General features: G+C 51.7%; 194 protein-coding genes, 4 tRNA genes and 1 pseudogene (2 of these 199 cut by a window edge). 101 read left to right on the top strand and 98 right to left on the bottom strand.

The window, feature by feature from the left end; genetic code table 11:
- From NCTC9997_RS05795 to pspA, 4 genes are all read right to left on the bottom strand, one after another.
- Nucleotides 1-938, bottom strand: partial view of a YcjX family GTP-binding protein gene (locus tag NCTC9997_RS05795; RefSeq protein ID WP_039046213.1) — the 5' portion only. 475 nt of this gene lie to the left of the window's left edge; 938 of the gene's 1413 nt are visible here — the first part of the coding sequence; the start codon lies at nucleotides 936-938; its stop codon lies off the left edge, out of view.
- Between the two features lie 42 nt (nucleotides 939-980).
- Nucleotides 981-1364 (bottom strand): envelope stress response membrane protein PspC, encoded by a 384-nt coding sequence (gene pspC / locus NCTC9997_RS05790; protein WP_010861883.1) that lies wholly within the window; start codon nucleotides 1362-1364, stop codon nucleotides 981-983.
- On the bottom strand, nucleotides 1361-1591 hold the full coding sequence (pspB, locus tag NCTC9997_RS05785) for an envelope stress response membrane protein PspB (RefSeq protein ID WP_010861884.1): 231 nt from the start codon (nucleotides 1589-1591) through the stop codon (nucleotides 1361-1363). The genes pspC and pspB overlap by 4 nt, the downstream gene beginning before the upstream one ends.
- A 124-nt stretch (nucleotides 1592-1715) precedes the next feature.
- Entirely contained in the window at nucleotides 1716-2381 is a 666-nt protein-coding gene (pspA, locus tag NCTC9997_RS05780; protein WP_010861885.1) for a phage shock protein PspA, read from the bottom strand.
- A 398-nt stretch (nucleotides 2382-2779) separates the two neighbouring features.
- On the opposite strand from pspA, the gene pspF reads away from it, so the two are divergent.
- The 8 genes from pspF to NCTC9997_RS05740 all read left to right on the top strand — a co-directional run bounded on the left by pspF (nucleotide 2780) and on the right by NCTC9997_RS05740 (nucleotide 11645).
- On the top strand, nucleotides 2780-3874 hold the full coding sequence (gene pspF, locus NCTC9997_RS05775; RefSeq protein ID WP_064977549.1) for a phage shock protein operon transcriptional activator: 1095 nt from the start codon (nucleotides 2780-2782) through the stop codon (nucleotides 3872-3874).
- A 133-nt stretch (nucleotides 3875-4007) separates the two neighbouring features.
- On the top strand, nucleotides 4008-5669 hold the full coding sequence (gene sapA / locus NCTC9997_RS05770; RefSeq protein ID WP_010861887.1) for an ABC transporter substrate-binding protein SapA: 1662 nt from the start codon (nucleotides 4008-4010) through the stop codon (nucleotides 5667-5669).
- Complete coding sequence (sapB, locus tag NCTC9997_RS05765) at nucleotides 5666-6625, top strand: putrescine export ABC transporter permease SapB (protein ID WP_010861888.1); 960 nt, start codon at nucleotides 5666-5668, stop codon at nucleotides 6623-6625. Before sapA ends, sapB begins: the two co-directional genes overlap by 4 nt.
- A gap of 1 nt (nucleotide 6626) precedes the next feature.
- Complete coding sequence (sapC, locus tag NCTC9997_RS05760) at nucleotides 6627-7502, top strand: putrescine export ABC transporter permease SapC (RefSeq protein ID WP_010861889.1); 876 nt, start codon at nucleotides 6627-6629, stop codon at nucleotides 7500-7502.
- Nucleotides 7502-8500, top strand: a complete 999-nt coding sequence (locus NCTC9997_RS05755; protein ID WP_010861890.1) for a peptide ABC transporter ATP-binding protein — start codon at nucleotides 7502-7504, stop codon at nucleotides 8498-8500. The genes sapC and NCTC9997_RS05755 overlap by 1 nt, the downstream gene beginning before the upstream one ends.
- Nucleotides 8497-9306, top strand: a complete 810-nt coding sequence (locus NCTC9997_RS05750) for a peptide ABC transporter ATP-binding protein (protein ID WP_039046209.1) — start codon at nucleotides 8497-8499, stop codon at nucleotides 9304-9306. The genes NCTC9997_RS05755 and NCTC9997_RS05750 overlap by 4 nt, the downstream gene beginning before the upstream one ends.
- Nucleotides 9307-9557: 251 nt before the next feature.
- The gene (gene fabI, locus NCTC9997_RS05745) at nucleotides 9558-10349 is read left to right on the top strand and encodes an enoyl-ACP reductase FabI (RefSeq protein ID WP_010861892.1); all 792 of its coding nucleotides are present in this window, start codon (nucleotides 9558-9560) and stop codon (nucleotides 10347-10349) included.
- A gap of 429 nt (nucleotides 10350-10778) precedes the next feature.
- Complete coding sequence (locus NCTC9997_RS05740) at nucleotides 10779-11645, top strand: hypothetical protein (RefSeq protein ID WP_064977548.1); 867 nt, start codon at nucleotides 10779-10781, stop codon at nucleotides 11643-11645.
- Between the two features lie 150 nt (nucleotides 11646-11795).
- Here NCTC9997_RS05740 and NCTC9997_RS05735 read toward each other — a convergent pair whose 3' ends face one another.
- A complete protein-coding gene (locus tag NCTC9997_RS05735) occupies nucleotides 11796-12581 on the bottom strand; it encodes an MliC family protein (RefSeq protein WP_082935489.1) in 786 nt (261 codons plus the stop codon).
- 316 nt (nucleotides 12582-12897) lie between these two features.
- Between NCTC9997_RS05735 and NCTC9997_RS05730 the strand changes: the two are divergent.
- A pseudogene (locus tag NCTC9997_RS05730) lies at nucleotides 12898-14829 on the top strand (exoribonuclease II); the annotation flags it as partial.
- Nucleotides 14830-15060: 231 nt separating this feature from the next.
- Here NCTC9997_RS05730 and gltS read toward each other — a convergent pair.
- Nucleotides 15061-16218 carry a sodium/glutamate symporter gene (gene gltS, locus NCTC9997_RS05725; RefSeq protein WP_197665244.1) on the bottom strand — a complete coding sequence of 386 codons (1158 nt, stop codon included), beginning with the start codon at nucleotides 16216-16218 and terminating at the stop codon, nucleotides 15061-15063.
- Nucleotides 16219-17122: 904 nt separating this feature from the next.
- Here gltS and purT point away from each other — a divergent pair.
- The 3 genes from purT to NCTC9997_RS05710 all read left to right on the top strand — a co-directional run bounded on the left by purT (nucleotide 17123) and on the right by NCTC9997_RS05710 (nucleotide 20785).
- Nucleotides 17123-18298, top strand: a complete 1176-nt coding sequence (gene purT, locus NCTC9997_RS05720; protein WP_064977545.1) for a formate-dependent phosphoribosylglycinamide formyltransferase — start codon at nucleotides 17123-17125, stop codon at nucleotides 18296-18298.
- A 158-nt stretch (nucleotides 18299-18456) separates the two neighbouring features.
- Nucleotides 18457-18987, top strand: a complete 531-nt coding sequence (locus NCTC9997_RS05715) for a M48 metallopeptidase family protein (protein WP_039046206.1) — start codon at nucleotides 18457-18459, stop codon at nucleotides 18985-18987.
- Nucleotides 18988-19039: 52 nt separating this feature from the next.
- The gene (locus tag NCTC9997_RS05710) at nucleotides 19040-20785 is read left to right on the top strand and encodes a formate--tetrahydrofolate ligase (protein ID WP_064977544.1); all 1746 of its coding nucleotides are present in this window, start codon (nucleotides 19040-19042) and stop codon (nucleotides 20783-20785) included.
- 122 nt (nucleotides 20786-20907) lie between these two features.
- Here the strand turns inward: NCTC9997_RS05710 and NCTC9997_RS05705 are convergent, their stop codons facing one another.
- The 3 genes from NCTC9997_RS05705 to NCTC9997_RS05695 all read right to left on the bottom strand — a co-directional run bounded on the left by NCTC9997_RS05705 (nucleotide 20908) and on the right by NCTC9997_RS05695 (nucleotide 23547).
- A complete protein-coding gene (locus NCTC9997_RS05705; protein ID WP_106911002.1) occupies nucleotides 20908-21645 on the bottom strand; it encodes a phosphatase in 738 nt (245 codons plus the stop codon).
- A gap of 171 nt (nucleotides 21646-21816) precedes the next feature.
- Nucleotides 21817-22029, bottom strand: coding sequence for a glycine zipper 2TM domain-containing protein (locus tag NCTC9997_RS05700; RefSeq protein ID WP_010861901.1), 213 nt, complete (start codon nucleotides 22027-22029; stop codon nucleotides 21817-21819).
- Between the two features lie 102 nt (nucleotides 22030-22131).
- On the bottom strand, nucleotides 22132-23547 hold the full coding sequence (locus tag NCTC9997_RS05695) for an amidohydrolase (protein ID WP_039046203.1): 1416 nt from the start codon (nucleotides 23545-23547) through the stop codon (nucleotides 22132-22134).
- A 217-nt stretch (nucleotides 23548-23764) separates the two neighbouring features.
- Here NCTC9997_RS05695 and NCTC9997_RS05690 point away from each other — a divergent pair, with 217 nt between their 5' ends.
- The 9 genes from NCTC9997_RS05690 to gspS2 all read left to right on the top strand — a co-directional run bounded on the left by NCTC9997_RS05690 (nucleotide 23765) and on the right by gspS2 (nucleotide 34273).
- Nucleotides 23765-24529 (top strand): alpha/beta fold hydrolase, encoded by a 765-nt coding sequence (locus NCTC9997_RS05690; RefSeq protein WP_064977543.1) that lies wholly within the window; start codon nucleotides 23765-23767, stop codon nucleotides 24527-24529.
- Nucleotides 24530-25268: 739 nt separating this feature from the next.
- The gene (mepS, locus tag NCTC9997_RS05685) at nucleotides 25269-25838 is read left to right on the top strand and encodes a bifunctional murein DD-endopeptidase/murein LD-carboxypeptidase (protein WP_036768515.1); all 570 of its coding nucleotides are present in this window, start codon (nucleotides 25269-25271) and stop codon (nucleotides 25836-25838) included.
- Between the two features lie 76 nt (nucleotides 25839-25914).
- The gene (locus NCTC9997_RS05680; RefSeq protein WP_064977542.1) at nucleotides 25915-27732 is read left to right on the top strand and encodes an extracellular solute-binding protein; all 1818 of its coding nucleotides are present in this window, start codon (nucleotides 25915-25917) and stop codon (nucleotides 27730-27732) included.
- Nucleotides 27733-27752: 20 nt separating this feature from the next.
- On the top strand, nucleotides 27753-28835 hold the full coding sequence (locus tag NCTC9997_RS05675; protein WP_010861906.1) for a microcin C ABC transporter permease YejB: 1083 nt from the start codon (nucleotides 27753-27755) through the stop codon (nucleotides 28833-28835).
- Entirely contained in the window at nucleotides 28835-29863 is a 1029-nt protein-coding gene (locus NCTC9997_RS05670; RefSeq protein ID WP_047707656.1) for an ABC transporter permease, read from the top strand. The genes NCTC9997_RS05675 and NCTC9997_RS05670 overlap by 1 nt, the downstream gene beginning before the upstream one ends.
- A gap of 3 nt (nucleotides 29864-29866) precedes the next feature.
- Nucleotides 29867-31504, top strand: coding sequence for a microcin C ABC transporter ATP-binding protein YejF (gene yejF, locus NCTC9997_RS05665; RefSeq protein ID WP_413463047.1), 1638 nt, complete (start codon nucleotides 29867-29869; stop codon nucleotides 31502-31504).
- Between the two features lie 1335 nt (nucleotides 31505-32839).
- Nucleotides 32840-33175, top strand: a complete 336-nt coding sequence (locus NCTC9997_RS05660; RefSeq protein WP_052242283.1) for an HdeA/HdeB family chaperone — start codon at nucleotides 32840-32842, stop codon at nucleotides 33173-33175.
- Nucleotides 33176-33519: 344 nt separating this feature from the next.
- Entirely contained in the window at nucleotides 33520-33819 is a 300-nt protein-coding gene (locus NCTC9997_RS05655) for a YciI family protein (RefSeq protein WP_064977541.1), read from the top strand.
- Nucleotides 33820-33880: 61 nt separating this feature from the next.
- Nucleotides 33881-34273, top strand: coding sequence for a type II secretion system pilot lipoprotein GspS-beta (gene gspS2, locus NCTC9997_RS05650; RefSeq protein WP_064977540.1), 393 nt, complete (start codon nucleotides 33881-33883; stop codon nucleotides 34271-34273).
- Nucleotides 34274-34372: 99 nt separating this feature from the next.
- Here gspS2 and NCTC9997_RS05645 read toward each other — a convergent pair whose 3' ends face one another.
- Both NCTC9997_RS05645 and NCTC9997_RS05640 read right to left on the bottom strand, forming a co-directional pair.
- Nucleotides 34373-34582, bottom strand: coding sequence for a hypothetical protein (locus NCTC9997_RS05645; RefSeq protein ID WP_010861912.1), 210 nt, complete (start codon nucleotides 34580-34582; stop codon nucleotides 34373-34375).
- A gap of 88 nt (nucleotides 34583-34670) precedes the next feature.
- Nucleotides 34671-35396: a TIGR01621 family pseudouridine synthase gene (locus NCTC9997_RS05640; protein ID WP_064977539.1), complete on the bottom strand. Its 726-nt coding sequence runs from the start codon at nucleotides 35394-35396 to the stop codon at nucleotides 34671-34673.
- A 164-nt stretch (nucleotides 35397-35560) separates the two neighbouring features.
- Here NCTC9997_RS05640 and cls point away from each other — a divergent pair, with 164 nt between their 5' ends.
- The 3 genes from cls to NCTC9997_RS05625 all read left to right on the top strand — a co-directional run bounded on the left by cls (nucleotide 35561) and on the right by NCTC9997_RS05625 (nucleotide 38587).
- A complete protein-coding gene (cls, locus tag NCTC9997_RS05635) occupies nucleotides 35561-37021 on the top strand; it encodes a cardiolipin synthase (protein WP_370586009.1) in 1461 nt (486 codons plus the stop codon).
- 219 nt (nucleotides 37022-37240) lie between these two features.
- The gene (locus NCTC9997_RS05630; protein WP_156121110.1) at nucleotides 37241-37405 is read left to right on the top strand and encodes a hypothetical protein; all 165 of its coding nucleotides are present in this window, start codon (nucleotides 37241-37243) and stop codon (nucleotides 37403-37405) included.
- 219 nt (nucleotides 37406-37624) lie between these two features.
- The gene (locus NCTC9997_RS05625; protein WP_039046194.1) at nucleotides 37625-38587 is read left to right on the top strand and encodes a TerC family protein; all 963 of its coding nucleotides are present in this window, start codon (nucleotides 37625-37627) and stop codon (nucleotides 38585-38587) included.
- Nucleotides 38588-38815: 228 nt separating this feature from the next.
- On the opposite strand, the gene NCTC9997_RS05620 is transcribed toward NCTC9997_RS05625, so the two are convergent.
- The 20 genes from NCTC9997_RS05620 to NCTC9997_RS05525 all read right to left on the bottom strand — a co-directional run bounded on the left by NCTC9997_RS05620 (nucleotide 38816) and on the right by NCTC9997_RS05525 (nucleotide 57429).
- Nucleotides 38816-39568 carry a DUF2076 domain-containing protein gene (locus tag NCTC9997_RS05620; RefSeq protein WP_064977538.1) on the bottom strand — a complete coding sequence of 251 codons (753 nt, stop codon included), beginning with the start codon at nucleotides 39566-39568 and terminating at the stop codon, nucleotides 38816-38818.
- 228 nt (nucleotides 39569-39796) lie between these two features.
- Nucleotides 39797-41176, bottom strand: a complete 1380-nt coding sequence (locus NCTC9997_RS05615; protein ID WP_064977537.1) for an L-cystine transporter — start codon at nucleotides 41174-41176, stop codon at nucleotides 39797-39799.
- 313 nt (nucleotides 41177-41489) lie between these two features.
- Nucleotides 41490-42290: a tol-pal system protein YbgF gene (gene ybgF / locus NCTC9997_RS05610; RefSeq protein WP_064977536.1), complete on the bottom strand. Its 801-nt coding sequence runs from the start codon at nucleotides 42288-42290 to the stop codon at nucleotides 41490-41492.
- A gap of 12 nt (nucleotides 42291-42302) precedes the next feature.
- Entirely contained in the window at nucleotides 42303-42800 is a 498-nt protein-coding gene (gene pal / locus NCTC9997_RS05605) for a peptidoglycan-associated lipoprotein Pal (RefSeq protein WP_010861919.1), read from the bottom strand.
- A gap of 36 nt (nucleotides 42801-42836) precedes the next feature.
- Nucleotides 42837-44129, bottom strand: a complete 1293-nt coding sequence (tolB, locus tag NCTC9997_RS05600; protein WP_010861920.1) for a Tol-Pal system beta propeller repeat protein TolB — start codon at nucleotides 44127-44129, stop codon at nucleotides 42837-42839.
- 33 nt (nucleotides 44130-44162) lie between these two features.
- Nucleotides 44163-45332, bottom strand: a complete 1170-nt coding sequence (tolA, locus tag NCTC9997_RS05595; RefSeq protein WP_413463050.1) for a cell envelope integrity protein TolA — start codon at nucleotides 45330-45332, stop codon at nucleotides 44163-44165.
- Between the two features lie 12 nt (nucleotides 45333-45344).
- A complete protein-coding gene (tolR, locus tag NCTC9997_RS05590) occupies nucleotides 45345-45776 on the bottom strand; it encodes a colicin uptake protein TolR (RefSeq protein ID WP_010861922.1) in 432 nt (143 codons plus the stop codon).
- Between the two features lie 17 nt (nucleotides 45777-45793).
- Nucleotides 45794-46471 carry a Tol-Pal system protein TolQ gene (gene tolQ / locus NCTC9997_RS05585; protein WP_036768516.1) on the bottom strand — a complete coding sequence of 226 codons (678 nt, stop codon included), beginning with the start codon at nucleotides 46469-46471 and terminating at the stop codon, nucleotides 45794-45796.
- Between the two features lies 1 nt (nucleotide 46472).
- A complete protein-coding gene (gene ybgC / locus NCTC9997_RS05580) occupies nucleotides 46473-46883 on the bottom strand; it encodes a tol-pal system-associated acyl-CoA thioesterase (RefSeq protein ID WP_010861924.1) in 411 nt (136 codons plus the stop codon).
- A 112-nt stretch (nucleotides 46884-46995) separates the two neighbouring features.
- Nucleotides 46996-47283: a cyd operon YbgE family protein gene (locus NCTC9997_RS05575; RefSeq protein WP_230405857.1), complete on the bottom strand. Its 288-nt coding sequence runs from the start codon at nucleotides 47281-47283 to the stop codon at nucleotides 46996-46998.
- Nucleotide 47284: 1 nt separating this feature from the next.
- Nucleotides 47285-47389, bottom strand: a complete 105-nt coding sequence (gene cydX, locus NCTC9997_RS05570; RefSeq protein ID WP_010861926.1) for a cytochrome bd-I oxidase subunit CydX — start codon at nucleotides 47387-47389, stop codon at nucleotides 47285-47287.
- Nucleotides 47390-47463: 74 nt separating this feature from the next.
- Entirely contained in the window at nucleotides 47464-48603 is a 1140-nt protein-coding gene (gene cydB, locus NCTC9997_RS05565) for a cytochrome d ubiquinol oxidase subunit II (protein ID WP_064977534.1), read from the bottom strand.
- A 15-nt stretch (nucleotides 48604-48618) separates the two neighbouring features.
- Entirely contained in the window at nucleotides 48619-50193 is a 1575-nt protein-coding gene (cydA, locus tag NCTC9997_RS05560; RefSeq protein ID WP_010861928.1) for a cytochrome ubiquinol oxidase subunit I, read from the bottom strand.
- Between the two features lie 909 nt (nucleotides 50194-51102).
- Complete coding sequence (ruvB, locus tag NCTC9997_RS05555) at nucleotides 51103-52116, bottom strand: Holliday junction branch migration DNA helicase RuvB (RefSeq protein WP_010861929.1); 1014 nt, start codon at nucleotides 52114-52116, stop codon at nucleotides 51103-51105.
- A gap of 72 nt (nucleotides 52117-52188) precedes the next feature.
- Entirely contained in the window at nucleotides 52189-52812 is a 624-nt protein-coding gene (ruvA, locus tag NCTC9997_RS05550; RefSeq protein ID WP_010861930.1) for a Holliday junction branch migration protein RuvA, read from the bottom strand.
- Nucleotides 52813-52909: 97 nt separating this feature from the next.
- On the bottom strand, nucleotides 52910-53431 hold the full coding sequence (gene ruvC, locus NCTC9997_RS05545; protein ID WP_010861931.1) for a crossover junction endodeoxyribonuclease RuvC: 522 nt from the start codon (nucleotides 53429-53431) through the stop codon (nucleotides 52910-52912).
- 3 nt (nucleotides 53432-53434) lie between these two features.
- A complete protein-coding gene (locus NCTC9997_RS05540; RefSeq protein WP_010861932.1) occupies nucleotides 53435-54178 on the bottom strand; it encodes a YebC/PmpR family DNA-binding transcriptional regulator in 744 nt (247 codons plus the stop codon).
- A 55-nt stretch (nucleotides 54179-54233) separates the two neighbouring features.
- Nucleotides 54234-54674 carry a dihydroneopterin triphosphate diphosphatase gene (gene nudB / locus NCTC9997_RS05535; RefSeq protein ID WP_064977533.1) on the bottom strand — a complete coding sequence of 147 codons (441 nt, stop codon included), beginning with the start codon at nucleotides 54672-54674 and terminating at the stop codon, nucleotides 54234-54236.
- Between the two features lie 2 nt (nucleotides 54675-54676).
- The gene (aspS, locus tag NCTC9997_RS05530; protein ID WP_010861934.1) at nucleotides 54677-56446 is read right to left on the bottom strand and encodes an aspartate--tRNA ligase; all 1770 of its coding nucleotides are present in this window, start codon (nucleotides 56444-56446) and stop codon (nucleotides 54677-54679) included.
- Nucleotides 56447-56724: 278 nt separating this feature from the next.
- The gene (locus NCTC9997_RS05525) at nucleotides 56725-57429 is read right to left on the bottom strand and encodes a Bax inhibitor-1/YccA family protein (RefSeq protein ID WP_010861935.1); all 705 of its coding nucleotides are present in this window, start codon (nucleotides 57427-57429) and stop codon (nucleotides 56725-56727) included.
- Between the two features lie 365 nt (nucleotides 57430-57794).
- Here NCTC9997_RS05525 and NCTC9997_RS05520 point away from each other — a divergent pair, with 365 nt between their 5' ends.
- The 6 genes from NCTC9997_RS05520 to NCTC9997_RS05495 all read left to right on the top strand — a co-directional run bounded on the left by NCTC9997_RS05520 (nucleotide 57795) and on the right by NCTC9997_RS05495 (nucleotide 63546).
- Nucleotides 57795-58247, top strand: a complete 453-nt coding sequence (locus NCTC9997_RS05520; RefSeq protein ID WP_052181296.1) for a putative pterin-binding protein — start codon at nucleotides 57795-57797, stop codon at nucleotides 58245-58247.
- 23 nt (nucleotides 58248-58270) lie between these two features.
- The gene (locus NCTC9997_RS05515; RefSeq protein ID WP_064977532.1) at nucleotides 58271-60166 is read left to right on the top strand and encodes an EAL domain-containing protein; all 1896 of its coding nucleotides are present in this window, start codon (nucleotides 58271-58273) and stop codon (nucleotides 60164-60166) included.
- A gap of 138 nt (nucleotides 60167-60304) precedes the next feature.
- Nucleotides 60305-60697 carry an MAPEG family protein gene (locus tag NCTC9997_RS05510; protein WP_010861938.1) on the top strand — a complete coding sequence of 131 codons (393 nt, stop codon included), beginning with the start codon at nucleotides 60305-60307 and terminating at the stop codon, nucleotides 60695-60697.
- A gap of 153 nt (nucleotides 60698-60850) precedes the next feature.
- The gene (cmoA, locus tag NCTC9997_RS05505) at nucleotides 60851-61591 is read left to right on the top strand and encodes a carboxy-S-adenosyl-L-methionine synthase CmoA (protein WP_039046187.1); all 741 of its coding nucleotides are present in this window, start codon (nucleotides 60851-60853) and stop codon (nucleotides 61589-61591) included.
- Entirely contained in the window at nucleotides 61592-62563 is a 972-nt protein-coding gene (gene cmoB / locus NCTC9997_RS05500; protein ID WP_010861940.1) for a tRNA 5-methoxyuridine(34)/uridine 5-oxyacetic acid(34) synthase CmoB, read from the top strand.
- 68 nt (nucleotides 62564-62631) lie between these two features.
- Complete coding sequence (locus NCTC9997_RS05495; RefSeq protein WP_036768517.1) at nucleotides 62632-63546, top strand: LysR family transcriptional regulator; 915 nt, start codon at nucleotides 62632-62634, stop codon at nucleotides 63544-63546.
- Here NCTC9997_RS05495 and cutC read toward each other — a convergent pair.
- Entirely contained in the window at nucleotides 63494-64252 is a 759-nt protein-coding gene (gene cutC / locus NCTC9997_RS05490; RefSeq protein ID WP_064977531.1) for a copper homeostasis protein CutC, read from the bottom strand. The genes NCTC9997_RS05495 and cutC overlap by 53 nt on opposite strands.
- Nucleotides 64253-64600: 348 nt before the next feature.
- On the opposite strand from cutC, the gene NCTC9997_RS05485 reads away from it, so the two are divergent.
- Nucleotides 64601-65767: a MalY/PatB family protein gene (locus tag NCTC9997_RS05485; protein WP_064977530.1), complete on the top strand. Its 1167-nt coding sequence runs from the start codon at nucleotides 64601-64603 to the stop codon at nucleotides 65765-65767.
- 180 nt (nucleotides 65768-65947) lie between these two features.
- Here the strand turns inward: NCTC9997_RS05485 and NCTC9997_RS05480 are convergent, their stop codons facing one another.
- From NCTC9997_RS05480 to NCTC9997_RS05470, 3 genes are all read right to left on the bottom strand, one after another.
- The gene (locus NCTC9997_RS05480) at nucleotides 65948-66409 is read right to left on the bottom strand and encodes an outer membrane lipoprotein (RefSeq protein WP_010861944.1); all 462 of its coding nucleotides are present in this window, start codon (nucleotides 66407-66409) and stop codon (nucleotides 65948-65950) included.
- Nucleotides 66410-66898: 489 nt separating this feature from the next.
- The gene (locus tag NCTC9997_RS05475; RefSeq protein WP_036768519.1) at nucleotides 66899-67399 is read right to left on the bottom strand and encodes an outer membrane lipoprotein; all 501 of its coding nucleotides are present in this window, start codon (nucleotides 67397-67399) and stop codon (nucleotides 66899-66901) included.
- Nucleotides 67400-67505: 106 nt separating this feature from the next.
- Nucleotides 67506-68111 carry a VOC family protein gene (locus tag NCTC9997_RS05470; protein ID WP_064977529.1) on the bottom strand — a complete coding sequence of 202 codons (606 nt, stop codon included), beginning with the start codon at nucleotides 68109-68111 and terminating at the stop codon, nucleotides 67506-67508.
- 200 nt (nucleotides 68112-68311) lie between these two features.
- Between NCTC9997_RS05470 and argS the strand changes: the two genes are divergently transcribed.
- On the top strand, nucleotides 68312-70045 hold the full coding sequence (gene argS / locus NCTC9997_RS05465) for an arginine--tRNA ligase (protein WP_010861947.1): 1734 nt from the start codon (nucleotides 68312-68314) through the stop codon (nucleotides 70043-70045).
- 109 nt (nucleotides 70046-70154) lie between these two features.
- On the opposite strand, the gene NCTC9997_RS05460 is transcribed toward argS, so the two are convergent.
- A complete protein-coding gene (locus NCTC9997_RS05460; protein WP_064977528.1) occupies nucleotides 70155-70832 on the bottom strand; it encodes a YceH family protein in 678 nt (225 codons plus the stop codon).
- Nucleotides 70833-70879: 47 nt separating this feature from the next.
- Nucleotides 70880-71467, bottom strand: coding sequence for a ribosomal protein S5-alanine N-acetyltransferase (gene rimJ / locus NCTC9997_RS05455; RefSeq protein WP_064977527.1), 588 nt, complete (start codon nucleotides 71465-71467; stop codon nucleotides 70880-70882).
- A gap of 297 nt (nucleotides 71468-71764) precedes the next feature.
- On the opposite strand from rimJ, the gene NCTC9997_RS05450 reads away from it, so the two are divergent.
- Complete coding sequence (locus tag NCTC9997_RS05450) at nucleotides 71765-73135, top strand: MATE family efflux transporter (protein ID WP_167550124.1); 1371 nt, start codon at nucleotides 71765-71767, stop codon at nucleotides 73133-73135.
- Between the two features lie 94 nt (nucleotides 73136-73229).
- Here NCTC9997_RS05450 and NCTC9997_RS05445 read toward each other — a convergent pair whose 3' ends face one another.
- The 3 genes from NCTC9997_RS05445 to NCTC9997_RS05435 all read right to left on the bottom strand — a co-directional run bounded on the left by NCTC9997_RS05445 (nucleotide 73230) and on the right by NCTC9997_RS05435 (nucleotide 75687).
- On the bottom strand, nucleotides 73230-74564 hold the full coding sequence (locus NCTC9997_RS05445) for a sensor histidine kinase (protein ID WP_064977526.1): 1335 nt from the start codon (nucleotides 74562-74564) through the stop codon (nucleotides 73230-73232).
- Nucleotides 74554-75213 (bottom strand): response regulator transcription factor, encoded by a 660-nt coding sequence (locus tag NCTC9997_RS05440; protein ID WP_064977525.1) that lies wholly within the window; start codon nucleotides 75211-75213, stop codon nucleotides 74554-74556. The genes NCTC9997_RS05445 and NCTC9997_RS05440 overlap by 11 nt, the downstream gene beginning before the upstream one ends.
- A 129-nt stretch (nucleotides 75214-75342) precedes the next feature.
- The gene (locus tag NCTC9997_RS05435) at nucleotides 75343-75687 is read right to left on the bottom strand and encodes a PepSY domain-containing protein (RefSeq protein WP_197665243.1); all 345 of its coding nucleotides are present in this window, start codon (nucleotides 75685-75687) and stop codon (nucleotides 75343-75345) included.
- Nucleotides 75688-76408: 721 nt separating this feature from the next.
- Between NCTC9997_RS05435 and NCTC9997_RS05430 the strand changes: the two genes are divergently transcribed.
- The 4 genes from NCTC9997_RS05430 (at nucleotide 76409) to NCTC9997_RS05415 (ending at nucleotide 81746) form a co-directional block, all read left to right on the top strand.
- Nucleotides 76409-78133 (top strand): dipeptide ABC transporter ATP-binding protein, encoded by a 1725-nt coding sequence (locus NCTC9997_RS05430; protein WP_039046179.1) that lies wholly within the window; start codon nucleotides 76409-76411, stop codon nucleotides 78131-78133.
- Between the two features lie 35 nt (nucleotides 78134-78168).
- On the top strand, nucleotides 78169-79725 hold the full coding sequence (locus tag NCTC9997_RS05425; RefSeq protein ID WP_064977524.1) for an ABC transporter substrate-binding protein: 1557 nt from the start codon (nucleotides 78169-78171) through the stop codon (nucleotides 79723-79725).
- A gap of 108 nt (nucleotides 79726-79833) precedes the next feature.
- Nucleotides 79834-80808: an ABC transporter permease gene (locus NCTC9997_RS05420; protein WP_010861956.1), complete on the top strand. Its 975-nt coding sequence runs from the start codon at nucleotides 79834-79836 to the stop codon at nucleotides 80806-80808.
- 2 nt (nucleotides 80809-80810) lie between these two features.
- Nucleotides 80811-81746, top strand: coding sequence for an ABC transporter permease (locus tag NCTC9997_RS05415; RefSeq protein ID WP_010861957.1), 936 nt, complete (start codon nucleotides 80811-80813; stop codon nucleotides 81744-81746).
- Between the two features lie 196 nt (nucleotides 81747-81942).
- Here the strand turns inward: NCTC9997_RS05415 and NCTC9997_RS05410 are convergent.
- The 8 genes from NCTC9997_RS05410 to napF form a co-directional block, all read right to left on the bottom strand.
- Nucleotides 81943-82030, bottom strand: a tRNA-Ser gene (locus tag NCTC9997_RS05410).
- A gap of 389 nt (nucleotides 82031-82419) precedes the next feature.
- Nucleotides 82420-83037 carry a cytochrome c-type protein NapC gene (gene napC / locus NCTC9997_RS05405; protein ID WP_064977523.1) on the bottom strand — a complete coding sequence of 206 codons (618 nt, stop codon included), beginning with the start codon at nucleotides 83035-83037 and terminating at the stop codon, nucleotides 82420-82422.
- Between the two features lie 14 nt (nucleotides 83038-83051).
- Complete coding sequence (gene napB / locus NCTC9997_RS05400) at nucleotides 83052-83510, bottom strand: nitrate reductase cytochrome c-type subunit (protein ID WP_064977522.1); 459 nt, start codon at nucleotides 83508-83510, stop codon at nucleotides 83052-83054.
- Nucleotides 83507-84373, bottom strand: coding sequence for a quinol dehydrogenase ferredoxin subunit NapH (gene napH, locus NCTC9997_RS05395; RefSeq protein WP_064977521.1), 867 nt, complete (start codon nucleotides 84371-84373; stop codon nucleotides 83507-83509). The genes napB and napH overlap by 4 nt, the downstream gene beginning before the upstream one ends.
- Nucleotides 84373-85125: a ferredoxin-type protein NapG gene (gene napG / locus NCTC9997_RS05390; RefSeq protein ID WP_047709247.1), complete on the bottom strand. Its 753-nt coding sequence runs from the start codon at nucleotides 85123-85125 to the stop codon at nucleotides 84373-84375. Before napG ends, napH begins: the two co-directional genes overlap by 1 nt.
- 84 nt (nucleotides 85126-85209) lie before the next feature.
- Nucleotides 85210-87696, bottom strand: a complete 2487-nt coding sequence (napA, locus tag NCTC9997_RS05385) for a nitrate reductase catalytic subunit NapA (RefSeq protein WP_064977520.1) — start codon at nucleotides 87694-87696, stop codon at nucleotides 85210-85212.
- Nucleotides 87693-87959, bottom strand: coding sequence for a chaperone NapD (gene napD / locus NCTC9997_RS05380; RefSeq protein ID WP_010861963.1), 267 nt, complete (start codon nucleotides 87957-87959; stop codon nucleotides 87693-87695). The genes napA and napD overlap by 4 nt, the downstream gene beginning before the upstream one ends.
- A complete protein-coding gene (gene napF / locus NCTC9997_RS05375) occupies nucleotides 87952-88461 on the bottom strand; it encodes a ferredoxin-type protein NapF (RefSeq protein ID WP_010861964.1) in 510 nt (169 codons plus the stop codon). The genes napD and napF overlap by 8 nt, the downstream gene beginning before the upstream one ends.
- Nucleotides 88462-88877: 416 nt before the next feature.
- On the opposite strand from napF, the gene narQ reads away from it, so the two are divergent.
- The gene (gene narQ, locus NCTC9997_RS05370) at nucleotides 88878-90602 is read left to right on the top strand and encodes a nitrate/nitrite two-component system sensor histidine kinase NarQ (protein WP_064977519.1); all 1725 of its coding nucleotides are present in this window, start codon (nucleotides 88878-88880) and stop codon (nucleotides 90600-90602) included.
- Nucleotides 90603-90806: 204 nt separating this feature from the next.
- On the top strand, nucleotides 90807-91472 hold the full coding sequence (locus tag NCTC9997_RS05365; protein WP_064977518.1) for a response regulator: 666 nt from the start codon (nucleotides 90807-90809) through the stop codon (nucleotides 91470-91472).
- 319 nt (nucleotides 91473-91791) lie between these two features.
- On the opposite strand, the gene NCTC9997_RS05360 is transcribed toward NCTC9997_RS05365, so the two are convergent.
- Nucleotides 91792-91879 (bottom strand) — tRNA-Ser (locus NCTC9997_RS05360).
- A gap of 350 nt (nucleotides 91880-92229) precedes the next feature.
- Here NCTC9997_RS05360 and NCTC9997_RS05355 point away from each other — a divergent pair.
- Both NCTC9997_RS05355 and tusE read left to right on the top strand, forming a co-directional pair.
- Nucleotides 92230-92886 carry a Bax inhibitor-1 family protein gene (locus NCTC9997_RS05355; protein ID WP_064977517.1) on the top strand — a complete coding sequence of 219 codons (657 nt, stop codon included), beginning with the start codon at nucleotides 92230-92232 and terminating at the stop codon, nucleotides 92884-92886.
- 130 nt (nucleotides 92887-93016) lie between these two features.
- Complete coding sequence (tusE, locus tag NCTC9997_RS05350; protein WP_036768522.1) at nucleotides 93017-93355, top strand: sulfurtransferase TusE; 339 nt, start codon at nucleotides 93017-93019, stop codon at nucleotides 93353-93355.
- Here the strand turns inward: tusE and yccX are convergent.
- A complete protein-coding gene (gene yccX / locus NCTC9997_RS05345; RefSeq protein ID WP_010861969.1) occupies nucleotides 93352-93624 on the bottom strand; it encodes an acylphosphatase in 273 nt (90 codons plus the stop codon). The genes tusE and yccX overlap by 4 nt on opposite strands.
- Before the next feature lie 161 nt (nucleotides 93625-93785).
- Here yccX and rlmI point away from each other — a divergent pair, with 161 nt between their 5' ends.
- Nucleotides 93786-94976, top strand: a complete 1191-nt coding sequence (gene rlmI / locus NCTC9997_RS05340) for a 23S rRNA (cytosine(1962)-C(5))-methyltransferase RlmI (RefSeq protein ID WP_010861970.1) — start codon at nucleotides 93786-93788, stop codon at nucleotides 94974-94976.
- A gap of 369 nt (nucleotides 94977-95345) precedes the next feature.
- Nucleotides 95346-95663: a heat shock protein HspQ gene (hspQ, locus tag NCTC9997_RS05335; RefSeq protein ID WP_010861971.1), complete on the top strand. Its 318-nt coding sequence runs from the start codon at nucleotides 95346-95348 to the stop codon at nucleotides 95661-95663.
- A gap of 108 nt (nucleotides 95664-95771) precedes the next feature.
- Here the strand turns inward: hspQ and NCTC9997_RS05330 are convergent, their stop codons facing one another.
- The gene (locus NCTC9997_RS05330; RefSeq protein WP_064977516.1) at nucleotides 95772-96188 is read right to left on the bottom strand and encodes a CoA-binding protein; all 417 of its coding nucleotides are present in this window, start codon (nucleotides 96186-96188) and stop codon (nucleotides 95772-95774) included.
- 201 nt (nucleotides 96189-96389) lie between these two features.
- Between NCTC9997_RS05330 and NCTC9997_RS05325 the strand changes: the two genes are divergently transcribed.
- Nucleotides 96390-97079, top strand: coding sequence for a DUF2057 family protein (locus NCTC9997_RS05325; protein ID WP_064977515.1), 690 nt, complete (start codon nucleotides 96390-96392; stop codon nucleotides 97077-97079).
- 128 nt (nucleotides 97080-97207) lie between these two features.
- Nucleotides 97208-97666, top strand: a complete 459-nt coding sequence (locus NCTC9997_RS05320) for a methylglyoxal synthase (protein ID WP_010861974.1) — start codon at nucleotides 97208-97210, stop codon at nucleotides 97664-97666.
- Nucleotides 97667-97752: 86 nt separating this feature from the next.
- Here NCTC9997_RS05320 and NCTC9997_RS05315 read toward each other — a convergent pair whose 3' ends face one another.
- On the bottom strand, nucleotides 97753-98145 hold the full coding sequence (locus tag NCTC9997_RS05315; protein WP_039046168.1) for a VOC family protein: 393 nt from the start codon (nucleotides 98143-98145) through the stop codon (nucleotides 97753-97755).
- Between the two features lie 187 nt (nucleotides 98146-98332).
- A complete protein-coding gene (helD, locus tag NCTC9997_RS05310) occupies nucleotides 98333-100510 on the bottom strand; it encodes a DNA helicase IV (RefSeq protein WP_064977514.1) in 2178 nt (725 codons plus the stop codon).
- A gap of 268 nt (nucleotides 100511-100778) precedes the next feature.
- Between helD and NCTC9997_RS05305 the strand changes: the two genes are divergently transcribed.
- The 4 genes from NCTC9997_RS05305 to NCTC9997_RS05290 all read left to right on the top strand — a co-directional run bounded on the left by NCTC9997_RS05305 (nucleotide 100779) and on the right by NCTC9997_RS05290 (nucleotide 105187).
- Nucleotides 100779-101201 carry a YccF domain-containing protein gene (locus tag NCTC9997_RS05305; protein WP_230407393.1) on the top strand — a complete coding sequence of 141 codons (423 nt, stop codon included), beginning with the start codon at nucleotides 100779-100781 and terminating at the stop codon, nucleotides 101199-101201.
- A gap of 20 nt (nucleotides 101202-101221) precedes the next feature.
- A complete protein-coding gene (yccS, locus tag NCTC9997_RS05300; RefSeq protein ID WP_064977513.1) occupies nucleotides 101222-103381 on the top strand; it encodes a YccS family putative transporter in 2160 nt (719 codons plus the stop codon).
- 116 nt (nucleotides 103382-103497) lie between these two features.
- Nucleotides 103498-104421 carry a GGDEF domain-containing response regulator gene (locus NCTC9997_RS05295; RefSeq protein WP_064977512.1) on the top strand — a complete coding sequence of 308 codons (924 nt, stop codon included), beginning with the start codon at nucleotides 103498-103500 and terminating at the stop codon, nucleotides 104419-104421.
- 199 nt (nucleotides 104422-104620) lie between these two features.
- Nucleotides 104621-105187 (top strand): lipoprotein, encoded by a 567-nt coding sequence (locus NCTC9997_RS05290; RefSeq protein WP_047706997.1) that lies wholly within the window; start codon nucleotides 104621-104623, stop codon nucleotides 105185-105187.
- A 226-nt stretch (nucleotides 105188-105413) separates the two neighbouring features.
- Here NCTC9997_RS05290 and NCTC9997_RS05285 read toward each other — a convergent pair whose 3' ends face one another.
- Together NCTC9997_RS05285 and NCTC9997_RS05280 are read right to left on the bottom strand one after the other, a co-directional pair.
- Nucleotides 105414-106001, bottom strand: a complete 588-nt coding sequence (locus NCTC9997_RS05285; protein ID WP_064977511.1) for a TorD/DmsD family molecular chaperone — start codon at nucleotides 105999-106001, stop codon at nucleotides 105414-105416.
- A gap of 36 nt (nucleotides 106002-106037) precedes the next feature.
- A complete protein-coding gene (locus NCTC9997_RS05280; protein WP_039046164.1) occupies nucleotides 106038-106715 on the bottom strand; it encodes an esterase/lipase family protein in 678 nt (225 codons plus the stop codon).
- 367 nt (nucleotides 106716-107082) lie between these two features.
- Between NCTC9997_RS05280 and NCTC9997_RS05275 the strand changes: the two genes are divergently transcribed.
- Complete coding sequence (locus NCTC9997_RS05275; protein ID WP_064977510.1) at nucleotides 107083-107745, top strand: HAD family hydrolase; 663 nt, start codon at nucleotides 107083-107085, stop codon at nucleotides 107743-107745.
- Nucleotides 107746-107874: 129 nt separating this feature from the next.
- Here NCTC9997_RS05275 and NCTC9997_RS05270 read toward each other — a convergent pair whose 3' ends face one another.
- Nucleotides 107875-108264, bottom strand: a complete 390-nt coding sequence (locus tag NCTC9997_RS05270) for a surface-adhesin E family protein (protein ID WP_152135943.1) — start codon at nucleotides 108262-108264, stop codon at nucleotides 107875-107877.
- Between the two features lie 664 nt (nucleotides 108265-108928).
- Here NCTC9997_RS05270 and nfo point away from each other — a divergent pair.
- Nucleotides 108929-109780: a deoxyribonuclease IV gene (nfo, locus tag NCTC9997_RS05265; protein ID WP_064977508.1), complete on the top strand. Its 852-nt coding sequence runs from the start codon at nucleotides 108929-108931 to the stop codon at nucleotides 109778-109780.
- A gap of 150 nt (nucleotides 109781-109930) precedes the next feature.
- Here nfo and NCTC9997_RS05260 read toward each other — a convergent pair whose 3' ends face one another.
- Nucleotides 109931-110758: a DUF5718 family protein gene (locus tag NCTC9997_RS05260; protein WP_064977507.1), complete on the bottom strand. Its 828-nt coding sequence runs from the start codon at nucleotides 110756-110758 to the stop codon at nucleotides 109931-109933.
- Nucleotides 110759-110949: 191 nt separating this feature from the next.
- Here NCTC9997_RS05260 and NCTC9997_RS05255 point away from each other — a divergent pair, with 191 nt between their 5' ends.
- Entirely contained in the window at nucleotides 110950-111393 is a 444-nt protein-coding gene (locus NCTC9997_RS05255) for a nucleotide triphosphate diphosphatase NUDT15 (RefSeq protein ID WP_064977506.1), read from the top strand.
- A 541-nt stretch (nucleotides 111394-111934) separates the two neighbouring features.
- On the top strand, nucleotides 111935-113560 hold the full coding sequence (locus tag NCTC9997_RS05250; protein WP_064977505.1) for a HAMP domain-containing methyl-accepting chemotaxis protein: 1626 nt from the start codon (nucleotides 111935-111937) through the stop codon (nucleotides 113558-113560).
- Between the two features lie 201 nt (nucleotides 113561-113761).
- Here the strand turns inward: NCTC9997_RS05250 and NCTC9997_RS05245 are convergent, their stop codons facing one another.
- From NCTC9997_RS05245 to rsuA, 3 genes are all read right to left on the bottom strand, one after another.
- Nucleotides 113762-115174, bottom strand: coding sequence for an MATE family efflux transporter (locus NCTC9997_RS05245; protein WP_064977504.1), 1413 nt, complete (start codon nucleotides 115172-115174; stop codon nucleotides 113762-113764).
- A gap of 320 nt (nucleotides 115175-115494) precedes the next feature.
- The gene (locus NCTC9997_RS05240) at nucleotides 115495-116703 is read right to left on the bottom strand and encodes a Bcr/CflA family multidrug efflux MFS transporter (RefSeq protein ID WP_036768531.1); all 1209 of its coding nucleotides are present in this window, start codon (nucleotides 116701-116703) and stop codon (nucleotides 115495-115497) included.
- 41 nt (nucleotides 116704-116744) lie between these two features.
- Nucleotides 116745-117446, bottom strand: coding sequence for a 16S rRNA pseudouridine(516) synthase RsuA (gene rsuA, locus NCTC9997_RS05235; protein ID WP_010861991.1), 702 nt, complete (start codon nucleotides 117444-117446; stop codon nucleotides 116745-116747).
- A gap of 272 nt (nucleotides 117447-117718) precedes the next feature.
- Here rsuA and NCTC9997_RS05230 point away from each other — a divergent pair, with 272 nt between their 5' ends.
- The gene (locus tag NCTC9997_RS05230) at nucleotides 117719-119059 is read left to right on the top strand and encodes an anti-phage deoxyguanosine triphosphatase (RefSeq protein WP_064977503.1); all 1341 of its coding nucleotides are present in this window, start codon (nucleotides 117719-117721) and stop codon (nucleotides 119057-119059) included.
- Between the two features lie 287 nt (nucleotides 119060-119346).
- Complete coding sequence (locus tag NCTC9997_RS05225) at nucleotides 119347-121038, top strand: SulP family inorganic anion transporter (protein WP_064977502.1); 1692 nt, start codon at nucleotides 119347-119349, stop codon at nucleotides 121036-121038.
- 159 nt (nucleotides 121039-121197) lie between these two features.
- Here the strand turns inward: NCTC9997_RS05225 and oppF are convergent, their stop codons facing one another.
- From oppF to NCTC9997_RS05195, 6 genes are all read right to left on the bottom strand, one after another.
- On the bottom strand, nucleotides 121198-122235 hold the full coding sequence (gene oppF, locus NCTC9997_RS05220; RefSeq protein ID WP_064978442.1) for a murein tripeptide/oligopeptide ABC transporter ATP binding protein OppF: 1038 nt from the start codon (nucleotides 122233-122235) through the stop codon (nucleotides 121198-121200).
- A gap of 35 nt (nucleotides 122236-122270) precedes the next feature.
- Nucleotides 122271-123236 carry an ABC transporter ATP-binding protein gene (gene oppD / locus NCTC9997_RS05215; RefSeq protein ID WP_064977501.1) on the bottom strand — a complete coding sequence of 322 codons (966 nt, stop codon included), beginning with the start codon at nucleotides 123234-123236 and terminating at the stop codon, nucleotides 122271-122273.
- A 15-nt stretch (nucleotides 123237-123251) separates the two neighbouring features.
- Nucleotides 123252-124160 carry an oligopeptide ABC transporter permease OppC gene (oppC, locus tag NCTC9997_RS05210; RefSeq protein WP_010861996.1) on the bottom strand — a complete coding sequence of 303 codons (909 nt, stop codon included), beginning with the start codon at nucleotides 124158-124160 and terminating at the stop codon, nucleotides 123252-123254.
- A 12-nt stretch (nucleotides 124161-124172) separates the two neighbouring features.
- Nucleotides 124173-125093 carry an oligopeptide ABC transporter permease OppB gene (gene oppB / locus NCTC9997_RS05205; protein ID WP_039046153.1) on the bottom strand — a complete coding sequence of 307 codons (921 nt, stop codon included), beginning with the start codon at nucleotides 125091-125093 and terminating at the stop codon, nucleotides 124173-124175.
- Between the two features lie 162 nt (nucleotides 125094-125255).
- Nucleotides 125256-126917 (bottom strand): ABC transporter substrate-binding protein, encoded by a 1662-nt coding sequence (locus NCTC9997_RS05200; protein ID WP_082935584.1) that lies wholly within the window; start codon nucleotides 126915-126917, stop codon nucleotides 125256-125258.
- An 861-nt stretch (nucleotides 126918-127778) separates the two neighbouring features.
- The gene (locus NCTC9997_RS05195; protein WP_255698542.1) at nucleotides 127779-128432 is read right to left on the bottom strand and encodes a YchE family NAAT transporter; all 654 of its coding nucleotides are present in this window, start codon (nucleotides 128430-128432) and stop codon (nucleotides 127779-127781) included.
- A gap of 673 nt (nucleotides 128433-129105) precedes the next feature.
- On the opposite strand from NCTC9997_RS05195, the gene adhE reads away from it, so the two are divergent.
- Nucleotides 129106-131769 carry a bifunctional acetaldehyde-CoA/alcohol dehydrogenase gene (gene adhE / locus NCTC9997_RS05190; protein ID WP_064977499.1) on the top strand — a complete coding sequence of 888 codons (2664 nt, stop codon included), beginning with the start codon at nucleotides 129106-129108 and terminating at the stop codon, nucleotides 131767-131769.
- A 780-nt stretch (nucleotides 131770-132549) separates the two neighbouring features.
- Here the strand turns inward: adhE and NCTC9997_RS05185 are convergent.
- Nucleotides 132550-133632, bottom strand: a complete 1083-nt coding sequence (locus tag NCTC9997_RS05185) for an AI-2E family transporter (protein WP_010862001.1) — start codon at nucleotides 133630-133632, stop codon at nucleotides 132550-132552.
- Between the two features lie 359 nt (nucleotides 133633-133991).
- On the opposite strand from NCTC9997_RS05185, the gene folX reads away from it, so the two are divergent.
- The 4 genes from folX (at nucleotide 133992) to NCTC9997_RS05165 (ending at nucleotide 137183) form a co-directional block, all read left to right on the top strand.
- The gene (gene folX, locus NCTC9997_RS05180; RefSeq protein WP_064977498.1) at nucleotides 133992-134393 is read left to right on the top strand and encodes a dihydroneopterin triphosphate 2'-epimerase; all 402 of its coding nucleotides are present in this window, start codon (nucleotides 133992-133994) and stop codon (nucleotides 134391-134393) included.
- Between the two features lie 19 nt (nucleotides 134394-134412).
- Nucleotides 134413-135318: a TIGR01777 family oxidoreductase gene (locus NCTC9997_RS05175; RefSeq protein WP_064977497.1), complete on the top strand. Its 906-nt coding sequence runs from the start codon at nucleotides 134413-134415 to the stop codon at nucleotides 135316-135318.
- 72 nt (nucleotides 135319-135390) lie between these two features.
- Nucleotides 135391-136254: an SDR family oxidoreductase gene (locus NCTC9997_RS05170; RefSeq protein WP_064977496.1), complete on the top strand. Its 864-nt coding sequence runs from the start codon at nucleotides 135391-135393 to the stop codon at nucleotides 136252-136254.
- 74 nt (nucleotides 136255-136328) lie between these two features.
- On the top strand, nucleotides 136329-137183 hold the full coding sequence (locus tag NCTC9997_RS05165; protein WP_064977495.1) for a thioredoxin family protein: 855 nt from the start codon (nucleotides 136329-136331) through the stop codon (nucleotides 137181-137183).
- 95 nt (nucleotides 137184-137278) lie between these two features.
- On the opposite strand, the gene NCTC9997_RS05160 is transcribed toward NCTC9997_RS05165, so the two are convergent.
- The gene (locus NCTC9997_RS05160; RefSeq protein WP_064977494.1) at nucleotides 137279-138214 is read right to left on the bottom strand and encodes a LysR substrate-binding domain-containing protein; all 936 of its coding nucleotides are present in this window, start codon (nucleotides 138212-138214) and stop codon (nucleotides 137279-137281) included.
- 115 nt (nucleotides 138215-138329) lie between these two features.
- On the opposite strand from NCTC9997_RS05160, the gene NCTC9997_RS05155 reads away from it, so the two are divergent.
- Nucleotides 138330-139340, top strand: a complete 1011-nt coding sequence (locus NCTC9997_RS05155; RefSeq protein WP_461480327.1) for a TDT family transporter — start codon at nucleotides 138330-138332, stop codon at nucleotides 139338-139340.
- A 159-nt stretch (nucleotides 139341-139499) separates the two neighbouring features.
- Here the strand turns inward: NCTC9997_RS05155 and cueR are convergent, their stop codons facing one another.
- A complete protein-coding gene (gene cueR / locus NCTC9997_RS05150; RefSeq protein WP_064977492.1) occupies nucleotides 139500-139943 on the bottom strand; it encodes a Cu(I)-responsive transcriptional regulator in 444 nt (147 codons plus the stop codon).
- A 113-nt stretch (nucleotides 139944-140056) separates the two neighbouring features.
- Between cueR and copA the strand changes: the two genes are divergently transcribed.
- The 6 genes from copA (at nucleotide 140057) to rplY (ending at nucleotide 147918) form a co-directional block, all read left to right on the top strand.
- Nucleotides 140057-143161 (top strand): copper-exporting P-type ATPase CopA, encoded by a 3105-nt coding sequence (copA, locus tag NCTC9997_RS05145; RefSeq protein ID WP_064977491.1) that lies wholly within the window; start codon nucleotides 140057-140059, stop codon nucleotides 143159-143161.
- 36 nt (nucleotides 143162-143197) lie between these two features.
- A complete protein-coding gene (locus tag NCTC9997_RS05140) occupies nucleotides 143198-143644 on the top strand; it encodes a DUF411 domain-containing protein (RefSeq protein ID WP_064977490.1) in 447 nt (148 codons plus the stop codon).
- A gap of 292 nt (nucleotides 143645-143936) precedes the next feature.
- Nucleotides 143937-144773: a TraB/GumN family protein gene (locus NCTC9997_RS05135; RefSeq protein ID WP_010862011.1), complete on the top strand. Its 837-nt coding sequence runs from the start codon at nucleotides 143937-143939 to the stop codon at nucleotides 144771-144773.
- Between the two features lie 251 nt (nucleotides 144774-145024).
- Entirely contained in the window at nucleotides 145025-145267 is a 243-nt protein-coding gene (locus tag NCTC9997_RS05130) for a YecH family metal-binding protein (RefSeq protein WP_010862012.1), read from the top strand.
- A 351-nt stretch (nucleotides 145268-145618) separates the two neighbouring features.
- Nucleotides 145619-147385, top strand: a complete 1767-nt coding sequence (locus NCTC9997_RS05125; protein ID WP_064977489.1) for a DEAD/DEAH box helicase — start codon at nucleotides 145619-145621, stop codon at nucleotides 147383-147385.
- Nucleotides 147386-147627: 242 nt separating this feature from the next.
- Nucleotides 147628-147918 (top strand): 50S ribosomal protein L25, encoded by a 291-nt coding sequence (gene rplY, locus NCTC9997_RS05120; protein ID WP_010862014.1) that lies wholly within the window; start codon nucleotides 147628-147630, stop codon nucleotides 147916-147918.
- 71 nt (nucleotides 147919-147989) lie between these two features.
- Here rplY and yejK read toward each other — a convergent pair whose 3' ends face one another.
- Entirely contained in the window at nucleotides 147990-149000 is a 1011-nt protein-coding gene (gene yejK, locus NCTC9997_RS05115; protein WP_064977488.1) for a nucleoid-associated protein YejK, read from the bottom strand.
- Nucleotides 149001-149197: 197 nt separating this feature from the next.
- On the opposite strand from yejK, the gene NCTC9997_RS05110 reads away from it, so the two are divergent.
- The 3 genes from NCTC9997_RS05110 to NCTC9997_RS05100 all read left to right on the top strand — a co-directional run bounded on the left by NCTC9997_RS05110 (nucleotide 149198) and on the right by NCTC9997_RS05100 (nucleotide 151541).
- Nucleotides 149198-149425 carry a YejL family protein gene (locus tag NCTC9997_RS05110; RefSeq protein ID WP_010862016.1) on the top strand — a complete coding sequence of 76 codons (228 nt, stop codon included), beginning with the start codon at nucleotides 149198-149200 and terminating at the stop codon, nucleotides 149423-149425.
- A 23-nt stretch (nucleotides 149426-149448) separates the two neighbouring features.
- Entirely contained in the window at nucleotides 149449-151299 is a 1851-nt protein-coding gene (locus NCTC9997_RS05105; RefSeq protein WP_064977487.1) for a DUF3413 domain-containing protein, read from the top strand.
- Between the two features lie 165 nt (nucleotides 151300-151464).
- Nucleotides 151465-151541, top strand: a tRNA-Pro gene (locus NCTC9997_RS05100).
- A 670-nt stretch (nucleotides 151542-152211) separates the two neighbouring features.
- Here NCTC9997_RS05100 and NCTC9997_RS05095 read toward each other — a convergent pair.
- Together NCTC9997_RS05095 and tpx are read right to left on the bottom strand one after the other, a co-directional pair.
- Entirely contained in the window at nucleotides 152212-152499 is a 288-nt protein-coding gene (locus NCTC9997_RS05095; RefSeq protein ID WP_064977486.1) for a hypothetical protein, read from the bottom strand.
- Nucleotides 152500-153021: 522 nt separating this feature from the next.
- Entirely contained in the window at nucleotides 153022-153525 is a 504-nt protein-coding gene (tpx, locus tag NCTC9997_RS05090; RefSeq protein WP_064977485.1) for a thiol peroxidase, read from the bottom strand.
- A gap of 363 nt (nucleotides 153526-153888) precedes the next feature.
- On the opposite strand from tpx, the gene NCTC9997_RS15475 reads away from it, so the two are divergent.
- Nucleotides 153889-154155, top strand: coding sequence for a protease inhibitor I42 family protein (locus NCTC9997_RS15475; RefSeq protein ID WP_071849678.1), 267 nt, complete (start codon nucleotides 153889-153891; stop codon nucleotides 154153-154155).
- 1392 nt (nucleotides 154156-155547) lie between these two features.
- On the opposite strand, the gene NCTC9997_RS05080 is transcribed toward NCTC9997_RS15475, so the two are convergent.
- Nucleotides 155548-157194, bottom strand: coding sequence for an alpha-keto acid decarboxylase family protein (locus NCTC9997_RS05080; RefSeq protein WP_064977483.1), 1647 nt, complete (start codon nucleotides 157192-157194; stop codon nucleotides 155548-155550).
- Between the two features lie 134 nt (nucleotides 157195-157328).
- Here NCTC9997_RS05080 and NCTC9997_RS05075 point away from each other — a divergent pair, with 134 nt between their 5' ends.
- Nucleotides 157329-158237, top strand: a complete 909-nt coding sequence (locus NCTC9997_RS05075; protein WP_064977482.1) for a LysR family transcriptional regulator — start codon at nucleotides 157329-157331, stop codon at nucleotides 158235-158237.
- Between the two features lie 74 nt (nucleotides 158238-158311).
- On the opposite strand, the gene NCTC9997_RS05070 is transcribed toward NCTC9997_RS05075, so the two are convergent.
- From NCTC9997_RS05070 to NCTC9997_RS05015, 12 genes are all read right to left on the bottom strand, one after another.
- Entirely contained in the window at nucleotides 158312-159709 is a 1398-nt protein-coding gene (locus NCTC9997_RS05070) for a DUF4832 domain-containing protein (RefSeq protein WP_064977481.1), read from the bottom strand.
- Nucleotides 159710-159718: 9 nt separating this feature from the next.
- The gene (locus NCTC9997_RS05065; RefSeq protein ID WP_052181230.1) at nucleotides 159719-160171 is read right to left on the bottom strand and encodes a hypothetical protein; all 453 of its coding nucleotides are present in this window, start codon (nucleotides 160169-160171) and stop codon (nucleotides 159719-159721) included.
- Between the two features lie 110 nt (nucleotides 160172-160281).
- Nucleotides 160282-161391, bottom strand: a complete 1110-nt coding sequence (locus tag NCTC9997_RS05060) for a glycosyltransferase family 4 protein (RefSeq protein WP_064978440.1) — start codon at nucleotides 161389-161391, stop codon at nucleotides 160282-160284.
- A gap of 117 nt (nucleotides 161392-161508) precedes the next feature.
- Nucleotides 161509-162720, bottom strand: coding sequence for a glycosyltransferase family 4 protein (locus NCTC9997_RS05055; protein WP_064977480.1), 1212 nt, complete (start codon nucleotides 162718-162720; stop codon nucleotides 161509-161511).
- Between the two features lie 91 nt (nucleotides 162721-162811).
- The gene (locus NCTC9997_RS05050; protein WP_064977479.1) at nucleotides 162812-163813 is read right to left on the bottom strand and encodes a glycosyltransferase family 2 protein; all 1002 of its coding nucleotides are present in this window, start codon (nucleotides 163811-163813) and stop codon (nucleotides 162812-162814) included.
- Entirely contained in the window at nucleotides 163810-165192 is a 1383-nt protein-coding gene (locus NCTC9997_RS05045) for a capsular biosynthesis protein (RefSeq protein ID WP_064977478.1), read from the bottom strand. Before NCTC9997_RS05045 ends, NCTC9997_RS05050 begins: the two co-directional genes overlap by 4 nt.
- Nucleotides 165189-166400 (bottom strand): lipopolysaccharide biosynthesis protein, encoded by a 1212-nt coding sequence (locus tag NCTC9997_RS05040; RefSeq protein WP_064977477.1) that lies wholly within the window; start codon nucleotides 166398-166400, stop codon nucleotides 165189-165191. The genes NCTC9997_RS05045 and NCTC9997_RS05040 overlap by 4 nt, the downstream gene beginning before the upstream one ends.
- A gap of 70 nt (nucleotides 166401-166470) precedes the next feature.
- Nucleotides 166471-168648, bottom strand: a complete 2178-nt coding sequence (locus NCTC9997_RS05035; RefSeq protein ID WP_064977476.1) for a GumC family protein — start codon at nucleotides 168646-168648, stop codon at nucleotides 166471-166473.
- A 27-nt stretch (nucleotides 168649-168675) separates the two neighbouring features.
- Complete coding sequence (locus NCTC9997_RS05030; RefSeq protein ID WP_167550123.1) at nucleotides 168676-169287, bottom strand: polysaccharide biosynthesis/export family protein; 612 nt, start codon at nucleotides 169285-169287, stop codon at nucleotides 168676-168678.
- Nucleotides 169288-169309: 22 nt separating this feature from the next.
- Nucleotides 169310-170665: an outer membrane beta-barrel protein gene (locus NCTC9997_RS05025; RefSeq protein WP_167550122.1), complete on the bottom strand. Its 1356-nt coding sequence runs from the start codon at nucleotides 170663-170665 to the stop codon at nucleotides 169310-169312.
- The gene (locus NCTC9997_RS05020) at nucleotides 170649-172049 is read right to left on the bottom strand and encodes an undecaprenyl-phosphate glucose phosphotransferase (protein WP_010862038.1); all 1401 of its coding nucleotides are present in this window, start codon (nucleotides 172047-172049) and stop codon (nucleotides 170649-170651) included. Before NCTC9997_RS05020 ends, NCTC9997_RS05025 begins: the two co-directional genes overlap by 17 nt.
- Before the next feature lie 557 nt (nucleotides 172050-172606).
- Nucleotides 172607-173827, bottom strand: a complete 1221-nt coding sequence (locus NCTC9997_RS05015; RefSeq protein ID WP_010862039.1) for a DUF945 family protein — start codon at nucleotides 173825-173827, stop codon at nucleotides 172607-172609.
- A gap of 307 nt (nucleotides 173828-174134) precedes the next feature.
- On the opposite strand from NCTC9997_RS05015, the gene NCTC9997_RS05010 reads away from it, so the two are divergent.
- Nucleotides 174135-175622, top strand: a complete 1488-nt coding sequence (locus NCTC9997_RS05010) for a carboxypeptidase M32 (protein ID WP_064977475.1) — start codon at nucleotides 174135-174137, stop codon at nucleotides 175620-175622.
- Between the two features lie 97 nt (nucleotides 175623-175719).
- Here the strand turns inward: NCTC9997_RS05010 and NCTC9997_RS05005 are convergent, their stop codons facing one another.
- Complete coding sequence (locus tag NCTC9997_RS05005; protein WP_047707065.1) at nucleotides 175720-176646, bottom strand: diguanylate cyclase domain-containing protein; 927 nt, start codon at nucleotides 176644-176646, stop codon at nucleotides 175720-175722.
- A gap of 442 nt (nucleotides 176647-177088) precedes the next feature.
- On the opposite strand from NCTC9997_RS05005, the gene ybaK reads away from it, so the two are divergent.
- The 3 genes from ybaK to NCTC9997_RS04990 all read left to right on the top strand — a co-directional run bounded on the left by ybaK (nucleotide 177089) and on the right by NCTC9997_RS04990 (nucleotide 179521).
- Nucleotides 177089-177568: a Cys-tRNA(Pro)/Cys-tRNA(Cys) deacylase YbaK gene (gene ybaK, locus NCTC9997_RS05000; RefSeq protein WP_010862043.1), complete on the top strand. Its 480-nt coding sequence runs from the start codon at nucleotides 177089-177091 to the stop codon at nucleotides 177566-177568.
- A 4-nt stretch (nucleotides 177569-177572) separates the two neighbouring features.
- Nucleotides 177573-177953, top strand: coding sequence for a lysozyme inhibitor LprI family protein (locus NCTC9997_RS04995; RefSeq protein ID WP_010862044.1), 381 nt, complete (start codon nucleotides 177573-177575; stop codon nucleotides 177951-177953).
- 1013 nt (nucleotides 177954-178966) lie between these two features.
- On the top strand, nucleotides 178967-179521 hold the full coding sequence (locus tag NCTC9997_RS04990; protein ID WP_010862045.1) for a lytic transglycosylase domain-containing protein: 555 nt from the start codon (nucleotides 178967-178969) through the stop codon (nucleotides 179519-179521).
- A 230-nt stretch (nucleotides 179522-179751) separates the two neighbouring features.
- Here NCTC9997_RS04990 and ushA read toward each other — a convergent pair whose 3' ends face one another.
- Entirely contained in the window at nucleotides 179752-181416 is a 1665-nt protein-coding gene (ushA, locus tag NCTC9997_RS04985; RefSeq protein ID WP_010862046.1) for a bifunctional UDP-sugar hydrolase/5'-nucleotidase UshA, read from the bottom strand.
- Between the two features lie 258 nt (nucleotides 181417-181674).
- Nucleotides 181675-183003: a Na+/H+ antiporter NhaC family protein gene (locus NCTC9997_RS04980; protein ID WP_064977474.1), complete on the bottom strand. Its 1329-nt coding sequence runs from the start codon at nucleotides 183001-183003 to the stop codon at nucleotides 181675-181677.
- A gap of 245 nt (nucleotides 183004-183248) precedes the next feature.
- Between NCTC9997_RS04980 and NCTC9997_RS04975 the strand changes: the two genes are divergently transcribed.
- Both NCTC9997_RS04975 and NCTC9997_RS04970 read left to right on the top strand, forming a co-directional pair.
- Nucleotides 183249-185132 (top strand): methyl-accepting chemotaxis protein, encoded by a 1884-nt coding sequence (locus NCTC9997_RS04975; protein WP_064977473.1) that lies wholly within the window; start codon nucleotides 183249-183251, stop codon nucleotides 185130-185132.
- Between the two features lie 298 nt (nucleotides 185133-185430).
- Nucleotides 185431-187314, top strand: a complete 1884-nt coding sequence (locus tag NCTC9997_RS04970; protein WP_010862049.1) for a methyl-accepting chemotaxis protein — start codon at nucleotides 185431-185433, stop codon at nucleotides 187312-187314.
- 172 nt (nucleotides 187315-187486) lie between these two features.
- On the opposite strand, the gene kdsA is transcribed toward NCTC9997_RS04970, so the two are convergent.
- The 6 genes from kdsA to hemA form a co-directional block, all read right to left on the bottom strand.
- A complete protein-coding gene (gene kdsA, locus NCTC9997_RS04965; RefSeq protein WP_010862050.1) occupies nucleotides 187487-188341 on the bottom strand; it encodes a 3-deoxy-8-phosphooctulonate synthase in 855 nt (284 codons plus the stop codon).
- A gap of 27 nt (nucleotides 188342-188368) precedes the next feature.
- Complete coding sequence (locus NCTC9997_RS04960; RefSeq protein ID WP_082935480.1) at nucleotides 188369-189229, bottom strand: SirB1 family protein; 861 nt, start codon at nucleotides 189227-189229, stop codon at nucleotides 188369-188371.
- A 64-nt stretch (nucleotides 189230-189293) separates the two neighbouring features.
- Nucleotides 189294-189671, bottom strand: a complete 378-nt coding sequence (locus tag NCTC9997_RS04955; RefSeq protein ID WP_010862052.1) for a SirB2 family protein — start codon at nucleotides 189669-189671, stop codon at nucleotides 189294-189296.
- Nucleotides 189672-189763: 92 nt separating this feature from the next.
- Nucleotides 189764-190624 (bottom strand): peptide chain release factor N(5)-glutamine methyltransferase, encoded by an 861-nt coding sequence (prmC, locus tag NCTC9997_RS04950; protein WP_064977471.1) that lies wholly within the window; start codon nucleotides 190622-190624, stop codon nucleotides 189764-189766.
- Between the two features lie 5 nt (nucleotides 190625-190629).
- Nucleotides 190630-191712 carry a peptide chain release factor 1 gene (gene prfA / locus NCTC9997_RS04945; protein ID WP_010862054.1) on the bottom strand — a complete coding sequence of 361 codons (1083 nt, stop codon included), beginning with the start codon at nucleotides 191710-191712 and terminating at the stop codon, nucleotides 190630-190632.
- Between the two features lie 32 nt (nucleotides 191713-191744).
- The gene (gene hemA, locus NCTC9997_RS04940) at nucleotides 191745-192998 is read right to left on the bottom strand and encodes a glutamyl-tRNA reductase (RefSeq protein WP_064977470.1); all 1254 of its coding nucleotides are present in this window, start codon (nucleotides 192996-192998) and stop codon (nucleotides 191745-191747) included.
- A gap of 171 nt (nucleotides 192999-193169) precedes the next feature.
- Between hemA and lolB the strand changes: the two genes are divergently transcribed.
- The 12 genes from lolB to rihA all read left to right on the top strand — a co-directional run bounded on the left by lolB (nucleotide 193170) and on the right by rihA (nucleotide 212181).
- Nucleotides 193170-193775, top strand: a complete 606-nt coding sequence (lolB, locus tag NCTC9997_RS04935) for a lipoprotein insertase outer membrane protein LolB (RefSeq protein ID WP_064977469.1) — start codon at nucleotides 193170-193172, stop codon at nucleotides 193773-193775.
- The gene (gene ispE / locus NCTC9997_RS04930; protein WP_052181227.1) at nucleotides 193759-194646 is read left to right on the top strand and encodes a 4-(cytidine 5'-diphospho)-2-C-methyl-D-erythritol kinase; all 888 of its coding nucleotides are present in this window, start codon (nucleotides 193759-193761) and stop codon (nucleotides 194644-194646) included. The genes lolB and ispE overlap by 17 nt, the downstream gene beginning before the upstream one ends.
- Before the next feature lie 148 nt (nucleotides 194647-194794).
- The gene (locus NCTC9997_RS04925; RefSeq protein ID WP_010862058.1) at nucleotides 194795-195742 is read left to right on the top strand and encodes a ribose-phosphate pyrophosphokinase; all 948 of its coding nucleotides are present in this window, start codon (nucleotides 194795-194797) and stop codon (nucleotides 195740-195742) included.
- A gap of 160 nt (nucleotides 195743-195902) precedes the next feature.
- Nucleotides 195903-196493, top strand: coding sequence for an aminoacyl-tRNA hydrolase (gene pth, locus NCTC9997_RS04920; RefSeq protein ID WP_010862059.1), 591 nt, complete (start codon nucleotides 195903-195905; stop codon nucleotides 196491-196493).
- Nucleotides 196494-196625: 132 nt separating this feature from the next.
- The gene (gene ychF, locus NCTC9997_RS04915) at nucleotides 196626-197717 is read left to right on the top strand and encodes a redox-regulated ATPase YchF (RefSeq protein WP_010862060.1); all 1092 of its coding nucleotides are present in this window, start codon (nucleotides 196626-196628) and stop codon (nucleotides 197715-197717) included.
- Nucleotides 197718-198094: 377 nt separating this feature from the next.
- Entirely contained in the window at nucleotides 198095-198859 is a 765-nt protein-coding gene (locus NCTC9997_RS04910) for an efflux RND transporter periplasmic adaptor subunit (RefSeq protein ID WP_052242310.1), read from the top strand.
- Nucleotides 198856-200190 (top strand): efflux RND transporter periplasmic adaptor subunit, encoded by a 1335-nt coding sequence (locus tag NCTC9997_RS04905; protein ID WP_064977468.1) that lies wholly within the window; start codon nucleotides 198856-198858, stop codon nucleotides 200188-200190. Before NCTC9997_RS04910 ends, NCTC9997_RS04905 begins: the two co-directional genes overlap by 4 nt.
- Nucleotides 200187-202295: an HlyD family efflux transporter periplasmic adaptor subunit gene (locus tag NCTC9997_RS04900; RefSeq protein WP_064977467.1), complete on the top strand. Its 2109-nt coding sequence runs from the start codon at nucleotides 200187-200189 to the stop codon at nucleotides 202293-202295. The genes NCTC9997_RS04905 and NCTC9997_RS04900 overlap by 4 nt, the downstream gene beginning before the upstream one ends.
- Before the next feature lie 252 nt (nucleotides 202296-202547).
- Nucleotides 202548-203366, top strand: a complete 819-nt coding sequence (locus tag NCTC9997_RS04895; protein ID WP_064977466.1) for a phage tail protein — start codon at nucleotides 202548-202550, stop codon at nucleotides 203364-203366.
- A gap of 133 nt (nucleotides 203367-203499) precedes the next feature.
- Entirely contained in the window at nucleotides 203500-209145 is a 5646-nt protein-coding gene (locus NCTC9997_RS04890; RefSeq protein ID WP_064977465.1) for a tandem-95 repeat protein, read from the top strand.
- Nucleotides 209146-209179: 34 nt separating this feature from the next.
- Entirely contained in the window at nucleotides 209180-210754 is a 1575-nt protein-coding gene (locus tag NCTC9997_RS04885; protein WP_230405855.1) for a TolC family protein, read from the top strand.
- 479 nt (nucleotides 210755-211233) lie between these two features.
- The gene (rihA, locus tag NCTC9997_RS04880; protein WP_064977464.1) at nucleotides 211234-212181 is read left to right on the top strand and encodes a pyrimidine-specific ribonucleoside hydrolase RihA; all 948 of its coding nucleotides are present in this window, start codon (nucleotides 211234-211236) and stop codon (nucleotides 212179-212181) included.
- Nucleotides 212182-212282: 101 nt separating this feature from the next.
- Here rihA and NCTC9997_RS04875 read toward each other — a convergent pair.
- Nucleotides 212283-212370 (bottom strand) — tRNA-Ser (locus NCTC9997_RS04875).
- 279 nt (nucleotides 212371-212649) lie between these two features.
- On the opposite strand from NCTC9997_RS04875, the gene yqfB reads away from it, so the two are divergent.
- The 8 genes from yqfB to NCTC9997_RS04835 all read left to right on the top strand — a co-directional run bounded on the left by yqfB (nucleotide 212650) and on the right by NCTC9997_RS04835 (nucleotide 222982).
- Entirely contained in the window at nucleotides 212650-212985 is a 336-nt protein-coding gene (gene yqfB / locus NCTC9997_RS04870) for a N(4)-acetylcytidine aminohydrolase (protein ID WP_064977463.1), read from the top strand.
- 888 nt (nucleotides 212986-213873) lie between these two features.
- Nucleotides 213874-214098, top strand: coding sequence for an LPP leucine zipper domain-containing protein (locus NCTC9997_RS04865; protein ID WP_010862069.1), 225 nt, complete (start codon nucleotides 213874-213876; stop codon nucleotides 214096-214098).
- A 384-nt stretch (nucleotides 214099-214482) separates the two neighbouring features.
- Complete coding sequence (locus tag NCTC9997_RS04860; RefSeq protein ID WP_064977462.1) at nucleotides 214483-216126, top strand: phosphoethanolamine transferase; 1644 nt, start codon at nucleotides 214483-214485, stop codon at nucleotides 216124-216126.
- A 130-nt stretch (nucleotides 216127-216256) separates the two neighbouring features.
- On the top strand, nucleotides 216257-218461 hold the full coding sequence (locus tag NCTC9997_RS04855) for an FAD-dependent oxidoreductase (protein WP_230405854.1): 2205 nt from the start codon (nucleotides 216257-216259) through the stop codon (nucleotides 218459-218461).
- Between the two features lie 40 nt (nucleotides 218462-218501).
- Nucleotides 218502-219698 (top strand): ABC transporter substrate-binding protein, encoded by a 1197-nt coding sequence (locus tag NCTC9997_RS04850; protein ID WP_064977461.1) that lies wholly within the window; start codon nucleotides 218502-218504, stop codon nucleotides 219696-219698.
- A 161-nt stretch (nucleotides 219699-219859) separates the two neighbouring features.
- A complete protein-coding gene (locus NCTC9997_RS04845; protein ID WP_064978435.1) occupies nucleotides 219860-221575 on the top strand; it encodes an ABC transporter permease in 1716 nt (571 codons plus the stop codon).
- A complete protein-coding gene (locus tag NCTC9997_RS04840) occupies nucleotides 221572-222330 on the top strand; it encodes an ATP-binding cassette domain-containing protein (RefSeq protein ID WP_064977460.1) in 759 nt (252 codons plus the stop codon). The genes NCTC9997_RS04845 and NCTC9997_RS04840 overlap by 4 nt, the downstream gene beginning before the upstream one ends.
- Nucleotides 222323-222982 (top strand): CDP-alcohol phosphatidyltransferase family protein, encoded by a 660-nt coding sequence (locus NCTC9997_RS04835; RefSeq protein WP_064977459.1) that lies wholly within the window; start codon nucleotides 222323-222325, stop codon nucleotides 222980-222982. Before NCTC9997_RS04840 ends, NCTC9997_RS04835 begins: the two co-directional genes overlap by 8 nt.
- Nucleotides 222983-223115: 133 nt before the next feature.
- Here the strand turns inward: NCTC9997_RS04835 and NCTC9997_RS04830 are convergent, their stop codons facing one another.
- The 3 genes from NCTC9997_RS04830 to NCTC9997_RS15150 all read right to left on the bottom strand — a co-directional run bounded on the left by NCTC9997_RS04830 (nucleotide 223116) and on the right by NCTC9997_RS15150 (nucleotide 226241).
- Nucleotides 223116-224411: a rhodanese-like domain-containing protein gene (locus NCTC9997_RS04830; RefSeq protein WP_177331139.1), complete on the bottom strand. Its 1296-nt coding sequence runs from the start codon at nucleotides 224409-224411 to the stop codon at nucleotides 223116-223118.
- A 414-nt stretch (nucleotides 224412-224825) separates the two neighbouring features.
- The gene (locus NCTC9997_RS04825) at nucleotides 224826-225302 is read right to left on the bottom strand and encodes an FKBP-type peptidyl-prolyl cis-trans isomerase (protein WP_039046305.1); all 477 of its coding nucleotides are present in this window, start codon (nucleotides 225300-225302) and stop codon (nucleotides 224826-224828) included.
- Nucleotides 225303-225341: 39 nt separating this feature from the next.
- Nucleotides 225342-226241, bottom strand: a complete 900-nt coding sequence (locus tag NCTC9997_RS15150; RefSeq protein ID WP_082935477.1) for a copper resistance protein NlpE N-terminal domain-containing protein — start codon at nucleotides 226239-226241, stop codon at nucleotides 225342-225344.
- Between the two features lie 708 nt (nucleotides 226242-226949).
- Here NCTC9997_RS15150 and mgtA point away from each other — a divergent pair.
- The 3 genes from mgtA to NCTC9997_RS04805 form a co-directional block, all read left to right on the top strand.
- Nucleotides 226950-229664 (top strand): magnesium-translocating P-type ATPase, encoded by a 2715-nt coding sequence (gene mgtA, locus NCTC9997_RS04815; RefSeq protein WP_064977455.1) that lies wholly within the window; start codon nucleotides 226950-226952, stop codon nucleotides 229662-229664.
- A gap of 358 nt (nucleotides 229665-230022) precedes the next feature.
- Nucleotides 230023-230334: a DUF134 domain-containing protein gene (locus NCTC9997_RS04810; RefSeq protein WP_010862080.1), complete on the top strand. Its 312-nt coding sequence runs from the start codon at nucleotides 230023-230025 to the stop codon at nucleotides 230332-230334.
- A protein-coding gene (locus tag NCTC9997_RS04805) for a NifB/NifX family molybdenum-iron cluster-binding protein (protein ID WP_064977454.1) crosses the window boundary here: on the top strand, nucleotides 230303-230686 show its 5' portion. It continues 171 nt past the right edge of the window; only the first 384 of its 555 coding nucleotides appear in the window; its start codon is at nucleotides 230303-230305; the stop codon falls past the right edge of the window. Before NCTC9997_RS04810 ends, NCTC9997_RS04805 begins: the two co-directional genes overlap by 32 nt.

Genomic DNA, 230686 nt, shown 5'->3' with positions numbered 1-230686 from the left:
TGCGCCAGCGCCATCCGCATGTCATTAAACGCCTGCGGGCCGATATTCAGCGGTTGCAAGCAATCCACCAGCACAATTTGGCGATCAAAACGGGCAAAGTGATCGCGATAAAAGCCTTTCACCACATGTTGGCAATAGTGCTCGAAACGGGCCTTGAGCAAGCCTAAATTACTGTTTTTATCTGCCTTGCTAAATGCCGTTTCATCTAACGCCCCAAATGGCCCCTGTTGACCCGGCCACGGGAAAAATTGCAGTACTGGCGCATCGGCTAATTCGCCCGGCAGCACAAATCGCCCCGGTTGGATAAAGTGCAAGCCCTCATCTTTACAGCGCTGCAAGTAAGCGGTGTATTCACGCGCAATATCAGCCAATAAATTTTCATCAGCGGGTGCATGCGGATCGCATTTAGCCGCAAGGGTCAGCCAAGGCCGCGCCCATTCCGCCCGCTCACCTTGCAGCATATCCATCATCTGCTGTGACCACTGGCGATAGCTTTGCTCCAGCAGAGGTAAATCCAGCAACCATTCCCCCGGATAATCAACGATCTCCAGATTCAAGGTGGCCAGCTCACTTAAGTGCCGCAATAGTGAATGCTGAGGACGATAACGGATATTCAAGCGAATTTGGCTGACGCCACGAGTGGCTACCGGCCATGCCGGAGGGTCAGAATGCAAACTGAGCATGCCTTCATCATAGGCAAAACGCGGGATGGATAAATCGCGCTGCGGAATACGCTTGATGCCTTGTATTCGCTCTTCGCGCACCGCAGAAAATAACGGTAAGCGCGCACCGGCATTCACATGCAGCAGTTGATTGACCAACGAGGTAATAAAGGCCGTTTTTCCGCTGCGGCTCAGACCGGTCACCGCAATGCGCAGATGCCGGTCTAAACCGCGGTTAACAAAGGTCGAGAGTTCATTTTTTATCAGATTTTTCATGCATACTCACAACAGATCAGAACAGTTGTCTGATTATACGCCTTATAGCTGACGAAATTTGTTTCGTACCTTAAAGGTTTCTGATGTCACATACCCTTCTAAGCGGCGCAATTGGGTTTCCAGTTCGGAAAATTCCTGATCCAATGTCTGGATCCGGCGATGAGCCGACTCCCCCGCCTGCCACGTTTTAGACTTGAGCGCCGGCTCTTCGTAAACTGCCTCGCCTTCGCCGGTATATTTATCCATAAACAGCCATGCGGCCAGATAAGCCAAAATCACGATCCCCGCACCACCGAACAAAAACACGGTGATCACCATGATCCGCACCAGCCACACTTCGATGCCAAAGTAGTGCGCCAAACCAGCACACACCCCTGCCACTTTGCCTTCGCGCGGATAACGATACAGGTTGCCGTTACCGGTCATGATGGCTCCCTCCAGTTCGGGTGTTGAGAGTCTAAAATCACTTCCAATGAACGGATACGCTCGCGCATCTGCTGCGCTTCACGGGTTAACACCTCCAAACGGCGGCGCTCTTCTTGGCTCAAGCCTTCGCCCAATTCACGCTTGCTGCGATAGTGCAGCCACAGCCAAACGGGCGCGACAAACAGGAAGAAAATCGTTAACGGCACAGACAGGAAAAAGCTTCCCATTGTTACACTCCCTTTCGATATGCAGGGCAGCAGGCTGCCCTGGCGATAATAATGATGGTGCGATGAATTGCGCGTCCATCAGCCTAAGCAAAACCGAGCTAACCGATACACAAAGATGGCACGGTTAGTCTTTTTGCTGCATCTTGGCTTTCAACGCAGCCAGCTCACGGCTGATATCATCATCGGCCTGCAGCTCGGCAAACTCGTCATGCAAATTCTTTTGCTTACCGATAGTCATACTATCTGCTTGCGCTTCCATCTGATCAATACGGCGTTCAAATTGCTCAAAACGGGCCATGGCCTCATCCAAGCGCGAATTTTCCAGCTGGCCTCGCACTGAGCGTGATGAAGCCGCAGCCTGATAGCGGACCTGCAAGGCCTGCTGACGGGCGCGCGTCTCGGTCAGTTTTTTCTCCAGCTCTGCCACTTCACCGCTCATGCGCTGAATGCTGCTGTCGACGGCGTCCAATTCTTGCTCCAGACCTTGGATCAACTCAGCCACTTTCTGACGCTCAATCAGTGCCGCACGCGCTAAATCTTCACGCGATTTACGCAGCGCCAATTCAGCTTTTTCTTGCCACTCACTTTCTTGTGCGCGGGCATGACCAATTCGACGCTCCAGTTGCTTACGCTCCGCCAAGGCATGCGCAGAGGTAGAGCGCACTTCCACCAGCGTGTCTTCCATCTCCTGAATCATCAGGCGGACCAACTTCTGCGGATCTTCAGCTTTATCCAGCAGCGCATTGATGTTGGAGTTCACAATGTCAGCAAAACGTGAAAAAACACCCATAATAGTTCTCCTGAATTAGGGCTCCGACCTAAGCGGACCGCTAACTGTTGTTCATTTCCGGCTACGCACTCGGGTGGTTTATCCCACTTCCGTGCTGCGCAGCGACCTGTTCACTGCCATAACCATATCAAGTTGCATGCCAAGTTTTTGCATTCAAGTAATGCATTGATTAATAACAAATTAAATAAAGGGATAGCTTTTCGGCGGGGATAATGCTATGACTAAATTAGCTAAAAAATAGTGAAAATGACCACTTAAGCAGTCTTGCCGCTCTGTACTACATAGCATGTTGCCCAACGCGTGAGTCTCGATTCGAGCATAGCGTTGAGCTGCTATGTGAGCTGCAATGTGAATAAACATTTGGTCATCTCGCCTCGCCACAGGAGCACCACCGCGCCATGAAACGTAACGACAACCTCATCGGCGTCGCCGACAGCTTTACCCGCGTACTGGAGCAAGTCTCCCGACTCGCGCCGCTGAACAAACCGGTGCTGATTATCGGCGAGCGCGGCAGCGGTAAAGAGCTGATCGCCAAACGCCTGCATTATTTGTCGCGCCGCTGGCAAGCTCCGCTGCTAACCCTGAACTGCGCAGCGTTAAACGATAACTTGCTAGATTCGGAACTGTTCGGTCACGAGGCCGGCGCTTTTACTGGCGCACAAAAACGCCATGCCGGCCGCTTTGAGCGCGCCCAAGGCGGTAGCCTCTTTTTGGATGAGTTGGCCACCGCGCCACTGCGGGTACAAGAAAAGCTGCTGCGCGTTATCGAATATGGTGAGTATGAACGTGTGGGCGGTAGCCAAAAACTGGAGGCCGATGTGCGCCTGATCTGCGCCACCAACGAAGATCTGCCGGCCAAAGCCGCACGCGGTGAATTTCGTGCCGATTTGCTAGATAGATTGGCGTTCGATGTGATTAACCTGCCGCCGCTGCGCCATCGCCGCGACGATATCCCACTGCTGGCTGAATTTTTCGCCGTAGAGATGTGCAAAGAGTTAGGTTATCCACTGTTTGCCGGTTTCACCCCACACGCACTGAGTGCATTAAATGAATACCCGTGGCCGGGTAACGTGCGGGAGCTCAAAAACGTGGTCGAGCGTGCGGTATATCGTAATGACACACCGCAAGAGCCAGTGCATGAAATTATCTTCAATCCTTTTGTCGATTGGGAAGCCGCCTCGCAATCAAGCAACCTAACTCAGACAAACGAATTCCCTTCAACTACAGGCTTGCCATCCGCTAGCCCATCCACCTCAGTGCCTGAGTCAGCGCTGACCTCGGCTGCTACAGCCAACGCACAACCGATGGTGCTCAACTTCCCTGTGGATTTAAAAGCTTGGTTAGCTGCGCAAGAGCAACAGGTCATTCACTCAGCGCTGCAGCAAGCCCGCTATAATCAGAAACAAGCCGCCACGTTACTGGGGCTCACTTACCACCAGCTACGCGGGATCTTACGCAAGTATCCCGAGCTGCAATCGTTGGACGCAATGTGACCCATTTTCTTTACCTGCAACATGCCCGGTCACAGCACCCGCAGCTCCGGCATTGTGCAATAAATCGCCAGAGGTTGGCGTTCGGCAAGAGTAATGTAAAATGATGCCCTTGTTAGAAAAAAAACGAGTCAACATGAGCGGCCTGAAAATAAGGTGTGGCGTTTCGTTATGGCATGCGTGGTACTGGATCAGCGGTCTATTTTTGCTGCTGGCACAACCTGCATGGGCTAACGAAACTTTGCCGGCAGAGATTTATCAGAAAGGATTCGTCTACTGTACCGCCGGTAACACCAATATCCTGAACCCCCAGCGAGTCAAGGCCGGGGTTACCATTGATGCTATCTCCACGCAGGTCTATGACCGACTGCTGGACATCAATCCTTTTACCTATCGGCTGATGCCTTCTGCTGCCGAGAGCTGGCAGATCAGTGACGCCGGACGCACGTTTACCTTCAAACTGCGCCGCGGCATTCAATTTCACCAGACCGCTTGGTTTACCCCAACCCGCGCCCTGAACGCTGATGATGTGGTGTTCAGCCTGCAACGGATTTTCGATCCGAAATCGCCATACCATATGGTCGGCGGCGGTTCTTATCCCTATTTTGATAGCTTGCAGCTGGGTAGCAAGATTGAGTCCATCACCAAACTTAATGATGACGAAGTGCAAATCAAATTGCTGCGTCCGGACTCCTCCTTCCTAACCCACTTAGCCACGCACTTTGCGGTGATCTTGTCCAAAGAGTACGCCGATCAACTGCTCAAAGAAGGCAAACAAGAACAGATTGACCGCCTGCCGATCGGCTCTGGCCCGTTCAAGTTACAAGAGTACCGTAACGGACAGTACATCCGTCTCGCCCGTCACGACGAATATTGGAAAGGCCGGGCGCGCATTGCCCAAGTGGTGGTGGACTTCGCGTCAGGCGGTGCTGGCCGGATGGCCAAATTGATCACCGGCGAGTGCGATGTTCTACCCTATCCGGCAGCTAACCAGATTGCGTTGCTGCGAGACGATCCTAAGCTGAAGCTGAGCGTACAATCGGGGATGAACGTCTCTTATCTGGCACTCAACACCCAAAAAGCGCCGCTGAACAACCCGAAAGTGCGCCGCGCACTCTCTATGCTGGTTAATCGCGATCGTCTGCTGAAATCCATTTACTACGGTACTGCGGAGCCTGCACGCTCTTTGCTGCCGCCGGTTTCATGGGCGTTTGACCATCGTCTGGCCGAACACTACTACACCCCGGCGGAAGCACAAAAGCTGCTGGCGGAAGCCGGAGTGTCAGATCTGAAGCTCAAATTGTGGGTACCGACCTCCGCACAAAGCTATAACCCGTCGCCACTGAAAATGGCTGAGCTGATCCAAGCGGATATGGCCAAAGCTGGGGTGAAAGTGTCAATTATCCCGATCGATACCCAAAGTTTTGAGCGCGGCATGCTGCAAAGCGGCGATTACGACATGGTACTGACCGGTTGGGTTTCCGACAGCGATGACCCCGACAGCTTCTTGCGCCCTCAGCTTGGCTGCAACGCCATCGACTCCGGCAGTAACTACGCGCGCTGGTGCGAGCCGCGTTTTGATGCCTTCCTACATGCGGCCCTGACCACCGACAAATTGGCCAGCCGCCTGCTGTTTTATCGCAACGCCTTACAAATTATGGAAGAAGAAACGCCTGTGATCCCAATTGCGCACTCACTGCGCCTGCAAGGGCACCGCGCCGACCTGAACGGCTTAGTTCTCAGCCCGTTCGGCAGTACCTCGTTTTCCGAAGTTTACCGGCAGGAGCCTGAGCAATGATCATCTACACCCTGCGTCGGCTCAGCCTGTTGGTGATTACGGTGCTGATCCTGACCCTCATCGGCTACTGGCTCAAAAGCTATGGTAGCGCGCCGTCTGATCTGTCATGGTTTGACGGTTACAGCCAGTACCTGATGGCGTTGAGCGATGGCAACTTCGGCGTCTCCAACGTCACTGGCGAGCCACTTAGCGAGCAATTGCTGAACGTGTTTCCGGCCACGCTGGAGCTGTGCTTGCTAGCCTTTATTCTGGCGCTGATCGTCGGTATTCCGCTCGGTCTGATTGCCGGTGCGCGCCGTGGTCGCTGGCAAGATTTCATTATCTCCGCCATCGCGTTGGTTGGTTTTTCCATCCCGGTATTCTGGCTGGGGATCTTGCTGATCATGCTGTTTTCCCTGCACTTAGGCTGGCTGCCGATTTCCGGTCAACACAGTCTGCTGTATGAAGTGCAGCGGGTAACCGGATTTATTCTGGTGGATGCGTGGTTATCTGACTCACCGTACCGCGAGCAGATTATTTACAACACCGTGATGCACATGATTTTACCGGTGGTCGTGCTGTCGTTATCACCGACCACCGAAGTGATCCGCTTGATGCGCGCCAGTACTGAACAAGTGGTCGACAAACCGTATGTGAAAGTGGCGGCTACCCGCGGGTGGTCACGACTGACCATTTTGCGCCGCTCGATTTTGCGCAATGCCCTACCACCGATCATTCCTAAATTAGGGCTGTTATTTTCCACCATGCTGACACTGGCGATGATCACTGAAACCGTATTTAGCTGGCCAGGAATTGGCCGCTGGTTGATTCAAGCACTGAACCAGCATGACTATGCCGCCATCTCCGCCGGTGTGGTGGTGGTGGGTAGCTCCGTTATTTTTATCAGCGTGCTGTCGGAACTGGTCGGCGCCGCGGTTAACCCGCTGATCCGTAAAGAATGGTACGAGGTTCACTGATATGCCACACCGTACTGTAATGCCTAGCCGTATGGCACATACTTGGAACCTGTACCGAGGCGATACCGTCTCGATGATCGGTTTTTATGGTCTGCTTTTTTTGCTGATCTTGACCGTCTTCGGTCATCACATCGCCCCGTTTGCGCCGAATTTTCAGTTCATCGACAAAGAGCTGATGCCGCCATCATGGGCGGAAAATGGCAAAGTGGAGTTTTTCTTCGGTACCGATGATCTGGGGCGCGATATTTTCAGTCGCCTGATTTGTGGCACCCAATTGACCTTCGGTAGCGCCTTTTTAGTGGTTTGCACCGCCTCGATTGTCGGTACGCTGATCGGTATCGCCGCGGGGATGTCCAAGGGTCTGAAATCCTCGATTTTGAACCACACGCTGGATGCGCTGCTGTCTATCCCAACCCTGCTGATTGCGATCATCGTCGTCGCACTCACTGGCGCCGGTTTGCTACACGCTATGTTTGCTGTCTGGTTGGCGCTGGTGCCCCGTTTTGTGCGCGCGGTATATACCGCCGTGCACGATGAGATGGAAAAAGATCACATCACTGCAATTCGCTTAGACGGTGCGTCCAACGGCTATATTTTGCGCTACGCCGTACTGCCAAACATCATGGCGATGCTGGTCACTGAATTTACCCGTGGTTTTTCTGTGGCCATGTTGGATATCGCCGCATTGGGCTTTTTGGATCTCGGCGCTCAGCGTCCAAGCCCTGAATGGGGAGCCATGTTGGGTGAAGCCCTCAGCTTGCTGTATATCGCACCGTGGACCGTCACCCTGCCCGGTCTGGCGATTTTGTTCAGTGTGATCATTGTTAACCTCGCCGGTGACGGGCTGCGCCGCGCCATCAACGCAGGAACCGAGTAATGCCACTTTTAGATATTCGTAACCTGACGATTGAAATCATGACTCCGGCTGGGCCGGTAAAAGCCGTGGATCGCGTCAGCTTGATCCTCAACGAAGGTGAAATCCGCGGGTTAGTGGGCGAGTCCGGCTCGGGTAAGAGTCTGGTAGCCAAAGCCATTTGTGGGGTCAGTAAAGATAACTGGAAAATCACCGCCGACCGTTTTCGCTTTAATGACGTCGACATGCTGCGCCTGAGCAATAAAGAGCGTCGCCACTGGGTAGGTCGTCATATCTCGATGATTTTCCAAGAGCCGCAGTCGTGCCTTGATCCTTCTGAGCGCGTTGGTCGTCAATTGGAAGAAACCATCCCATCGTGGACGTTCAAAGGCCACTGGTGGAAACGTTGGAATTGGCGCTATAAGCAAGCCAAGGCGCTGCTGCACAAAGTGGGGATCAAAGATCACCGCGAAATCATGCGCAGCTACCCGTATGAACTCACCGAAGGGGAATGCCAGAAGGTCATGATTGCCATGGCGCTGGCCAACCAACCGAAGCTGCTGATTGCCGATGAACCGACCAACTCGATGGAGCCGACTACCCGCGCGCAGATTTTCCGTCTGCTGGATCGGATGAATCAGCTGAATGACACCACCATCTTGCTGGTCAGCCACGACTTACTCAGTCTGACGCAAACAGCCAATAAGCTGACCGTGATGTACTGCGGCCAGACCATTGAATCTGGCACATGCGAGCAGATTTTAGAAACGCCGCACCATCCCTATACGTTGGCGTTGCTGCGTTCGATGCCGGATTTTCGTGAGCCACTGCCGCACAAAAGCCGACTCAGCACCCTGCCCGGTGCGATCCCGCCGCTGCAGCACTTGCCGATTGGTTGCCGCTTAGGGCCGCGCTGTCCGCACGCGCAGAAAAAATGCATCGAAACCCCAGTGCTGCGCAAAATCAAAAACCATGAGTTTGCCTGCCACTTCCCGCTTAACGTAGAGGAAAGCCAGCTGTGAGTGCCCTATTAGACGTCACCGGACTCAGTAAAACCTTCCGCTACCATACCGGTTTATTCCGTCGTCACACGGTAGAAGCGGTGCATCCACTGGATTTATCACTGGATGAAGGCAAAACCTTAGCCATTATCGGTGAAAACGGCTCCGGTAAATCCACCCTCGCCAAGCTGATAGCCGGCATGGTGGAGCCGACCCAAGGTGAGATCCGCGTGCATGGCGAGCGACTGTGGTATGGCGATTACCGCCATCGCTGCAAGTTGATCCGCATGATATTCCAAGATCCGAACACCTCGCTAAATCCTAAAATGCAGATTGGTCAGATCTTGGAAGGCCCACTAAAGCTGAATACCGATCTGACCGCCCAAGAGCGGGAAAATCGGATCATTGCCACACTGCGCAAAGTCGGCTTACTGCCCGATCACGCCAGTGTCTATCCACAAATGCTGGCCACCGGCCAAAAACAGCGTGTCTCGCTGGCGCGCAGTTTGATTCTGGAGCCCAAAATCATTGTGGCGGATGAGGCGCTGACCCAGCTGGATATGTCCATGCGCTCGCAAATCCTGAATCTGATGCTGGAGCTACAAGAAAATCTAGGGATTTCGTATATTTATGTAAGCCAGCACATGGGTGTGGTCAAACACATCAGCGATAAGGTGCTGGTCATGCAGCAAGGGCATGTGGTGGAGCGTGGCGATACGAAAACGGTATTTTGCGATCCACAACACGACCTGACACGCCGAATGATTGAAAGTCATTTTGGTGAGGTGCTGACCCCAGCCGCGTGGGAACGACCGGTCGAAATTTAACGCCTCGCTTTACCTGTGCGTAGTCTCTGCTAAAGCAGAGACTACGCACACATTACCCGCCAATTCCTGCTCATTTGACGCTCAATCACCGTTAAATCTAGCCACTTTTTCCCCTCGCTGCGCCGCCGGACTGCTCGGATGAGCAGGTAGACATGTCGACCACAGCGTGGAACATGGTAGAATCACTGAATTCATTCTTTCGTACAAAGCCGTATTGATATCAGTTTTGTAGACAACAAGGATCTCTTGTGATGGGTTTTCTGACCGGTAAACGTATTTTAATCGCAGGCGTAGCCAGCAACCGTTCTATCGCTTACGGCATTGCTGCCGCTATGCATCGTCAGGGCGCGGAACTGGCCTTCACCTACCAGAATGAAAAACTGAAGTCTCGCGTTGACGCGATTGCAGCCGAGTGCGGCTCTTCCATCGTGCTGCCATGTGACGTTGCAGAAGATGCCAGCATCGATGCCATGTTCGCTGAACTGGCCAACGTATGGCCAAACTTCGACGGTTTTGTTCACTCCATCGCTTACGCACCGGGCGATCAGCTGGACGGCGACTATGTTGACGCTGTAACCCGTGACGGTTTCCGCATCGCTCACGACATCAGCTCCTACAGCTTTGCCGCGATGGCGAAATCTTGCCGTAAGATGCTGAACCCAGGCTCTGCACTGGTCACGCTGTCTTACTTGGGTGCTGAGCGCGCTATCCCTAACTACAACGTGATGGGTCTGGCGAAAGCCTCTCTGGAAGCTAACGTGCGTTACATGGCGAATGCTATGGGCGCTGAAGGCGTGCGTGTTAACGGTATCTCTGCTGGCCCTATCCGTACTCTGGCCGCTGCAGGTATCAAAAACTTCAAGAAGATGCTGTCTCACTGCGAATCTGTCACCCCAATTCGCCGTACTGTGACCATCGAAGATGTGGGTAACTCCGCCGCATTCCTGTGCTCTGATCTGGCTGCCGGTATCTCCGGTGAGATCCTGCACGTTGACGGCGGTTTCAACATCGCTGCGATGAACGAGCTGGAAGTTAACGAGTAACAAGCAACGGATAAGGCAGCGCGAATAGGTTCACTTTGGTTTCTATAACGTTAACGTTTGTTCCTATCACGCTGTTTTCTACCAAGCTTGTCTCTATTGAGCTTATCTCTATCAAGTTCTGAAAAATCCGCTACGGCGGATTTTTTTATGTCGGTAGGTAATGCAGACCTTCCCTATCCCTTTTATCTATTCCTTTTCTGTGTCACACATCCCCCTTATTCCTGCTAGCGGTTTAGCATCCGCCAATCCGGAATCTGCCTCACAAGCCGTTATCTTAATGGCATGTAAATCCGCCGCTCGCGCGCAAGCCTACTCCGGCCACTCTCGCCCTTCACGTATACTGCGGACATTGTGTTTTGTTACGCGTGGCGATTTTTCTGCTCGGTACCTTTTATCTTACCTGCCACGCCTCAAACAGGAATTATTGCTATGCACCGTGCCGCACCCCGAGTATCCCTGCCCATTTCACTTGCTAGCTTAATCATCGCCATCAGTGTTGCCCCAATCTCTCATGCCGCGACAGAGCAAGAGCGCAGCCGACAAGCGGCTGAGATAGCCCGTCAGTTACTGTGCGCTAGCCAGAACTCGCTGAAAGAGTGTTTGGATGTGAATCAAATCCTGACAAACCCCGGCTATGATGACGGCCAATGGCATGGCGATAACGGGCAATGGGATCAAAATGGCTCGTGGGAGAACAGTCCGTGGGAGAACAGTCCGTCGCAAAATAATGGCCAGTGGGAAGGCAATAACGGTACCAACAATCAAAACGGGCAGTGGCAGCAAAACCAAGATGGCTACCCGCGCACCATCCGTATTTCTCGCTTACAACGAGACTACCCACTACGTAATCAGCAAGCACTGATCCAATTTGAGGTAGCGGCCGCAGCTACCTATCTGGTCAATGCCGAGCTCTATAACCGCGACGGTAACCGCGTTGCCAGCGCCCAAGCGCAAGCAACCCGACAGCGGACACCGATGACCTTGGTCGTTAATAATCCGGGCACTTATCGCCTGCAAATTCAGGCTAATAACGGACTTGGTGCACAAAACTATACTGTCAGCGTTACCGGTCGCAACGGGATCAACCCCGATGAGCAATCCAGCACCCAGCCATCAGATTATCCGGAGTATCAAACTGGCACGCCGTATCAAGCCGGTGATGTGGTTCGCCGCAATGGCCGCTTGTATCAATGTCGTCCGTGGCCAAACAGTGGGTGGTGCGGACAAGGAGAGTTGCACTACGCTCCCGGTACGGGGATGAATTGGCAAGATGCATGGCAATATTTTCGCGGGTAATTTCGTGAGTCATCACCATTGACCTTTTTCTAGAACGGTATTTTTCAAAATCGGTATTTTTGAACATAGTTGTCGCCCTCCGTTTGCAACAACGCCAAAAACAAAACGGCAGCCCTAAGGCTGCCGTTTTACATGAGCGTATCCAAATAATTATGGCTTTGTACTTTGCTCTGCTTGTGCTTTTGGCACTTTCGGCGCACTGCTTTCTGTTACCGGTACACTTTTCACCGGTTCGCTGGCGCTTTTGCTTGGTGAACTCGCGCTGGGCGTACTTTCGACTTGCGTGTTACTCGCAGGAGTTGCCTCTACTTTATTGCTTGTACTGCTTACTGCGGTTTGCTCGCTCACCTGACACGCATACTCCGTACCATTGATGGTTAACGCCGCCGCCTCCCCTTTGCCCCAGAACAACACGTCATACTGGGTGTTCACCCCACCATAGCGAATGCCGCTACCTGATGGTTGGATAAAAGACACCACCTGACTATCCGGCTCACCACTGCTATCGAGCGTGATATTAGCCGCTTGCGGTTTGGTTTCATTATAAAAGGTCACCGTAACCGGATCTGGTCGCCCTTTACAGCTGTACACCACAGGAGCCAATGGCTGGCTCAGTTGATACTTCACCTGCAATTCAGCAATACGCAGCTGATAATTCTGACGGGTACAGGCCGGCAGATCACTGCTCTTCCAGCATTCGTTGCGCCCTTTGATCCAGCCGCGCTGGGTGGCCTTCAGCCACGCAGAATCGGTGCCTTTGGCCACCGCTTCCTGATAAACTTTTGCCATCTTCTGATCCAGCGCCGCTAAGGCCGGATCGCTACAGATCAGCTTTTCGACTGAGCCGGAGGATGTTTTACAATCAATCACCGGCGTATGTGCCAGCACCGGCATACTGCATATTCCCAGAATAAATAGGCCTGCTGAGCGCTTCATTGTTGTGTGTCCATCAAGTTCTGTTATCTCTACCGCGCAGGGTTTTAGCAATCTTCGGTCATGAAGTCTACAACCAGACCGTAGACTCTCGATAATCTTGTAGTATAAGCCATTCCCACATCGCGTCCTGCACGAAACATGCGGTGTTAAACGCCGACCATACGCCGTTGGCGACGGTTCACTGGCGGACGCTCGGCATCTGCCGCCCGATGCGGGCAATAAGCAAGAATCCTGCCGAGATAAATCTGCTTAAAACCGCTCAACAAATGGTATTATCGGGACTAACCGATAGATTACTCCCTTGCCGGATAGGTTTATGTTTCAAGATAACCCGCTGCTTTCCCAGCTTAAGCAACAAATGCGTGAAAACACCCCGCAAATCGAAGGTGTTATCAAAGGTACCGACAAAGGTTTCGGCTTTATCGAAACTGATAATCAGAAAAGTTATTTTGTCCCGCCTCCGTACATGAAAAAAGTCATGCATGGTGACCGTGTGGTAGCCCTGCTGCGCACTGAAAAAGAGCGTGAAGTTGCCGAGCCTGACAGCCTGATTGAGCCGTTCCTGAGCCGTTTTGTTGGCCGCATCCGCAAAGGCCGTGACGGTAAGCTGAATGTCGTTCCAGATCATCCACTGCTGAATGATCCGATCTCCTGCCGTCCGGTAAAAGGGCTGGATGCAACCCTGAACGAAGGTGACTGGGTTGTCGCGGAGATGAAACGTCACCCGCTCAAAGGCGACCGCGGTTTTTATGCCGATGTAACCGAATTCATTACCCATGCCAATGACCACTATGCGCCATGGTGGGTAACGCTGTCACGCCACCAGCTGGAGCGTGAAGCACCAACCGCCACATTCAATGGCATGTTGGATGAGAACCTAACCCGCGAAGATCTGAGCGAACTGCCGTTTGTCACCATCGACAGCGCCAGCACGCAGGATATGGACGATGCGCTGTACATCCAAGCCACCGATAATGGCTGGCAGTTGACCATCGCCATCGCCGATCCAACCGCCTACGTGGCCGAAGGCAGCGAGCTGGATAAAGAAGCCAGCCAACGCGCGTTCACCAACTACCTGCCGGGCTTCAACATCCCAATGCTGCCACGCGAGCTGTCTGATGACCTGTGCTCACTGCGTGAAGGCGAGCGTCGCCCTGCACTGCTGTGCCGCGTTAGCGTGCATAAAGACGGCTCTCTGGGTGACGATGCGCACTTCTTTGCTGGTTGGGTCACTTCCCACGGCAAACTGGTCTACGACAATGTTTCTGATTGGCTGGAGCAACGTGAAAACTGCTGGCAGCCTGAGAACGCTGTGGTTGCCGAGCAAATCACGCAGCTGCACCAGATGGCGCTGGCACGTACCCAATGGCGCAGTGAGAACACCTTAGTGTTCAAAGACCGCCCTGATTACCGCTTTGTGCTGGATGAAAACGGTGTGGTTACTGACATCGTGGCCGAGCATCGTCGTATTGCCAACCGCATGGTTGAAGAGTCGATGATTCTGGCGAACGAATGCGCCGCCAAGGTACTGGCTGATAAAGTCGGTTTCGGTATCTACAACGCGCATGCGGGTTTCGATCCTGAGCTGGTTGACCAAGCAGTAACTATCCTTAGCAACAACGGAGTCGAGTTTGATCGCGACACCCTGCTGTCACTGGACGGTTTCTGCCGCCTGCGTCGTCAATTAGATGCGATGCCAACTGCTTATCTGGATGGTCGTATTCGTCGCTTCCAAGCTTACAGTGAAGTGAGCGCCGTACCAGCACCACACTTTGGTCTGGGCCTGCAAGCCTACGCGACTTGGACATCACCAATTCGTAAATACGGTGACATGGTCAACCATCGCCTGCTGAAAGCGGTTATCCGTAACGAGCAGCCTGCAACTCAGCCAAGCGAAGCGCTGACTACACAACTGGCCGAGCGTCGTCGCTTTAACCGTATGTCCGAGCGTGATGTCGGTGATTGGTTGTACTCCCGCTTCTTGCAGCCAAAGCTGACGGAAAATCGCAGCTATCAAGCCGAGATCATCGATGTATCACGCGGTGGTTTGCGCGTCCGTCTGCTGGAAAACGGTGCCGTCGCTTTCGTTCCTGCGCCATTCATTCACCCAGTGCGTGACGAGCTGGAATGCAGCACCGATACCGCGACTATTTCCATCAAAGGTGAGCCGGTTTACCGTCTGGGCGATACCCTGCCAGTGACCTTGGCTGAGGTGCGGATGGAAACCCGTAACATCGTTGCCAGACCAACGCCTGCAGAAGCGCCTGCCGCTGAAGTGAAAGCAGACGCAGCTGAAACGCCAAGCGAAAACGCACCTGCAACCGATGCGCAGTAATTCGCGAGTGCAGTAACTCACGTCTCCGTGATATATTTAGCCTGCACTAGGCAATAAAAAAACGGATGCAATTTGCATCCGTTTTTTTATGTGTTATCTACCAAATCAATCAGATATCAACATAACCAAAAGAGATATCTATTTTTATTTAAAGAAATATATAAACAGGGTAATCAATGAGGCATTGGCAAAATCGATAAATAATGCCCCGACCAGCGGTAAGACAAAGAACGCTTTTTGCGACGGGCCGTTACTTTCAGTGAAGGCTTCCATATTTGCCATCGCATTCGGTGTACCGCCCATACCAAAACCACAGTGACCAGTCGCTAACACCACCGCATCATAATCACGGCCCATGCAGTTATAGGTCACGAAATAACTGTACAGTGCCATCAGTAAGGTTTGCGCCAGTAAAATCACCACCAGCGGTAATGCCAGTACACTGATATCCCACAAACGTAAACCCATTAACGCCATCGACAGGAACAGAGATAAAGAAATATTACCTATTGAGTCAATGACATAGGTATTAACTTTTTTCCCCATTTTATCCATTACGTTACGGGTAATCGCCGCCACAATCATCGGGCCGATATACACCGGCAGCACCAGCCCCAACACATTTAATACATCAGCCAAAATGGATCCGACGCCCATGACGATGATGACTTTTAAAATAGTGTCGAACGCTGAACGCTCATAAATATGATTACGGTCTTCTTTTAATTCGATATTTTCTTCAGTTTCATGCTGGTCGTCATAACGACTTTCCGCATGCTTGAGTAGCAACAATTTACTGACCGGTCCACCGATCACACAGCCAGAAATCAGACCAAACGTTGCAGCGGTGATCGCCACAGCGGTAGCCCCTTCGGCACCCGCAGACTCCAGCAATGGGCCAAACGCACCGGCTGTACCATGCCCGCCAGTCAACGCCACCGAGCCAGCAGCTACACCAATCAGTGGATTTAAGCCAAATGCCGAGGCCAAGCCCACCCCCAACAGGTTCTGCAACACGGCCAAGACCAGTGCTACCAGCAAGAAAAAGACAACCTGAATGCCGCCACGTTTGAGCATTTTCAAACTGGCCGAAAAACCGATAGTGGTAAAAAAGGCCACCATGAATAACTGGCGAATACTGTCGTCAAAGGTAAATACAAACAAATCAGTCATGTGCCCGAACAGTGTGATAAACGAAAAAATCACACCGCCAATCACAGGCGCAGGAATAAAATATTTACTAAACAGTGAGACACGCTTTTCAAAATAGCGTCCAACCAGCAAAACCAACACTGCTGTCATCAGTGTGGTTATCATCGATAACGAAATTACATGCATTCAGAAAAATCCTATTTTTTTATTTTCGTGATAGCCGAAATCCGGCTTAAAACCCTTTCCTTCTTAAAGTAAAAACCGTCGGTTTTATATCAATGCAGAGCGGGTACTCTGTTTAAGCGCTATGCTTCATGTTCAGGCTCTGAATAGCTGTAAAATGCGTTGATAACCTCAGCGCTGGCGGATAATTTACCGTGAGATGGAAAGCTCCGAGCGCAATGCCACTGCGTCTCACAAGCTATCGTCTATTGTGCATATCAGTCACAATCAATCCATGCTAAATCTGTTTCGCAAATTATATTGTGGTTATAATTTGCAACAAACAGTCATACTCATCTCTACCGGCTAATTGCCTTCATTTATCCGCTCACTTGCCGCATTACTACCGCATTATCTATTCTGTGACCATGTAGCTTTTTTCACTAAAAACAACCACATTCGCCGTCTCGCTCATTAACGATGAGCAAAACCCGTTTATTCACGCCCCAATAAAACCGCACATTCCTAAAATGCCGCCTTGAAATAACACGGATATTTTCTGGCTTGGCACTTTTTTCGAACTTTTATTGGGCCTTACCTGCACAGAATTTGCGCAATACAAGAGCATAGCCTTTTGTATTATAACATAAAGTTTACGAAACCTCTAATCAGGAACAAAAAGACCCTGAAGCACCTCGCAGATTTTCCCGCAAACCAGCGGCGATAAGCATGCTCACCGACTGACAGCAAACCGTAGGGAGCGATACCTCATCAGTGATTTTATTTTGCGCGATTGCAGTAACATCTTTGCCGCGCAAACGTTTTCCTTTTATAATCAGCCACGCTTTTCAGGACTGAATCTCTTTTTCTGCCATATAAGGGTTATTTCACCATGTTAGGAACTGCACTGCGTCCGTCGGCCACGAAAGTGATGTTGTTAGGTTGTGGGGAACTGGGCAAGGAAGTGGCAATTGAATGCCAGCGGCTCGGGATTGAAGTTATCGGCGTTGATCGTTATTCCGATGCTCCCGCAATGCAGGTGGCACACCGCAGCCATGTGATAGACATGCTCGACCCTGTAGCCCTCCACCAGCTGATCCGACAAGAAAAACCGGATTATGTGGTGCCCGAAATCGAAGCCATCGCCACCGACACATTGGTCGAACTGGAACAACAAGGGCAACAAGTCGTCCCCTGTGCGCAGGCAGTAAAACTCACCATGAATCGCGAAGGCATCCGCCGCCTTGCCGCTGAAACCCTCCAACTTCCCACCTCCCCTTACCGCTTTGCCAGCACCGAAGCTGAATTTCACCAAGCCGTTCTCGAAATTGGTTTCCCTTGCGTCACCAAGCCGGTGATGAGCTCATCCGGTAAAGGGCAAAGCGTGCTGCGTAGCGAAACCGATATCGCCACGGCGTGGCAGTATGCCCAAGAAGGTGGTCGAGCAGGTAAAGGCCGCGTGATTGTGGAAGGTTTTGTAGAGTTTGACTTTGAGATCACCTTACTCACGGTACAAGCGGTGGATGGGATTCACTTTTGTGCGCCAATTGGTCACCGCCAAGAAGAAGGCGACTATCGCGAGTCATGGCAGCCGCAGCAGATGAGTGAAACCGCTTTAGCTCGCGCTCAAGAAGTAGCGGCAACCGTTGTGCAGGCGCTGGGCGGTTACGGTTTGTTTGGCGTTGAGCTGTTTATCCGCGGTGATGAAGTGCTGTTTAGCGAAGTCTCCCCACGCCCACATGACACCGGTCTGGTCACGCTGGTTTCACAAAATCTGTCTGAATTTGCTCTGCATGTGCGCGCCTTCCTCGGCTTGCCTGTCGGCACCATCACCCAATACGGCGCTGCCGCCTCTGCGGTGATCTTGCCCACGCTGCACAGCCACGATCTGCGCTTTGGCGGCCTGTGCACAGCATTGAGCTATCCGCAGGTACAGCTGCGTCTGTTTGGTAAACCGGAAATCCGCGGACGTCGTCGTTTAGGGGTGGCGTTGTGTAATGCAAGTACTACCGAAGCAGCCATTCATACTGCAAAACAAGCAGCTGACAGCATTTGTGTGAACGCCTAATCGCCAAATCCGGCTGAAAAACGCGGTTGCGAGTTTCAGCCGGTCATGATTCAGGCTAGAATCAGGCGTCTTTGTCTTTATACCTTTTACCTTTATCTGTCATACCGCATCTGTCACGCCACGAATCGGTCGTGAAATGACAGTTTCGCACCAGAAGCATGACCAGCAACTTGAGTAGTATTGTGGCGGCCGAACTTAAATATCTCGCGGGTTATCCCGAAACACTGCAACAGCAAGTCCGTGATGCTATCCAGCATAATAAGCTGGGGGAATTATTGCGTCGTCGCTACCCTTCCCAGCACGCGATCAAAAGTGATAAAGCGCTGTATCAATATACGATGGAGCTGAAAAATCACTACCTGCGTACCGCCCAGCAACTCAGTCGTGTCAACTATGACAGTAAAATCAATGTGCTCAAACATGCGTTGGGTTTGCACACCAGTGTGTCGCGGGTTCAGGGCAATAAACTCAAAAATAAAGCTGAGATCCAGATTGCCGCGCTGTTTAAAGAAGCGCCCGCTGAGATGCTGCGCATGATTGTGGTACACGAGCTGGCTCACCTGCGTGAAAAAGAGCACAACAAAGCTTTTTATCAGCTTTGCCTGCACATGGAGCCGGCCTACCACCAGCTGGAGTTTGATACCCGTTTATATCTCACGCATCTGGATCTGTACGGAAAACTGTATTAGCGCCGGCCTCATGCCGCCCATCGCCTCTTTTACGGAATCACAGTAACACAGCATGAAAACAGACAGCCAAATCTGCCAGGAAGCGGCACTGCTTCCTGTTTCCGATGTTGCCCAAAAAGCCGGTTTTCTGCCGGACGAAGTCCTGACGCTGGGTGAACATAAAGCCAAAATCCGTTTGCAGACCTTGCAACGTACCGCCCAGCAGCCAGACGGTAAATTTGTGCTGGTGAGCGCCATTACCCCAACCCCACTGGGCGAAGGTAAAACCGTCACCACCATTGGTCTGGCGCAGGGATTAGCTGCGCTGGGCGAAAAAACCATCGCCTGCATCCGCCAACCGTCGATGGGGCCGGTATTTGGCGTCAAAGGTGGCGCTGCCGGCGGCGGTTACAGCCAAGTTACCCCCATGGACGAGCTCAACCTACACCTGACCGGTGATATCCATGCCATCACCGCCGCCCATAATCTGGCCGCTGCTGCACTGGATGCTCGTCTCTATCATGAAAGCCGTTTAGGTGCTGAGCACTTTACTGAGCGCACCGGTCTGCCACGATTGGATATCGACCCACAGCAGATCGTGTGGAACCGCGTGATGGATCATAACGATCGCGCCTTGCGTAAGATTCGTATCGGCATCAATCCGCCGGGTAGCCATGCCAATGGCATCGAGCGTGAGTCCGGCTTTGATATCACCGCGGCATCCGAACTAATGGCCATCTTGGCACTGGCGCAAGACTTACCGGATATGCGCCAACGTCTCGGCCGTCTGATCTTGGCTTATAACCATGCTGGTGAGCCGATTACCGCCGAAGCCTTAGGTGTCGCGGGCGCGATGGCGGCCATCATGAAAGACGCCATCAACCCGACTCTAATGCAAACGCTAGAAGGGGTTCCGGTGCTGATCCATGCCGGCCCATTTGCCAACATCGCGCACGGTAACTCCTCCATTATCGCCGACAAAATGGCACTCAAGCTGGCCGATTACACTGTCACCGAAGCCGGTTTTGGCTCTGATATGGGGCTGGAGAAAGCCTGTAATATCAAAGCGCAAGTGGCAAGGAAAGCGCCAGATTGCGTGGTGTTAGTCGCTACCTTACGTGGGCTGAAAGCCAACTCGGGGCGCTATAACCTCAAACCTGGGCAGGCCATTCCGCCATCCTTGTTTGCTGCCGATCAAGAAGCACTGGAAGCGGGCTTTGCCAACTTACAATGGCACATGAATAACGTGCAAAAGTATGGTTTGCCGGTCGTGGTCGCCGTCAACCGCTTCCCACAAGATACCGATGCGGAGTTGCAGTGGCTATGCCATCGCATCGAAGAGACCGGATGCCGCGTCGCGCTTAGCGATGCGTTCAGCCAAGGTGGACAAGGCGCGCTGGCGTTGGCGCAAGCGGTCATGCAAGCCTGCGGCGAGCAACCCGCGACCTTTACACCGCTCTATCAGCCTACAGCGCCGCTGCTCGACAAACTCAATGCCGTTGCACGCCGGGGGTATGGCGCGAAATGCGTTGAACTCTCACCACAAGCACAGGCGCAATTAGCCCATATCGAACAGCTCGGTCAGCAAGAGTTGTATGTCTGTTTGGCCAAAACGCCGCTCTCTATCAGTCACGATCCAGTGCTCAAAGGTGCGCCACAAGATTTCGTGCTACCTATCCGAGAGCTGAATCTGTGCGCTGGTGCTGGCTTTGTGTACGCGCTGTGCGGCAACGTGCTGACCATGCCGGGGCTGCCTGAGCATCCTGCCTACCTTGGCATCGATATTACCGCGGATGGTACCATTGTTGGTTTAGGCTGATTAGCGGATATCGCTAACCGGTCTAGCAACAACCGCAGATAAAAAAGAGCGCCCTTTCGAGGCGCTCTTTTTTTGTTTCTGTATCTTCTGTGTCGGTTTCTATTTCTATTCAGCCGAAATACTCACCAATCGGCAAATTCCGCAATCGGCGCTTTGCCATGACTTTCCAGAAAATCGAGTAATTTGCGCGGCGAGGTGTTCAACAGACGCTCGTGTGGGAAACCCGCCTCATTGATCAAGCGTAGCGAATGCTCAAAATCCCCCAGCGAGAAAGCGATGTGTGAGTCCGACCCCATCACCAACCACGCTCCGTGGCGTTTGGCCGCCGCAATAATCGCCGGACAGGTATGCTCACTGCCCGCCCGCGAAACCACAAACGAGGAGTTGTTCACTTCTAGCGCGACACCGCACTCGGCAGCAGCTTTCACCACCTCATCGACATGAATTGGAAATTTAGGATTGCCCGGATGGGTGATGATCTGCACTTTGCCACTGCGGATTGTGTTGATCAGGGCATCGGTATGCACATCAATATCTTGCGGGGTAAAAAAAGGATCGTGTAAACCGGCTTGGATCAGATCCAGCACTTCCCACATTTTCTCAGAGCAATCAATCTCGCCCTGGCGATTGCGAATATTGGCCTCAATGCCGCGTAAAATGCCCACGCCATCAACAATTCGTGGGATCACGCGTAAATTCATAAAATGCCAATGATGGGGAGAATCTGCCGTTTCGGGGCCGTGATCGGTAGTTGCAAACAACCGGATCCCTTTACGTTTTGCCTGCTCTATATAGTCATGGATGGTGCTATAAGCATGGGTACTGGCAATCGTATGGGTATGCGTGTCTACCGGAAACATCACGGACTCCTTCCTGCAACTTCATGTCATTGGGGCATATTTTCTGCTATACGCCGGACAAACTACCCTCACAGGGTACACTGCTCACCGGCAGAACCAAAGTTTTCTGCGCCCCAAAAACAAAAAATCCCCGTGCATTAGCACAGGGATTCTTGCAGCAAATCACAAGGATTAACGGGAGGATGCGTGACCTACCATGCCACCGACAACCGCGCCACCGACGGTGCCCAACGCACTGCCATCAGACAACACATGGCCTACAACAGCACCGGCTGCCGCGCCAATGGTGGTATCACGTTCACGTTTGGTCATATGGCCATTTGCGCAGCCCGCAACCAGCATCACGGCAGACAGTGCCAGTACTGGTAATGTGATTTTTTTCATTATTCACCTCATAAACGATGCAGCAAACAGGGAAAGCGCCGCAGTCGCTTTCCCTAAAACGCGCCTACTGTATGAGATATTTTGCCTATTGAGAAGATGTCGCTATTTGACGACTTCCCCGCTCGCAATCACGGCTTCGCGCACCTTGTCAGAAAACGCCAACGCTTCTTTACGAATCGCCTCTTCATCCACAGTCAGCAGTTTGCGATCTTGCATCAGAATGTTGCCATCCACGATGGTGTGGCGAACGTTGGCGCCGTATGCTCCGTAAACCAGCGCCGCAAATGGATTATACATTGGCACCATGTTTGGCGCTTTGGTATCAACCACAATCACGTCAGCCAACTTGCCGGTTTCCAACGAACCCAGCTTGTCTTCCATGTGCAGCGCTTTGGCTGAACCCATGGTTGCCATTTCAACCACCGTCAGTGGAGGCATCGCCGCGCGGTTTTTGGTCGCCAGTTTATGCACTTTCGCCACCTGACCTAATTCATCCATGGTGGTGATAGTGTTACCTGACATCGGGCCATCTGTTCCCAGACCTACACGAATGCCTTTTTCCAGCATCGTCGTCACCGGCGCAACACCTTTAGCGGACTTGATGTTAGCACTCATGTTGTGCGCCACGCCCACGTCATACTGCTTGAGCAGATCCATGTCCTTGTCGTTCACTTCAATGGCGTGAGCAGCCAGCACTTTGTTGTTCAGCGCGCCAATGTCCGCCATGTACTGCACTGGGCTCTTACCGCCAGTGCGTTTTGCAATCTCTTCCACTTCACGGTCGGTTTCAGCCAAGTGGATCATCACCGGCACATCCAGCTCCTGTGACAATTTAGCAATCTGCTGTAAATGCTCGGTCGTGTTGGTATACGGCGCGTGTGGCGCAAAAGCCGGTGTAATACGTGGGTGATCTTTATATTCGTTGATAAAGTTCACCGCGTACTGAATGCCTTCGTCCGCATTTTTAGCATCCGCAACCGGGAATTTAATCACTGATTCACCCAGCACGGCACGCATACCGATTTTATCCACGGTTTTTGCTACTTCATCTTCGAAGTAGTACATATCGGCATAGGTGGTCACACCGCCTTTGACCATTTCTACGTTGGCCAGATTCGCGCCGACACGCACCATGTCACGGGACACCATCTTGTTTTCCAGAGGGAAGATATAGCGGTGCAAACGATCCGGCACATCATCTGCCAGCGAGCGGAACACGGTCATCGACGCATGCGTGTGGGTATTGATAAGACCGGGCATCACAATGTCACCGTCCACATCCAGCACTTTATCTGCCTTATATTGCTTAGCCAGCTCTGGGCCACCAACGGCAATGATCTTGTTGCCTTTAACCACAACAGTGCCTTGCTCAAAGACCTGATTTTGCGGGTTCATGGTCAGAACCGTACCATCAGTGATCATCAGATCCGCTTGCTGAGCGGCATAACCAGAAAAAGAGACTGCGGCAATCGTCAGTGCAAGCACAGACTTGGAGAATGACGACTTAGAGAACGGCATAGTTACCTCAAACGGCTGGGCAGAAAGTGGCAATATGATACTGACCACGCAAACACAGGCAAACGTTTACGCAACCAGTTTTAAGATGCGTGATCTGTTTCACGACTAGCAAATAAAACAATACGCACTAGGCTTTATATATCCCCTGTTGTCGGTCTTTCCCTGTTTAGGTCTATTCTGAGGGAATGCCCCTTTTTTGGATGTTGGAGCCATCGCCATGCATGCACTGTGTTACGGTCACACCAAACCCACACTTTTGTTCCTGCACGGCCTTGGAACCAACTCTACAGACTGGCAACCGCAACTCAGTGCGTTTTCCCCTTATTATCGTGTCCTCGCGCCGGATTTACCCGGACATGGGCAATCCGAGCCACTGACATCACACCGCGGTATTCCGGAAATGACCCGTGCCCTGTCGCGCTGGTTACTGACACAAAATTGCGGGCCGGTGATTGTGATAGGTTTGTCACTCGGTGCATTGGTGGGATTGGAGTTATTGCTCAAACATCCACATCAAGTGCTGCATGCCATTTTGATCAACGGCACGACCGATCTGCGCTTAACGGATCAGGATGTCAGCCGATTTTTCACCCAACGCATCTGGTTTGTTCGCTTATTTGGCGTGGAGAATATGGCTAAAGCGGCCGCTCCCTTGCTGTTTCCGGATCCGCAATTGCATGCGGTACGTGAACGCTTTATCCAGCAGCTCAGCCTAAACTCGAAAGCCCAATATCTGCGCCTACTGTACAGCCTACAAAATTGGCAAGCCTCCGCTGAGTTGATGCAACGAAACTGCGTTCCCGTCGATATCGTCAGCAGTGAGCTCGATTATCTCAGTGAAGCGCGTCGTCGTCGTTTATTTGCTCCACTAAGTTATTCGCGTTTTCATACTTTGCCCGGCCTTCATCATGCCGCCCCCGCAGAATCACCAGAGCGCTGCAATCAACTGCTGCAGCATTTGCTATACCAAGCGCTACGCTAACCACAATCGTTAACGAGGTGAACGACAGGCCGAGGTTTGGGTTGTACTCATACTTATATTGCATATTTTGATGGTGCGTATATTGTTCCGCCCCATCACTTCCGGCCTAACCTCCACTTCGAACCTAACGCATCAAGCCTAATGCGCCGCATCTCAATAGAGGGATAAATACAACACACCTCTTTCTTGTTATTTTCTGACGCTGAACCACGTAAAACCCCCTGTTTGCCTGCGTTGAGACGACATTTTCTCGCCCGGATAGCAACGTAATCACGCCCTTGCCTCCCCCGCAAAGATGCTTTTTTATGCACAATTGTGAATAGCTTATTTTTAATTTTTTATAACCAATAAATTTTTATTCCACGCAGCAAAATGCTGACACCCCGTAGCTCAGTAACAAGCTGAAAAACATCGGCTATTTCGTTAACAGAAAACAAAACATAATGACAACAACACGTCCCTTTTGTGGTCAATGAATAGCCAAGCACAACAAATTGCATAAACAAAGCTCGAAATAGACCGAAAAGTTCGGTAACCTTACGCCCGCTGCGCAGACCAGTTCATGCATTTCTTGCTGAATAAAAATCACGCTGACGCGCTGCCAGCAGGGTATAAATGTGTTCCAGTGCACGTTTCAGCAAACTTTAGTTTGCCCTAAGAGTGGGCAATTCGTAGTCTGGCATGCGTTTGACTGATTAATTACAACACTCAATGGAATGAACAAAAGGAAAAGTTACCAATGACAGAGGCTCCATCGACCTTTAAAAAGGTCCTAAGAACACTGCCAATGGCAACCCTGATGCTTCTACTTTCGGCTTGTACCACTACCACGGCACATAAGGGTACTGACAAGAACGCCGGCACCCAGTTGTCTCAGGTGCAACAAGCATCTCAGGCTGAGTTCGAAGAATTAGTCCGTAATGCCAACGTAAAAACCAAAATTTTGGATCAATACTCAGAATGGCGTGGCGTTCGTTATCGTTTAGGCGGTAACAGCAAGAAAGGCATTGATTGCTCAGCCTTCGTTCAACGCACGTTCTTAGAACAATTCGGTATTGAGCTGCCTCGCTCCACCAGCGGCCAGCAAACCACCGGCACCGCCATCAACAAGAAGCAACTGGAACCGGGCGATTTAGTTTTATTCCGTGCCGGCTCGACAGGGCGTCATGTTGGTATCTATATTGGTAACAACAAGTTCGTACATGCTTCCACCAGTTCAGGTGTGATGATTTCCAGCATGAACGATGGTTATTGGAAAAACCGTTACCGTCAGGCACGCCGTGTGATTTCCGTTAACGAAGCGACTTAATATTTCGTTCGCTCTTTTCGTTATAAAATCTTAGTGCACCCGTGCATGACAAGAAGCCTAACGAAAGGAGTGACCAATGGGTCTTCGGCAGGTCTGTGTGGCAGTCTTAATGACTGCCGCGCCATTATTTACGGCACACGCGCAAATCAACGAAGGCTATGCCTTCGCTGCCATCGGCTCTCCTAAATACGCCGCAGAATTTAGCTATTTCGATTACGTCAATCCAGCCGCACCTAAAGGCGGCAATGTCACGTTGCACGCTATCGGCACCTTCGATAATTTCAATGCGTATGCCCAACGCGGTGTCCCTGCCAGCGATAGCTCAACGCTTTATGACACCCTCTTCACCTCGTCAGCCGACGAAATCCAAAGTTATTATCCACTGATTGCGGAATTCGCCCGTTATCCCGATGATTTCAGCTGGATGGAAGTGCGCATCAATCCCAATGCCCGTTTTCAAGATGGCAAACCAATTCGCGCAGACGATGTGGTGTTCTCGTTTAACAAATTCATGCAACAAGGCGTTCCACAATTTAAGACCTACTACCAAAACGTAAAAACGGTGGAAGCTCTAACACCGCTTACGGTTCGTTTCGAGCTTAAGTCTCCCGATCGCGCCTTGCTGCTTAGCCTAATTGGCGGCCTGCAAATATTGCCCAAGCACTTCTGGGAAAATCGTAATTTAGCCGAACCGCTCATGACGCCGCCCGTCGGCAGTGGCCCGTATAAAATTACCGACTATGCCATGGGGCAATATGTGGTCTATCAGCGAGTTGCCGATTATTGGGCCGCTAACCTGCCTGTCAACCGTGGACGCTATAACTTCGATACTATCCGCTATGACTATTACCGTGACGATACCGTCGCGCTGGAAGCGTTTAAAGCGGGTGAATACGACTTTCGGCAGGAGTACGTCGCCAAATACTGGGCAACACTCTATACCGGCCCCAATTTCACCAAAGGCTACATCATTCGCGAAAATATCCCGCACAGCATCCCCCAAGGGATGCAAGCCTTGGTGTTCAACACGCAAAATCCCTTGTTCAAAGACCGTAATGTCCGTGAAGCGCTCAATCTGGCCTTCGATTTTGAATGGTTGAACAAGACCATGTTTTATAACCAGTACACCCGGACGCGCAGCTTCTTCCAAAATACGCCTTATGAAGCCAAAGGATTGCCTTCCGAGCAAGAGCTGATGGTCTTAATGCCCTTCCGCCAGCAGGTTCCAGAAGAAGTCTTTACCGATGAATACCAGCCCTCGAAAACCGATGGCTCCGGCAATAATCGCCCTAACCTGCGTAAAGCCATGGAATTGCTTGAACAAGCTGGTTGGGAGATCCGCGATCGCAAGCTGGTCAATAAAGAAACCGGACAGCCGTTTATCTTTGAACTGCTGACATACAGCAGCAGTAATGAGCGCATTGCGGCGCCGCTAAAACAAAACTTAGCGCGTCTTGGGATCACCATGAACATTCGTGTCGTGGATACCTCACAGTACATCAATCGCCTGCGTAAACGGGATTTCGACATTATTGCCAGCGGCTATGCCGCTGCGCCATTCCCAAGCCCTGATTTGAAGCTAGCCTGGCACTCTAAGTTTTTAGACTCCACCTATAACTTAGCCGGCGTGACCGATCATGTGATTGATACTCTGACAGAAGAGATTGACCGCGCACAAAGCGATCCGGAGAAACTGCTGGCGCTCGGTAAAGTGCTCGATCGCGTGCTGCAATGGAATATGTTCGTGATCCCGCAGTGGCACCTGAGCAATTTTCGCGTCGCGTACTGGAACAAATTCGGTAAACCGGCAGTTCGCCCAGCTTACGGGCTCGGTTTTGACACTTGGTGGGTGGACATTAATAAAGCCGCCAAACTGCCCAAGGCTCGGCAATAACGCGTTATAAGGAATCACCTATGGCGGCATACTTACTACGGCGACTGCTGTTAATCATCCCCACGTTGTGGGCGATCATTACCGTCAATTTCTTTATCGTGCAGGTCGCCCCTGGTGGGCCGGTGGACCAAGCGATTGCCGCCATTGAGCTGCAACAAGATGCCGATGTGCTCGGGCGCTTTAATGGTAAAGCCGGCGCAGAAGTACAGGTGAGTAAAACCGATACCAGCTATCGCGGCTCGCGGGGCTTAGATCCAGAAGTGATTGCCGAAATTAAAACCCGCTTTGGTTTCGATAAACCACTGCATGAACGCTATTTCACCATGTTGTGGGATTACTTGCGTTTTGACTTTGGCAACAGTCTGTTCAAAGGTGGTTCTGTGATCAGCTTGATCGTGGATCGCATGCCGGTTTCTATCTCGATCGGTTTATGGAGCACCCTGATCATTTACCTGATCTCAATCCCCCTTGGGATCCGCAAAGCGGTATACCACGGTAGCCGTTTTGATATCTGGACCAGTAGCTTAGTCATCATCGGCAATGCTATTCCTGGCTTTTTGTTTGCCATCTTATTAATCGTGTTATTTGCTGGCGGCAGTTACTTTGATTGGTTTCCCTTGCGCGGTCTGGTGTCCCCCGATTTTGCTAGCCTCCCTTGGTACGGCAAAATTGCAGATTATTTCTGGCACTTAGTGCTACCCATTACCGCCACTGTCATCGGCGGTTTTGCCACCCTCACCATGCTGACTAAAAACTCGTTTCTCGATGAGATCCGCAAACAGTATGTGGTGACAGCGCGCGCCAAAGGGCTGACCGAATCCAAAGTGCTGTACAAGCACGTCTTTCGTAATGCCATGTTGCTGATTATCGCCGGCTTTCCAGCGGCCTTTATCAGCATGTTCTTCACGGGCTCCATGCTGATAGAAGTGATGTTCTCGCTGGAAGGTCTTGGGCTGCTCGGCTTTGAAGCGACCATGCAACGCGACTATCCGGTCATGTTCGGTACCTTGTATATCTTTACTCTGCTGGGATTATTGCTGGGGATCTTAAGCGATATCACCTACACCTTGGTCGATCCCCGTATTGATTTTGAGGCGCGCTGATGAAGCTGTTTACTCACCCTATCGCCAGACAGCGCTGGTTACGCTTTAAAGCCAATAAGCGCGGCTTTTGGTCACTGTGGCTCTTTATGTGCTTGTTTATTCTGAGCCTTGGTGCCGAACTGATCGCCAATGACAAACCGCTGTTAGTCTATTATCAAGGGCACCTCTATAGTCCGGTGTTGTTTAACTACACGGAAACCACGTTCGGTGGCGATTTTGAAACCGAAGCCGACTACCGTGACCGCTACATCGCCGATAAAATCGATCAGTACGGCTGGATGCTGTGGCCGCCCATTCGCTTTAGCTACAACACCATCAACTATAACCTCGATGGACCTGCCCCCTCACCGCCATCCTCCGTTAATTGGCTTGGCACTGACGACAAAGGGCGAGATGTGCTAGCGCGCATTATTTATGGCTTTCGGATCTCAGTGTTGTTCGGGATTGCCCTGACCTTTTTCTCTAGCCTGATAGGTATTGCGGCGGGTGCGCTACAAGGCTATTACGGCGGCTATATTGATTTGCTCGGCCAACGGTTTATCGAAGTATGGTCCGGCATGCCAACGCTATTTTTGCTGATTATTCTTTCCAGTATTGTTGAGCCGAATTTCTGGTGGCTGCTTGGGATCACCGTGCTATTCGGGTGGATGAGTCTGGTGGGCGTGATCCGTGCTGAGTTTTTACGTGCCCGTAATTTTGACTACATTCGGTCAGCACATGCTATGGGGATCCCTGACCGGCTCATCATGTGGCGTCACATTTTGCCGAATGCCATGGTCGCTACCCTCACCTTTTTGCCGTTTATTTTAAGTAGCTCCGTCACCACACTGACCTCGCTGGATTTTCTCGGCTTTGGTCTGCCTCTGGGTGAACCATCACTCGGTGAATTGTTGGCGCAAGGTAAAGCCAACTTACAAGCGCCGTGGCTTGGCATCTCCTCTTTCGTGGTGCTCTCGGTGCTGCTTTCGTTGCTGGTCTTTATCGGTGAAGGCCTGCGTGATGCTTACGATCCGCATAAGGCGTATTGAATTATGGCGCAGCAAACCGCAAACCATCCGAATGAGTCTTCACACATGAGCGATAACGCGCCGTTGATTGATATTCGCCACCTCAGCGTAGCGGTTCATCAAGGTGAACGCGCTACCACGCTGGTCAAAGACCTCTCGCTGCAAATCATGCCCGGTGAAACGCTGGCACTGGTTGGTGAAAGTGGCTCAGGTAAATCGGTATCTGCCTTGTCGATTTTGGGCTTACACCCTGACACCATCCGCTACCCACACGGCGAGATCGTGTATCGCGGCGAAAACCTGCTAACCGCGTCCGCCAATCACCTCCGAGGGCTACGCGGCAACCGGATTAGCATGATCTTCCAAGAACCAATGGTATCGCTTAACCCGCTACACACGGTCGTCCGTCAGTTAAGTGAGTCGTTGATTATCCATCAGGCGCTGAGCAGCGCCGCTGCACGGCAGCGGGTATTGGAATGGCTAGAGAGAGTGGGTCTGCGTAATCCACACACCAAGCTTGATGTATTCCCCCACCAGCTGTCTGGTGGCGAACGCCAGCGGGTGATGATCGCCATGGCTCTGCTAAATGCTCCCGACCTTTTGATTGCCGACGAGCCGACCACGGCATTGGATGTCTCGGTACAAGCCCAGATCCTCACTTTGCTACAGCAGTTGCAACGCGAAATGAACATGGCCATGCTGTTCATCACGCATGATTTAGGCATTGTGCGCCGTCTAGCGGATCGCGTAGCCGTGATGCGCCAAGGTGAGCTGGTGGAGACCGCGCCCACCCAACAGTTATTCAGCCAGCCGCAGCATCCTTACACTCAAAAATTGCTCGACAGCGAGCCTAAAGGCGAGCCGGTGCCAGCACCAACGCCGGCGCAAACGTTACTCAACGTGGAAGCCTTACGGGTTTGGTTCCCGATTAAGCGCGGGTTACTCAAACGCACGGTTGACCATGTTAAAGCGGTGGATGATGTCAGTTTCAGCGTCAATCGGGGCGAAAGCCTTGGCTTGGTCGGCGAAAGTGGCTCGGGCAAAAGTACCTGCGGATTGGCATTGCTACGCCTGTTACCATCACAAGGGGAAATCCGTTTTGATGAGGCTGATCTCAATCGCCTAAACCGCAAGCAAATGCTGCCCTATCGCTCACGCATTCAGGTAATTTTCCAAGATCCGTTCTCATCACTCAGCCCACGCATGCCTGTCGGTGACATCATTGCGGAAGGGTTGCGTTTGCACGCGCGTTTATCGGCGCAAGAAAGCGAGCAACAGGTGATCAGCATCATGCAAGAGGTTGGGTTAGACCCAGAAAGCCGCCACCGCTACGCTTTTGAGTTCTCCGGTGGCCAGCGCCAACGGATTGCCATTGCCCGTGCCTTGATCCTGCGCCCTGAGCTGCTGATCTTGGATGAACCCACTTCATCACTGGATCGTACGGTACAAGCGCAAATCTTGTCGCTACTCAAGCAGTTGCAAGCTCGTCACGGCTTGGCTTATCTCTTTATCAGTCACGATCTGCATGTCGTACGTGCACTGTGCCACCAAGTGATGGTGTTGAAAGATGGCAAGATTGTAGAAGCCGGGCCAACTGAATCACTGTTCCGCCAACCTCAGCATCCGTATACCCAAATGCTGCTCAATGCGGCACGTTATTAAGCGCGAGACAGCTATTATCAGCGCGGGCTGACAACCGTAGCTCACCGACTATTGATTACACGCTCACGGAATCTCGTGGGCGTTTTTTTGCCTCAACATCATTCACCCCAATAAAGGTAAGGGCTCCCTACAACGGCAGTCTTTTTACGAAGATGAAAATAACAATACACTGCATAAAGAGAATTTAATCAGCATACCAGACTACCGATTAATACTATCTCATGATATTTACACATGATGGGTTAACGCTTACGTTAACGGAATGTAAATTTCCGTTGACTGCCACGTCATGCTCAACTAGTTTTATATGTGTGTTGGGTCACCGCTTGATGCAGCCCGTCTGCATCGTTTTATGATATTCGCGTGTCATTGCAAATGATATTCAGGGGGAGTCATCCCCCCTTTTCTTTTATCTGTGTTTTTTATTGTTCTTCACTTATTGCGCTTTTCTTATTGATTTTTTCTTATTAAGATCGCCTTCATTACACCTCTTTTTCTACCGCAAGTGCCCCGCAGGTTTCATAACAATTTCTTCTTTTAATATCATCGGCAGTATAGGATCGACCACTCACCAACGCGGTCTTATTCCTTAACTTTCTCGTTCTACCAGTTGCACTATAAAAAGCAGCATATTCAGTCTGCCATTCATCTCGGATACAGCGAAAAAGCACGCTTTTTTACCGTGAATTTGTGCTCTACCCCATTCAAAAGATTGTGCCACCGGAGTACACTGCTCTCATGTTAATACTGGGTTAACTGACAACCTCATTTTACTGATAAATCAGACTATAAGCCGAGGCATTTATGAGTCCACTTCCTGCCTGCCACCGAAGCCGTCCTAGCTCTTCCCGCGTACGTCATGGTTTTGTTCGTCCGCCACAGCATTCCGATAAAAATCGTCAGTCAGGTACGGAAAACGCCGCAACTACCGCACCTCAATCAACTGACGAGAAATCAAAGTAATTCGTGGTCGCGTAATAAAGACGCAAAGTCGCTCCAGAAATTGGCAATCATAATCAGTGCTTGTGAAACCGTTTACGACTCGGGAGTCGGTTAACGGTTTCACGCGCTCAGTTTTATAGCTCATTAATTTTACGACATTTTTTGCATATCATTCTTATAACTAAACCTCGCGTCATAGCCGTCCAAATCGATAAGTATTGCCACCAACGCCAATCCCTCACACTCTGACATTTTTATACACAAAGAATACAGTTTGTTAGCGTTTACAGCGTTGCGGCTATACTTCCTTAGGGATTACTGTTAGAGCAGTCAGATGACATGAGATAAAGTCATCCATTCTTATTAAGTCCACTGCGTACACGAGGTACGAAAATGAACAAGAAAACTCTGCTTGGTGTAACTTTCGCTGCATTATGTTTCTCCGGTGCCAGCTTTGCCGCTACCGCGCCAGCAACCACCACGCCAGCACCACAAGATATGACCTGTAAGGATTTCCTGCTGCTGAACCCGAAAGCACAGACTCCAATGGCATTCTGGGTAGCGAACTACGACACCGATTACAAACACGGTGACTATGTTGATGCACAAGTAGTGGGTTCTATCACACCAATGATCATCCAAGAGTGTCAAAAGCACCCTGAGCAAACTGTGGGTAGCATGAAAGCCAAAATCCACGAACAAGCTAAAGCGGTTGCTACTCAGAAATAATCCTCTGATATGTGCAGAATGCTTACAGACGGTGCATCGCGCCGTCTGTTTGTTTTTATTGTCAGTCAATACCTCTCGGTAAATTATCTTTAAACCTACACCGGCTTTTCCTTGCCTTCTTAATACGTTGCTAATACTCAGCAGCTAATGCATTAAATCCAACCATCACTCGAAAAAATGCTATCTCCGAGGCAAGCTGAGCCTCTCAACATTGTATTTCTTGCATATCATGCGAATATGGAAACGCTGATGTGTTGTTCTCGACGCGAAAGCAGCGAGCATAAAGAGTGAAATCTACGCTTCGCGATTAGAAAGGCTTAACGACAAAAAAGGAATTACGCGCTATGTTGTATGTCATTTTTGCTGAAGATCACCCAAATAGTCTGGCGGCACGTTTACACGCTCGCCCAGCACACTTAGCGCGTTTGCAAGCGCTGGCGGCACAACAGCGCCTGATTATTGCTGGCCCCAACCCAGCCATCGATAGTGTCGATCCAGGCGACGCTGGATTTACCGGCTCGACAGTCATCGCCGAATTCTCCTCACTGGAAGAGGCCAAACAATGGGCGGAAGCTGACCCTTATGTGGCTGCGGGAGTCTATCGTCAGGTAACCGTAAAACCCTTTCGCCGCGTTTTACCCTAACGGAACACATCACACGAAAGCACGGGTACGGATACAAGAATAAGAAAAGGATGATGCAAGGATGAAGTTAGTCACCGCACTGGCGGCGCTGGGGATCGTATTAAGCCTAACCGGTTGCGCGATGAACCAAAGTGATTCGCAAGCCGAACAGCTGGCTGAGCAGCAGGTTAATCGCCTACGTAATTATCTGCCAATGCAAGGCAATGGCTATACCTTGGTCATGGCCAGTAAATTGTCGTCAGAGATCAAACTGGTTTTTGTGCAGGATAATCAAAATAATAACGGACCACAGCAAACACCGGCTGCGTTTCTCGACGCCTACCGCACACGTATGTGTGCTGACAGTGCTATCCGGCTAATACTCAACCAAGGCGTCACCTACCAAATCAGTGTCAATACGCTACAGCAACAAACACCGGCCCAGTTGCGCTTGAGCAAAGAGAGCTGCCAATAAGCACGCAATTGGGTTTACTTACCGCCTTTTACTAGCACGCCGCCAACATTAAGATCGGCGGCGTGAATCAATAAGCAACCACAGAGAAATAAGACTGCGTCAGTTCAGGAAGCGCCCGCACTGATGATAGCGCGGTAACCCACGCTGTATCACGTAATACACCAGTGACGCATGGTACTGCAGATGACTTTCACGACGTAAACGATAGATATGTCGGTAACGGCGCGCATGGATATCATTTTTGCGCTGGTGCAAACGCACCCGGCGTAGCAAGCGCCAGCGGACGGTTGCAGTTCGAGATTTTCGCATTATAAGATACTACCTGATTAATAACGCTGTTATTGCGCCAGTGCCGATCATCAGACGACCGGCCAGAAACTGGCGTTATCCCGTCGTGTTACTCTGACTCATCATCAGTGGCGGCGGGAACCCGCACAGCCGGCCAAGGAAGCGTCCATGGCTCTGCCCATTGTGCCAGCTGTTGTAATACACCACTCAGTGCAAAACATTGTCCCGCTTCGGGCAATGCACTGACCTGATATTCCATCCCCTGATAGGTAAAACGCAATTGCCAAGCATGCAAGTAACCGCGATCGGCTAACTCACCTTGCCCATATTCCGCGCTACCGTATAGAGGGTCTCCTAAAATCGCCGCACCTTCACTCTTTAGTGCTACCCGAATCTGATGCGTTTTACCGGTCGCTGGACGCAGAAGAAATAAACGCAAGCCTGCGCCAGTACCTGCACTGAAATATTGGGTAACCGCAGGATTTTGTTGCGAGGCCAGTAATTTCCATGTTCCACGGCGCGAGCGCGCCATATCGCCACAGATTTTTCCCTGCTTACGACGCGGTTGCTTATCTGAAAGCGCGATGTAAAATTTTTCAACATTTCGTTGTGCAAAAAGACCGGATAATTCAGCCGCTGCCTTGGCATTCAGTGCTAAGATAAGAAGACCTGATGTCATTTTATCCAAACGATGCACCAACCAAACTTGGGAAACCCCCAGTTGCTCAGCCACTTGAGCGGTTAAACCGTGCAGGTTGTCATCACGGTGCACACTGATCCCGGCAGGCTTATTAATAACCACAAAATCCGGATGCTGAAAAACGATAGGAAACATGAATACCTCACAATTGGGGCCGAAAGTATACCTCCGTCGTTTGCGGATCAACATGAAGAATTAACAATTTCACATAGTTTACCGTCAGTGCTGAATTCCACTGATGACAGAAAGTCCTTAAACTACAACAGTGAAAGATAATAAAGATGGCCAGGATGACGTATATTTCTGACATAGCTCATATCGTGGATTGGATCCTTATTTTTAGCTATTGGCTGATTGTAGCCGCCGTAACGGTGCGCGTGCTGATGAAGCGCCGAACTGTCGCTGTTTCTATGGCTTGGCTGCTGGTTATCTATATTGTTCCCTTGGTCGGCATCATTGCATACTTGCTTTTTGGCGAGCTTTATCTGGGATCGCGCCGCGCTGCGCGTTCACAAGCCATGTGGAAACCGTTCTCTGACTGGTTCAACTCTTTAAGCCAGTGCGATCATCTGGTGAATATGAAATCCAGCCATACGGCAGCACCACTCTTTAATTTATGCCGACGACGGCTGAAAACGCCGTGCATCAATGGCAACCAATTACATCTGTTCACCACCACAGATGACATCCTCAGTGCCATTGTGCGCGACATTAATCTCGCCCAACATCATATCTCCATGGTGTTTTACATCTGGAATAACGGCGGTTTAGTTGAACATGTGGTCAATGCGCTGATTGAAGCGGCGAAACGTGGTGTCAAATGTCGAGTGATGCTGGACTCGGTCGGCAGTTTACGTTTCTTCCGTAGCCGTTACCCTGAGCTGTTCCGCCATGCACAAATCGACTTAGTGGAAGCCCTGCACGTAAACCCGCTGCGGGTTTTCTTACGTCGCATGGATCTGCGCCAACATCGCAAAATTGTCATTATCGATAATGACATCGCCTATACCGGCAGCATGAACATGGTCGACCCACGTTATTTCAAACAAGATGCCGGCGTGGGTCAGTGGGTCGATATGATGGTACGCATTGAAGGACCAGCAGCATCAGCGCTCAACTGTATTTTTGCGTGGGATTGGGAAGTGGAAACCGGCGAGCGCCACCTGCCATCGCTGCCAAGTTGCCCTATCCTGCCCGTCACGCAGGAAAATGCGCATGCCGTGCAAGTACTGGCTTCTGGGCCGGGTTTTCCGAAAGATTTGCTTCCACAAGCTCTGTCCACGGCGATTTTCGCAGCGCGTAAGCGTATCGTGATGACCACGCCTTATTTTATCCCTGACGACAGTCTGATGCTGGCGCTGTGCTCTACCGCCTCGCGGGGTGTGCAGGTGGATATCGTGATCCCGAAACATAATGATTCCCTGATGGTCGGCTGGGCCAGCCGCGCCTTTTTTGATGAACTGTTGGCTGCCGGCGTGCGGATCCACCAGTTTGAAGGCGGTCTGCTACATGCCAAGAGCCTGCTCATTGATGATCATCTCAGTTTAGTGGGCACGGTTAATCTGGATATTCGTAGCATGTGGCTTAACTTTGAAGTCACCATCGCCATTGATGACACCAGTTTTGGTGAAAAACTGGGCTTTGTGCAAGATGACTACATTGCTCGCTCCACCCAACTGAATATCGGCCAGTGGTTGCAGCGCCCATTACGTCATCGCATTGCGGAGAAGTTCTTCTATTTCTTCACCCCACTACTCTAACTATTGCGAACTACTGCCGCCCACACTGGGCGGCAATACCACACTCAACACCACCGACAACTGATTTCCCCCCTGACATTCCCCTATTCCCCGCCTTAATGGTCTTCGTTCTCCACACGCGCTCATACCGCCTGAGGTCATATCGGCACTCGCATTAAAAAGAAATAACTATTATTATCATTTAACGTTTTGCGCTGAGCACTGATTGAGAGGCTAAAGATGAAATATTTACTGATAATACTGGCTATTGCCGTTGCAATTATCAGCGCGCTGTACTGGAGTTGGCCTGTTACACTGGCAGTTGTTTTTCTGGTACTGCTGGTGGGTTATAACTTACGTAAACGCAGCAAACCTGATTGTGGCTGTGGGTGCGGTGGCGCGTAATTTTCCTAGCAGAATCAATATGTATCGAATATAATTGCGGTACAAGGGGAGTAACTTCAAAGCTGAATTGTCGTCATTACGGTGTTTTCACCCGGCATTCAGGCAGCATGCTGATATGTTGTAAGTGAGACCTTGCCGTAAGGCAAAGTCGATCCCTCTAAAATAGATTGACCGAGCCTTATGGACTCGGTTTTTTTGTTTTAGGAGCATACTATCACTATGGAAACTGTCGGTAACGGATGGATGTGGATTGCCTTCTTTGTTCTGGTGGTCGGCCTATTGTTGGTTGACTTACTGGTGCTGAAGGGCGGCAAAAACCACAAAGTCTCACTGAAAGAAGCAGCAACATGGTCATTAATCTGGATTGCCGTGGCATTGCTGTTCAATTTGGGGATCTGGTATTACCTAGATGCCAACCTTGGCCGTGAACTGGCCAACCAAAAATCACTCGAATTTTTAACCGGTTATGTCATTGAAAAAGCACTGGCGGTCGATAACGTCTTTGTTTGGTTGATGATTTTCGGTTACTTTGCCATTCCGGCAGAATTGCAACGCCGCGTGCTACTATACGGGGTACTGGGCGCTATCGTTCTGCGTACCGGTATGATCTTCGCCGGTAGCTGGCTGATCACCCAATTCCACTGGATCTTGTATATCTTCGGTGCCTTCTTGGTGTTGACCGGCCTGAAGATGCTCAAGAGCAGCGAGGATGAGGGCGACTTTGACAAGAACCCACTGCTGCGCTGGATCCGTAACCGCTTCAACGTCACCCACGAACTCGATGGCGAACATTTCTTTACCGTGCGTAACGGGATCCGTTTTGCCACCCCGATGTTCCTTGCTTTGGTGCTGGTTGAAATCAGTGACATCATTTTTGCGGTCGACAGTATCCCGGCTATCTTTGCCGTGACCACCGATCCGTTTATTGTCCTGACATCTAACATCTTTGCGATCATGGGCTTACGAGCGATGTACTTCCTGCTGGCAGACTTCGCCGATCGCTTTGCCCTGCTGAAGTATGGTTTGGCGGTGATCTTAGTCTTTATCGGTATCAAGATGCTGATTGTGGAATGGTACAAGCTGCCAATTCTGCTGTCGCTGGGTATCGTGGGCGCCATTTTAGCCATCTCCGTCATTGCCAGCCTGATCTACAGTGCTCGTCAAGGACGTGCCAGTCACTAAGACTGGATCGTAATAGGCAGAATACGCAACGTGTAATGTAATACACCGTTTCACCATCTGACCGATAATCCATAACAAAGCCCGTTACGTGATACGTAACGGGCTTTTCTTATACCTATACTAACGATTGCTTACCGACTATATTGCAGCGATAAACACACCTCTCGAGGAAAGCATTTTTACGGTGTGACAGCACACTGTCAGTCAAGACATTACATAACGTAACGCTTATAAAAAGCCGTTGTTATCATCATCGTCATCAAAAAAACCGCCGCCGTTATTATCATCGGCACCGAAACCACCAAAATCACCGTTGTCATTACTGTTATCGTTGCCGTTATCCGTAAATGCACCATTGTTACCCGCATCACTCCACGGATCATTGATATCCTGACTCAACCCAAACGGGTTACTGCCATCGGTATTGCTCATCTGTGCTAATGAATCAGAGTTAGCTAAAAACGAATTAGCATCGTCCGAGGTTAATCCCGCAGCTGAAGCCGGATCGATAAAGTTATTGGTGATATTCTCCACCACCTCAGGAGCCGCCCCTGCGGCGCCCCATGCCCCTTCCCGCTCACCGGAGCTAAATAGGCCACTTAACGCATCGGAAATCAAATTCCCAGCAACCACCCCAGTCGTCATCGCCGCAGCGGTTTTCATAAAGCTACCAAACATAGACGGTTGATAGCTCGATACCGGCGGAGCAACTTGTTGTGGCGCCGCACCACGAACCCGATCGAACATGCTTTGGTTTTGATAAGCGGCCAATTGCTGCTCTAAAGCCGCGACTTTATTCTTCGCTTCATTTAACGCCACTTCCTGCAAAATATTGCTCTGAGTCAGGCGATACAAGGCATCAGGCTGGGTCGCAATACTTTGGCTAATCAGCTGTTCGGCCTGCGGATCTTTACTGGTCAGTGTATGTGCACGCAATCGCTCGGCCACACCCTCAATCATCATTTTTTCTTGCGGGGTCATAGACTACCTCTTACTACTTCTGATTACTGGCCCAACAGGCACATGTGATACGGGCTTATCCCAACGCACTTAACCGGTGTAGGAACAAACACACAATGGAAACCTCTTTCTATTATGAGTCCTTTGCAACGCAATTAATTCCACACAAATAAAAATCGCCACACTTTGGTGGCGATTTTTACAATCTGATGTGTCGCTGAGTTACGCACTCAACACTGACTTATCTCATCAGGCATCGACTTCATCGGCGCTACGAAACACTGCCATGTCGGTCTGCCCTAACGCTCGGCTAGAGACGACCCCTGCCGTCATCGCACCGTTTACGTTCAGCGCAGTACGCGCCATATCAATCAGCGGCTCGATAGAGATCAGGAAGCCAGCCAGAGCAATCGGCAGATTCATGGTCGACAGTACGATGATAGCAGCGAATGTCGCACCACCACCGACACCGGCTACCCCGAAGGAGCTGATAGTCACTACCGCAATCAGTGTCATCAGGAAGCTTGGATCCATCGGGTTAATACCCACGGTTGGTGCAATCATTACCGCCAGCATCGCTGGGTAAATCCCAGCACAGCCGTTTTGACCAATGGTGGCACCGAAGGACGCTGCAAAGTTAGCGATAGTTGGCGGTACACCCAGCTTGTCCACTTGCGCTTCCACGTTCAACGGAATGGTTGCTGCGCTGGAGCGTGATGTGAAGGCAAAAGTCAGTACCGGTAATACCTTGCGGTAGTAGTGCAGCGGGTTAACACCAAACACGCCCAGCAACACACCATGCACCACGAACATCAAGCCAATCGCTACATATGATGCCACCATAAAGCCCAGCAGGTTTATGATGTCATGCACATTGGATGTCGCCACCACTTTGGTCATCAGCGCCATCACACCGTACGGCGTCAAGCGGATCACCATGCGAACCAGACGCATAATCAGAGTCTGCAGAGTATCAATCGCACCGGCAATACGCTCGCCATGCTCTGGCTTTTCGGCTTTCAATTTCAGTGCAGCCACACCTAAGAAGGCGGCAAAGATCACCACACTGATAATCGACGTTGAGCGAGCACCGGCCAGATCCGCAAACGGATTAGTTGGAATAAAGGACACCAACATCTGCGGGAATGTCAGGCTGGCAATCTCACTGCTTTTGGTCACCATCATCTCGCCACGCGCAATTTCACGCGCGCCTTGCGTCAGACCTTCAGCCGACAACCCAAACACTTCGGTTACGCCGATACCAATTGCCGCAGCCACCGCGGTAGTCAGCAGTAATACCGCCAATACCGAGAAACTGATACTGCCCAACGAACTGGCATCACTCAAACGTGTAACTGCCGATAAAATAGACACAAACACCAACGGCATAACAATCATTTGCAGTAAGTTCACATAACCGTTACCGGCAATGTTTAACCAACCCAATGTCTCGCTGATCACCCCTTCAGAATGGGCATAGACAAAGTGTAATGCCGAGCCCAGCACAATCCCCAGTACCAAACCAACAAACACGGCACGCGATAGCGTCACACCGCTACGTTGGTAGCGGAACAAAAACAGCGCAATAATTACAAAGATGGCAACGTTGCCAAGCACTAACCAGTTCATACTTCCTTCCCTAAGCGCAGGTGCGACCCTGAGTCTGCTTTTATTTACATAAAGTTTACTGATGCCTATCATCACTTAATATATGGGAAATGGAAAAGTTCATTAATTTCGATATATATGAGAAAAAAGCATAAAGAAAAATGAGGAAACTGAATAAGCCCGTATGCCAGCCTCAGCAACTACGCTTCCAACCGCCTCCTCATAGCCACTTATCCGTGCCAACTGCCTGACTTCAGGATAAAAAAAAGCCCGTCTAATGGACGGGCTATAAAAAACTGATTAAAGCTGAATTGGATAAGCTACAGCGCTAGGTTTAACCACCCAATGCTGCCAGACGGGATTTGGCCATTTTGGCTGATGACGATGTTGGATAAGCAGAGATAATCTGCTGGAACACCGTTTTGGCTCCCGCCACATCACCTTTCTCCTGAGCAATCACACCCAGTTTAAGCATGGCATCGGCCCGCTTGGGTGACTTTGGAAAATCTTTTACCACCGCGGCAAATTGCGCCGCTGCCTCATCGGTGCGCTTCTGACTGAACAGTAACTGCCCTAACCAGTAATGCGCATTCGGCCGGTAAACCGATTTTGGATACTTCGCGATAAAGTCCTGAAACGCAGTAATCGCTTTATCGTATTGCTTATCACGCAATACCAGCTGAACTGCTGCATCATAGGCTTGGTTTTCTACCGCATTATCACTGACCACAACATCTTTAGCAGGCGCGGCGGCTTTTGCAGCTGGTGCGGTTGCTGCGGCTGGCGCTGTCGCATCAGTGGTTGCGGTATCAGCCGCTTGCTTGTTTTGAGCAGAGACATTATCGAGCTCTTGATAGAGCTGACGCTGGCGTTCAACCGCCTGATTTAGCTGATATTCACTGCGCTCAAGCGAACCACGTAACTGATCCATCTCGCCTTGCAGAGACATTAACTGCTGCTGGGTTTCTGTCAGTAACTGGTTACGCGCTTCCATCATACGTTCGAGGCGAGTCACCCGATCTTCAAGAGATCCGGAGCCCGCCTCGTATACAGGAGCTTGCGCCGCAGCCGTGCCAGACACGGCTGCGAGTACCAGTAACGACAGACTGATAATCGGTCTGTAGTTACGGTTCATGCGATATCCTTATTAGTAAACCAGTACTGCGCGACGGTTTTTAGCGTACGCGTCTTCAGTATGGCCCAGAACTGCTGGCTTCTCTTTACCGTAAGAAACGATAGAGATTTGGTCAGCATTTACACCACGACCTTGCAGGTACATTTTAACTGCATTGGCACGACGCTCACCCAGAGCGATGTTGTATTCTGGAGTACCACGCTCATCCGCGTGACCTTCTACAACAACTTTGTAAGATGGGTTGTCACGCAGGAACGCAGCGTGAGCATCCAGCATCTGAGCGAACTCTGGTTGGATGTCGTATTTGTCAAAGCCGAAGTAAACGATGTTATTCTTTTGCAGCTCTTGCATCATCATACGAGCTTGCTCTTCAGCGGACATGCTGCCATTGCTGTCGCCAGAGTTGATCATCTGATCTGCGTTGTCGTTGCTCTTGTTAGAGCTACAAGCTGCTACAGCCATTACTGGCAGAGCTAACATCAGTCCCTTCAGTACTTTGTTCAGTTGCATTTTATTGTATCCTTTAATTATTTTACTTCATTATCATCACAGATACGGCGACCATGCCGGGAATTTGACCTGACCATCGGTAGCCGGAACACGCGCTTTGAAACGTCCATCCGTTGACACTAAATTTAATACCCTGCCAAGACCTTGGGTTGAGCCATAAATCAGCATGATACCGTTTGGCGAAACGCTTGGAGTTTCATCAAGAAATGTATTGGTCAGTACTTCCACTGAACCAGTATCCAAATCTTGTTTTGCAATATGTTGTCCTGAGCCGGTAGAGCTCACCATATACAGGGCTTTACCGTCCGGAGATATTTCACCATTTTGATTCTGAGCACCTTCCCAAGTCAAGCGCTCGACCGCACCAGAAGCTAAATTTAATTTATAAATCTGTGGTCTACCGCCGCGGTCGGAGGTAAAGGCAATGCTCTGGCTATCGGGATACCAGCTCGGCTCAGTATCGTTAAAGCGGCCTTCAGTCACGCGACGAATCTGACCAGAAGCGATGTCCATCACGTACAGTTTCAGGCTACCGTCTTTTGACAGCGCAAAAGCCATCTTAGAGCCGTCTGGAGAGAATGACGGAGCACCGTTGTGACGCGGGAATGAGGTCAGGATTTTACGCTGAGAGGTACTCAGGTCCTGCAACATCAGCTGCGAGCGACGGTTTTCAAAGGTGACGTACGCCAGCTTACGGCCATCTTTGGTCCACGCCGGAGACATGATTGGCTCTGGAGAACGATGCACCACAAACTGGTTAAAGCCATCGTAGTCAGAAACGCGCAGCTCATACGGATAGCGGCCGCCGTTAGTTTGCACGACATACGCAATACGGGTACGGAACGCACCTTTGATGCCAGTCAGGCGCTCAAAAACCATGTCACTGATGGTATGAGAGGCATAACGGATCCACTGCTTGGTCACGCGATACTGGTTACTTTCCAGCACAGTACCCGGTGAACCCGCAGTATCGACCAACTGGTACGAAATCAGGTAGTTACCATCGGCACCGGCTTGCACCTGCCCCACCACAATGGCATCGATACCCATTGTAGACCACAGTGCTGGATTGACTTCCGAGGCACTGGTTGGCTGCTGTGGCATGCGCGCAGGCGGGATAGGATTAAACTTACCGCTGTTACGCAAATCCGCCGCCACAATTTCAGCAACGTTATCCGGCGGATTACCGCTGCCGGTCCATTTGAAAGGAACGACCGCAATCGGACGCGCGGTATCCACACCCTGATCAATCACGATCCGGACTTCTGCGCTGGCGACAGCCGTCACCAGCATCATTAACCCGGCAAACAATTTTAAGACCGGCTTCATTGTCTCTCCTAGTTCACAATCCGCACTGTCGTTTTAGAAGGTAAACTCTAAAACGGCATTCTTAAATTTATTGTACACAGCATCAGAAGGTGGTTTTGGCAACTTCTGAGTGATCTTTATTGCCCGCTCTGCCGCCTGACATAAGGAAGGATCCCCGCCAACCACACTCGAACTCAGAATCAAACCATCCGGTGCAAAGTTAATCTTAATACTGCAGGTTTTCCCACGGTACAAGCTGGTGTCATACATATTACGGCTGACTGCCTGCTTGATTAACCCGCCGTACTTATCCCCTTCAGGGCCTGGCGCGCCGGCTTTACCAGAGCCAGCACTACCGCCGCCTCCGGCTTGTCCTTCACGGGCATTGGCCTCTTCGGATAAGCCACCGAACAAATCGTCTAACGCCGCTTCACTTTGTGCAGCTTCGCGAGCGGCAGCAGCTTTGGCGTCAGCAGCGGCTTTCTTCTTCGCATCTGCTTCAGCTTTTTTCTTAGCGTCGGCCTCAGCCTTTTTCTTGGCATCCGCTTCCGCTTTCTTCTTCGCGTCTAATTCAGCTTTCTTTTTCGCTTCTTCAGCCGCTTTTGCTGCTTGCTCAGCCTGCTTTTTCGCTTCGGCTTCTGCCTTTTTCTTTGCATCGGCTTCGGCCCGTTTCTTAGCTTCAGCTTCTGCTTTGGCTTTTGCCGCTAACGCTTCGGCTTCAGCTTGTTTCTTGGCTTCTTCAGCCTGTTTTTTAGCTTGTTCGGCTTTTTTCTTAGCATCCTCAGCTTGCTTGCGAACTTCTTCGGCCTTGCGCGCTTCTTCTTGTGCTTGGCGTTTTTGTTCTTCGGCTTGCTGACGGGCTTCTTCGGTGCGTTTCGCTTCTTCTTGCGCTTTTAAGCGCTCTTTTTCCAGATCGCGTAAACGCTCTTCTTCAGCCTGCTGTTTCTGCTGCATTTCCTCTTTTTGCTGTTGCAGTTTGCGCTTGCGTTCATTTTCCGCTTTACGCGCATCCTCATTTTGTTGCTGCAGGCGGTTATATTGCTGTGCCATGGCTCCCGGATCGACCATCACTGCATCAATTGCGCCCCCGCCCCCGCCGCCACCGGCAGGGATCTCCTGATACAGGGAGCCAACAATCAGTAAAGCAATCACGAGCACGTGCAAAATAACGGAGACAACAACCGATTTTGTCAGCTTGTTTTTCTTGTTGTTGTTATCCATCAGTACGGCTATCTCTTAAATCGGGTTAGTCATCAGACCGACAGATGTCACTCCGGCCTCATGCAATAAATTCAGTGCCTTGATGACTTCCTCATAAGGAACCTCTTTTGCGCCGCCCACCAAGAAGGTGGTTTTCTGCTCGGCGGTTCCCAGATTCAGGCGGGCATTTTGCATCACCTGATCAGCACTGAGGTTTTCTTCCCGCTTACCATCAATAGACATTGCGTACTGGTCAATACCAGATACCTCCAAAATTACCGGAGGACGGTCATCTTTAGTTTCAACACTGCTCGACTCGGTAGAGTCAGGCAAGTCAACCTGTACGCTTTGACTGATAATCGGTGCGGTGGCCATGAAAATCAACAACAGTACCAGGAGCACGTCCAGAAACGGTACGATGTTGATTTCAGACTTCATGTCGTGGCGCTTACGCCGTGAGTACGCCATGCTGTCACACTCCTCACTTACTGCTTCGCGTCAGCGGCAAATGCCTGACGGTGTAAAATGGCAGTAAATTCATCGGTAAAGTTACCGTAATTCTGTTCCAGCTTGGACACACGCAAGTTCAGACGGTTATACGCCATTACCGCAGGGATCGCTGCGAACAGACCGATTGCCGTTGCAATCAGCGCTTCCGCAATACCCGGAGCCACCATTTGCAACGTGGCTTGTTTTACCGCACCCAATGCGATAAAGGCGTGCATAATCCCCCACACGGTACCAAACAGACCGATATACGGACTGATCGAGGCGACCGTACCCAAAAACGGGATGTGGTTTTCCAGACTTTCCAGTTCACGGTTCATGGAGATGCGCATCGCACGCGAGGCCCCTTCAATCACCGCTTCTGGCGCATGGCCATTAGCACGGTGTAAACGGGCAAACTCTTTGAAACCTGAATAAAAGATTTGTTCCGTACCGGACAGATCATCGCGGCGAGTTGACGTTTCTTGATACAGACGCGCCAAATCGATACCAGACCAAAAACGGTCCTCAAAGGCATCCGCCGCACGGGTAGCCGCATTCAGGACCCGAGTTCGCTGGATAATGATCGCCCAGGAAGCAATAGAAAAACCGATCAAGATCATCATTACGATCTTAACCATGAAACTGGCCTTTAAGAAAAGGTCAAGAAGGTTCATTTCAGCAGACACAGGTAAACTCCGCGACTAACTCAGCTGGAAGCGCAACAGGTTTCATTTTGGCCAAATCAATACACGCCACCAAGACCTCGGCGGTGCATAGGACTCGACCATCCTGATGGATGATTCGTTGATTAAAGGTTACGGACGCCCCCCGGAATGAGGAGATTTCAGTTTCGACTGAAAGCAGATCGTCTAGCCGCGCAGGAGATCGATAATCCACGGTCATACGACGTACCACGAAGGCGACATTGTGCTGCAATAGAGTCTGCTGCTGTTGGCCGAGGCTGCGTAGCATTTCGGTCCGGGCGCGCTCGAAGAAAGCCACATAACGTGCATGATAGACGACCCCTCCTGCATCCGTGTCTTCATAATAAACGCGAACGGGCCATTGAGATACTTTACTGCTCACCTTACATTCCGATGTTCTGGCGTATACAAGGCGATACTATACTCAAGTGTTTTGTTCTTGGGAATGGGCAGGACAAGTGTGACGGAAGAAATAAAATGATGAAAAGGGGCCATCAGCCCCTTGCAATATAAAAATAATATAAAACAGCGCAAAGAATAGGATATGACAAGGGGGCACAAAACACCCAGCGCCACACGCCTGAGAGTTTAAACCCTACACCATGCACCAAAGCACTGATCACCGCCCAGAGGAAAACTACTGCCTGCCACAGATAAAGCTGGCTGCTACGCGCGGTAGCCTCCGGGCTCCAAATCAGGCTAAAGGCACTCACCAGAGCCAGAATTAAAGCAAGAGCCCGCATCGGGCTCTTGTCTGTGAAGCGGAATAATTTATCCAGCATCTTAGTCGTCGTGATCCATGGTTTCAGACTGCTCAAGCCACAGGGCATTGATAATGCCAAATGAGCAGGCCAGTAACACACCGAGAATCCAGGTAAAATACCACATCGTTTTGCTCTCCTTGGCTGGTCAGTCTAGGGCTAACCAGCCTTCTGCTTGCCTGAGTTATCGACTCGCTCTGATTAGTACAATGAGTTTTTGTTTTCTTCGATAAATTTGGTGTCGAGACGACCAAACATCTTGTAGTAACACCAAACGGTGTAACCCAACACAATCGGAACAAAAATCACTGCAGCACCCAGCATGATACCCAGAGTCTTCTGGCTAGATGTGGCATCCCACATGGTCAGACTGTGTGCCGGCAGGATGCTAGATGGCATCACAAACGGGAACATAGTCACACCCGCGGTTAAAATAATCGCCGCGATCCCCAGTGAAGAGGTCAGGAACGCAAAACCACAACGCTCAAAGCGTGATGCCAGTACCGTCAACAGTGGCATAACCACACCAACGGCTGGGATAGCCCACAATACTGGATAGGTATTGAAGTTCTTGATCCACGCGCCCACTTCCACCATAACTTCTTTATGTAATGGGTTAGACGGTGCTGCGGTATCAATCACCGAGGTGATAACAAAACCACCAATGCCCTTCATGACCCACAGACCAGCCAATGCGAAGCATACTGAAGTCACCAGCGCAGTGATTTGTGCCGCCGCACGAGCACGCACATGCAGCTCACCGGAGGTCTTCATCTGCAACCAAGTTGCACCTTGCATCACCAGCATCATCAGGCTGACCACGCCACACAGCAGGCCAAACGGATTCAGCAGGCCGAAGAAGCCTCCTTTGTATTCCAGACGCAGCAGGCTGTCGACTTCAAACGGAACACCTTGCAGCAGGTTACCGAAGGCGACACCGAACACCAGTGCCGGAACAGCACCACCGATGAACAGACCCCAGTCCCACATTGCACGCCAGCGCGCATCTTCAATCTTAGAGCGGTAGTCAAAACCGACCGGACGGAAGAACAAGGCGGCCAGCACCAAGATCATGGCGATGTAAAAACCGGAGAAGGCAGCGGCATATACCATTGGCCATGCAGCAAACAGCGCACCACCCGCGGTAATCAACCAAACTTGGTTACCATCCCAGTGAGGGGCAATGGTGTTAATCATTACCCGACGCTCGTTGTCGGTTTTACCGAGGATAGGCAGCAAAGCCCCTACCCCCATGTCAAAACCATCGGTAATCGCAAAACCGATCAGCAGTACACCGACCAGCAACCACCAGACAAAACGCAAAAATTCATAATCAATCATGTTTCAGGCTCCTGCTTATGCCTTGGCATCTTCTGCGACTGGTGCACGGGTCTGTTCGAAGTGATAGCGGCCAGTTTTCAGGCTGCTTGGGCCCAGACGGGCAAACTTGAACATCAGGTACATTTCTGCAATCAGGAACAGAGTATACAGACCACAGATCAGCAGCATGGAGAAGATCACATCGCTGGCACCGATGGCAGAGGCTGCCGAGGTGACAGGCAGGATCTCACCCACCGCCCATGGTTGACGACCGTACTCAGCAACGAACCAGCCAGCTTCGATGGCGATCCATGGCAGTGGGATACCCCACAGTGCCAATTTGAGCAGCCATGGTTTTTGCTCAATCTTATGACGGCAAGTCTGGAAGAACGCCATACCGATGATGAACAGCAGCACAAAGCCCACACCCACCATGATACGGAAGCTGAAGAACAGAGGCGCCACTTGCGGAATAGAATCTTTTACCGCCAGTTGGATCTGTGCTTCGGTCGCGTTGGCAACATCGCTGGTATAGCGAGTCAGCAGCAGGCCATAACCCAGATCTTTCTTCGCGGCATCAAACTGCGCACGAATTTCCGGGGTATCTTGGCCATTACGCAGTTTTTGCAGCAGATCGTAAGCCACCATACCGTTACGAATGCGAACTTCGTGCTCTTTCAGCAGATCGCGCAGACCAATTACCGGCGTGTCCAGTGAGCGCGTGGCAATCAGACCCAGCGCATACGGGATCTTGATAGCAAAGTCAGTACGCATCTCTTCCTGATTCGGAATACCGAACAGGGTAAAGGATGCTGGAGGTGGCTGAGTCTCCCACTCGGACTCGATAGCCGCCAACTTCACTTTCTGCACATCACCCAGCTCATAGCCTGACTCATCACCCAGTACCATTACAGACAGGATAGAGGCCATACCAAAGCTGGCAGCAATCGCAAACGAGCGGCGCGCAAATGGAATATCACGCTTTTTCAGCAGGTAGTAAGCACTGATACCCAGTACGAACATGGAACCTGCAACATAACCGGCAGCCACAGTGTGAACGAATTTAACCTGCGCAACGGGGTTCATCACCAGCTCAGCGAAGCTGACCATCTCCATACGCATGGTTTCAAAGTTAAATTCGGCTCCTACTGGGTTCTGCATCCAGCCGTTGGCAACCAAGATCCACAGTGCGGACATGTTGGTACCAATCGCTGTCAACCATGTCACCATCAGGTGCTGACGTTTAGACAGGCGATCCCAGCCAAAGAAGAACATACCAACAAAGGTAGACTCCAGGAAGAAAGCCATCAGGCCTTCAATCGCCAGAGGCGCACCGAAGATATCCCCTACATAGTGGGAATAATAAGACCAGTTAGTCCCGAATTGGAACTCCATGGTCAGACCGGTAGCTACCCCCAGAGCAAAGTTGATACCAAACAACTTGCCCCAGAATTTGGTCATATCTTTGTAAATCTGTTTGTTGGTCATGACATAGACCGACTCCATTATGGCAAGCAAAAATGACATGCCCAATGTGAGTGGAACAAACAGGAAGTGATACATTGCAGTTAGTGCAAACTGCAATCTTGATAGTTCAACGACATCTAACATCACGACTCCTTGCTTCTTGCAGGAAGACTCCGACTCTCGACCCTCAACTCCGTTGCCAAGATCGTTTTGTATATCGTTACCACCACGGGGTGTAACGATATATGAGCCCCAGACTATTCAATTTCTGCGTTCATAAAAAGTTACGCACTCATTTTATGAACGAAGTCATCACATAACAGCAACCTAAATGACAGGCTGACTAAATATTACGCCTCTAATCCCTTATACGGAATAAGTTTTTTAGTGATTCAAGTTATATTTTTTGCTGTCAGATCAATCTATTTTTTCGCTGACGAGACGGCAAAAATTGATCACCATCAATACCATTAAATAATACTCGCAAACGAAAATTGATGCAGCTCAATTACGGATAAAATAAAGCAAAATATGTTAATGCATTGTTTAATTAATTCAGGGTTATGACACTTTTCTACAGCATGCAATGATAATTATTCTTTTTCCCCATCTAGCACCCATCGGCATGCATATTGCCCATGGCAAATAACACACCGTTATTTAACATTGCGCTTTACATAAAAAGCACATTGAAATTGATACAGTTTGATATATCTGAACATCGTCACAACATGACATTACTTAATCTAATGCAAATCCCTTAGTTTTTGTCGTTTCTGTTTTTATTCCGACCTGCATATAATTTGCGCCATGAAATTGAGGCAGTGACAATGAAGCCTGCCGCAATCTAAAAAATTTGACCATCATCACTGCGGAGCAGATATGCGCACCACATTATTTAACAAGTTCGCAAAAACTTACACCAAATTATTCAGTGACTTGTTTATGATGCAAAACAAATAAGTGATTAGTTAATTGATAGCAAAAGGCCCGGATAATCCGGGCCTTTTGTTTTAGGGGAAAGGAATAACGAAACGCTTATTGAACTCTAACTTATTGATCGCTTGGTTTTTCTAAACCAAAATGCTGATAAGCACGTTGTGTAGCAATACGCCCGCGTGGCGTGCGCTGTAAAAAGCCCTGCTGAATCAGATACGGCTCCAACACATCTTCAATCGTGTCACGCTCTTCACCGATCGCTGCTGCGAGGTTATCCAGACCAACCGGACCGCCCATAAACTTATCAATCACCGCCAGCAGCAGTTTGCGATCCATAAAATCAAAGCCTTCGGTGTCGACGTCCAGCATATCGAGAGCACGACCGGCCACATCCAGCTCGATATCACCGCACCCTTTCACTTCCGCAAAATCACGCACTCGACGCAAAAGACGGTTCGCAATCCGTGGTGTACCACGTGAACGGCGCGCTACTTCCAGCGCCGCTTCTGCTTGCATATTCAAACCAAGGCAACGCGCACTGCGACGCACGATATCGGTTAGATCTTCGACCTTGTAAAACTCCAGACGCTGCACAATGCCAAAACGATCGCGTAGCGGTGATGTCAGTGAGCCTGCTCGAGTAGTGGCACCAATTAAGGTAAACGGCGGCAAGTCTAATTTAATTGAGCGCGCCGCAGGCCCCTCCCCGATCATGATATCCAGCTGATAATCTTCCATCGCTGGATAGAGCACTTCTTCAACAGCCGGTGACAGGCGATGGATTTCATCGATAAACAGCACATCATGCGGCTCAAGGTTGGTTAGCATGGCCGCCAAATCACCGGCCTTTTCCAGTACCGGGCCAGAGGTCGTGCGGATACTCACGCCCATTTCGTTGGCGATGATGTTAGCCAGCGTAGTTTTGCCCAACCCGGGAGGGCCAAAAATCAACACGTGATCCAGCGCATCGGCACGCATACGCGCCGCCTGAATGAATATTTCCATTTGCGCCCGTACATGGTCCTGACCGACGTATTCATTCAGTAATCGTGGCCGAATCGCACGGTCAATGACCTCTTCTTCACGAACGGTCTGCACAGGGGAAATCAGGCGGTCTGCTTCTATCATCCGTTAGCCTTTGTTGTACGCTGTTTGATGGTCACTGGGAGTTAATCGGTTTATCTGTTTTGCCACGCTACTTTAGAGTGCCGCACGCAAAGCATTACGGATCAGGGTTTCGCAATCGGCACCTTCGGTGGCCACTTTGCTGATCATGCGGCTAGCTTCTTGCGGCTTATAGCCCAAAGCCACCAGTGCTGACGCGGCTTCTTCTTCCACATCGGCTTGCTTAACCACTTGCGCCGATTGCGCCACCGCACCGGCCAAATCATCGGCAGGGGTAAAGAGATCGAAGGTCGCCATGCCTTTGAAGCGATCTTTCATTTCGACGATCAAACGCTCGGCCGTTTTCTTGCCCACACCCGGTAATTTTACCAGTGTACTGATGTCTTCGCGCTCTACTGCGCCAACAAACTGCGCGGCAGACATACCAGATAAAATGGCCAACGCCAATTTTGGTCCGACGCCATTGGTTTTCAGCAGCTCACGGAACAAGGCGCGCTCTTGCTTGTTATTGAAACCGAACAGCAACTGGGCATCTTCACGCACCACAAAGTGAGTAAAGATGATCGCTTCTTGGCCGATATCCGGCAAATCGTAGAAGCAGGTCATCGGCAGCTGGATTTCATAACCCACACCGTTAACATCCAGCAGTACTTCCGGAGGTTGTTTTTCCACAACCAAGCCACGTAAACGTCCTATCACGCTTATCCCCTTGTTATCTGTTGTTGCTGCGATACGGCATAGAATAACGAAAAGGCTGGATGAATATCCAGCCTTTTATAAAGGTTACCGCGACGGGTTAACGAAAACGCCCTTGCGTGATTTGCAAGCGCGGATCTCGCTGCTTGATGGCATGCTGACAAATCTGCGCATGCGTCATGGCGATCGCCAGCGCATCCGCCGCATCTGCCTGCGGGCTACCCGGCAGTTTGAGGATCGTCTTAACCATGTGCTGCACCTGAACTTTCTCGGCAGCACCTGTACCGACGACTGTCTGTTTAACCTGCCGTGCGGCATATTCGAACACCGGCAAATCATGGTTAACCGCAGCAACGATTGCCGCGCCGCGTGCCTGACCGAGCTTTAACGCTGAATCGGCATTGCGCGCCATGAAAACCTGTTCAATGGCAAACACATCTGGGCGAAACTGGGTAATGATTTCGCAAACACCGGCATACACCAGTCGCAGACGATTCGGTAAATCATCGACTGCCGTGCGAATACAACCGCTGCCCAGATACTCCAGATGTCTGCCCTGCTGGCGGATCACGCCATAACCGGTGATCCGCGAGCCGGGGTCGATCCCCAAAATGATCGACATTGATTACAGCTGATCAGCCACTTCGTCGGAGATATCACCGTTGTGATACACTTCCTGCACGTCGTCGCAGTCTTCCAGCATGTCGATCAGACGCAGCAACTTAGGTGCAGTTTCCAGATCCAGCTCAGCTTTGGTGGATGGGATCAGAGATACTTCTGCCATTTCTGCTTCCAGACCGGCCGCATCCAGCGCATCTTTCACGCTACCGAAATCTTCAGGGCTGGTGAATACGTCGATAGAGCCGTCATCGTTCACAACAACGTCATCGGCACCGGCTTCCAGTGCTGCTTCCATCACGGTATCTTCATCCAGACCCGCTGGGTAAGAGATCACGCCTTTTTTGGTAAACAGGTAAGATACGGAACCATCAGTACCCAAGTTACCACCGCTCTTAGTGAACGCGTGACGAACTTCAGATACGGTACGGTTACGGTTGTCACTCAGACATTCAACCATAACAGCAGTGCCGCCTGGACCGTAACCTTCGTATACGATGGTTTCCATGTTGCTATCGTCGTCACCACCCACACCGCGGGCAATGGCACGGTTGACCGTATCGCGGGTCATGTTATTGGACAGTGCTTTATCCACTGCAGCGCGCAGACGCGGGTTGCTAGCAACATCGCCGCCACCCATTTTTGCTGCGACCACCAGCTCACGAATCAGCTTGGTAAAAATCTTGCCACGCTTGGCATCTTGTGCTGCCTTACGGTGCTTAATGTTGGCCCATTTACTATGACCTGCCATAACAATCTCCGCTTTAATCTTATGTTGGTGCAAATACCAGTCGGATTGACCAGCGTCAGCACCCAATTACGAACTCTTCAATTGCCTGCCGGTTGCTCCATGAGCGGGTTAGTGCGGCCGCCTCAGCGGCTGGTAACCAGTGGTAGGCAAGATGTTCCGAAATGACCACCTCACGCTCTTCTGGCAAAGCCAGAATAAACCAGTGCTCCTGATTGTGGGTCACACCGGGTGCGTAACGGTGGCGTAAATGCTCAAAAAGCTCAAATTCCACACAGCGTTGGACATCGGTCAGCGTTAATCCTTCGGCCTGTATATCGATACCCACTTCTTCCCTGACTTCACGCAGTGCAGTTTGCTGCGGCGTTTCGTTAGCCTCTAGACTTCCGGTGACGGACTGCCAGTAAGCCTGGTGGTCTTTGCGCTGCAGCATAAGCACCCGTCCGGTTTGGGAACAATAAATGACTACCAGTACCGATTCCGGGCGCTTAAACTTCATGATCACTCCTTGATGTTTTTTACAACATCAATAGAGAGTTCAGCCAGTGCTGCTGGATTGGCAAAGCTTGGCGCTTCGGTCATCAAACAGGCGGCAGCTGTGGTTTTCGGGAAGGCGATAACATCACGGATGTTGTCAGTACCGGTGATCAGCATCACCAGACGATCCAGACCAAAAGCCAGACCCGCATGTGGAGGCGTACCGAACTTCAGCGCATCCAGCAGGAAGCCAAACTTCTCACGCTGTTCTTGTTCGTTGATCCCCAGAATGCCAAATACAGTTTGCTGCATTTCGCTGCTGTAAATACGCACAGAACCGCCGCCCACTTCGTAGCCGTTGATGACCATGTCATACGCGTTCGCTGTCGCAGTCAGAGGGTTCGCTTTCAGCTCTGCAGGGCTCATGTCACGTGGCGAGGTGAATGGATGGTGCATAGCAGCCAAACCACCTTCGTCATCTTCTTCAAACATTGGGAAGTCGATAACCCACAGTGGCGCCCAACCTTGCAGATCAGTCAGACCGAAATCACGGCCCAGTTTGATACGCAGTGCGCCCAGTGCATCAGTTACCACTTTCCAGCTGTCAGCACCGAACAGAACGATATCGCCGCTCTGCGCGCCAGTACGGCTCAGAATGCCTTCCAACACTTCAGCGTTCAGGAATTTTGCAATTGGGCTTTGTACGCCTTCCAGACCGGCAGCGCGATCGTTCACTTTCAGCCATGCCATACCTTTCGCGCCGTATACGCCCACGAACTGGGTGTATTCGTCGATGGTTTTACGGCTCATCTCGGCACCCTTAGGTACGCAGATAGCTGCAACGCGGCCTTTTGGATCGTTGGCTGGGCCTGAGAAGACTTTGAAATCAACGTCTTTTACCAGATCAGCAACATCAACGATTTCCAGTGGGTTACGCAGATCCGGCTTATCAGAGCCGAAACGGCGCATAGCTTCGGCCCAAGTCATGATTGGGAACGGAGCAAAATCCACCCCCTTCACGTCTTTCCACAGCTCACGCACCATGCGCTCCATCACTTCACGCACCTGCTCGGCACTCATGAAGGAGGTTTCCACATCGATCTGGGTAAATTCTGGCTGACGGTCAGCACGCAAGTCTTCGTCGCGGAAGCACTTCACGATCTGATAGTAACGGTCAAAGCCGGACATCATCAGCAGCTGTTTGAACAGCTGTGGCGACTGTGGCAGCGCATAGAATTTGCCTTTGTGCACACGGCTTGGCACCAAGTAGTCACGCGCACCTTCTGGTGTGGCTTTGGTCAGCATCGGAGTTTCGATGTCGAGGAAGCCATTGTCATCCATAAAGCGACGAACAAAGCTGGTCACTTTGGCACGCATTTTCAGGCGGCTGGCCATTTCTGGACGACGCAGATCCAGATAGCGGAACTTCAGACGCTGCTCTTCGGTGTTGGTCTGGTTAAAGTCCAGCGGCAGAGGCTCAGCGCGGTTGATGATGTTCAGGGATTGGGCGAAGACTTCCACTTCCCCGGTCGCCATATCTTTGTTGATCTGGCTGTCCGGACGAGCGCGCACAATACCTTTAATCTGAATACAAAACTCATTACGCAGCTCAGAGGCTTGCTGGAATGCTTCCTGATGATCCGGATCGAAGAAAACCTGCACAACACCTTCACGGTCACGCATGTCGATAAAGATCAGGCCGCCCAAATCACGACGGCGGTGTACCCAGCCACACAGGGTCACTTCTTGCCCTTCGTGGGTGCGATTTAATTGTCCGCAATATACGGTGCGCATGGTTTACATCCTTTTGGTAAAACGAAGCAATGCCGACGCTGTGAGGTTTTTACAGCCTGTTATGTTCGCCGAAATCACTCGCTTTTAATTTTCGTACCAACTCTGAGTTTGTCTCGTTTACAGACATCGGCATCCGTAAACGAGGCAAACCAACCGACCTTATGGCCTTTGACAAAAGGCGAGTATTATAAAGGATAATGACTATCCAATAAAACTAAAGCCCCGAGATTAATCGGGGCCAATGATGCTGAATGTGTGCTGAGTGTTCAAAATCTGTATTAGCGGCGGTTGCCCATGATCCGCAGCAGCATTAAGAACAGGTTGATGAAGTCCAGATACAGGGTCAGCGCACCGACAATGGAGTACTTACGGAAGTTCTCTTTATCGTCAACAGATAACTGCTCCCCGATCATTTTCAGCTTCTGAGTGTCATAGGCAGTTAAGCCGACAAACAGCACCACACCAATGTAGGTGATCACCCACATCAAGGTATCACTCTTGAGCCACATATTAACCAGTGACGCCAGCACGATACCAATCAGCGCCATGAACAGCATGTTGCCAAAACCGCTCAAATCACGCTTAGTGGTGTAACCATACAGGCTCATCGCTCCGAACATACCGGCAGTCACCAAGAAAGTCGAGGCGATGGAGCTTGCGGTATACATGATAAAGATGCTGGACAAGGTCAAGCCGGTCAGCGCCGAATAGAGCATGAACAGTGAGGTTGCCATCGCGCCACTTAAGCGCTGCAACATACCGGAGAGCACAAACACCAGTGCTAACTGAGCGATAATCAGCCCGAAGAACGTGATGTTACTGGAGAAAACAAAGTTAAGGACAGCTGGAGAGCTGGCCGCATACCACGCCACAAACGCAGTTAACAGCAAGCCACAGGTCATCCATCCATAGACTTGTGCCAGATACGCCTGGATACCACCTTTTGCTCGTTCAACGAGCGCACCATTTGAATTTGGATACATAATCCGTCACCCTTTCACTGTTTTGTTGTCTGCCGGAAGTCGCCGTGTCACCATAAGCAGGTTTACCACGCCGATGATGTCGCTTTTCTCCTCAACACAATCGATTGATTGATTTTGTTGAGCCGATTTTCCGCCAGACCTTCAGATATACAAGAAGTTAACCTGATTGCGCATTTATGCAAGTTGCATTGTAAGCCTGCGAATGACTGCATTGTTTCTATTTGTGTCTTTTTTGCCTAAAATTAACGTCAACTCAAATTTGTGCTCTGTACATCATAAAAAATAACACAAGGATCGTTCTTTTGGACAACCGCTGCGTCAGTTCTCTCCGTTGCCGGATCACTTTCTCTTTTTGCTTATGTAGCATGCTGCTCTTGAGCGCGCTGGCGGTCACTCAGCCTGCCTACGCATCTCACGTGCTGCAACTCACCAATGGGCAGGGAAAGACGACGCAATTATCCATGACGCAGCTCAACGCGATGCCGCAATTTAGCATCAGCACCTGTACGCCGTGGACAGAGCAGCGCCATACCTTTTCTGGGCCGAAGCTGTCGCAAGTGCTGGCACAAGCCGGTATTTACAGTCAGCGCATCGAAATTCAGGCAATCAACGGTTACCAAATCACACTGTCTCCCGCGGACCTCTCCCCGTATGCTCCGATACTGGCGACAGAAATAGACGGCAAACCAATGCGAATTCGGGATAAAGGACCGTTGTGGTTAATTTTACCGTTGGATCAATATCCGGTATTACACAAATCCTTATTCTATGCTCAAATGGCATGGCAGATAAAAAGCATCCGGGCGGTTAAGGATTAACCGTGGCTAAAATGAGGGTTGGGATGACCTGGTCAAAAAGCAATAAATGGCTCTGGGCGCTAGGAGCGGCCTTTGCTGTTTTTGCCCTGCTATCAATCATATTGTTCACGCTGGGAGTGGGATCGCTCAAGATCACCCATTCCAACAGTTCATGGGCGCTGATGCAGCTGCAAATGGAGCAGCAAAAAATGCAATCGGCGCTCAAACTGTACCGCTCCGGTCAAGCCGACATTGATGAACTGTACTTGCGCTATGAAGTGATGTGGAGCCGTTTTCCGGTGCTGCTGGAAGGCGAAGAGCGCAAAGCCGTTGATCAGGTAACCGGTGCCGACCATGTTATTCGTGACTATTTCACCGATTTCAAAACGCTAGAGCCGCTCTTTAACCAAGATACGCTCAGTGAACTCAATTTGCAGCAGGTGCAGCAGGTTCTCGATCGCCACGTGACCAGCCTCGACCGGCTGATAAACCAATTTTTCCATGTCTATCGCTACTATCAGTTAACCGGTAATGACAGCACGCTGCTGGCCAGCCGTCTGCTGGGCGTAACACTGGCTGCCGCGCTGATCATTGCGCTAACCGGCTTTTACCTGCTGGCACGCCAATTACGCGCCGAGCGTCTGCGCGCCACGCAAGACCCTGTCACCGGCTTACCCAAGCGCGCACAATTGCTGGATACGCTGCATCACATTGATTACGACCACCAGCGGGTCGGTTTGATGCTGTTTGATATTGAATCATTTCGCATGATTAACGGCAGTCTTGGCTTTGAAACCGGCGATCTGGTTCTACGCCTAACCACCCACAGTTTGAATAAAGTGCGTCCGGCGGATAGCCAGCTGTTCCGCACTGGCAATGATGAGTTTGCCCTGCTGCTGCCGGTACACAAAGATACCGAATTGCAGCAAATTGCCTCGCAACTGCAAGAAAAACTGCGGGCGATGAGTCACTACTTACCTCAGCGAACCTCAGTGCTGTTTTGCTGCGGCGCGGCGATCAGCAATCCTCAACGTCAGCAAGAAGCTTTGATGCAATCGGCGGAGATGGCACTGACCGAAGCACGCCAGCAACACCGAACGGGGATCGTCACTTTTACCCGTCCACTGCAAGCGCACAAAACCGAGCGGTTACGCGCGCTGTCAGAGACCTTGCGCCAAGATCTGGAGCAAGAAGCCCTCACGCTGCACTTCCAACCGATTCTGGATGCTTGTACTCAACAAGTGCGGATGGTAGAAGCCAGCCCACGCTGGTATCACCCACGCTTTGGTCAAGTGAGCACCCGTGAGTTGTGGCAGCTGGCGGAAAACAGCTCTCTGACTCGGCCACTTAGTCACTGGATGCTGAACAAAAGCCTGCAACAGCTGCAACAATGGCATGCTGAGTTTCCACAGCAACCGCTGGCGCTGTGTATTCCGATCAGCAATTACTTGCTGTATCCGGAGTTACCACCTCTGCTGGCTGAATTGCTGAAAACCTATGAAATCAATCCAGATCGGGTGACGCTGCAAATCGATGGTGATAATCCGAGCGATGCCATGACGGCGGTGTTGTACAACCTGCACAAGATGGGGCTGAAACTGGCTTTAGGCGGCTTTGGCCGTAATCCGGCCTCACTGGTGGCCTTCCAACGCGTATTGCTTGATTACATCAAAATTGATTGCACGCTCTATACCGAGCTAACGCGCAATCGTAAGCAGCAAATTTTGCTGCGCGGGATTTTACAAATAGCGCGACGCTTAAATATTCGGATTATTTTTGACCAGATCAATACGTCGCGTCAGTTCCAATCGATCTCCAGCATGATCTCTGCCAATTGGGTGCAAGGTGATCACTTCTGCCGAGCCTTGCCCGCTGAAGGAATCAACCTGTTTATGCTCAATCACACTTATCTGAGAGATATGCAAGAGGTGGTTTCTTAACCCGCGAGCCATGTTACAATTTGCGCATAAGAGACTAAATGCTGCGGTATCCCATTTAGCCCAAGACACATTCATCACACAAAGCTATGATGAGTGATATTTTTTTATTCTCTGTGTTTATCTTTGGAGCAAATCAGGATGATTAGCGCCCTGTATGCGGTACTTGGTGCGCTGTTACTGATTAAGTTTTCCCTTGATGTGGTAAAACTTCGGTTTCAGTACAAAGTGGCCTTTGGCGATGGCGGGTTCTATCAGCTGCAAACTGCAATCCGGATCCACGGTAATGCGGTGGAATACATTCCTATCGGGATCATCTTACTGATTGTGATGGAAATGAACGGCGCAAGCGGCTGGCTGCTGCATTTGTGTGGTGCCATGCTTTTGATTGGCCGCATTCTGCACTATTTCGGCTTGCATGAACGCGAACTGCGCTGGCGCAAAGGCGGCATGGGCGCAACCTATGCATCCTTAATCATTATGATTATCGGTAATCTCTATTACCTGCCGTGGTCACAGATTTTTTATCTGTAATACGCGTGCTGATCTGCCCGGCGTTAACCGATAACCACGCGGCTTGATCATGTTTGCTCACACTTACCGCCCTGCTCTGTGGCGGTAAGACACAAGACAGCTTTGCATCTATCCTCTAAAATACGCCGTCCTCATTTGATATTCAGGTTTGTCATGTCTAACCGCGACACCATTTTCTCAGCTCCAATTGCCCAACTGGGCGATTTTTCTTTCGATGAACGGGTAGCCGAAGTCTTCCCGGATATGATCCAGCGCTCCGTACCGGGCTACTCCAATATCATTGCCACGATCGGTATGTTGGCGAAACGCTTTATCCAGCCCAATACGCAGGCCTTTGATCTCGGTTGTTCTCTCGGCGCGGCGACGCTGTCGATGCGACGTAATATCGATGTCGAAGGCGTGCGCCTGATTGCGGTGGACAACTCGGCAGCCATGATTGAGCGTTGCCGTCGCCACATTGACGCGTTCCGCTCCGATACGCCGGTCGATATTATTGAAGGCGATATTCGTCAGGTGAAGATTGAAAACGCCTCGATGGTGGTGCTGAACTTTACACTGCAATTTTTACCACCAGACGATCGTCAAGCCTTGCTGAACCGCATTTACGCCGGCTTACGTCCGGGCGGTGCGCTGGTATTGTCTGAGAAGTTTTCGTTTGCCGATCAAACTATTGGCGATCTGCTGTTTGATATGCACTTAGATTTCAAACGTGCCAATGGCTATAGCGAACTGGAAATCAGCCAAAAACGCAGTGCGCTGGAAAACGTGATGCTGACCGACAGCGTAGAAACGCACAAAGCTCGCTTGCAACAAGCAGGTTTTGAACATGCGGAAGTGTGGTTCCAGTGTTTTAATTTTGGTTCGATGCTAGCCATTAAATCGGAGCAGGCGTAAATGATCGACTTTAACCCATTTTATGCCCGCCTCGCGGCAAGCCCATTGGCACATTGGTTAGAAACGTTGCCTGCGCAACTGGCCACATGGCGCAAAGAAAACCATCACGGCTCATTCCCACGCTGGGAAAAGTCTGTGGAGTTTTTGCCTGAGCTGGCGGTGACCGATCTGAACCTGAAAACCGCCGTTGCGGCTAATACCGCCGAGGGGATCAGTGAAGGCGAGCAAAAGCGCATCACCCATATCCTCAAAGAGCTGATGCCGTGGCGTAAAGGCCCGTACCATCTGCACGGGATCCACATCGATACCGAATGGCGATCTGATTGGAAATGGGATCGCGTGCTGCCGCACATTAGCCCATTAGCTGGACGTACTGTGCTGGATGTGGGCTGCGGTAGTGGCTATCACATGTGGCGAATGGTCGGCGAAGGCGCGCAGATGGTGGTGGGTATCGATCCTACTCCGCTGTTTTTGTGCCAATTTGAAGCGGTACGTAAGCTACTGGGCAATGACCCACGGGCAAATCTGCTGCCGCTCGGCATTGAGCAGCTGCCAGAGCTCAAAGCGTTCGATACTGTGTTTTCGATGGGCGTGCTTTATCACCGCCGCTCACCGCTCGATCACCTGCTGCAGCTGAAATCACAGCTGAACAGCGAAGGTGAGCTGATCCTAGAAACGCTGGTGGTGCCTGGCGATGAAAATACCGTTCTGGTACCGGGTGAACGTTACGCCAAAATGCGTAATGTGTACTTTATTCCGTCGGCTGCCGCGCTGGTAAAATGGCTGGAGAAATGCGGCTTTAGCGATGTGCGCGTAGTCGATGTGGATATCACCTCTCTGGATGAGCAGCGCCGTACCGAGTGGATGGTAACCGAATCCTTAGCCGATTTCCTCGACCCACTGGATCCGAGCAAAACCATTGAAGGCTACCCAGCGCCTACTCGCGCGGTGATTATTGCCCAAAACCGCTAATCGCGTGTCGGTACGCCGCCAGTGCTTGGCAAGGACGCTATCAGGGAACAGGGAGTAAAAAGAGAGTTATGTCAGCCAGACCCAAAACTACCCTTGAGCAGTGGCGGATGTTTCAAGCCGTCGTGGATTGCGGCGGTTACGCCCAAGCGGCCGATAAGCTCAATAAAAGCCAATCGTCGCTCAACCATGCGGTAACCAAACTGCAGGATATGCTCGGCGTGCAATTGCTGGAAGTGCGTGGACGCAAAGCGTTCTTAACCGATGCCGGACGCATTATCCTGCACCGTAGCCGTCAGCTGACCGGCCAGATCTTGGCGCTCGAAGAACTGGCGGCCAATTTGGATCAGGGCTGGGAAGCGGAGATCCGCGTTGCGGTAGAAGCTATCTATCCGCGGGCACCGCTGTATCAAGCCATTGCGCAGTTTTATCCGCAAAGTCGTGGTAGCCGCGTGATCCTCAAAGAAACTATTCTGACTGCCACCCAAGAAGCCATTCGTGATGGCTGGGATCTGGTGATCACCCCGCACGTCCCGACCGGTTTTCTCAGTGCCCCGCTGTGTGGGATTTCACTGCATCCATATTGTCATCCACAACATCCGCTGACAGAACTCAGCGCACTGACCGAGCAAGATCTGGTCGGGCATCTGCAGATTGTGATTATGGATAATGCCCAGCAACCAACCATGGAAATCGGCTGGCTGAAAGCCGGACAACGCTGGAGTGTCAGCCACTTTTACGAAGCGCGCAGTCTATTGCTCGAAGGGATGGGCTTTGCATGGCTGCCGGATCATCTGGTGGCCGACGATCTGGCGGCTGGACGACTGCACCGCTTACCGGTGCAGTTTGGTGGTGAACGGCGTTTAACCGCGCAAATGATGTTACCGCGCGGCGAGCAAACCGGCCCGGGAGCCCGGGCACTGGCGAGCTTAATTACGCAAGCGGATCATGCGCTGTATCCCGCATCAGCGCCTTCATCTGAGTAACCACCGCCGCATCAACCTCAACGCGCGCATATTCGTCCATCCCACCATCTCGGTTCATGCTCACGCCGGGCTGACGGTAACGCATGTTAGATGGCACAGCGTGCGATGCTGAGCTGTGCAATTCGGTCGCGCCAGCGTCCAAGAACAGCTGCATATTGCTCAGGCGAATACCGGAGCCCGGTAAAATGATCGGGCCTTGGGTGGCGGCCAGCAGTTTTTCCAGTAGCGGTAAACCCTGCTCCGCCGTATCACGCTGACCAGAAGTCAGAATGCGATCGACCCCCAGATCGGTAAGCTGCTGCAACATCAGCATCGGATCGGCGCCCATATCGAACGCACGGTGGAAAGTGACCGACATGTCCCCAGCCAGTGCCATGATCTCTTGCATGCGCGCTAAATCAATCTGACCATCTTCGGTCAACATGCCAGTGACCACGCCCGGAAAACCAAGCTCACGCATCAGTGCCAGATCCGATTTCATTTCGGCAAACTCTTGGCGCGAATAACAAAAATCACCACCGCGTGGACGCAAAATCGGAAATATCGGAATACTCAGCAACTCTCTGGCCGCCACCAGCGAACCATAGGCAGGCGTTGTGCCGCCTTCCAGACGACCGGCACACAGCTCGGCGCGATCTGCGCCCCCTTGCTGTGCCTTGATGGCGCAGCTCACGCTATAACAACTGATTTCCAACAGGCGTCGCATCTTACGTTCTCCTTTGCTCTATCCCTTGAGAATACCAGCGTTTTCAACGAGCGGCAGTAATACAAAAGACAGTGCGTGATCAGCCGCGCATCCGCGCTATTTTCTCGTAGGTGCAGCGTACTATCCCTACAGAAAATAACGGTAAAAGATGCCCATGTCGCTCACTGTTCTATCGCGTCTATCGCGCGCGAGTATTCGGTGCGGCCACTTATGCGCAGTGTGAGATTGGATAGCCGGTTTTATTCGTTCGATATTATTTCGATAGTGTTTCGATTTAAACAGGCTGCTGGTATGGTGATTTTCTACTAAGTATTCCGGTCTTGTTCAGGTCACCGGCAAGGAGCCCCGATGTACGCAACACAGGAACATACAGCACTGTTTAATTTCGATGAAGAGATCGCGCGCGCCAATAGCGACAGCGAAAAATGGCACAAATATGCCAACCGCGATATTTTGCCGATGTGGGTCGCGGACACCGATTTTCGCTCACCGCCAGCCGTCATTGACGCGCTACAAGCGCGCGTGGCGCATGGTGTGTTTGGTTATGGCTATGGCGCGTCACCGACGTTGATTGATGCCTTTGTGGCGCGGATGCAAGAGCGCTATAACTGGCGCATCCAGCCGGAATGGTTGGTCTTTTTGCCAGGGCTAGTGTGTGGGCTGAATTTGGCGGTGCGTGCCTACACCCAGGCCGGAGATCGCACCATTGCACCAAGCCCTATTTATCCGCCTTTTGCCAAATCCTCCGCTTTTGCTGGTATTGAGCAGTTAGCCGCACCGGTGACGCTACAAAGTGGACGTTGGGTTCTGGATCTGGCGGCCGCAAAAGCGCAGCTACAGGGCAATGAAAAACTGCTGCTGCTGTGCAATCCGCAAAATCCGGGCGGCACTATTTATCGCCGTGAAGAGTTGCTGGCACAAGCCGAGTTTGCCCGTGAGCACAATCTGATTATCTGCAGCGATGAAATCCACTGCGATCTGCTGCTCGATGCACACCCGCATATTCCGATCGCCTCATTGGATGCCGATACCGAGCAACGTAGCATTACGCTGATGGCACCGTCGAAGACCTTTAATATCGCTGGACTCGGTGCGTCAATCGCGATTATCCCGAATGAGCGTTTGCGTCGCGAATTTGTCCGCACTCGCGCCGGCATTGTGCCGGGGGTTGATATTCTGGCGTATGTCGCGGCAGAAGCGGCCTACACCCAAGGCGAACCCTGGTTACAGGCACAGCTAGACTATTTGCGCGCGAACCGTGATCTGGTGGAAAGTCAGATTGCGCAGATCCCGGGCTTGCAGATGGCGCATACTGAAGCGACTTATCTTGCATGGATTGATTGCAGTGCGCTACCGGTAGAAAACCCACATCGCTTTTTTGAACAAGCGGGCGTCGGCCTCTCTCCGGGCACCGATTTCGGTAATGACCGTTTTGTGCGGTTAAACTTTGGTTGTCGCCGCACATTACTGCGTGAAGCGCTGGATCGCATGGCAAGCGCTGTACAAGGTTTATAACAGAGCAAAGCTTATAAATCAGATAGCTACACTCGGCGGGCCAAAATAGCCCGCAGTAAAAAGCCGCAGTTTCATCATCCCAAAGCCACCATCATTGGTATTAGTGGCCATAGCGTGATGAACTGCGGCTTTTTGCGATTTGTTTGCTAGTCAGCACCTAAATTCTTTAGGCGCATACGCTTACAGTGGGGAAACCGTCATATTGCTGTTGCTGCCCACCATTCTGACGCGCACGCCCGGCTGAAAACGTGGATTGGCGCGCTGTACGACGACGATGCGACTGCCATCTTCACGCTGAATCTCCATCTCCACACCATCGACCTGATTCATGCTGTCTTCGATACGTTTACCGACCGCCGCACCGGCAATCGCACCACCGGCAGTCGCGATATCTTGACCGGTACCGCCACCAATAGTACTACCCAGCAAGCCACCGACGACAGCGCCACCCAAACCACCGACGATACCCGAGCTTTCTGCCTGAATACGCACCGGACGCACCGACACAATGGTGCCGAACTGAACTGATTGCGCGGTTCTCGCTTGACTGCTGGAGTACACATCACCCGACAATGTACTGGTGTTCGCACAACCGGCCAGCGCAGTTACCATGAGCGCTAAAACACCTAAACGCATACCCATACGACCTCCATAGCATCACTCACTGTAATTTCCAGTGATGTAGTTTGCAGTGAAATTCTTTACCTGTGGCCCCTAATTGGGCTGATCCGGTAACGGTTTTGACTTCACTTTCAGCAAAGCACATCCGACAAAACCCTGTGTCACCTATTGCTGAATATTTAATCAACACAGGATAAGCCTAACCCGACACTCTCGGCAGAATCAATACAACACTATGCAACCGTCACCTGCTCAGTATAGGTGACCAACTGACGAAAAGGGGTCGATGTACTGTTTTTTCTCATCTTTCCTCTCCAGCCAACCGACTCGGTCAGCAAGACAAGCGAAGACGAGCGGAACATCATAAGTGGGTAAACTTAACTGGGCATTAAACAAGACGAGAGATTACGTGCGGCTCAACATCAAACCGATTAAGGGTGCTAAACGAAAAAAGAGCAGTCCGCATAACGGACTGCTCTTGGCAGAAAAAGTGTGAAATTTGCTCAGTACTTAAGCGCCATACGGGTAAGACGAACCAATCAGCGAAACGGTAGCCTGACCGCCGTTACCGACTAGCTGTACGCGCGCACCCGGTACAAAGCCCGGCGCAGCTTGCTGTACGACCACCACTTGCTGGCCATCATTTTTGCGGATCACCATCTCCAGACCGTTAGTCTGGTTAGCCAGATTACCCACGTTATTACCAATTACGCCACCAGCCAGTGCACCGGCGGTAGTCGCCAGATCGCGACCTACGCCACCACCAATTTCACTGCCCAGCAAGCCGCCGATCACCGCGCCACCAATCGCGCCCAATCCTGGACCTTGCTGACCGCCCTGAATTTTCACCGGACGCACCGAAATGATGGTGCCATAGCTGATGTTTTGCACCATTTTGGCATCTTGACCGGAGAACACATCGCCGGAATACATATCTGTATTGGCACAACCACTCAGGGCCAGCATTCCCATAACGACCGCAGAGCAAGAGAAATATCGTGAATAGCGCATGCCTTTTACCTCAGTAAACTGCGCCGGTACCTGACTATCGACACCGGCAAAAATAAGAAAAATTTACTGTGGATACGGTGGCAAGCAGCACTCAGAAAAGCGATGACTAATTTGTCACAAAGCTTGTTTTTTTGTTTTCAATCACCGCGCGAATCGATAATGGATGGATTTTCAGCGTCAGATGCTCACGGCTAAATGCCAAGGTTGGGTTAGCCAATTGTTCATCTTCGGCTTGCGGTGAACTGGCTTTATAGCGCACGCCGTGGGCGGCAGGATCGGCCATCACTGCCGTCAGCGAAGGCAGGGTTTCTTGTATCGCCTGTTCTAACTCAGGGATAGTTTGTGCGCTACTTGGCACCACCAGCTCCAGATGCTCCCACCCTTCGCGCGCATAGTGCTTGTTGCTCGGATACGGCAGTTCGATGCAATCAATCTGCCATGGGCCAACCTGCAAAGGTTCATGCAGGGAAAACAAGCAGATAGGTCGGCCATTAATCTGTTTTTCTGACAACAAATCAGCAAAACGTAAAAAACCGTTACGCCAGCGATCGGCGGTTGCCACACTGTTACAACGCACAGCAATATGATCTGCCTGATAATCTTCGACTGAGATGCCAAGCTGTTGCGCAAAAAGAGTGATCTCCTCCGCAAAATCAGTCAGGCTGTCAGAAAGATCTGTTAACTCATTAATCCATGCAATGGGGGTTGACATCTTTTATCCTCAAAACATCATCACATGCGCGTTCGCGCTGCTTGTGGGGTTTTCATGAATCTGCCGCACAGGTATGATACTCAGTACATTTATCTCTGTGCACGGTTTCACGCATTATTCTTTCTGCATAAGGCTTGGCAATGGCCATGATTTCATCGCTATTCGTCTCTGTGCACAATAATTAGATTAAAGGTAATCAGGTGAATATTCAGGCTCTTATTTCCGACAAGGTCAGCCAAGCGCTGATCGCAGCGGGTGCTCCTGCAGATTGCGACGCTATGGTTCGTCAGTCTGCAAAAGCGCAGTTCGGTGACTATCAGGCAAATGGCGTGATGGCTGCTGCTAAGCGATTGGGCATGGCTCCGCGACAACTGGCGGAGAAAGTGCTTGAGCATCTGGATCTGGGTGCTATCGCCAGCAAAACCGAAATCGCCGGTCCCGGCTTTATCAACATTTTCCTGAATCCGCAGTGGGTTGCCGAACAAGCGGAAGCAGCGCTGTCTGACAGCAAGCTGAACGTATCGCCAACCTTACCGGCTCAGACCATTGTGGTGGACTACTCTGCACCAAACGTGGCCAAAGAGATGGCCGTTCACCACATTCGTTCCACCGTTATTGGTGATGCCGTGGTGCGTACTCTGGAGTTTCTGGGTAACAATGTTATCCGTGCCAACCACCTGGGTGACTGGGGTACGCAGTTCGGGATGCTGATTGCTTATCTGGAAAAAATCCAGAACGACGAGAATGCTGACTTAGCCCTGTCTGATGCTGAAGGCTTCTACCGCGAAGCGAAAAAATGCTACGACGAAGACGAAGAGTTTGCGGTTCGCGCTCGTGGCTACGTAGTAAAACTGCAAGGTGGCGACCCATACTGCCTGAGCATGTGGCGTAAGCTGGTTGACATCACCATGGAGCAAAACCAGCGCATCTACGATCGTCTGAACGTCAGCCTGAAGAGCAAAGACGTGATGGGCGAAAGCCTGTACAACCCAATGCTGCCTGAGATCGTTAACGATCTGAAAGCACGTGGTCTGGCTGTAGAAAGTGAAGGCGCGCAGGTCGTGTATCTTGACGAGTTCAAGAACAAAGATGGCGAAGCCATGGGCGTTATCGTGCAAAAGAGCGATGGCGGCTACCTGTACACCACCACCGATATCGCCTGTGCCAAGTACCGTTGGGACAACTTCAAAGCGAACCGTGTTCTGTACTTCATCGACTCCCGTCAGCATCAGCACCTGATGCAAGCGTGGGCGATCGTACGTAAAGCCGGTTATATCCCAGAAGAGATGACGCTGGAGCACTGCGCTTTCGGTATGATGCTGGGTAAAGACGGTCGTCCGTTCAAGACCCGTTCTGGCGGTACCGTGAAACTGGCTGAACTGCTGGATGAAGCTACCGAACGTGCTGAGAAGCTGATTGCTGACAAGAACCCAGATCTGAGCGACGAAGAGCGCGCGGCGGTAGTTAACGCTGTCGCGATGGGCTCCGTGAAGTATTCTGACCTGTCCAAAAACCGGACCACAGACTACATCTTCGACTGGGAAAACATGCTGAGCTTTGAGGGTAACACTGCCCCTTACATGCAGTATGCCTATACCCGTGTTGCGTCTATCTTCAAGCGTGCCGGTGTGGATGAATCACAGCTGACCGGTAAGATTGTGCTGACCGATGACCGCGAAAAAGCACTGGCAACCAAGCTGATGCAATTCGAAGAAGCGGTATACAGCGTTGTACGTGAAGGTGAACCACACCTGATGTGTGCTTACCTGTATGAGCTGGCCGGTCTGTTCTCTAGCTTCTACGAAGCGTGCCCAATCCTGAACAGCGATGATCAAGATGTGCGTAACAGCCGTCTGAAGCTGTCGTTGCTGACCGCGAAGACCCTGAAACAAGGTCTTGATCTGCTGGGTATCCAAACTGTCGACCGTATGTAAGTCGAACATCCGTTTGGATAGCACGCATAAAAAACCACCCTGCGGGGTGGTTTTTTTTATTAGTGCGTTTTTAGCGGTGCTTTTTATACATCGGATATAAATCAGTGGCTTATTCCAGCGCACTTAAACGCGCGTCTAATGCAGCCAATTGTTCGCGCAGGGCGGCCACTTCATCTTCCAACGCCTGAATGCGGCCCTCTTGCTCCGCCACGCGTACCGGATCGCCCAACGCGTCAGCCGTGGCGGTAGATTCTGCACTGTCAGCGGTTAAGGAGTCATCGGTACAAAACAACTGCGCATAGCGACATTCACGCTTCCCAGGCTCACGCGCCAAACGCATCACAAACGGGCCATCATCACGTGCCGCCAGCTTTTCTAACACCGCTTCGACTTGCTGCACATCACTAAATTCGGCCAAACGGGCCGTACGGGTACGCAGTTCACCGGCTGTTTGCGGGCCGCGCAGCAACAATACGCACACCAGCGCTAACTCCTGCGCCGAGAGCTTCAGGTTACCGAACTCTGAATTACAAAAACGGTGTTCGTACTTCACGACCCGATTGCCAAAACCGGACAAATCACGCAGTAAGCGTTTTTTCAGTAACGCATCCACCGTATCCTGCACATCGGCTTCGCTCCACTCCACCACCGGCTCACGGTTCGTTTTTTGGTTGCAGGCGGTAGTCAGACTGTTCAGTGACAGCGGATACTGCTCTGGGGTGGTGATTTGCTTTTCCAGCAAGCAGCCGATAACCCGAGCTTCTTTTACCGTCAGTTGGATTTTCACGTTACCCTCTCTTGTTCCCTAGTGTTGCTTGTTGTCGCGAAATCATGTCACGCACGCTCTGGCGCACGCCAACGTGGATTGCACAGCGCCGTCAGCACATGATCCTGCCATTGACCGTCAATCAGTAGATAATCGCGCGCAAAGCCTTCACGCTCAAATCCAAGCCGTTTCAAAAGGTTACCACTGCGCTGATTATGTGGCATGTAGTTGGCCATGATCCGGTGCAGATGTTGCTGTTCAAAAATATAGCGATTGGTTTGACACAAGGCTTCATACATCAGCCCCTTGCCCACATGCAGCTCGCCCAGCGAATACCCCAGATAGCACGCGTGAAATACGCCGCGCACCACGTTACTGTAATTGGCAATCCCCAACACTTCGCTTTCTTGTGGATCGAGCAAAATAAAACAAAACGCATTGCCCTGACGATGCAACTGCGTGATCAATGACAGACGCATCTCCCAGCCCGAAGGGCGAAAATGGCTTTCATCCCTGGCTGGCTCCCACGGCTTGAGATACGCCCGATTCAGGGTGTAGTAATCGGCAATTTTCGCCGCATCTTTTTCCTGTGCCAGTCGCACAATCAGTCGCTCGCTGCACAGTCGAACCTGCGGTGCGGTAAGACGGCCAAACATGTGATTACCCCAGAGTCAGGTCAATATTGAATCCGTTTAACAATAAATCGGTTTTCCTGTGAGATATCACAGTGTTGACATCATACCGTGCGCCTTGGTGGATCACAGCGTGTTACCTGCGGCTTTTTTCCTAATTTACTGACAGATCACTTTTTTGTTGTCACCGCAAGCCCACAGCGCTTTATTCTGAACCGATTCGATTTTTTTACGCGCTTATTTAGCGACTTATGATGAGAATTTGTTATTCTCTGCCGGTGTAGGCAATTGTTTGCGCCGATTATCTCGATGAGTTCCCCCATGACCACCAACAGTTCCGTAACCGAAATCCAGGATACCTCACTGGCCACTGCGCCGCTGCTGAGCCTGTTCTGGCGCTATACCATTCCGACCATTACTGCGATGGTGATCAGCGGCATTTACGTCACCATTGACGGTATTTTTGTCGGCCATTTTCTTGGTGAGCAAGGGCTGGCTGGAGTGATGCTGGCCTATCCAGTCGGCTCGGTACTGTACGCCGTGGGCGCGATGATTGGTATGGGCGCCTCTTCGCTGGTTTCCCTGAATATGGGGCGCGGTGATCTGCAAAGCGCCCGTGGGATTGTCGGGAATGCCCTGCTGCTGGTGATTTTGGCCGCGCTGATTATCGGCTCGGTGGGCTTGCTGTATGGCGGCCATATGCTGCGCTGGCTGGGTGCCGAGGGTGAGATTTATAGCGCGGGCATGGAGTATCTACGCTGGTATTTTATGCTGGGTAGCGCCGCGTTATTGTCGATGAGTTTTTCCGCGCTACTGCGTAATGACGGCCAGCCTAAGCGCGTCACCTACATCATGGTGCTGGGCGGCACCCTGAACGTGATCATGGATTACCTGTTTTTGGCGGTATTTCCAATGGGGCTTGCCGGCGTAGGTCTGGCAACCATGCTGTCGCAAGTGGTCACCGGCGGTTTGTGCCTGTCGCACTTTTGCTCGCGTCGCAGTCAATTGCGCCTGACATGGGCGGCGCTGCGGCCAAAGTTGACACTACTGCTGCAAATCCTGCGATTGGGTACCTCGAGTTTGCTGATGTATCTCTATCTGTCGGTAGTATTGGCCTTTCACAACAAAGCCTTTATGAGCGTGGGAAGTGCGCTGCATGTGGCCGCTTACGGAATCGTCAGCTATGCCGAGGCGTTTTTCTATCTGATTTTTGAAGGGATTGCCTTGGGCATTCAGCCCATCACCAGCTTTAACGCGGGAGCCGGTCTTGAAGAGCGAGTGCGTAAAATTCGTAATTTAGGGCTTGGCATCACCGCAGGACTGGGTATTAGCGGCATGATCGCGCTGTATCTGTTTCCGCAGTATGTGGCCTTCATGTTTGCCGGTGACAATCCGGGGCTGACCAAAGAAGCCGTTAACGGGATTTATCGCTATTTCTGGGGGCTACCGATGGAAGGTTTGCTGCTGGTGGGCGCGACCTATTTCCAATCGGTCAATAAACCGGTAATAGCCTCTACCCTAACTGGCGGTAAACTCCTGCTGATTGGTGGTTTCCTGTTTGTCTTTGCGCGTTGGTGGGGCGTAAATGGCGTCTGGATGGCCTTGCCGGCATGCAGCACCTTATTGTGTATCTGGATGCTGTGGCAGATGAAAAATGAAAACCGCCATCCGGCGCGTGGCATGTTGGAATAATTCTGACCGAGAGCCTATCCCTATCGCGATAGGCTCTGATTTCCACTCTTACTGCCGAACTGATTCACGAACTTATCGCCTCATTATCGTCTCACTATCGCCTCACTGCAGGCAGCGTTAACTCAGCCCGTAAACCGCCCAATGGGGAAGGCTGCAAACGCAAATCACCGCGATACGACAGGGCCATCTCATAAGCGATATTCAGCCCTAATCCGCTCCCCGGGGTGGTTTCATCCAAACGCACGCCACGCTGTAATACCCGCTCCCGATCCGCATCGGCAATGCCGCAGCCATCATCGTCAATCAGCAGCGTCAGCATGGCGCTCTGTGCGCTGGTATCGTTGGACGCTTGCAGATGAACCCGGATCAGCGAGGTGGCCCACTTGAAACTATTTTCAATCAAGTTTCCGGCCATCTCATCAAAATCATCTTCTGATACCGCCAGCTGCAATTCACTGTCGAGCTCGTTAATCAGCTCAACGTCACGGGCGGCATACACTTTCGACATCGCCAGTGCAATGCGATCGACGCGCAGTGCCGGCTGACAGCGCACCGCCAAAATATTGCTAGCCCCAGCGATGCGTGCACGCGCCAAATGACTTTCAATCTGCTCACGTAGCTGTTTAAGAGGGGCTTGTAACTGCGCTTGTTCCGCGGGCGGTAACAGCGCTATCTGGTTATTCAGCACCGCCAGCGGAGTTTTCAATGCATGGGCTAGATTACCGGTATGATGACGGGCGCGATTTAGCAACTCGCCATAGTGAAACAGCAGCGCATTCAGATCCGCCGCCAATGGGGCTAACTCTTTGGGTAACGCGCCTTCTAGCTGGGTTTGATGACCTTGCCGCACTTGCGTCAGTTGCTGTTGCACGCGGCGTAACGGTTTGAGCGACCAACCAATCAACACGCCGATAATGGCCAAGATCCCCATCCCAGTAACGGCTAAAATGCCCCAAAACAGATGCGTTAACCGCGCCAAGGTTTGGTGTAACGGCACTTCGCTTTGGGCGATCACCAACGTTAAGGGATGCGGGTAATCTGGTAAGGTCAACGCTCGACTGACACGTAGCAGAGGCTGCGCTTTGGGGCCGGTCCACTGCCCTTCGCTTTCCTGCATGCCGCTATCCCACAACGAGCGCGAGCGCAGCACCCCAGCCGGTGATGTAACTTGCCAGTACAACCCGCTGTAAGGCTGACGAAAACGCGGGTCGCTCAGTAAACCGCTAACTTCCGGCACGCCTTGGCTGTTCACTTCCAGCCGCGCACTGAGCTCATCCAGATACAACCGCATCGACCGACTGGCTTCTTGCTGCAAATAGTGGCGCAAAATCTCCGGCACCACCATACCCGCACTGACCAACACCAGTAGCAGCCAGCCCATGGTCGCACCGAGTACCCGCTGACGCAGGCTAAAGCGATCAATCTGCATTGATCCGATATCCTAAGCCGCGCACGGTTTGAATAATTCGGCTGTCAGTTTTACGCCGGATACGACCAATAAACACTTCTACCGTGTTGGAGTCGCGATCAAAATCCTGCCGATAGATACTTTCCACCAGCTCGGTGCGCGAAATCACCCGACCTTTATTTTGCATCAGGTACACCAGCACTTTGTACTCAAGCGATGTCAGCTCAATCGGCTGACCTTGCCAGAACACCCGTGCGGCGCTCAAATCCAGCGTTAAATCGCCCGCCTGCACTTGTGGCGCAGCTTGCCCAGAAGAGCGGCGCAATTGCACCGACAGCCGAGCCAATAATTCAGCCATCTCGAACGGCTTGGTCAGGTAATCATCCGCGCCCGCATTGAGCCCTTCAATGCGCTGATGCAACTCGCCACGGGCGCTGAGAATAATCACCGGCGTGGTATTGCCCTCTTGACGCAAACTGCGCAGCACCGTCAGCCCATCGAGCTTAGGCAGGCCCAAATCCAGCACAATCACATCCCAGTTTTCACTGGTGGCGCGGTATAAGGCGTCAATGCCATCGCGGGCAATGTCGCAAATCCACTGTTGCTGCTCTAGCGCCGTTTCTATCTGGCGCGCCAGTAAGGTGTCGTCTTCAACAATTAGGGCTTTCATCTGGCTGTCCGTTGGCTCTGGTGCATTTATTGTTATTTTACTGATTCTGAACGGTTTTTAACTGAGTGTTTGATTGTGGTATTAGCCACTGAGTGCCATAAGCAACAATACTCTGCAACTCGGATATTGCTAATCGTCCAGTTGACTCAAATCCACGCCATGACGCAATACGCTATCCAGATCATGGCCTTTAATTTTGAGAATTTTCAGCGTGGTGGCATTGTATTTGACCTTGATGACGTTGTTGGCCGCCCCCAGCAGCTTTAGCTCGTACTCCCAAACGCCGTCATCCTCATCCAACTCCACTTCGATGATCCGGCCATTCAGATCACGCTCAACCTGCTGTAATAACAGGCTATATGGCTGAATCAGTCCGGCTTGGGTTGCCGCCAGCGCCGTATCCTGCACGTCATCATCCAGCTCTAACTCGGGGAGCGGATCGGCGCCGGTTTGGCTGGCCACAAACCCCGTCATCATTAGCACTGTCAAAGTGACGGCACACCACCGCCCAATCCTGTTCATAACACAACCTGTCTACTTAGCTAGAGTGTTGGACTGTCGGCAGTGTATCAGAGTCACTGACGCTGCCGTTGATTGACCGCAAAAAAGCCCACACAGCGCAATTTACTACGCAAAACAATACCGCGGGCCTGTTCGGATTATCAGAGTAAACCCCTTTACTACTTAATCGGAAATGAGGGAACTATTCATCTTCTGTTCAGCTTGCCCTCTGCTTTCATCTTCCCCGTATTTTTCTGTTGATTATTTGTTCTATCGAGGATTGTGCTACCGAAGATCTGGTATGCATAAAAATTCACTGTTAGTGCAACAAATTCCTCTGGTAGTAAAAAAACGCGAGCTGCTGCTTGTTGATTAAATGTTGAATCACATCTTTGGTAAACAGAATTTTATTGGTGTTTTTAACTATTCATGCTGCTATGAATCACATTTTCGACTAGTTGAAGTGAGTTAAATCACACTAACTGTTGATGAATTGTATCAGAGCATCATTTACAGCCTACGGCAAACAGTTTACGTTACAGGCGGGTTATTCCAAAAAAATGCAAAAAACCCGCGCGGATCGCTGGTTTGTCTTTCACAGGAAGTGAGCCTGTTAAAGCCTGCTAATAACCGGCATCTGTGGTCAGTTTACGGATGAATTTGTCAGGGACGGATGTCCCCCGCAGAGGTAACCATGTCCTTGCTCGAAGTAAAGAACCTGCGGATCGAGTACCCGTCCCGCTACGGGGTACACGCCGCTGTTAAGGATCTCTCATTCTCCATTGAAAAAGGGGAAATCGTCGGCGTAGTCGGAGAATCCGGCGCCGGTAAATCCACCATTGGTAATGCTGTTATCGATTTGCTCAGCCCACCCGGCCACATTGCTCGGGGGGATATCTATCTGAACGGCGAGCTGATTTCTGGCAAAACACAAAAAGAGATGCAGGCGATCCGCGGCTCGCACATCGGTTTTATCTTTCAAGACCCGATGACATCGCTCAATCCGCTGTTCACGGTAGAGCAGCAACTGGTGGAAACCATATTAGCCAATACCTCGCTCAATCATCAGCAAGCGCTGGCCAAAGCACTGGAGCTGATGCAAGCCGTGGGGATTCCGCAGCCGGAGCTGCGTATCAAGCAGTATCCACACCAATTTTCCGGCGGGATGCGCCAGCGGGTGGTGATTGCGATCGCGCTGTCCGGCGATCCAGAGCTGATTATTGCCGATGAGCCAACCACGGCGCTGGATGTGTCGATTCAGGATCAAATCCTGCAACTGATCCGCCGCTTGTGCAAAGAGCGGCAAGTCGGCTGCATGCTGGTAACCCACGACATGGGCGTGGTGGCCAATATCACCGATAAAGTGGCAGTCATGTACCGCGGCGATCTGGTGGAGTTCGGCACAACTACCCAAGTGCTGGGCACGCCATCGCACCCGTATACACGTAGCCTGATTTCGGCGGTGCCGCGCTCTGACGTCAAACTGGTGCGCTTCCCACTGGTTTCGTATATCGAAGATGCTGGCACGCCAGATACGCACATTGATCTGAAAACCCACTGGCTTGGCCAAAGCCAAGATCAGCGCGCTTATGAAGGCGCCCTGCTGCGCGTTGAGCACGTGAATCTGAAATTCGTCACCAAAGATTCGTTTTTCCCATCGCGGCGCGAATATGTGCAGGCCTGTAGTGATATCAGCTTCGAGATTTTCGAAGGGGAAACGTTTGGTCTGGTGGGCGAATCCGGGTCAGGAAAATCCACTATCGCCCGCGCGGTGACCGGATTATATCCGCCTGATAATGGCCGTATCGTCTTTGAAGGGATTGATCTGACCGCGCTGAAAAATGAGCAGCAACGCCGCCCATTACGCCGCCAAATGCAGATGGTGTTCCAAAACCCCTACTCTTCGATGAACCCGCGCATGAAGGTGCGTGACATCATCGCCGAGCCAATTCGCTTTCACCGATTGGCCAGCTCTGAGCGCCAAATTGAGCAGATTGTTGGGGATTTGCTCGATCACGTAGGCTTAGGCCGCAATGCGGGGGTGAAATACCCACATGAGTTTTCTGGCGGTCAACGCCAGCGGATCTCGATTGCCCGCGCCTTGGCTACCCGTCCACGTTTTCTGATCTGTGATGAGCCGACCTCGGCGCTGGATGTGTCAGTACAGGCGCAGATCCTGAACCTGCTGAAAGATTTACAACAAGAGTTGGGGCTGACCATGTTGTTCATCAGCCATGACCTGCCGGTGATCCGCCAAATGTGTGACCGCATCGGCGTGATGCGCCACGGTCATCTGGTGGAAGTGGCGGAAACCGAAAAACTGTTTACCAATGCCGAGCATGAGTACAGCCGCAAGCTGATCTCGCTGATGCCGGAGTTCAAGGGAATGTCCCGTGAGGGACTGGATATCGCAAGCTGAAACCGCAAGTGACACACAAAAGCATGGAGAACAAGATGAAAAAAGGATTATCTAAAATTGCGCTGGCGCTGCTGGCAGCCGGAATGGCCTTTAACGTTGCCGCCGCTGACATCAAGGTGGCCGTAGCCTCCGATCCAACCTCACTGGACCCGCAAGAGCAGCTGTCGAATCAGACGCTGGAAATGTCGCATCTGGTGTTCGATCCGCTGATCCGCTGGAATCAGGAGCTGCAATTCGACCCGCGTCTGGCCGAAAAATATGAGCGTATCGACGATAAAACCATGCGCTTCCACCTGCGCAAAGGGGTGAAATTCCACTCCGGTAACGACTTTACCGCTGATGATGTGGTGTGGACGGTTAACCGTCTGAAAAACTCCCCAGACTACAAAGCGATTTTCGACCCGATCGCCGAAGCCAAAAAGGTGGATGATTACACCGTGGATCTGATCACCAGCAAGCCTTATCCGCTGGTGCTGCAAACCGCGACCTATATCTTCCCGATGGACTCTAAGTTCTACAGCGGCACCGCCTCTAACGGTAAGCCGAAAGATGAGATCATCAAAAACGGCGCGTCATTTGCCTCCACCAACGTTTCCGGTACCGGTCCTTTTACCGTTAAATTCCGTGAGCAAGGCGTGAAGCTGGAGTATGCCCGTAACCCAAATTACTGGGATAAAACCTCCAAGGGTAACGTCGACAACCTGACCCTGGTGCCCATCAAAGAAGATGCCACCCGTGTAGCAGCCCTGCTGGGTGGCGATGTGGACGTGATCTATCCAGTTGCGCCAAACGATCTGGAGCGTGTAGAGAAAGGTCAAAATACCCAACTGGTGACCCTGCCGGGTACCCGCGCCATTGTGGTCGAGCTGAACCAAAACACCAACCCAGCGCTGAAAGACAAGCGTGTGCGTCAAGCAATTGAATACGCCATCAACCAAGAAGCGATTGTTCAGAAGATCAACAAAGGCTTCGGTACGCCAGCCGGTCAGTTGAGCCCGAAAGGCTATGCCGGTCATAACGAAGCGCTGACGCCACGTCACGATCTGGATAAAGCTAAGGCGCTGATGAAAGAAGCCGGCTATGAAAATGGCTTTAAAGTCACCTTTATCGCCCCATCGGCACGTTACGTGAACGACGTGAAAATCGCGCAAGCCATCTCCGCCATGCTGTCGAAGATCAACATCAAAGTGGATCTGAAAACGATGCCGGTAGCCCAGTACTGGCCGGAGTTCGACAAGTGCGCGGCAGATATGCAGATGATTGGCTGGCACTCAGATACCGAAGATAGCGCCAACTTCTTCGAATTCCTGACCTTCACCAAAGATGCCAAAACCGGCATGGGCCAGTACAACTGCTCCGGTTACGCCAATGCCGAAGCGGACAAACTGGTGGTCGATGCCAATAACGAAACCGATCCGGCCAAGCGCGCAGCCATGCTGCAGAAAGTAGAAGCCATTTTGGCCGATGATGCCCCGTTCGTGCCATTGCACTGGGAAAATCTGGCCTATGGCGCGAAGAAAAATGCTGACATCAAGCCTGTCATGAACGTGATGAACTTCCCGTACTTTGGCGATCTGGTGATCAAGCAATAAGGTCCGCCCGCATGGGTCTGTGACCACCAGGGAAACGGCGGAGGCCGCAAGGTCTCCGCCCGCTGTAAAAGCCTGCATCGATAAAGCAGGCCATATAAAGGGACGCGTATGTTTACATTTCTGCTCAAACGTTTTTATCAGGCGGTGATCGTGATGTTCGTGATCAGTCTGGTGGCTTTTGCCATTCAGGACAATCTCGGCGATCCACTGCGTGAAATGGTGGGCCAATCAGTGTCCGAGGCGCAGCGCCAGATCCTGCGCGATCAGATGGGGCTGAATGATCCTTTTTTGGTGAAATACACCCGTTTTCTGCAAGGCGCCATTCATGGCGATCTGGGCACCTCCTATTTCTTTAAGCGCCCCGCTCTGGAAGTGATTCTGGATAAGCTGGTCGCCACCTTGGAGCTGGTTTTCGGCGCTACGTTGCTGATTATTTTTGTCTCCATCCCACTTGGTGTGTACTCGGCGATCCGCCCACGCAGCATGCTGACCAAATTCATCATGGCCACCAGCAGTATCGGCATCTCCATTCCGGTATTCCTGACCGCCATCATGCTGATGTATGTGTTCTCGATTCAACTCGGCTGGCTACCGGCCTATGGGCGTGGGGAAACCGCCAATGTGCTGGGCTGGGATTCGGGCTTCTTTACGTGGGATGGGATTAAACACCTGATCCTGCCAAGCATTGCTCTCTCCTCTATCATGCTGCCGCTGTTTATCCGCTTGGTGCGCTCTGAGATGCTGGAACAGCTGTCATCGGAATACGTGAAATTCGCCCGCGCCAAAGGGCTCAATGATCATCAGGTGTATTACCGCCACGCGCTGAAAAACACCATGCTGCCGGTGATCACCGTGGGTGGCGTGCAGATTGGTACCATGGTGGCCTACACCATTTTGACCGAAAGTGTTTTCCAGTGGCCGGGCACCGGTTTCCTGTTTTTGGAAGCTATCCACCGCGTGGATACCCCGTTGATTACTGCCTACGTGATTTTTGTCGGACTGCTGTTTGTGGTGACCAACACGCTGGTCGACCTGCTATACGGCTTCATCAACCCAACTGTTAACCTGACCGCCAAGGGGTAAGTATGACTCAAGCCGTAACCACCAGCCGCTGGGCGCGCTTTAAAAACTCCGACATCGTGTACTACTTCCTGCGCGATAAAGTGGCGATGTTCTGTTTCGTGGTCTTTCTGGTGTATGTGCTGGCGGCGATGCTGGCACCTTGGATTGCACCGCACAACGTGTATGACCCAACCAGTTTTGACCTAATGGATGCCGAAATGCCGCCATCATGGCTCGACGGTGGCGATCCGCGTTTTTGGCTCGGCACGGACAACCAAGGGCGTGACATCTGGAGCACCATTTTGTATGGCTCACGCATCTCACTGGCGATCGGCATTTTTGCCGTAGCTCTGCAGATGCTGCTGGGAGTGGTGATCGGGCTGACCGCGGGTTACTCCGGTGGCCGAATCGACAACTTACTGATGCGTTTTGCCGATGTACAGTTGTCGTTCTCCACCATGATGGTGGCCATCATCATCTCGGCAATCTTTCAGGCGACCTTTGGCTCCGAGTTTTTCTCTAAATACGCCATTGTGATGCTGGTGGTGATTATCGGGGTGGCCGAATGGCCGCAATACGCCCGTACGGTGCGCGCCTCGGTGCTGGCGGAGAAGAAAAAAGAGTACGTGGAAGCGGCCAAGGTAATGGGTTTTCGCGCCCCGCGCATCATGTTCCGCCATATTCTGCCAAACTGCTTGTCGCCGATTCTGGTGATCTCCACTGTACAGGTGGCAAACGCCATCATGAGTGAAGCGGCGCTGTCGTTCTTGGGCTTAGGGATGCCGGTTGACCAACCGTCGCTGGGCTCGCTGATCAGCGTTGGCTTTAACTACATCTTCTCGGGCTCGTGGTGGATCACCGCCTTCCCCGGCGTGTGCTTGGTGCTGCTGGTGCTGGTGATTAACTTGCTGGGTGACTGGCTGCGCGATGTGTTCAACCCGAAAATCTACAAGGGCTAACAACGTAAAGCTTCAGTAAGATTTGAGGGATAAACTACAGACAAAAAAACAGCGCCAATAGGCGCTGTTTTTCTTTTGGATTCAGCAGGCTTAGCTAAACAATCACAAGCTCCGTGATAAGAGCCCAGATAAGCACATAACATTTGCCAAACGCTGAAAACAACAAACCCGCGACATGCGCGGGTTTATTTGAATTTGGCGGAAGAGTAGAGATTCGAACTCTAGAACGCTTTCGCGTCGCCGGTTTTCAAGACCGGTGCCTTCAACCACTCGGCCACTCTTCCGTATTTGTGTGGCGTACTATAATCATCTCACTGAGGCTTGTAAAGCACCGCGCGATTCAATTGCTTTATTTTCAGTCAATTAATGGCTTATTTTATTTGTTTGGCGAGTTATTGGCCAATTTCATTCCCCATGCTTGATATATACCCAAACGACTTGGAGTTGCAGTTAGGCGGCAAGTGAGTGAATCCCCATGAGCATAGGCAAACTATGTGCAAATTATGTGATTGGAGTGAACGAGCGTAGCCAACCGCTGCAACTTCAAGTAGGAAGGGTATAGCAGCAACCCCCGCAACAAATCACTAATATAAAAAAACCGGTGCGATTCACCGCACCGGTTTTTATGCTGACAGACATCTCAACGCATCAAAGCATATAGAGACGAATGAAATTAGAAGCCACTCGGCACTCCGCTCATATCCGGTAACTTGTGCGCGATCCCCTTATGGCAATCGATACAGGTTTTACCCGCATCCATCGCTTGGACGTGCATTTTCGAGGCTACCGTTTTTTGTACCGACAAATCCATGCTATCGAAGTTATGGCAGTTTCGGCACTCTTGCGAGTTGTTCGCCTTCATCCGCGCCCACTCGTTTTGCGCCATTTGCAGCCGGTGCGCCTCAAATTTTTGCGGCGTATCAATCAAGCCCAGTGCTTTCGCATACAACTCTTTACTGGCTTTGATTTTACGCACCATCTTAGGCACAAACTCGTGCGGGACGTGACAATCTGGGCATGTAGCACGCACACCACTGCGGTTGGAGTAATGGATGGTTTCCATGTACTCCTCATACACGTTGTCTTTCATTTCATGGCAACTAATACAGAAACTTTCGGTATTCGCCATTTCCATGCCAGTGTTGAAGCCACCCCAGAATAAGACGCCAGCGATAAAACCGATAATCAGCAGCGTGCCGAGCGCCAAACGGCTAGGCCGACGCCACCACTGCCACAATCGACGTAGCAGTCCCGGCTTTTTGCCTTCCGGTGCTTGATGTTGTTGAGTCATAACGGCTCCTTAACTTACTGACCGAATCCGCTGGATGGCTTGAACGAGTTATCGATAATTGGCGCAGCATCGGTCTGCGGTACATGGCACTGCAAACAGAAGTAACGGTTTGGTGCTACCTGCCCCAACATTTTGCCGCTGGCATCAATAAAGTGTGTCGGGCTCACGCGCATTGCACCGGTGGTGCGGTAGTTCTCAACCCCGTGGCACTGCAAGCAGCGGTTGGTGTTTTTCGAGATCTGATAGCCGTCAATACTGTGCGGGATCAATGGCGGCTGATTCACATAATTTAGCGCCATACGCTCTTGTTGTTTTGGCATACGCACCTGACCTTCTGCCGTGCCGGACACTTCCGGTGACTGAGTCAGATCAACATTGGCCAAACTCACATTCGCCATCAGGGAAGCCACTACGGCAACCAGACCGAGCAGCACTCTCAGGGAGAACCGCGTTTTCAGGGGATGACTCTTCATTCTTTATCTCCCGAACGATGAAATCGTGTTTTAAATTCCAGTACGTGCTCCGCACATACATCCATGCAGCGTCCGCAGGTCATGCACGCATTGTCAGTCACCTGCGGCTTATGAGTTTTATCAAACAGCGGTCCACGTAAGACCTGTGGCTCTGGGCACACGTGTAGGCAATCCATACAGCGAGTGCACTGCTCGCGCTTCACCGCACTTACACGGATCAACGCCGGTTTGCCCACGACGCCATACAGCGCACCCAGTGGACACAAATGCCCACACCAACCGTGCTCGGTCACCAGCAGATCGAAAACGAAAATCGCCAAGATCAGCCACAAGCCGCTAAACGCACCAAACAGCAGACTGCGCCCCAGTAAAGCCACCGGGTTAAGCCATTCCCACAGCAAGGTGCCGCTAACGGCGCTACCGACCAAAATCATCAGCAGTAGCCCATAGCGCAGATTGCGTGACAGCACGGTTGATTGACGTAGATTCAAGCGTCGACGCAGCCAAGCGGCCAAATCCGTCACCGGGTTCAGCGGACAGACCCACGCACAAAAGCCGCGGCGCACCAACAGGCCATACAGCAGCAGTACTACGCCAACCCCTAACCATGTGGTCAGTAGCGGCCAGTGGCCCGCCGCCAGACTTTCCAGCAGCACCAGCGGATCGGTCATCGGTACGGTATCGAGCAGCAAACTGCCACTGTAGTTACCTCGCAGCAGCCAAATCCCCCACCACGGGCCGCTCAAAAACATCAGCAGCACCGTCAGCTGACAAGCCCGACGCAGTAACAACCAACGATGGGCATGCAACCAACCATGACGTTGCCGCGCATCGTGACCGGCTTTCGCAACGGGATTAGCCATCACTCACCTCCTTGCGGTGTGCGTACCGGTAATTGTGGCTGTGAAGGGATCAGCGCGTGACCGGCTTTCTCCTTCTCTTTCCACCCCAACCGGTAATGATGGCCTAGCTCACCACGCGCCAGCGATAACGGCAGCACCTTGATGGCCGACTCTTCCAGTACGCACGCCTGTTCGCACTTGCCACAACCGGTGCAGTAATCACTGTTCACGGTCGGCAAGAACTTGGCGTGCTTACCGGTGCGCGTGTTCTGATGCAGCTCCAGCGTGATAGCCTTATCAATCGCCGGACACACCCGATAGCACACATCACAGCGCAAGCCCTGCCAGTTCAGGCAGTTCTCATGATCCAGCAACACCGCCAACCCCATACGGGCATCGTCGATATTGGTCAGATCAGGATCCAACGCCCCGCTTGGGCATGCCGCCACACAAGGAATGTCATCACACATCTCGCACGGCGTTTTCCGCGCGATGAAGTATGGCGTTCCCGCCGATGATGGCGACAACAACGTTGCCAGATGCAGCGTGTCGTACGGGCAAGCCTGCACGCACTGCCCACAACGGATACAGGCCGCCTCAAAGCGCCCCTCCGGCAACGCGCCAGGCGGACGCAGCGCCAGCCCATCTTTTGCCTGAGATTGCTTTTGTTGCAGCCCCAGCAGCAAGGCCAATCCGGCCAAGCCACCTGCGCTGCGCACCGCGTCGCGTAAAAATCGACGCCGTGCTGGTCCTTTATCCCGTGGTTCTGACATCCGGTACTTCCTTCCGTCTTACTCTGTTACGTGTGACGCTGTTTGATGCATATTTCTTGCGACGACTATTGCAAAGACAACGAGTTACGCTTTTTCGAGCTTAACTGCGCACTTTTTAAAGTCGGTTTCTTTCGACAGCGGGTCGGTCGCATCCAGCGTCAGGTTATTCACCAGCTGGGCCGCATCAAAGAACGGCATATACACCAAGCCCTGCGGCACGCGGTTACGGCCACGGGTTTCCACAATCGAAATCACTTCACCGCGACGCGAGATCACTTTCACCTTGTCGCCACGGCGTAGGCCGCGCGCTTTCGCATCCAATGGATGGATAAACGTCACCGCTTCAGGGAAGGCACGGTGCAGCTCTGGCACACGGCGGGTCATTGAACCGGTATGCCAATGCTCCAGCACACGACCGGTCGACAACCACAGGTCATACTCTTCATCTGGGCTTTCTGCTGCCGGCTCATACGGCAACGCAAAAATAACCGCTTTACCGTCTTTATGACCGTAGAAACGTACCCCTTCACCGGCTTTAACAAACGGATCGAACCCTTCGCGGTAACGCCACAGGGTTTCTTTCCCATCGACCACCGGCCAGCGGATGCCGCGCACTTGATGATAAGTATCAAACGGCGCTAAATCGTGACCATGGCCGCGGCCAAAGAAGGCGTACTCTTCAAACAGCCCTTTTTGCACATAGAAACCAAACGCGCGTGCTTCATCGTTCAGACGATCGTCTGGGATCTCGCTCAGCGGATAGGCATTGACCTTGCCATTGGCGTACAACACGTCAAACAGGGTCTTGCCCTTAAGTTCTGGCTGTTTAGCTAACAAGTCGGCAGGCCAAACTTCATCCACCGTAAAGCGCTTGGAAAACTCCATCAGCTGCCACAAGTCAGATTTAGCCTCACCCGGCGCTTTCACCTGCTGGTGCCAGAATTGCGTACGACGCTCAGCGTTACCGTAAGCCCCTTCCTTCTCCACCCACATCGCGGTTGGCAGGATCAGGTCGGCAGACAGCGCACTGACGGTTGGATACGGATCGGAAACCACGATAAAGTTGCGCGGATCACGCCAGCCCGGCATCCGATCGGCATTGATGTTCGGACCGGCCTGCATGTTGTTGTTACACATCACCCAGTAGGCATTCAGCTTGCCATCTTTCAGCGCGCGGTCTTGCGCCACGGCGTGCAGACCCACTTTTTCTGGGATGGTACCGGCCGGTACGTTCCACTGCTGTTCGGTGATCTGGCGGTGTTTTTCATTGGTCACCACCATGTCTGCTGGCAGACGGTGCGCAAAGGTGCCCACTTCACGCGCCGTACCACACGCGGATGGCTGGCCCGTTAAGGAGAATGGACCACAACCCGGCTTGGAAATCTTGCCGGTCAGCAGGTGGATGTTGTAGCACAGGTTATTCGCCCACACGCCACGGGTGTGCTGGTTAAAGCCCATGGTCCAGTAGGAGACGACCTTGATGTTCGGGTCAGCATACAGCTTCGCCAGCTCGATCAGCTGATCTTGCGGTACGCCGGTCATCTTGCTGGTTTTTTCTACCGTGTATTCAGATACGAAGGCTTTGAAATCGTCAAAGCTCATTGGCTCAGCTGCCCCGCTACCAGCGTTCTTGGCCGCTTTCTCTAACGGATGATCTGGGCGCAGGCCATAACCGATATCGGTCGCCCCTTTACGGATATTCACGTGCTTATCCATAAACGCCTGATCAACGGTATTATTCTGGATAATGTAGTTGGCGATAAAGTTTAAGATCACCAGATCCGATTGCGGGGTGAAGATGATCGGGTTATCCGCCAGCTCAAAGCTACGGTGCTCAAAGGTCGACAGTACCGCCACTTTGACTTTGTCATTGCTCAGACGGCGGTTGGTGATGCGCGACCACAGGATCGGGTGCATCTCTGCCATGTTGGAGCCCCACAGCACGAACGCATCGGCTTGTTCGATGTCGTCATAGCAGCCCATCGGTTCATCCATACCGAAGGTACGCATGAAGCCCACCACCGCCGACGCCATACAGTGACGCGCGTTCGGGTCGATGTTGTTGCTACGAAAACCCGCTTTGAACAGCTTGGCCGCCGCGTAGCCTTCCCACACCGTCCACTGACCGGAGCCAAACATGCCAACAGCATCTGGGCCTTTTTCTTTGAGCGTGCCACGGAATTTATCCGCCATCACATCAAAGGCTTGATCCCACGTGACCGGGGTGAACTCACCCTCTTTGTCATACTGACCGTTTTTCATCCGCAGTAACGGCTGGGTTAAGCGGTCTTTACCGTACATGATCTTCGGCAGGAAATAGCCTTTGATGCAGTTCAGACCACGGTTAACCGGCGCATCAGGATCGCCTTGCGATGCCACGACACGGCCATTTTGCGTACCGACCAGAACACCGCAACCTGTACCGCAGAAACGGCACGGCGCTTTGTCCCATTTAATTTCGCCACCTTCGCCCGTAGCGGCATTCACCGCGACCGGCAGGGTGATCCCCGCAGCAGCTGCAGCGGCCGCGACGGCGTTGGCTTTCATGAAGTCCCGACGACTGAGTTTCATGGTGTTTCCTCACCTTGCTCATCCTGCTGGTGATAAACCAGCGACACCGCCAGCACGCCTGCAACGTTACGTACTGACTCAATTCTATCCAGTAAAGCAGCAGAATCGCTGCCTTGAACGACCACCACCAACTTGCCTTGCTCCGGCTCGGTAGCGGCCACTTCGGTATCGGCAAAGGCGGATAAAGCCTCCGCCACCGACGGCACGGCTTCCGGTCGGGCCTGTACTACCAGCCCGCACACGTGCCACGTTGCGTTATTCATTATTGTTCCTTACATCGTGCGTCATGCGGACCGCCTGTACTGGGCAAATGCTGACGCACGCCCCACAGCCAGTACAAACCGCCGTATCCAGCGCGAGCTTCGCCACTCCGCCGGCTTGTGGAATAAAACGGATCGCCCGTACCTCACATACATCCTGACAACTGCGGCATTCGGTACCGCACGCAGACAGGCAATTCGGCCCAATCTCTGCTTTTATTGACCAAGGCGCTTGTTGCGCAGCTTGAAACAACGGTAAGGTGCAGCTATCCGCACAGCGGCGACAGAATGTGCATTCAGCACGGGAAAAATCAGCAATGGGAAAACCGCCTTCGCCGGTGGTGAGTACGCCAGTTTCACACTGACGGATACATTCGGCGCAACGCGTACACTGATCGGTAAATAGCGGATCCGGTATCGCCCAAGGGGGACGTTGCTCTGTTTGACCGAGCCGGGCACTTTTCCAGCGGCCACGTAATAAATGACGCCGCGATAAACTGGTCATCGCATGCTCCTATGACACAGCGCATTCATGAGGGAAATATAGCCACCAAATTCCGGTTAACACTGTATTACTATTGTTCACCGTTTATCACGGTTCTGCGACCAAGTGTTGCTGATGTGCTGAGTATGCAAAATCAGCGTTAAATGGTAATACCCCGAAAGAGGTGACTAGCGGGTAACCTTGCGCAAGATCAATTCTTGGCACGGATTTTACGTGACCTAGATCTCTGAATCACAACAGAAAATTGGGGCGAAGCACGCCGCTTTTGTCTGACATATTAGCAAGACCAAGTGGGCTAAAATGCACGTTCAACCGCGTGTTGAAACACGGCACGTTGAAAGAGTGCGCTTTGAAAGATGGAATAAAAACTGAACACGATAAACAAACAGACACGCAAAGAGACAAGTGAAGATCAGGTGTTAGTTAAACGCTCTGTCACCCGAACGTTAGCTCGTCCGCTCACTGCGATTATTTTGCTGGCAATTTTATCCACCAGCATTGCGCTGCTGACCATCGCCGGCAATATCAGTAATGCTGAAGCCGTCAACGTGGCCGGCTCACTGCGCATGCAAAGTTACCGGCTAGCCTACGATCTGACCAGCCAGCCGCAAGATATTGATGCGCACTTGTCTGAATACCGACGCTCGCTGCTAGCCCCTTCCCTGCGTAAGCTCACACGCTTTTATGTGCCGGAGCGCGTACGTGAAGAGTATGTGCAGCTGCTACTAACCTGGCGCACCCTCGAACAACAGCTGCAACACGGCCACAGCGAAGCTTTCTTACAAGGTCTAGCCGCCTATGTCAGCCGAATCGACCACTTTGTGTTGGCCTTACAACACTATTCTGAGCAAAACATGACCCAAGTGGGGATCGTGATGCTCAGCGGTCTGCTGGCCATCATGGGGCTGGTGTTGTTTGCCCTGCGTACCACGCGGCGTGAAGTCGTGGCGCCGCTCAATAAACTGCTGAGCGCTAGCCGCCAAATCCAAAACGGCCAATTTTCACCGCTGGCGCTCGATAGCGACCTGCCAAACGAGCTAGGCGTGCTGTCCACCACCTTTAGCCGCATGGCCGGCGATCTGGAAAAACTGTATCGCTCGCTGGAAGACAAGGTTCAAGAAAAAACCCTCAGCCTGACTCAAGCCAACCGCACCTTAAGCGTGCTGTTTGACGCCTCACAGGCTCTAACGGTCAGCCAAATTACCCGCCCGGGGTTGGAAAAGGTGCTGGATATTGTGCGGCGCAGTGAGCAGCTGGATTTCCTGCAACTGGACGTAACCGATCGCGGGCAAGGTTTGTGGAGCCTGCATAGCGGACAAGAGCCCGCGCTCGACAAACCAGATGCACAGCCAGTCTGCGAGCAGATTCTGAGTTTAGATGGTCAACCGCTTGGGATCTTGCGCTGGCCAGCTCACCAGCAACCTCAGCCGCAACTGATGCAAAACGTGGCCAACATGCTCAGTCGCGCCATTTACTTAAACCGCATGCAAAAACAGCAGATGCAACTGCTGCTGATGGAAGAGCGCTCCACCATCGCCCGTGAGCTGCATGACTCGCTAGCGCAAGCCTTGTCTTTTTTGCGCATCCAGATCACCTTACTGCGTCGCAGTACCGATCCGGATAATCCAAAAGCGCAGGCGATTATTCGCGATTTTGAACAAGCGCTCAATGACGCTTACCGGCAACTGCGTGAATTGCTGACCACCTTCCGCTTAACCATCGAAGAAGCGGATTTGCAAGCCGCACTACAGCAACTGTTAGCCCCACTGCGCGAACAAAGTCAGGCACAAATTGCGTTACACTGTGCGTTATCCTCACAATCGTTGAATGCCCAACAGCAAGTACATGTACTGCAGATTGTGCGCGAAGCGGTACTGAATGCGATTAAACATGCGAATGCACAGCACATTACCGTATGCTGTGACTGCGACAAAGATGAGCAGAATGTCATCCGGATTACCGATGATGGCGTCGGGATCGCGACCCTTGAAGAGCCAGAAGGCCACTACGGCCTGACCATCATGGCTGAGCGCGCTGCGCGCTTGGGGGGAAAACTGGAGATTTGTGCGACCGAACAAGGCGGCACCGAAGTGCGACTCAGCTTTGACCCTGTCACCGCCAATAACGTACCACCGAGCTAATTTACTGTAGTATATAAAAATTCTTGGGCAGACATCGGAGCCCGGTCGGAGCAAAAACAGATAACTATTCTCTTAAGCACCACGCGCTTAAGAAACATGCTCTGAAGATCCATCCCAGAATAACAAATGGGGTTTAGCTATTTCGACTCAGACAACGTTGGTTTACTGCCGATAAACCGACACGCAAAAATTAGGACAGAATTGATGGATACCAACCACACCACACCGAACACCACCGCCACGTACAGCGTGATGATTGTGGATGATCACCCGTTGATGCGCCGTGGTCTGCGTCAGTTACTGGAGCTAGAGCCGACGTTTGATATCGTTGCCGAAGCCAGCAGTGGCAGTGAAGCTATTGCGCTGGCTGGCCGTACTCAACCAGATATCATCCTGCTGGATTTGAACATGAAGGGGTTATCTGGGCTAGATACCCTGCATGCGCTACGTAATGAAGGCATTGATGCGCGCATTATTATCCTGACCGTTTCTGATGCGCGCAGCGATGTGTATGCGCTGGTCGATGCAGGCGCTGATGGCTACCTGCTGAAAGACAGCGAGCCAGAATTGCTGCTCAGCCAAATTTGTGAAGCAGCACAAGGGCAACAGGTGTTCAGCGAAACCGTGTCGGGCTATTTGAGCTCGCGCACCCAAATTACCGATCCACTGGCCGAATTAACGCAACGTGAAATGGACATCCTGCAAGGGGTTGCTCGTGGCATGTCTAACAAGCAAATTGCCGCTGAACAATTCATTTCGGAAGAGACCGTGAAAGTGCACGTGCGTAACCTGCTGCGCAAACTGAACGTTCGTTCACGGGTTGCCGCTACCGTGCTGTATCTAGAATATAAAAATCAGTGGTCGTCTTAAGTGCGTGACATTCATGCACGGATAAGCTCTGACTAACGTCTCTCGCTCTGCCGGTCCCTGCCGGCAGTGTGGCCATATCGATACATTGCCATATCGCTACTGAAGATAGCGCAACGCCACAAAATCTAACTCAACGCCTCACTCAGCATTTCAATATCGCACCTTATTTCACACCAAACCGCATTCCAATACCAACGAGCCCAGCACCGCCGTTAGCGACATGAGCACATCGGTATCCTAGCATCACCGCGTATGGGATATATGTGCAAGCTAGAAAGCAAAAAACCCCGTTGCTTTTCAGCAACGGGGTTTCGAAATTTGGCGGAAGAGTAGAGATTCGAACTCTAGAACGCTTTCGCGTCGCCGGTTTTCAAGACCGGTGCCTTCAACCACTCGGCCACTCTTCCGTTTTATTGAGGCGCACTATAATCGTCACTGCCGTGAATGTAAAGCCTCGCTGAACTGTTTGCTGAGATTTCATGCAGTTTGCTGCTTTTTAATCCGCACGAGACTTGAAACAGATCACATCTGCCCGCATATTTATCTCGTAGTGGGTAAGAATCCGCTATCATCGCCGGGTAACAGGTAGCCCTGTCACTCACGTAATAAGCAACACATCACGTTAATGAGGCGACGCAATTAAAGAACGTCACCCGTTTGCCGTTATGCGGCCTTTGATTGATTAGCACGTACCGCATGTACGTTGTGTTTTTTTATTTTGTTCTCAATAACTTTTGATTTGAAGAAGGAATAGACCATGGAACCTATCGTTATCACGCAACGTGAAACGAGCCTGTTAAGTACCCACAAGGTATTGCGTAATACCTATTTCCTGTTGGGCTTAACCCTCGCCTTTTCTGCGGCCGTCGCCACCACCAGCATGCTGATGGGTTGGCCACGTCCGGGAATGATTCTGACGCTGGTCGGTTTTTATGGCCTGTTTTTCTTAACCCAACGCTATGCCAACAGTGCTAAAGGTCTGGTCGCTACATTCGCGCTGACCGGTTTCATGGGCTACACCTTAGGCCCATTGCTGGGAATGTTCCTGAAAGCCGGTGCCGGTGATGTGATCCTGACTGCGCTGGGCGGAACGGCGTTGGTGTTCTTTAGCTGCTCGGCTTACGTGCTGACTACCCGTAAAGACATGTCCTTTATGGGCGGTATGTTAACTGCTGGCGCTATCGCGCTGCTGGTGCTGATGGTCGCGGGGATTTTCCTGCAGATGCCAGCCATGCATCTGGCAATCAGTGCCCTGTTTGTTCTGTTCTCTTCTGGGATGATTTTGTTTGAAACCAGCAACATCATTCACGGCGGCGAAACTAACTATATTCGCGCGACAGTGAGCCTGTACGTTTCCCTGTATAACCTGTTTGTCAGCCTGCTCAGCATTCTGGGCATCATGCGTGACGAATAAGTGATGACAATGGCGTGAATACCGACTTTCACGTACACCCAACAAACCCTGCTAAGGCAGGGTTTGTTTTTTGTGGATTTCAGCGCAAAATACCTTCCCTTTGAATCCTTGACACCGGAGCCTGAAAGGCATGACATCTCCTTTGGAATTTGCAGGACGTGTGATCGATACCGATGCCCACGGTTATCTTAAAAACAGTCAGGACTGGAGCGAAGCGCTCGCGCTGTTGATCGCCGAACGTGAAGGAATTGCGTTATCCGAAGCACACTGGGAAGTGGTGCACTTTGTGCGCGAGTTTTACCAAGAATACAACACCTCACCGGCCATTCGTATGCTGGTGAAAGCCATGGCTCAAAAGTATGGCGAGGAAAAAGGTAACAGCCGCTATCTGTATAAGCTGTTCCCTGAAGGTCCTGCCAAACAGGCCACCAAGATTGCGGGTTTGCCGAAACCGGTTAAGTGTATTTAACGGATTTCAAATTCTCCCAATTCGCAAAAGGGTACCTCTTCTGCCATCAAACACTCAACGGTGGCAGAACGGGGGCCTTCGCTGAGCCAGTTAATAAAGCGGTTGATCGTCTCCTCATCGCCACAAGCCAGTACCTCGACACGCCCATCGTTGAGGTTTTTGGCATAGCCTTTGATCCCCATCGCCAACGCTTTTTGTTGGGTGAAGTAACGAAATCCCACGCCTTGCACATGACCGGCTACCGAGATTTTCATGCTGATATTGCTCATGTCCCCTCCTGCTGTCCCCTCTTTTGAGTATCGCCTATAATCGAGCGGATATCCGGCTGAATAACGACAAGACGTGATACTGAACTCAGATTGCATTTCTTGCGCGTGTCACCGAGAATAGCGCCCCATTTCTATTTACCGTTCCTGCTGAGCATATAACCATGTCTGCACGTATCATTCTGGCCAAAGGCCGGGAAAAATCATTACTCCGCCGCCACCCGTGGATCTTCTCCGGTGCCATCGAGCGCGTGGAAGGCAAACCGTTGTCCGGTGAGACGCTGGATGTTTTTGACAAAGGCGGCAACTGGCTGGCCCGTGCGGCATGGTCCGCTGACTCGCAAATTCGCGGCCGCGTGTGGACATTCGATCGTGACGAGCAGATCGATCAAGATTTCTTTGTTCGCCGCCTGCAGCAAGCCCAGCAGTGGCGTAATGTGGTCGCAGCGCGTGATGACCTGACCGGTTATCGCCTGATTGCCGGTGAATCTGATGGCCTGCCAGGGATCACCATTGACCGTTACGATAACTTTTTGGTGCTGCAGCTGCTCTCATCCGGTGCAGAGTTCCAGCGGCTGAACCTGATGAATGCCCTGCGCGAATGCTATCCAGAGTGCAACATCTATGAGCGCTCTGATGTCGCCGTGCGTAAGAAAGAAGGCTTAAAGCAAGTGACCGGTTTGCTGCACGGTGAAGAGCCACCAAAACTGCTGCCAATTCGTGAAAATGGCGTGCAAATTCTGGTGGATATCAAAGAAGGTCACAAAACCGGTTTCTACCTTGATCAGCGTGAAAGCCGTTTGGCGGCCAGCCGTTATGTGAATGGCAAAAAAGTGCTGAACTGCTTCTGCTATACCGGCGCGTTTGGCCTGTTTGCTCTGAAAGGCAACTGTAAGCAAGTGGTGAACGTGGATGTATCCCAGCCAGCGCTGGATATCGCCCGTCAAAACGCCGAGCTGAACGGTTTTGATATGAGCCGCGCCGAGTTCGTTCGCGCTGATGTCTTCAAGCTGCTGCGTGAATACCGTGAGCAGGGCGAGAAGTTTGATGTGATCATCATGGATCCACCAAAGTTCATTGAAAACAAAGGCCAACTGGCTGGCGGCTGCCGTGGTTACAAAGACATCAACATGCTGGCCATGCAACTGCTCAATCCGGGCGGTACGCTGCTGACCTACTCTTGCTCAGGTCTGATGGAATCTGGCCTGTTCCAGAAAATTCTGGCCGACGCTGCGCTGGATGCCAAACGTGAAGTGCAATTCGTTGAGCAATTCACGCAAGCAGCAGATCACCCTGTACTGAGTACCTACCCAGAAGGTCTGTACCTGAAAGGCTTCGCCTGCCGCGTGATCTAAGCACGCTGCCGATTCGGTCACTGTACTTCCATGCAGTGGCCGTTTGCTTTGTGCTGGGTGGTAGTGCCCCACACTACCCAGCGCTACTTCTTCATATCCTTTTTTGTTTTTCCTTTTGCCTCTGCTTTTCTTCTGTAGCGATTTTTTCCATAGCGACTTCCCTCTATCTATTTGTTATTTCTTACTGTTTTCTCTAAAACATCCAACATCATTTATTTTTACGCTTTTGCTGCTCAGGGCGGGAGCAAGCGATAACATGCGCGGTCTAATAGAGAGTAAGAAGCAATAAGATTACGGTTACGCTCTTGAAATTATCCGATTACTCCCCCAGATTAAGAGGTAAGACGTCAGATTTTTTAGGAGGTCATCATGATTGCCGTGAAATTTAAACCCGGCCAGCAGGTTCGCCACAAGATGCTGGGCTCTCTCGGTGTCATCCTGGACGTAGACGCCGAATATTCACTGCAAAAACCGACCCCGGCAGAAATGGGGATTGATGATGCCCTTCGCTTGGCTCCGTGGTATCACGTGGTCATGGAGAATGAAGAGGGCGAGCCGGTTCACACGTATATTGCCGAGATGCAGCTGGATCGCGAAACATTGCCACTGCACCCCGACCAACCCAACTTAGACGATTTGGCCGACACCATTGTCGAAGAGTTGGAAAAAAATCGGGCGCTGCATTAATACATGCACAGCGCTGATGCTCAAAATCTTGCACCAAACACAAAGGCCACATCGATGCCCAATAGCAAATGATGTGGCTCTTTTTTTAGGCGAAGTGAAGCACGCGTATCAGGCTTTCTCTAAACCTAAACGCGGAATTTCAATTTTCGGGCAGTGATCCATCACCACCTTTAACCCCGCCGCTTGTGCCAACGCCGCCGCCTCTTCGTTAATCACCCCTAACTGCAGCCACAGCGATTTAGCGCCAATAGCGATGGCTTCACCAGCAATCTCATAAGCCGCATCGGCACTGCGAAAAACATCCACCATATCGACCGGTTCATCAATCTCCGCCAGCGTGCGTTTGACTTCCTGCCCCAGTAATTTCTGCCCCGCCAACCCCGGATTAACCGGAATGACGTGATACCCTTGCTCAAGCAAGTACGCCATCACGCGATAACTTGGTCGCTCCGGCTTATGACTCGCCCCCACCAGTGCAATGGTTCGCGTCGACTGTAATACCTCACGGATCAAGTCTTCGTGCATGGAAACCTCCTGTTACGATAATTCGCAAAAGACGATATGATCTTAGTCACACTGTTATATCCGGCTCAGGAAGTGATTGCAAAGTGTTGTATGATTCGGCATCTTTTGCTCACAGTTTTATGCATCTGTATTGCTGTATAGCATTTAAGCCGGAAAGATCTGCAGTGGCCTGTAAGAACCGGCAACCTTAAGGAGATAATAATGAAATTGAGCCATCTTTACGCTGGGATGCTGGCCCTGTCCTGTGCAACTCCGGCTCTGGCAGCCAGCTTAACTGTTCCAACTGACGTTGAATTGCTGATGGTAGACGGCCAGAAAGTGCCCAGCGGACTGCTGAAAAGCACCCCACACGTGAATCTGCCAAACGAGACCAGCCAGATCCTGTTCCGCGTTGAGAAGATTGTTCGCTCCGGCTCTGACCAAACTCTGTTTACCTCAGCACCGATTGTGGCGTCATTCGATGCCAGCGCCGATCAAAAACTGACTATCGAGCTGCCAAAGCTGAATACCGATAGCGATGGTAAGCGCTTCAATCAATCACTGGATTTCCGTTTGGTCGACCAAAACGGCAAAACTGTCCCGTACAAATCAGACGTGCTGGCCGTTGATGGCTTGATGTCATCCCGCAATATCCAAGAAGCTCTGGCAACCTATAACCACTCCAGCTCTGCGGCTGCCGTAGCCAACTTGGCACCAGCCATGACCGCGACCTTGGCCATTCCGGTAGCAGCCGGTGCGGCAACTGCCGCAAATACCGCGGTTACCCAGCAAACTGTTACCTTGCAGGGTGAAAATGTGCCGGAGCAAATGTTACAGTACTGGTTCCAGCAAGCCGATGCCAAAACCCAGCAGCGCTTTATGAACTGGGCTAAAGATCACGCTCGTCCGTAATCCTGCCCTGCGCTGATCCGGCACGGTTTGTCTGAGAATTCACAGCCTGTGGCTGTATAGTCAGTTACCGTGCCGGAAATCGGTGTTGTACCGATTTCTTGTGCAGAGATTTCAGGAAGGAACGCATGATGTATATCACAACCCGTACGATGCAGGCCCGCAAGCAGGTTGCACTGGTGGCCCATGACCACTGCAAAGAGGCCCTGCTGCGCTGGGTTGAAGAAAATATCGACACCCTGCGCAACCACGATTTGTATGCCACCGGAACCACCGGTTCCCTGATTTCCCGCGCCACCGGTCTTTCCATTCATAGCCTGCTGAGCGGCCCGATGGGCGGCGATCAGCAATTGGGCGCGTACATTTCCGAAGGCAAAATTGATGTGCTGTTCTTCTTCTGGGACCCACTCAATGCCGTGCCGCACGATCCCGACGTCAAAGCGCTGCTGCGTATTTCTGCCGTGTGGAATATTCCGGTTGCCACCAACCGCGCTACCGCCAATTTCCTGATCAAGTCCCACCTGTTCAATGAGCCGGTCGACATTGAGATCCCTGATTACCAGCGCTACCTGAGCGAGCGTCTTGGCTGATTCTTAGCTATCAGTTAGCTATCGGTTCAGAAACGCGCTTCACGGACGCAATTTACTAACGCTATACAAAAAAATAGTATGCCGCGTTAGGATACCAAGCGATTAGCAATCTCTATCAGGTTGCCATCGGGATCGCGGATATAGAACGATAATAGAGGGCCGGTTGCGCCAGTGCGCTGTACCGGCCCTTCTTCTATCTGAACGCCATTGGCTTTAACCCAGCGCATCGCTTCATCTAACGGCGTTTTGGTCAATAAACAGAGATCGGCACTGCCCGGCATCGGGGTCGCGGCACAGGGTTGAATAGGTCTAGCGGCAGGATGCAAATTGATCTTTTGCTCACCAAAGTGCAAAGCCGTGCGCTGCTCTTTGCCAAACGTCTCGGCATGCATGCCCAGAATATCCTGATAAAAATCGACCGTACGCTCGATGTCTTGCACGGTGAGAACCAAATGGTCGAGCGAGCAAAGGGTTAACATAGCACTCTCCTGTTATTGCACTGGCGTGGCGTCAGCATAGTTAGCGGCGTAGAAATTGACCGTACTGCCCCACCATAGCACCAATTTGTGACCCTGTATGGCTACCGTGGCTATTCAATACTCGATACCAGCCATGGCCAATACCTAATACTCAATGGCCAATGATTGGCCTCATCGAGCATCGTAATTATTGTGCTCGCCGATAAAACGGGACGTCAGCTTCGCGCAAGCGCGCCAAAAACCGCGAAGGTTCAACGCTATGCTCCGCCGAGTAATCAGTGGAATCGGCGGCTAACAGCCAGGTTTTCGCCCGCGCCCGAGTTAGCGCCAAATACAATAAGCGTCGCTCTTCGGCATCAGGAAAATATGCGGCGAGCGGTAACAGTGCCTGCTCGACCAGCGTTTCCCGCACGGGTGCCGGAAAGCCCTCACTGCCGCCCTGCAAACCCGTCAAAATGAGGTGCTCGCACTCGATGCCTATCAACTCATTCAGCGGGATATAGCGTAAAGACAGGCGTGGCCAGCGCCGCGCCGCGTAGTCCACACAAGCCGGTCGCTGTATAGCTGAGCGGCCGCTAATGACCACGGATTGCGTTGGCTGCAACACGCCGGAGAGTAAATCCAACAGTGGCTCTAATTCACCTTCCGGTAAAATGCGCACTGGGTGTTTGCTCGCATTATTAGGTGTATCACTGTTGGCACCATGCCACTCGATATCCCGATAATCTGGGTGCTGCTGCGCTAAACGCTGATTCACCGCCACTGCCGCAGCAGGCTGGCGAAAATCGGTATCAAGCGTGATGCAATACGGCTCACCAAAACGGGCAGCAACATCGCGGCGCAGCGAAGTGCCATCGCCAACATAACGGGTGATGCGCTGCCAATCATCGCCAAGGGCGTAGAAACGAGTCTGTCGATGCGTGACCAACGGTTGCAGCAAGTCCAGTTGCCGCGGTGACAAGAGCTGCGCATCGTCGCAAATAATGTGGGTAAACAAACTGACATAGCGGCCTGCCGCCAGCAAGTCTTGCGCTTGCTGCTCTAGCGTCAGACTATCTTGGGTACGCGCCTCTTTGAGGTGAGTGCGCCACGCTTTTAACAGCGGATTCAGTAGCCGCAGTTTTTTCTGCAGTGCTGGCTGCATCTCTTCATCCACCTGCGACTCAAGCCAACTTTTCTGACTGCCCGCCTGCCGACGCAGCAACATCAACCAACGATCGAGACGAACGCTTAATCGCGCGCATAGCACAGGATCTTGCCAGAATACCTCCTCCGCTAATGGCCAGCCCAACTCTTCGCCTAACCACTGCGCCCAACCTTTGGCTTGCGCGGCCTTCTCACTGCACTGGTTTTGCCACTGCGCAATCCAGAATGCGCAGCGCGCTGTGTGATCTGTTTCTAACGCATTGAGCTCGCTTAGCTTACGGCTATCGGCCTGCGCCACAATATGCGCGCCCAATTCATGCATCAGCCATATCGCGGGTAACTCCGCGTCTTGGCCCAGTGTAGCGCGCAGCACCTGCAACATTTGCTCGCGGCTAGCGGGAGCGCCGGCTAACAGCAAAATCTGCGACGCTTGCGCGCCCTCTTGTTGCATCAGCCATGCGGCGCGCGCAGCGGCAATATGGGTTTTTCCGCTGCCGGCAATGCCCTGCACCAGAACCCGAGGTTCGTTAAGGAGCAAAGCCTCTAATTGCGATTCCGTCGGCTGCGCGGCTGGCGGCAAGCAACCACCAAACAAATCAAACTCTTGCTGACGCAGACGTTGGATAAACTGCTGGTTGTAACGTCGCGTCAGCTCTTCGCCTTCATCCAACCAACGTTGGCAGAAGCTAAAGGGCTCCGCACATGCCTCCAAACAGGCTACGCGCTGTGGGGCTATCGGTAATGCTTGCCATGCTTGCAAAATCGTCTGCTGCAGCTGTTGCAGTTCATCGTTGGCCAACCAGCGCAACGCTTTGAGGCGGCTGATCAGTGGCCCCCCAGCTTGCGCCAGCGCTTGCAACACCAGTGGTAGCATCTCTTGTGTCCACTGCTGCCAGCGGCTTTCCAACTCGGCACAAAATGCGCGGGTGGCATTCCAATCGGTGCCATGCAAGGTGATCGTTTCGCCCTCTGCCAACGCTACTTGCAACTCGCCCCACACAATGCCACGGCGTATTTCTATAGCGAGCAGCTGCCGAAACGGGACGATTAACTGTTCACTGCGAGATTGAGCATCGCGATGCGATTCATTGCGAAGTTGATGACGGCGCTCATCGGTGAGCATACCGCGGCTAAAGCACAGGGCGTCATTCACCACTTCAACGGTGTGAAAAGGGTGCTGCGAAAGTCGGCGTCCGAGGCGGGTGGCAGTCAGTTTCATTGCGGCTACGTCATCCTTGGCATCATTGTGTTGCGGTTATATTGCGGTTCATTCAGCAGCCAAGTGTCGCTCGAACTGAGCTGTACACGGCTTGCTAACCAACAAGGTAGAACAGAAAGCGCTTATCCTGCATACAGGGTATGGCATAATGCCGCTTGGCGTAACAAGCTGCTGCCGTTATTGCGAAAAACACGCTAAAATCAGCACAATAATTGCTTTTTACAGGAGTCATCCCGTGGCAACTGCACTGAATATTTTTAACTTTGTAATGGGTGGCTTCATCACCACAATCAGCTGGTTTTTAGCTACCCTGCTCAGCATTGTGTGTATCGTTACCTTACCACTCACCCGCGCATGTTGGGAAATCACCAAGATGTCGTTAGTGCCATACGGTAACGATGTCGTGAAAGTCGACGATCTGGAAAACCGCAGCAACTCTTTGCTCGCTGCCGGTGGTTTTCTGCTCAACGTCATCTGGTTTGTGATTGCCGGTTGGTGGTTGTGTCTAGTGCACATTGCCGTGGGAATCGGCCAGTGCCTGACTCTGATCGGTATTCCGGTTGGGATCGCCCATTTCAAATTGGCCGTTGTGGCATTATGGCCAGTCGGTCGCCGCGTCGTGCCTAGTGAATTAGCGCGTCAAATTCGCAATGAAAAAGCGCAGATCACGATTGACCGCTATCGCCGCTAACAGGACGTTTAGTACCATCTATGGGTTCGTTTTCCCGACTTCGTCATTCGTTAAATAATAGCCGCTTCCAATACTGCCTGATGATTTTCATCGCCTTGGCAGGGGCGGCGCTCTTTCCTTGGCTGACCGGTGAGGTGCTGTCCACCATTCCGGTCACGCTGGGGGTAGTCGCCGCCGCGTTGACCGATCTTGATGATCGCCTCAGTGGTCGCTTGCGCAATATTTTTATCACGCTACTGTGCTTTTTTATCGCGTCGGTCTCCATTGAGATCTTATTCCCCTACCCGTGGCTGTTCGCCATTGGTCTTTTGATCTCTTCGTTCTGCTTTACCATGCTGGGTGCAATTGGTCAGCGCTACGCCACCATCTCTTTTGGTGCGCTGCTGATTGCGATTTACACCATGCTGGGAGTAACGCTGTACGATACTTGGTATCAGCAACCCTTGCTGCTGCTAGCCGGTGCCGTGTGGTACAGCCTGATTGCGCTGCTCAGCCATGCGCTGCGCCCTGTGCGACCGGTGCAGGAAAATCTGGCCAACTGCTATGAACTGCTGGCGCGCTATCTGGATGCCAAGAGCGCCTTTTTCGACCCCGATGAAGCTGACCGCTATGATGAGCTGCAAATTCAGGTTGCTCTCAGTAATGGCGCTCTGGTCAGTAGCCTGAACCAGACCAAGCTTTCCCTGTTATCGCGTCTGAAAGGCGACCGTGGCCAACGCAGTACTCGCCGTTTGCTGCGCTACTATTTTGTGGCGCAAGACATTCACGAACGCGCCAGCTCGGCGCATAACCAGTATCACGCACTGGCCAAGCGCTTTCGCCACTCCGATGTGCTATTTCGCTTCCAGCGCCTGCTGCTGTTGCAGGCCAAAGCCTGCCGTCAGTTAGCCAAGTCAATTATCAGTGGCGATGACTACAACCACGATTTTCGATTTGAGCGCGCCTTTAATCTGCTCAATGCCTCGCTGGAGCGACATCAGCCACAGCAAGCGGAAGATAAGCGTCTGCTGGCCTCGCTCAATTTTGTGCTACGTAATTTACAAGCGATTGACTGGCAGCTATCGCATATTGAGTCTGAGCAGATCATTGGCTTGCCACAAGACAACACGCTGGCTGACGATGGATTGCACGGCATTCGCGATATCTGGACGCGGATTCGCAATCAGCTGACGCCCGGCTCGGCACTGTTTCGCCATGCGGTGCGGATGTCGCTGGTACTGTGCGCCGGTTATGCCTGCATCATGGCGTTTAATATGGAGCGCGGGTACTGGATTTTGCTGACCAGTTTGTTTGTCTGCCAGCCTAACTACAGTGCCACCCGTCTGCGCTTACGTCAGCGGGTACTCGGCACCTTGGCGGGGATTATCGCCGGCTTACCGCTGCTGTATCTGATCCCATCACAAGAAGGTCAGCTGGTGCTGATTGTCGTTCTTGGCGTGCTGTTTTTTGCCTTTCGTACCGTGCAATACGGCTACGCCACCGCCTTCATTACCATGCTGGTGCTGTTCTGCTTTAACTTGATGGGAGCCGGTTTTGATATCGCCATTCCACGGGTTACCGACACCCTGATTGGCTGCGGGATCGCATGGCTGGCCGTGACCTTTGTGTGGCCGGATTGGCGCTATCGCCGTTTGCCGCTGGTGATCCAGCGTGCCATCGACAGCAATACCAGCTATCTGAATGAAGTGATTGCCCAGTATCAGCAAGGTAAGGATGACAGCCTGAGCTATCGCATCGCTCGGCGCGCAGCGCACAATGCCGATGCCGAGCTGGCATCGGTGATCTCCAACATGAGTTCAGAGCCGCTACGCTCACGGCGTATCCTCGAAGAAGGTTTTCGCTTGCTGTGCCTGAATCATGCCATGCTGGGCTATATCTCCGCGCTGGGGGCGCACCGCCATAAACTGCCGGATAACGCCGAATCACGCACACTGCTAAAAGAGGTCAGTCAGCATATTTTGCATCAGCTGCAAGCGGTTTCGGCGCAGCTGCAAGCCTGCCCTGCCCCTGAGCACAACAATACGCAGCAATTTGCACAGTCACTTTTAGAGCAAGATCTGCAAGATTCGGACTCGCGTTTTGTTCTGCAACAGCTAGGCTTAATTAACAGAATGTTGAACGAACTCAGTTCACTGACACAAAAAATTGTCTGCCGTTATGCAGAGGGGAGCGCAAGCTAGCGCAGCGCAGTGAGCGGCCCCGCTGTCGGCCGGCAGACAGAAGCAAGATAACTGTCATCGCAATCATGCATGATGGTTATTTTGGTGCTCAATGCCGGCCGCTTTCGGAGCATGTCATGGAATACGCCCCTATCCGCTACATCCCGCGCATTTTGCTGGTTGATGACTCGCGCGCCACGCTGATGCTGCTGAGCACGATCCTCAAGCCGTATGGTGAAATACTGGTATCGATGGATGGGTTAACCGCGCTGCATGTCGCACGTGAAAGGCAGCCCGATTTGATTGTGCTGGATATCGAAATGCCCGGGCTGTGCGGCTTTGATACCTGCAAAATGCTCAAGCAAGATCCGCTCACCCGCGATATCACCGTGATTTTCATCACCAAATACCACAATCCACAAGAAGAGATCGAAGCGCTAAGAAGTGGCGCGGTCGATTTTATCACCAAACCCTTTAATGCCACGGTGGTCAAAACCCGCGTGGGGATTCAGCTGAGTTTGAAAAAACAGGCGGATTTACTGCGCCAGCAAGTCAACTTAGATGGTCTGACGGAAGTGTATAACCGACGCGCGCTGAACGTGGATTTAGATAATGAAATCCGCCGCCATGCGCGCACCAGCCAGCCGCTGGGGTTAGCGCTGCTGGATGTGGATCACTTCAAACTGTACAACGATTTTTATGGTCACCTAGAGGGCGATAGCTGCCTGAAACGACTGGCGAGAGTACTGCAATCCACGACTCGGCGCGCCTCTGAGCGTGTATATCGCTACGGTGGTGAGGAGTTTGCCATTATTTTGCCCAATACCAACGAAGGCGAAATTCGCCAGTACGGCGAGTTCCTTTGCCAGAAAATTCGCCAGCAACAATGGGCGCACAATATGTCGCCGGACACCGGCAATATTGTTACCGTGAGTATTGGGGTTGTTTCTATAACGCCCAGTAATGAAACAGGCGATGAATTGCTGGACCGCGTCGACCAAGCGCTGTATCACGCCAAAAAATCGGGGCGCAATCAAATTAAGTATTGGCTCGACACCTAAAGCATCCCGTAATACGTTGTTTTTACTAATCTATCTTGCTTTCTCTGCCGATGAAAAAGTGCTTTGTACGGCACAGTTCTCCCCACGTTGACAAGATAAAATAAGGCTTTCTGTGCGATGAAGCACGTTCTGACTCGATTTTTCAGAATGTAAACGGTATTCTTTGCCACCGTTTTCAAGAAATTCAGAGATGCCTTCCATGTTCAAAAAAATTCAGATGATGTTTGCTGCCCTGCTGTGTACCGCCCTGCTGGCGGCATGTAGCCAATTAACTCAGTACGCGCTGACTGAGCAACAGGTGAACGAGTACCTGCAGCAAAAAGTGGAATTCCAAAAACAACTGGGTCTGCCGGGCGTTTTTGAAGCCAACATTACCCTGAAGGACATGCAGGCAAAAATCGGGCGAGCAGAGCCAAATCAGGTGATTTTGAACGGCACTGCCGATCTGAATCTGAGCACATTGGTGGGACAAGAGCATGCCAACGTGGCGCTCTCTTTAGCCGCTCGCCCATACTTTGACAGTGAAACCGGTGCTATCTATCTGCGTGAAATGCAGCTGCTGAATGCCACCGTAACGCCACAGTCACTGGAAAAAAGCACCAAAGTGCTGATGCCATACCTGAAAAACTCACTGCAATTGTTCTTTAACCAGACGCCGGTTTATGTGCTGGACTCAAACCGCAGTAAAGAAGAAGCACTGGTACGCCAGCTAGCAAAAGGCATCGAAATCAAGCCGGGTAAAATTATTATTCCCCTGTCTGAATAATGATGGCCTCTGAATAATTACGGCTTCTGAATGACCGCCAACGCTGAATCTGGGCTGGCTGACTTTGCCAGCACTGCTGAGCAAATACAGCGATGGGAAAAGTGATCACGTTATCTCTGTGTTAAAAAAAGCCCCTGCACTGCAGGGGCTTTTTCGTATGTGGCAAACAGTGTACAGACTGTGTAACCAGCACAGAGTGTTTACACCAATCGGTTAATTGGCCACATCAGGCGTTATCACTCTCATCGCCATTTTGCGCTTCTAACTGCTCCACCAGCTCATCAGCCATGGCTGATAGGGCTTCACGGGTCAGCACCGCCAGCGCGCGGTAGAAACCGGTTTTGGCATGCATCTCAACTTGCCCCAATACTTTCGCCGCTGTTGGCAACAGATAGTGCTGGAACAGTGCCTCTTGCGCCGACACTTCATCTTCTGCACTTTGATCTTCAACCCATGAGGCTGTTAGCAGCATCTGGCCAAAGTGACCACCCGCTACTGTGCCGGCGCCCGGCATGCCCACTTGCTGTTGGAAAGCCGCAAAGCCTTGAACATCAATGCCATGCTGTTCAGCCAGCAGTGATACTGCACCGTTATCGCCAAACAGTTCGCTATAATCGGTGCACAGTGCCGCCACATCTTGCGGCTGACGCAACTGCTTGAGGGCAAACTCGCTGTTATCACTCAATACCAGCGGCCACATTTCGCTAAGGGCACCTTGCTGCAGCATATTAAGTACTGGCGGCATCACCGCATCATCCGGACGACGATAAAACAGCGTGCCGAACAAACGGCATAAGGTTGAAAAGGTGTTCATGGCAGATCCTGCGGCTAATCAAATAAAAAGCGGAGTTTACTCGTTTACCGCTGCCGGCGCATCTTCCGCCTCGTGATCAAAGCGTTGATACTGCATAAAATGATCCACTTGATGGATCACATCCCAGGTGTAAATCATGTTGGTATGGGTCGCACTGACATCAATATGATCGGTTTCCCCCGGCAAACAAGCTTCACGCACCAACACTAAACCGTCGCTCGGCTCTTGATCCAGCTGCCAGAATAATAACGGCCGCATCCCCACCGCGGTGGTTCCGGCTATAGTGCCCAAAGGAATAGGCACATCCCAATGATCGGGCAAATCGCTTTCCAATAACCCGTGACTACCCGAATTACCAATCAGCCATCCCATCCCCAATTGCTGCAACCGCTCGGCACTACTGGCCCGCTGATGCGGGGTGCCCAGTGTCACCACACTGCTCACGCCACGTGGGCGGTGCTGATGCAAATAATAGCGAATGATCAGCCCACCGAGACTGTGGCCAACTAAGTGCACCGGCATATCGTGCGCATTACTCAGCAAATTATCCAAACGCTGATAAATCTCTTCCAGCTCGATATTTAACGAGTTATAGGCAAATGTTTCGGTCTGCCACCCCAGATAATGCAGACGATCGGTAAACGGCTGCATGATCAGCCGATTCATAAACAGACCGTGTATCACTATCACCAGACCTTGACGTTCTTGTGGCATCGTACACAACCTTTTTTATCAAAACTTTTAGTCAATAGACCGTTAACTCAAGCGTCATTACAGCCGACGAGCCATTGCTCGGCATCAAGCACGGTATATTTCTTATCCGCATGAATATCTTTTCATGCCCCACCGGCGCTCACACGCACTTAAGCTAACTTATCCGCTTCGCATCACACAATTATGACTGATTCTCTTATTATTGCCGTGCAAGACGGACGAAATACTGCCCCGCACCTGTCAGCCTGATGGGTGACACAAAAATAAAAATGTCACTAGAGCCAACGCGCACCAACGTGTAAGGTAAGCCTATGCGCTGAATCATGTTTTTTGGTCAGTTTTACTCTGTCTGTTAGGATTTCCCGATATGGCTCTGGCAATTTTTGACCTTGATGACACCCTGCTCGCCGGGGACAGTGCCAGCCTGTGGCTGGAATATATGGTGAATACCGGCATGGCGCCTTTTAGCATGCTGGCCACCGAGCAAGCCATGATGCAGCAATACCGTAAAGGTGCGTTGGACATGTCTGCCTATCTCGATTTCACCTTAGCGCCACTACGCGGCCTGTCAGTGAGCGAAATCCAAGAGCGGGTAGAACAATTCGTCACGCACATGATTGCGCCACGAATTTACCCAGAAGGGATAGCGCGCCTCGATTGGCATCGCCAGCGCGGTGATATTCCACTGCTGATTTCTGCCAGCCCTGCACACATCGTGCATCCGATTGCGCGTTTATTGGGTATCGAGCACAGTTTGGCCATCGAGCTAGAAACCCGCGATGACTGCTACACTGGCCAAAGCTGCGGCACACTGACGTACCGAGAAGGGAAAGTTATCCGCTTACAGCAGTGGCTGACCGAACATCCGCCTTACTCGATTGAACGCAGTTTTGGCTATAGCGACTCACGTAATGACATCCCACTGCTATCAGCCACCGATCGACCGTATGTCATCAACCCCGATCGCAAACTGCACAGCGTAGCACTAGCCCAAGGTTGGACAGTGTTGTGCTGGAACGCACCGGTCTAGTGCCAACGCAGAGACATTAACGGCTGCCCGTTTGACCGTGGCAGCCGTTGTTTTATTCCATACCGCATCAGTTATTCACGCGAGAGTGTTGTTTTAGCTCTCTGCACTTGGCCGCTTCTTACAGCACATCTACATGGCTCGCGAGCACAGTTCGCTCATCAGCAGTGCATTGGCTGAACCGGCGGGGATTTGCTCAAAAGGCGCCGCTTCGTAGCTGGCCATGATGAAGCGCTTGCCATCTTGCTGGGTGACCGATATACGATCCGTGGCGCTTTGCTTTTGCGCGCAATCCAAGCGGACTTGGCTTTGCTGCCCGACTAACAGTAGCGTACCAATCTCTGTGGGGCTGATATAATCTAACCGCACCTGCGCATGGGTAATGCCTTTGTCGTCCGTCATGGCGGTCATTGTATCGACATACACTTGCCCATCGGCAGTACTGCCCAGCGGTTTCCACGTTTCCTCTGCCGCCTGTGCAGAAATGGATACCATCAATGTCAGTAACGTGAAAACTGACAACCCAACCCACATCCTCCATGTAACTTGAGAAACCCAAGAGACGTGAGAGCTAGATTGAACACTGGATTGCTTGTGAGATGAACGGGATGGCACAGTGTTAACGCCACGTAAGCGAACTTCGGCCAGTTTACCTAATCGGTTCATACGCGCCCCTATCTGCTTAAGTTATTGTTTGCTTGAGTTATTGCCTAAGTTATTACTTAAGTTAATCCGCTCAGCTTGTACTCGATTGGTTTTCGCTCAATCAGCCTGCTCGTAATCAACGCTCTAGCAATCAACATCGCAACAATCTGTTATTCAGCCTGCTATTTTTTAGCAATGTGCATATTTAGCGTATGGCTAAAGCCTTGGCTGGATAACAAGGAAAGTAGCTGTAATCGTCTGGTGAGCTCGGAAATTTCGAGCACCACATCGAGGTTTACAACCGGCAGAGCGCCTCCTTGTGCCTGTGATCAAGCGTAGGTAACTTTTTCTGTCTACCGCCATTAATTCGTGACGCGAATCACCGTTTCTGCTGTAAACCGATTCAGCCTGCGGCATAATGCCAACACGGGCATAGTGCCCACGACAACAACAAGATCACCGGCGATCACCGCGCCCTCTATTGTATGCATGTCATGCGATGAGTCAGCGCACCACGACCGAGATCAGAAGGAGTTAAGCGATGACAAAATATATCGGTGCCCATGTCAGTGCCGCTGGCGGCGTAGATCAAGCGGTTTGGCGCGCCAAAGAGCTCAATGCCACCGCCTTTGCCCTCTTCACCAAAAATCAGCGCCAATGGAATGCAGCGCCACTGACTGACAGCATGATTGCCGCCTTCAAACAGGCCTGCGAGCAAACGGGCTTTCGCCCGGAGCAAATCCTGCCGCATGACAGTTACCTGATTAATTTGGGGCATCCGGAAAGTGAAGCCTTGGAAAAATCGCGCGCAGCCTTTTTAGATGAAATGCAGCGTTGTGAGCAGCTGGGTCTGACTTTGCTGAATTTTCATCCGGGAAGTCATCTCAACAAAATCAGTGACAGTGAAAGTCTGGCCAAAGTCGCCGAATCCATCAATTTAGCGCTGGCGCAAACCCACGGGGTGACCGCCGTGATCGAAAATACGGCCGGACAAGGTTCTAATCTGGGCTGGCGTTTTGAACATCTGGCAGAAATTATTGCGCAGGTCGAAGATAAAAGTCGGGTCGGAGTTTGTATCGATACCTGCCACACCTTCGCCGCAGGCTATGATTTAAGCTCTCTGGACGCCTGCGCTAAGACCTTCGCCGAATTCGACGCCGTGGTTGGTTTTCAGTATCTGCGCGGCATGCACATCAACGATGCCAAGAGCACGCTTGGTAGCCGCGTAGACCGCCATGACAGCCTCGGCGTTGGCAATATCGGTAAACCGGCCTTTGAATTTATCATGGCCGATCCGCGTTTTGACGGCATTCCCTTGATTTTGGAAACCGTAAATCCAGATATCTGGCCGCAAGAGATTGCGTGGTTAAAATCGCTGGCCAACGCTGCGTAAGCATAAATGGCTAAGTGCCGCTGGCGAGAAATCACGAGCACCAATAGCCAATAGCCAATAGCCAATAGCCAATAGATAGAGCCAGAAAAAAGGCAAAGAAAAAGGGAGACTCTCGCGGTCTCCCTTTTTAATGCTTCGTGCAGCTAAATCTTACACATCCACTTGCTGCACCAAGGCTGACAGGAAAGCATCAGACAGCTGGTTGTTACGCACTTTCTCTTCAATATCGTGCGCGCTGTACGCAGAGCCTTTATAGACCACCACCACGCTGCGATCCCCAGGGCGCAGGAAATGGGTTTCCCCAAACTCGGTATAACGGGTCGCGCCAATGCTGATCAGTGCCTGTGTTGGATAACCGGATTTTTTCAACAGCTCCGCAATGTTCTCGGCTGGGCCTTCATCTTTTTGGAAGTTCATCTGGTTAATCAACCAGTCAATCAGACGCTGGTGAAAATAGCTGTACTCCACCACTGGGCTATCAACCCCATAGCGGTACACTTCCGAGCCACGCACCAGATAGCAACCAATCCGGTAGTCATCCATCACGCCACCTGGCGCAAATTGGTCAATCTCCAGCAAAGTGGAGGAAATCCCCTTGCTGCATGGACCCCAGTTTTTCTTTTCACTGATTTTACGAGCATTCGGGCGACGAATTGAGCAGTCGTTATAGGCAGCGAAATAGCGAGGCGTCAGGCCAACCACTAACCCATCTTGATAGTGAATATCACACAGCAACGCCACTTCTGGCTCAATTTGCAGATTATCGGCATCTGCTGGCGGCACAATATGGTCGCTCGACAGGGGATAGGTCTGCAAAAAACCGGCATCTGCTGACGGTACATAGAATGGGAAAATGGCTTTCGGAGCAACGGCATCGGCCACTTTCACCGCCACAAAATCTTTGGCCTCACCTGCCTGCTCAAGATGCCCAGCAAAGTTACCGGCCACACCCAAACCAATCACGTGCTCAAAATTCATGTCCGATGTCTCTTTTGATAAGTCGCTGTCAATAAAACAGATTGAATAAAAATAAAGCGGAAAAAGCCGCGAGTTAGCACCAGAGTTTACCGATTAATGCCGCCGATATCCGAGTGCCACGTCAAACTTGTCAGCATAAAAAAATAAGCGCATGATTTTAATATTGTTTTATTTTGAGTTGGACATAGTTCATGAATCGGCCTTATGTCGGCGTCGGCGTTATCTTGCAACGTGCAGACGGAAAAATTTTGGTGGGAAAACGCAGTGCTAAGCATGCCCCTTACTGGTCTATCCCGGGTGGACATCTGGAGGCCGGCGAGTCATTTGCCGAATGCGCTATTCGCGAAGTGGCAGAAGAGACCGGCTTGGTCATCAGCAACCCGCAAGTGATTGCCCTGACCAACAATTTAGAGACCTTCCAGCAAGAAGGAAAACACACCGTTTCCGTCTGCTTATTGGCCCATACCGAGGGCGAGCCGCAAAATCTGGAGCCACACAAGTGTGAAGGTTGGCGCTGGGTTGAGCCCACCGCACTGCCTGAGCCGCATTTTGAAGCCAGTCGGTTATCTATCTACTGCTGGTTGAATAAGCAGATGACGGCGGATCTAGCCACCGTTCGGAATGCCGCACAATAATGCCAGCTTGAACCTTCCTAGGTCACCTCGTAGACACATCGTGTTCCAGCTTCCGCCCTATTGGATTTTCTTTGAACTCATAAGGTAAGCGAAGTCCTGTTCTCGATAGTCTTCTGCTCTCAGCAATCATTGGCGCTGTACCGAAACAGCGTCAATTCCATCTAAAACGTCTTTTCGATATCGATTGCGCAAAAATAACGCTAAAGCTATGCAATTAGATGCCGATAAGGCCGTTCATAATGATGTCATTGTGTCTTTATTATTTATAAGCCAATACATTATTTTAATAAAATCAGCATGTTAATTTTTAAATTTAACAGTCATAGCGATAAATAATAATTTGAGTCAAATATGACTCAAATACATATAAAACATACACATTACCCACGTAATGCCTGTGACTATGTTGGTTTTATTTTATGTTTTTGTTGTTCGTAGTCTGCCAGGCATGTACATGCGCTTATCCGAGTGGAGAGGCCATGTTTCAAGGATCTTTGCTATGCATGCCGGTAATCAGCCGTTAAGGATCACGCCGTAATTTATGTTTTATAAAAATATCTCAATAGGAAAAAAAATTGCCCTGGTGTTCTCATTTGTCGCCGCCGTCTGCATGATGTTAGGGCTATTTTTAAGCCATGCCCTGCATGGTATCCAAAATCGCTCTTTGGATTTTACTGACTCGGTTCTCCCCAGCATTATTTCAGTGGAAACCTTGCGCAACCACATCACTTCGATTCGCAGTGATCAATTTGCCATCTTGCTGGAAGATGGCACCCAAGTGCAAAAGCGCCGCAATACCATCATGCAGGAGATCGAGCAAACAAACCAAGACCTGCAAAGTTATGGCAGTACGGTGGTAGATCAAGAGCGTCCGCATTACGAACGGTTTCGTAAAGACTGGCAGCAATACATTCGCGTATCACACACCTTTGAACAATTGGTACTGCAAGGACAAACCGCTCAAGCTCAGCAACTCCTGATCCAATCACGTGAGCTGTCCGATAACATGGAAGATTCCATCGCCAAATTGGTGCAGATCAACCTGGCGTTTGTTCGCGATAGTCGCTCTGATTTGCTGGATAAAATCGCACTGATCATCAAAGCTAATATCGGCAGTATCGGCCTGCTGATGCTGTTTATGGCGGGCATGACCGTGTTCTTAACACGTCAAATTTGCCCACCACTGCAAGCGGTGGTGGAACAAGCCAACGCCATTGCCTCCGGTAATCTGACGCATCGCTTTGATAACCGCTACATGAGTAACGATGAGCTGGGTCTATTGGCCAAAGCGTCACTGAAGATGCAAGATAACTTGCGTGTCATCATTGAAGATGTGGTCACCGCCGCCACTCAACTTGGCGTGGCTATCGAATCTGTCGACACCGTCTCCGAACACACCACCAACGGCATTCAGAACCAGCAGCGCGAGATTTCTTTGGTGGCCACCGCGATGACCGAGATGAAAGCTACCGTGGCTAACGTGGCCGATAACACCGAAACCGCCTCTCAGTCTGCGGCTGCCGCCAATGATCTGGCTCGTCAGGGCAATCGGGATGTGCGCCAATCGCTCAATGAAATCACGCAAGTCGCGCAGGAAATCGAACATGCCGGCTCACTGGTTACCGAACTGGAGCGTGAATCGGCGCAGATCAATATGGTGGTGGATGTGATTCGTAGCATCGCCGATCAAACCAACTTACTGGCACTGAATGCGGCAATTGAAGCCGCGCGAGCCGGTGAGCAAGGCCGCGGATTTGCAGTTGTAGCCGATGAAGTCCGTACCTTGGCGGGCCGCACTCAAGCTTCTACCGGTGAAATTATCGCGATCATCGAAACCCTGCAGGCGAAAGCCAATCAGGCGAAAGATGTCACCGGCCAGACATGCGAGATGATCCGTCACTGCGTAGCGCAAAGTCGTAATACCAGCGAAGGGATCCAGCAGATCGAAGAAGCAGTATCGCAGATCGCCGATATGGCCTTGCAGATTGCCAGTGCCTGTAGCGAACAAGATGCGGTATCGGAAGAGTTGGATCGCAATATTGAGCGGATCAATGAATCGTCCAACGCAGTGGCGCAAGATGCTTATCACACCACCGAAGCTTGCCATGAGTTAGGCCAATTGGCCGCACGCCTGCAACAAAGCGTGGCGCACTTCCGCTTAGCGTAATTCTCCCTCGATCTGTACTGAATTACGCCGATTCACGCATAAAGAACGCTAATTAAGCTCGCTATTTATTGAACGCAATATCTAGCGAGCTGGCCGCGTTCGTAGGCAACTGAGTCGCCTATTTGACCTACTGTATTGTGCGGATACTCATGGTCCGCGACCGTACTTGAGCTAAGAGTCACCGAGCGCGATTGTTCGGCGTTAACTGGCCACTGCTGCCGTTTGCACCATATTTTTCATCCATGCGCGGCTACGCACACGGAAGAAACAACCGATAATCTTGACCACTTCTTCGGTGAAGATCGCCAGATACACCCACTGCAACCCCACATCGGTATAGAAAGCCAAAAATGCCACCAGCGGAATGCCGATAAACCACTGCGCAATCACATCCTGATAGAAACAGAATTTGATATCGCCGCCCGCTCGCAAAACGCCAATAATCATTAGCATTGGCACACTTTTAAGCAGCACCGCCACTGACAGCATGATGTAAAAGCTCGACGCCAGATCCAGCGTTGGACCGCGCAGCCCACTGAATAGGGCCAAGACCGGCTGTTTAATCAACAGCATGACCACCGCCACCACCACGGCACTGGCGACACAGAACGCAGTCGCAAGCCACGCCTGCCGATAAGCTAAATCAAAACGGCTCGCCCCGAGCTGATTACCAATCACCACCGCCGCACCGGTAGCAATACCGTTTAACATTGCCAGACACAACGACTCCAGCGGAGCCATCACCGTCAGTGCCGCCAACGCTTGTGTGCTGATATGGCCGAAAATGGCGTTATACAAGAACACGCCACCCGCCCACATAACCATATTGGCAATCAACGGGATCGCCAGTTTCAACAGCCGCACCACTTCGCTGCGGTTTAAACTTTCCCGCATATCCTGCCAGCTGAAAGCCAACAAGTGCTTGCGCCAATACAGCCACGCCGTCAGAGCGATGACTTCAATCAGGGCGCTGAGTAAGGTTCCCCACGCCGCGCCCACAATGCCCATGGCCGGAAAACCGAAACGACCAAAAATCAGCACATAGTTAAAAAAGATGTTCAGACTGATACCGATGGCACTGAATACCGTGCTGGTGGCTGCCTGATGCATCGAACGCAATCCAGCGGCAAAACTGGCACCGATCGCCGTCAGCAACATATTACCGGAGGTGATCTCCATAAATGACGCCCCGAGCGCAATCACTTCTACCGAATTGGACGCCAACCCCATCACGCGCTCAGGGATAAACAAGAACACCGACGCTCCGGCAAGGCCAACTACGCTGGTGATCATCAACGTAAGCGCCACCGTGCGCTTCATCCCTTCCCGATCGCCGGCCCCCCAATATTGCGCCAGCAACATGCTGCCGCCGGTACACACGCCGAGAACCAGCAAGGTCGTGACGAAAATCGCCCGCCCCGCAACCCCAATTGCGGCCACATCCGCCTCACCCAATTGCCCCAACATCACAATGTCGACCAAACTTCGTGAGGAGAACAGCACCACCTGCAACGCCACAGGCAATGCCACCGTCAGTAACTGACGGAAAAAAGCCGCATTAGAGACGGCAATATGCACACCTCTATCGAGAGAATCGGCGCGGGAATGAGACATAACAACTCCGGGAATAAGACCTGAAACCAACCGCTATCTAAAGCATGACCGGCACAGAACTGCAGGATACATAAATGGAAACCAGCTCTATTTTACGGGAGTTGTAAAAAGAGATTACAGACTTCTGCGTGACGGCGCTGCCAAATTTGGATTCAAAAAATGTCGTAGTTTCAGAAAGGTTTTTGACGTCAATTTACTGCCACACATCGAGGCAAAAAAGGAAAAACAAGAGGGAAAACTGAAGCGAAAAATCGAAAAACAAAAACGGCAGGCTTCACCCGCCTGCCGTTAAGGATTACCGCGAATTGATGACCAAAATATCAGCGACTGGCGTGCACTGTGCCGCGCACGGCCATGCCGTAGTAACAAGCGATAGACACCAGCGCACAAGCCGCCATAGTGCCAACCATCGGCCAAATCGTGCCCGATGGCATCGCCGCGACCGCCGAACCGATGATAGCGCCAGTACCAAAGCGCAATGTGCCGGTGACCGACGACGCCGTGCCCGCCATATGCGGAAACTCTTCCAAAATCGACGCCATCGCGTTTGAGCCGACAATCGAAATCGCCCCCACAAACACCGCAACCCCACTCACCAACGCCCAGAAGCCTAAGCCCAGTAAGCCACCGGCCACCAGCCACACCCCCATCACCAATTGGATCCACAGGCCGACCTTCATCATAAAGTTCGCCCCTTTGCGCTTAACAAAGCGCCCATTGATGCTGGTGATCACAATCAAACACAGGATGTTCAGACCGAAGTAATAGCCGAAATGCTGCGGGTCAACGCCGTGCAAATCGATATAAACAAACGAACCGGCAGTCAGGAAAGTAAACATCCCGGCGAAAGAGAACGCCCCGCTCAGCATGTAGCCCAGCACTTGGCGTTGACGCAACAAGGCGCTGAAATTCCCCAGTGTACTGCGCAGCTTAAACGGCTGCTTTTTATCTTCCGTCAGGGTTTCAGGGATAAAACTCCACACCAACAGCGAGCAAATCACCGCCGCAATGGTCAGTACCCAGAAGATAGCATGCCAATCAAACCACACCAGCAAATAGCCACCCAGCATCGGTGCCAGCAGCGGTGCCACAGTCATGATCAGCACCACCATCGACATCATGCGGGAGAAATCATCCTTGTGGAACAAATCCCGCAGCAGCGCATTGATCACCACACCGGAGGCCGCGCCAGCAAAACCCTGCACCAGACGAGTAGCAATAAACCAGTCAATGCTGGTCAGTTGGGTACACATCAGCGAGGCCACCGCAAACAGCAGCGTGCCCAGAATAATGACCGGTTTACGTCCGAAGCTGTCAGCTGCCGGACCGTGGAACAGCTGGCCAACCGCAAAACCCAAGGTATAGGCGGTTAAGGTCATCTGCACCGAGCCTGCCGGTACATTCAAATCGGCCGCGATGGTCGGCAAGCTGGGCAGGTACATGTCGATGGCCAGCGGCGTCAGCATCGCCAGCATACCCAAGATAAAAATCAACAAGGGATGGTGGGCGTGTTGGGGGTGCGTCGTCACGTTATCTCACTCTTTTTAGCGTAAGGTTATCCAAAACCTGATTATTCCAGACCGACAGAGGCAATCTCTTGTGCGGTCAGCGGACGGTACTCGCCTTCTTCCAGATCGGCATCCAGTACAATTCCGCCAATACGTTCGCGGTGCAGCTCCACCACTTTATTTCCGGTAGCGGCAAACATCCGCTTCACTTGATGGTATTTACCTTCGGTGATGGTCAGGCGTGCATGGTGCTCATCGAGCAACTCCAGCACCGCTGGGCGCGTCAGCTCTGGCTCATTGCGCAGTTGTACACCGGCAGCAAACTGCTCGATCACTTCAGGCGCAACAGGATCGGCCAAGGTCACCAAATAGGTTTTCGCGCAGTGATGGCGCGGTGATGTGATGCGGTGCGACCACTGGCCATCATCGGTCAGCAGCACCAGACCGGTGGTATCAATGTCTAGACGACCGGCAGGATGCAGCTTGTGTACTGCGGGTTCATCGACCAAAAACAGCACGGTTGGATGATCCGGGTCTTCAGTGGAGCAGACATAGCCTTGCGGCTTGTGCAGCATGAAATAACGCGGGCCGGTCTGCTGTTGCAAAGGATGACCGTTATACTCCACCGCATCGTCCGGCTGCAATTTCAGTGCGCTGTTTTTCACCACCTCACCGTTTACTGTTACCGTTCCGCGCCGAATTTCGCGCCCTGCAATTGAACGGGTCATATCCGTTTGTTCGGTAAGAAATTTATCCAGTCGCATGTGATATCTCTGAAATTGCCTGTCGAATGAGGAGCGTTATTATAAGCGCACACTCGCTAATCCCCCAGCGTTAGTTGCGCCTTATCACGGCTTTTAGCAACGTACTCATCCGGTTGCAGTATTGGCTTCAATACAATCAGCTGCGACGCCCCATCTCTGCATACCAAACCCATCATGAAGACGAACATCAGCGAACATCGGCGATAAAGTTGACAGACAGCAATGAATTGATTCTGATAAGAAAGCGTATTCCACTAAGAACAGGCTGCGAGATGACTTCGGACACAACCGCCTTATGGCAAGCCCGTTACGGCGAAGAGAACAAAGTCCGCCGCGACGACCATCGCTCCCCCTACCAACGTGACCGTGCGCGTATCTTGCACTCGGCCGCGTTTCGTCGCCTGCAAGCCAAAACGCAGGTACTCGGCGCTGGGATGAATGACTTCTACCGCACGCGGCTGACACATTCGTTAGAGGTGGCGCAAATTGGTACTGGGATCGTCGCACAGCTCAAGCGCAAATATCCGCAGCAAAAAGCCCTGCTCGCCCCTGACAGCTTAATGGAGTGCCTGTGTCTGGCGCACGATATTGGCCATCCGCCGTTCGGGCATGGCGGTGAAGTGGCGCTCAATTACATGATGCGCGATCACGGCGGCTTTGAAGGCAACGCGCAAACTTTTCGGATTGTCACCCGCTTAGAGCCGTACACTGAATCGCACGGCATGAATCTGGCGCGCCGCACGCTGCTGGGCTTGCTGAAATACCCGGCGCTGTTAAGCCAAACCCGCGCCACACTGCAACCGCCTGCCGTCAGTGATTTTCGTCATCTGAAAGCCAGCCAATGGAAACCGGCTAAAGGCGTGTACGATCAAGATCAGCGACTGTTTCATTGGGTGTTGGAGCCGCTAACCGCCGATGATCGCCGCCATCTGGCCACCATGCGTGAGCCGCGCAGCAACGCCAGTGAACCGCTCAAAACGCGCTTTAAATCTCTGGATTGCTCCCTGATGGAGCTGGCCGATGATATCGCCTACGGCATTCACGATCTGGAAGATGCCATCGTGATGGGGATTGTCACTCGCGCCCAGTGGGAATCGGCACATCAAGCCCTGAGTGCCGTTGACGACGCCTGGTTCCAAGAAAATATGCCGTCAATCACCGAAAAATTGTTCTGTGGCGAGCACCATAAACGCAAAGATGCGATTGGCGCGCTGGTTAACGCCCTGATCACCGGCATCACCTTGCAGCATGAGCCGCTATTTAGTGAACCGCTACTGGCGTGGAATGCCCAGCTACCGGCACCGCTGCAACAGGTAATTTCGATTCTGGTGCGCTTTGTGAACGACTTTGTGGTGCGCAAAACGGAAGTGCAAATGCTGGAATACCGCGGCCAACAGCTAATTATGGAATTGTTTGACGCTTTCAGCGCCGATCCCGAGCGTTTATTACCACCAGGAACGCGTCAACGCTGGCAACAAAGTCGCGCCGAAGGTCACTCTGGGCTGCGGGTGATCACCGATTATATCTCCGGTATGACCGATGGCTTTGCCCAGCGCACCTACATTCAACTCTTTACGCCGGCCAGTACGCTCAGTTTTGATCCACATAACTGAATTCACTGAACGCAAAACTCAATACAGAAGAGCGCGCAGTAATTAATTTAAATTCAGTTACATAACCATAGAAAATACCGGCGCGACTTAACTGGTCAGTCGCGCCGGTCGCTCTATAATGAGCAATTCGACGCACAATCTATAGTGAATCACAGTCACTCGCCGAACGCTTTAACCAACCGTGATAGCGCTGTTTCGCGAGTCCTGACCGGATAGTCTTAACCAGACTATTGTGAAATATACCGCTGTGAAATATACCGTTTTCCATTTGGAGCCCTAAGCCTGCCATGCCACCAGCCATCGCCCCTCGTCTCTTTTTACAATCCTTTCGCCACTGGAAATTCAGCTGGCTATGGGGAGATGTTGTCGCTGGGGTATCAGTCGCGGCCATTGCCCTCCCGGCCCAAATGGCTACCGCCCATCTGGCGGGCATGCCGCCGCTCACCGGCATCTACGCGTTTATTGCCGCCGCTATCGGTTTTGCCATTTTAGGCGCGAACCGCTATCTGTCTGGCGGCGCTGACTCCACTATCGCGCCGATTTTTGCCTCTGGCCTGTCACTGATGGCCGTAGCCGGTACGCCGGAATACGCGCATCTGGCGGGGTTGCTGTCGATTTTGGTCGGGCTGATATTGATCACCACCTACATCTTTCGCCTTGGCTGGCTGGCCGATTTGCTCTCGTATCCGGTCACCATCGGTTTTCTGGCCGGAATTTCGGTACACATTATTGTTGGTCAGTTACCGCAGATTTTTGAGATCCCAACCCCACACGGACACCTACTGCGCCAACTCGCGATGGTGCTGTGGCAGCTACCGCACGCCAACCTCATTTCCACCCTGATTGGCTTTAGCCTCTATCTGCTAACCGCCATTGTTGGCCGACGCAATCCACGCCTACCGGCGGCACTGTTTGGTCTGCTGCTGATCATGTTGCTCAATGCGGTATTCGATCTGCCCAAATATGGCGTGACCGTACTGAGCGCCGTCGATACCCAGCGGCCCGATTTTGCCTTCTGGAGTCTACCGTGGCAGTCAGTCATGCACCTATTCCCACTGGCGCTGCTGGTGGCCTTAGTGTGCATCATGCAAACCGCCGCCGTGGCACGCACCACGCAAGATAAAGAAGCGCCGGTGAGCCAAGATTTTGCCGGCATCGGGCTGGGCTGTATTTTGTCCGGTATCGCCGGGACCTTTACTACCAACGCCAGTCCGGCGCGCTCAGTGATCACCCAAAACTCCGGTGGCCGTTCTCAGTTAGCGGCGCTGGTGGCAGCCGGATTGTTGGCGCTGATCGTGCTTAACGCACGCACGATTTTGCCGCTGATCCCACATGCCGCATTGGCTGGGGTGTTGATGTATGTCGGGCAAAGCATCCTGAAAATCAGCGAAATTCGGCGCATCTTCCAGCAAAGCCGCGAAGAGTTTTATCTGTGTATCGCCACCTTAGTGATGATTTTGCTGCTGCGCATTGAAGTGGGCGTGATGCTGGGCGTGATCTTGTCGCTGCTGCACGGGGTGTTTGTCACCGCTCGCCCCAACAATGCCGAGTTTATGCGCATCAAAGGCACTTCTATCTGGTGGCATCAAGACAATAAACACGAGATGGAAACCCTGCCTAACGTGCTGGTCTACCATTTTGCCGCACCGCTCAACTTCACCAATGCTGACTTTTTTAGCAATCAGCTGTGGCAGCGCATCGCGCAGAAAAAAGGAGTGCGGCTGCTGGTGATCGAATGCAGTGGGATTCTAGATATTGACCTCACCGCCGCCGATAAACTGAAAACCCTGATTGGTGAGCTACACCGCCAGCACATCACGGTGTGTATCGCTCGTTTGGAAGCCATGCGCGCCCGAGAAGCACTGTGGCAAACCGGTGTAATGACCGTGCTACCGGAAGATAACGTGTTTTACAGCGTGCAAAACGCCATTGATGCGCGCGCACCCAGCGCGGCCACTACGCTCAATCGTGAAATCTAAATGCAAACAATTCATTAAGGAAGAAAGAAAAAGCTGAAACAACGCGCAGTATCTGAGCCTTACCTAAGCAAAAGCCATCCACAGAGGGATGGCTTTTTCGTGTAGTGTTTTATGTAGTGTTTTAGCTTGTGGATTTTCGCTTATGCTGCGCGCTTTACATCACAGCGGATCGGCGCGCAAACAAGATACCGCGTGGCGGAAACTGCCTTCCAGCAGCGGCTTGGTCTGCGCACACTCAGGGCCAGCCAACGGACAGCGAGTACGGAACACGCAGCCAGATGGCGGGTTGATTGGCGATGGCAAATCCCCTTCCAGCAGCTGGATCTGCTTGTTGCGCTCTTTGTCTGGATCAGGGATCGGCACCGCCGACATCAGGGCGCGCGTATAAGGATGCAGCGGATTGTGATACACCTCATCATAGGTGCCAAGCTCCACCGCATTGCCCAGATACATCACCAACACCCGATCGGAGATATGTTTCACCACCGACAAATCGTGCGCGATAAAAATCAGCGACAGCCCCATCTCACGCTGCAATGATTTGAGCAAGTTCACTACTTGCGCCTGAATCGACACATCCAGTGCCGACACCGGCTCATCGCAGATGATCAGTTTTGGCTCAAGGATCAACGCCCGCGCGATCCCGATCCGCTGACACTGACCGCCGGAAAACTCGTGCGGATAACGGTTCACCAAGTTCGGCAGCAGACCCACTTTCATCATCATCGCTTTGACTTTGTCGCGCACTTCCTGCCGACTCAGCTGCGGATAGAAAGTGATCAGCGGCTCAGCGATAATATCGCCGATGGTCATTCGCGGGTTCAGCGATGCCAGCGGATCTTGGAAAATCATCTGGATCTCTTTGCGCTTATCACGCATCTGCGCATCACTCAGGCGCGTCAACTCCTGCCCTAACCACACCACATTACCGGCAGTGGCTTTCACCAACCCGATAATGGCGCGAGCAAAGGTCGACTTACCGCAACCCGACTCCCCCACCACGCCCAGCGTTTCCCCTTCGTACAAACGCAAGGTCACGCCATCTACCGCTTTGAGTTTTTTCGCTGGCTCCCAGAACCAGGCTTTCTCATCTTTAATATCAAAGTGCACTTTCAGATCTGACACTTCCAGCAGCACTTTCTTGTCCGCCAGTTTATCGGTATGTCGATCTGCTTTGGCGGCTACGCCAGTAGCCATCACATCAGAACCGGCAGCGGTTACGTCATTCATCATCATGCCTTCTCCCAGTTCCAATGACAGGCGCGTTCACGCCCTTCACCAAATGACATCAATGCCGGACTTTGCTGACGGCAAATATCGCTCACTTTCAGGCAGCGCTCCTGAAACGGACAGCCCTGCGGCAAACGCAGCAAGTTCGGTGGATTACCTGGGATGGTGGCCAACTCGCTGCCACTGCTATCTAAGCGCGGCACCGCATCCAGCAGACCAATCGAATACGGGTGGCTTGGGCGGTAGAAAATATCGCGCGCCATGCCATATTCCATGGTACGACCGGCATACATCACCAACACCTTGTCACAGATCCCCGCCACCACACCCAGATCGTGGGTGATCATGATAATGGCGGTATTGAACTCGCGTTTCAGCTCGTTCAGCAGCTCCATAATCTGCGCTTGTACCGTCACATCCAACGCAGTAGTTGGTTCATCGGCAATCAACAATTTTGGACGACACAGCAGCGCCATGGCGATCATCACCCGCTGGCGCATCCCACCCGAAAACTCATGCGGATACATGCGCATGCGCTTACGCGCCTCCGGCATCTTCACCGCATCCAGCATCTTCACCGATTGCTCAAACGCCTCATTGCGGCTGGCGCCCTTGTGCAGCATCAGCACTTCCATCAACTGCTCGCCCACCCGCATATACGGGTTCAGCGAGGTCATCGGGTCTTGGAAGATCATGGCAATCTCTTCGGCGCGCAGACGATTAAGCTGCGATTCCGGCAGATTCAGGATCTCGTTACCCATAAATTTGGCCGAGCCACCAATGGTGCCGTTTTTAGCCAGCAAGCCCATGATGGCAAACGCGGTTTGCGATTTACCTGAGCCGGACTCGCCAACAATGCCCAGCGTCTCACCCGCGCTCAAGGAAAAGTTCAGATCGTTAACCGCCGTCACATCACCATCTGGCGTAGAGAAGGTGACCCGCAGATCTTCGACATCCAACAACTTCATACGGTACTCCCTGACTTAACGATCTTTCGGATCGAGGGCATCACGCAGCCCATCACCGATAAAGTTGAAACAAAACAGCGTAATAATCAGAAAACAGGCGGGGATCAGCAGCTGCCATACCGCCACTTCCATGGTGGTGGCACCGCTTTGCAACAACGCGCCCCAACTGGTCATCGGCTCTTGAACTCCCAGTCCTAAGAAGCTCAGGAAGGATTCAAACAAGATCATGCCCGGCACCAGCAACGACGCATAAATCACCACCACGCCGAGCACGTTCGGCACAATATGGCGCATCACGATATTGCGTGACGACACCCCGCACACCAACGCCGCTTCAATAAATTCTTTACGCTTGAGGCTCAAGGTCTGGCCACGCACGATCCGCGCCACATCCAGCCATGACACCATGCCGATTGCCACGAAGATCAAGAAGATGTTGCGGCCGAACAAGGTCACCAGCAAGATCACGAAGAACATGAATGGGAAGGCGTTCAGAATTTCTAACACCCGCATCATCAGTGAGTCGACACGTCCGCCCAGATAGCCGGAGGTCGCGCCATACAGGGTGCCAAACAGCACCGCCACCAGCGCACCGGCCAGCCCCACCATCAGGGAAATTCGCCCCCCCAACGCAGTACGGACAAACAGATCGCGGCCGAGCGAGTCAGTTCCGAAATAGTGATTTCCCTCCAGCGCAGGCGCGACGCTCATGGCACTCCAATCAGTCTCATCAAACGCAAACGGCGACAAAGACGGCCCGAACAGCACATACAAGGTAATCAACGACAAAATCATCAAGCTGATCATCGCCGCGCGGTTACTTTTAAAGCGGCGGAACGCATCCTGCCACAGACTGCGGCCTTCAATATCCAGCTGACCGGCGAATTGCTCCACTGCGGCGGCATTTTTTTTCGTCATCATCATAAAACACCCCGATTAATAGCGGATTTTCGGATCGATGAAGGCATACAGGATGTCTACGATCGCGTTAAACAAGATAGTCAGGGTACCAACCAAAATGGTCAGACTAAGCACCATCGAGTAATCACGGTTCAGGGCACCGTTCACGAACAAACGGCCAATCCCCGGCAGACCGAAAATAGTTTCAATCACAATCGAACCGGTAATGATGCCGACGAATGCGGGGCCTAAATAGGAAATGACCGGCAACATCGCGGGCTTGAGTGCATGACGCAGCACAATACGGCGCAGCGGTAAGCCCTTGGCACGCGCGGTACGGATGAAGTTAGAGTGCAGTACTTCAATCATCGAGCCGCGGGTGATCCGCGCAATACTGGCAGTATAGGCAATCGCCAACGCTGAAACCGGCAGTACCATATTGATCAGGCTACCGTCATTCCAGCCCCCGGCCGGTAACAGTTTCAGCCCCAACGAGAACAGCAACACCAGCAGCGGCGCAATCACAAAACTCGGGATCACCACACCGGTCATGGCAAACCCCATCACCGTATAATCGAGCACCGTATTTTGCTTTAACGCGGCAATCACGCCTGCCGTTACCCCCAAAATCAGCGCCAAGATAAAGGCGTAAATCCCGATCTCGAGCGATACCGGAAAGGCTTGCGACACCAGATCATTAACGGAAAAATCTTTGTACTTGAACGATGGGCCAAAATCCCCCTGTGCCAACTGACCGAGATAACGGAAATACTGACTGTATAACGGCTCATTCAGGTGGTATTTAGCTTCGATATTGGCCAGAACTTCCGGCGGCAGGCTGCGTTCACCGGTAAACGGACTTCCCGGTGCCAAACGCATCATAAAAAACGAAACGGTGATCAGAACCAGCAGCGTTGGAATGGCTTCCAAAAGCCGGCGAAAAATAAACTTCAACATTGCGCACATCCTCCCTGTCACACGGCGTAAACGCTGTTTATGGTTATGTAGAGAGCACTAACGCGCTCCCTGCGTTTACGTGTGGTTTTCTTGTGCCTGTAACCCAGACGCTGATTGCCAAGCCGCTCCCGGCAAAAGAGCGGCTGGCATCAGCACATAGGTTTAGTGCTGTTTGATATAGAGATCTTTACTGTAAATCTCATCCTGCGGGTTGTTACCGCTATAACCGCCCACATACGGCTTCACCAAACGGGTGCTAACGTAGTGGTACAGCGGGATCAACGGCGCATCGGTATCGGCAATCGCCTCAGCAGCTTGATACAGCGCAGCGCGCTCCGCATCCGTTGCCGCTTCCAGCGTCTTCACCATGGTGCTATCAAACTCGGCACTCTTGTACTTCATGTCATTGTTGCTGCTCTTCGACAGCAAAATGTTCAGGAAGGCGGTCGGGTCGTTATAGTCGGCACACCAGCCTGCACGAGTCACGTCATAGTTACCCAAGCGGCGGTTATCCAAGAAGGTTTTCCACTCTTGGTTTTCCAGTGCGACATCCACGCCCAGATTTTTCTTCCACATTGAAGTGATGGCCACGGCCACTTTCTTGTGGTTTTCGGAGGTGTTGTACAGCAGAGTAAATTTCAGCGGCTTGCTCTTATCAAAGCCCGCTTCAGTCAGCAATTTCGCAGCTTCCTGATTACGCTGATCTTGTGTCCAGTTTGCCCACTCAGGGTTTTTACCGTCAAAACCGTTGGTGATTTCTGGGGTAAACATATAGGCAGGGATCTGGCCTTGGCCCATCACCTGCTTGGCGATCACGTCACGATCCACCGCCAGTGACAGCGCTTTACGCACACGCACATCATCAAATGGCGCTTTGGCCGTATTCACGCCGTAATAGTAAGAGCACAGATACGGGTCAACATGCACTTCTTGTGGGATATCGGCCTGCAGCTTCTTGAACATCTCAATTGGCAGCGAGTTGTAGGTCATATCCACTTCGCCAGCACGATAACGGTTCACATCCGTTTCATCATTCACTGGCAAATAAGTCACCTGATCGATAGTGACGTTAGCGTTATCCCAATACTGCGGGTTACGTTCCAGTACGATACGCTCGTTCACGACCCAATCTTTCAGCTTATAGGCACCGTTGCTGACATAGTTGGCTGGGGAAGTCCACTTATCACCAAACTGCTCAACTACCGCTTTGTTCACAGGCTTAGTGGAGGTGTGCGACAACATCTTCACAAAATAAGGCACCGGCTTCGACAGCACCACTTCCAAGGTGTACGGATCCAGTGCTTTCACGCCCAGCGTTTCTGGCGGTTTTTTACCATTGATAACGTCACTGACGTTCTCAATCTGAGCATATTCGAGATAAGAGGCGTACGGAGAACCGGTTTTTGGATCAACCAGACGGCGCCAGCTAAACACAAAGTCATCCGCCGTCACAGGCTGGCCGTTAGACCACTTAGCATCTTTACGCAGGTGGAACACCCAACGTTTGAAGCCTTCGTTTTCCCAGCTTTCTGCTACACCAGGGATCACCTGACCGTTACCGTCCAGATTCACGATCCCTTCTTGCAGATCACGGATGATGTTAGATTCCGGCACCCCTTCCACTTTGTGTGGATCCAAAGAGGCTGGCTCATCACCGTTACCACGTACCAGCGTCTGAGTCGCCGCCAGCACATCACCATTTTTGGTCTTGGCATTCGGGTCGACTTTGGCTGGTGTCGCTTTATCGGTTTTGTTTGCGTCAGCAGCTGCACTGGCCGGTGCGCTGGATGAAGAGGAGTTGTTATCACAACCGGTAAGGCCCATTGTCACGCCGGCAAGCATTGCAATGGTAACTGCCAGTTTTTTCTTGTTATAAGTCATTCTTAATCTCCGCTATTAATTTAAGGTGTTCACTATCCGGTGAAACCTGAGTAAGTGCATGATTTAAGTCATGTTCTTACTTTTCCCCGAGCAAGCCCTGTCTGTCATTTTCAGTACCTTTACGGGAATCGGCGAACGGCCGAAACCATCGCTGATTTGCGCACCGATTATGTATCATCCTGTTAGCACAATTCACCAGAAAAAATAACCTTTTCTGTGCGGTAGCTTTTATCTACATATGTAACCGATATTTTACACACCAGAAACACATTAGCACCGTGAATTATGCGAACAGTTTACTAATCAATTGGTTAGTGAAATATCCTGCAGGTCTGGCCAGACCTTGCGTCTATTTTATAACCAATTATCAGAACAATATTACATCAATCGCGCATATAACACTCATATCAGCTATTTAACCGGAGCACAATAGCCGATTACCGATAAGACAAAATTTAGTCTGAACGCAGAAAAAAACGCCAACGTTGATCAGGCCCAAATCCGGTTTAGGCATTAGCCGCATACAGCAGAAAAAAGAGGGAAAATCGCCGGTTCAGCGCAAAAGCCAAGCCAAATAACGCAGAAGGACAAAAAGCGCGATGTAAGAAGCAAGAAACAAAACAACAACACAGACCTACAGACTAAACCAGCGCACGCTCAACCACCACGCTCCCGCGTTTGGTACCCCAGATACAAAAACGGCAGTGAAAGACTTCACTGCCGTTTTATTTATGCTACCCGCTAGGCTATAGAACTTAAGCGAGGAGGCGCAAGGAATCGCAACTCAAAGACGTACGCTCGCAATTACGCTAGCCCTGGGAACAAGGCGCGAATACCGGTCACAATAAATTCAATCCCAAGCGCCATCAGCATCAAGCCCATAATACGGGTGATGACGTTAATACCGGTCTGCCCCAGCAGACGGACAATATACGGCGCGGCGCGGAAAATCGCCCAACACATCAGGGCAAACAGCGCGATCGCCACACTCAGACCCAGCATGTTGTACCACTGGTTATAGCGCGTACCCCATACAATGGTGGAGCTGATCGCACCCGGACCGGCCATCAATGGCAGCGCCAACGGCACAACGCCCACGTTATCGCGCAGCGCTGACTCTGATTTTTCCTGGTTGTTCTGCTTATCTTCACCCAGCTTACCGCTGATCATCGACATCGCGATGGTGATCACCAGAAAACCACCGGCAATACGGAACGATTCCAAGGAAATACCGAAGATCTGCAAGATCCCCTGCCCCAGAAACAACGCCACCCACAAAATCACCGCCACTGACACCGTTGCCGTCAGGTTGGTTTTATTACGCAGCACCTCACTTTGGTGACTGGTCAGGCTGATAAACGCCGGCAAGATCCCGACTGGGTTTACCAAAGCGAATAACCCAATGAAAAACTTAGTAAAAATAGCAACATCAAATAAATGGGCCACGCTTAACTCCAGTAAGCAGACAGACGGAATAAGGAATTGCTCAGCTAATACCTGTAGAAGATATTCTTCCGGCTCTAATTTAATAAAATTACATCACTGAGTCTATGCTGTGTAAGTAGTCTTATTCTCTTAGTTTTCCTTCGGTTATGGTGTTTTATTGCGCACCAACACCATGCATAACGATAGCATTTTTGATACTGTATGTTTACATAATCCACAACACACAGTGCACATTTGAGCATCAAACGACCAAGCTGAAAGGAGTCAGCTGATGAAATTTGTGAATTTAGTCACACAAGTCTGACAAATAAATGCGTATGCTAATGTCGTAAGTTTACGGAAGAACACGGTCAGTGTGGCGAAACTAAATTACAGTTATCCGGTGTTGATCACATTCTGTTTTTGCAGCGCAGCAGCAAGCTAAAACAGCGCATAGCACTCCATCAGGTAAACCTGATCCGATAACGTAAACCTCGCTCTACTGACCGAAAACAGTTTACTAAGCGCGTTACCTCACGGGTGTGATACGGCAAGAGCCATGTAAATTTATCAAGCCCGCATATACTGAAACATTGCTGCAAAAGGGTTGCCTGATACACCGCTGCAATGTGATGGATGTGTAATGGATTGATGCACCACAACCGACCGCTTAATAAAAAGTTTTCACTTTATTCAGGAGATAAACATGGCTGTTACTAACCTTGCTGAACTGGATGCGCTGGTCGCACGTGTGAAAAAGGCGCAACAAGAGTTTGCGAACTTTTCTCAAGAACAAGTTGATACCATCTTCCGCGCTGCTGCTCTGGCAGCGAACAATGCTCGTATTCCTCTGGCGCAAATGGCGGTAGAAGAGTCCGGCATGGGCATCATCGAAGATAAAGTTATCAAGAACCACTTTGCATCCGAGTACATCTACAACAAGTACAAGGACGAAAAAACCTGCGGTATTCTGAGCGAAGACGACGAGTTCGGTACCATCACCATCGCTGAGCCAGTGGGCATCATCTGCGGTATCGTACCAACCACTAACCCAACGTCTACGGCGATCTTCAAATCCCTGATCTCCTTGAAAACCCGTAACGCCATCATCTTCTCTCCGCACCCACGTGCGAAGAACTCCACAAACACCGCCGCTAAGCTGGTATTAGACGCCGCCATTGCTGCTGGCGCGCCAAAAGACATCATCGGCTGGATTGATGAGCCATCTGTTGAACTGTCTAACGCGCTGATGCGTCACGACGACATCAACCTGATCCTGGCCACCGGTGGCCCAGGCATGGTGAAAGCGGCCTACTCTTCTGGTAAGCCTGCTATCGGTGTAGGTGCTGGTAACGTACCTGTTGTTATCGATGAAACTGCCGATGTTAAGCGTGCAGTGGCTTCCGTGCTGATGTCTAAAACCTTCGATAACGGCGTTGTGTGTGCTTCCGAGCAAGCCGTGATCGTAGTTGACTCTGTATATGACCAAGTGAAAGAGCGTTTCGCCTCTCACAAAGGCCATGTGCTGTCAAAAGAAGACGCCGACAAAGTACGTAAAGTTATCCTGATCAACGGTGCGCTGAACGCGAAGATCGTGGGTCAGCCAGCAGTTAAGATCGCTGAAATGGCCGGTGTTACCGTGCCAGCAGATACTAAGATCTTGATCGGTGAAGGCGTGAAAATCTGCGAAGAAGAAGAATTCGCGCACGAAAAACTGTCTCCGCTGCTGGGTATGTTCCGCGCTAAAGACTTCGAAGAAGCCGTGCAGATGGCTTGCCAGATGGTTAACTTGGGCGGTATCGGCCACACCTCTGGTTTGTACACTGACCAAGACCGCAACGCAGACCGCGTGAAGTACTTCGGCGAGCAGATGAAAACTGCCCGTATCCTGATCAACACCCCAACCACTCAAGGTGGTATCGGTGACCTGTACAACTTCGCGATGGCACCGTCTCTGACTCTGGGTTGCGGTTCATGGGGTGGTAACTCCATCTCTGAAAACGTGGGTCCTAAGCACCTGATCAACAAGAAGACAGTCGCAAAACGGGCAGAAAATATGCTGTGGCACAAACTTCCAAAATCTATCTACTTCCGTCGTGGCTCACTGCCAATCGCACTGGGTGATCTGGAAGGTAAAAAACGTGCAATGGTCGTGACTGACCGCTTCCTGTTCAACAACGGCTACGCTGACGAAGTTGTTCGTCTGCTGAAAGGCCTGAAGATGGAAGTGGAAGTGTTCTACGAAGTAGAAGCTGACCCAACGCTGTCTGTTGTACGCAAAGGCGCTGAAATGGCGAACTCCTTTAAGCCTGACGTTATCGTTGCGCTGGGCGGTGGTTCACCAATGGATGCCGCGAAGATCATGTGGGTGATGTACGAGCATCCAAACACTCACTTCGAAGAACTGGCAATGCGCTTCATGGATATCCGTAAGCGTATCTACAAGTTCCCGAAAATGGGCGTGAAAGCTGAACTGGTATGTATCACTACCACTTCCGGTACTGGCTCTGAAGTGACTCCATTTGCGGTAGTAACTGATGACCGTACTGGCGTGAAATACCCACTGGCTGACTACGAGCTGACACCAAACATGGCGATTGTTGATGCCAACTTGGTGATGAACATGCCTAAGTCTCTGTGTGCGTTCGGTGGTGTTGATGCCGTAACTCACGCCATGGAAGCTTACGTGTCCGTTCTGGCGAACGAATACTCTGACGGCCAAGCACTGCAAGCGCTGAAGCTGCTGAAAGAATACCTGCCAGCAAGCTACAAACTGGGTGCGCAAGATCCAGTTGCTCGTGAGAAAGTGCACAACGCTGCCACCATCGCCGGTATCGCGTTTGCGAACGCCTTCCTGGGTGTGTGTCACTCCATGGCGCACAAGCTGGGTGCTGAGTTCCACATTCCACACGGCTTGGCGAACGCCCTGCTGATCAGCAACGTCATTCGCTACAACGCGAACGACAACCCAACCAAGCAAACTGCGTTCTCTCAGTACGACCGTCCGCAAGCACGTCGTCGTTACGCAGAAGTGGCTGACCACTTGGGTCTGACTGCTGCCGGTGACCGCACTGCCGCTAAGATTGAGAAACTGCTGCACTGGTTGGATAGCCTGAAAGCTGAGCTGGGTATCCCTGCTTCTATCCGCGATGCCGGTGTTAACGAAGCTGACTTCCTGGCTAAAGTGGATGCGCTGGCAGTTGAAGCCTTCGATGACCAGTGTACTGGTGCGAACCCTCGCTACCCACTGATCAGCGAACTGAAGCAAGTTCTGCTGGATTCTTACTACGGTCGTCCATACGTTGAGCAAACCGCTCAAGTTGAAGCGCCAGTAAAAGCGAAAGCTGAGAAAGCGGCGAAAGCGAAGTAAGACTCAGTCATAGACATAGCGAGTCGTCATTCTGACCGGCTTTGCTACTCTCAACTAAGCTCCCTACGGGGAGCTTTTTTATTGCTGCGACGTTTAGGTAAAAATCAGGTAAAAAAAATGGCAACCTTGCGGTTGCCATGTAGGGCTTCACGTTATCAGACTCAACTCAGGGGGAGGATCGCTGTTATTATTATAGTTCTGGAAGAATATCTACCAGAGGTCTATCTTTTCAGAGGCTTATCTTTTTATCGCATTTCTTATCTTCGCAACATCTATTTGCTACTTATACTTTTACGTTCGTAGCGCTCTTGTCATCACTAAGATGGCATCATGCAGGTGCTGCTTCATGACCTATTCATCTTGAATATCAACAGTTAACTATCAATCTTCAACATCAATAACGCCACGTAACAAGCTTTCCGGTTATGGTGTCTTTGCACCTTTATTCTCAGAACTGCATGTTTGTAGGGCAGAGCAATGTTACTTATTTTTTTAAGGTGTCTTTCAGACTTTTTTATTTACATCACGTGTAAATTTAGTGGCTTACGCCGCACAACATAAAGCGATTACCGCACAGGATTTACACGCTGGGTATTCCCCTGTCACTTGCTTCATCTTTCTTTACGTTGTTGTTTTTAAACAGCTGAAGTTGATGTCAGCTGTTTCGATGAGGCAAGTTTCCTCCTAAGCCCCCGCGCTGACAAGCATTAAAACAAAGCCGGCGAAACTATTCGCCGGATTTGTTCGCTGAATCGCGTAAGCCTAATGTGAAACGAATCATCACTCGGGATGGGATGGCGGCTGTATCGATAATCCGTTGCAGGAGTTTTCTACCTCGCGGCCATCGCCAAGCAAGATAGCCAGCTTACGATGGGCGGGGCTGGCTTCCAGCGCTACTTTCACCGCCATGGTTAGAGGTACCGAGAGCAACATGCCTACCGAGCCCAATAACCAGCCCCAGAAAATCAATGATAAGAAAACCACCAACGTCGACAGCCCCAAACCACGGCCCATATAACGCGGCTCGAGCACATTGCCACACAGCAAATTGATCACCACATAACCCAGCGCCACGCCAGAGGCTTCCGGCACGCCATTGAGCAACAAGGCTTGTAACACCGGTGGGATTGCCGCAATCACCGATCCAATATTCGGAATGTAGTTAAGCAAGAAGGCCAAGGTGCCCCACAGCACGGCATAACGCACGTCTAAGCCAGAAAGCAGCCCCCACGCCAGCACCCCGGTTAACAAACTCACCCAGGTTTTGATCGCCAGATAGCGGTTAACGCTGTCCAGCACCCGATCCACATGCTTGAGCCCCATCTCGGGATCGTCCAGTGCTAGATGAATTTTGCCTTTGGCCGCTGGCGCTTCAAACAACATGAACACCACGGTCAACAGCAGCAAAAAGACATTAGCCATGATGCCGGAAAAGCTAGAGACAATCCGACTGACCGTTTTCACAATCACGCTCGGGTCAAACATCTGGTGGATTTGCTCAGACGAGATAGTGATATTCAGCTTCTCGGCCAGCGCCAGTACGTGGTACACCTGCTGCGTGATCTGATCCTTATACTGTGGGATGGTGCGGGTGAAATCATTAATCGATGCCCCCAACAAGCCACCCAGTAGCAGCAATGCAAACACCACTACGCTGAGGACCAGCAAAATCGCCACAATGCGCGGCACACGGCGGCGCACCATCAAATCCACCACCGGATGACATACAATGGCGATAAAGAGCGCCAGTAAAAATGGCACCACAATCTCTGAGGCAATTTTCACGCCGGCTAAAATCACCACCAGCGCCGCCAACCATACCGTACAGCGAACTCCCGCCTCGCGGTTATTACCCTCTGACATAACATCCTTCTCTTCAGCGCGTTACGGTTAAAATTCCCTCTTTCACGTCATAAAACCGCACATGATATAGCACGTTGCCAAATCAGCTGTGGTACAACATGCTCAAGACGCAACAGGTGCTGCGGCCAGCAAAAGAAGGTAAATTGCTTTTTGATCAGTATGTAACCTAATTCATCGCCATATTCTGCCATACTGTTCAAGAAGCGCATTAACATAAAAAGCGTACTTTTTTACACTGACCCAACCTGAAACGGGCGTCTTTGCACCCTAGTTCAAGCCATAGATAATGGCCGGAAAATACAATAATAAGCTCGGTAAAGAGTAAAACCAGTACGATAAAAAAATAGGAAAACGACGCTATGCAAGGAAAACCAACGCAAGAACAATCCCTGTCTGAGAAATCTACCGATGCGGTGATCCGTATCAAGAACCTGCGCCTGCGCACTTACATCGGCTTTAATGAAGAAGAGATGAAAAACACGCAGGATGTGGTGATCAATGTGGAGATTCACTATCCCGCATCGCAAGCCAGCTTGAGCGATAACGTGGCCGACGCACTGAACTATCGCACCATTACCAAAGCCATTATTGCGCACGTAGAGAATAACCGTTTCTTGCTGCTCGAGCGCCTGACCAAAGACATTCTGGACATCGCCAGCGGCCATGAGTGGGTCACGTTTGCCAGCGCGGAAGTGGATAAGCCACACGCTCTGCGCTATGCCGATTCTGTATCCTTGACCCTGAGCTACCGTAAGGAATAACTCCCGGAGGCGCTTTACCATGAACATTCTGATCACCGGCGCTACCGGCCTGATTGGCCGAGCCCTAACTCGGGTTCTTAAAGAGCATCATCAACTGACCATTCTGACCCGTGACACCGATCGTGCCCGATCGGTATTAGGCAGCAACATGGTGTTCTGGAATTCGCTCGGTGATCGAACGTCACTTGATGGTATTGATGCGGTCATCAATTTGGCCGGTGAGCCGATTGCCGACAAGCGCTGGACCGAGGAGCGCAAACAACTGCTCTGTCACAGCCGTTGGGATTTAACCGAAAAACTCAGTCAGCTGATTAACGCGAGCGAGACGCCGCCGCACACCTTTTTATCTGGCTCAGCAGTCGGTTTTTATGGCCGTCAGGGGGAAGTGTGCGTCGAGGAAGATGATCCGCCGCACGAGGAGTTTACTCACGCATTGTGCGCACGTTGGGAGGCATTAGCGCTGCAAGCGCAAAGCCCACAAACGCGGGTGTGCCTGATGCGCACCGGCATTGTGCTATCAACCCAAGGCGGAGCGTTAGCCAAAATGCTGCCGGCCTATCGGTTAGGCCTCGGCGGGCCACTGGGTAGCGGATTACAATATATGCCGTGGATCCACATCGATGATATGGTCGCTGCGATTGTCTTTTTGTTAGAAAACCCGACGCTGCAAGGACCATTTAACATGACAGCCCCTTATCCTGCGCGTAACTATGATTTCAGTGCCGCGCTGGCCGAGGTGCTGGATAAACCACATTTTATGAAAGTACCGGCGATGGCATTAGAGATGACCATGGGCGAATCGGCCAGCCTCGTGTTAACCGGCCAAAAAGCGCTGCCGACGCGCCTGAATAAAGCCGGTTTCCATTTTCGCTATACCGATTTACACGAGGCATTGGCCAGTTTACTCAAAGCGCAGCCCAATTAATCCGATTAACCACCCGCGTTACCCCGCCCGTCTTTGCACGGGCGCCGATTTTTTCATGGACAGAAAACCGTTATGCACAGCACTGATACGCCATCCTCGGCCCCCATCGATAACCACTCCATACTGATCACCGGTTGCTCATCGGGGATGGGCTATGAAACGGCGGTGGCCTTGCACCGCGCCGGTTATAACGTGATTGCCAGCTGTCGCGATCCGGCGGATGTTGCCCGCTTGCAAGGGGAAGGGCTGTTTTGCGTCCAACTGGATTTGCGTGACAGCGACAGCATCGCGCGCGCCGTGGCTGACACGCTGGCGCACACCGGCGGCACCCTGTATGCCCTGTTTAACAACGGCGCGTATGGCCAGCCCGGCGCAGTGGAAGATTTACCGCGCGCGGCCCTGCGTGAGCAATTTGAAACCAACCTGTTCGGCTGGCATGAGCTGACCTGTGCCCTGTTGCCGGTCATGCGTCGCCAAGGTTATGGCCGCATCATCCAAAATAGCTCGATTCTGGGGTTGGTGGCGATGAAGTATCGCGGCGCGTACAACGCCAGCAAATTTGCCCTCGAAGGGCTGACCGACACCTTACGCCTTGAGCTGCGCGGCAGTGGCATTCATGTCAGTTTGATTGAGCCCGGCCCTGTGGCAACGCGATTTCGCCCTAACGCGCTGGCCGCGTTTGAGCGCAATATTGCACTGAATGACAGCGTCCATCAGGCGGCATATCAGCAGCAGATTGCGCGGCTGTCTAAAGCTGGCATCAGCAATCGCTTTACCCTACCCGCTGAATCGGTGGTACCGCTGGTGCGTCATGCGCTGGAAAGCCCACGCCCGAAAGCACGCTATCCGCTGACGACACCGACTACAGTGTTCAGCTTCTTACGCCGTGCGCTGCCGGTACGTTGGTTAGATGCGCTACTGGCACGCGGAGATTAGGACGCCCCTTGAACTTACCGGCGCACATCCCCATATCAGGAGCATATCCGCCGGACCCTAGACCGAGGCTTATCATGGAAAACAACTATATTATTGACGTTACCGATGCCAACCTGCGCGACATTTTAGAGCGCGCGCAGCACACACCGGTCGTGTTTGATTTCTGGGCGGAGTGGTGTTCACACTGCAAGAGTTTGATGCCCATTCTGGAAAAGCTAGCACATGAGTACCAAGGGCAGTTTATTCTGGCCAAAGTCGATTGCGATCAGCAACCGGCCGTCGCCAGCCAGTTTGGTATTCGCAGTTTGCCTACCGTGTATATGTTCAAAAATGGCGAGCCGGTAGACGGTTTCCAAGGCGCGATCCCAGAAAGCGAAATTCGCGAAAAACTGCTGCAAATCCTACCGCAGCAAGATGAGCTGAAACTGGAGCAAGCCATCCAACTGTTGGGTGAAGGCAAGCATCAAGAAGCGGTACCAGTGCTGAAAGAGGCGCTGGAGCTCTCTGGCAATGCCAGTGACATTGCGCTGCTGCTGGCAGAAACCTATATCGTGCTGAATAAAATGGATGATGCCGAAGGGCTGCTCAATCAGATCCCACTGCAAGATCGCGATAGCCGTTGGCAAGGTCTGACCGCGCAAATCGAGCTGGCGCGTCAAGCCGCCGATACACCGGAAATTCAGCAACTGCAACAGGCCATGCAGCAAGAACCGGACAATGCCGAACTGGCGGTGAAACTGGCGCTGCAGTGGCATCAAGTGGGGCGTAACGAAGAAGCGCTGTCGCTGCTGATGGGATTCCTGCGTCGTGATTTGGGCGCTGCCAATGGCGGTGCCCGTAAAACCCTGACCGACATTATCGCGGCGCTGGGCAATGGCGATCCGCTGGCTAGCCAGTACCGTCGTCAGCTGTATTCGCTGCTGTATTAAACTGCGGTATTAAACCGAGAGTAAAACACCGCCAACTGGCGGTGTTTTTGTTGATAGCCTACCAATACCGGTCGGCAACGCACTGAGCGGCAAGATTAGCCTTGAGGCGACGCCAATTCCGCCGATTCAGCGACGGTATGCGGCCACGCCATGCAAAACTCGTGGAAGCAACGCAGCAAAGGCGACAAGTATTTTTCCTTGTGGATTGCGGTGCGCAGCTGACGGCGGGTCGGCAATGGCAGAGGCAAACGGCACAACGTCCCTAATTTCAAATCAGTCTCCACCGCAACCGCTGGCATATAGCCGATACCCAATCCAGCGCGGCAGGCCCCCAAAATCGCTTCGCTTTGATTGAGCTCCAAGCGTAAATGCCACGCATCTAGATGCGGCGCAATTGCGGTATTGAAGTGCTCACGTGAACCTGAGCCTTGTTCACGCACAATCCAGTACTGATCTTCAAAATCCAGTAGCGTCAAGGTGCCGGTCGCCAGATAACGCTGCGCTAATGGATGCTGCGGTGACGCCACCAGCCACATCTCATCTTGTTGCCAGTCATGCAAAATCAGCTGCGGATCGTGCAGATTGCCTTCCACCAAGATCATATCCAACTCAAAGCTGGTGAGCTTACCGGCCAAATCATGGGTGTTATCGATAGTGATGTGCGGCGTACATTCTGGATGCTGTTCGATAAACGCCCCCAACATTTGCGGCAACATGTAATTGCCGATGGTGTTGCTAGCGCCGATATGCAGGCTGCCACTGAGTTCGGTGTCTTGCTGAAAGGTTTGCTCTATCTGGTGCGCGCGCTGCAGCAGCTCATCGGCCATCGGCAACAAACGACGTCCTTGGCTGTTCAGATGCAGGCGATTGTTGACGCGGTCAAACAGACGCTGTCCTAGCTGCTTTTCCAGCTCTTGCAGCGCCATGCTCAGGGCTGGTTTGGTCAGGAACAACATTTCTGAGGCCTGCGTCATGTTTCCGTGCAACGCGATTGCGCTGAATACCCTGAGTTGTTTGAGGGTCAGACTCATACATTCAACCTTTCTGAACGATGTATTTAATTTATTCAAATATTATGACTTAACAAAAATAGTTATGATAGCTGACATTGAAATAAGACTGTTTGAGGCACCCATGATTAAGTCAGTGCATAGAAAGATTGGTAAAGTTCCTACCCCCATGGCGGGATTGGCTCTGGGTATTGCAAGTATTTTTTGGTGTTGGGAAAACTTTGGATCTTTCCACGGAAACGCACAATTAATCGGCGCCATCATTGGCGGTGCGCTGCTTAGCGTCGTCGCTATTAAATTTATTCTGCATCCACAACTGTTGCTGGATGATCTGGCTCACCCAGTAGTGGGTAGCGTGGCGCCAACCTTTGCGATGGGCACCATGGTGGTTTCGGCGACTGTCGATCACTACTCACCGTCTATCGGTGCTGCGCTGTGGATTGGCGCGGTGGTATTGCACCTGATCTTCTTAGCTGTGTTTACCGTGCATCGTGCTCGTGATTTTTCCTTGCATCACATGGTACCAAGCTGGTTCGTACCGCCAATTGGGATCATCGTGGCGGCGGTATCTGTACCGAACAACCCAGTACTGCGTGAAGTGGCCCAGTATCTGCAAAACTTCGGTATGCTGTGCTACGCCGTGATGCTGCCAATGATGCTGTATCGCTTTATCTTTACTCACAACGTGCCGGATGGCTCTAAGCCAACCATCGCTATCATGGCCGCACCAGCAAGTCTGTCTCTGGCCGGTTACCTGACCGTGATGTCAAATCCGTCTCCGGTGATTGTGGCGCTGCTGTTTGGTATCGCGGTACTGATGACATTCCTGATTTACTTGGCATTCTTCCATCTGCTGCGTCTGCCATTTAGCCCAGGTTATGCGGCCTTCACCTTCCCGATGGCCATTGGTGCAACCGCGCTGTTTAAACTGACTAACCTGATGCGTCACTGGAACATTAACCCATACTATGTCAACCAAGTGCATCAACTGGCTAACCTTGAACTGATTGTGGCCAGTATCATCATCGGTTATGTCGCGGTTCGTTATCTGTGGAACTACCTGCCACGTGGCACTGCGCAGAATAACGATGCTGGCAACAACAATATCCAGAAAAAAGAGTCTGTGGTTGCCCACAAAGCCGGTTAAGTGACTTAATCTCTGTCGACATTGAGACAGAACGCGCAAAACAGACACCAACAAAAAACCTCCCGCGGGAGGTTTTTTAATGCCTGCGGTTTACCATCCATTCCCACTGACAATGAAAATGCCCGAAACCGGCTCGAAACGGTGATGTTATGTAGGGTGTTATTTAGCTGGATGCGCTTTTTTGCAGGCCGTCTCGACATGCGGGGCGGCGGCATGGCAAGCGCCACTTAATCCGGAGATAATGGGGCAATCGGCCTCTTCATTACCCGGACACGCATCCACCAGCGCATGCAAGGTCGTGCGCATCTGCTGCAAATCGGCAATTTGCTGTTCCAGTTGGGCAATCTTCTGCTCGGTCTTGGCTTTCACATCGGCACTGTGCCGCGCCGGATTGCGAAACAGCGCCAGCAGCTCGGCACACTCTTCCAGCGTAAAGCCGACCTGACGCGCTTGACGCAATAACGTCAGCTCCTCGACATGTTTAGCGTTATAAAAGCGATAGCCGTTGTCTTGCCGCATCGGCATCACCAGCCCTTTATCTTCATAAAAACGCAGAGTTTTTGCCGTCAATCCGGTCTGTTTTGCCACGTCGCTGATATTCATGCTTATTTACCTAAATTAACGCTTGAAAGATCTGCTTGACCTTCCCCTTGCTGTAACCTTTATCGTAACTCTACAGTAATTCAATTGCGTAACCAGAAAAAGGAATGCATCACATGCCAACGACCGTTTTGCTAGCCCTTGAGGGCTTAAAGTGCATGGGTTGCGCCAACAAAGTGAAAAACACCCTGTTGACGCTGTCAAATGTAACCGACGTGACCGCCACCCCGCAGTATGCCAAGGTGATCGGTGACGCCCCCGTGGACGAACTCATCCAACAAATTAACGCACTGGGGTATCAAGCGATGACTGCGAACAAACCCGATCTGATCTTGTCTTTAAATGGCCTAGCCTGCGGCAGCTGCGTGGCCAAAACTCAAGCCGCGCTGGAAGCGGTCAGCGGTGTCGTCAGCGCCGAAGTCGATAAAACTTCCGCACGAATTTTCGGTAGCGCGTCAGCCGATGCGCTGATTGCCGCCGTCACCGCGGCCGGTTATCAAGCACAGGTAGCTGAATCTGCCACTAACACTGAAACCGCACAAACCAGCGCGCCCGTTACGGTATTGGCACTCAGCGGACTGGCGTGCGAAAGCTGCGAACACGCAACGCGCACTGCGTTACTGGCAGTCAGCGGCGTCTCCGATGCACGCGTGAGTAAAACCCGCGCCGAAGTCGACGGCACTGCCGATAGCGCGGCACTGATTGCTGCGGTCGAAGCGGCGGGTTATCACGCCCAACTGGCCGATGCGACAGCGGAGAGCACAGTAAAAAAGCCTGATCCGGAGGGCGTAGAAACTGTGCGCGCTCCGGTGACTCAAGAGGTGGCTGAGGCGATGCAGGCATGCCCTGTCGCTGAGCCTTCAGCCGCCACGCAGTCTACTATACCTGCACCAACCGAGGCGCAGGTTGAACCGAAGAGTGCCGCCGCCCCCACCGCGGCGAGCGTTAATCACGCCGCCGATGACGATGCCATCCAATTGATGCTCACCGGGCTCAGTTGTGCCAGCTGTGTCACCAAAGTACAAAACGCCCTGCAGGCGGTACCGGGTGTACAGCAAGCACGGGTGAATCTGGCCGAGCGAACTGCGTTAGTGATGGGCCATCCACAGCCACAGGCGCTGGTACAGGCCGTGTCAGATGCCGGCTATCAAGCCGAAGTGGTGGTAGACGAAGCGCTGCGCCGCGAGAAACAGCAAAAGGCCGCCGCCGCGAACCTCAAACGCTTAACCTGGCAATCCATCGTCGCGTTGGGAACCGGTGTCCCGCTGATGATCTGGGGCATGATCGGCGACAACATGATGATCACCGCCGATAACCAGACCCTGTGGACCTGGCTGGGTAGCTTGACGCTGCTGGTGATGATCCTTACCGGTCGCCATTTTTATGTCAGCGCATGGCGCGCATTGAAAAATGGCTCGGCGACGATGGATACCTTAGTGGCGCTCGGCACCGGTGTGGCATGGCTGTACTCGATGGTGGTGACCTTATGGCCACAATGGTTCCCGCCTGAAGCGCGGCATCTCTATTTCGAAGCCAGCACCATGATCATCGGTCTGATTAACGTCGGGCATGCGCTGGAGCAAAAAGCGCGCTCACGCTCTTCTGCCGCGCTGGAACGTTTGCTGGATCTGACGCCGCCTACCGCCCGCGTGGTACACGCCGATGGCAGCGAGCAAGTCATGCCGCTGGCCGAGGTTCAAACAGGGATGGTACTGCGTCTGACTACGGGCGATCGGGTTCCGGTCGACGGGGAAGTCAGCAGCGGCGAAGCTTGGTTGGATGAAGCCATGCTGACCGGCGAGCCAATCCCGCAGCAAAAACAGCATGGCGATACCGTACATGCCGGCACGCTGGTGCAAGACGGCAGCCTGCTGTTTACCGCTAAAGCGGTCGGTAGCCAGACCACCCTGTCGCGCATTATCCATCTGGTGCGTAATGCCCAGAGCAGTAAGCCGGAAATAGGTCGCATTGCCGATCGAATCTCGGCGGTATTCGTTCCCGTGGTGGTCGCGATTGCGATCGTCAGTGGCTTGATTTGGTATTTCGTGGGGCCGCAGCCGCAAATCGCCTATGCGCTGTCTGTCGCCACCACCGTGCTGATCATTGCTTGCCCGTGTGCGCTGGGTCTGGCGACCCCGATGTCGATTATCTCTGGTGTTGGTCGCGCCGCTGAATTCGGCGTGCTGATCCGCGATGCCGATGCGCTGCAACAAGCCAGCAAGGTCAATACCTTGGTGTTCGACAAAACCGGCACCTTGACCGAAGGGCGTCCACAAGTCACTGCCGTTACCTGTCTGGCCGATGCCGATGAGCAGCAGGTGCTGCAATGGGCTGGCGCATTAGAGCAAGGCTCCAGTCACCCGCTGGCGCTGGCGGTACTGCAAAAAGCGCAAGGCTTAACCCTGCCTGCTGTGACCGAGTTTCGCACCCTGCGCGGCCTTGGCGTGGAAGCGCGCGCCGATGGGCAGCGACTGCTACTCGGTAACATGGCACTGATGATGCAAAACGGCATTGATACCAGCGCCGTTCAAGCACAGCTAGAACAAGCAGCGTCCCGTGGTGTCACGCCGGTTCTGCTGGCGCGTGAGCAACAGCTGATTGCCCTGCTGGAAATTCGCGATCCGCTGCGGGCCGACAGTATCAGCGCCTTGCAACGCCTGCACCACGACGGTTTCCGTTTGGTGATGCTGACCGGTGATAACCCTATCACTGCCAATGCTATCGCCAAAGAAGCAGGGATCGATCAGGTAATTGCTGGCGTACTGCCTGACGGTAAAGCGGCCGCCATCACTGAGCTGCAACAGCAAGGCCACGTGGTCGCCATGATTGGCGATGGCATCAACGATGCCCCAGCGCTTGCTCAAGCGGATGTTGGGATTGCCATGGGTGGCGGGAGTGATGTGGCTATCGAAACCGCGGCCATGACCTTGATGCGTCATAGTTTGCACGGTGTTGCCGATGCCATGGAGCTGTCACGCGCAGTGATGCGCAATATGAAACAAAACCTGTTTGGTGCGTTTGTCTACAACAGCCTGGGTATTCCGATTGCCGCAGGGATTTTGTATCCGTTCTTGGGTGTATTGCTTAATCCGATTGTCGCCGGTGGTGCGATGGCACTGTCATCGATCACCGTGGTTTCTAACGCTAACCGGTTATTGCGCTTTACCCCCGAAAATTCACCGGCAGAGGCTGATCTCAAGTCAAACGTCGGTGACCAGTAAACCGTAACACAGGAACCATTACTTAAAGGAGTCATGATGAAACGAGCGTTATTTGCCGCGGCACTGGGGCTAGTCTCCGCTTCCGGCTTCGCCGCGACCACCGGCATCACCATGTACAAATCGCCGTCTTGCGGCTGCTGCTCAGAATGGGCCAAGCACATGCAACAGGCAGGCTATGAAGTCACTACGGTGATGTTGGATGACAACGCCCTGTATCAGCTGAAACAAAAACACCACATTACCCCAGAGCTGATGTCTTGCCACACCGCCATTGTGGGCGATTACGCGATTGAGGGGCATGTCCCAGCCTCAGATGTTGCGCGCCTGCTCAAAGAAAAACCGGCGATTAGCGGCATCAGCACCCCGGGGATGCCGGTGGGTAGCCCAGGTATGGAGCAAGGCGATCGCCGCGATCCGTACACGGTCGTGACCTTTGATGCGACAGGCAATCGAACCGCGTTTAGCCGCCACAACGGTGCCTGATGTGGATAGCGTGCTACGCCATCACCGCCGATAACACTGCGGTATCACAGTAAAATCGCAGTAAAGAGAAACAATTTTCATTACGGGGCTTGCAGGAACTTTCTGCCGGCCCCATTTTCTTACTATAGGTACCCACTATAAATACTTACTCTTAGTAGTAAGAGAATGGGAGTGAAAGATGAAAGACACGTTCAGTGCCCGAGCCCACTCACCGGTCACCACTGGCGACACTCTGCATCTCTCACTGCCGCTAAGCCGACGGTACGCGCTGTCTGTCGTTACGGAGCAGGTTATGAAAAAACTTTTTAGCAGGCTCGCCCTGTGGCTGGGATTAATCTCTCCGCTGGCACAAGCTTATCCCGCGGTGGATGTCCGCATGGATGATGTTGATCTGGAGCTGGTCGGCAGCATCCATATGGCTAGCGATCGCTTGGCAACACTGCCGGCCTCGCTGCTCGAACGTCTGGATCAGGTCGATGCCCTGATTGTCGAAGCCGATATTACGGCCTCTGAACCACTGGCGCCAATCGCGCCACCAACTCAACCGCTGTCTGCCCGTCTGAATACCGAGCAGTTTGCGCTACTGGAAAAATATGCCCATGAAACGGGGCTTTCTGTGCCGTTACTGAACAGTTTGCATCCATGGCAAGCGGCGCTCACCTTGCAAGCCATGCAAGCACAAAAACTGGGGATGAGCGCCGAATACGGTGTCGATTACCAAATTCTGCAGCACGCACGCCAACGCGCGCTGCCTATCATTGAACTGGAAGGCTCCCAGACCCAGATGAATATACTGGAAACGCTGGAAGATGATGGGATGCCGCTGCTGGTCGAAACCTTAGAGGAATGGGACAACACCGCGGTCACCTTGAAGCAAGTGGAATCGTTGTGGGTCAGTACCGATAAAACCGTTCCGAGCTTGGACAATGTGCCTGACTTAGCCGATGGCCTGCACAGCCCACTGCTGGCAGAGCGTAATCAGAAATGGGCCGATAAACTTAAAGACATGCCGCCAGGTCGTTATATGGTGGTGGTCGGTGCGCTGCACTTAATTGGTAAAGATAACCTGCCGCAGTTACTGCAGCAGTCCACCACTACGGCATCCACGTCGGCGGCCAAACTCATCTAGATCCGGTTACCACAGTTTTTGTGTGTTCAATCTCTGTGCCGTCAACGCGCGCTTGCGACGACGGCATTTTCTCTTTTTACCGCCTCATTTGCTGCATCCTAGCTTTCTACAAGCAGGCTTTCTGGATCCTAATTTTCGAAAACCTAGCCTTCTGCGAAATCCGTACTCAATAACATAGATAATTAATGCATCTTTTATGCTAGGATAACCACTTATCTTGAACCTATCCCATTACTGCAACGGAGATCCCCATGAGCGCATCAGTTCACGGTCATGAAGTCATGCACATGATGCTGCAAGCCAGCACCCCGTTTACCAAAGCCTCGTTGATTGCGGCCATTGAACAAAAATTCGGTGCCGAAACCCGTTTTCATACCTGCTCGGCAGAAAACATGACAGCGGCAGAGCTGGTCGAGTTTTTAGAGCGCAAAGGGAAATTCATTCCTGCCGGCGACGGTTTTTGCACGTCGGAAGACAAAATTTGCCGTCACTAAAAGACGACGATTTGGGTTCTCATAGCAACCCAAGCCTCTAATCGAACCGCGTGACAGTATTAACCCGTTAAAACTGTCGCGCCGTTCAAATCAATATATCCCCCGCGATGTGCTTTGCATTTCTGATCCCTGCTGATTTCTTTTCATTGCCCTTCATTGTTCTGATGCTGGAGTAATCACTCGCAAACGTAATTGAGCCACGCTACACCGGAGCCGCCCTATTCACGACTGGCCGCTACTGGTCACTACCGATCGCCACTGGATAAAAAACCAGGCCATGCCATACCGAATCGCCGATACCGCTGGTATACTGCCAGTCTGCGTTATTGATGAGATTTGGCTACCGACTCCATGGCTTTTACTCTCCGCCCCTATCAGACCGAAGCCGTACAGGCTGTGATTACCCACTTTCGCCACCACGACGCGCCTGCGGTGATTGTGCTGCCCACCGGTGCCGGAAAAAGTCTAGTGATTGCGGAGCTGGCTCGTAAAGCGCGTGGACGGGTGTTAGTACTGGCTCACGTGAAAGAGTTGGTGGAGCAAAACCACGCCAAATATTGCGCCTATGGATTGGATGCCGATTTGTTTGCCGCCGGACTGAATGCCAAACAGAGTGATGGCAAGGTGGTATTCGGCAGCGTACAATCGGTCGCTCGCAACTTAGAAGCCTTCAATGATGCCTTTTCCCTGCTGATCATTGATGAATGCCACCGCGTAGGTGATAGTGAAGACTCACAATATCGGCAAGTGATCGACCACTTACGCCGCCATCAGCCTCAGCTGCGGATCCTCGGCCTCACTGCCACCCCCTATCGACTGGGCAAAGGGTGGATTTACCGCTACCACTACCACGGCATGACCCGCGCCGATAGCAGCGCCGAATGCTTGTTTCGCGATTGTATTTACGAACTGCCGCTGCGCTACATGATTAAGAACCATTACCTGACGCCGCCGCATCGCCTCGATATGCCGGTTGTGCAATACGATTTTAGTAAGCTGCAACCGAACCAAAACGGCTTATTTTCCGAACGCGAACTCAATGACAGTCTGCGTCAGCAAAAGCGGATCACCCCACATATCATTGCGCAGGTGGTGGAATATGCTGCCGAGCGACGCGGGGTAATGATTTTTGCCGCCACCGTGGAGCATGCCAAAGAGATCTACGGCCTGCTACCTACCGGTAAAGCGGCGTTGATCACCGGCGATACGCCGAGCATCGATCGCGATCAGCTGATTCAGGCGTTTAAAGCGCAAACGTTGCGCTATCTAGTAAACGTGTCAGTACTGACTACCGGCTTTGATGCACCACATGTGGATCTGATTGCCATTTTGCGCCCGACCGAATCGGTAAGTTTGTACCAACAAATCGTCGGTCGCGGTCTGCGCCTCGCTCCCGATAAAGCTGATTGCCTCATTTTGGACTACGCCGGCAACCCGCACGACCTGTACACCCCCGAAGTGGGAAGCCACAAACCGGCCTCCGACAGCCAGCCGGTACAGGTTTTTTGCCCTGCCTGTGGTTTTGCCAACCAATTTTGGGGCAAAACAGACAGCGCCGGTCAGGTCATTGAGCACTTTGGTCGCCGCTGTCAGGGCTGGTTTGAAGACGATGATGGCGCTCGCGAACAGTGCGACTACCGTTTTCGCTTTAAAAGCTGCCCGCACTGCGGCGCCGAAAACGACATTGCCGCGCGCCGCTGTCAGCAATGCGATCAGGTATTGGTTGACCCAGACGATATGTTAAAAGCCGCCTTGAACCTGCGCGATGCGCTGGTACTGCGCTGCGGAGGCATGCACCTAGCAAGTGGCCAAGACAGTAAAGGCGAATGGCTGGATATCACCTATTTCGATGAAGACGGCGCAGATGTCAAAGAACGCTTCTATCTGAGCACCAGCGCACAGCGGCACGTGTTTACCCTGCACTTCCTGCGTCAACATCAGCGCGCGCCAGGCGTGCCGTTGGCGTGGCAAAATGCCGACGATATCTTAAAGCAACAAGACTTGCTGCGGCATCCCGACTTTGTTGTCGCGCGACAGCAGGGAAAATACCTGAAGATCCGCGACAAAATCTTCGACTACCAAGGACGCTTTCGCAAAGCTCATGAGCTGCGCGGTTAAACACAAGACGATCCTCAAGATCATACGCAAGGATCAATAAGGATCGTTTTTAGGCTGTTTCTGGGCAAAATGTCAGCTCTCATGTTGCGTCAGCGCCACAACGCTGCCAGAACAAGGCGCTAACTGACAGATTCAATTTGCGGTCAGGGTATAATTTCGGTAAAATCCGCCCTCGTTTTACTCGGGTTTAATGCTGGGTCGCCTGCGTTAAGCCTTTAACTAACCTTAAGTGAGAAACAATAATGTTCACTTTCAACGCTGAAGTTCGTTCTGACAAAGAGCAGGGTAAGGGTGCGAGCCGCCGCCTGCGTACTGCTAACAAAATCCCTGCTATCGTTTACGGTGGCAACAAGCCAGCAGTATCTATCGTTCTGGACCACGACGCTATCATCAACGTGCAAAAGAATGACGCTTTCTACAACAGCGAACTGACTCTGGTTATCGCTGGCGAAGAAGTAAAAGTTAAAGTTCAGGCTATGCAGCGTCACGCGTTCAAGCCAAAAGTAACTCACATCGACTTCGTTCGCGCTTAATTTTTTTCGCGCTTCGACCGATGAAAAAAACGCCGCAATTGCGGCGTTTTTTGTTATCTATCATTTGTCGCTCAAGAAGAAGAGCCACCACGGCGCTGCAGCTGATCACGCAGATTCGGTGGCGTGCCTTTGATAGTCAGGGTATCTGTGGCTGGATCCCAAAAAATTCGCTCCCCCATCAGTAAGGCATCAAAACTCAGCGTAATGCCACCACCACTGCCGGTAAATTTGGTCAGTTGACGCAGTGTGCTGCGATCGGCCGGGAAGGTTTCTTCCAGTGCGTAGTCTTGTTGCTCGGCAAACTGATAAAAGTTTTGCTCCCCCACTTCTGGCAACTCGTTAGACAGCTCTTTCAGCGCAATCTCTTCGCCCGCTTGCAACTGCTCATTACAATAGCTGTAAACCTTCTGGCGGTATTCCTGACGCTCGTTTTTATCCAACTGCGCTTCGGCGCAATAATCATCCACCGCTTGCAGCAAGCCACGGTTTTGCGCCTTGGTATCTAGCCCTTCTGCCGCGCCAAGAAAATCCATAAAGAAATCGGACACTTTACGCCCTACTCGGCCTTTGACGAAAGTCAGATAGCGTTGCGATTCTGGGTTGCTCTGCCACTCGGTCAGATCAATGCGCGCCGCCACATCCAGATGATTGATGTCCAAATACTGCGTCGTGCTCACATCCAGCGCTTCGTTAACGCGCATACTGACGCAACTGTTCAGTTGGGCAATGAACAGGTATTCTGACGCCAGATAGCGATATTGGCACATCACCACCACACCGCTTTCAGCAAACGGATATTTGGCCAACTCATCACGCAGCTGCGTGGTCGCCTCACGGGAAAAAGAGAGAAAATCAGTTTGCTGCTGAACCAGCGCCCGTAGCTTTTCGGCAAACTGGCTTTCAGTATCAAACAGGCCATACGCCTTCCCGGCCTTAGCGGAATATACCCGGTGCAGTTCCTCCATCATCTGCTCAGTGGCGTCACTGACGGTCAGTAAGGAATCACGCAAGATCATTTGCAGCGTTGATTCATCTTGTTTGACCAGTTGGTGCAGTACGATATGGTTAACTTTAAGGGTCATGTTGCCGTTTCTCCGCATGCGCGTTGATTCATCAAAAGCCAAGCTTTTGTGAGGGTTTTGAATAAGGGGATATTGAATCACCCTGCCTCTCGCAGCGCAACCGAAAAGCAATCAACAGGTCAGTGCACAAAAAAGCAGAAATCGGCAGGCGCTTTAGGTATCATATTCCACTAAAACACCGTTATGAGCACAGTTTAATGCCACAAAAATCTCGTTACAGCGACGAAAAAGTCGAACAAATTCTGAATGAAATGATTGAAACTCTCGAGCGTCATCAGGTTCCGGTTGACCTGTCGCTGATGGTTTTAGGTAATATGGTCACTAACGTGATTAACTCCAGCATTGCTCCGGCACAGCGTAAAGTGATTGCACGCTCTTTTGCCGATGCACTGCTTTCTTCTGTTAAAGAAGAGAAACTGCAATAAATGACAGGGGTGGCAGAAGCCTGATGTTCAAGACCGGCCCGCAGTACCGAGAAAAAGTGTCCCAGATGATTACCTGGGGACACTGGTTTGCCTTATTTAACATATTGGCGTCACTGGCGATTGGTAGCCGCTATTTTCTGGCCGCCGACTGGCCACCGACACTATTCGGACGGGTCTATGCCTTTGTCAGCTGGATCGGGCATTTTGGTTTTTTAGGCTTTGCCGCTTACCTGCTAATTCTGTTCCCGCTCACCTTTGTGGTGATGTCGCAACGGATCTTACGGCTGGTTGCCGTCATTCTGGCGACCAGCGGTCTTACCTTATTATTGGTTGATACCGAAGTTTTCAGCCAATTCCACTTGCACCTAAGTCCAGTGGTGTGGGAAATCCTCGTCAATCCTGATGACGGCGAGCTTTCGCGCAATTGGCAGCTGCTGTTTGTGGCCGTTCCACTTATCTTCTTGATTGAGCTACTGTTCGCCAACTGGAGCTGGAACAAGCTACGCAGCCTGAGCCGTCGTACCTTCGACCGCTATTTTGCGGTGCTCTTTATCGCCTGCTTTATTACCGCACATCTGGTGTACAGCTGGGCCGATGCGACTTTGTATCGCCCAATCACCATGCAAAAGGCCAACCTGCCGCTGTATTATCCAATGACCGCTAAGCGCTTTTTGGAGCGTTATGGTTTCTTGGATCAGGCTGAATACGCCCAGCAACGTAGTCAATTTGGCAGCCCAGATGCCTCAACCGTTCACTATCCGCGTGAAGATGTGAACTATCAAATTCCGGCGGGCGCACCTCGTTATAATGTCTTGATGATTGTGGTCAACGGCCTGCGTGCTGACGCCCTCAATCCGCAAGAGATGCCAGCGCTTAATCAGTTTGCAGACGGCGCACAGCGCTTTACCAATAACTTTAGCAACGGCAATAATGCCAATAGCGGCTTGTTCGGGCTGTTTTATGGTATTACGCCAACCTATTTGGATGGCATTCTCTCGATTCAAAAATCCTCAGAGATGATCGATTTGCTGCAAAAGCAGGACTACCAAATGGGTCTGTTCTCTGCCAATGGCTTCGCAGCCCCGCTCTATCGACGCTCGCTGTTCAATGGTTTTTATCTACCGAAAAACCATCCGAAAAATCTGGTGAAAAGTGATGCTGCCGTAACACAGCGCTGGCAACAGTGGGTCACCCAACCGGATCGTAAAGAGCCGTGGTTTGCTTACGTCAATTACAGTGTGCCGGCCGCCTTCGATAAAGCCATCAGCCAGCGCAGCCGTGGACTGGAAAACAACAACGAAGATGCCATTCAAGCCACCAGTGCCACTGAGCTAGAAGTCAAGTACGCCAAAGCCGTCACCAGTGTGGATGAGCAATTGCAGAAGGTATTTACCACATTGCAGCAAGATAACCTGTTGCAAAATACCATTGTGATTATCACCTCGGATCACGGCATGGAGTTTAACGAGACCGGCCATAATCGTTGGGGTTATAACCAAAGTTTCAGTCCGTATGAGCTGCATGTGCCGTTGGTCATCCACTGGCCAGGTAAACCTGCCGCCACGGTACAAAAGCTAACCAGCAATCTGGATGTCTCCACCACGTTGATGCAAGATTTGCTGCACGTGACCAATCCAACCTCAGACTACTCACAGGGTGAAAACCTGTTTACGCCTGAGCGCAAAAATAACTGGATCTTGGCCGGTGACGCAAACCAGTTGGTGATCATCAGCCCAGATCAGCAGATGCAACTGGATAACCGTGGCCAGTTCAATGCCTATGACAACAATTACAAGCCATTGCCGGAAGACAAACCACGGCTGGCGGTATTGCTGCAAGCATTGAAAGAAGTGCGGCGATTTATCACTGACTAAGCGGTTATAGGTCATCAGTACATGATGACCTACCCACAGACCGGCGCGCATATTGATGCTGACATCAGCCGCGTAGTCCGGTTCTGTGAGCCGGCTGGCAGCTTTGTGGCTTTTTTAATTTGCCGACTTGCATTTATCCATTAAATCAGTAGGATAGCATTCAGTCGGCATGTAGCGCAGCCCGGTAGCGCACTGTCATGGGGTGTCAGGGGTCGCTGGTTCGAATCCAGTCATGCCGACCAAAAATTCCCTTAAAACCAGCCTATACGGCTGGTTTTTCTTTTTGAATTAAAGGCAATACTGAAACTTGGACATAAAGAGGAAACCCCCTCGCTCAGAGCTCCAAATAAGTTATCCCCACAGCCGCGCCCCTCTCCCCTATTTAACCGCTTATGCTTTCCTTGCCAATAATGTGGCATGCTCACAACACCCCTGTCCCCTTACATCTTTCTTACATCTTTCTTACATCAGGATGCGGCATCAGAAAATTGTCAGCGCAAAAACGCGAATAGCATCACTCTCATGGAAGAGGGCTTAGATGATGGGGGAAAAGAGCAATAGCCCTAACACAGGGAATAAATCAAAAAAGATCATTAGATGGAAAAACATAAAAAAGCACCAGCACCGAGGGTAATGGTACTGGTGCAGCAACCCCACGCGCAGCCAATGCCATACGTGGTGCTGAATTCATATGCTACCCGTCGATAATATAAGTTCTATTAGTCGTGTTTCATGGGGGGATTATGGTTGTGCGGTAAATATCACGAATTGAAGCGCAGGATGAACCAAAATGTCGCAACTATAACCCAATATATCTCTATCCAGATGGTTGCCTGAGCAATTTAAAATCCGCATAGGCAACTTATTGAGTATGGCCAGAAAGTGAAGTGTTCCTATATTATTTTTTCACTCTCAGCGAGTTACTCCATCAATTTTTTTGGGGAAACTCATATTCAACAAAAAAGTGACGACCATAAAAAATAGCCCACACGAACTGGTGACTGTCAGCAATGCAATGACGCGAGAGAAAAGTAAGTTTGCTCCCCAATATAAACGAACAAAAAAGACCATCCATAAAAAATCACTTTCCGCTAATCTTATTGCTTCCTCTAATGATTGCGCATGGAAATTGCCCAAAATCAATAATGCCATGGCGAGGGTGATAAGCAGAGAAACAATCAAAATGGTTGTTCTTTTCATGGTTATCCCCTACCTAAATCGCATTCAATGCCTATGATTGTATGGAGAACATAAAAGCGGGTAAACACATGAATGTTCAATTTTGTGATAATAATGAATATGATTTGTATCAGAATATATGATTGATACTTGCAGCATCACTTCGAAATAACGCTCAATCATACGAGTTCACTGACTGAAAATAATCACACTCGGTAATTACTCATGGATATTATTTCCTGATTATTATTTAGGTAGTGGTGAACAAAAGTAATTTCGTTACGGATTAAACCATACTGATACGCTTTCATACGTGATCCATGCCCGAGATCTCGCTAACGTAAAGGTAGAGTTAGTCCTCTGTCTTTTTAGTATTTCACTGCATTCATTTCTCCTGTGTGTTGAATTTCCCTCGCCAGATCCGTATCTGGCTTTTTTTTGCCTTGCATTCCAGAGTAGCTAACCACCGCATGCCAAATTGGCCATAAAAAAAGCCCACTGTGACCAGCGGGCTTACTTTAACGTGCAAAAATCGAGTTTTAGTTACTTCAGTACTGCCAATGCCGCGGCATAATCGGGCTCATTAGCCACCTCAGCAACCAATTCACTGTGTAGTACGTGATTGTTTTCATCCAGCACAATCACAGCGCGCGCCGCCAATCCGCCCATTGAACCGGTGGCAAAGGCTACCCCGTAATCTTGCATGAAGGATGCGGAGCGCAGGGTTGATAACGTGATGACATTTGCTAGCCCTTCTGCGCCACAAAAGCGCGCTTGCGCAAACGGCAAGTCCGCTGAAATGCACAACACGACCGTGTTATTCAAGCCAGATGCCTCAGCATTGAACTTACGTACCGACGTGGCACACACGGCAGTATCAATGCTTGGAAAAATATTTAAGATTTTACGCTGCGCACCAAAGCTGGCCAGCGTGACATCATTCAGATCTTTATCCACCAGCGTAAAAGGCTTGGCCTGTTCGCCTTTAGCGGGAAAATGCCCGGCGACTTCAACCGGAACGCCTCTGCGGGTAACCGTTGTGCTCATGTCCAATCCTTGCTTGCCTAGTTAATTAACCTCTTGAGTATAACCAAGGGACACAGCGACAAACACAGAGAAAGTAGAGGGTTTTGTAATCCCCTACGGCGTACTGTCATGATTAGTTTACTTTAGTGGGTAAATCTGCGAGCTGAAGATAAAAAAATGCACCGCTATCGGGAGAGATAACGGTGCAGCTATTCCACGGGAGGCCAGAGCGATAACGTGGCGCTTGAAATTACCTATTACGTTATCACCTTACCTATTTATTGATTGTGGTCACATATACCAATCCAAATTACGGGAAATGCATCACATTAATACTTCTTAAATTAATGTATTGGCATTTCAATTTTCCATCTGTATCAGCATTTGCAGCATCTTATTGAATTACCCGCAAACCCAACCACAGGCTATACATGGCTGCTCAGGGAACTACCAGATGAAGTTGCTCTGCTCAATATGAATTACCAGCTCTCTACTGATTGCAAACCTGGCATGACAGGCTGCGATGGCAAAACCATTCTTCAACTCGTCGGGATTGAAAAGGGGCATGGTGATTTAGTCCTGCAATATGCAAGACCTTTTGAGACACTCTCTCAGCCAACGTACAGTATTAAGATTAGCGTCACTGAGTAATTATCGACTGCACTTCTCTAATGAATGGCCGGCTCAAAGATGCGTTGAGCCGGTTATGGCACTATGATCTACTATTACCAATAAATCATAATGTTAGCTTATGTCGCTTAAATTTTATTTTGCGAAGTAGACTCTTCTGCTGATGACTCCTTTTTATCAATAAAAGTCATTATCAATAAATGGCGGATCATCCAATAAAAGAGCACACACGACGAAATGATCGTTAAAGAAACGATGACTCTTGCCACCTCTAGGCCAATGCCAAAGAAAAGTCGCATGAGAAAAACCATCCACATGAAATTATTTTCTGCGGAAAACATCGCATGACTGAGACTTGATGCTTGAAATATTCCCAGCATCAAAGTGACAGCAACAATAGTAATAATAAATGAAATAATACTAATGTACTTTTTTGTCACTAAAGCACCAACCGTTCAAGAGGCCAGATTGAAGGAGAGGATTGTATTGATAAAGATCACAAGAGTAAATATGCATTTGCATGCGCAGAGCAATTTCATTACATATCGCATGCAACTCGATTATTGTGTGATGATTTAGAAGTCAGTAAAAGTAATTTTCACTAAGATACTTTTACTTCTAAAATAGATTGACAATATGGAAAAGCATTAATTGCATTTTTCACTTGCTCTTTGCCTACGAATTGGCGGCTTATTTGAAATACAAACTACTCTCACTTACGGTTTTGGCCACAAACGTAGGAATAGTGAAGATAAGAGTTGCTCACACAATAAATACGAGCAGACCGCAACGAGTAAATAACAGGCTGCCAGCAGACTTTCGAAGAATGACGGGTGAATGCTCGAAGATAAGAACAAAAACGCAGCCAAATACTTTATCTGTTTAATCGCCTCATCCATGACGGTATGGCTGAATGCATGCTGCATAATACCGAGAGAAAAAAGCAAAATAAAATATGCGCATACAATAGCCAATACTCTTGCTATCGCCAGATTCCAGAAACGTCCTTGCACTAGCATCCATTAACCCTCATTGCCTATTTAAGCAAAATAATAGACATGTTATTCATTCAGCATCAAAACCAAGCTGAAAATATCATTAAAATCAATGAATAATACAGGAGTTATGACCGCTTAGCTACCATAAAGCAAGAGACAGATAACAGCGTTATGCCATACAAAATCAGTTCAAAACAAATATGTTTTTCTCGTCAACTTTTGTCGAAATTTTATGCCACACATTCATTTATAAAAAGAATACAAATAAACTAATGCATAAATAATTCGTAAATTTGAACATGGTAGTTTGATAGTTCTAACATTTATTGCGTAAAAATAAAGGCCATCATGATGGATGGCCTTTACGATTTTTAAAATAATCTACTTGTGTAGACAATACTCAAGATTCTGAAACTTAAGCCGAGTACAGTGAGTTGATAGATTGGTGCAATTTTTCAGCAAGCTCTGATGATGCATATTTCTCTGTAATCACTTCGATATAAGCACCCGTACCGCAAGTTTCAGCTTGGCGAATTGCGGTATCCAACTCCTCACACGTCGTGACACAAGCGGTAAACCAGTTTTCACATCCCATCGCTTCTGGCAGTTTTTCATATTTCCACTGCGCCAGATCGTTGTAATAAATGTCACCATCTTTGCACAATAAACGCTCGATTAAGTATCCATCATTATTGAGAACAAAAATCAGTGGCTTCAAGCCAAAACGATAAAATTGGCTAATCTCCTGCGCGGTCAGCTGGTGTGAGCCTTCACCGGTAATCAATACCGTACGTTGCTCTGGTGCCGCCATTGCCGCACCAAAGGCCGCAGGGGTAGCCCAACCAATCGCGCCCCACAAAGTTTGGTTGTGGAAAGTCGACCCCTGTGGCATACGAGCAAAACCTAAGCCCATAGATGATGTACCGGTTTCAGCCATCAAAATGTCATTCGGTTTGAGCATTTGTTGCCAACGTGAATAAAGATATTCTGCCGTAATCTTGCCACTGGCAGTCACTACTGGCAGTGCTGTAACTTTTGGTGCATGTGCCGGGAAAGCTTTTTTACTGACTTTTTTAGCCACCGCCTCTAGCACATCCTTCATTAGCACTCGGTTATACACCGCCCCACCGATTTGCACTGACTCCGGCATGATGGCAATACACTTACGGCTATCAAGCCGCGCAGTAAACGCACCAGTGTTGAAATCCGACATGATCGCACCGATTCTCAACACACAATCGCTGCTTTCAACAAAATCACGGACATTCGCATCCATCAAATTGCCGTTATACATCCCGATATAGTTGGAATGACTTTCATCCAGCACGCTCTTATCCATCATCATGGTGGCAAACGGCAGGTTCGCCGCTTCAATCAGACTCAGCGTTTCTTGACGCACACCATGACGCGCCAAGTAGATCCCTGGCAGTACGCAAGCTTGCTGGCTGTTATTCAAGCGATCAGCCAGAATATCAACCACTTCAGTCAGTACCACAGGATCGCTGCTTTCTGTCACCGTGGCAGGCACAGCCATTTCCACTACAGGCATGGTGGCATAATCACTCGGGAAAACCATGTATACCGGTTTACGATAACGCAGTGCCGCAGCAATCAAGCGTTCCGTTTCAGCCACACAGTTTTCCGGAGTCATAATCGCACGAGCACACACAAACGGCGCAGTGGCTTCATAAAACGTAGTGAAATGACCATCACCCAATGTGTGGTGTACGAGTCCGCCTTGGGCTTGCACACTGCTTGCCGGCATCCCTACCAAGTGGAAAATCGGCAGCGATTCGGCAAATGCGCCCGCAATGCCACTGATAGCACTGAGCTCCCCAACACCAAAGGTGGTACTCAGCGCAGCCATGCCATGAATACGGGCATAACCATCGGCTGAATATGCCGCATTTAACTCATTACAGTTACCAATCCAGCGCAGGCGATTATCTTCACACACTGCATCTTCGATAGGAAAAGCATAATCACCAGGAACACCGAAAATATCACTGATGCCCAGATCGTACAGGCGGGACAGTACATGTTGAATAACAGTCTTAGCCATAATATTTCCCTCAATTAATTTATGCTAACAAACGAGGTCGTTTGCGTAATTGCAGTATTTGTTTATCCCTCGCATAATGGAAATGCTTTATTTTTATCGCCCTCATAACCAAACGTTATTCACTTGGGATTAACATGAATTTACGCGAGCTCCGATATTTTATTGAAGTGGTAAAAAATAATGGTTTTGGCCGTGCTACAGAAACGCTGCATGTCACACAACCCGCGATTAGCAGGGCGATTAAGCAACTTGAGGATGAGTTAGGCGGGGAGCTATTAATTCGTGAATCGCGCGGGGTTCGTTTAACCGATCGCGGACGTATTTTGTTACGTTATGCTGAAAACATTCTGCAGCAGGAAAATAATTTACACATAGAGCTGAATGATATCAGTGAAGAAATTACTGGGATATTAAAAGTAGGGCTACCACCTATTATTGGCGCAGTTTATTTCCCAGAAATATTATTTACTTTTCGTAAACGTTGCCCAAAAGTCGAACTTGAAATTGTTGAAATGCCAACTCCGCAATTAGAGGATGCTCTGCATAGTGGAGCTATCGAAATTGCAGCAGCAATGCTTCCCATGCATGCTGAAGGGTATAAAATCCAAAAATTTGCCACAGACTCTTTGGTGATTGTCGCTCCACGTCAGCATCCATTAAGTCAGAAAAGTCATGTCTCTATTGTGGAGCTCGCCCGCGAGCCCTTTATCCTGTTTGCCGAGCAGTTTAAAGTCAATGAGTTAATCTACAGTGCCTTCGGGTTACATGGGTTAATTCCCAAGGTCGTCGGTCGCAGCAGTAACTTTGAGTTGGTTACGGCCATGGTACGCTCCGGTATGGGAATTTCATTGCTTCCGGCATCCGTCTGGCAAAACAAAACTGCGTCAGACTTTGCTGCGATCCCGGTGAGCGATCCGCCCCTGCCCTATGACGTCGGGTTAATTCGCCGCTCTGGAGATGTCATCAGCCGAGGTTGTGAGGCGTGGATTGAGGTGTCTGCGAATATTCTACATTTTGATGTCTCGCCTGATTTTATTCTGTAATTGCCGTTGCCTGCCGGCTCTATCGATAGCAGATAGAGCCATGGTAAAGCATGGCTCTATTTAATACTTAAAGATCACTTAATCTCTATTTGAGAAACGCGATACCAGCCCGACGCTTGCTTGCCTTCATTGGCCAAATTCAACGCTGGCTTTTGGTAAGCATTGGTAAAGGTTAATTCCAGTGCATAATTACCTGCCGGTATTTTTTTCGGCAACGTGATGCTGTCTTGAGTCTGATGCTCACCCGGTAGCCACTGACGAATATCACTGCGGCTAGTCCACTGCTTAATCACGTTACCCTTCGCGCCCACTAAGCGATAGTTCAGCGGATAGTGAACATACGCGGGTGCCACGCCCTCATTACGCCACTCTCCGGTCAACGTCAGCGTGCGTCCGGGCGCAATGGTGGCCGGATGGGTCAAGCTTTGCAATGAAATACGATATCCCATTTTTTTTAGCGCGCTGTCTACGATATCGCGATACTCGGCAGGGATCGGGTCAGACTTCAGATTGAGTGTCGACATGTGCTGTGCCAGAGCCCAATCAAAGGTGGCTTGCACTTCCGCACGCGTATAGTGCTGAATAGTCTGCCACTGCGACATCTTCCCGCACACTTCAAAACTCACCGGCGCGTGCTGCCATGCGCTATCCACGGGCGCCCCTTCGGCGGCGGCTTGCTGCAAGCGCTGCGGATACTCATCACGCATATGGCTCCACGTATCGGAGAAATTATGCCAATCACCAAGGCAATCTGCGCGCCAGCCAGTGCCCTGCTTCAGCGCGTAGGCAAAGCTATTGGGCTCATTGATCAACATGATTTTAGGCGTATCAGGGAAGGCTTTAAGGTGCATATCCACGTAGGCATTTAACTGCTCGGGCGTGTAACGCTGCGCTAACGGCTCTTCTTGTGGAAAATTGCTCAAATGCCACTCGCCCCATGAGCCGACAACACCAATATCAATGTAAGCCAACTGGGGATTCCCGTTATAACGTGCGCCCAGTGCATTGAGCAGTTTCGCGGCATATTGCTGAAACACCGGATCGGCATAATCGGGAACGAATGTGGATTTATCGGCAGTCCAATTGCCGCGAATCGGCTTATCAATCAACCAGCGCGGTAGTTTTGAGCCACTGGTCGGCTCATCCAAATCCATCACCCGCAATGCAATTTGCTTGGACGGTGTTTGCGCCTTGGCTTTAGCAATGATGCTATCGAGCATGGCAAAGTTGATTTGCCCTTCTTGCGGCTCCAGCTCATCCCAATAAAAACGGTAATAATCCACCGTAGTGGCAGGATACTGCTCTGGAGTTTGCAATGGCATGCCCCAGTTATCCTGAAATGTCTCTACCCCGATGCCGGGGTTAGTCAAAATGGTATCCAGCGACTGAGGATGTACAGTAATCATACCGTTCTCGGCGGCCTGAGCGCCGAAGGTACACAGCAGCAAGCCCAGCCAATATATCGGTTTCATCAAGCTTCCTTATCCATTGGCACCCAGAACGGTGTGGCGAAACCAATCCCAAATACCAAAGGAATAATCTTTAAAAATATCAATGCCAAGCGCCGATTTGATGAGATAGAGCACCAATACCGCCGCGGCAAACGTCACGCCGATAGCCAACAGAACCAACAGCGTGCGTAAAAAACCAGACAGTCGCCCTTCTCGCCGTACCTGAGTTCGGCGATCACGACCTAACAAAAACACCACGTAATAGCGCCAGCGCGAGAACCCAAACGTTTTACGCACATCCACCACATGGCGATTAGCAACATTCATCAGGATCACGGCATGCTCGAGCTGGTCTTTCTGCTCTGCCGTGAGACTCGCCAACATCTCATCACCGAGCGCTAAATGCAGACGGCGGATCACCGCCTCTTGCGCCGGTGTTCGCCCTGAATGGGATGCGGCAGCTTGTTGTTCGCTTTTCACCATGCCTGTCTCATTGCTGATTTGTGGGTTTGCAGTATTGTGGATGATTTAGTGTTGCTCTGTGAGCCGAGTGCTTTTGTTCCACGCTTGATGCACCGCTATTCGCCCTGCACCTATCGATAAGCCTGTCGATAAGTCTGTCGATAAACCGCGGCAGTCTGCCGAGCAATCTGCTGCCAATCATACAGCGCTAAATAATGGGAATAATCCGGCGGTGTCGGAGTCTGTTGCTCTAACTGCGCTTGTAGCGCGTGCGCCATCGCACTGCTATCCCCTACAGGGATATAGCACTCATCTGGCAACTTCACCGCTAGGTTAGCCGGAATGTCACTCACACGAACCGGCAAACCATACGACATAGCTTCCAGCAGTGCGATCGGCAACCCTTCATGGTAGGACGGCATCACAAACAAGCGCGCCTGCGAAAACACGGTACGCAGTGCATCGCCAGAGATAAAGCCGGTCATGATCACGCCCGGTGTCGCCGCAGCTTGCTCTTTTAACTTGCGGCTATACGGCGTTTCATGGTCAGCATCACCGACAATCACTAATGGCAATGATGTCTGCAACTGACCATAAGCAGCAATCAAATCATGCAGCCCCTTCTCTTCCACCAGCCGACCTACCGCCACCAGATAGTGACCGGCAGTCAGCCCATGCGTGGCTAAAATTTCGCTACGCTTGGCTTCATCAGGCAATTGGGCAGGCTCCACCCCATTAAAAATCAGATGCGCGTCGTGGCGCTGATACTGTTTTTTAATCAGATCGTTAATCACCTCTGAGATCACAATGACCTCATTGGCATAAGTCACCGCCCATTTTTCGCCTAACCGCAACATGGCTTTAGCCAGTCCGCCCCACTTCAGGCGTTCGTAATCGGGGCCATGATGAGTAAAGACCACTTTTTTACCCAGCAAGCGCAATAATGGCACCACTAAACCCGGACCAATGGCATGCACATGCACGATATCACAGCGGTGAAAACGGCTGTACAAGGCAGCCAATACCGAATGTACGATTGCCTCAAGGGATTTTTTCTTCGGCGCAGGCAAGGCGCGCAGCTGCACACCACGGTATTCACTGCGAACATAATCCACATACGGCGCACGCGCTAATACCGTGGCCTGCCATTCTGACTCTTGCAACAATGCCGGATACAGCGCCTGACAGTGGGTTTCGACGCCACCCAAGACATTCGGGATCCCACGGGTACCCAGCACCATCACGCGCGGAGCGGCCGATGAGGCTCTAGAGTGCGGCGCAGATGCCGGATCGATTTCCGAATTTGAAACAGCCATGGGCTGATGACCTCTTGATGTAATTCAGTAAGATGTACGCTGTTACTCTGGGTGCAACTCGCGGTATAAGGCTAACAGTGCCGCTTGATGAGCTTGCAGTGTGTAGTTATCCAGCAAATGCTGGCGTGCATGGCGGCCCATCTGGTGAGCCAGTGCGCTGTCTTGTGCCAAGATATCCATTTTGGCCGCCAGTTCATCGGCATCGGCAAAACCGAATAAAAAGCCCTCTTCACCATCACGGATTTGCTCAGGGATCCCACCGATGCGCGTGCCCAAGACCGGTTTGCCCCACGCCATGCCTTCTAATACCGACATCGAACAGTTTTCGTAAATCTCAGACGGCACCACCACCGCGCGGCAATGGCGCAGCTGTGCATCGAGCGCCTCGCCCTGCATAAAGCCCAACAACTGAGCATGCGGATAGTGCTGTTGTAAATGCGCCTGCAATGGGCCTTCGCCCACGATGTGCAAAGCGGCGGGATGACGCATCTTTTGCTGCGCTTTGGCCAAGGTTTCGACGCCTTTTTCCGGCATTAAACGGCCTAAAAACAGGAAATAGCCCTGATCATCTTCTGCTTTGGCTGGCGTAATCGCGCTGGCATCCATCCCATTAACAATGACGCGGATGTCAGCATGTGGTAAACGGCGACGGATCATACCGGCCATAAATTGGCTCGGCGCGATAAAGACATCCACATCCTGATAGCTTTTGCGCCACAGGTGATATTGCGCTTCCAGCGACAGCAGCAGACTTTTACCCAGCGAGCCGTCTTGGCAGCGATAACGGGTCGCATTCCATACCGAGCCGTGCGAGCACAGCTCACACGGCTTGCCGTCTCGCAGCATCTTATAACTTGGGCAGGCAATTTTCAGATCGTGCGCTGTCAGCACCGTTTTGCAGCCCATCTGCTTGGCAACCCGAATAATCGATGGCGTCAGCTGATGATAAATATTGTGGAAATGCACAATGTCGGGCCGCTCTTGGTGGATCAATGCAGCTAATTTAGTGCACGCTTCACGGTTATGGATAAAGTTAGCCGCGATTTTCAGGCTATCCAGAGCATTATGGTCGCGATCGAGCTCCACATTGGAGACAAAAAAATCCGCCTGCGGCGATGGAAAATTCCGCGCATGCTGCATCGAAAAATCGATCACTTCAACGCCCGCCGCCTGTAGCATCTCCCGCTCTTGAAACAGAACGGTTTCCGCGCCGCCTTTGCGGAAAAAGAATTTGTTAACCAGCAAAATCTTCATGCTTGCCTCGTTTCGTTCCGATTCTCGGATCCGAACACGCTCCTGTTACTCGGTTATCTGTCGCCGTTATTGGTGATCCCTATTCGCACGCTTAGGGATTAATCACCCGATGCTCAGGGTATTCACGCGGTGATTTGGGCGTTAAAAATAGGCCGCGTGCTAGCCCTGCGGCATACACCGTCAGATTCAGCACACTGCGCAGCGCATCCACCAAAGAGCGATTTTTCACTGTTTTCAGGCCGACAAAGGCCAACAGCGGTAATACAGCTACACCCGCAATCCAACCGCTGTCCACGACCGCAGACACCAGCAGTGCCAGTAATAACAGCAGCAGATATAAGCCAAACACCAACTCGTTACGGATCACGCCTAATACTTCACGCAAGTAAGGCTGGCCCCACGCACTACGCACCAGCTCGCCACTGGCAAACAGGTAGCCCAGTCTCCAACGAAACTTCAGCAGCGCCAGCGAACCCATGGTGTAAGAGGTATGATGGAAAAACGGCACCGCCAGACGATGCAACTTGTAACCGGCATGACGAATGCGAATACCCAACTCGGCCTCTTCATAGGCGTGTAAATTGCGGTTGGTCAGATAACCAATCTGCTCGATAACACTGCGCCGGTATAAGCCACCGCCGCTTAGCCATTGGCAATCACCTAACGGATAAATACGGTGCAGACGCTGTTTGCGTGATTTAAATTCGTAGCTGGTAGCGTCATCCATCTCAACTTGTCCGGCCACGCCAGCATACTGCGGTTGTTGCTGTAAAAATTGCACTGCCGCCGGTAAAAACTCCGGCGCTAACTGCATATCGCCATCCAGCAACAAAACATAATCGCCTTGGCTAAACAGATAGCCTAAATGCGCCCCCACACCGCAGCAGCGCTCTTCGGCGTTCTGCAGCGAAACCACGGTCACCCCGCGCTCGCTGGCTATCTGAGTGGTGTTATCGGTCGATAGGCTGTCTGCCACGATGATTTTATGTGGGTAATCCCCCATACCGGCGCGCACGCTATCAATGGTGCGGCCAATGCCGTCTTGTTCGTTGAAGGTTTTGATGATGACGGAGATAAACGGTAATGAATTCATTGTGCTTCACCACTTTGTGCGACCTGATAAACCGCGTTGCGGATCACCAACATGGCCCCCAAGACAAAATAAAACAAAAACTGCAACATCGGGATGAGCATCAGTAACTGACTGTAAGGCAGGCTTAACAAGCAGGCGATGGTAAACGCCACAAACGCCGGCTGATAACTCACCAATCGCACATCGGCTTCGCTCATAGCGGCACGCTCCAGCAGCGGCTTCGGCCACGCCAGCACACATGCGCCACCAAATAGCGCAATAAACAGCACACTGCCCGCCAGCCCCAATTCCCACAGCATCATGCTGAGCGAAGTAGAATCGAGCAGCACATTGAACACCAGATTCAGATAGCCCGGTGCGACCGTGCTCCCGTGGTTAGTGGTATTTAAGCCATAACCAAACAGCACATTACTAAAACCATGCAAATCTGCATTGGCAGCCCAGAAGAAAAAGGTTGTCATCCGCCCCAGTTCACCGGTTTCTGGGTTGATATGGTGCGGGTCAAAAATATAGCTCAGGGAATCCAAGAACAGATCCAGCGCCCCATTGGTTTGCCCGGCCCCAAAAGCCGATGAGTAGGATGCCGCCAAGATGATCACCGCCAGCGCTAAAATCAGCGCCAAGCCCAATGCAATCAACAGCAACTTTTTCAGATCGAAGCTTTTCATCCCGCGAATATAGCTAGGCGACAGCCAAACCAGTGCCAACAGCAGCGGCGCAAGGAAAATGACAAACTTAATCTCACCCAGCACACATAGGCCAAAAGCCAGCAGCAGGTGCAGCGCGAGCGAGCCTTTACTGGTCAGTCCGTATTTAAACTCCGACAGTTTAAGCAGCATGATCAGCAAGCAAAACATACCGAGCGCTCCGGTATTCCCCCCGCCAAGCGGATCGCCGCCAAACGTGCCGACCACCGAATCCCACTTTTCAAACTCGCCTTTCACCGCCACGCGATGCGGCACCACCACTAAAATCTGGTACAACACCACCGGAATTTGCAGATAGAACACCCAATAAAAACAACGTGTAATACGATAAATCTGCGATTCGCGGCAAAAACCTAATAGCAATGCAGGGAAGATTAATGACAGCGCCAGTTCATTTTTCATGCCGACAATGGTCACGGCCACGCCGTTTTGCAGTAAGGTGGTTAACAGCGCCAATAAAAAGAAACCGGCAAACAGCGCCAGCAATAAGGTTGTCGAGTGATCCAAATGCAAGGGGCTATAGCGGGTTTGCAGTGGCAGCAGGAGCACCATCCCTAACGCCAACAAAAAGGGCAGCCACAAAAAAGCTGACACCCCAGTAAAATATTGCGCCAAGCCGCACACCACCAAGGTGGTGAACAGGTAGCCTTGCATGTAGGTCGCGGTGTTCATCCGCGCACACCGTGCTGGGTGAGCAAACGCGCGCGATGATTCACGCGCAAGTAGATAAAGGCATATCGCAGCGCCGTCAGTGACGCATAGGCCAACACCGCCAGCGAATAGTTCGGGTAGAAATACGGCAGAACCAGCAGCGACAGCACTACTACCAGCAATTGCTCAATTTGGATCCGCAAAAAGTACCCCGCCGAGCCATACACCAGTTCAATGACGGTCAGTGGACAAATAGCCAGCGCGGTAAAAACATATGGCAGCATATAGCGCGAGGTTTGAATCGAATCCACCCATTGGCTGTCGAAAAAAGCATGCATAATGAGGGGATAGAAAATCCAGATCCCCACTACGGCTGCCGCGCCCATGCCAAGCAGCAACCAACGCACTTTGGCAAATTCCGCCGCATTAAAGTGCTGATGACGAAAATCCACCGACCAGCGCGAAAACACCGAGTTACGCACCGCATTGCCGATAATCTGCACCGGCGCTAAACAAAAACGGGTCACCACCGCAAAGTAACCGGCCACCAGCGGAGAAAACCAGTAATTAACCAACATCACTGGCAAGTTCGCGGTGGCCATCGCCAGCACCTCGGCGCTGCCGATGCCACTCAAATGCACCCGATGTGTACGCCAATAGGCCGCGATGGCCGTTAACGACGCATCGCGGCGCTGCAAGCGGCGCATATCAAAGGCATTCAGTAGCCACGCACCAATCACCACAAACAGCAGCAGCGCCCACGCCCAGTAGAAAATGCCGGCCGACGGTGCTAATGCCAAACACACCACTACCGTTAACGATGCCGAAATGCGCTGCAAGCCCAAACGCTGAAAATGTTCACTACGCAGTGCCAGATTTTCCGCTACCAAAATCAGCGCATGGGTGACGGTTAGAAGATAAGTCGTCCACGGGTTGAGGCTAAAAAAAGGCAACATCAGCAAGGTATACGGCAGTGGGATCAGCCACGCTTGCAGCAGGCAAAACATCACCGATGCCGGTACCTCTTCATCGGTCACCTTAGGCAGTAACAGCTGAGAAGCAAACATGGCTACTTGCGCACCAATCAAGGCCACGCTGTAAGTCAGGGCGTATGTGCCCACTTCATTCATGCCAAATTTGTGTGAAATCAGCCAGACCGACACCGCCCCGATCACCTGCGAGATCACCGAGGCACCACCAATGGTGGTGGCACTTTTAATCAGACTCATACACGAACCACGTTTATCACGGTAACTAGACTCATCAGGGCAATCACATTCATTATGGGCGCCGAATTCATTATGGTAGCAAGCTCGCGTCGCCCTGATCGGCAACGTGCGATGCCGGTTGCCCACCGGCTGGCAGCAAGTTCTCCGCCCCTTCCACCAATGATTCCGGTACCTGATTGAGCACCAAACCAGCCAGCGTGATCTGCTGTTGCTGCAGCGCTTGCAAACCCGACAAAATCTGATTCGTCGGCAGCTCACGGGATTTCACCACATACAGGCAGCCATCCACGTAACGGCCCACCAGCAGCGCATCTTTGCAAGTCGTAACCGCCGGAACATCAATGATAATGCGCGCGTAGTAGCCACGTAGCGCTTGCAACAATGCCGGTAATCGCTCGGAAGACAATGCCAGCAACGGCGATACCGTCGGCTTACCCGCTGGCAATAGCGCCCAAGGGCGATCAGCAGTAGCCGGTAAAATGGCTTGGTTGGCTTCAACCGTACCGGCCAGTATCTCCGCCAGCCCCGGCACACCAGTCGCCGCAAAACTGCGGCTGACATGACCATCGCGCAAGTTAGCATCAATCAGCAAGGTAGGCAGGTCTTGAGCCAACGCCGCCCCGAGTAAGGCGCTGATCGTGCTGCTGCCCTCGCCCGTGGCCGTCGAGCTCACCATCAGTAGCGGATAAGCGTGTGGTTGCAACAACAGCGCCGCACGCAGTCCATCCACCGATTCACTAAGTTGCGGCTCTAAACTGCTCAAGCGCACCATATCTGGCAACGTCAGTGTAGAATCAGCAAGGCGCACAATCTCGCCTAATGGCTCACGCCCCAAACGGCGCTCGGCTTGGGTCAGCGTATCCACGGTATTAGCCAGCGACGCTTTCACCACCACAAAACACACCGCCAGCACGCCGCTAAATGCCGCCACCATAATCAGGAATAACGGCTTATTCGGTTTAGACGGATGCAATGGCTGCTCGGCAGGCTCAAACAAGGTCGCGCTGGCTTCGGTATACGTACTATTCGCCTGCGTTTCTTGTTGGCGCTGGTAAAACGCGTTGTACAACTCGCGGGTTTTATTTAGGTTGTTTTTCAGGTTGTCATATTCAGCGGTTTGTTCGGCCAATTGGCTGAACTGCGCTTTTTTCTGCACTAACGCCTGTTGAAATTGCTGCTCTTTTTTCAGCGCCGCTTGATAACGCTGATAAATCCCGTCAGCAATTTCTTTTAATACCACCTGCGTCTGCGCACGGATCGCTGCCACTTGAGCTTTGGCCTGCTGCACTTTGTCGAACTTATCACCGTACACGCGGGTTAATTCAGCCAAGTTTTCTTGCGCTTTAATCAGCGCAATGCGCAAATCCTGAATTTGGGGATGGCTCGATGCTTCAGGGATTGCCGACAAATCAGAAATATAGCTACCATCTGATTTGGTGATCGCTTGATATTGTGCCAACGCCGCGATGCGCTGCTCGCGCGCATCCGCCAGTTTGTTGGTAATAATCCCCAACTCTTCGGTTTGCAGGCCATCAACACCACGAAAGGTAATCAGACCATTGCGCTGCAAAAAGTCATTCAGGCTCTTTTCCTGCGCAGTGATCTGCCGGCTTAGCTCGGCCAAGCGGTTTTTATTCCACTGCGATGCTTGCAACGTGGCCGCCAAACGCTGCTCAATCGAAAAATCGATATAAGCCTGCGCGACCGCATTCGCTATCTGTGATGCCTGCTTCGCATTGGGCGATTCAAAGGTCACCGCTGCCATCTGGGTATTGCGAATGGGCGTCACGGTGAGATGCTTGAGTAGCCAATCTACCGCATGACGACGCGCCAAATCAGGCGCCACCGGAGTTGAAGCAGAGCGCCCCAATAAACGACTAAGCAAGCCGCCTTTTGCCCCACCAGCAAACTCAGGCAACGCAGCTAAAGCGAGCTTATCGACCACCTGTTCGGCAATGCGACGGGATTGCAAAATCTGGAACTGGGTGTCGTAGTACTCTTTGCGGGTTGAGTCAAAACGGTAGACGTTCTCAACCGGCGAAACATTTTCAGCCTCAGCACGAAACAGCAACGTGGCCGAAGCTTGATAAACCGGCGTCATGCCGATAATAAACGGCAGCGCCAGCGCCGATACCAGCACCACAAACAGCACAATGCGCAGCCAGACGCGCCGGATCTCAGTCGTCACCCGACTAAAATCCAGCGTACTTTCCAGCTTCATGCCTTTTTCAACCAATAATGACGCCATAGATTATCTATCTGTTTGGGTTAACAATTAAAAGAAACTCTGCGCGACCGTCACCAAATCATCGGGGCGTAATTTCTGTTCCAGACTGACCGGGCTCACACGGCTCGGGCTGTTTTTTTGTCCCGCATCCGACGGTACTTTTGCAGTATTCCCCTGTGGAGCTGGATTCTCCTGCAAGGTACTGGTGCGCAGCTCGATAGCTTGGCGATCGGCGCGATCAGTAAAACCACCGGCCAGTGCAATCAACTTTTCCACCGTCAGCCCAGGGCGGTAAGCATAAGCGCCGGGGTTTTCCACCTCGCCACCGATGTAGACATCGCGAAAACGGGTAATATTCACCGTCACCTGCGGATTAACCAGATAACCGTCTTGCAGACCCTGGGTCAGCGTTTGCACTAACTGCTCGGTCGTTTGCCCTTGCAACTTCACCTCGCCCAGATACGGGTAGTTAATCACGCCGCCCGGGCCGATCGTCACGCGCATCGATAGCCCCGGCGCGTCATAGACCTGAATACTGATCTCATCCCCTGCTCCCAAATGGTATTCCGGCGATACCGGAATCGAAACCGGCGATGAAGTCGCACATCCGGTCAGCGTCAGCACCAAACTGGTCAGTATCAATAACAACGTGTTTTTCATCGATGTCAGCGCATCCTTGTGGTTAAAATGCGATTTTGACCGCCAATGCAGCGGCATTTCTGTCATAGCCAATATCTCGCTCCACAAACCGATTACCGATAAACAAAGGATCAGTCGGATTGGTGGTGCTGTGCGACGAGCGCAGATAATTCATACTCAGCAGTACCGATGGGCGTAGCCGATACTCGATGCCCAGCGAAAAATCACGAAAACTGTCGCTGCGTGGTTTGCCCTGATATTTTTCTCGGGTAAATCGGTAATCGGTCAGTACCGCCAGCGACGGTGTCACATTATAGAGCCAGCCCAGTGCATAACGGCGTTGATTCACGTATACGCCCGAGGAGTCCGGATCGACCGCGCGCTGCCAAGTGACCACACTGAACTGCGACCGATTCACCGGCATCCAATCCACCCGCACATCCCAATTCAGACCATCAAAGGTGCGCGATTCGCCAGCGGCAAAGGTTTTGTGCAACCAACCGATGTTCACATCGGCCTTAGTTTTGCCCGTTAACTGCGAGCGCACACCAAACCACGCAAAGTAATCGTTGGTATCGTTTTGTGGCGATGCCCGATAGTGGCGCTGATTGGTCTGCAACGTATAACGAAAACGGGACTCATGCGAAACCTGATCAAACAGCTCAGTAATTAGCGTATTCTCTCGCCAATTTTTCTCATCCACATACTCAGCAAAATCTGGGGTATACGACGATAATGCCTGATAACGCTTATTTTTTTGTTGCAGCGCCACTTCAAGCTTACCGCGCGCCTCAGGTGCACCGTAGCTGTAACGCAACTCAGTATCATCCAGCGTAAACGGCATCTCGCGCGTCACCCCGAAGCCTTCTAATTGGCGCTGGCTAAAGCCTTCGGTTAATTCTTCTCCGCGCGACTCATGGGATTTATCGAGTGACGCATTCAAGGCCAGCGCATGACGCAAACCATAACGCCAGCGGGTATTCAACGCCCAACGCTGATCATAGTAACTGTCCGCGGAACTGGCCGTATACTGGCGATAAGCGCCTTGATATGAAAGCGCATAGCGGTCTTGACCTCGCTGCCCAGAGACACGCAGCGACGGGGTCAGCCCATAATAATTAGAACCAATGGCCAACGCCGGATCACGCTGCGCAGTGACATTGCTGTTGTAACCATACTCGCTATCTAACCGCGTCTGAATTTGTACGCCCCACGGCCCACGATGGTTTACCGGCTGTGGCTCAGCGGCAGCAATAACCGATTGGGCCAACACCGAAGCCGGCAATAATAGCCCCGCTAGCGAGCACAGCACCGGCCACGGCACAGATCGCCGCTCATCAGCTGCGCTCACCTCAACGGCGTGCCGAGGCCCCAAAACTGCCTTAATAGGCCGTTTCACCCACAAATCCTTTGAAGATGGTCAGGAAGATAATTTTGATATCCAAGGCCAGTGACCATGTCTGGATATAACGCAAATCGTATTTCACCCGCATTTCCATTTTATCCACGGTATCGGTTTCACCACGAAAACCGTTGATTTGCGCCAGCCCCGTAATGCCCGGTTTCACCATATGACGCACCATATAGCGGTTAACGATCGCCCGATACTCTTCGTTATGCGCCACCGCATGAGGGCGCGGGCCAACAATCGACATCGAGCCTTGCAGCACATTAAAAAACTGTGGTAATTCATCTAACGAGGTTCGACGGATAAATGCACCAAATCGGGTTACCCGTGGATCATTACGCGTCGCCTGTACCACTTTATCTGAGTTTTCCATAACTTTCATGGAACGAAACTTCCAGACTTTGATGCATTTGCCACCTAAGCCATAGCGGTCTTGCTTAAATAGCACCGGCCCCGGTGATGATAATTTCACGCCGATAGCCACAAACAATAAAACCGGTGAAATCAGCAGTAAAATCAACGCCCCTAAGATAATATCTTCCGCCCGTTTGATAAAACCACCAATACCATCAAATGGCGAGCTAAATACGCTCAACGTACTGATATTACCGACCGATTTGGCTACCGTATGGTGCAAGCTGTAGGCATACAGATCCGGTACAATATAAGTATCTACCGTGGTATCTGACAGTTGGTCTAAATAATGATTAATTCGACCACGCGCTTCTAGAGGCAACGCAATATAAACTTCGTCGACTTTCCCTTCGTTAATCAGGCGGACTAATTCAGCGCAATTGCCTAATATTGGCTTGCGTGATTTATAACCGAAACGATTTGCATCACGATCATCAAAAAAGCCGATATTACGCAGACGCAATGCTTTATTTTCATCCAATTCTTTTTCCAGCGCCAACCCAATACCGGTAGCGCCAAGGATCGCCACATTACGCACGTTGATGCCATATTGCACCATCAGTAAGTTAAGGCCGTAAATCACCACGCGCGATAATAATGATCCCATCACCGGCAAACTGAGCCACAGCGCGGCCTCACGAACCGAGACATCGGCATAGCCTTCGGCAAGAAAATCGATGTAATGCATCATCAAGAACAGCAAAAAGGCGGTGATCACCCATGCTGTCACCACTTTAAATAAGCAGTGGGTCAGATGCTGACGAATATTTTCCCGATACACGCCCACATTACCGGCAACCAGTAAAAAGCAGAGTGTAATCAATATGCTGACATCTGTGCGATCGGCAATTTTTTCGCCAAACTCATGAAAGTTCAGTAAATAATTGGTGACAACAACATCACAAACAAAAGGGACGACCCCGTAGCCATTTTTGACGAATTTTATGATATTTCTGTTCATCTTCAGCGCCTGCTGTAAGCGTTAGCTTTTATACAGTCTGTTTGCTTTCAGAGATGCGAGTCCCATACATTTCCGCTCACAAACACTCTTTTACGATCACGTTTTGTTACCATTTGCTGATTTTTACATCGCTTGCTGCTGTGTGTTTCACTGTTTTTTTGTCATTCGATTCACGCTTCTGATTCGCCTACCGATAAATAGATTTATATCTCGCAGTAATATTCCACTGCGTAGTCATGCAAATGTGTTTTTATACTTATTCATCCATCAACCGATAATGAACAAGTTAGGGGTTACTGAACCAACTAACACATTTGATACAACCGATAAGCGCTAACACGCACGAACAACACTACAGCGTTAAAACTAGTAAAAAGCAGAGTAATTTAAGCATATTCCGCACAATAACATAAACATCATAATTGTATCTTAAATGTGTTTGTGCTTAAGCAAGCCGAACATTAGCGAGCATGGGTCGCGTGTACTTAGCTGAGGGAAGATAATAAAAAAGGCCGCAAGCGGCCTTTTCGTGAGATCGGATATAAAAAACACAATGCTTAAAACAGCTGGCTCACTTCATTACCGTTAACTGACAGCATGCCATCATGGATGGTAACGGAAGAGTGCAGCTGACCATCTTTCTGGCTAATCCAGCCTTGGCTAGACAGTTGCAACAGCATCAGCAACATTTGTGGCTGCTTGAGGAAGACTTTTTCATCTACGCTCAGCTGCGCATCAGCAGTCAGTGGCAGCAGCAGCTCATCCCAATTACTTGGCATCGCGCGGTCAGCCGGTAACTGCATCACGCCTTTACCTTGCAGCATCCCTTCACCGATTTTGGCACTCAGCTGATCGATAGAAACTTTGACGCCTTTACCTAACAGTTGCAGCAGCTCGTTTTGGGCCTGCTCTTCAGAGATTTTCTGCTGCTTGCTCATCACCAGCAGCGCATCACGGTTCAAACCCGTAACTTGAAACTTCAGCAGCGCATCTTTTACATTCAGCTGCAACGGTTTGGTTTGCTGATAATCGCCCAGCGTGATCTGGCTGATAAAATCCAGACCTTCACCTTTTTCCTGCTGATCGGTATCAATCTTCAGATTGCTAAAGGTTACTTGGCTAGCTGCCGTTTCACTGGAAAAGCTGGCAATATCAAAGGTATTGGTACCGAACCACAGCCCCTGTTTTTGCTGCTGCTTGGTCAGAATGCTCACTGCGCCAACTTGCAGTGCAGTCTCTTGATTGCTCTTAAGATCGCCGCCCTGCCAATCGGTTTTCAGATCCAGCTCGCGCTGATTAACGTTGTAAGTCAGATCGCCGGTCAGCGGCTTAATCAAAAACTGATTGCCTTCATCGGTCAGTTTCAGTTCGCCGAGGGTGAAATTACTTTTAACGTCACTACCCAAGGTATAGCTTGAATGCATCGCAAAAGGCAGTGGTTTACCACTGAGTTTTTCCAGCTCAGCCACCAAGCCTTGTGATGCCAATGTAGTGGTCGCGCTGATATGCAGTGGCCAAATGCTGACGGCGTTTTTCGCCAGAATTTCGGCCGCTTGCACGCTCGGATCACCACTTTCCGTCACGACTTTCACATCAATCTGACGACTAAAAAACGAACGTGCCGTTTCGGTAATGGTCACCCCAGACTGAGGGGATAAATCAGCTTTAACTTGCTGTAATTGCTGGTCAAAAACAGAGCCAGTGTAATATTGCAGACCTGCGGCAACGGCCAGCGCTACAATCCCAAGTCCTATTACACGTCCTTTTACTTGTGCCATTCTGCGCAATCCTCGATGGTGGCGTTAATGCGTCATACAATAGCACGATTTTAGCACCTAATAACTAACCCTTTATTTTATATAACAAAAAAATCCAGTATTTGGACTCATACGTCCGCTTCATCTTTAACGTGCGGCGATAAGTCTCACTACTGACGCCCCGCCAGATCCTGCGCCGCGTGCCCCACTACCTGTACGGCCTCATCGTTCCCTGTTACCCTGCTAATATCCTCTTTCTCGGGTCTTTGCTCTGAATGACTCGGTGAAACTGCCCAGTGCTCACTGTTTTACATAAAGAGATAAACTGATGACGACTCACGCTTATTCTCAACTCGAAGCCACCTTCCAACGCCTGTATCGTTTCTCCCATCTCGGTGCGATTTGTGGCTGGGACCAGCACACCATGATGCCAGCCGGTGGTAATAACGCCCGCTCGCAAGCCTTGGCCGAACTGCAGGTCTTGATGCACCAAATTCTGACCGCGCCCGAAGTCGGCACGTTACTGCAAGCCGCCGAGCAAGAAGACTTGAATAGCACGCAGCATGCTAATTTGCAGGAAATGCATCGTCGCTGGCTGGCCGCCAATGTGTTACCGGCCCAACTGGTAGAAGCTAAATCACTGGCCGGTGCGCACTGTGAGCATGCTTGGCGTACCCAGCGCAAAAATAACGATTGGCACGGCTTTGCCGCAAACCTCGAACGCGTTGTGGCTCTGTCGCGCGAAGAGGCGCAAATCCGCGCCGAAGCCAGTGGCAAATCGCGCTACGATGCGCTGCTGGATCTGTATGAACCGGATATGACCTCGCAGCAGTTGGATCAGCTGTTTGCCGACTTAAAAACGTGGCTGCCACAACTGCTCAAACGGGTCGAAAACCGTCAGACCCAATCGGTGATCATCGAGCCTCAAGGGCCATTTAGCACCGAGTCACAGCGTAATATAGGGCTGAAAATCATGCAGCTGTTAGGCTTTGATTTTAATGCTGGTCGCTTAGATATCAGCGTGCATCCGTTTTGTGGCGGTGTAGCTGAAGATTTGCGGATCACCACCCGTTATAGCGAAGAAGATTTTCTGCCTGCACTGATGGGGGTGATCCACGAAACCGGCCATGCCCGTTATGAGCAAAATCTGCCGCGCCATTGGTTAGGACAACCAATCGGCGAAGCACGCTCCACGGCCATTCATGAATCGCAAAGCCTGCTGTTTGAAATGCAATTGGCGCGCTCTCCGGCATTTTTGAATCTGCTGCTGCCGCTGATCCGCGATGAATTTGGCGATCAAGCCGCGTTTGTGAAAGATAATTTCTTGGCGCTTAATACCCGCGTGAAACCAGGCTTGATCCGCGTGGATGCCGATGAGGTTAGCTATCCTGCGCACATCATTTTGCGCTACGAAATCGAGCGCGCCTTGATTGAAGGTGAGATTGAAGTTGCCGACATCCCAGCCTTGTGGGATGAGAAGATGCAGGCTTATCTGGGCATCAGCCCCCAAGGCAACTACCGCGATGGGTGTATGCAGGATATCCACTGGACCGACGGCTCATTTGGCTACTTCCCGACCTATAGCCTAGGCGCGATGTACGCCGCGCAGTTATTCCAGCGAGCGCATGCCGATAACCCAGCGCTGAATGACCAAATTAGCCAAGGTAATCTGCAGCCGCTGTTTAGCTGGCTGAATACGGCTATCTGGCAGCATGGCAGCAGCCTCAGTACCCAAGCGCTGATCACGCAGGCTACCGGCGAGCCACTCAACCCAGCCTACTTCCGTCATCATTTGGAAACACGCTACCTAAAATAAGTCGCGCAGCAAGCTGAGCTCAGTGCACCATTTAAGCTCTTGCATAAAAAAACCGGCCCATGCCGGTTTTTTTATCACCTGATTTACGCGCTAAGGCTCAACATTCATCAACGCAGCCGCGAACAATCGCCTGATTCCGCCCCTGCGTTTTGGCCTCATACAGGGCTTGGTCAGCCTGCGCAATCATCACCTCAGCTGCCGGCGGGTAGCAAAACACCACCAATCCCACACTGATCGTCACATATTCCGCAGTTTTCGAGGTGCGATGCGGCAACTGTAAGCCCGCTATCTGTTCGCACAGCCAACTGCCGTAATCCGCCACCTTCTCGACCGATACATCCGGCAGAATAATGGCAAATTCTTCCCCACCGTAACGACACACCATATCGCCAGCGCGACGGGCGCTTTGTCGTAAACAGTGGGCAATCGCCTTTAAGCATTGATCACCGGCCAGATGGCCATAGGTGTCGTTATAGGCTTTAAAGTGATCGACATCGATCATCGCCAACCCCAAACACTGCTGAGTACGGCTGTGACGCTGTATTTCCGTCGATAATTTTTTGTCGAATGCGCGGCGGTTGTACAACCCCGTTAATCCATCCAGATTAACCAACTGGCGCAATTGATCAGATAAGCGTTTGAGTTTGAGCTGCGTGCTGACCCGCGCTCGAATAATCGCGGCGTGATAAGGCTTATAGATAAAGTCGACCGCCCCCATCGCCAGCCCTTCGACTTCTTTTTGTGGATCATGAATACCGGTGATGAAAATAATGGGAATATCTTGTGTCAGCGCATCAGATTGTAATTCACGGCACACATCCATCCCACTTTGCTGTGGCAATTCTATATCCAGCAAAATCAGATCTGGGGAATGCTCACGTGCTAACAGCAGAGCTTGTTCGCCATCGCTGGCCAACAGCACTTCACCCAAATCTTTGACAATAGAGCTCAGCAACAGACGGCAGGAGTGCGAGTCATCCACCAGCAATAACCGCGACTTTTGTGAAATGATGTCCGAATCCATGATAATTAATCCTAAATAGCCAGCCACGTGCTGTAGATCGCTCTGAGCTCTGATTGGGCCAGATTTCCGGATAAGCACAATACTCGGAATAACTGGCTACATCCTGCTGCAGACGCTTGGGTATTGCTGCAAAGTCAGGAGGCTATGATATATCAGCTGAGCATTTACTCTGATATATTCTTTTTCGTCAATCAACTCAATCGCCGACAGAAACAGTGGCAAGCTTATTCACAGGCAGATACAAATATCGGGACTCCGTTACGCCCCTGTTCGCTCTCTTCATGTTTACCTGTGCTAACGTTATTAACAGTAATCTGTAGTGTTAATGATAGCTGCTGTTTTAGACCTACACAGCGACAATACACAACGGGATGCATGACAACCCGCAAGTTAATTTGTCATACTATTATATCGTTTTGTTTTAACTCTCACAGGTTACACCATGACACCCGCAGTAAGACTTTTAAAGAAACACCAGATAGCCTTTACTCTGCATGCTTACGAACATGATCCGCATAACACCAATTTCGGAGAAGAAGCCGCAAGCAAGTTAGGGATTGAGCCGCAGCGGGTATACAAAACCTTGCTGGTCAGCTTGAACGGTGAAGCCAAGAATCTGGCTGTCGCTATTGTTCCAGTCTCCGGCATGCTGGATTTAAAGAAAGTCGCCAAATCTTTGGGCGCTAAGAAAGCGGACATGGCCGATCCGGCGCTGGCACAGCGCATCACCGGGTATCTGGTGGGTGGTATTAGCCCGCTAGGACAAAAGAAGCTGCTGCCGACCCTGCTGGATCAAGGTGCCGACGCATTTTCTTCGATCCTCGTCTCCGGTGGTAAACGCGGACTGGACATCGAACTAGCACCTCAGGATTTACTCACTGTATTAAATGGAAAGTTGGCACCCATAGCCAAAGAGGAGTGACCCCATGCGCAACGCGATTCTGTTTTCCTGTGCTTTGCTGATCAGCAGCCCACTGCTGGCCAATCCGCTGAGTGAATGCACCACCAGTGGTCAAAATCACCAGCAAGTGACTGACTGCCTGACCGCGCGCCTCGATGCGGCGCAGAAAAAAGTCCATGCGACCATGGTAAAACAGACTGCCGCGATGCAAGAGTTGGAAGGTCTGAGCGCCGGCGCGAAAGGGGCCAGTGCTGCATTGCAAGACGCGCTGAATAGCTACAACACTTACAGCGATAAGGTTTGTACCGCCAAACGTCTGCAATACGCCTCCGGTAACGGTGCCGGACAAGCGGAGTTAGCCTGTAAAATCGAAGTTGCTGAACAATTTGCCGCCTTGATGGACTAACCTCCACCGCTCAGCCACCGCAACTCAGGCGGCGGTTGGTTGCCTGGGTTACTCGCGGCAGTGAGTGGTCTTCTTGTGCGTACTGTCTATATAGCTATATAGGCATTCTTCATGCTATGCATAGACAGTGCGCCCTATCCGCTTGGTCTGATGAACGTGAGCCCGTAACACTCGTTAGCAACATGGTTACTGATAGCTTTAGCGGCGTTGATGCCCGGCGCAAAGCGCGCTCATCACACAAACACTGGAAAATCTTACGCTCTGTTCACAAAATAGCGAAAAACCGCCTTTTAAAACAAATAATTAACAACATGACAGGCCTCAGTAATCGCAGGAAAAATTCCCTTTTTATAACAATGAGTTATTGAGAGAGTAGTTGTTATACCATAACAGTTTCTGCGTTACTGCCTTGCTAATAAGGCAAATATTCACTTTTTGCCTCCGCCAGTCTATAAACTCAATTTAGCCATTTTTGTTGATGTAGATCACATTTTCATCATCTGAAATGTTTATTTTTTATTCATTTTTTTATGCCAATTGCTATCGACAAAGATCTTAATTGATCATTTATTCAACAATAGATTTTACCTTGATCACATTTCGCAATATTAATTGATGAATTATTACTCAATATGTGACTGTTGGTTTTTATCAGTCACATAAAAGGCTACTTGGCGTCCGATTTGATTAACTCGCACACAATCCTATAATCAACTCAGTTTTACGGCACCGCCGAACTTCATAATTCATAACAACATCCTCTAGGATGACGACTCACTGCGCTAAACAACGAACTACGTATAACTGACTATACGAGATGTGGTGCAGCATCATTGATTAACGACTATCACGTTAACGCACCCCATAATAATCGGTACGGACATCGGTTATAGATTGCTATTGCTAAAAACAATCTATAACCCTGTTTGAATAAACCGCGTAATACCAATATTAAACATAATTTTATTTAAGGATGAATAAGTTGCTTTGATTTACTAACGAGGAACTCTTTCATGGCTATTCACCGCATGTTCAAACGTTTCATGGTTATTACCGTTGCTACGTTTGCACTATTTTCCACTAACGTTTTTGCCTCTGCGATTAACGGCCTGACAAAAAGTGATTTTGTTGATGTGGCCAACGAGTATGGCATCAATCCTAAACTACTCTATTCTATTGCTGTGGTAGAGTCATCAATGACCAAAGGTAATAATGCCAAGCCTTGGCCTTATACAATTAACAAAAAAGGCAAGCCTTATTACCTCGACTCTAAACAAGAAGCGGAAAAGAAACTGACGCAATTAATCAGCTCGACCGATAAAAAGCACATTGATGTCGGTGCGATGCAAGTTAACTTAGGCTGGCACGGCTCTCGAGTCGATGAACCGGCGGATTTATTTAATCCGAAAACCAATTTACGCGTTGGTGCTGAAATCTTGAAAAATGCACTGGACTCGTCGCCAAACAATTTAAAGTTAGGCATTGGTCGCTATCACTCTTGGGATAAAGGCCGCGCGATAGGCTACGCCAATAAAGTGATGTCGGTAATGAAAACGGTCGCGCTCTAAGCCCCGTTAAGCGATGAGCTAAAATTAAAGCGCGAAAAAATAGCGGCACTTTAATTTATCGACACCGCCAAATAACTTTGCCGATAAAAGACATGGATTAGACACACACTCGGCAACACACAAAAAAAGCAGGCATTACGCCTGCTTTTTTACTTTCTACCGGTCTGCATTTGCTAGCCATCTGACGACTGATTTACATAGTGCCAGATTGCACGCAGTAAACCGACGAATTATTTGTATACGATCTCGCCTTTTGGCTCGAACTTAGACACGTCCAATGGCGAGTTCTTATGGATATAATCCTTCAGCACTTCGGCATCGGTAAAGCCGGTATTCACATAACCTGGCTTGTTAGCTATGTTCGGATAACCATCACCACCCGCGGCGTTGAAGCTTGGGATGGTAAAGCGGTAGGTCTTGTTCATATCAATTGGCTTACCGCCAATTTTCACGTCATGCACCTTGCCGTCTTCCACGATCATCGAGATGTTAGCAAATTGGGCATACGCACCGGAATCGACTTTCTTGGTAGCCACCACATTCAGGTAATCAATCAGATCGCTACCTTTCATGTCCATATAGCTGACAATGTTGCCAAATGGCTGCACTTTCAGCACATCTTTATAAGACACATCACCCGCTTCGATAGAGTCACGCACACCGCCGGAGTTCATGATCCCGAAATCGGCATTCGCGCGATCCATGTGCGCAGTCGCAATCAGACGGCCAAGGTTAGTTTGCTGGAAACGCACCACGTTACGGTCACCTTCCAGTTTGCCGTTCGTCGCACCAATCTTCACACCCAGCTCCGCCTGACCCTTGTCTTGGAATGGGGTTAGCAGATCCAGCATCGATTTATCTTGCGGGATTTCGGTGGTGTACAGCTGGTATTCTGACTTGCCGTCATCCAGCTTGATTTTTTTCTTCAGGTTAACCGGGATCAAATCATAGCTAACCAGCTTCAGCTCACCATTTTTGAACTGATAATCGGCACGGCCAACGTATTTTCCCCACTCATGCGCTTGGACAATCCACGTGCCATTTTGACGATCTGGCTGGCATGGGGTACCCGGCACATATTTGTTATTACGCTTGTTCTCGCCTTCCATACACACCGGATCTTGTGAGTGACCACCCACAATCATATCCAGCGCGCCTTCTGGCAGCGCACGCGCCAACTCCACATCACCGGGAGCATTGGAGCCGTGCTGACCATCTTCATAGTGACCCATGTGGGTCGCCGCAATGATCACGTCAGGCTTTTCGCTTTGCTTGAGCTCATCAATAACCTTTTTCGCTTCCACTTTTGGATCTTTAAAGACGATCCCTTTGAGGTACTCAGGGTTACCAATTTTCTGTGTATCTTCGGTAGTCAAACCGATAACAGCAATCTTCACGCCCTGCTTGTCGAACAGCTCATACGGCTTGAACAGGCGCTTACCGGTTTTCTCATCATAAATGTTGGCTGACAGCAGTGGGAAACCGGCCCACTTTTCTTGCTGGCGCAGCACACTCAGTGGATTATCAAACTCGTGGTTACCCAGCGCCATCGCGTCATAACCAATCATGGTCATGCCACGAAAATCAGGCTCGGCATCCTGCAAATCAGACTCAGGAACCCCAGTATTAACGTCACCGCCTGACAGCAACAGCACCGAGCCGCCTTTGGACTCGACATCTTTACGGATCTGATCAACCAGCGTTTTTTGCGCTGCCAGACCATACTCGCCCTGATCGTTTTGCCAGAAATGGCCGTGATGATCGTTGGTATGCAGGATGGTGATGTTGTAGGTCTTATCTTTTTCCCATGTCTGCGCATTCGCTACGCCGGTTCCTAAGGCCAGCGCTACCGCCAGACTGCATACCGTAATCTTATACGGGGTCTTGAATGTCATGATGATTCCTTTTATTCGTTCTATTTATCCAATCGCTATCAGCGTATTTCCAAACAGCATTTGCTGTCGGGTGCTGCCACTGTTAAGCACGGGAACCAGTCTAAATTTTTGTGGCGCATAACTCTTCTGCCAAGACAACGAACTGTTATTTACATCAAACTTTATGCGACAGATCACCGCCATCGCAGGAAGGAGGCGCGAAAAAAAACGCCGTCCACGTGGACGGCGCAAAGCAACATGAGACAACGAAGAGGAAAATCAGCGTGACGGTCGCAAGCAGATAAACAGCAACGCACTGATCGCCAACGCCACGCAATACCACGCATGGGTGACCACATCCAGTGGCGACAATTTAAAGCTTGATGCCAACAGCAGCGCCTGCGCCCCGTACGGCAACAAACCTTGTACTACGCAAGAATAGATATCCAGCACACTGGCAGCACGACGTGGACTGATTTGGTTCTCTTTCGCCAGCGTACGCGCCACGCCACCGCTCACAATAATGGCGACGGTGTTATTAGCGGTGCAGCAGTTCGTCAGCGCCACCAGCAGCGCGATGCCCATCTCACCGGCACGGCTATGCGGTTTACCGGAGCTATTTAAGCGCTCAATCAGACGCTGGATATGATGCGCTAAGAACGCCAAACCACCTTGCTGCTTCATCAGCTCACTCAGGCCACCAATCAGCATCGACAGCAAGAAAATCTCCTGCATGCTGCCAAAACCGCTGTAAATATCACGCGCAAAACCACCCAGCGTGTAGGTCTCGGAAGCGCCAAAGCCAATCAGACCGGCGGACAAAATCCCCACACCCAGCACTAAAAAGACGTTCAGACCAGACAGTGCCAACACCAAGATAACCAGATACGGCAGCGCTAAAATCCATGAGAAAGGCTCAGCCGCCGGAACTTCGCTGCTACGCGTCAGGAAGAAAAACAGAATCAGCGTGGCAATCGCTGCAGGCAGTGCAATACGGAAGTTTTCCTTGAGCTTATCGCGCATCAAGCAGCCTTGGGAGCGGGTCGCTGCAATGGTGGTATCGGAAATCACCGACATGTTATCGCCGAACATCGCACCGGAGAGGATCACCCCCGCCATCAGCGGCAGCGAAATACCGGTCGCTTGCGCCACACCCAGCGCCACAGGCGACAGCGCCGCAATGGTGCCCATCGACGTACCCATGGCCGTGGAAATCACTGCGGCAATTAAAAACAGTCCCGGTAACAAGGCCCAGCCTGGCAATACCGATAAACCCAGACCAACTGCGGCATCCACACCGCCGGTCGCCTTCGCCACCGATGAAAACGCACCAGCCAGCAAGTAAATCATGCACATGGCGATGATATCGGGATGACCTACCCCACCGATAAAACGGTTGATGGCTTTGTTGAGCGGCTCTTTGGCCAGCAGCAGCGACAGCACAATGGCAGGCAACACCGCAACCGGTGCCGGTAACTGGTAAAACGCGAAATCCGCCCCCTGCAGGGTGTAGTAGATACCGGTTCCGATATACACCGTTAAAAAGACAAGCAAAGGCAGCAAAGCCGCAAAGGAACGCGCCGGAATATTATTTTGATTATCGGTCATAAGAACCCACAACATAAGGGTGATTTAAGTCTATGACCCGATTTTACGTTGAGACGCATAGATTTGTAAACATCTGGACGTCTAAATAGCCAAAATAGCCATTTGACATATTTTGCAATAAATTCGTGTGACAAATTCTGTTGAGATATGTGCATCTGTGTCTGTCATCGATTAGTATTTGCAACTTCGCTGAAATATTGTGACGTAATTCACAAATTAATATAAGAATTAAGGTTCATAGAAGAATGCAATTGTCTTTAAAACAAAAGCTGCTGGGAACTAGCTTGCTTGCGGTGATCGCGGTAGCCACTGCGTTGACATGGGTTGCTACCAATAATCTGTATAACGAAACACGCGCACAAATTCGTGAACGCCTGCACAGTCTGGCCGATGCCGCCAGCGCCACTGTCAGTTTGTGGCAGAACGATAAACTGGCGGTATTAGATAGCACCCCTACCTATCTGGCAGATCCGACCACCCAAATTACGCACTTAAAACAAGCGCAACAAAACGGTCAATTTGACCATGTCTATATTGGTGCCGCCGATGGCCGCATGATATCTTCACACACCGATTGGGATTTTAGCGGCTACAATCCAACGCAAAAAAGCTGGTATCAAGAAACCCTGCAAAAAAACAACCTGCGGATCTCCCAGCCGTATAAAGACAGCATTTCCGGTGGGTTAGTGATCACCTTGTCCAAACCGCTGTATTTCAACCAGCAATTTTTCGGCATTCTGGGCGCCGATCTCACACTGGAGCAAATCGCCAAAACCATCAGTGATATGCCGGTAGGCGAAGGCGCACAAGCGCTGATGATTACCCGCGATGGCACAATCATTGCCAACCGAGACTCACAGCTGATCATGCAACCTACCACGCGGATCTCACCACAATTTACCCAGACGGAAATCGAGCAACAGCTGCAACATCAAGACATCAGCCAATTTGACATTAACGGCAAATCAACGCTGGTTTACCTTAAAGCGGTACCGGGTACTGACTGGCTGGTCGGCCTGCAAGTTGAGCAAGATGTGGTGGAGCGTAGCTACCTGCAAACGCGTATGGAACTGCTGATTGTATCTGCAGTGTTCACGCTGCTGGCGGCGGTGCTGATTGGTGGCGCTGTCACCTACCTGTTCCGCGACTTAAACCGCGTCTCCGCTGCGCTGTCCGAAATCGCCCGCGGTGAAGGCGATCTAACGGTGCGCATTCATCCGCGGACACAAGATGAAATTGGCCAGTTAGCGACTAACTTCAACTTGTTCGTTGAGCGTCTGCACAAGATTATTCTCAACCTGCGCGATGTAGCCGATAGCCTGACGGCGCAAGCTGACGTAGCAGCAGCCAGCGCAGAAGAGCGTACCCATCGCATTCATCTGCAACAAGATGAAGTCACGATGGTAGCCACGGCGGTCACCGAAATGGCAGCCGCCACCCACGAGATTGCGGGCAATGTGGATGCGACCTCGCGTGAGGCTCACAATGCCGTAAATCTGAGTGATACTGGCCGTCAGCAAGTTGATCAGAGCCAAGACTCCATCCGTAAACTGGCGCAAGAAGTGGGCATGGCCACGGATGTGATCATGGAGCTGAATCAGCACGCCGATAACATCAGCTCTATCATGCTGACCATTCGAGCCATTGCGGAGCAAACCAACTTGCTGGCCCTGAACGCGGCAATTGAAGCAGCGCGTGCCGGAGAGCAAGGTCGCGGGTTTGCCGTGGTGGCCGATGAAGTGCGTATGCTGTCACAGCGCACCCATGTGTCTACCGAAGAGATTGATACCATGATCCACAATCTACAGCAGGCCACCCGCCGCGCGGTAGAGATCATGGCGCAAAGCCAGACATTAGCGCAAACCAGTGTAACCGATGCCGATTCAGCAGCGGTCAGCCTCAATCAGATAGCAGAAGCCATTAACACCATCAGTGATATGGCCTCACAAATTGCCTCCGCGGCAGAAGAGCAAAACTCGGTAACGCAAGAAATCACCCGCAATACGGAGTCGATTAAGGAAGCGTCAACCGATTTGGCCCAAGAAGCCAATGATGCCGCGCGTCAAGCGGCCTCACTGAGCGAGCTTTCCCTGACTCTGCGCCAAGAGGTGAACCGCTTTATTCTTTAATCCGCGGCGCTACGAAGAAAGAGAGTACTGCAAAAAAGGCGACTGAGGAGTCTGTGTAGTGGTTAAGTAAATCTGCACACTTCTCAGTACCTCGCGTAAAAGACGCGCTTAAAAACGGGCAAAAGATAAAAGTTGCGAGACAATACGCAGCTTTCGCATGCAAGGGTTGCGGAAGCTGCACTTTGTTGCAAGTGGACACTGCTGGTTACATCTTAAACGATTAAAGACTCTCAAGAGTGAGCAGAGCGAGGCCGATAAAGGCTTACAGTCATCTTGCCAAACGGAGTTTACCGGCACTATGCGACTCTCTCTTAAACAAAAAATCACAGGGATCAGTCTCCTGTCCATTTTGCTGGTTGCCAGCATCCTGACCTGGCAGTCTTCTGTCCATCTCTATAACGAAAACCAACAAGATACTCAAACGCGTATTGATGGCATGAGTATCACCGTCTCCGGCGATATATCTACTTGGCTGCAAGGAAAAATCAGCGCCGTACAAGCCGTCACCCCGTTCACCAAAGACACTTCCACACTCATCCCCCATCTGGTTCAAGCCTATCTCAGCGGTCATTTCGATGACATCTATTACGGTGCTGCCACCGGACAAATGTTTGACCGCCCAGAGCGTCCAACCACCGCAGGCTATGATCCACGTATCCGCGACTGGTATATGAATGCGGCCAAAGCGCAGAAAGTGGTGATTTCCGAACCTTACAGCGATGCGGTAACACAACAGCTGATTGTGACTATCTCTGTTCCGGTGATCGAAAACGGCGTGTTGCAAGGCGTGATTGGGGCTGACCTAACACTGGATCAGCTGCTGAACAAAATCAGCTCGCTGAAAATCGGTAATGGCGGTTACGTCATGCTGCTCAGTGGCCAAGATCAAATCATTGCTCACCCCGATAAAGAGCTGAGCATGCAGCCAATCACCAAGTTAGACCCTACCCTTTCCAATAGCCGCGTGGAAGAGCTGGAAAGTGCCGGTACGCTGCGCGCGCTGACCATCAACCAGCAAAACAAACTAATGTTGCTGCAACGCGTTCCGGACAGTGACTGGGTTCTTGGTTTTGTGCTAGATGAAGATGCTGAGCTTGCTAACTACCGCAGCACCCGTAACCTGCTGCTCGGTATTTCTGTGGTGCTGACTCTGCTGACCACCGTCGGTATTACCTTGCTGGTTGGTTTCCTGTTCCGCGATCTGAACCGCGTATCGGCGGCTCTGGCGGAAATTGCCGATGGTGAAGGCGATCTGACTGTGCGTATCACCCCACGCTATGATGATGAAGTGGGGATGTTAGCCAAAAACTTTAACCGCTTCGTCGAACGCTTACAGAATATCTTGCTGCAAATGCGCGATATTGCTGACAGCCTGAACAATCAAGCGACACATACTGCCGCCAGCGCGGAAGAGCGCACTCAGCGTATCCACATGCAACAAGGTGAAATCACCATGGTGGCCACCGCAGTAACTGAAATGTCCGCCGCCACCCATGAGATTGCCGCCAGCGCCGATAAAGCCGCCACCGAAGCCGGTAGCGCCGTAAGCATCTGCCATGATGGCCGTGAGCAAGTGGTGCAAAGTCAGCACTCTATCCGTCAATTGGCTGAAGAAGTGGGCGTGGCCACCGGTGTGATTGATGAGCTGCATAGCCATGCGGCCAGCATCAGCACAATCATGATGACCATCCGTTCGATTGCCGAACAGACCAATTTGCTGGCGCTGAATGCGGCCATCGAAGCGGCACGCGCTGGCGATCAAGGTCGTGGTTTTGCCGTGGTAGCCGATGAGGTGCGTATGTTGTCGCAGCGAACTCATGCCTCCACGGAAGAGATTGAGTCGATGATCAACAATCTGCAGCACTCAACGCGCAAAGCGGTGGATATCATGTCCGGTAGCCGTAATCTGGCTGATACCAGCGTGAATGATGCCGATACCGCCGGCAACAACCTGATTCAGATTAACGATGTGGTCACGGTGATCAACGATATGGCAGCGCAGATCGCAACGGCGGCCGAAGAGCAAAGCTCGGTAACCGAAGAGATCACCCGTAATACAGAATCCATCAAGGAAGTGGCGCAAGATCTGGCGCAAGAAGCCAGTGATGCCGCGCGTCAAGCGGCAGAGCTGAGCGAGTTGGCATTCCACCTGCGCCAAGAGGTGAACCGCTTTATTCTGTAATCGCGGTTTTATCGCGTATTCACCGTATATTTAGCGAGCGAACCCAAACAAAAAGGCATCCCTTAGGATGCCTTTTTTCATGTTGCTATTTGCCGCTCATGTTTCGATAACGCTATCACCCACCGGCAAGTGCATCATCGAACACATCACGCGGTGCATGATAGCCGCATGCTTAGCAAGAGGTATCCAACACAGGGAAGCCTTTCACCAAATCGTCAATGGCTTTCATCTGCAGCAAGAACGGCTCCAGTTTAGCCAGTGGCAGCGCGGATGGACCATCACACTTGGCATTGACCGGATCCGGATGCGCTTCTAAGAACAGACCGGCGATCCCAACGGCGATTCCGGCACGAGCCAGTTCCGCCACTTGATCACGACGACCACCAGACGCAGCGCCAAACGGATCGCGGCACTGCAGGGCGTGAGTCACGTCAAAGATCACTGGGCTACCGTTAGACGCTTTCTTCATCACGTTGAAACCCAGCATATCCACAACCAGGTTGTCATAGCCAAAGTTGCTACCGCGATCGCACAGAATAATCTGATCGTTGCCGCACTCAGCGAACTTATCAACGATGTTACCCATCTGACCTGGGCTCAGGAACTGTGGTTTTTTCACGTTGATCACCGCGCCGGTGCGCGCCATCGCTTCCACCAGATCGGTTTGACGCGCCAAAAACGCTGGCAGCTGGATAACGTCAACCACGTCAGCCACTGGCTGGCACTGCGCTTCAGTGTGCACGTCAGTGATGATCTTCACGCCGAAAGTCTGCTTCAGCTCTTGGAAGATTTTCATCCCTTCTTCCAAGCCAGGACCACGGTAAGAGTGGATAGAAGAGCGGTTCGCTTTGTCAAAAGACGCCTTGAACACATACGGAATGCCCAGTTTGTTGGTCACTTCAACATAGTGCTCACACACGCGCATTGCCATATCGCGCGATTCCAGCACGTTCATGCCGCCAAACAGCACAAACGGTTTATCATTCGCGACATCAATATCGCCGATACGTACATTTTTCTGTTGCATGCGTTTGACCTTTACGTAGGTAAGAACTCAGTGCAGCACCACTTCAGGGATCGACAGTGCGCGCACTTGTTCACGCACCAGAGCAATCACCGGATCTTTCGGGCACTGCTTGATAAAATAGGTTAAATCATCCTTGGCGGCCTGGATACAATCCAGTGTGGCATAAATCAGGCCACGATCACGGATCTCATACGGATCGCCGGGGCTACGCTCCAACAACAAAGCACTGACTTGCAGCGCCAGTTCGCCGCTTTTCTCGTGCATCAAGGCGGCTTTCATTGCATCCATCACGCGCATCATGACCTGCGAATGACTGCTGATATCCACGTCTTCATCACACAGCTCAGCCAGCATGCCCTCTTGGCCTTTCAGCCACGCCGTCAGGATATGCTCATCCACAATCTCGCCGTTGAACGGATTGATAAACAGCGTCGTGTCATCGAATTCAGCACGCACTAAAAACTGCGTTGGGAACACCACCGGATACAGCGGTAAATCCAGCTCAGAGGCCAGCGTCAGCAGCAAAATGCCCAGCACCACCGGACCACCCTGACGAGTACTCAGTGCTTTATCCAGCCGCAAGTTATCGGAGCGATAAAAGGTCTGGTAATCGCCGTGAAAACCCCAGTCTTGATAGACCATTTCCAGCAACGCCAGCGTGCGCGCAAGCTCAGGGCCGACCACGTGCAACTCACGAACGTCATCACAGAGCTGCGCCAGCGTCCGTTCGACCTCATCGGCATCAAAATCCGGAAATACCCGGCCAGCCAGCCAGCTCAATCCTTGCGCGAGGGTGTGCTCTTCAAAATCAAACAGGATTTTGCTTTTTGGTTTTGCCACTATTTCGGTCACAATTTCCGTCACTATTTCTGTCACATCGTCAGTCACAGGTGCAGTTCTCGTTCAGCGGCTCTCGTGTCATCGCTGCCGTGTAGCTTATCGCCACGCACGATTACCACAAAGGAACTTTGGTCATCGCCATTTGGGCTATCAGCCAGATCCAGCCTAACGCACCCAACAGGGCAAACGTGCGAATCGCTTTGTTTTTCCCTTCGCGCAGCGCCACAAAGCCCAGCAGGATATAGATCACCACGCCCAGCAATTTCTCAGTCAACCACGCGCTGTGTGGCGTAAACGGATAAAAACCCGTGACCGCAATCAAGCCAACGCCGGTGAGCAGCAAAATGGTGTCATTGATATGAGGAACGATTTTCACCCAGCGCTTTTGCATCACTGAGGCGTGCAGCATGCTGCCGATAAAACGCAAAACCAGCAGCGTGACAGAAATCGCGATGGTGGTCAGATGCAGGTGCTTTAAAAACATGTACATGGGGCCACGTCCTTATTGGTTAACAGTTTGAGTTAACAATCTCTTATTGCGTTACTTTGATTAAAGTAAGCTATTAAAGTCAGCATATTAAATTAAGCAGGCACATCGGCATAACAACCCAACGTTACCCGATCATTGCCGCCATAATCTTGTACGGTTTCCACCTGCTGATAACCTGCCGCATGGAAAATCGCCTGCACCGCAGCCGCTTGCTGCCAGCCATGCTCGACCAACAACCAGCCACCGGGCAGTAAAAACTCGCGTGACTGCGCCGCAATCACACGAATATCGGCCAGCCCTTGCTCATCGGCCACCAGTGCGCTGCGCGGTTCAAAACGCACATCGCCCTGCGTCAGGTGCGGGTCTTTGGCATCAATATAAGGAGGGTTACTGGCGATCAGCGCAAAACGCGGCGCGGGCACTAAGGCGCGTAACGGCTCAAACCAACTGCCCGTTAGAAAACAGGCATTGTTTATCCCTAAACGTTCCGCGTTGCTTGCTGCTAAAGCGGCGGCATCGGGCTGCACATCAATGCCGATAATCTGGCAATCGGGCCGCTCACTGGCCAGCGCCAAAGCAATCGCGCCGGTGCCTGTGCCTAAATCCAGAAGCAGGGTACGGGTCGCGGGTAGCCGGTTTAACGCCTCTTCCACCAAACGTTCCGTATCCGGACGCGGGATCAAGGTTGCTGGAGATACGCGCAGCGGTAGGGACCAAAACTCGCGCTCACCAATCACGTAAGCCACCGGCTCGCCTTGCTCGCGCCGGCACACCAGCGCATCGAGCTGCTCACACTGCTCACCGCTTAACGTATACTCCGGGAACGCCAGCAAGAAGCTGCGATTTTTGCCCGTCACATGACCAAACAAGATTTCGGCATCACGGCGCGCGCTTTCACTGCCGGCGCGCTGTAAACGCGCCGTCGTGGCGAGCAACCATTCATCGGTGCGCATCAAACTCAATCCTGCTCTGACAGCGCAGCCAACTGGTCGGCTTGATGCTCTTGAACGATCGGTTGGATCAGCATATCCAGCTTACCTTCCATCACCTCTTCCAGACGGTACAGCGTCAGGTTGATACGGTGATCCGTCACGCGGCTTTGTGGATAGTTATAAGTACGGATGCGATCGGAGCGATCGCCAGAGCCCAGCAGGTTACGACGGGTAGACGCCTCTTCCTGATGACGCTTTTCTTCTTCAGCGGCTCGCAAACGCGCGGCCAACACCGACATCGCTTTAGCTTTGTTCTTATGCTGTGAACGCTCATCCTGACACTCCACCACCAAACCGGTTGGCAAGTGCGTGATCCGAATCGCGGAATCAGTGGTGTTAACGTGCTGACCACCGGCACCGGAGGAGCGGAAGGTGTCAATTTTCAGGTCGACCGGATTAATATCTGGAATTTCCGCTTCCGGCACTTCTGGCAAAATAGCCACCGTACAGGCTGAGGTGTGGATACGGCCTTGCGATTCCGTTGCCGGCACGCGCTGCACGCGGTGACCGCCGGATTCAAATTTCAGCACGCCGTACACGCCATCACCGCTGATCTTGGCGATCATTTCTTTGTAACCGCCATGCTCGCCATCGCTGCAGCTGACGACTTCCACCCGCCAGCGACGCGCTTCGGCAAAACGGCTGTACATCCGGAACAGATCACCGGCAAAAATGGCCGCTTCGTCACCGCCTGCACCGGCGCGGATTTCCAGATAACAGTTACGCTCATCGTTAGGATCTTTTGGCAGCAACAGAACTTGCAGCTCTTGCTCCAACTGCTCGATGCTATTTTTCGCAGCATTCAGCTCATCTTGCGCCATATCACGCATTTCGGGATCATCGAGCAGCTCTTCGGCGGTCGACAGATCCTCTTGTGCCTGCTGCCAATCACGGAAACACTTCACCACATCGGTCAGCTGGGCATACTCTTTGGACAATGCACGAAAGCGCTCCTGATCGGCAATCACCGACGGCTCACCCAGCATCGCTTGAACTTCTTCATGGCGCTCAAGCAGCGCCTCTAATTTGGCAACAATGGAAGGCTTCATGAAAAGCGTAAATCCTGTGAGAAAACAGTCAGTCAGACGTCCAGCCCAAGGCTGGTACGTAAAATAGCCAGACGATCGTGATCGCCTTGTTTGGCGGCATGTTGCAGCGCCTGAGTCGGGGCATGAATCAGGCGGTTGGTCAGTTTATTCCCCAGCTCCACCAGCAGCGCTTCGGCATCGCCGCCATTACGCAGTGAGTGCAAGGCTTTTTCTACCAGCTCCTGACGCGTTAAATCAGCTTGCGAGCGGTATTCGCGAATGGTTTCCACACCGCTTTGCGATTGCATCCACTGCATGAAGGCCAAACTCTCTTCCTTCACGATAGCTTCCGCTTCCACCGCCGCAGCTTTACGCAACGCCAAGTTGCGCTCGATAATCGCCAGCAGATCATCCACCGTATACAGGTAGGCATCCGGTAGATGCCCCACCTCCTCTTCGATGTCGCGCGGTACTGCGATATCCACCAGCAACATCGGCTGATAACGGCGCGCTTTCAGTGCGCGCTCCACCATCCCTTTACCGATAATCGGCAGTGGGCTGGCGGTGGAGCTGATAATAATGTCGGCTTGCATCAGATGTTCAGGAATTTGTGGCAACGAAATCACATCCGCGCCCACTTCCGTCGCCAGCGCTTGTGCGCGCTCGGCCGTACGGTTAGCAATGATAATCCGCTTGGCACCGTGCTCTTTCAGATGACGCGCCACCAGCTCGATGGTTTCCCCCGCTCCCACCAGCAGCACGGTCAAATTCGCCATATGCTCAAAAATCTGACGCGCTAAGGTACAAGCAGCAAAAGCCACCGACACCGCGCTACCACCGATTTCGGTTTCGGTGCGTACCCGTTTAGCCACCGAGAAGGTTTTCTGGAACAGACGCTCTAAATCGGGCGATAACCGCTCTTGCGCCAGCGCATAAGCATTTTTGACCTGCCCCAGAATTTGCGGCTCACCGAGAACCAGAGAATCTAAGCCACTGGCCACCCGCATCAAATGGGTGACGGCTTGTTGATCATGGTGCAGATATACGCTGTCGCGTAACGGATGGGCTGGCACTTGGTGGAAATCACACAGCCAAGTAATCAGCGATTCGCCGGCCTGCGCGGTATCTTCTACGCTCAGATACAACTCGGTACGGTTACAGGTAGACAGCACTACCCCGCTACGCACAACCGGGTGCGCCGCCAGGCTCTGCAGAGCCAGCGTCATCTTTTCTGGAGAGAAAGCCACTTTCTCCCGCAGCGCAACCGGTGCGGTTTTATGGTTTATACCGAGAGCAAGCAATGCCATGCAGAATCAGTCAGATATGAAGAGTTGATACATCATCAATAGTGCGCTTTATTCTACTTGATGATGTCGATCAATTAAAGCAATCACGCACGCAGGTCGCACAGATCAATGGCTGGCCGGTAAAATCAAGATCGGCTATACTACGTTTCTTACTGAATTTTCTTCGTTATCATGCCGAAATCCATTTATTTGCGCCTGCTGCCATTGACACTGGTCTGGTTGCTTAGCGCCTGTGTCAGCACGCCACCCGAACCGGTTGGCCCACCCGTTAGCTGGTCTGCCCATGTGCAGCAGTTAAACGACCTCAGCCGCTTTCAGGCACGCGGCACCTTTGCTTATCTCACGCCACAACGCCGCCAATCTGCACGTTTCTTCTTGCAACAGAAGGATGCAGAGCATTATCAGCTACTGTTACTCAACCCACTCGGTGGCACAGTACTGGAAATCAGCGCCGCACCCGGCAATATCACGCTAAAAGATAACGATGGTAAAACCTATCAAGGCGTCAATGCCGATGAATTGGTGTATCGCCTGACCGGAATGCAAATTCCGGTGACCAATTTGCGCCACTGGATTCTCGGCCTGCCCGGTGATAACGATACTTACACCTTGGCCGGACAACGGCTAGCCACCTTGCAGCATGTCACGCCGGATGGCACTTGGATGATGCGCTACAACAGTTATGATGTGAATTCCAACCCGGTATTACCTGCGGCAATGGAACTGACACAAGGCGACCAACGGATCAAACTGAAAATCGATGACTGGATACTCTGATTGCCCACCGGCGCAGCCACTACAGTGGCCTTCGCCGGCCAAACTGAATCTGTTCTTATATATCACTGGCCGCCGTGCCGATGGTTATCACTCTTTGCAAACCCTGTTTCAGTTTCTGGATTATGGCGACAGCCTCTCCTTTATTCCCCGTCCTGACGGGGTGCTAACGTTATCTCCTTCTATCCCTGATGTTCCCGATGAGCACAACCTGATCATCCGCGCGGCACGCCTGTTGCAACAGCATACCGGCTGCACACAAGGCGCGGATATTCGCCTGCATAAAATTCTGCCAATGGGCGGCGGCTTAGGCGGCGGCTCATCGAATGCAGCGACGACACTGGTGGCGCTCAATTGTTTGTGGCAAACCGGATGTAGCCGTAGCGAGCTTGAACAATTAGGACTGCAACTGGGCGCCGATGTGCCGGTGTTTGTGCACGGCCATGCCGCTTTTGCAGAAGGCGTCGGTGAGCAGTTGCAAGACTGCGCACCACAAGAAAAATGGTATCTGGTGGCGCATCCCGGCATCAGCATTCCTACAGCGGCAATCTTCGGCGATCCCGAACTGACCCGTAATACCCCGGAGCGTACTTTGACAGCCCTGATGGCAGCGCCATACGAAAACGATTGCGAAAATGTCGCAAGAAAACGTTTTCGCGAGGTTGAACACCTTATTTCTTGGCTGTTACAATACGCCCCGACTCGACTGACCGGTACCGGTGCCTGTGTCTTTGCTGAATTTGATACAGAAGCCGCTGCCCGTACAGTTTTGCAGTCGGCACCGAATTGGTTGCAAGGATTTGTAGCCAAAGGCGTTAACATCTCGCCTTTGCAACAAACCTTACAGCAGTTTCGTGACATGACTGCAGCGTAAACGAATATCCGTGAACAACTAAATTGATTTACTGATTGAATCTGGCCCTTACGGGCTGGTGCATTTTACCGACAGATACCTGCTGTCTGCCGTTAAAAGGCCCGTCAGATTCCCCCCGTATCCTGGACGCAAGCCTGAGGTTCTTCTCGTGCCCGACATGAAGCTTTTTGCTGGTAACGCAACGCCGGAACTGGCACAACGCATCGCTGACCGTTTGTACATCTCTCTTGGCGACGCTACTGTGAGTCGTTTTAGCGACGGCGAAGTATGTGTACAAATTAACGAAAATGTCCGTGGTGGTGACATTTTCATTATCCAGTCTACCTGTGCCCCAACCAACGACAACCTGATGGAACTGGTGGTAATGGTAGATGCTCTGCGTCGTGCTTCGGCAGGTCGTATCACTGCGGTTATCCCTTACTTCGGTTATGCCCGTCAGGATCGTCGCGTACGCTCTGCTCGTGTACCTATTACCGCAAAAGTAGTGGCTGATTTCCTGTCCAACGTGGGTGTTGACCGTGTTCTGACGGTTGACCTGCACGCCGAGCAGATTCAAGGCTTCTTCGATGTTCCGGTTGACAACGTGTTCGGCAGCCCAGTTCTGCTGGAAGACATGCTGGCGAAAAACCTGACCAGCCCGGTTGTGGTTTCTCCGGATATCGGTGGTGTTGTGCGCGCGCGCGCCATCGCTAAGCTGCTGAACGATACCGACATGGCGATCATCGACAAGCGTCGTCCACGTGCCAACGTGTCTCAGGTAATGCACATCATCGGTGATGTGAATGGCCGTGACTGCATCTTGGTTGACGACATGATCGATACCGGTGGTACGCTGTGTAAAGCGGCTGAAGCACTGAAAGAGCGCGGCGCGAAGCGTGTATTCGCTTATGCCACGCACCCAGTGTTCTCTGGTACTGCAATCGACAACATCAAGAACTCCATGATTGATGAAGTGGTTGTAACCGACAGCATTCCATTAACTCCTGAGTTCAAAGCGCTGGACAAAGTACGCGTACTGACTCTGTCAGGCATGCTGGCTGAAGCCATCCGCCGTATCAGCAATGAAGAGTCAATCTCTGCCATGTTTGAACATTAATTCCCAACGGTATTAATGGCTACATGCAAAAAGGCACCTTCGGGTGCCTTTTGTCATTCTAGGCCGCCAGCGTGTAGAATAGCGCCCATTGTCTACCCTGCCCGGTGAACTCGAGCAGGGTATCGCCTGCATCCGTTATATTTATCAATCCGAGACTGTCATGAGTACGATTAAACTGTTGGTCGGTCTGGCCAATCCTGGAGCCGAGTACGCGGCTACCCGCCATAATGCCGGAGCTTGGTATCTGGATCTGCTATCACGCCGCTATAACACCAGCTTAAAAGAAGAAGCCAAGTTTTTCGGTTATACCGGCCGTGTCAGTATCCATGGTCAAGATGTGCGCCTACTGGTGCCGACCACCTTTATGAACTTAAGCGGTAAAGCCGTGGCGGCGATGGCCTCTTTTTATCGCATTAACCCCGATGAAATTCTGGTCGCCCATGATGAGCTGGATCTGCCTCCGGGCGTGGCCAAGTTTAAACTCGGTGGCGGTAACGGCGGTCACAACGGGTTGAAAGACATTGCCAGCAAGCTCGGGAACAACCCGAACTTCCACCGCCTGCGGATCGGTATTGGTCATCCGGGCGATAAAAATAAAGTCACGGGGTTTGTACTAGGTAAACCACAGGCTGCCGAGCAGCGTCTGATTGATGATGCCATTGATGAGGCGGTGCGTTGCACCGATGTGCTGATGAAAGATGGCATGCTGGCCGCCATGAATCGCCTACATGCGTTCAAAGCCAACGTCTGATGGTTTGATAGCTCGCCCCAGCGTTCACGCACAGCAGCCCTGCTCAATGCCGGTAAAGCTGTGATATAATCTATAGTTTGATTTGCACCCTTTTTCGTGCATGACATTTCGAGTGTAGAAGGTAATTACATCATGGGATTCAAATGTGGCATCGTAGGTCTGCCTAACGTGGGTAAATCTACCCTGTTCAACGCCCTGACCAAAGCGGGTATCGAAGCAGCTAACTTCCCGTTCTGCACCATTGAACCTAACACCGGCGTGGTGCCGATGCCGGATCCACGTCTTGACCAGCTGGCTGAGATCATCAACCCTCAGCGCACTGTGCCGACCACCATGGAATTCGTGGATATCGCCGGTCTGGTAAAAGGCGCATCCAAAGGTGAAGGTCTGGGTAACCAATTCCTGGCTAACATCCGTGAGACCGAAGCGATCGGTCACGTTGTTCGTTGCTTTGAAAACGACAACATCATTCACGTTGCTGGCCAAGTTGACCCGGCTGATGATATTGATGTGATCAACACCGAGCTGGCGCTGTCTGACTTGGAAGCGTGTGAGCGCGCTCTGCAGCGTGTACAAAAACGTGCTAAGGGCGGCGACAAAGATGCCAAGCTGGAGCAGGAAGTGCTGCAAAAGTGCCTGCCACATCTGGAAAATGCCCAGATGCTGCGCACCTTGGATCTGAGCGATGATGAAAAAGCTGTCATCAAGTACTTGAGCTTCCTGACCCTGAAGCCAACCATGTACATCGCTAACGTGAACGAAGACGGTTTTGAAAACAACCCGTATCTGGACAAAGTTCGCGCTATCGCAGCCGCTGAAGGTTCAGTCGTGGTTCCTGTTTGTGCCGCTATCGAAGCCGATATCGCCGAGCTGGAAGACGAAGATAAAGCTGAATTTATGGCTGAGCTGGGTATCGAAGAGCCAGGTCTGAACCGCGTGATCCGCGCCGGTTACAAACTGCTGAACCTGCAAACTTACTTCACCGCGGGCGTGAAAGAAGTGCGCGCGTGGACTATATCTGTGGGTGACACTGCGCCACAAGCGGCAGGTAAAATTCACACTGACTTTGAAAAAGGCTTTATCCGCGCACAAACCATCGCATTCGACGACTTCATCAAATACCGTGGTGAGCAAGGCGCCAAAGAAGCCGGTAAGATGCGTGCCGAAGGTAAAGACTATATCGTTAAAGATGGCGATATCATGAACTTCCTGTTCAACGTATAATTAAATCATACACAAACATTTCAATAAGATAGACGAAATCCAACCTTTAGGTTATGTATTGAGTACACATTCGCGTACTCAATACATCTCTAACGTAAGTAGACAAAAAGACCTGTCAGAAACTGGCAGGTCTTTTTTACTTTTCATCGCAGCAGCTGGTATGTCTCCATTTCAATGCCGTGGGAATTATCACCAGACATATCCTTATCGTTCGTCGAGTTTTCCTTGCTTGCTATACCTTGGCGCACTACATTACATATAAATAACACACCGTAACATTCAATCGCATCGCGTAACCAATTCACCAGCAACCAGTTACACATGGAAGGCAGACAAGCGTGATGAAAGTGAACGAGTCTATTTACCGCTGTACCCTGATGCTGCTTTTAGTGGGTTCACTACTCCACATGCCCTCAGCACAGGCTACCGATCCGCTCTTAACTTCTTCTCCCGTAGGGGACTCCACGCAGACGCACACCGATAACCAGTCACGCGGTATTCTAGTGGCTGTCGAGCAGGCTACCCTCTCCAGCGAACTGGCCGGTCGTATAGTGGAGATGCCATTGAAAGAGGGCGAAGCGTTCAAAAAAGGGGATATTCTCGTGCGCTTCGATTGCAGTATTTATCAGGCACAGCTTGCCGCATCACAAGCTGCAGCCAGAGCAGCAGAAGCTGAACTCAGACAGAACCAACAGCTGGCGCAACTCAAGTCGGTTGGCAGGCATGCCGTAGCACTCTCTTCCGCCCATTTAGCCCAGGCTCAGGCCGAAAGCCAAGTGTACCAGATTCAGGTGAACCGCTGTCGCATCACTGCACCGTTTGATGGCCAAATAGTGAAACGCCGTGCGCAACCCTTTGAAAGCGTAGCCCAGGGCTCGCCACTGCTGGATATGGTGAACAACCGCCACCTTGAGATCAACTTGCTGGTTTCCTCCCGTCTGTTGTCAATACTTAAACCTGGTTTGACCTTCACCTTTACACCAGATGAAACCGGAAAACCATTACAGGCCAGCATCGCACGACTCGGCGCACGCATTGATGAAAGCAGCCAGACCATCGGGATTATAGGCACACTGAACAATGCTGACCCCAGTCTGATGGCAGGCATGAGTGGCACGGCGCAAATCCTGGAGGCGAAGTGAATACTTCTCCCATATCAACCACAGCCAGTGCGGCGGTCTTTGCCCGTTTTCTTGATATTGAGCAGCAGGCCAGAGCTGCGGCTAGCAGTGAAGAGCTGGCCTACTGCATCGTTAATGACAGCCAGCCGCTGTTCGGTTATCGTCATGCCGCACTCGTTATTAACGGTCGGGTGCGCGCGGTAACGGGTGTCACTCAACCCTCCCCCCATGCACCATTTGTGGCGTTTATCGAACGTGCTTGTACCCATTTGCAGGCGATTGACGGTAAACCGCTCAACCAGTGTGGCATCATTGAAGCGGCACGACTCGACGAACAAAGCCGCAGTGACTGGCTGGCCCTCTCCGCCCCTGAAGCCCTGTGGTCACCGCTCAAAGACCGTCAGGGAGAAGGGTTTGGTGGCATCTGGTACGCGCGCGAACAGCCGTGGCAAAACGCTGACCGAGTGCTGGCTGAACAGCTTGCTGGCGCATTCAGCCATGCGTGGCTGGCTCTGGAGCCGCAAACTAACCACTGGCACCGCCGCAAAGGACGCTGGAAGATGGCTATCCCTTTGCTGGTATTGCTCGCCTGCCTGTGTATTCCGGTGCGCCAGTCAGTACTGGCACCTGCTGAAGTAGTCCCTTACCATGGACGCGTTGTCGCGGCACCGCTAGACGGCGTGATCCAGTCCTTTGCCGTGCAACCAAATCAGCGCGTGCAACAGGGTGACCTCTTGGTTCGCTTTGACCAAACCACACTGAAAGCACAGGCCGACGTGGCCGAGCGCACGCTGAATGTTGCCGAAGCGGAGTTTCGCGCCAGCTCGCAGCGTGCTTTCCAAGATGCAGATTCCAAAGCAAAACTCGATTTCCTAGCCGCACAGGTGGCGCAAAAACGGGCCGAGCGCGACTATGCTAACGCCCTGCTCAGTCGCACGGTAATTCGCGCCGACCGCGACGGTATTGCCGTGTTTGCCGACGCCGACCGTTGGATTGGCAAACCGGTGCGTACCGGCGAGCGCTTAATGGAACTGGCCGATCCTGCGTTTGCAGCCCTACGCATTGAGCTGGATGTGGGTGATGCCATTAGGCTAAAACAGGATGCGCCCATCACTCTGTTCCTCCATAGCGACCCTCTCACCCCGCATATGGCCAGGCTTGAACGCATAGCCTATGAGTCCGAGCAGACACCTACAGGTAACCTTGCTTATCTGCTTGATGGCCGATTTAACGATTCCCCGCCGCGTATCGGCCTACGCGGAACAGCCAAATTGTCAGGCGAATATGTACCGCTAGCGGTCTATCTCTTCCGTCGCCCGCTCTCCGTGATCCGTCAGGCAATCGGCCTATGAACCTACTGCTACCGGCGCTACGCCTCGACCTCCAATTGGTAGAATCTGCTGCGAGTATTAATGGTGCACCGCAATGGGTACTGACTGACCCGCTTACCGGCCGCTATTTTTCACTAACGCCGACGGCTCTGCGCCTGCTGCGCCACTGGTCCTTACGCGTGCCACAACAGGTGCTTGCCGCCGCTAACCAAGAGCCGGGCTTACCGCTACAGGTTAAAGAGCTGGAGCAGTTGCTACATTTTTTACGCCAGCACGATCTAGTGACATCGGGCGATGCCGAACAGCGCCAACGTTATCTCCTTAAAGCCCGCGCCATGCACACCAGCCTATGGAAGAAAGTGCTGCACCAATATCTGTTTTTCCGCATCCCGCTCTGGCGGCCTGATCCGCTGCTCAACCGTTGCTGGCCTTGGCTTAAGTGCTACGGAACACCGCTATTGTTGCTGGGATTCCCGCTGATCTTGGTGCTAGGGCTCTATCTGGTCAGCCGTGACTGGGTAAGTTACGCCCACGCGTTCCCACACCTGTTCAGTCTGCAAGGGATAGTGGTATTCGGAATGTCGCTAGTGATCGCCAAATTCATACATGAACTAGGGCACGCCTTTATGGCCAAGCGCGCGGGCTGCCGAGTGCAAAGCATGGGGGTAGCCTTTATCGTACTATTCCCACTGTTCTATACCGACGTGAGTGATGCGTGGAAAGTCAAGAACCGTCGGTCGCGTTTGCTGATTGGCGCAGGTGGTATTCTGGCCGAAATACTGCTGGCAATTCTCGCATTACTGATATGGACACTGCTGCCAGACGGACCTCTGCGTACAGCTGCGTTTATGCTCTCCAGCGCCACCTGGATAACGACATTAGTGGTTAACCTCAACCCGCTGATGCGCTTTGACGGTTACTTCCTACTGAGTGATTTCTGGCGAGTAGAGAACTTACAGGAACGCGCTTACACCCTGTGCCGCTGGCGGCTGCGAGAAATACTGTTTGGTTACGGTCATCCCGCACCGGAAACTTGGTCGCCTACAATGCAGCACAAGCTGTTGATCTGGGGCTACGCCTCATGGATATGGCGCTTTTTCCTGTTTTTCGGCATTGCACTTATGGTGTACCACTTTTTCATTAAGGTGGTTGGTATTATTTTGATGGCAATAGAAATTGGCTGGTTTATTGCTCTTCCGGTGATGAATGAAGCCCGTATCTGGTATTCCATGCGTAAGAATGCTCATCCCGTTAAGCTATTACGTTCAGGCCTGATTCTGGTGGCGATATTGGCGCTGCTACTGTTTCCCTGGCGCAGCAGCATCCGTATTCCTGCAGTGCTGGAAGCTGAAAACGTCAGCTCACTGTATGCCCCTATTCCGGCCCAAGTCAAAGCGCTCTATGTCACTGACGGTCAGCGAGTTCAAGCCGGTGAGAAACTGCTGGATCTCACTTCACCCGATTTAGACTACCGCATCAATATTGAACGTCAGCAAATTGCGATTTTGCAACAACAGCGGCAACGTGAAGCTGGACGTCAGGAAACCGCCAGCGCAACTCAGGTACTCGACCGACAACTGGCGGAATCATTGGCCCGCTATCGAGGATTAGATGCGCAGCGTCAGCGTTTATCTCTCTCCGCGCCGCAAGCAGGCCAGGTAAGAGATGTTGCGCGAGATATGACGCAAGGTCGCTGGCTGACATCGGATATGCCATTGCTCCGTGTGGTCAGGCAGAGCGCCGGGAAAGTACAGGGATATTTACCCGACGATACGCTAAAACGCGCGGAAGTGGGGATGCAAGGCTATTTTATCGCCGATGACCCCGCATATCCTCGTCTTGTCGTACAACTGAAAGACATTGCGCCCACCGGTACAGCCTGGTTACAGCAAGAGATACTGGCATCCGATCGCCACGGTCCAATCGCCGTACGCCGCGATAGGGATCATAACCCTCAACCGGTGCAGGCGCAGTACCGTGTCCGGTTCTCGGTACAGGAAGGGCAATTCTCGCTACCACAACAACCATTGCGGGGCAGCGTAATGCTGGAAGGGGAAACAGAATCCATTGTTGGCGCGGTATGGCGGCGGCTTGCCGCATTGGGTATTCGGGAGAGCGGATTTTAATAACGGTAAAACGCATCGTATGCGTAATTTTGCCAAATCGTTTTTTTCGATGATTCAGCAAAGAATTTTATTATTACCAGCGGAAAATTTCTCCCGCGTCAGCTATGTTTTTATTGTAACTAAAAAACACATCTTGTTCTAATTTTTAATTATTCTCAATTATATGTATTTCTCCCGCATTTTGGCGAGATACCGATAATTAGCCCAATAAATCGCATAGCTAAAGCTTTAGGATAGCAAGGAGAGATATCCATGATGCATGCTAAGAAGGTTCTTACCCAAACAGCAATAACTGTAGCCATGGTTGGCGGTATTTTATGGCCTCAGATTGCCTCAGCCTGTAGTTCAGAAGAATATATTGGATCTATCTGTTATACCGCAGCACAATTTTGTCCCGCCGGTTTTGTGCCAGCGGACGGACGTTCACTGAATATTCAGCAGAATAACGCACTTTATTCCTTATTAAGCACCGTCTACGGTGGCGATGGCAAAACAACGTTTAATGTGCCTGATTTACGCGGCCGTTTTCCTCTTGGTCAAGGTTCTGGTCGTGCCGACTCCAATAATATAGGGGCAAAAGCCGGTATGGCCTCCGTAACACTATCGAACAACCAGATTGCGCCGCATATCCATCCAGCTACCTTTACACCCGGTGGGTCGTCAGTTGATGTCACTGTTCCGGCACAGCCGAGCACCTTAAGTGTGGGAGCCTCACTACCGCTCGTCACGACCGCTAGCGGTACGGCGACGACAACCCCTGTACCGACAGGAACCAATAACTATCTTGGTGCCCTGACGGCCAAAGCGATTAATGGCTTATCAAGTTATAACGTCAGTTTTACCGGATTGTTCTCGCAGACGAAACCGAGCCCGGTAACGGCATCAGCACCTGTCGACACGACCGTGTCTGGCTCGGCGGGAACCGCTGCTTTCACCTTTAAAGTGCCGACCGGCGGGTCTGTTAGCGTGCAGCCTAATCTTCCTGCGGCCGCGCCAGTGGATATTCGGCCGCAGTCACTGACCTTGTTGCCTTGTATTGCTGTTTTGGGGCTCTATCCACCAAGAGATTGAGTCTTATGTCTCTGGCAAGGTTGCCTGGCTTCCTTGCCAGATGATTAGAACCGGCAAAGGCAAACGTCGTATAAACCGGTTAATTAAGTTGAATGTATCTGTCGTTAATTACCGATAAGCGTCGGAGTTTTTTATGCTGTGGCGTCAATTTTTTAAAAAGCAGGCTCAACCAGTCGCTATATCTGAAACGGCTGTACAACCTTTTGTCTGCGGTTATGTGCTGGAAGCCCGTATGCTGTTTGACGGCGCAATTGCAGCCACAGTCGAGCAGACGACAGATACGCACACTACCGAGCCCCAAACGGCCAGCACGACTGCCCACACGACGTCGGCTGAGACGGCATCTCAGTCTGATAGTAGTAGTAGTCATGCGGGCCAGGATGCTGGCAATCAGAGTTCAGCCACCAAGAATACCTCAACTGACAGTCATTCGACTGACAGTAACTCAACGACAAGTACCGCTTCAAATGGCAGCGATGTTGCGGCAGTCGCGGGGGCTACCGTACACAAAGAAGTGGTGTTTATCGATACCTCGGTGGCGGGTTATCAGACGCTGGTTGCCAACGTTCCGGCCGGGATGGAAGTCGTATTACTGGACGGCAGCAAAGATGGTTTGACACAGATGGCCGTATGGGCGCAAACGCACAGCGGCTACGATGCCATTCATGTGCTCAGCCATGGTAGTGAGGGTGCAGCACAACTCGGAACCCTGACGTTAAACAGTGCTACCGCTCAGGCACGGGCCAATAATCTGGCGACGCTCGGTGCGGCATTAAATGCTGATGGCGATCTCCTGCTGTATGGCTGTGATGTAGCGCAGGCATCCGGACAACAGTTTGCTTCTCTGCTGGCGCAGTTGACCTCGGCAGATGTGGCGGCGTCAACCAACCCAACAGGGGCAGCGGCGCTCGGTGGTGATTGGGTAACAGAATTTCATACCGGAGAGATTGGCGTACAGGATTTAGTTATCAGCAGTTATAACAATCTGTTGTCGGTGAATAGCACCTCGGTCACGGTGACCGCGTATTATAATCCGGCAACGGAGCACTATGCTTCGACGCCGGTAGGTAGCAGTGTTGAATTTGATAACAATAGTAATCCGATTGATATCGACCCGACGAATAATACGGTTACGATTACTTACAGCAGTGGCGCATCGCTGGACACCGCGTTTGACCTGGTATTTCAGGGCGGCAGTCTTGACCATTTTACCGGTATTACCAAGACCTTCAGTTCCGGGGACAACGCCAACGATGTGACTGCCACGGTTTCCGGCAAAACCATCCATATTAATGTAGGGGCTGGCGGGTTTACTAATGGGACAATAGTCTTCACGTTCACATCCGTTGATGTATCAACAGATTCCGCGCCCTCTGTTATCGGCAGCGCGACCAATCCTACCTACACGGAAAATGGCTCTGGCATTAACCTGTTTTCAGGCATATCGGCCACAACCAATGACAGCGGGCAAACGTTTAGCGGCGCGGTGTTTACTGTCAGTAATGTGACTGATACCACCGAATACCTGACCATTAACGGCGTGGACATTACCCTCACTAACGGAACTCAACTCTCTCTCGGCAGTGGTTACGGCACCGTCAGCGTCAGCAAGCATGGCAATACGGCAACAGTGACGCTAACAGGTGCTTCCCTCTCGGATGCCAATATGAGCACGCTACTGTCAGGGATAACCTACCGTAACAGCAGTGAAACCCCCACAGAGACATCACGCACGGTGACGTTAAGCCAGCTAACCGACAGCGGCGGCTCGAATAATACGGCATCGCCCAATCTTAGCTGTCAGGTGACGGTTACTGCCGTCAATGATGCGCCAGTCATCAGCAATACCTCGGTCAGTAAAACCGTCAATGAGGATAGCGTCCAGACCTTTAACCCCGCAGACTTTGGTTTTAGCGATGTGGACAGCGGTGATACCCTGCAATCCATCACTATCGTCACCGCCCCCGCTGCCGGTGAGCTGTTTATTGATGCCAACAACGACGGTGTTCGCGACAGCGGTGATACGTTACTTGGCAATGGTGCAGTGGTCAGCGCGGCGGATATCAGTAGACTGACCTTCCGCCCGACCGCGAACGCCAACGGTGCCGGTTATGCCGCCTTTACCTGGCAGGTCAGCGATGGTACGGCGTTGTCCGCCAATACCGGGACGATGACACTTAATGTCACACCGGTGAACGATGCGCCAGTCATCAGCAATACCTCGGTCAGTAAAACCGTCAATGAGAATAGCGTCCAGACCTTTAACGCTGCCGATTTTGGTTTCAGCGATGTGGACAGCAGCGATACCCTGCAATCCATCACTATCGTCACCGCCCCCGCTGCCGGTGAGCTGTTTATTGATGCCAACAACGACGGTGTTCGCGACAGCGGTGATACGTTACTTAGCAATGGTGCAGTGGTCAGCGCGGCGGATATCAGCAAACTGACCTTCCGCCCGACCGCGAACGCCAACGGTGCCGGTTATGCCGCCTTTACCTGGCAGGTCAGTGACGGTACGGCGCTGTCCACCAATACCGGGACGATGACACTCAACGTAACACCGGTGAACGATGCGCCGGTTATCAGCAATACCTCGGTCAGTAAAACCGTCAATGAGGATAGCCCCCAGACCTTTAACCCCGCGGACTTTGGTTTTAGCGATGTGGACAGCGGCGATACCCTGCAATCCATCACTATCGTCACCGCACCGAGCGCAGGTGAGCTGTTTATTGACGCCAATAACGACGGTGTTCGCGACAGCGGTGATACGTTACTTGGCAATGGTGCAGTGGTCAGCGCGGCGGATATCAGTAAACTGACCTTCCGCCCATCCGCGAACGCCAACGGTGCCGGTTATGCCGCCTTTACCTGGCAGGTCAGTGATGGTACGGCGTTGTCCGCCAATACTGGGACGATGACCTTTAACGTAGCTCCAGTTAATGATGCGCCGGTTATCAGCAATACCTCGGTCAGTAAAACCATCAATGAGGATAGCGTCCAGACCTTTAACCCTGCGGACTTTGGTTTTAGCGATGTGGACAGCGGCGATACCCTGCAATCCATCACTATCGTCACCGCACCGAGCGCAGGTGAGCTGTTTATTGACGCCAATAACGACGGTGTTCGCGACAGCGGTGATACGTTACTTGGCAATGGTGCAGTGGTCAGCGCGGCGGATATCAGTAAACTGACCTTCCGCCCATCCGCGAACGCCAACGGTGCCGGTTATGCCGCCTTTACCTGGCAGGTCAGTGATGGTACGGCGTTGTCCGCCAATACTGGGACGATGACCTTTAACGTAGCTCCAGTTAATGATGCGCCGGTTATCAGCAATACCTCGGTCAGTAAAACCATCAATGAGGATAGCGTCCAGACCTTTAACCCTGCGGACTTTGGTTTTAGCGATGTGGACAGCGGCGATACCCTGCAATCCATCACTATCGTCACCGCCCCCGCTGCCGGTGAGCTGTTTATTGACGCCAACAATGACGGTGTTCGCGACAGCGGTGATACGTTACTTGGCAATGGTGCAGTGGTCAGCGCGGCGGATATCAGCAAACTGACCTTCCGCCCGACCGCGAACGCCAACGGTGCCGGTTATGCGTCCTTTACCTGGCAGGTCAGCGATGGTACGGCGTTGTCCGCCAATACAGGAACGATGACCCTTAACGTAACGCCAGTTAACGATGCGCCAGTCATCAGCAATACCTCGATCAGTAAAACCGTCAATGAGGATAGCGCCCAGACCTTTAACCCCGCGGACTTTGGTTTTAGCGATGTGGACAGCGGCGATACCCTGCAATCCATCACCATCGTCACCGCACCGAGCGCAGGTGAGCTGTTTATTGACGCCAACAACGACGGTGTCCGTGGTGTCGGCGATACATTACTGGGCAATGGTGCAGTGGTCAGCGCGGCGGATATCAGCAAACTGACCTTCCGCCCGACCGCGAACGCCAACGGTGCCGGTTATGCCGCCTTTACCTGGCAGGTCAGCGATGGTACGGCGTTGTCCGCCAATACCGGGACGATGACACTTAATGTCACACCGGTGAACGATGCGCCAGTCATCAGCAATACCTCGGTCAGTAAAACCGTCAATGAGAATAGCGTCCAGACCTTTAACCCTGCGGACTTTGGTTTTAGCGATGCGGACAGCATCGATACCCTGCAATCCATCACTATCGTCACCGCCCCCGCTGCCGGTGAGCTGTTTATTGATGCCAACAACGACGGTGTTCGCGACAGCGGTGATACGTTACTGGGCAATGGTGCAGTGGTCAGCGCGGCCAATATCAGCAAACTGACCTTCCGCCCGACCGCGAACGCCAACGGTGCCGGTTATGCCGCCTTTACCTGGCAGGTCAGCGATGGTACGGCGTTGTCCGCCAATACCGGGACGATGACACTTAATGTCACACCGGTGAACGATGCGCCAGTCATCAGCAATACCTCGGTCAGTAAAACCGTCAATGAGAATAGCGTCCAGACCTTTAACCCTGCGGACTTTGGTTTCAGCGATGCGGACAGCATCGATACCCTGCAATCCATCACTATCGTCACCGCCCCCGCTGCCGGTGAGCTGTTTATTGATGCCAACAACGACGGTGTTCGCGACAGCGGTGATACGTTACTGGGCAATGGTGCAGTGGTCAGCGCGGCCAATATCAGCAAACTGACCTTCCGCCCGACCGCGAACGCCAACGGTGCCGGTTATGCCGCCTTTACCTGGCAGGTCAGCGATGGTACGGCGTTGTCCGCCAATACCGGGACGATGACACTTAATGTCACACCGGTGAACGATGCGCCAGTCATCAGCAATACCTCGGTCAGTAAAACCGTCAATGAGAATAGCGTCCAGACCTTTAACCCCGCAGACTTTGGTTTTAGCGATGTGGACAGCAGCGATACCCTGCAATCCATCACTATTGTCACCGCACCCACTGCCGGTGAGCTGTTTATTGACGCCAACAACGACGGTGTTCGCGACAGCGGTGATACGTTACTGGGCAATGGTGCAGTGGTCAGCGCGGCGGATATCAGCAAACTGACCTTCCGCCCGACCGCGAATGCCAACGGTGCCGGTTATGCCGCCTTTACCTGGCAAGTGAGTGACGGTACGGCATTGTCCGCGAATACCGGGACAATGACTCTCAACGTAACACCGGTGAACGATGCGCCAACATTATCCAGCGGCGATCCGCAATTCCGTATATCAGATGGTACGAACGGATCACGCCCGGTGGACAGCCGAGTACCTACAATCCAGTCCCAAGTGGCTGGCACACCGCCGCTCAATACATGGATTACCTCCTCCTCTCTCGGCAGCTTTAATGCCGGACACACCGCTGGGAGCAGTTCGATAATGGCATCCATCTTCACTGCCACTAGTGATGGAGTCAGCGGGGAAGATGCGACTAAGAGTGACGTAGCTAATATCTTCAGGCACAGCTCATCATTCAGCAGCCATTTTGAGAGTTCACTGGGCTCCTTCCCCAGCTTTAGCAAAGACCCAGCGCAGGGCGGCACCTCGTCACTGGCCAGCGTCTTCTCCGACATTTATTTACCTTCACTGACACCGATGGAAGTGTTTACTGGCGGTAGCTGGAAAGATATCAATCTGCATGCACAGGGAGCGACAGAGCTGGGGCCAGAACAAGCTACTACCGCGTTTACCCCATCGTTCCCCCGGCAATTACAACACATAGGCGAGGCTGAAGGACAACGGCTGTCAGCCATTGCACAGGCTTTGTTCGAGCAAAGTCAGCTGCAGGGCTAATAACTACAAGACTAGATTAAAAGGAATTAATTCTATGGTGACCGTGATGGTAGCAAACCGGTTGTCGGTGGTGACAACGGTGAGCAGCAGCGAAACAATACATAACTGCCGCAAGCTTTTTGCGTTAAGCTTATTGGCCATAGCGCTAAATGGATGTGCTGTAACCAGCAACCCAATAACGCCAAAAGAGAGTGCACAGCGCATCCAGCTGGATCGGGTAGCCATGTTCAGCCAGCAAGAGCCGGTTACTGCGCCGATCACCCTGTATGACGCAATGGCACGCGCGCTGAAATACAACCTCGAATCACGTTTAAAAGTCATGGAAAGCGCTCTGGCCCAACAGCAACTGGATCTCTCACGTTATGACATGCTGCCGAAGCTGGCGGCTTCGGCGGGCTATGTGGGGCGCAACAACGTCAGCGCCTCCAGTAGCCGTAGCGTAGAGACCGGACAAACATCTCTGGAACCGTCCACCTCACAAGATCGTGACCGTAATGTGGCAGACCTGACGATGGTGTGGAACGTGCTCGACTTTGGCGTTAGCTACGTTAGCGCGAAACAGAAATCGGATCAGCGCTGGATTGCCGAAGAACGTAAACGCAAGGTGGTACACACCATTTTGCAGGATGTCCGTTCCGCCTACTGGCGAGCGGTTGCCGCTGAGCGTCTGCTCGGCCAGATCGATACGCTGATTGACCGAGTAAACCAGGCGCGTGAAGCCAGCGAGCAGATGACTGCTCAGCAGGTCGGCGACCAGGTTGAAGCTTTGAGCTATCGTCGGGCGCTGATTGAGGCCACCCGCCAACTGGAAGAACAGCGCCGTGCACTGTCACTGGCAAAAACTGAACTAGCCACGCTGATGAGCCTACCGCTGGACACACAATATAAACTGGCACTACCCACCAGCGGCGACGAGACAGTTCCACTGCTGAATGTAGATCAAAAAATCCTAGAAGAGACTGCGCTGGTCAGCCGCCCGGAACTACGTGAGCAAGATTATCAGGTACGTATTAACGCCGCCGAAACCCGTAAAGCGCTGTTGCGTATGCTGCCGGGTATCGAGATTAGCGCAGGGGGCTACTACGACAGCAACTCATTTTTGGTCAACAACAGTTGGGCCGAGGTGGGAGTGAAAGCTACATGGAACCTATTCAACTTGATTTCTGGCCCTGCAGCGCACAGTACCGCGAAGGCCAACGAACAGGTAGGCGAGTTACAGCGTCAGGCGATATCGCTGGCAATCATGGCGCAACTGTACGTGGCGCGTGCCAACTACAACGAAGCACTGCGTCAGTATAAAACCAGCACAGAGTTGCGTGATCTGGACGGGCAAATCGTTCAGCAACTACGTAACCGCTACAAGGCGAACAGCATCGGTGAGTTACAATTGATTCAGGGCGAACTAAATGCGCTGAACGCCGATCTGCGCCAGGATCTGGCCTACGCTGAACTGCGTAACACTTACGGACAGATTATCTCCAGCGTGGGCATAGACCTGCTGCCGAAGACATTGCCATCAGACAAACTGGCGGATATCAGCAACGCACTGCGTCAGTCGGAAGCCAACTGGCAACAAGGGAAAATCAGCTCGCTGCAATCGTTCTTATAACACGGTCCCAGCGTCTGTGTACGCTGGGACTCATGTATTGTACCGCCATTTATATTCCTCCGGTGAGGAGTGCACCGCTACACAAAAAATCAAAGCATATGTTTTAAAGAGATTTAATATAAAAACGATCAACAATCAAAGGATGTGAGACTAACTATTAGCCAGCTTCCTGTTCAACGTATAACGCATTTACCCTGCTGTTTTTTGCTTTAAAAGCCCCGTCGGGAGTGATCCTGACGGGGCTTTATTATTTTGCTCGATGGTGTGCTCGATAGCGCCTTCTCGCCTTCTCGCATACTCTTACTTTTTTACTCCCTCACATCCTTTCGCCCCCTCACCGCGCGCCAAGCGTTATCTCCCGCATACGAATCACTCCCTCCCCCCTACTAAAGATAAGTGTGAACCGAGCGCCGGAAAGGTGCGTCTGAGACTGGTAGGGTAAGCTATTTCCCGCCGTAGCCGTAACAGGAGAAATAGCTATGGATAAGGCTTTGCCTATCATTATTGATTGCGATCCTGGCCATGACGATGCCATTGCGCTCATTCTTGCGCTAGCCAGCCCGAAGCTGAACGTACTCGCCGTAACCACCAGCGCCGGTAACCAAACCCCCAATAAAACGCTGCGCAATGCCCTGCGCATCCTCACCTTGTTAGGTCGTCACGATATTCCTGTGGCTGGCGGCGCGCCCAAGCCGCTGCTGCGCGAGCTGATCATTGCCGATAACGTTCACGGCGAATCCGGTCTCGACGGCCCTGCCCTACCTGAGCCGGGATTTGCGCCACAAGCCTTAACGGCGGTCGAATTGATGGCCAAAACCTTGCGTGCGAGCACCGAGCCGATAACGCTGGTACCGACCGGCCCACTCACTAACATTGCACTGCTGCTCAGTGCCCATCCCGAGCTCAAGGCGAAGATTGCACGGATTGTACTGATGGGCGGGAGCGCCGGTCCGGGGAACTGGACACCGGCGGCTGAGTTCAATATTTATGTCGATCCGGAAGCGGCAGAAATGGTGTTTAGCGCAGGCGTGCCGATCACCATGTGTGGGCTAGATGTCACACACGCCGCGCAAGTGATGGATGAGGATATCGAACGTATTCGTGCCATCACGAACCCTATCGCCCGCACTGTGGCTGAACTGCTCGACTTTTTCATGATTTATCACCGCGATCCGAAATGGGGCTTTGTCGGTGCGCCGTTACATGACCCGTGCACCATTGCCTGGTTACTGCGTCCTGAGCTGTTTAATGGTATCGAATGTCACGTAAGCGTCGAGACGCAGGGCCACTACACTGTTGGTATGACGGTGGTGGATAGATACCGCCTAAGCCCGCTCGAGCCTAATGCTACGGTTTTGTTGGGTGTTGAGCGCCAAGGTTTTATCGATCTGTTGGTCGAACAGCTACAGGCTTACAGTGTGAAATAACGAGTGGAGGAGATGTGAAGGCAAGTCGGCTAGGTAAAAAGAAAATGCGCTGCGAATAAAAGCAAAAAGCCCAGCTGATTAAATCAGCTGGGCTATCAATTTGGCGGTGAGGGAGGGATTCGAACCCTCGATACGTTGCCGTATACACACTTTCCAGGCGTGCTCCTTCAGCCTCTCGGACACCTCACCAAATTTTGTGCCGTTGCGATTACGTTTACTCATCAGCAGCGGACGCAGCGAAATATACGGAAAAGTGTGGGGCGGGTCAACATGAAATACAGCAACTTCCCTCTGACTGCTGCAAAAAAAGGCAACCAGCTGAAATTAGAGACAAAAAAGCATGAAAAGATAGATTTCCACCCTGTTATGTCATCTGTACTGGCAGAATAGCGCTGCAATTCAATCATGCTCTATGCCATCATTTTATCTTTGGTGCCGGTGGTTCGGTGCCTCTCGTTAGGACATGTTATGACGACTTCGATGATCCCTTCAGATCCGGTGAAATTCAGTTTTTATACCCGCTTTCGTGACGACATTTTAGCCGGCCGCAAAACCATCACTATCCGTGATGCGCAAGAAGCAAGTACTCTACAGGTCGGCCAACTTTTGGAGGTCTATACCAATCCAGAGGACGAATGGTTTTGCCGCTTGCAGATCACCTCAATTGAGCCCGTCACGCTGGCACAGCTCAATGCTGAGCACGCGCGTCAGGAAAATATGTCACTCAGTGAGCTGCAGCAAGTGATCCGAGATATCTACCCTCATGAACCACAATTGTTCGTGCTGCATTTTGTACTGTGCTAGTACGAACTCATAACGGCACTGTTATGCACTGGCTGATATGTAGTGGATATGTACTGAGTGATAGAGCAATGATGATTTAACCTACACTTGAGCGCGATTTACCCTTACAGATACAGCATGTGGGCATCGCGCATAGTGAGTTAAGCGGTAGAGCGGAGTTAGAGGCGGCAGGATCGATAGGATGCCGCCTTTATAACTTTTCCAATTGCAGTATTCGGGTTTAGCCGCAGGACTGTAGCACTTTTCCCCTAGTGTTTTCCCTTCATACATTAGCGCTTTGCTGCGCACAATGCTTAATTAACTGCCAAACACTAGCCAGATAATAGCCCGATGCCTCAGTGCCAATCCCAACAGAAATGCCCACACTCGAACTATTTTGAGCTAACTGTTTTAGGTACAGGTATGAAAAAGTAAACCTCTGCGCAAGATTTAACCACCAAGTTAACCCCAGCTTACCCTTGCGATAATGCTTTTCATGCAACCAGTATCACACGATTTCAGATGGTGCCAGGGTACTAACGTAAAAGACGTGCTATATAGATTGATTATTGTTTATCCATTTATTTTATATTTTTTGCTGAACTTTCTTGCAGCCCCATAGTCTGAAGATATAACCCGCAGCACATCATCCTGCACATTATTGATATAACTTGACAGAATTATGTTTTAGTGCAGCGAAATATCAGCCATATATATCAATCAGTTAAAACCCTCTATCATCCCAAATTGTAGACCACTCTTCAACTAGTAATATAAATCATGAGAGCTCGTTCAACTTTTTGGGAATTTTTCGTTTTATCGAAAAAAAAAACTTCTAATGATCAAAATTTGCGTAATACTTGTATAGGCTTGAATATAGTTCAAGTGTGTGTCTACAGGGAGTCTATAATGAACAAGACCAAATTAATTCTGGGTACCATCGTACTGAGCTCCACTCTGCTGGCTGGTTGTGCTAACACCAAGCTGGAGCAGAGCGTTGCTGATCTGAACACCAAAGTTGACCAGCTGGCTACTGACGTAGGTTCTTTGCGTACCGACGTACAAGATGCTAAAGCAGAAGCTGCTCGCGCTAACCAGCGCCTGGACAACATGGCTACTAGCTACAAGAAGTAATAGCTATTACGTCACCTCTAAGCAGTGCGGCTTGCCGCACTGCTTATTATTTTTCTCGTTATATTCTAAATTCTATTTAAAAACACTTCAGTTAGAACAATTTTCGCTCTAACCGGGTTTTACGCCTTTTCTCTCTTGCGCCCCACACTCACATCAAGCGCATCAGTAACACAATGCTACCTTCTTACACATGCATACAAGTCGCTGACTTTTTGTCCAGTTGTCATCTGTCATCCGGCACACTGCAATCTTTCCACACAATTTAGTCACTCTTGATAGTGCGCGGACGATTCGGTTTTACACTGATTTGCTTTAGCATGAGCGTGTTGTCCTTCTTTGCGTTATCGCACATTCCCTTTTCCAGCTAGCTTTACTGTGAGCCAAATGACTAAAAATATGCTCCGTACTCAGTGGCAACTTAGTGTCACAACACTGACGTTGCTGATCAGTGTGTATTACGCACTGATCCTTAACTATCCAATATATCTGCGGTTCTATGCTATTTTTTCAACATCACCCGTAGTCAGTATTCCTTTTGCTATTTCTATTCCCGTATTTTTAATTTCTGCGCTTAATATTATTTTCAGCCTATTTAATTGGCGCTATTTTCTTAAGCCATTTTTTATCCTGCTGACTTTAACATCAGCCGTTGTGTCTTATGCCACAACGAAATATGGCGTTATTTTTGATAAAGAGATGATTCAGAATATTTTCGAAACCAATATTCATGAGGCAGACTCTTATCTTAACATGTCATTTGCTCTGTGGTTTTTATTTTTAGGTGTATTACCTTCACTACTGCTTGCGAAAATAAAAATTATTTATCCCCGCAATGTATTCAAATCATTATTGTGGCGATCGTGCTCTATCTTAGTCTCCGCCGTCATTATCTTGATTATTGGATTTTTCCTTTATAAGGATTATGCTTCAGTAGGGCGAAACAATTCTGACCTAAAGAAATACATTATCCCCACCTACTTTGTGAATAATACTTATAAATATATTCACGAGCGCTATTTCACCAAAGCTATTCCATTTCAGCATCTGGGGATGGATGCACAAGACAGCGCACGCGGTGCCGAGGACAAACCCACGCTGCTGGTACTGGTGGTGGGCGAAACGGCCCGCAGTCAGAACTACCAGTTAAATGGTTACCCACGACCAACGAATCAATACACCCAAGATTTAGGTGTCATTTCATTCCGACATGTCCGCTCTTGTGGTACTGCCACTGCAGTTTCCGTGCCTTGTATGTTCTCGGTCATGACACATGATAATTATGATGCTGCCTTGGCTCATAATCAGGATGGATTGCTAGATATTTTAAAACATGCTGGCGTATCGTTATTGTGGAAAGATAATGATGGTGGATGTAAAGGGGTGTGTGATCGAATTCCACACGAAAGCCTAAGCCCCGACAAATCCAATCCGCTGTGTAATGGCTCGACCTGTTACGATGAAGCGTTATTAGAAAATTTTGATAACGACATCAAAAACATGAAAGGTGATCGGGTATTAACGTTACATTTAATCGGCAGCCACGGGCCAACTTACTATTTACGTTATCCACCTTCACATCGTGTATTTGTGCCTGACTGCCCACGTAGCGATATTGAAAATTGTGACAATGCCGCCTTGCGTAACACCTATGACAATACAATTTTGTATACAGATTATGTCATTGCGCAGATCATTAAAAAATTACAAGCGCTCAGCGGAAAATACAGTACAGGATTAATTTACCTTTCCGATCACGGTGAATCGTTAGGCGAAAGTGGCTTGTATTTGCATGGTACGCCTTACGACTTAGCGCCTGCCGAACAGACCACAGTACCGCTGATCACCTGGTTCTCTCCAGGGCTGGTGAAAAGCAAAGAGTTGAATCTGTCTTGTTTGCAAAAAGAGGCCGCCACCGGTCAGTTTTCGCAAGGGAATCTGTTCCACTCGGTGCTCGGTCTGATGGATATCAAGACATCGGTCTATCAACCGGAGCTCGATTTGTTCCATCAATGCCGTAACGCTCTGTAATCTTTGGTATACTGAGGTCATCTGAATAAACCGTCAGATGACCTTTTTTATGTTTGGGCCATGCATTCGCCCAAAAGCCAGAGATATCTCTTCGTGCTCACCAGACCAAGACACGGGACGTTAACTGCTCATGATGCGTAAACTGCTACTCACTCTAGTGCTGGTTGCGCTGATTGCGCTCTATCTGACCTCCGATCTGCCACAGTACCTGACCTTTGACCAACTGAAAGCCAGTCAGCAATACCTGCTCAATTGGCAGGCCCATGCACCGCTACAGGCTTGGGTCAGTGTCTTTGTGCTCTATATTGTTGTAGTGGCGCTTTCGCTACCAGGCGCGACCATCATGACCTTAGCGGCGGGCGCCTTGTTCGGCCTCGGCTCTGGGCTGCTATTGGTCTCGTTTGCCTCCACTATCGGCGCCACACTGGCCTTTTTAGTCGCCCGTTATCTGTTTAAAGCACCTTTGGAGTCACGCTTCCCACAGCGCTTAGCTGCCATCAATGACGGGCTGGAAAAAGAAGGCGCGTTCTATCTGCTGACCTTGCGGTTAGTCCCGCTATTTCCATTTTTCTTGGTCAACATTTTGCTCGGCCTAACGCGCATGAAAACGCGGACTTACTATTGGATCAGCCAACTGGGGATGTTACCGGCGACCGTGGTCTACACCAACGCTGGCACCCAACTCGCCCAGCTACATAGCCCACAAGATATTCTGTCGCCTGCCATGTTGGGTTCACTGATTCTGTTGGGTTTGTTTCCTTTACTCACTCGCCGTTTACTGCAATGGCTGCGTGTACGCCGCCGTTATCAAGCATGGCGCGCCCCCTCTCATTTTGATCGCAATCTGATTGTGATTGGTGGCGGAGCGGCGGGGTTGGTTTCGGCTTATCTCGGCTCCGCGTTGCAAGCCAAGGTGACATTGGTTGAAGCCAAACAAATGGGCGGCGATTGTCTGAATACCGGCTGTGTACCGAGTAAGACCTTACTGCATTATGCCCGCTTAGCCAGACAAAACCGGCAAGCACATCAAGCCGGGGTTATGACCTGCGCACCACAACCGGATTTTGCCGCCGTGATGCACGCGGTTAATCGTGCCATTACTGAGATTGCGCCCCACGATAGCATCGAGCGCTATCAATCGCTCGGCGTGGATGTGGTGGCTGGTCATGCCGCACTGCAAGACCCTTGGACAGTCAAGATCACGCCTAATGACGGCCACCCGCCTTACGCGCTAACAAGCCGCCATATCCTGCTGTGTACGGGTGCCGAGCCGGTTATCCCACCGATTCCCGGTTTAATTGGCAATGATTTACCGAGCAGTGATCTACACGATAATGGTTTTGAAACAACCGAAACCTTATGGCAGACATTAAGCGCGTACTCTGCCCCCCCTGAACATGTGCTGATCATCGGTGGTGGCCCTATCGCCTGTGAAATAGGCCAAGCACTTAGCGAATTAGGCAGCCAAGTCAGCCTAGTACAGCAATCTGAACGGCTGCTGATGAAAGAAGACCCGCAGGCATCCGCGCTGATCGCGCAAGCACTGCGTGATAGTGGCGTTCATCTGTATACCCATAGTCAGGTTCTCTCTTGTCAGCGAGAAGGGAAGCGGCAGATCCTGCAAATCCAAGGTGCTGATGGAGAGCAACATACTCTGTGTGGCGATCTGCTGTTGGTGGCGACCGGACGTAAACCGCGCCTGCACGGTTACGGCCTCGAGGCTCTCGGATTGATTCCTGATTCATCGGCCACCCTCATGGCCGATGCGGGACTGCACACTCTGCTCCCGAATATCTTGGTTGCAGGTGATGTCAGTGGTCAGGCGCAGTTTACGCACCTCGCCGCCCATCAGGCTGGCTATGCGGTACTCAATGCACTGTTTGGTCAATGGAAACAGCTGAACGTGGACTATTCGCTGATCCCTCGCCTGACATTTACCCAACCACAAATCGCTCAGGTAGGATTAACGCAAGATGACGCCGAGCGTGCAGGCGTGGCCTACGATATCACCCACTATCCGCTGCATGAGCTTGATCGGGCCATTACCGAACATGATACGCAGGGCTTTATTAAGATCCTGACAGCACAAGGTAAAGACCGTATTCTGGGTGTCACTATCGTGGGTGAAAATAGCGAAAGCTTACTCGCGACGGCCATTATGGCGATGCGTGGCAAGCACGGCCTGAATTTTTTGCTCAAAACCCTGTTTCCCTATCCCGCGTATGCTGAAGGGATGAAAGCGGCAGCCGGAGATTGGAAACGCGCACGTCTGCCTGTACGGTTACTGCCTTGGTTAGCGCGTTATCACGCCTATCGCCGTGGTACACGCCGCTAAACGTACAACACCACAGGAATTCCCTACTCCCACAAAAAGGATGCTGCTTATGCGAAATTGGTTGCTAAGTCTGTTGATCGTCTGTTTTAGCGCCTCTGCTGCGCACGCTGATTGGGCGCAGACCGAGCAACAAGCGCGCGGGCAAACCGTCTACTTTAATGCGTGGGGCGGCAGCGACAGCGTGAATCGCTATTTACAGTGGGCCGCAGAGCAAGTGCAGCGCCAATACGGGATCACCTTAAAGCAGGTCAAAATTACCGATGCCGCCGATGTGGTGCAACGGATCCGCGCGGAAAAGCAAGCAGGGAAAAAGCATAATGGCTCGGTGGATTTACTCTGGGTGAATGGCGAGAATTTTCACCACTTAAAGCAAGAAGGCTTGCTATATGGCCCGTGGGCTGAACATTTACCCAATTGGGCATTAGTGGATAAAAGTAAACCGGTTACCACCGATTTTTCTGTTCCCACTGAGGGGTTAGAAGCACCGTGGGGGCTGGCACAGCTGACCTTTATTGCTGATCGCGCAACAACCCCAACGCCGCCGCAATCTGCCGCTGAATTGCTGGAGTTTGCGCGTCGTCATCCAGGGCAAGTCACCTACCCCTTACCGCCAGATTTTCACGGCGTCACGTTCCTCAAACAGTTATTGCTAGAGCTAGCGCCCAACCCAGCAGTATTACAACAGCCAGTAACGCCGGAACAATTTGCGGTAGCGACCGCGCCGCTGTGGGCATATCTGGATCAGTTGCATCCGCTGGCATGGCGACAAGGACGCAGTTTTCCTGCTAGCGCGGCGGCGATGAATAACATGTTGGCGGATGGCGAATTACTGCTGTCACTCACCTTTAATCCTAACGAAGCGGCCAGCTTAGTTCGACAGCAACAACTTCCGCCAAGCGCCTATGGTTTCGGTTTTCGCGCCGGCACCATCGGTAATGTGCACTATCTAGCAATTCCGTTTAATGCTAGCGCGAAAGCCGCTGCCCAAGTGGTCGCTAACTTTTTACTGTCACCGGCCGCTCAGCGTCACAAAGCCGATTTAGCGGTGTGGGGCGATCCATCTGTATTAACATCGCTCGCGCTGGCCAGCGCGACATCTGATGCAACAGCCAAGAACCCAGCCGCTGAGAGTCAAACCACGGACAAATCGGCGGCAGTGCCGGTGTTACCCGAACCCCATGTCAGTTGGGTTGAACCGCTGGAAAAAGCGTGGTTGCAACGTTACGGCGCGCAATAACGCCCATGCAAGTAAGCAGCCAGCGACATAAATTAGCCAACAAGCTGAAAACAGCTTGGGTCAATGCGCGCGCGCGGCTCGGCATACGCCGTGATCACGATACAGATGACCGAGTTCAGTGCAACAAGCTTGGTAACAGAACTTTATTTAGTACCAATACAGTGCATCCCATTGCGCTACTGCCTATTGTCATCATTTTCGCACCGCTGACTGCCGGGTTACCGGCGCTGGTAACACCGTTACTGCACAGCGCGCCTTGGTTAGCGCTGCTGGATGCACCGCGGCTGTGGCCCGCGTTGTTGCTAAGCCTCGGCTCAGCCGCAGGCTCTACCGTGCTGGCGTTGTTGCTGTGCATGCTCATCACCGCTGCGCTCTACCCACATCGCCGTTGGCTACAGTTACAACAGCGGCTCCCCAGTTTTCTCGCGTTACCCCATGTGGCATTTGCCATCGGGGTGGCCTTTTTACTGGCGCCGTCCGGCTGGCTAGCGCGTAGCGTGGCGCTGCTCTCAAGCAGTCTTGCCGAGCTGGTGAGTTGGGCTCCCCTCACCTTTCCGAATGCGTTAGTGCATGACCGCTACGCGTTGACACTCACCATCACTCTGGCGATTAAGGAGTGCTGGTTTTTGCTGTGGGCTGTTGCGGCGTTGCTGCAGCGGCAATCTATCGAGCAACAACTGACGCTGGCGCGCACGCTCGGTTATCCTACATGGCAAATCTGGTTACAAGTCCTGTGGCCTCAGCTGCTGCCGCGCCTACGCTGGCCTTTGGTCGCTGTCGCGGCCTACAGCTTGTCAGTGGTGGATATGGCGCTGATCCTCGGCCCATCGACTCCACCTACGCTGGCCGTCCTGATCTGGCAATGGTTGAGCGATGCCGATCCGTTGCAACGTCAAATGGGATTAGCCGCATCATTACTGCTTCCCTTGCTGCTCTGCATGCTTGGTCTGTGCGCAGCGCTGCTGTGGCGCGGACTGCAATCATTCTGGCAAGCGCCTACTGGGCGCCGCGCCGCGAGACAGCATGGCCTCAGCCAGACAGCGCCCCCTAACCTAACCATGACAGGCCGGCCACGCCCCCATCGCGGCTCTAGACCAGCGTCTTTGCTGTTTGGCCTACTGGCGAGCCTCAGTTGGCTGGCGCTAGCCTTAATCGCGTTGTGGTCAGTGGCTGGGCGCTGGTTTTATCCGGCGCTTTGGCCCGCGGAGCTGACGTTGCAAAGCTGGCAACAGCTGGATTGGCAGCCCTTCTTCAGCACGGTGCTGCTGGCGGTCAGCAGCGTTATCGTGGCACTGCCACTGACACTGATTTGGCTGGAATGGGGCGCGCGCCGTCTGCAACCGCTGCTGTATTTGCCGCTGATTTTTCCCGCCCTGCCACTGGTGACCATCCAGTATCATGCTTTGCTGCTGGTCAACGCCGATGGCAGTGTCAGTGCCGTGATTTGGAGTCACCTGTTGTGGGTCTTTCCCTACATGTTACTGATCTTAAGTGGCCCCTATCGGGCGCTAGATCCACGTCTGTTACTGACCGCGCGCACCTTGGGTTATCGCCGCTATCAAGCCTGTTTACGCCTACTCTGGCCCTCATTGTGGCGACCGATTATATTGGCCTGCGCAGTGGGTATTTCTGTCAGCGTGGCGCAATATTTACCCACACTGTTTGCCGGTGCAGGGCGAATTGCTACCGTCACCACCGAAGCAGTAACCCTAAGCAGTGGCGGTAATCGACGGGTGTTGGCAGTACAGGCGCTCTTACAATGTCTACTGCCGTGGCTGGCATTTAGCATCGCCGCGCTGACTAGTCGCCTTGGCCAAGGCCGCGTATTATCAGGCTCTTATCCTGTTTTCTCTGCTACGGATCGCCATACCTCATGACAGCGAGTAAGCCTTCACTCGGGCTAACCTTGGAGCAGGTGCAATTGCGCTTGACGCAATCTGCCAATACGCCAAAAATCAACGGGCAGCAAGCCTTGCCATGCCATGCTCCCCTGAACTTGCACATTGCGCCGGGTGAAATTGTGACCTTGATGGGGCCTTCTGGCTGCGGTAAGTCGACCTTGTTGCATGCGCTGATCGGCGCTCTGCCGTCAGCATTCACTTGCCATGGGCAACTGTGGCTAAATGGCCGCGAACTGTCCCACTTGCCGGTTGAGCAGCGCCATATTGGGATCTTATTTCAAGATGACTTGCTGTTTCCCCATTTGAGCGTTGGCGCTAATTTGGCGTTTGCCTTACCCCCTGCGGATAAACGCACGCGGCAGGCCATCATTGAGCAAGCCTTAACGGACGCGGGTCTGTCTGGGTTTGCGCACCGCGATCCGGCAACGCTCTCGGGTGGGCAACGCGCCCGCGTCAGCCTGCTGCGCGCTTTGCTCGCTAAACCGCAGGCCCTGCTGCTGGATGAGCCGTTCAGCCGACTGGATCGCCCGCTTCGCCGCAGCTTTCGCGAGTTTGTCTACGGCCAAATCCAGCAAGCCGGTCTGCCGACGCTGTTAGTCACCCATGATGCGGATGACATCCCGCCGAATGGGCGAGTGATCATGTTCGGTGAGCCAGTAGACGAAGATCCGCTCGACACCATCACGCGCGATAATCGCGCTCATCACCACTCGGAGCCGCGCGATGTTTGACCAGCACATCACCCGCCTGACCAAGCCGCTACAACAACGTATCGCGCGCACTTTACTGAGCTGGGGGATCCATCCCGATCAGCTAACCATCAGCGGTTTTGTTATTGGGATAACCGTGATCCCGCTGCTGGCCTGGCAACAGCCTTTGTGGGCGCTGGGCGCTATTTTATTAAATCGGCTGTTAGATGGTTTAGATGGCACCTTGGCACGCTTCACTACGCCGACCGATCGCGGCGGCTTTCTGGATATTGTGCTGGATTTTCTGTTTTACTCAGCGGTGCCGCTCGGCTTTGCACTGTATGACCCCGCGCACAATGCCCTAGCCGCCGCCGTGCTTATCTATGCCTTTATCGGTACTGGCTGCAGCTTTTTGGCCTTTGCGATTATTGCCGCCAAACGGCAGCTGACCAGTCAGCGCTATCCGCATAAAAGCTTTTACTATCTGGGGGGGCTGACCGAAGCAGGCGAAACTGTGCTGTTCTTTGTGTTGATGTGCCTGTTCCCAACATGGTTTGTTCCGCTGGCGTTGCTGTTTGCCGCGCTATGCGCTCTGACCACCGCCACCCGTATTTACAGTGGCTGGCACAGCTTTGCGCCGACTCACCCGAGCAATCATCAAAGCAGCAGTAACCCGCCGAACGATGATGCATGAAGCTAGCCCATATTGATCCCAGGCATTAACCGCAGACATTCACTTCAAGTACAAACAAAAAAGCGGCGCTTAATGAGCTCATCGCCATTAGCACCGCTTTTTAATCCGCAAGTTATCAAACCCGCGCTCGAGATCAGGATTTTCCTGGCTGACGCTCACCGGTCACGATGGGATTGGCCGGATCTAAACTCCACTCATACCAACCGCCGTCATACACGCTCACCTGCGGCCAGCCCATGGCCCACGCGTAGAAGAACGCTTCCGAGGCTCGCCAGCCAGTGCCGCAGTAAAACGCCACTTCGCCAGTCGGCTCGATCTGCCATTTTTGCCACAGATCACGCAGATCCGGCTCTGACAGCATAGTGCCATCAGGATTGTGCAAATCTTCAACATGATAGGCATCGCTGCCGCCGCCGCCCCATTTAGCGCCGGGAATGTCGCCTTTGGCTTTGATGTAGTTATAGCCGCTGGTTTCACCGATAAACTCCGGCCAGCTACGAATACTGACTAATGAGTTTTCCGGCTTTTTCAGCAAGGCTTTTGCCTGTGACAATGACGTCATATATTCGGGATGCGCCGGAATCTTCGCGCCAAAGGCCTTAGCCGGAGTCACGCTGGCTGGCAAGCCCATTTCAGTCGGGTATTTACCTGCTTGCCATGCATCCCAGCCTCCATCGAGAATGCGCACGTCTTTCACACCGGCATACATCAGAATATTGGCCGCTCGCGCTGCCGACATGGTCTGGCGGCCATACAGGATCACCGGCGTATCGGTGGTGATCCCCTGTGCAAGCAGCATTTTTTCTAAGCTGGAGTTATCCACCTTGTTCCACAAAGGCTCCGATTCCAGCGTATTTGTATCCATATAACCGGCTTTCGGGATATGCCCCAGCAGATAGGCTTTCGGTGCGCCCCACTCCACTTCAATCACTTTCCACCCTTTAGCTGGCGCATTGGCCACCGGCTTACCGGCTTGCAAATCGGCCAACCACGATGCTGGCACCAGCGCTTGATAATGCGCTAATGATTCACGGCGGCTCGGATCTTGTAAGGCATCGCTCAGGGTATAAATCGTGCTAAATCCCAGCGCTTGCAGACGCTGGCGAACAGCGTTCACCTCCGGCGCCGTGCCATACAAGGCAATCGGCAGGCTCTTATCCAGTTTCTTTTGCTGTAGCAGATGCGTTAGCTGCGCATCATCCAACAGGCTCAGCCACGAGGCCGACAAGTTACGCGCACCGCGCTCGTGACCGCCGGTAGTTTCACCTTCTTGCGGCCAACCATTAAATGCGGCGCTGCTACGGGTATCTAGCAGAGGGATATGCTGCTGCAATGCGTCACTGACCGTGATATTCGGCGCCGTAGCCGCAGTAGGTGCCGTTTGTGCCTGCGCAGACCATGCACATGCACCGGTGATGAGCAGTGCCATACACTGCCCGATACGTTGTCGAGACAAAAAAACAGAGGAAAGCGCCATTAAAATCCATACTCCTTGGGTAAGCCTGCCAGATAGAATTTTTTTCACACGCCCCGCTGCCCGCAGTGCATTCCCATAAGGCCACATCGCGTGACATCGCCTTTATAAAAATCATCCGCGCCGCAAACCGATAGCCGCACAGATACGGGTAAAAATAGCCACCGATTACGCCCGCTAAATGGCACGCACTAAAACGGCATGAAATAAAAATAGGTGGTGAAAAAAACGGGCTATTATAGCCAACATTCTCAGAGCGCCGATAGCAGACAAATGAGGAATCACCGCAAAAATATGGCGATAAAAAAATGGCCGACACAGTCACACTGTATCGGCCATCTCGGAGTGATAAAACAAGCTTAGGGCGTATTACGGGTTAATTTTCAGCAGTTCAACATCAAAAATCAGGGTTGAGCCAGCCGGAATTTTCCCCATGGCACGGTTGCCGTAAGCCAGATTGCTCGGGATGAAAAAGCGTACCTTTTCACCTTCCACCATTAATGGCACGCCTTCGGTCCAACCAGCAATCACGCGGTTTAGCGGGAAGGAAATGGGTTCACCACGCTGCACTGAGCTGTCGAACACCGTACCGTCAATCAACGTGCCATGGTAATGCACACTCACAGTATCGGTGGCTTTCGGGTGTACGGTTCCGGTACCCGGTTGCAGCACTTCATATTGCAGACCGGACGCGGTGGTGATCACCCCCGGCTTGGTTTTATTCTGCTCTAAAAAGGCAGCCCCTTGCTGGCGCTGCGCTTCGGCTTGTTTGGTATTGCCGGACATGTTTTTGATAAAAAACAGCACAACCACCAGCACCGCAATCAGTAGGATGATTTTAGACACCATATTCCCCTAATTTATATATGTGACGTTTATCGGCGTTTACTGCGCCGCCGGTACCGCTTTAAATACCGCCAGTGGTGCCATACGCGCCTTGTTCAGGGTCAGAGTATCGCCTGACAGGCTGTAATTGTCAGTCTGCTCCAACACCTGCATCAGCGGTTGTTCAAACTCCGCATCCATACAGGCCATACGGGTCATCGCCATCTGGGTAAAGCTGATCCGCGCAGCATCCGCATTCAGGGTATAACCGCCGTTGAAGCTGTTACAGCCGCTAAAGCCGTGGATCCGATCGCCTTCGGCCATCAGCTCAATGAACGGACGCTGCTTCGCATCCAACGTATCTGGTACTTTTTTACCCATCAGCTCGATCAATTCCCAGCGACGCCCCATCAGCACCGGTTTTTCAGCTTGGCTATCCGCGGCAGGTTTCGCTCCCATTTGCGCCGCAGCCTGCTCCGGTGTCAATTTTGCCAAGCGGTAGTGATCCGCCAGCGCACCGGTAATGCGCTGACCAGACATATCCAGCATAAACAGCACGTTTTCGCCGACAAAGAACTGGCGAGTCTCATTCTGGCCAGACAGCTGTACGGTATTACCGGCTGCATTCCAGCTAAAAGAACCGCGGTTTTCGAAACGGTTTCCGTCACCTTTACCCAAGTACTGTTCACTCAGCACATAGGTATCATCAGTATTCAGCTGCAGAGTGGTTTTGATGCCTTCACAGTCAGCGCAAGGAACCACGCCTTGGTAGACGCCACTCCAGTCCAACGCATTGCGCGCGTTGTGGGCAGGATCCACCACCGGCTCCGGTGCTTGGGTGGACGGTGCCGCGGTTTCAGTTTGCGAAACCGGATTGACTGGCTCTTGTTTCGCCGCATCATTACAGCCACTTAACAGCACAGCAAGCAGGCTCAGCGCCACAACGTTATTCGTTTTCATCTTATCCATTCCTTCACTGTTATCGCAGGTTTTGACCGTGTGTTTTTACTATCGGATAACCTGCCAACTGCCGCCCACCCTATAAGTATCAACCCGATGAATCAAGAGGCTTTTGTCTGATTGCGGTCAGATTGCACAGTTTATTATGTGATAGATGGTGCGATAGATTTCATGCCGGAAGTTCGAGCATCGGCTCACTGTTTTTATTAACGAAATATCATTTAACTCAGTGAGATAGCATCCCCCCAACAATGGGAAGCACACGCACGGTCAACCGTCTCAGTTTATATCCCTTCCCAGTATAAACGCCTGATGTAAAGCGTGCAGATTGCCCGCAGTTTATTTTCCGTTTACCTAGCAAAGCGTACTCTTTGTTTATGCACTGAGATGAATGCTACATGAGATAAGTGCCACTTGAGATAAGTGTGCGGCATCGCTTCATTGCCCGTATTTTACTACACCCTTTTTGTGCCATTTTCTGCGTCAATGACATGTCAGCCCGGAGGTTAACCAACCCAATATGGACCCAGAACCCGTACCCGGTTTCGCAAAGCGAAATCACCGGTCTGGCTGACTGATTGACAGGCGGCCTGACCGGACAACACCCGATCAGGCGGCCCGCGTATCATGCAATCCACAATACGCGATCTGCTTGTGCACCCTTTCGCCAAGTCCGTACGCTGTCGGACGTAACAAAGGTACCGCCCAATGCAATTTACTCGTATCTCGCAGCAGCTGTTTGCACTGCTGACCCGCAGCCTGCCTCGCCGGCTGTTCCAACGTGACCAACTACCCACCAAAGGCCCCGCGACGGGCTCTGCGCCAATACCAAGTGGCCTATCCGCCTTTTATCTGCAACAAGCTGCGCGCAGTGAAACCGACCTCTACCGGCATTTCACCAGCCACCCCGAAGGGTTAAATGAAAAAGAAGTGGAAGCGGCGCGCGCCCAATACGGTGAGAACAGCGTGGATGCCCAACAAGCGCCCTCACAGTGGCGACATCTGTGGCATTGCTATCGCAACCCGTTCAACTTGCTGCTGACCGTGCTGGCCCTCATCTCCTATGCCACCGAAGATCTGCAAGCGGCCATCGTGATTGGCTTGATGGTGCTGATTTCCACTTTCATGCACTTTATTCAGGAGTCACGCTCTAACCGCGCCGCCGACAAGCTTAAAGCGATGGTGTCGAACACGGCCACCGTGCGCCGTAGCCATGTGCGCACCGGTGAAACCCGTCAGTTTGAGTTACCGATTAGCGAGCTGGTACCGGGCGATATTCTGACGCTGTCAGCGGGGGATATGATCCCCGCCGATGTTCGCTTGCTCAGCGCCAAAGATCTGTTCGTCAGCCAAGCCGCGCTAACTGGGGAGTCGCTGCCGGTAGAAAAACACGCCGATCAACTCGATAGCGCAGAGCGCGACCCGCTGCAACAACCCAACCTGTGTTTTATGGGAACCAATGTGGTAAGCGGTACGGCCATTGCCATGGTGATTGCGACCGGCCAACAGACTTACTTTGGCTCGCTGGCCGAACGTGTTATTCGCCAAGACGACACGCCGAATGCATTTCAAACTGGGATCAGCAAAGTCAGTTGGTTGCTAATTCGCTTCATGCTGGTGATGACGCCGATTGTGCTGCTGCTCAATGGCTTTACCAAAGGGGACTGGTGGGAAGCCGCCCTGTTCGCGCTCTCGGTCGCCGTGGGGCTGACGCCCGAAATGTTACCGATGATAGTCACCTCAACGCTGGCTAAAGGCGCGGTGCGCTTGTCGCGGCAAAAGGTGATCGTCAAACGCCTCGATGCCATCCAAAACTTCGGGGCGATGGATATTCTGTGCACCGATAAAACCGGCACCTTGACGCAAGATAAAATCGTTCTGGAGCGCCACACCGATATCACCGGACAGCCTTGTGAGCAGGTACTGCGCTATGCTTGGTTGAACAGCCATTACCAGACTGGGCTGAAAAACCTGCTCGATGTAGCCGTACAAGAACGTGTCGCCGAGCAAGGTCTGCACTTTACCCTACCGGGGCTTCATAAAGTGGATGAGATCCCGTTTGATTTTGTCCGGCGGCGGATGTCGGTGGTTTTGGCGACAACGGCGCAAACGCATCTTTTGATCTGCAAAGGCGCACTGGAAGAGATGCTCAGCCTGTGCTGCTATACCCGTGTGGAAGGCGAAGTGATTGCGCTGGATGAAAACCGACTGGCGCTAATTCGTCGCCACACGGATGATCTCAATCAGCAAGGTTTACGCGTGGTGGCTGTGGCCAGCAAAACCTTGCCGTCGACACGCAGCCAATACAGCGTTGACGATGAGTATGAGCTGATTTTAGAAGGCTACATTGCCTTTTTAGACCCACCGAAAGAGACCACTGCGCCAGCCTTGGCGGCGCTACAAGCCAGCGGGATCACGGTCAAAATCCTGACCGGCGATAACCCACGCGTGGCCGCAAAAGTGTGTCGCGATGTCGGGCTGGATGTGCAGAACATCTTGCTGGGCGAAGAGATTGAGGCAATGGATGATGCTGCGCTTGAGCAAGCAGCACGTCAGACGCAAGTGTTCGCTAAGCTGACGCCGCTGCATAAAGAGCGCATCGTGCAATCGCTGCGGGCGCAGCAGCATATCGTCGGTTTTATGGGCGATGGTATCAATGACGCGCCCGCCCTGCGCGCTGCCGATATTGGCATCTCCGTTGACTCGGCGGTGGATATCGCCAAGGAAGCTGCCGATATCATCTTGCTGGAAAAAAGCCTGATGGTGCTGGAGCAAGGCGTTCTGGAGGGGCGTAAGACCTTCGCCAATATGCTCAAGTACATCAAAATGACCGCCAGCTCCAACTTCGGTAACGTTTTCAGTGTATTGATCGCCAGTGCATTTTTGCCCTTTTTACCGATGCTGCCGATTCATTTGCTGATCCAAAACCTGATGTATGACATCTCACAGGTGGCGATCCCATTTGATAATGTGGATGACGAGCAACTGCAAAAGCCACAACGTTGGAATGCCGGTGATTTGGGACGTTTCATGGTGTTTTTTGGCCCCATCAGTTCGGTCTTTGACATTCTGACTTACTGTCTGATGTGGTATGTGTTCCAAGCTAACAGTATCGATAGTCAGACCCTATTCCAGTCCGGCTGGTTTGTGGAAGGGTTGCTGTCGCAGACCTTGATTGTGCACATGATCCGTACCCGTAAGATCCCGTTTTTGCAAAGCCGCGCCTCGTGGCCTCTGCTGGCGATGACGTTGGTAGTGGTGAGTGTGGGGATTGGGCTGATCTACTCGCCGCTAGCCCCTCACTTGCAGCTTGAGGCGCTGCCGCTCAGTTACTTCCCGTGGCTGCTGCTGATCCTCAGCGGCTATATGTGCCTGACTCAGTTAGTCAAAGGCTGGTTTGTGCGCCGTTACGGCTGGCAGTAATTATTATCACTCAACCTCTAACCAAAACCGGTCGCTAGCGACCGGTTGGCTCGTTCTTTTCTTTCTTCTTTCCTTTAGCGGTTACCGGTCTTCCCAAACGGTAACCGCTTTTTTTATCCCTCTATGGTGCTGTGCTTTTGTGGTACTTTGCGCTCTGGCTTCCGCTCTTGATCTTATTCTGTTAGGGGTGGCGCTTGTTATACCGTGATTGCGGTGGCGGAGTTCTTGCCCAAGAATAAAACCTCGTCACTATACGCCAGACCACATAGCCAGATCACAATAGTTCCAATCAAGTTATTGGCATATGCTAATAATGATCGCATAATGACACCGTGATATATCAGGAGCCGCCTTCTTTATGGTCAGACCCAAAAAACCGCGCTGTATCTGTTCCCATGCTCCGTTTACCTTGTTTAAACCCAACGGTATTCCGGCCAGTCAGCTGACCTTACAGCAATTAAAAGCCGACGAGTTCGAAGCTCTGCGTTTGGCTGATCTGATGGGCCTGCAACAAATCCAGGCGGCCGCCCTGATGGGCGTGTCCAGACAGACTTTTGCCAATTTGGTGAAAGAAGCCCGGCGCAAGGTCGCCGCTTGTCTGGTGCACGGACAAGGCTTACAACTGGAGAGAATTCCCGATGACGATCACTGCGATCCCGCTGCTGAATGACGGCAGTTTAAGCGGACACTTTGCCCGCGCGCTGCGCTTTGCGCTGTATAGCCCACAGGGCGAACATCTATCCGATTTGGCATTGCCACCCCTGAGTGATGAAGGGCATTGCCAGCGTAACCACGCGGTGCTGCTACAATTAAAACAGCAAGGGGTAAACCGTGTGGTGGTGCGCCGCATCGGCCAGAAAATGCTGGGTAAGCTGCTCGCGGCGGGTCTACGCGTCTATCAAGCCAATCGCCGCGCCATGCCAGAAGCTCTGCTAAATGCCGAGCTCACCGAGCTGACTTCGGCGGAACAAGGGAGTGTTGGAGCGAATCAGCGTACGTCAAAATCGCACGGCGGTCACTGC

The organism is Plesiomonas shigelloides (assembly GCF_900087055.1).
GTDB lineage: Bacteria > Pseudomonadota > Gammaproteobacteria > Enterobacterales > CAMTGL01 > Plesiomonas > Plesiomonas shigelloides.
Note: the sequence above shows the minus strand (reverse complement) of the source record. Positions and strands in the feature narration are given on the sequence as shown.

What these genes read in the sequence shown, in the direction of transcription:
- NCTC9997_RS05415 (WP_010861957.1), top strand. Translation starts at nt 80,811, where the DNA reads ATGACTCAAGCCGTAACCACCAGCCGCTGGGCGCGCTTTAAAAACTCC.
- NCTC9997_RS15150 (WP_082935477.1), bottom strand. Translation starts at nt 226,241, where the DNA reads ATGAAAACGAATAACGTTGTGGCGCTGAGCCTGCTTGCTGTGCTGTTA.
- NCTC9997_RS05175 (WP_064977497.1), top strand. Translation starts at nt 134,413, where the DNA reads ATGAACATTCTGATCACCGGCGCTACCGGCCTGATTGGCCGAGCCCTA.
- rihA (WP_064977464.1), top strand. Translation starts at nt 211,234, where the DNA reads ATGGATAAGGCTTTGCCTATCATTATTGATTGCGATCCTGGCCATGAC.
- NCTC9997_RS04910 (WP_052242310.1), top strand. Translation starts at nt 198,095, where the DNA reads ATGCTGCTTTTAGTGGGTTCACTACTCCACATGCCCTCAGCACAGGCT.
- NCTC9997_RS04835 (WP_064977459.1), top strand. Translation starts at nt 222,323, where the DNA reads ATGTTTGACCAGCACATCACCCGCCTGACCAAGCCGCTACAACAACGT.
- NCTC9997_RS05630 (WP_156121110.1), top strand. Translation starts at nt 37,241, where the DNA reads ATGAAATATTTACTGATAATACTGGCTATTGCCGTTGCAATTATCAGC.
- yccS (WP_064977513.1), top strand. Translation starts at nt 101,222, where the DNA reads ATGGGTTCGTTTTCCCGACTTCGTCATTCGTTAAATAATAGCCGCTTC.
- NCTC9997_RS04830 (WP_177331139.1), bottom strand. Translation starts at nt 224,411, where the DNA reads ATGGCACTGCTCATCACCGGTGCATGTGCATGGTCTGCGCAGGCACAA.
- pspA (WP_010861885.1), bottom strand. Translation starts at nt 2,381, where the DNA reads ATGGGTGTTTTTTCACGTTTTGCTGACATTGTGAACTCCAACATCAAT.
- mgtA (WP_064977455.1), top strand. Translation starts at nt 226,950, where the DNA reads ATGCAATTTACTCGTATCTCGCAGCAGCTGTTTGCACTGCTGACCCGC.
- NCTC9997_RS05330 (WP_064977516.1), bottom strand. Translation starts at nt 96,188, where the DNA reads ATGCACGAAGACTTGATCCGTGAGGTATTACAGTCGACGCGAACCATT.
- NCTC9997_RS05705 (WP_106911002.1), bottom strand. Translation starts at nt 21,645, where the DNA reads ATGTTTCCGGTAGACACGCATACCCATACGATTGCCAGTACCCATGCT.
- NCTC9997_RS04855 (WP_230405854.1), top strand. Translation starts at nt 216,257, where the DNA reads ATGATGCGTAAACTGCTACTCACTCTAGTGCTGGTTGCGCTGATTGCG.
- NCTC9997_RS04970 (WP_010862049.1), top strand. Translation starts at nt 185,431, where the DNA reads ATGCGACTCTCTCTTAAACAAAAAATCACAGGGATCAGTCTCCTGTCC.
- gltS (WP_197665244.1), bottom strand. Translation starts at nt 16,218, where the DNA reads ATGACAGCAGTGTTGGTTTTGCTGGTTGGACGCTATTTTGAAAAGCGT.
- cueR (WP_064977492.1), bottom strand. Translation starts at nt 139,943, where the DNA reads ATGAATATCAGCGACGTGGCAAAACAGACCGGATTGACGGCAAAAACT.
- sapA (WP_010861887.1), top strand. Translation starts at nt 4,008, where the DNA reads ATGAGCGGCCTGAAAATAAGGTGTGGCGTTTCGTTATGGCATGCGTGG.
- ruvB (WP_010861929.1), bottom strand. Translation starts at nt 52,116, where the DNA reads ATGATAGAAGCAGACCGCCTGATTTCCCCTGTGCAGACCGTTCGTGAA.
- gspS2 (WP_064977540.1), top strand. Translation starts at nt 33,881, where the DNA reads ATGAAGTTAGTCACCGCACTGGCGGCGCTGGGGATCGTATTAAGCCTA.
- NCTC9997_RS05435 (WP_197665243.1), bottom strand. Translation starts at nt 75,687, where the DNA reads ATGACGGGGTTTGTGGCCAGCCAAACCGGCGCCGATCCGCTCCCCGAG.
- ruvC (WP_010861931.1), bottom strand. Translation starts at nt 53,431, where the DNA reads ATGTCGATCATTTTGGGGATCGACCCCGGCTCGCGGATCACCGGTTAT.
- napD (WP_010861963.1), bottom strand. Translation starts at nt 87,959, where the DNA reads ATGAATAACGCAACGTGGCACGTGTGCGGGCTGGTAGTACAGGCCCGA.
- NCTC9997_RS04850 (WP_064977461.1), top strand. Translation starts at nt 218,502, where the DNA reads ATGCTGCTTATGCGAAATTGGTTGCTAAGTCTGTTGATCGTCTGTTTT.
- napG (WP_047709247.1), bottom strand. Translation starts at nt 85,125, where the DNA reads ATGTCAGAACCACGGGATAAAGGACCAGCACGGCGTCGATTTTTACGC.
- NCTC9997_RS05125 (WP_064977489.1), top strand. Translation starts at nt 145,619, where the DNA reads ATGGCTTTTACTCTCCGCCCCTATCAGACCGAAGCCGTACAGGCTGTG.
- prfA (WP_010862054.1), bottom strand. Translation starts at nt 191,712, where the DNA reads ATGAAGCCTTCCATTGTTGCCAAATTAGAGGCGCTGCTTGAGCGCCAT.
- NCTC9997_RS05420 (WP_010861956.1), top strand. Translation starts at nt 79,834, where the DNA reads ATGTTTACATTTCTGCTCAAACGTTTTTATCAGGCGGTGATCGTGATG.
- NCTC9997_RS05245 (WP_064977504.1), bottom strand. Translation starts at nt 115,174, where the DNA reads ATGTCTCATTCCCGCGCCGATTCTCTCGATAGAGGTGTGCATATTGCC.
- hspQ (WP_010861971.1), top strand. Translation starts at nt 95,346, where the DNA reads ATGATTGCCGTGAAATTTAAACCCGGCCAGCAGGTTCGCCACAAGATG.
- pspB (WP_010861884.1), bottom strand. Translation starts at nt 1,591, where the DNA reads ATGGGAAGCTTTTTCCTGTCTGTGCCGTTAACGATTTTCTTCCTGTTT.
- NCTC9997_RS05230 (WP_064977503.1), top strand. Translation starts at nt 117,719, where the DNA reads ATGACTTCGGACACAACCGCCTTATGGCAAGCCCGTTACGGCGAAGAG.
- NCTC9997_RS05475 (WP_036768519.1), bottom strand. Translation starts at nt 67,399, where the DNA reads ATGCGCTATTCACGATATTTCTCTTGCTCTGCGGTCGTTATGGGAATG.
- ybgF (WP_064977536.1), bottom strand. Translation starts at nt 42,290, where the DNA reads ATGAACCGTAACTACAGACCGATTATCAGTCTGTCGTTACTGGTACTC.
- NCTC9997_RS04895 (WP_064977466.1), top strand. Translation starts at nt 202,548, where the DNA reads ATGATGCATGCTAAGAAGGTTCTTACCCAAACAGCAATAACTGTAGCC.
- NCTC9997_RS04860 (WP_064977462.1), top strand. Translation starts at nt 214,483, where the DNA reads ATGACTAAAAATATGCTCCGTACTCAGTGGCAACTTAGTGTCACAACA.
- NCTC9997_RS04885 (WP_230405855.1), top strand. Translation starts at nt 209,180, where the DNA reads ATGGTGACCGTGATGGTAGCAAACCGGTTGTCGGTGGTGACAACGGTG.
- nfo (WP_064977508.1), top strand. Translation starts at nt 108,929, where the DNA reads ATGACAAAATATATCGGTGCCCATGTCAGTGCCGCTGGCGGCGTAGAT.
- NCTC9997_RS05005 (WP_047707065.1), bottom strand. Translation starts at nt 176,646, where the DNA reads ATGGATTCGGACATCATTTCACAAAAGTCGCGGTTATTGCTGGTGGAT.
- NCTC9997_RS05440 (WP_064977525.1), bottom strand. Translation starts at nt 75,213, where the DNA reads ATGAAAGCCCTAATTGTTGAAGACGACACCTTACTGGCGCGCCAGATA.
- NCTC9997_RS05170 (WP_064977496.1), top strand. Translation starts at nt 135,391, where the DNA reads ATGCACAGCACTGATACGCCATCCTCGGCCCCCATCGATAACCACTCC.
- NCTC9997_RS05515 (WP_064977532.1), top strand. Translation starts at nt 58,271, where the DNA reads ATGACCTGGTCAAAAAGCAATAAATGGCTCTGGGCGCTAGGAGCGGCC.
- NCTC9997_RS05065 (WP_052181230.1), bottom strand. Translation starts at nt 160,171, where the DNA reads ATGGTGAAAAGCGAACAACAAGCTGCCGCATCCCATTCAGGGCGAACA.
- yejK (WP_064977488.1), bottom strand. Translation starts at nt 149,000, where the DNA reads ATGACCCTTAAAGTTAACCATATCGTACTGCACCAACTGGTCAAACAA.
- kdsA (WP_010862050.1), bottom strand. Translation starts at nt 188,341, where the DNA reads ATGCAACAGAAAAATGTACGTATCGGCGATATTGATGTCGCGAATGAT.
- NCTC9997_RS04865 (WP_010862069.1), top strand. Translation starts at nt 213,874, where the DNA reads ATGAACAAGACCAAATTAATTCTGGGTACCATCGTACTGAGCTCCACT.
- cydA (WP_010861928.1), bottom strand. Translation starts at nt 50,193, where the DNA reads ATGTTAGATGTCGTTGAACTATCAAGATTGCAGTTTGCACTAACTGCA.
- cutC (WP_064977531.1), bottom strand. Translation starts at nt 64,252, where the DNA reads ATGCGACGCCTGTTGGAAATCAGTTGTTATAGCGTGAGCTGCGCCATC.
- NCTC9997_RS05660 (WP_052242283.1), top strand. Translation starts at nt 32,840, where the DNA reads ATGAACAAGAAAACTCTGCTTGGTGTAACTTTCGCTGCATTATGTTTC.
- cydX (WP_010861926.1), bottom strand. Translation starts at nt 47,389, where the DNA reads ATGTGGTATTTTACCTGGATTCTCGGTGTGTTACTGGCCTGCTCATTT.
- adhE (WP_064977499.1), top strand. Translation starts at nt 129,106, where the DNA reads ATGGCTGTTACTAACCTTGCTGAACTGGATGCGCTGGTCGCACGTGTG.
- oppB (WP_039046153.1), bottom strand. Translation starts at nt 125,093, where the DNA reads ATGTTGAAGTTTATTTTTCGCCGGCTTTTGGAAGCCATTCCAACGCTG.
- NCTC9997_RS05080 (WP_064977483.1), bottom strand. Translation starts at nt 157,194, where the DNA reads ATGGCTAAGACTGTTATTCAACATGTACTGTCCCGCCTGTACGATCTG.
- folX (WP_064977498.1), top strand. Translation starts at nt 133,992, where the DNA reads ATGCAAGGAAAACCAACGCAAGAACAATCCCTGTCTGAGAAATCTACC.
- NCTC9997_RS04955 (WP_010862052.1), bottom strand. Translation starts at nt 189,671, where the DNA reads ATGTACATGTTTTTAAAGCACCTGCATCTGACCACCATCGCGATTTCT.
- NCTC9997_RS05655 (WP_064977541.1), top strand. Translation starts at nt 33,520, where the DNA reads ATGTTGTATGTCATTTTTGCTGAAGATCACCCAAATAGTCTGGCGGCA.
- cydB (WP_064977534.1), bottom strand. Translation starts at nt 48,603, where the DNA reads ATGATTGATTATGAATTTTTGCGTTTTGTCTGGTGGTTGCTGGTCGGT.
- yqfB (WP_064977463.1), top strand. Translation starts at nt 212,650, where the DNA reads ATGACGACTTCGATGATCCCTTCAGATCCGGTGAAATTCAGTTTTTAT.
- NCTC9997_RS05755 (WP_010861890.1), top strand. Translation starts at nt 7,502, where the DNA reads ATGCCACTTTTAGATATTCGTAACCTGACGATTGAAATCATGACTCCG.
- pspF (WP_064977549.1), top strand. Translation starts at nt 2,780, where the DNA reads ATGAAACGTAACGACAACCTCATCGGCGTCGCCGACAGCTTTACCCGC.
- purT (WP_064977545.1), top strand. Translation starts at nt 17,123, where the DNA reads ATGTTAGGAACTGCACTGCGTCCGTCGGCCACGAAAGTGATGTTGTTA.
- NCTC9997_RS05280 (WP_039046164.1), bottom strand. Translation starts at nt 106,715, where the DNA reads ATGCCACAAGAACGTCAAGGTCTGGTGATAGTGATACACGGTCTGTTT.
- hemA (WP_064977470.1), bottom strand. Translation starts at nt 192,998, where the DNA reads ATGGCATTGCTTGCTCTCGGTATAAACCATAAAACCGCACCGGTTGCG.
- NCTC9997_RS05480 (WP_010861944.1), bottom strand. Translation starts at nt 66,409, where the DNA reads ATGGGTATGCGTTTAGGTGTTTTAGCGCTCATGGTAACTGCGCTGGCC.
- NCTC9997_RS04995 (WP_010862044.1), top strand. Translation starts at nt 177,573, where the DNA reads ATGCGCAACGCGATTCTGTTTTCCTGTGCTTTGCTGATCAGCAGCCCA.
- NCTC9997_RS05255 (WP_064977506.1), top strand. Translation starts at nt 110,950, where the DNA reads ATGAATCGGCCTTATGTCGGCGTCGGCGTTATCTTGCAACGTGCAGAC.
- NCTC9997_RS05130 (WP_010862012.1), top strand. Translation starts at nt 145,025, where the DNA reads ATGAGCGCATCAGTTCACGGTCATGAAGTCATGCACATGATGCTGCAA.
- NCTC9997_RS05445 (WP_064977526.1), bottom strand. Translation starts at nt 74,564, where the DNA reads ATGCAGATTGATCGCTTTAGCCTGCGTCAGCGGGTACTCGGTGCGACC.
- napA (WP_064977520.1), bottom strand. Translation starts at nt 87,696, where the DNA reads ATGAAACTCAGTCGTCGGGACTTCATGAAAGCCAACGCCGTCGCGGCC.
- NCTC9997_RS05020 (WP_010862038.1), bottom strand. Translation starts at nt 172,049, where the DNA reads ATGAACAGAAATATCATAAAATTCGTCAAAAATGGCTACGGGGTCGTC.
- tolB (WP_010861920.1), bottom strand. Translation starts at nt 44,129, where the DNA reads ATGAAGCCGGTCTTAAAATTGTTTGCCGGGTTAATGATGCTGGTGACG.
- oppD (WP_064977501.1), bottom strand. Translation starts at nt 123,236, where the DNA reads ATGAAGTTGTTGGATGTCGAAGATCTGCGGGTCACCTTCTCTACGCCA.
- NCTC9997_RS05625 (WP_039046194.1), top strand. Translation starts at nt 37,625, where the DNA reads ATGGAAACTGTCGGTAACGGATGGATGTGGATTGCCTTCTTTGTTCTG.
- NCTC9997_RS05010 (WP_064977475.1), top strand. Translation starts at nt 174,135, where the DNA reads ATGACGACTCACGCTTATTCTCAACTCGAAGCCACCTTCCAACGCCTG.
- napC (WP_064977523.1), bottom strand. Translation starts at nt 83,037, where the DNA reads ATGACTCAACAACATCAAGCACCGGAAGGCAAAAAGCCGGGACTGCTA.
- NCTC9997_RS05365 (WP_064977518.1), top strand. Translation starts at nt 90,807, where the DNA reads ATGGATACCAACCACACCACACCGAACACCACCGCCACGTACAGCGTG.
- NCTC9997_RS05095 (WP_064977486.1), bottom strand. Translation starts at nt 152,499, where the DNA reads ATGAAAAGAACAACCATTTTGATTGTTTCTCTGCTTATCACCCTCGCC.
- NCTC9997_RS05355 (WP_064977517.1), top strand. Translation starts at nt 92,230, where the DNA reads ATGGAACCTATCGTTATCACGCAACGTGAAACGAGCCTGTTAAGTACC.
- NCTC9997_RS05620 (WP_064977538.1), bottom strand. Translation starts at nt 39,568, where the DNA reads ATGACCCCGCAAGAAAAAATGATGATTGAGGGTGTGGCCGAGCGATTG.
- NCTC9997_RS05740 (WP_064977548.1), top strand. Translation starts at nt 10,779, where the DNA reads ATGCACCGTGCCGCACCCCGAGTATCCCTGCCCATTTCACTTGCTAGC.
- rplY (WP_010862014.1), top strand. Translation starts at nt 147,628, where the DNA reads ATGTTCACTTTCAACGCTGAAGTTCGTTCTGACAAAGAGCAGGGTAAG.
- NCTC9997_RS05495 (WP_036768517.1), top strand. Translation starts at nt 62,632, where the DNA reads ATGTCAGCCAGACCCAAAACTACCCTTGAGCAGTGGCGGATGTTTCAA.
- copA (WP_064977491.1), top strand. Translation starts at nt 140,057, where the DNA reads ATGCCAACGACCGTTTTGCTAGCCCTTGAGGGCTTAAAGTGCATGGGT.
- ybaK (WP_010862043.1), top strand. Translation starts at nt 177,089, where the DNA reads ATGACACCCGCAGTAAGACTTTTAAAGAAACACCAGATAGCCTTTACT.
- NCTC9997_RS05700 (WP_010861901.1), bottom strand. Translation starts at nt 22,029, where the DNA reads ATGAAAAAAATCACATTACCAGTACTGGCACTGTCTGCCGTGATGCTG.
- NCTC9997_RS05290 (WP_047706997.1), top strand. Translation starts at nt 104,621, where the DNA reads ATGTTCAAAAAAATTCAGATGATGTTTGCTGCCCTGCTGTGTACCGCC.
- mepS (WP_036768515.1), top strand. Translation starts at nt 25,269, where the DNA reads ATGACAGAGGCTCCATCGACCTTTAAAAAGGTCCTAAGAACACTGCCA.
- pal (WP_010861919.1), bottom strand. Translation starts at nt 42,800, where the DNA reads ATGCAACTGAACAAAGTACTGAAGGGACTGATGTTAGCTCTGCCAGTA.
- ychF (WP_010862060.1), top strand. Translation starts at nt 196,626, where the DNA reads ATGGGATTCAAATGTGGCATCGTAGGTCTGCCTAACGTGGGTAAATCT.
- napB (WP_064977522.1), bottom strand. Translation starts at nt 83,510, where the DNA reads ATGAAGAGTCATCCCCTGAAAACGCGGTTCTCCCTGAGAGTGCTGCTC.
- NCTC9997_RS05200 (WP_082935584.1), bottom strand. Translation starts at nt 126,917, where the DNA reads ATGGGCCTTACCGGTTGTGATAACAACTCCTCTTCATCCAGCGCACCG.
- sapB (WP_010861888.1), top strand. Translation starts at nt 5,666, where the DNA reads ATGATCATCTACACCCTGCGTCGGCTCAGCCTGTTGGTGATTACGGTG.
- NCTC9997_RS04990 (WP_010862045.1), top strand. Translation starts at nt 178,967, where the DNA reads ATGGCTATTCACCGCATGTTCAAACGTTTCATGGTTATTACCGTTGCT.
- NCTC9997_RS05695 (WP_039046203.1), bottom strand. Translation starts at nt 23,547, where the DNA reads ATGCCGTTCTCTAAGTCGTCATTCTCCAAGTCTGTGCTTGCACTGACG.
- NCTC9997_RS05525 (WP_010861935.1), bottom strand. Translation starts at nt 57,429, where the DNA reads ATGTATCCAAATTCAAATGGTGCGCTCGTTGAACGAGCAAAAGGTGGT.
- NCTC9997_RS05185 (WP_010862001.1), bottom strand. Translation starts at nt 133,632, where the DNA reads ATGTCAGAGGGTAATAACCGCGAGGCGGGAGTTCGCTGTACGGTATGG.
- yccX (WP_010861969.1), bottom strand. Translation starts at nt 93,624, where the DNA reads ATGAGCAATATCAGCATGAAAATCTCGGTAGCCGGTCATGTGCAAGGC.
- tpx (WP_064977485.1), bottom strand. Translation starts at nt 153,525, where the DNA reads ATGAGCACAACGGTTACCCGCAGAGGCGTTCCGGTTGAAGTCGCCGGG.
- rsuA (WP_010861991.1), bottom strand. Translation starts at nt 117,446, where the DNA reads ATGCGACTGGATAAATTTCTTACCGAACAAACGGATATGACCCGTTCA.
- NCTC9997_RS05055 (WP_064977480.1), bottom strand. Translation starts at nt 162,720, where the DNA reads ATGAAGATTTTGCTGGTTAACAAATTCTTTTTCCGCAAAGGCGGCGCG.
- NCTC9997_RS05675 (WP_010861906.1), top strand. Translation starts at nt 27,753, where the DNA reads ATGGCGGCATACTTACTACGGCGACTGCTGTTAATCATCCCCACGTTG.
- rlmI (WP_010861970.1), top strand. Translation starts at nt 93,786, where the DNA reads ATGTCTGCACGTATCATTCTGGCCAAAGGCCGGGAAAAATCATTACTC.
- NCTC9997_RS05470 (WP_064977529.1), bottom strand. Translation starts at nt 68,111, where the DNA reads ATGTCAACCCCCATTGCATGGATTAATGAGTTAACAGATCTTTCTGAC.
- NCTC9997_RS05320 (WP_010861974.1), top strand. Translation starts at nt 97,208, where the DNA reads ATGTATATCACAACCCGTACGATGCAGGCCCGCAAGCAGGTTGCACTG.
- NCTC9997_RS04975 (WP_064977473.1), top strand. Translation starts at nt 183,249, where the DNA reads ATGCAATTGTCTTTAAAACAAAAGCTGCTGGGAACTAGCTTGCTTGCG.
- NCTC9997_RS05615 (WP_064977537.1), bottom strand. Translation starts at nt 41,176, where the DNA reads ATGAACTGGTTAGTGCTTGGCAACGTTGCCATCTTTGTAATTATTGCG.
- NCTC9997_RS05485 (WP_064977530.1), top strand. Translation starts at nt 64,601, where the DNA reads ATGTACGCAACACAGGAACATACAGCACTGTTTAATTTCGATGAAGAG.
- NCTC9997_RS04900 (WP_064977467.1), top strand. Translation starts at nt 200,187, where the DNA reads ATGAACCTACTGCTACCGGCGCTACGCCTCGACCTCCAATTGGTAGAA.
- pspC (WP_010861883.1), bottom strand. Translation starts at nt 1,364, where the DNA reads ATGACCGGTAACGGCAACCTGTATCGTTATCCGCGCGAAGGCAAAGTG.
- NCTC9997_RS05075 (WP_064977482.1), top strand. Translation starts at nt 157,329, where the DNA reads ATGAATTTACGCGAGCTCCGATATTTTATTGAAGTGGTAAAAAATAAT.
- NCTC9997_RS05450 (WP_167550124.1), top strand. Translation starts at nt 71,765, where the DNA reads ATGACCACCAACAGTTCCGTAACCGAAATCCAGGATACCTCACTGGCC.
- prmC (WP_064977471.1), bottom strand. Translation starts at nt 190,624, where the DNA reads ATGCGCACCGATGAATGGTTGCTCGCCACGACGGCGCGTTTACAGCGC.
- NCTC9997_RS05715 (WP_039046206.1), top strand. Translation starts at nt 18,457, where the DNA reads ATGACCAGCAACTTGAGTAGTATTGTGGCGGCCGAACTTAAATATCTC.
- NCTC9997_RS05430 (WP_039046179.1), top strand. Translation starts at nt 76,409, where the DNA reads ATGTCCTTGCTCGAAGTAAAGAACCTGCGGATCGAGTACCCGTCCCGC.
- rimJ (WP_064977527.1), bottom strand. Translation starts at nt 71,467, where the DNA reads ATGTTTGGCCGTCTTACCGCACCGCAGGTTCGACTGTGCAGCGAGCGA.
- NCTC9997_RS05105 (WP_064977487.1), top strand. Translation starts at nt 149,449, where the DNA reads ATGTTCAAGACCGGCCCGCAGTACCGAGAAAAAGTGTCCCAGATGATT.
- NCTC9997_RS05690 (WP_064977543.1), top strand. Translation starts at nt 23,765, where the DNA reads ATGCATGCACTGTGTTACGGTCACACCAAACCCACACTTTTGTTCCTG.
- aspS (WP_010861934.1), bottom strand. Translation starts at nt 56,446, where the DNA reads ATGCGCACCGTATATTGCGGACAATTAAATCGCACCCACGAAGGGCAA.
- NCTC9997_RS05135 (WP_010862011.1), top strand. Translation starts at nt 143,937, where the DNA reads ATGAAAAAACTTTTTAGCAGGCTCGCCCTGTGGCTGGGATTAATCTCT.
- NCTC9997_RS05575 (WP_230405857.1), bottom strand. Translation starts at nt 47,283, where the DNA reads ATGCTGGATAAATTATTCCGCTTCACAGACAAGAGCCCGATGCGGGCT.
- NCTC9997_RS05165 (WP_064977495.1), top strand. Translation starts at nt 136,329, where the DNA reads ATGGAAAACAACTATATTATTGACGTTACCGATGCCAACCTGCGCGAC.
- NCTC9997_RS04890 (WP_064977465.1), top strand. Translation starts at nt 203,500, where the DNA reads ATGCTGTGGCGTCAATTTTTTAAAAAGCAGGCTCAACCAGTCGCTATA.
- NCTC9997_RS05110 (WP_010862016.1), top strand. Translation starts at nt 149,198, where the DNA reads ATGCCACAAAAATCTCGTTACAGCGACGAAAAAGTCGAACAAATTCTG.
- NCTC9997_RS05710 (WP_064977544.1), top strand. Translation starts at nt 19,040, where the DNA reads ATGAAAACAGACAGCCAAATCTGCCAGGAAGCGGCACTGCTTCCTGTT.
- NCTC9997_RS05070 (WP_064977481.1), bottom strand. Translation starts at nt 159,709, where the DNA reads ATGAAACCGATATATTGGCTGGGCTTGCTGCTGTGTACCTTCGGCGCT.
- NCTC9997_RS05250 (WP_064977505.1), top strand. Translation starts at nt 111,935, where the DNA reads ATGTTTTATAAAAATATCTCAATAGGAAAAAAAATTGCCCTGGTGTTC.
- NCTC9997_RS05315 (WP_039046168.1), bottom strand. Translation starts at nt 98,145, where the DNA reads ATGTTAACCCTTTGCTCGCTCGACCATTTGGTTCTCACCGTGCAAGAC.
- sapC (WP_010861889.1), top strand. Translation starts at nt 6,627, where the DNA reads ATGCCACACCGTACTGTAATGCCTAGCCGTATGGCACATACTTGGAAC.
- napF (WP_010861964.1), bottom strand. Translation starts at nt 88,461, where the DNA reads ATGACCAGTTTATCGCGGCGTCATTTATTACGTGGCCGCTGGAAAAGT.
- NCTC9997_RS05295 (WP_064977512.1), top strand. Translation starts at nt 103,498, where the DNA reads ATGGAATACGCCCCTATCCGCTACATCCCGCGCATTTTGCTGGTTGAT.
- cmoB (WP_010861940.1), top strand. Translation starts at nt 61,592, where the DNA reads ATGATCGACTTTAACCCATTTTATGCCCGCCTCGCGGCAAGCCCATTG.
- NCTC9997_RS04840 (WP_064977460.1), top strand. Translation starts at nt 221,572, where the DNA reads ATGACAGCGAGTAAGCCTTCACTCGGGCTAACCTTGGAGCAGGTGCAA.
- NCTC9997_RS05325 (WP_064977515.1), top strand. Translation starts at nt 96,390, where the DNA reads ATGAAATTGAGCCATCTTTACGCTGGGATGCTGGCCCTGTCCTGTGCA.
- NCTC9997_RS05060 (WP_064978440.1), bottom strand. Translation starts at nt 161,391, where the DNA reads ATGGTGCTGGGTACCCGTGGGATCCCGAATGTCTTGGGTGGCGTCGAA.
- oppF (WP_064978442.1), bottom strand. Translation starts at nt 122,235, where the DNA reads ATGGCTACTGGCGTAGCCGCCAAAGCAGATCGACATACCGATAAACTG.
- nudB (WP_064977533.1), bottom strand. Translation starts at nt 54,674, where the DNA reads ATGAAGTTTAAGCGCCCGGAATCGGTACTGGTAGTCATTTATTGTTCC.
- NCTC9997_RS04810 (WP_010862080.1), top strand. Translation starts at nt 230,023, where the DNA reads ATGGTCAGACCCAAAAAACCGCGCTGTATCTGTTCCCATGCTCCGTTT.
- fabI (WP_010861892.1), top strand. Translation starts at nt 9,558, where the DNA reads ATGGGTTTTCTGACCGGTAAACGTATTTTAATCGCAGGCGTAGCCAGC.
- tolR (WP_010861922.1), bottom strand. Translation starts at nt 45,776, where the DNA reads ATGGCGTACTCACGGCGTAAGCGCCACGACATGAAGTCTGAAATCAAC.
- NCTC9997_RS05425 (WP_064977524.1), top strand. Translation starts at nt 78,169, where the DNA reads ATGAAAAAAGGATTATCTAAAATTGCGCTGGCGCTGCTGGCAGCCGGA.
- NCTC9997_RS04980 (WP_064977474.1), bottom strand. Translation starts at nt 183,003, where the DNA reads ATGACCGATAATCAAAATAATATTCCGGCGCGTTCCTTTGCGGCTTTG.
- NCTC9997_RS05680 (WP_064977542.1), top strand. Translation starts at nt 25,915, where the DNA reads ATGGGTCTTCGGCAGGTCTGTGTGGCAGTCTTAATGACTGCCGCGCCA.
- oppC (WP_010861996.1), bottom strand. Translation starts at nt 124,160, where the DNA reads ATGATGATGACGAAAAAAAATGCCGCCGCAGTGGAGCAATTCGCCGGT.
- NCTC9997_RS05015 (WP_010862039.1), bottom strand. Translation starts at nt 173,827, where the DNA reads ATGGCACAAGTAAAAGGACGTGTAATAGGACTTGGGATTGTAGCGCTG.
- napH (WP_064977521.1), bottom strand. Translation starts at nt 84,373, where the DNA reads ATGGCTAATCCCGTTGCGAAAGCCGGTCACGATGCGCGGCAACGTCAT.
- NCTC9997_RS05305 (WP_230407393.1), top strand. Translation starts at nt 100,779, where the DNA reads ATGGGTGGCTTCATCACCACAATCAGCTGGTTTTTAGCTACCCTGCTC.
- NCTC9997_RS05050 (WP_064977479.1), bottom strand. Translation starts at nt 163,813, where the DNA reads ATGAATTCATTACCGTTTATCTCCGTCATCATCAAAACCTTCAACGAA.
- cmoA (WP_039046187.1), top strand. Translation starts at nt 60,851, where the DNA reads ATGTCTAACCGCGACACCATTTTCTCAGCTCCAATTGCCCAACTGGGC.
- NCTC9997_RS05275 (WP_064977510.1), top strand. Translation starts at nt 107,083, where the DNA reads ATGGCTCTGGCAATTTTTGACCTTGATGACACCCTGCTCGCCGGGGAC.
- NCTC9997_RS05260 (WP_064977507.1), bottom strand. Translation starts at nt 110,758, where the DNA reads ATGAATTTTGAGCACGTGATTGGTTTGGGTGTGGCCGGTAACTTTGCT.
- NCTC9997_RS05735 (WP_082935489.1), bottom strand. Translation starts at nt 12,581, where the DNA reads ATGAAGCGCTCAGCAGGCCTATTTATTCTGGGAATATGCAGTATGCCG.
- NCTC9997_RS05140 (WP_064977490.1), top strand. Translation starts at nt 143,198, where the DNA reads ATGAAACGAGCGTTATTTGCCGCGGCACTGGGGCTAGTCTCCGCTTCC.
- NCTC9997_RS05640 (WP_064977539.1), bottom strand. Translation starts at nt 35,396, where the DNA reads ATGTTTCCTATCGTTTTTCAGCATCCGGATTTTGTGGTTATTAATAAG.
- ushA (WP_010862046.1), bottom strand. Translation starts at nt 181,416, where the DNA reads ATGACATTCAAGACCCCGTATAAGATTACGGTATGCAGTCTGGCGGTA.
- NCTC9997_RS05045 (WP_064977478.1), bottom strand. Translation starts at nt 165,192, where the DNA reads ATGAACACCGCGACCTACATGCAAGGCTACCTGTTCACCACCTTGGTG.
- tusE (WP_036768522.1), top strand. Translation starts at nt 93,017, where the DNA reads ATGACATCTCCTTTGGAATTTGCAGGACGTGTGATCGATACCGATGCC.
- NCTC9997_RS05225 (WP_064977502.1), top strand. Translation starts at nt 119,347, where the DNA reads ATGCCACCAGCCATCGCCCCTCGTCTCTTTTTACAATCCTTTCGCCAC.
- NCTC9997_RS05035 (WP_064977476.1), bottom strand. Translation starts at nt 168,648, where the DNA reads ATGGCGTCATTATTGGTTGAAAAAGGCATGAAGCTGGAAAGTACGCTG.
- helD (WP_064977514.1), bottom strand. Translation starts at nt 100,510, where the DNA reads ATGAAACTGACTGCCACCCGCCTCGGACGCCGACTTTCGCAGCACCCT.
- yejF (WP_413463047.1), top strand. Translation starts at nt 29,867, where the DNA reads ATGGCGCAGCAAACCGCAAACCATCCGAATGAGTCTTCACACATGAGC.
- lolB (WP_064977469.1), top strand. Translation starts at nt 193,170, where the DNA reads ATGCCGAAATCCATTTATTTGCGCCTGCTGCCATTGACACTGGTCTGG.
- NCTC9997_RS05540 (WP_010861932.1), bottom strand. Translation starts at nt 54,178, where the DNA reads ATGGCAGGTCATAGTAAATGGGCCAACATTAAGCACCGTAAGGCAGCA.
- NCTC9997_RS05160 (WP_064977494.1), bottom strand. Translation starts at nt 138,214, where the DNA reads ATGAGTCTGACCCTCAAACAACTCAGGGTATTCAGCGCAATCGCGTTG.
- NCTC9997_RS05510 (WP_010861938.1), top strand. Translation starts at nt 60,305, where the DNA reads ATGATTAGCGCCCTGTATGCGGTACTTGGTGCGCTGTTACTGATTAAG.
- NCTC9997_RS05030 (WP_167550123.1), bottom strand. Translation starts at nt 169,287, where the DNA reads ATGAAAAACACGTTGTTATTGATACTGACCAGTTTGGTGCTGACGCTG.
- NCTC9997_RS05670 (WP_047707656.1), top strand. Translation starts at nt 28,835, where the DNA reads ATGAAGCTGTTTACTCACCCTATCGCCAGACAGCGCTGGTTACGCTTT.
- tolQ (WP_036768516.1), bottom strand. Translation starts at nt 46,471, where the DNA reads ATGAACCTTCTTGACCTTTTCTTAAAGGCCAGTTTCATGGTTAAGATC.
- NCTC9997_RS05040 (WP_064977477.1), bottom strand. Translation starts at nt 166,400, where the DNA reads ATGAGTCTGATTAAAAGTGCCACCACCATTGGTGGTGCCTCGGTGATC.
- pth (WP_010862059.1), top strand. Translation starts at nt 195,903, where the DNA reads ATGAGTACGATTAAACTGTTGGTCGGTCTGGCCAATCCTGGAGCCGAG.
- NCTC9997_RS05520 (WP_052181296.1), top strand. Translation starts at nt 57,795, where the DNA reads ATGCTGCTCTTGAGCGCGCTGGCGGTCACTCAGCCTGCCTACGCATCT.
- NCTC9997_RS05285 (WP_064977511.1), bottom strand. Translation starts at nt 106,001, where the DNA reads ATGAACACCTTTTCAACCTTATGCCGTTTGTTCGGCACGCTGTTTTAT.
- NCTC9997_RS05645 (WP_010861912.1), bottom strand. Translation starts at nt 34,582, where the DNA reads ATGCGAAAATCTCGAACTGCAACCGTCCGCTGGCGCTTGCTACGCCGG.
- ispE (WP_052181227.1), top strand. Translation starts at nt 193,759, where the DNA reads ATGACTGGATACTCTGATTGCCCACCGGCGCAGCCACTACAGTGGCCT.